Source organism: Polynucleobacter sp. 30F-ANTBAC (assembly GCF_018882385.1).
In the GTDB taxonomy this organism is placed as follows: Bacteria; Pseudomonadota; Gammaproteobacteria; order Burkholderiales; family Burkholderiaceae; genus Polynucleobacter.
This window is the reverse complement of sequence record NZ_JACVON010000002.1, coordinates 1-230686: the sequence shown is the minus strand read 5'-3', so window position 1 is coordinate 230686 and position 230686 is coordinate 1. Positions and strand designations below refer to the sequence as shown.

Annotated in this window: 239 protein-coding genes, 8 tRNA genes, 3 rRNA genes, 1 other RNA gene, 1 pseudogene and 2 riboswitches (1 of these 254 cut by a window edge); of the genes and pseudogenes, 115 read left to right on the top strand and 137 right to left on the bottom strand. The window is 42.6% G+C overall.

From position 1 onward, the window contains the following. From rnpB to ICN28_RS06715, 15 genes are all read right to left on the bottom strand, one after another. An RNA gene (gene rnpB / locus ICN28_RS06785) (RNase P RNA component class A) lies at positions 1-208 on the bottom strand (it extends 99 nt beyond the left edge of the window). Between the two features lie 11 nt (positions 209-219). Next, a complete protein-coding gene (gene pyrC / locus ICN28_RS06780) occupies positions 220-1290 on the bottom strand; it encodes a dihydroorotase (protein ID WP_370626467.1) in 1071 nt (356 codons plus the stop codon). Further along, on the bottom strand, positions 1287-2621 hold the full coding sequence (locus ICN28_RS06775) for a glycerate kinase (protein ID WP_216287288.1): 1335 nt from the start codon (positions 2619-2621) through the stop codon (positions 1287-1289). The genes pyrC and ICN28_RS06775 overlap by 4 nt, the downstream gene beginning before the upstream one ends. 1 nt (position 2622) lies before the next feature. Then, entirely contained in the window at positions 2623-4443 is a 1821-nt protein-coding gene (locus ICN28_RS06770) for an ABC transporter ATP-binding protein/permease (protein WP_216287286.1), read from the bottom strand. 36 nt (positions 4444-4479) lie between these two features. Then, positions 4480-5694, bottom strand: a complete 1215-nt coding sequence (locus ICN28_RS06765) for a phosphatidylserine/phosphatidylglycerophosphate/cardiolipin synthase family protein (RefSeq protein WP_216287284.1) — start codon at positions 5692-5694, stop codon at positions 4480-4482. 8 nt (positions 5695-5702) lie between these two features. Continuing rightward, positions 5703-6143, bottom strand: a complete 441-nt coding sequence (gene nudB / locus ICN28_RS06760; protein WP_216287281.1) for a dihydroneopterin triphosphate diphosphatase — start codon at positions 6141-6143, stop codon at positions 5703-5705. Continuing rightward, positions 6140-7939 (bottom strand): aspartate--tRNA ligase, encoded by a 1800-nt coding sequence (aspS, locus tag ICN28_RS06755; protein ID WP_216287279.1) that lies wholly within the window; start codon positions 7937-7939, stop codon positions 6140-6142. Before aspS ends, nudB begins: the two co-directional genes overlap by 4 nt. An 8-nt stretch (positions 7940-7947) precedes the next feature. After that, positions 7948-8583 (bottom strand): DUF502 domain-containing protein, encoded by a 636-nt coding sequence (locus tag ICN28_RS06750; protein WP_216287277.1) that lies wholly within the window; start codon positions 8581-8583, stop codon positions 7948-7950. 20 nt (positions 8584-8603) lie between these two features. Continuing rightward, positions 8604-10181, bottom strand: coding sequence for a ubiquinone biosynthesis regulatory protein kinase UbiB (gene ubiB, locus ICN28_RS06745; RefSeq protein WP_216287275.1), 1578 nt, complete (start codon positions 10179-10181; stop codon positions 8604-8606). Further along, complete coding sequence (locus ICN28_RS06740; RefSeq protein WP_255536174.1) at positions 10178-10804, bottom strand: SCP2 domain-containing protein; 627 nt, start codon at positions 10802-10804, stop codon at positions 10178-10180. The genes ubiB and ICN28_RS06740 overlap by 4 nt, the downstream gene beginning before the upstream one ends. Continuing rightward, positions 10758-11648 (bottom strand): Tim44 domain-containing protein, encoded by an 891-nt coding sequence (locus tag ICN28_RS06735; protein WP_216287273.1) that lies wholly within the window; start codon positions 11646-11648, stop codon positions 10758-10760. The genes ICN28_RS06740 and ICN28_RS06735 overlap by 47 nt, the downstream gene beginning before the upstream one ends. A 23-nt stretch (positions 11649-11671) precedes the next feature. Continuing rightward, positions 11672-12415, bottom strand: coding sequence for a bifunctional demethylmenaquinone methyltransferase/2-methoxy-6-polyprenyl-1,4-benzoquinol methylase UbiE (gene ubiE, locus ICN28_RS06730; protein ID WP_216287272.1), 744 nt, complete (start codon positions 12413-12415; stop codon positions 11672-11674). Positions 12416-12440: 25 nt separating this feature from the next. Continuing rightward, positions 12441-12851, bottom strand: a complete 411-nt coding sequence (locus ICN28_RS06725; protein ID WP_216287271.1) for a gamma-butyrobetaine hydroxylase-like domain-containing protein — start codon at positions 12849-12851, stop codon at positions 12441-12443. A gap of 2 nt (positions 12852-12853) precedes the next feature. Then, positions 12854-16693 (bottom strand): FAD/FMN-binding oxidoreductase, encoded by a 3840-nt coding sequence (locus ICN28_RS06720; RefSeq protein WP_216287270.1) that lies wholly within the window; start codon positions 16691-16693, stop codon positions 12854-12856. 58 nt (positions 16694-16751) lie between these two features. After that, on the bottom strand, positions 16752-17282 hold the full coding sequence (locus ICN28_RS06715; RefSeq protein WP_216287269.1) for a YqaA family protein: 531 nt from the start codon (positions 17280-17282) through the stop codon (positions 16752-16754). 40 nt (positions 17283-17322) lie between these two features. Between ICN28_RS06715 and ilvA the strand changes: the two genes are divergently transcribed. From ilvA to queF, 3 genes are read left to right on the top strand one after another with little or no spacing between them, the layout of a single operon-like run. Continuing rightward, entirely contained in the window at positions 17323-18843 is a 1521-nt protein-coding gene (gene ilvA / locus ICN28_RS06710; protein WP_216287268.1) for a threonine ammonia-lyase, biosynthetic, read from the top strand. A gap of 2 nt (positions 18844-18845) precedes the next feature. After that, positions 18846-19760, top strand: a complete 915-nt coding sequence (locus ICN28_RS06705) for a 5'-nucleotidase (protein WP_216287266.1) — start codon at positions 18846-18848, stop codon at positions 19758-19760. A gap of 1 nt (position 19761) precedes the next feature. Beyond that, positions 19762-20592: an NADPH-dependent 7-cyano-7-deazaguanine reductase QueF gene (gene queF / locus ICN28_RS06700; protein WP_216287264.1), complete on the top strand. Its 831-nt coding sequence runs from the start codon at positions 19762-19764 to the stop codon at positions 20590-20592. Here queF and ssb read toward each other — a convergent pair whose 3' ends face one another. Further along, a complete protein-coding gene (gene ssb, locus ICN28_RS06695; protein ID WP_216287262.1) occupies positions 20593-21057 on the bottom strand; it encodes a single-stranded DNA-binding protein in 465 nt (154 codons plus the stop codon). A gap of 77 nt (positions 21058-21134) precedes the next feature. Further along, the gene (locus tag ICN28_RS06690; RefSeq protein WP_216287260.1) at positions 21135-22304 is read right to left on the bottom strand and encodes an MFS transporter; all 1170 of its coding nucleotides are present in this window, start codon (positions 22302-22304) and stop codon (positions 21135-21137) included. A 39-nt stretch (positions 22305-22343) separates the two neighbouring features. On the opposite strand from ICN28_RS06690, the gene uvrA reads away from it, so the two are divergent. The 11 genes from uvrA (at position 22344) to rapZ (ending at position 32867) form a co-directional block, all read left to right on the top strand. After that, on the top strand, positions 22344-25199 hold the full coding sequence (gene uvrA, locus ICN28_RS06685; RefSeq protein WP_216287259.1) for an excinuclease ABC subunit UvrA: 2856 nt from the start codon (positions 22344-22346) through the stop codon (positions 25197-25199). A 23-nt stretch (positions 25200-25222) separates the two neighbouring features. Next, positions 25223-26224, top strand: coding sequence for an SIS domain-containing protein (locus ICN28_RS06680; protein WP_216287258.1), 1002 nt, complete (start codon positions 25223-25225; stop codon positions 26222-26224). 1 nt (position 26225) lies between these two features. Beyond that, positions 26226-26795 carry an HAD family hydrolase gene (locus ICN28_RS06675; RefSeq protein ID WP_216287257.1) on the top strand — a complete coding sequence of 190 codons (570 nt, stop codon included), beginning with the start codon at positions 26226-26228 and terminating at the stop codon, positions 26793-26795. Between the two features lie 2 nt (positions 26796-26797). Continuing rightward, on the top strand, positions 26798-27409 hold the full coding sequence (lptC, locus tag ICN28_RS06670) for an LPS export ABC transporter periplasmic protein LptC (RefSeq protein WP_216287256.1): 612 nt from the start codon (positions 26798-26800) through the stop codon (positions 27407-27409). Between the two features lies 1 nt (position 27410). Further along, complete coding sequence (gene lptA, locus ICN28_RS06665) at positions 27411-27947, top strand: lipopolysaccharide transport periplasmic protein LptA (RefSeq protein ID WP_216287255.1); 537 nt, start codon at positions 27411-27413, stop codon at positions 27945-27947. After that, the gene (gene lptB / locus ICN28_RS06660) at positions 27944-28693 is read left to right on the top strand and encodes an LPS export ABC transporter ATP-binding protein (RefSeq protein ID WP_216287254.1); all 750 of its coding nucleotides are present in this window, start codon (positions 27944-27946) and stop codon (positions 28691-28693) included. Before lptA ends, lptB begins: the two co-directional genes overlap by 4 nt. 82 nt (positions 28694-28775) lie before the next feature. Next, positions 28776-30152, top strand: coding sequence for an RNA polymerase factor sigma-54 (gene rpoN, locus ICN28_RS06655; protein WP_216287253.1), 1377 nt, complete (start codon positions 28776-28778; stop codon positions 30150-30152). Positions 30153-30162: 10 nt separating this feature from the next. Then, positions 30163-30489 carry a ribosome hibernation-promoting factor, HPF/YfiA family gene (hpf, locus tag ICN28_RS06650; RefSeq protein ID WP_216287251.1) on the top strand — a complete coding sequence of 109 codons (327 nt, stop codon included), beginning with the start codon at positions 30163-30165 and terminating at the stop codon, positions 30487-30489. A gap of 38 nt (positions 30490-30527) precedes the next feature. Beyond that, positions 30528-30983 carry a PTS sugar transporter subunit IIA gene (locus ICN28_RS06645; RefSeq protein ID WP_216287249.1) on the top strand — a complete coding sequence of 152 codons (456 nt, stop codon included), beginning with the start codon at positions 30528-30530 and terminating at the stop codon, positions 30981-30983. Between the two features lie 13 nt (positions 30984-30996). Beyond that, the gene (gene hprK, locus ICN28_RS06640; RefSeq protein ID WP_216288176.1) at positions 30997-31968 is read left to right on the top strand and encodes an HPr(Ser) kinase/phosphatase; all 972 of its coding nucleotides are present in this window, start codon (positions 30997-30999) and stop codon (positions 31966-31968) included. Between the two features lie 2 nt (positions 31969-31970). Next, positions 31971-32867 (top strand): RNase adapter RapZ, encoded by an 897-nt coding sequence (rapZ, locus tag ICN28_RS06635; RefSeq protein ID WP_216287247.1) that lies wholly within the window; start codon positions 31971-31973, stop codon positions 32865-32867. Here the strand turns inward: rapZ and mutY are convergent. Further along, positions 32821-33870: an A/G-specific adenine glycosylase gene (mutY, locus tag ICN28_RS06630; protein ID WP_216287245.1), complete on the bottom strand. Its 1050-nt coding sequence runs from the start codon at positions 33868-33870 to the stop codon at positions 32821-32823. The two genes, rapZ and mutY, sit on opposite strands and share 47 nt — an antisense overlap. After that, on the bottom strand, positions 33870-34706 hold the full coding sequence (gene mutM, locus ICN28_RS06625; protein ID WP_216287243.1) for a bifunctional DNA-formamidopyrimidine glycosylase/DNA-(apurinic or apyrimidinic site) lyase: 837 nt from the start codon (positions 34704-34706) through the stop codon (positions 33870-33872). Before mutM ends, mutY begins: the two co-directional genes overlap by 1 nt. 35 nt (positions 34707-34741) lie before the next feature. On the opposite strand from mutM, the gene ICN28_RS06620 reads away from it, so the two are divergent. The 6 genes from ICN28_RS06620 (at position 34742) to pth (ending at position 39580) form a co-directional block, all read left to right on the top strand. Beyond that, positions 34742-36208 (top strand): outer membrane lipoprotein LolB, encoded by a 1467-nt coding sequence (locus ICN28_RS06620; RefSeq protein ID WP_216287241.1) that lies wholly within the window; start codon positions 34742-34744, stop codon positions 36206-36208. A 3-nt stretch (positions 36209-36211) separates the two neighbouring features. Beyond that, positions 36212-37072 (top strand): 4-(cytidine 5'-diphospho)-2-C-methyl-D-erythritol kinase, encoded by an 861-nt coding sequence (gene ispE, locus ICN28_RS06615; protein ID WP_216287239.1) that lies wholly within the window; start codon positions 36212-36214, stop codon positions 37070-37072. Between the two features lie 13 nt (positions 37073-37085). Beyond that, a tRNA-Gln gene (locus ICN28_RS06610) sits at positions 37086-37162 on the top strand. A gap of 63 nt (positions 37163-37225) precedes the next feature. After that, on the top strand, positions 37226-38182 hold the full coding sequence (locus ICN28_RS06605) for a ribose-phosphate pyrophosphokinase (protein ID WP_216288175.1): 957 nt from the start codon (positions 37226-37228) through the stop codon (positions 38180-38182). Positions 38183-38278: 96 nt separating this feature from the next. Then, positions 38279-38917, top strand: coding sequence for a 50S ribosomal protein L25/general stress protein Ctc (locus ICN28_RS06600; protein WP_216287237.1), 639 nt, complete (start codon positions 38279-38281; stop codon positions 38915-38917). A 72-nt stretch (positions 38918-38989) separates the two neighbouring features. Next, complete coding sequence (gene pth / locus ICN28_RS06595; protein WP_216287235.1) at positions 38990-39580, top strand: aminoacyl-tRNA hydrolase; 591 nt, start codon at positions 38990-38992, stop codon at positions 39578-39580. Here pth and ICN28_RS06590 read toward each other — a convergent pair. From ICN28_RS06590 to ICN28_RS06570, 5 genes are read right to left on the bottom strand one after another with little or no spacing between them, the layout of a single operon-like run. Continuing rightward, on the bottom strand, positions 39577-39837 hold the full coding sequence (locus tag ICN28_RS06590) for a YfhL family 4Fe-4S dicluster ferredoxin (protein WP_216287233.1): 261 nt from the start codon (positions 39835-39837) through the stop codon (positions 39577-39579). The genes pth and ICN28_RS06590 overlap by 4 nt on opposite strands. A 19-nt stretch (positions 39838-39856) precedes the next feature. After that, positions 39857-40330, bottom strand: coding sequence for a pantetheine-phosphate adenylyltransferase (coaD, locus tag ICN28_RS06585; protein WP_216287231.1), 474 nt, complete (start codon positions 40328-40330; stop codon positions 39857-39859). A 60-nt stretch (positions 40331-40390) separates the two neighbouring features. Then, a complete protein-coding gene (gene rsmD, locus ICN28_RS06580; protein WP_216287229.1) occupies positions 40391-40990 on the bottom strand; it encodes a 16S rRNA (guanine(966)-N(2))-methyltransferase RsmD in 600 nt (199 codons plus the stop codon). Continuing rightward, positions 40987-42306, bottom strand: coding sequence for a pitrilysin family protein (locus ICN28_RS06575; RefSeq protein WP_216287227.1), 1320 nt, complete (start codon positions 42304-42306; stop codon positions 40987-40989). Before ICN28_RS06575 ends, rsmD begins: the two co-directional genes overlap by 4 nt. 1 nt (position 42307) lies before the next feature. Then, positions 42308-43714 carry a pitrilysin family protein gene (locus ICN28_RS06570; RefSeq protein WP_216287226.1) on the bottom strand — a complete coding sequence of 469 codons (1407 nt, stop codon included), beginning with the start codon at positions 43712-43714 and terminating at the stop codon, positions 42308-42310. Between the two features lie 21 nt (positions 43715-43735). Between ICN28_RS06570 and ftsY the strand changes: the two genes are divergently transcribed. Beyond that, positions 43736-44626 (top strand): signal recognition particle-docking protein FtsY, encoded by an 891-nt coding sequence (gene ftsY, locus ICN28_RS06565; RefSeq protein WP_216287225.1) that lies wholly within the window; start codon positions 43736-43738, stop codon positions 44624-44626. A 74-nt stretch (positions 44627-44700) separates the two neighbouring features. Further along, positions 44701-45564 carry an RNA polymerase sigma factor RpoH gene (gene rpoH / locus ICN28_RS06560; RefSeq protein ID WP_216287224.1) on the top strand — a complete coding sequence of 288 codons (864 nt, stop codon included), beginning with the start codon at positions 44701-44703 and terminating at the stop codon, positions 45562-45564. A 39-nt stretch (positions 45565-45603) separates the two neighbouring features. On the opposite strand, the gene ICN28_RS06555 is transcribed toward rpoH, so the two are convergent. The 5 genes from ICN28_RS06555 to ICN28_RS06535 are packed head-to-tail and all read right to left on the bottom strand — an operon-like array spanning position 45604 to position 49606. Then, positions 45604-46209 carry an SCO family protein gene (locus tag ICN28_RS06555; protein WP_216287223.1) on the bottom strand — a complete coding sequence of 202 codons (606 nt, stop codon included), beginning with the start codon at positions 46207-46209 and terminating at the stop codon, positions 45604-45606. Positions 46210-46211: 2 nt separating this feature from the next. After that, positions 46212-47069 carry a heme o synthase gene (cyoE, locus tag ICN28_RS06550; protein ID WP_216288173.1) on the bottom strand — a complete coding sequence of 286 codons (858 nt, stop codon included), beginning with the start codon at positions 47067-47069 and terminating at the stop codon, positions 46212-46214. Positions 47070-47085: 16 nt separating this feature from the next. Next, positions 47086-48204: a heme A synthase gene (locus tag ICN28_RS06545; RefSeq protein WP_216287222.1), complete on the bottom strand. Its 1119-nt coding sequence runs from the start codon at positions 48202-48204 to the stop codon at positions 47086-47088. Positions 48205-48206: 2 nt separating this feature from the next. Then, positions 48207-48848, bottom strand: coding sequence for a hypothetical protein (locus ICN28_RS06540; RefSeq protein WP_216287221.1), 642 nt, complete (start codon positions 48846-48848; stop codon positions 48207-48209). Between the two features lie 14 nt (positions 48849-48862). Beyond that, the gene (locus ICN28_RS06535) at positions 48863-49606 is read right to left on the bottom strand and encodes an SURF1 family protein (protein ID WP_216287219.1); all 744 of its coding nucleotides are present in this window, start codon (positions 49604-49606) and stop codon (positions 48863-48865) included. Between the two features lie 24 nt (positions 49607-49630). Between ICN28_RS06535 and ICN28_RS06530 the strand changes: the two genes are divergently transcribed. After that, positions 49631-49840: a twin transmembrane helix small protein gene (locus ICN28_RS06530; RefSeq protein WP_216287217.1), complete on the top strand. Its 210-nt coding sequence runs from the start codon at positions 49631-49633 to the stop codon at positions 49838-49840. Between the two features lie 92 nt (positions 49841-49932). Here the strand turns inward: ICN28_RS06530 and ICN28_RS06525 are convergent, their stop codons facing one another. The 7 genes from ICN28_RS06525 to ICN28_RS06495 form a co-directional block, all read right to left on the bottom strand. After that, positions 49933-50793: a cytochrome c oxidase subunit 3 gene (locus tag ICN28_RS06525; RefSeq protein WP_216287216.1), complete on the bottom strand. Its 861-nt coding sequence runs from the start codon at positions 50791-50793 to the stop codon at positions 49933-49935. 18 nt (positions 50794-50811) lie between these two features. After that, positions 50812-51021, bottom strand: coding sequence for a DUF2970 domain-containing protein (locus ICN28_RS06520; RefSeq protein ID WP_216287215.1), 210 nt, complete (start codon positions 51019-51021; stop codon positions 50812-50814). Between the two features lies 1 nt (position 51022). Then, complete coding sequence (locus ICN28_RS06515) at positions 51023-51616, bottom strand: cytochrome c oxidase assembly protein (RefSeq protein WP_216287214.1); 594 nt, start codon at positions 51614-51616, stop codon at positions 51023-51025. A gap of 2 nt (positions 51617-51618) precedes the next feature. Beyond that, entirely contained in the window at positions 51619-51744 is a 126-nt protein-coding gene (locus ICN28_RS06510) for a cytochrome oxidase small assembly protein (protein WP_216287213.1), read from the bottom strand. A gap of 28 nt (positions 51745-51772) precedes the next feature. Then, on the bottom strand, positions 51773-53362 hold the full coding sequence (gene ctaD / locus ICN28_RS06505) for a cytochrome c oxidase subunit I (protein ID WP_216287212.1): 1590 nt from the start codon (positions 53360-53362) through the stop codon (positions 51773-51775). 40 nt (positions 53363-53402) lie between these two features. Then, positions 53403-54557, bottom strand: coding sequence for a cytochrome c oxidase subunit II (coxB, locus tag ICN28_RS06500; protein ID WP_370626466.1), 1155 nt, complete (start codon positions 54555-54557; stop codon positions 53403-53405). 164 nt (positions 54558-54721) lie between these two features. Next, complete coding sequence (locus ICN28_RS06495; protein ID WP_216287210.1) at positions 54722-55486, bottom strand: class I SAM-dependent methyltransferase; 765 nt, start codon at positions 55484-55486, stop codon at positions 54722-54724. A gap of 25 nt (positions 55487-55511) precedes the next feature. Between ICN28_RS06495 and ICN28_RS06490 the strand changes: the two genes are divergently transcribed. Both ICN28_RS06490 and trmL read left to right on the top strand, forming a co-directional pair. Next, the gene (locus tag ICN28_RS06490; protein WP_216287208.1) at positions 55512-56201 is read left to right on the top strand and encodes a ComF family protein; all 690 of its coding nucleotides are present in this window, start codon (positions 55512-55514) and stop codon (positions 56199-56201) included. A gap of 4 nt (positions 56202-56205) precedes the next feature. After that, positions 56206-56676, top strand: a complete 471-nt coding sequence (gene trmL, locus ICN28_RS06485; protein WP_216287206.1) for a tRNA (uridine(34)/cytosine(34)/5-carboxymethylaminomethyluridine(34)-2'-O)-methyltransferase TrmL — start codon at positions 56206-56208, stop codon at positions 56674-56676. On the opposite strand, the gene ICN28_RS06480 is transcribed toward trmL, so the two are convergent. From ICN28_RS06480 to ICN28_RS06465, 4 genes are read right to left on the bottom strand one after another with little or no spacing between them, the layout of a single operon-like run. Beyond that, positions 56673-57710 carry an NAD(P)H-dependent glycerol-3-phosphate dehydrogenase gene (locus tag ICN28_RS06480; protein ID WP_216287204.1) on the bottom strand — a complete coding sequence of 346 codons (1038 nt, stop codon included), beginning with the start codon at positions 57708-57710 and terminating at the stop codon, positions 56673-56675. The two genes, trmL and ICN28_RS06480, sit on opposite strands and share 4 nt — an antisense overlap. 1 nt (position 57711) lies before the next feature. After that, entirely contained in the window at positions 57712-58206 is a 495-nt protein-coding gene (gene secB, locus ICN28_RS06475; RefSeq protein WP_216287202.1) for a protein-export chaperone SecB, read from the bottom strand. A gap of 11 nt (positions 58207-58217) precedes the next feature. Next, a complete protein-coding gene (gene grxC, locus ICN28_RS06470) occupies positions 58218-58475 on the bottom strand; it encodes a glutaredoxin 3 (RefSeq protein ID WP_216287200.1) in 258 nt (85 codons plus the stop codon). A 28-nt stretch (positions 58476-58503) separates the two neighbouring features. Next, a complete protein-coding gene (locus tag ICN28_RS06465) occupies positions 58504-58917 on the bottom strand; it encodes a rhodanese-like domain-containing protein (protein WP_216287198.1) in 414 nt (137 codons plus the stop codon). Positions 58918-58939: 22 nt separating this feature from the next. Here ICN28_RS06465 and gpmA point away from each other — a divergent pair, with 22 nt between their 5' ends. Genes gpmA through ICN28_RS06450 form a run of 3 tightly spaced genes read left to right on the top strand, consistent with a single transcriptional unit; the run spans position 58940 to position 61839 of the window. Next, positions 58940-59632 (top strand): 2,3-diphosphoglycerate-dependent phosphoglycerate mutase, encoded by a 693-nt coding sequence (gpmA, locus tag ICN28_RS06460; protein WP_216287196.1) that lies wholly within the window; start codon positions 58940-58942, stop codon positions 59630-59632. Positions 59633-59635: 3 nt separating this feature from the next. Further along, on the top strand, positions 59636-61072 hold the full coding sequence (locus ICN28_RS06455; RefSeq protein WP_216287194.1) for a S41 family peptidase: 1437 nt from the start codon (positions 59636-59638) through the stop codon (positions 61070-61072). 14 nt (positions 61073-61086) lie between these two features. Beyond that, the gene (locus ICN28_RS06450; protein WP_216287192.1) at positions 61087-61839 is read left to right on the top strand and encodes a molybdopterin-synthase adenylyltransferase MoeB; all 753 of its coding nucleotides are present in this window, start codon (positions 61087-61089) and stop codon (positions 61837-61839) included. Here the strand turns inward: ICN28_RS06450 and ptsP are convergent. From ptsP to ICN28_RS06410, 8 genes are all read right to left on the bottom strand, one after another. After that, positions 61826-63586 (bottom strand): phosphoenolpyruvate--protein phosphotransferase, encoded by a 1761-nt coding sequence (ptsP, locus tag ICN28_RS06445; RefSeq protein WP_216287190.1) that lies wholly within the window; start codon positions 63584-63586, stop codon positions 61826-61828. The genes ICN28_RS06450 and ptsP overlap by 14 nt on opposite strands. Continuing rightward, positions 63587-63856 carry an HPr family phosphocarrier protein gene (locus tag ICN28_RS06440; RefSeq protein ID WP_216287188.1) on the bottom strand — a complete coding sequence of 90 codons (270 nt, stop codon included), beginning with the start codon at positions 63854-63856 and terminating at the stop codon, positions 63587-63589. Between the two features lie 2 nt (positions 63857-63858). Further along, positions 63859-64308, bottom strand: a complete 450-nt coding sequence (locus ICN28_RS06435) for a PTS sugar transporter subunit IIA (protein WP_216287186.1) — start codon at positions 64306-64308, stop codon at positions 63859-63861. A 1-nt stretch (position 64309) separates the two neighbouring features. Then, positions 64310-65251 carry a glutathione synthase gene (gene gshB / locus ICN28_RS06430; RefSeq protein WP_216287184.1) on the bottom strand — a complete coding sequence of 314 codons (942 nt, stop codon included), beginning with the start codon at positions 65249-65251 and terminating at the stop codon, positions 64310-64312. A 2-nt stretch (positions 65252-65253) separates the two neighbouring features. After that, positions 65254-66549 carry a glutamate--cysteine ligase gene (gene gshA, locus ICN28_RS06425; RefSeq protein WP_216287181.1) on the bottom strand — a complete coding sequence of 432 codons (1296 nt, stop codon included), beginning with the start codon at positions 66547-66549 and terminating at the stop codon, positions 65254-65256. A 128-nt stretch (positions 66550-66677) separates the two neighbouring features. Continuing rightward, positions 66678-68165 carry an ammonium transporter gene (locus ICN28_RS06420; protein WP_216287179.1) on the bottom strand — a complete coding sequence of 496 codons (1488 nt, stop codon included), beginning with the start codon at positions 68163-68165 and terminating at the stop codon, positions 66678-66680. A gap of 12 nt (positions 68166-68177) precedes the next feature. After that, positions 68178-68516: a P-II family nitrogen regulator gene (locus ICN28_RS06415; protein ID WP_216287178.1), complete on the bottom strand. Its 339-nt coding sequence runs from the start codon at positions 68514-68516 to the stop codon at positions 68178-68180. A gap of 23 nt (positions 68517-68539) precedes the next feature. Beyond that, the gene (locus ICN28_RS06410) at positions 68540-69352 is read right to left on the bottom strand and encodes a TorF family putative porin (RefSeq protein ID WP_216287177.1); all 813 of its coding nucleotides are present in this window, start codon (positions 69350-69352) and stop codon (positions 68540-68542) included. Positions 69353-69599: 247 nt separating this feature from the next. Between ICN28_RS06410 and ICN28_RS06405 the strand changes: the two genes are divergently transcribed. Continuing rightward, positions 69600-69851, top strand: coding sequence for an accessory factor UbiK family protein (locus ICN28_RS06405; RefSeq protein WP_255536172.1), 252 nt, complete (start codon positions 69600-69602; stop codon positions 69849-69851). Between the two features lie 53 nt (positions 69852-69904). Here ICN28_RS06405 and ICN28_RS06400 read toward each other — a convergent pair whose 3' ends face one another. Together ICN28_RS06400 and ICN28_RS06395 are read right to left on the bottom strand one after the other, a co-directional pair. Beyond that, complete coding sequence (locus ICN28_RS06400) at positions 69905-71167, bottom strand: MFS transporter (RefSeq protein ID WP_216287176.1); 1263 nt, start codon at positions 71165-71167, stop codon at positions 69905-69907. 1 nt (position 71168) lies between these two features. After that, entirely contained in the window at positions 71169-71750 is a 582-nt protein-coding gene (locus ICN28_RS06395) for a hypothetical protein (protein WP_216287175.1), read from the bottom strand. A 29-nt stretch (positions 71751-71779) separates the two neighbouring features. Here ICN28_RS06395 and ICN28_RS06390 point away from each other — a divergent pair, with 29 nt between their 5' ends. Continuing rightward, entirely contained in the window at positions 71780-72304 is a 525-nt protein-coding gene (locus tag ICN28_RS06390) for a TlpA disulfide reductase family protein (RefSeq protein ID WP_216287174.1), read from the top strand. Between the two features lie 34 nt (positions 72305-72338). Here the strand turns inward: ICN28_RS06390 and lipA are convergent, their stop codons facing one another. The 6 genes from lipA to ICN28_RS06360 are packed head-to-tail and all read right to left on the bottom strand — an operon-like array spanning position 72339 to position 76342. Further along, positions 72339-73292, bottom strand: a complete 954-nt coding sequence (lipA, locus tag ICN28_RS06385) for a lipoyl synthase (RefSeq protein WP_216287173.1) — start codon at positions 73290-73292, stop codon at positions 72339-72341. Beyond that, positions 73292-73939, bottom strand: a complete 648-nt coding sequence (lipB, locus tag ICN28_RS06380; protein WP_216287172.1) for a lipoyl(octanoyl) transferase LipB — start codon at positions 73937-73939, stop codon at positions 73292-73294. Before lipB ends, lipA begins: the two co-directional genes overlap by 1 nt. Further along, the gene (locus tag ICN28_RS06375) at positions 73940-74245 is read right to left on the bottom strand and encodes a DUF493 family protein (RefSeq protein WP_216287170.1); all 306 of its coding nucleotides are present in this window, start codon (positions 74243-74245) and stop codon (positions 73940-73942) included. It abuts the gene before it with no gap. Further along, a complete protein-coding gene (locus tag ICN28_RS06370; RefSeq protein ID WP_216287168.1) occupies positions 74214-74933 on the bottom strand; it encodes a CocE/NonD family hydrolase in 720 nt (239 codons plus the stop codon). The genes ICN28_RS06375 and ICN28_RS06370 overlap by 32 nt, the downstream gene beginning before the upstream one ends. Further along, entirely contained in the window at positions 74934-75245 is a 312-nt protein-coding gene (locus ICN28_RS06365) for a ferredoxin (RefSeq protein ID WP_216287166.1), read from the bottom strand. An 8-nt stretch (positions 75246-75253) separates the two neighbouring features. Further along, positions 75254-76342, bottom strand: a complete 1089-nt coding sequence (locus ICN28_RS06360; protein ID WP_216287164.1) for a VanZ family protein — start codon at positions 76340-76342, stop codon at positions 75254-75256. Between the two features lie 26 nt (positions 76343-76368). On the opposite strand from ICN28_RS06360, the gene ICN28_RS06355 reads away from it, so the two are divergent. Genes ICN28_RS06355 through ICN28_RS06345 form a run of 3 tightly spaced genes read left to right on the top strand, consistent with a single transcriptional unit; the run spans position 76369 to position 78143 of the window. Then, positions 76369-77151 (top strand): biotin--[acetyl-CoA-carboxylase] ligase, encoded by a 783-nt coding sequence (locus tag ICN28_RS06355; RefSeq protein ID WP_216287162.1) that lies wholly within the window; start codon positions 76369-76371, stop codon positions 77149-77151. After that, entirely contained in the window at positions 77148-77927 is a 780-nt protein-coding gene (locus tag ICN28_RS06350) for a type III pantothenate kinase (protein ID WP_216287160.1), read from the top strand. The genes ICN28_RS06355 and ICN28_RS06350 overlap by 4 nt, the downstream gene beginning before the upstream one ends. After that, complete coding sequence (locus ICN28_RS06345; RefSeq protein ID WP_216287158.1) at positions 77928-78143, top strand: hypothetical protein; 216 nt, start codon at positions 77928-77930, stop codon at positions 78141-78143. It abuts the gene before it with no gap. On the opposite strand, the gene rfaE2 is transcribed toward ICN28_RS06345, so the two are convergent. The 3 genes from rfaE2 to ICN28_RS06330 are packed head-to-tail and all read right to left on the bottom strand — an operon-like array spanning position 78120 to position 81139. Further along, positions 78120-78623, bottom strand: coding sequence for a D-glycero-beta-D-manno-heptose 1-phosphate adenylyltransferase (gene rfaE2 / locus ICN28_RS06340; protein WP_216287157.1), 504 nt, complete (start codon positions 78621-78623; stop codon positions 78120-78122). The two genes, ICN28_RS06345 and rfaE2, sit on opposite strands and share 24 nt — an antisense overlap. An 18-nt stretch (positions 78624-78641) precedes the next feature. Beyond that, entirely contained in the window at positions 78642-80168 is a 1527-nt protein-coding gene (locus ICN28_RS06335; RefSeq protein ID WP_216287156.1) for a cryptochrome/photolyase family protein, read from the bottom strand. Then, positions 80165-81139 (bottom strand): cobalamin B12-binding domain-containing protein, encoded by a 975-nt coding sequence (locus ICN28_RS06330; protein WP_216287155.1) that lies wholly within the window; start codon positions 81137-81139, stop codon positions 80165-80167. The genes ICN28_RS06335 and ICN28_RS06330 overlap by 4 nt, the downstream gene beginning before the upstream one ends. Before the next feature lie 265 nt (positions 81140-81404). Between ICN28_RS06330 and ICN28_RS06325 the strand changes: the two genes are divergently transcribed. From ICN28_RS06325 to ICN28_RS06295, 7 genes are all read left to right on the top strand, one after another. Beyond that, positions 81405-81965: a glutathione peroxidase gene (locus tag ICN28_RS06325; RefSeq protein WP_216287154.1), complete on the top strand. Its 561-nt coding sequence runs from the start codon at positions 81405-81407 to the stop codon at positions 81963-81965. Continuing rightward, the gene (gene folE2, locus ICN28_RS06320) at positions 81962-82765 is read left to right on the top strand and encodes a GTP cyclohydrolase FolE2 (protein ID WP_216287153.1); all 804 of its coding nucleotides are present in this window, start codon (positions 81962-81964) and stop codon (positions 82763-82765) included. The genes ICN28_RS06325 and folE2 overlap by 4 nt, the downstream gene beginning before the upstream one ends. A 97-nt stretch (positions 82766-82862) precedes the next feature. After that, the gene (locus tag ICN28_RS06315) at positions 82863-84206 is read left to right on the top strand and encodes an NAD(P)/FAD-dependent oxidoreductase (protein WP_216287152.1); all 1344 of its coding nucleotides are present in this window, start codon (positions 82863-82865) and stop codon (positions 84204-84206) included. Next, on the top strand, positions 84193-84969 hold the full coding sequence (locus tag ICN28_RS06310; RefSeq protein ID WP_216287150.1) for a DUF1365 domain-containing protein: 777 nt from the start codon (positions 84193-84195) through the stop codon (positions 84967-84969). The genes ICN28_RS06315 and ICN28_RS06310 overlap by 14 nt, the downstream gene beginning before the upstream one ends. Next, positions 84966-86186, top strand: a complete 1221-nt coding sequence (locus ICN28_RS06305) for a cyclopropane-fatty-acyl-phospholipid synthase family protein (RefSeq protein WP_216287148.1) — start codon at positions 84966-84968, stop codon at positions 86184-86186. Before ICN28_RS06310 ends, ICN28_RS06305 begins: the two co-directional genes overlap by 4 nt. Then, positions 86186-86965 carry an SDR family oxidoreductase gene (locus ICN28_RS06300; protein ID WP_216287147.1) on the top strand — a complete coding sequence of 260 codons (780 nt, stop codon included), beginning with the start codon at positions 86186-86188 and terminating at the stop codon, positions 86963-86965. The genes ICN28_RS06305 and ICN28_RS06300 overlap by 1 nt, the downstream gene beginning before the upstream one ends. Continuing rightward, positions 86966-87397 carry a nuclear transport factor 2 family protein gene (locus tag ICN28_RS06295; protein WP_216287146.1) on the top strand — a complete coding sequence of 144 codons (432 nt, stop codon included), beginning with the start codon at positions 86966-86968 and terminating at the stop codon, positions 87395-87397. It abuts the gene before it with no gap. 46 nt (positions 87398-87443) lie between these two features. Here ICN28_RS06295 and ICN28_RS06290 read toward each other — a convergent pair whose 3' ends face one another. From ICN28_RS06290 to argS, 3 genes are read right to left on the bottom strand one after another with little or no spacing between them, the layout of a single operon-like run. Next, positions 87444-88097 (bottom strand): thiol:disulfide interchange protein DsbA/DsbL, encoded by a 654-nt coding sequence (locus ICN28_RS06290; protein ID WP_216287145.1) that lies wholly within the window; start codon positions 88095-88097, stop codon positions 87444-87446. 1 nt (position 88098) lies between these two features. Beyond that, positions 88099-88665, bottom strand: coding sequence for an SPOR domain-containing protein (locus ICN28_RS06285; RefSeq protein ID WP_255536171.1), 567 nt, complete (start codon positions 88663-88665; stop codon positions 88099-88101). Between the two features lie 17 nt (positions 88666-88682). After that, on the bottom strand, positions 88683-90443 hold the full coding sequence (gene argS / locus ICN28_RS06280; protein WP_216287144.1) for an arginine--tRNA ligase: 1761 nt from the start codon (positions 90441-90443) through the stop codon (positions 88683-88685). 86 nt (positions 90444-90529) lie between these two features. Between argS and ICN28_RS06275 the strand changes: the two genes are divergently transcribed. Next, positions 90530-90811 (top strand): DUF1840 family protein, encoded by a 282-nt coding sequence (locus tag ICN28_RS06275; protein ID WP_255536170.1) that lies wholly within the window; start codon positions 90530-90532, stop codon positions 90809-90811. On the opposite strand, the gene metH is transcribed toward ICN28_RS06275, so the two are convergent. Together metH and ICN28_RS06265 are read right to left on the bottom strand one after the other, a co-directional pair. Next, positions 90795-93491, bottom strand: a complete 2697-nt coding sequence (metH, locus tag ICN28_RS06270) for a methionine synthase (RefSeq protein ID WP_216287142.1) — start codon at positions 93489-93491, stop codon at positions 90795-90797. The two genes, ICN28_RS06275 and metH, sit on opposite strands and share 17 nt — an antisense overlap. Next, positions 93491-94528, bottom strand: coding sequence for a homocysteine S-methyltransferase family protein (locus ICN28_RS06265; RefSeq protein ID WP_216287141.1), 1038 nt, complete (start codon positions 94526-94528; stop codon positions 93491-93493). Before ICN28_RS06265 ends, metH begins: the two co-directional genes overlap by 1 nt. A gap of 116 nt (positions 94529-94644) precedes the next feature. Between ICN28_RS06265 and ICN28_RS06260 the strand changes: the two genes are divergently transcribed. Next, positions 94645-95106, top strand: a complete 462-nt coding sequence (locus ICN28_RS06260; RefSeq protein ID WP_216288239.1) for a PhaM family polyhydroxyalkanoate granule multifunctional regulatory protein — start codon at positions 94645-94647, stop codon at positions 95104-95106. On the opposite strand, the gene ICN28_RS06255 is transcribed toward ICN28_RS06260, so the two are convergent. Continuing rightward, complete coding sequence (locus ICN28_RS06255) at positions 95018-96103, bottom strand: MBL fold metallo-hydrolase (RefSeq protein ID WP_216287139.1); 1086 nt, start codon at positions 96101-96103, stop codon at positions 95018-95020. The two genes, ICN28_RS06260 and ICN28_RS06255, sit on opposite strands and share 89 nt — an antisense overlap. Positions 96104-96204: 101 nt before the next feature. Between ICN28_RS06255 and can the strand changes: the two genes are divergently transcribed. Beyond that, entirely contained in the window at positions 96205-96870 is a 666-nt protein-coding gene (can, locus tag ICN28_RS06250) for a carbonate dehydratase (protein WP_216287137.1), read from the top strand. 1 nt (position 96871) lies between these two features. Continuing rightward, on the top strand, positions 96872-97072 hold the full coding sequence (locus ICN28_RS06245; RefSeq protein WP_370626465.1) for a DUF1289 domain-containing protein: 201 nt from the start codon (positions 96872-96874) through the stop codon (positions 97070-97072). Between the two features lie 66 nt (positions 97073-97138). Here the strand turns inward: ICN28_RS06245 and ICN28_RS06240 are convergent, their stop codons facing one another. Together ICN28_RS06240 and ICN28_RS06235 are read right to left on the bottom strand one after the other, a co-directional pair. Then, a complete protein-coding gene (locus ICN28_RS06240) occupies positions 97139-98122 on the bottom strand; it encodes a tripartite tricarboxylate transporter substrate-binding protein (protein ID WP_216287133.1) in 984 nt (327 codons plus the stop codon). Positions 98123-98288: 166 nt separating this feature from the next. Beyond that, positions 98289-98732 carry a putative toxin-antitoxin system toxin component, PIN family gene (locus ICN28_RS06235; protein ID WP_216287131.1) on the bottom strand — a complete coding sequence of 148 codons (444 nt, stop codon included), beginning with the start codon at positions 98730-98732 and terminating at the stop codon, positions 98289-98291. Between the two features lie 207 nt (positions 98733-98939). Between ICN28_RS06235 and ICN28_RS06230 the strand changes: the two genes are divergently transcribed. Continuing rightward, on the top strand, positions 98940-99488 hold the full coding sequence (locus ICN28_RS06230; protein WP_216287129.1) for a hypothetical protein: 549 nt from the start codon (positions 98940-98942) through the stop codon (positions 99486-99488). 6 nt (positions 99489-99494) lie between these two features. Here ICN28_RS06230 and ICN28_RS06225 read toward each other — a convergent pair whose 3' ends face one another. Continuing rightward, positions 99495-101216 (bottom strand): recombinase family protein, encoded by a 1722-nt coding sequence (locus tag ICN28_RS06225; protein ID WP_255536169.1) that lies wholly within the window; start codon positions 101214-101216, stop codon positions 99495-99497. 62 nt (positions 101217-101278) lie between these two features. Between ICN28_RS06225 and ICN28_RS06220 the strand changes: the two genes are divergently transcribed. Continuing rightward, a complete protein-coding gene (locus ICN28_RS06220; RefSeq protein WP_216287126.1) occupies positions 101279-101962 on the top strand; it encodes a hypothetical protein in 684 nt (227 codons plus the stop codon). Here ICN28_RS06220 and ICN28_RS06215 read toward each other — a convergent pair. The 4 genes from ICN28_RS06215 to ICN28_RS06200 form a co-directional block, all read right to left on the bottom strand. After that, positions 101959-102612: a recombinase family protein gene (locus ICN28_RS06215; protein ID WP_216287125.1), complete on the bottom strand. Its 654-nt coding sequence runs from the start codon at positions 102610-102612 to the stop codon at positions 101959-101961. The two genes, ICN28_RS06220 and ICN28_RS06215, sit on opposite strands and share 4 nt — an antisense overlap. 163 nt (positions 102613-102775) lie before the next feature. Then, positions 102776-103108 carry a hypothetical protein gene (locus tag ICN28_RS06210; RefSeq protein ID WP_216287124.1) on the bottom strand — a complete coding sequence of 111 codons (333 nt, stop codon included), beginning with the start codon at positions 103106-103108 and terminating at the stop codon, positions 102776-102778. 2 nt (positions 103109-103110) lie between these two features. Next, entirely contained in the window at positions 103111-103524 is a 414-nt protein-coding gene (locus ICN28_RS06205) for a hypothetical protein (RefSeq protein WP_216287123.1), read from the bottom strand. Positions 103525-103536: 12 nt separating this feature from the next. Beyond that, the gene (locus tag ICN28_RS06200; RefSeq protein ID WP_216287122.1) at positions 103537-103926 is read right to left on the bottom strand and encodes a hypothetical protein; all 390 of its coding nucleotides are present in this window, start codon (positions 103924-103926) and stop codon (positions 103537-103539) included. A gap of 64 nt (positions 103927-103990) precedes the next feature. Here ICN28_RS06200 and ICN28_RS09675 point away from each other — a divergent pair, with 64 nt between their 5' ends. From ICN28_RS09675 to ICN28_RS06180, 5 genes are read left to right on the top strand one after another with little or no spacing between them, the layout of a single operon-like run. Further along, a complete protein-coding gene (locus ICN28_RS09675) occupies positions 103991-104287 on the top strand; it encodes a DUF6804 family protein (protein ID WP_370626464.1) in 297 nt (98 codons plus the stop codon). After that, the gene (locus tag ICN28_RS06195) at positions 104284-105102 is read left to right on the top strand and encodes a DUF2167 domain-containing protein (RefSeq protein WP_216287121.1); all 819 of its coding nucleotides are present in this window, start codon (positions 104284-104286) and stop codon (positions 105100-105102) included. The genes ICN28_RS09675 and ICN28_RS06195 overlap by 4 nt, the downstream gene beginning before the upstream one ends. Beyond that, positions 105102-105839: a hypothetical protein gene (locus tag ICN28_RS06190; RefSeq protein WP_216287120.1), complete on the top strand. Its 738-nt coding sequence runs from the start codon at positions 105102-105104 to the stop codon at positions 105837-105839. Before ICN28_RS06195 ends, ICN28_RS06190 begins: the two co-directional genes overlap by 1 nt. Further along, entirely contained in the window at positions 105829-106200 is a 372-nt protein-coding gene (locus ICN28_RS06185) for a DnaJ domain-containing protein (RefSeq protein WP_216287118.1), read from the top strand. Before ICN28_RS06190 ends, ICN28_RS06185 begins: the two co-directional genes overlap by 11 nt. Position 106201: 1 nt before the next feature. Further along, complete coding sequence (locus ICN28_RS06180) at positions 106202-106756, top strand: hypothetical protein (RefSeq protein WP_216287116.1); 555 nt, start codon at positions 106202-106204, stop codon at positions 106754-106756. Positions 106757-106759: 3 nt separating this feature from the next. On the opposite strand, the gene ICN28_RS06175 is transcribed toward ICN28_RS06180, so the two are convergent. Beyond that, complete coding sequence (locus tag ICN28_RS06175; RefSeq protein WP_216287114.1) at positions 106760-107485, bottom strand: hypothetical protein; 726 nt, start codon at positions 107483-107485, stop codon at positions 106760-106762. 159 nt (positions 107486-107644) lie between these two features. Between ICN28_RS06175 and ICN28_RS06170 the strand changes: the two genes are divergently transcribed. The 5 genes from ICN28_RS06170 (at position 107645) to ICN28_RS06150 (ending at position 111651) form a co-directional block, all read left to right on the top strand. After that, on the top strand, positions 107645-108256 hold the full coding sequence (locus ICN28_RS06170) for a hypothetical protein (protein ID WP_216287113.1): 612 nt from the start codon (positions 107645-107647) through the stop codon (positions 108254-108256). 9 nt (positions 108257-108265) lie between these two features. Next, positions 108266-108907: an AAA family ATPase gene (locus ICN28_RS06165; RefSeq protein ID WP_216287112.1), complete on the top strand. Its 642-nt coding sequence runs from the start codon at positions 108266-108268 to the stop codon at positions 108905-108907. Then, the gene (locus ICN28_RS06160) at positions 108900-109310 is read left to right on the top strand and encodes a hypothetical protein (RefSeq protein WP_216287111.1); all 411 of its coding nucleotides are present in this window, start codon (positions 108900-108902) and stop codon (positions 109308-109310) included. The genes ICN28_RS06165 and ICN28_RS06160 overlap by 8 nt, the downstream gene beginning before the upstream one ends. Positions 109311-109476: 166 nt before the next feature. After that, a complete protein-coding gene (locus tag ICN28_RS06155; protein ID WP_216287110.1) occupies positions 109477-110055 on the top strand; it encodes a hypothetical protein in 579 nt (192 codons plus the stop codon). Between the two features lie 48 nt (positions 110056-110103). Beyond that, entirely contained in the window at positions 110104-111651 is a 1548-nt protein-coding gene (locus tag ICN28_RS06150) for a hypothetical protein (RefSeq protein ID WP_216287109.1), read from the top strand. Here the strand turns inward: ICN28_RS06150 and ICN28_RS06145 are convergent, their stop codons facing one another. The 4 genes from ICN28_RS06145 to glmU all read right to left on the bottom strand — a co-directional run bounded on the left by ICN28_RS06145 (position 111652) and on the right by glmU (position 116735). Next, complete coding sequence (locus ICN28_RS06145) at positions 111652-112194, bottom strand: hypothetical protein (RefSeq protein WP_216287108.1); 543 nt, start codon at positions 112192-112194, stop codon at positions 111652-111654. It abuts the gene before it with no gap. Between the two features lie 522 nt (positions 112195-112716). Further along, the gene (locus ICN28_RS06140) at positions 112717-113208 is read right to left on the bottom strand and encodes a hypothetical protein (RefSeq protein ID WP_216287107.1); all 492 of its coding nucleotides are present in this window, start codon (positions 113206-113208) and stop codon (positions 112717-112719) included. Between the two features lie 303 nt (positions 113209-113511). Then, positions 113512-115332 carry a glutamine--fructose-6-phosphate transaminase (isomerizing) gene (gene glmS / locus ICN28_RS06135; protein ID WP_216287106.1) on the bottom strand — a complete coding sequence of 607 codons (1821 nt, stop codon included), beginning with the start codon at positions 115330-115332 and terminating at the stop codon, positions 113512-113514. Positions 115333-115367: 35 nt separating this feature from the next. Further along, complete coding sequence (gene glmU, locus ICN28_RS06130) at positions 115368-116735, bottom strand: bifunctional UDP-N-acetylglucosamine diphosphorylase/glucosamine-1-phosphate N-acetyltransferase GlmU (RefSeq protein WP_216287104.1); 1368 nt, start codon at positions 116733-116735, stop codon at positions 115368-115370. 13 nt (positions 116736-116748) lie between these two features. Between glmU and ICN28_RS06125 the strand changes: the two genes are divergently transcribed. Continuing rightward, positions 116749-117666: a DUF6279 family lipoprotein gene (locus ICN28_RS06125; protein ID WP_216287103.1), complete on the top strand. Its 918-nt coding sequence runs from the start codon at positions 116749-116751 to the stop codon at positions 117664-117666. Here ICN28_RS06125 and ttcA read toward each other — a convergent pair. From ttcA to ICN28_RS06110, 3 genes are read right to left on the bottom strand one after another with little or no spacing between them, the layout of a single operon-like run. Further along, entirely contained in the window at positions 117614-118465 is an 852-nt protein-coding gene (ttcA, locus tag ICN28_RS06120) for a tRNA 2-thiocytidine(32) synthetase TtcA (RefSeq protein WP_216287101.1), read from the bottom strand. The two genes, ICN28_RS06125 and ttcA, sit on opposite strands and share 53 nt — an antisense overlap. Then, complete coding sequence (locus ICN28_RS06115) at positions 118462-118854, bottom strand: dihydroneopterin aldolase (protein WP_216287099.1); 393 nt, start codon at positions 118852-118854, stop codon at positions 118462-118464. The genes ttcA and ICN28_RS06115 overlap by 4 nt, the downstream gene beginning before the upstream one ends. Before the next feature lie 2 nt (positions 118855-118856). Beyond that, positions 118857-119645: an SDR family oxidoreductase gene (locus tag ICN28_RS06110; protein WP_216287096.1), complete on the bottom strand. Its 789-nt coding sequence runs from the start codon at positions 119643-119645 to the stop codon at positions 118857-118859. 43 nt (positions 119646-119688) lie between these two features. Between ICN28_RS06110 and ICN28_RS06105 the strand changes: the two genes are divergently transcribed. After that, the gene (locus ICN28_RS06105) at positions 119689-120864 is read left to right on the top strand and encodes a class I SAM-dependent methyltransferase (RefSeq protein ID WP_216287095.1); all 1176 of its coding nucleotides are present in this window, start codon (positions 119689-119691) and stop codon (positions 120862-120864) included. On the opposite strand, the gene ICN28_RS09670 is transcribed toward ICN28_RS06105, so the two are convergent. The 3 genes from ICN28_RS09670 to ICN28_RS06090 are packed head-to-tail and all read right to left on the bottom strand — an operon-like array spanning position 120851 to position 124802. Beyond that, entirely contained in the window at positions 120851-121948 is a 1098-nt protein-coding gene (locus ICN28_RS09670) for a polynucleotide adenylyltransferase (RefSeq protein ID WP_216287094.1), read from the bottom strand. The genes ICN28_RS06105 and ICN28_RS09670 overlap by 14 nt on opposite strands. Next, the gene (locus ICN28_RS06095) at positions 121945-122859 is read right to left on the bottom strand and encodes a complex I NDUFA9 subunit family protein (protein WP_216287093.1); all 915 of its coding nucleotides are present in this window, start codon (positions 122857-122859) and stop codon (positions 121945-121947) included. The genes ICN28_RS09670 and ICN28_RS06095 overlap by 4 nt, the downstream gene beginning before the upstream one ends. After that, entirely contained in the window at positions 122859-124802 is a 1944-nt protein-coding gene (locus ICN28_RS06090; protein WP_216287092.1) for a lytic transglycosylase domain-containing protein, read from the bottom strand. Before ICN28_RS06090 ends, ICN28_RS06095 begins: the two co-directional genes overlap by 1 nt. A 59-nt stretch (positions 124803-124861) precedes the next feature. On the opposite strand from ICN28_RS06090, the gene ICN28_RS06085 reads away from it, so the two are divergent. Then, a complete protein-coding gene (locus ICN28_RS06085; protein WP_216287091.1) occupies positions 124862-125428 on the top strand; it encodes a 5-formyltetrahydrofolate cyclo-ligase in 567 nt (188 codons plus the stop codon). Positions 125429-125431: 3 nt separating this feature from the next. Here the strand turns inward: ICN28_RS06085 and metF are convergent, their stop codons facing one another. The 3 genes from metF to metK all read right to left on the bottom strand — a co-directional run bounded on the left by metF (position 125432) and on the right by metK (position 129082). Continuing rightward, positions 125432-126265 (bottom strand): methylenetetrahydrofolate reductase [NAD(P)H], encoded by an 834-nt coding sequence (gene metF / locus ICN28_RS06080; RefSeq protein ID WP_216287090.1) that lies wholly within the window; start codon positions 126263-126265, stop codon positions 125432-125434. Positions 126266-126300: 35 nt separating this feature from the next. Continuing rightward, positions 126301-127740, bottom strand: a complete 1440-nt coding sequence (gene ahcY, locus ICN28_RS06075; RefSeq protein WP_216287089.1) for an adenosylhomocysteinase — start codon at positions 127738-127740, stop codon at positions 126301-126303. A gap of 69 nt (positions 127741-127809) precedes the next feature. Next, a riboswitch (S-adenosyl-L-homocysteine riboswitch) is annotated at positions 127810-127905 on the bottom strand. Between the two features lie 10 nt (positions 127906-127915). Next, positions 127916-129082, bottom strand: coding sequence for a methionine adenosyltransferase (metK, locus tag ICN28_RS06070; RefSeq protein ID WP_216287087.1), 1167 nt, complete (start codon positions 129080-129082; stop codon positions 127916-127918). Positions 129083-129248: 166 nt separating this feature from the next. Here metK and dapF point away from each other — a divergent pair, with 166 nt between their 5' ends. Continuing rightward, positions 129249-130124, top strand: coding sequence for a diaminopimelate epimerase (gene dapF, locus ICN28_RS06065; protein ID WP_216287084.1), 876 nt, complete (start codon positions 129249-129251; stop codon positions 130122-130124). A gap of 9 nt (positions 130125-130133) precedes the next feature. Here the strand turns inward: dapF and pyrE are convergent, their stop codons facing one another. After that, a complete protein-coding gene (gene pyrE / locus ICN28_RS06060) occupies positions 130134-130805 on the bottom strand; it encodes an orotate phosphoribosyltransferase (RefSeq protein ID WP_216288165.1) in 672 nt (223 codons plus the stop codon). 7 nt (positions 130806-130812) lie between these two features. Between pyrE and ICN28_RS06055 the strand changes: the two genes are divergently transcribed. After that, positions 130813-131592 carry an exodeoxyribonuclease III gene (locus ICN28_RS06055; RefSeq protein WP_216287082.1) on the top strand — a complete coding sequence of 260 codons (780 nt, stop codon included), beginning with the start codon at positions 130813-130815 and terminating at the stop codon, positions 131590-131592. A gap of 12 nt (positions 131593-131604) precedes the next feature. Here the strand turns inward: ICN28_RS06055 and ICN28_RS06050 are convergent, their stop codons facing one another. The 17 genes from ICN28_RS06050 to gatC form a co-directional block, all read right to left on the bottom strand. Further along, complete coding sequence (locus tag ICN28_RS06050; RefSeq protein ID WP_216287080.1) at positions 131605-132477, bottom strand: M48 family metallopeptidase; 873 nt, start codon at positions 132475-132477, stop codon at positions 131605-131607. Between the two features lie 23 nt (positions 132478-132500). Then, positions 132501-133757, bottom strand: a complete 1257-nt coding sequence (locus tag ICN28_RS06045) for an AmpG family muropeptide MFS transporter (RefSeq protein ID WP_216287078.1) — start codon at positions 133755-133757, stop codon at positions 132501-132503. After that, on the bottom strand, positions 133726-134310 hold the full coding sequence (gene metW / locus ICN28_RS06040) for a methionine biosynthesis protein MetW (RefSeq protein ID WP_216287074.1): 585 nt from the start codon (positions 134308-134310) through the stop codon (positions 133726-133728). The genes ICN28_RS06045 and metW overlap by 32 nt, the downstream gene beginning before the upstream one ends. After that, positions 134307-135446, bottom strand: a complete 1140-nt coding sequence (locus ICN28_RS06035; protein WP_216287073.1) for a homoserine O-acetyltransferase — start codon at positions 135444-135446, stop codon at positions 134307-134309. The genes metW and ICN28_RS06035 overlap by 4 nt, the downstream gene beginning before the upstream one ends. Beyond that, a complete protein-coding gene (slmA, locus tag ICN28_RS06030) occupies positions 135443-136099 on the bottom strand; it encodes a nucleoid occlusion factor SlmA (RefSeq protein ID WP_216287072.1) in 657 nt (218 codons plus the stop codon). The genes ICN28_RS06035 and slmA overlap by 4 nt, the downstream gene beginning before the upstream one ends. Then, positions 136096-136785, bottom strand: coding sequence for a pyrimidine 5'-nucleotidase (locus ICN28_RS06025; RefSeq protein ID WP_216287071.1), 690 nt, complete (start codon positions 136783-136785; stop codon positions 136096-136098). The genes slmA and ICN28_RS06025 overlap by 4 nt, the downstream gene beginning before the upstream one ends. A gap of 7 nt (positions 136786-136792) precedes the next feature. Beyond that, entirely contained in the window at positions 136793-137695 is a 903-nt protein-coding gene (argB, locus tag ICN28_RS06020) for an acetylglutamate kinase (RefSeq protein ID WP_216287070.1), read from the bottom strand. A 98-nt stretch (positions 137696-137793) separates the two neighbouring features. Further along, the gene (locus tag ICN28_RS06015; protein WP_216287069.1) at positions 137794-139857 is read right to left on the bottom strand and encodes a TonB-dependent receptor; all 2064 of its coding nucleotides are present in this window, start codon (positions 139855-139857) and stop codon (positions 137794-137796) included. 62 nt (positions 139858-139919) lie between these two features. Beyond that, positions 139920-140147, bottom strand: a complete 228-nt coding sequence (locus ICN28_RS06010; RefSeq protein WP_216287068.1) for a hypothetical protein — start codon at positions 140145-140147, stop codon at positions 139920-139922. A gap of 168 nt (positions 140148-140315) precedes the next feature. After that, positions 140316-140732, bottom strand: coding sequence for an RNA polymerase-binding protein DksA (gene dksA, locus ICN28_RS06005; RefSeq protein WP_216287067.1), 417 nt, complete (start codon positions 140730-140732; stop codon positions 140316-140318). Between the two features lie 130 nt (positions 140733-140862). Then, entirely contained in the window at positions 140863-141948 is a 1086-nt protein-coding gene (locus ICN28_RS06000) for a GTP-binding protein (RefSeq protein ID WP_216287065.1), read from the bottom strand. A 51-nt stretch (positions 141949-141999) separates the two neighbouring features. Next, positions 142000-143205, bottom strand: a complete 1206-nt coding sequence (locus tag ICN28_RS05995) for a class I SAM-dependent rRNA methyltransferase (protein ID WP_216287064.1) — start codon at positions 143203-143205, stop codon at positions 142000-142002. A 5-nt stretch (positions 143206-143210) separates the two neighbouring features. Next, on the bottom strand, positions 143211-144185 hold the full coding sequence (gene xerC / locus ICN28_RS05990) for a tyrosine recombinase XerC (protein WP_216287063.1): 975 nt from the start codon (positions 144183-144185) through the stop codon (positions 143211-143213). A gap of 31 nt (positions 144186-144216) precedes the next feature. Beyond that, complete coding sequence (locus ICN28_RS05985) at positions 144217-144819, bottom strand: DUF484 family protein (protein ID WP_216287062.1); 603 nt, start codon at positions 144817-144819, stop codon at positions 144217-144219. 2 nt (positions 144820-144821) lie between these two features. After that, entirely contained in the window at positions 144822-146282 is a 1461-nt protein-coding gene (gene gatB, locus ICN28_RS05980; RefSeq protein WP_216287061.1) for an Asp-tRNA(Asn)/Glu-tRNA(Gln) amidotransferase subunit GatB, read from the bottom strand. Next, positions 146279-147784, bottom strand: a complete 1506-nt coding sequence (gene gatA / locus ICN28_RS05975; protein WP_216287060.1) for an Asp-tRNA(Asn)/Glu-tRNA(Gln) amidotransferase subunit GatA — start codon at positions 147782-147784, stop codon at positions 146279-146281. The genes gatB and gatA overlap by 4 nt, the downstream gene beginning before the upstream one ends. Then, the gene (gatC, locus tag ICN28_RS05970) at positions 147781-148074 is read right to left on the bottom strand and encodes an Asp-tRNA(Asn)/Glu-tRNA(Gln) amidotransferase subunit GatC (RefSeq protein ID WP_216287059.1); all 294 of its coding nucleotides are present in this window, start codon (positions 148072-148074) and stop codon (positions 147781-147783) included. Before gatC ends, gatA begins: the two co-directional genes overlap by 4 nt. Positions 148075-148141: 67 nt before the next feature. On the opposite strand from gatC, the gene ICN28_RS05965 reads away from it, so the two are divergent. The 5 genes from ICN28_RS05965 to rodA are packed head-to-tail and all read left to right on the top strand — an operon-like array spanning position 148142 to position 153694. Then, complete coding sequence (locus tag ICN28_RS05965) at positions 148142-149185, top strand: rod shape-determining protein (RefSeq protein ID WP_216287058.1); 1044 nt, start codon at positions 148142-148144, stop codon at positions 149183-149185. A 27-nt stretch (positions 149186-149212) separates the two neighbouring features. After that, the gene (gene mreC, locus ICN28_RS05960; RefSeq protein WP_216287056.1) at positions 149213-150127 is read left to right on the top strand and encodes a rod shape-determining protein MreC; all 915 of its coding nucleotides are present in this window, start codon (positions 149213-149215) and stop codon (positions 150125-150127) included. Continuing rightward, the gene (mreD, locus tag ICN28_RS05955; RefSeq protein ID WP_216287054.1) at positions 150124-150642 is read left to right on the top strand and encodes a rod shape-determining protein MreD; all 519 of its coding nucleotides are present in this window, start codon (positions 150124-150126) and stop codon (positions 150640-150642) included. Before mreC ends, mreD begins: the two co-directional genes overlap by 4 nt. 8 nt (positions 150643-150650) lie before the next feature. Next, a complete protein-coding gene (gene mrdA / locus ICN28_RS05950; RefSeq protein WP_216287052.1) occupies positions 150651-152570 on the top strand; it encodes a penicillin-binding protein 2 in 1920 nt (639 codons plus the stop codon). Next, the gene (rodA, locus tag ICN28_RS05945) at positions 152552-153694 is read left to right on the top strand and encodes a rod shape-determining protein RodA (protein WP_216287050.1); all 1143 of its coding nucleotides are present in this window, start codon (positions 152552-152554) and stop codon (positions 153692-153694) included. The genes mrdA and rodA overlap by 19 nt, the downstream gene beginning before the upstream one ends. Positions 153695-153740: 46 nt before the next feature. Here rodA and ICN28_RS05940 read toward each other — a convergent pair whose 3' ends face one another. Further along, a complete protein-coding gene (locus ICN28_RS05940) occupies positions 153741-154022 on the bottom strand; it encodes an HU family DNA-binding protein (protein ID WP_216287048.1) in 282 nt (93 codons plus the stop codon). 157 nt (positions 154023-154179) lie between these two features. Here ICN28_RS05940 and ICN28_RS05935 point away from each other — a divergent pair, with 157 nt between their 5' ends. Continuing rightward, positions 154180-154731: a hypothetical protein gene (locus ICN28_RS05935; RefSeq protein ID WP_216287046.1), complete on the top strand. Its 552-nt coding sequence runs from the start codon at positions 154180-154182 to the stop codon at positions 154729-154731. A gap of 78 nt (positions 154732-154809) precedes the next feature. Continuing rightward, entirely contained in the window at positions 154810-154983 is a 174-nt protein-coding gene (gene hemP, locus ICN28_RS09665; protein ID WP_216287044.1) for a hemin uptake protein HemP, read from the top strand. 2 nt (positions 154984-154985) lie between these two features. Here hemP and ICN28_RS05925 read toward each other — a convergent pair whose 3' ends face one another. From ICN28_RS05925 to ICN28_RS05905, 5 genes are all read right to left on the bottom strand, one after another. Then, complete coding sequence (locus ICN28_RS05925; RefSeq protein ID WP_216287042.1) at positions 154986-155336, bottom strand: hypothetical protein; 351 nt, start codon at positions 155334-155336, stop codon at positions 154986-154988. Further along, a complete protein-coding gene (locus ICN28_RS05920; RefSeq protein ID WP_216287040.1) occupies positions 155333-155971 on the bottom strand; it encodes a glutathione S-transferase in 639 nt (212 codons plus the stop codon). The genes ICN28_RS05925 and ICN28_RS05920 overlap by 4 nt, the downstream gene beginning before the upstream one ends. 20 nt (positions 155972-155991) lie before the next feature. Then, positions 155992-156936 (bottom strand): ketopantoate reductase family protein, encoded by a 945-nt coding sequence (locus tag ICN28_RS05915; RefSeq protein ID WP_216862388.1) that lies wholly within the window; start codon positions 156934-156936, stop codon positions 155992-155994. 128 nt (positions 156937-157064) lie between these two features. Beyond that, entirely contained in the window at positions 157065-159170 is a 2106-nt protein-coding gene (locus ICN28_RS05910) for an alkyl/aryl-sulfatase (protein WP_216287038.1), read from the bottom strand. A gap of 104 nt (positions 159171-159274) precedes the next feature. Further along, positions 159275-160063, bottom strand: a complete 789-nt coding sequence (locus ICN28_RS05905; RefSeq protein WP_216287037.1) for a hypothetical protein — start codon at positions 160061-160063, stop codon at positions 159275-159277. A gap of 142 nt (positions 160064-160205) precedes the next feature. On the opposite strand from ICN28_RS05905, the gene ICN28_RS05900 reads away from it, so the two are divergent. Genes ICN28_RS05900 through ICN28_RS05890 form a run of 3 tightly spaced genes read left to right on the top strand, consistent with a single transcriptional unit; the run spans position 160206 to position 161455 of the window. Further along, positions 160206-160517 (top strand): hypothetical protein, encoded by a 312-nt coding sequence (locus tag ICN28_RS05900; protein WP_216287036.1) that lies wholly within the window; start codon positions 160206-160208, stop codon positions 160515-160517. A 4-nt stretch (positions 160518-160521) separates the two neighbouring features. Beyond that, positions 160522-160785: a GNAT family N-acetyltransferase gene (locus ICN28_RS05895; RefSeq protein ID WP_216287035.1), complete on the top strand. Its 264-nt coding sequence runs from the start codon at positions 160522-160524 to the stop codon at positions 160783-160785. Position 160786: 1 nt separating this feature from the next. Further along, positions 160787-161455 (top strand): cupin domain-containing protein, encoded by a 669-nt coding sequence (locus ICN28_RS05890; RefSeq protein ID WP_216287034.1) that lies wholly within the window; start codon positions 160787-160789, stop codon positions 161453-161455. Positions 161456-161540: 85 nt separating this feature from the next. Here ICN28_RS05890 and ICN28_RS05885 read toward each other — a convergent pair whose 3' ends face one another. From ICN28_RS05885 to ICN28_RS05875, 3 genes are all read right to left on the bottom strand, one after another. Then, positions 161541-162707, bottom strand: coding sequence for an MFS transporter (locus ICN28_RS05885; RefSeq protein WP_216287033.1), 1167 nt, complete (start codon positions 162705-162707; stop codon positions 161541-161543). Between the two features lie 131 nt (positions 162708-162838). Beyond that, positions 162839-163600: a YoaK family protein gene (locus ICN28_RS05880; protein WP_216287032.1), complete on the bottom strand. Its 762-nt coding sequence runs from the start codon at positions 163598-163600 to the stop codon at positions 162839-162841. A 77-nt stretch (positions 163601-163677) separates the two neighbouring features. Beyond that, positions 163678-163753 (bottom strand) — tRNA-Phe (locus ICN28_RS05875). A 161-nt stretch (positions 163754-163914) separates the two neighbouring features. On the opposite strand from ICN28_RS05875, the gene ICN28_RS05870 reads away from it, so the two are divergent. The 4 genes from ICN28_RS05870 (at position 163915) to ICN28_RS05855 (ending at position 166525) form a co-directional block, all read left to right on the top strand. Then, on the top strand, positions 163915-164163 hold the full coding sequence (locus ICN28_RS05870) for a hypothetical protein (protein WP_216287031.1): 249 nt from the start codon (positions 163915-163917) through the stop codon (positions 164161-164163). Between the two features lie 400 nt (positions 164164-164563). Continuing rightward, positions 164564-164860 (top strand): hypothetical protein, encoded by a 297-nt coding sequence (locus ICN28_RS05865; RefSeq protein WP_216287029.1) that lies wholly within the window; start codon positions 164564-164566, stop codon positions 164858-164860. A gap of 247 nt (positions 164861-165107) precedes the next feature. Then, positions 165108-166103 carry a hypothetical protein gene (locus tag ICN28_RS05860; protein ID WP_216287026.1) on the top strand — a complete coding sequence of 332 codons (996 nt, stop codon included), beginning with the start codon at positions 165108-165110 and terminating at the stop codon, positions 166101-166103. A gap of 5 nt (positions 166104-166108) precedes the next feature. Beyond that, complete coding sequence (locus ICN28_RS05855) at positions 166109-166525, top strand: surface-adhesin E family protein (protein WP_216287025.1); 417 nt, start codon at positions 166109-166111, stop codon at positions 166523-166525. Between the two features lie 43 nt (positions 166526-166568). On the opposite strand, the gene ICN28_RS05850 is transcribed toward ICN28_RS05855, so the two are convergent. Beyond that, positions 166569-167525, bottom strand: a complete 957-nt coding sequence (locus tag ICN28_RS05850) for a restriction endonuclease (protein ID WP_216287024.1) — start codon at positions 167523-167525, stop codon at positions 166569-166571. Positions 167526-167629: 104 nt separating this feature from the next. Continuing rightward, entirely contained in the window at positions 167630-168472 is an 843-nt protein-coding gene (locus tag ICN28_RS05845) for a hypothetical protein (RefSeq protein ID WP_216287023.1), read from the bottom strand. Between the two features lie 370 nt (positions 168473-168842). On the opposite strand from ICN28_RS05845, the gene ICN28_RS05840 reads away from it, so the two are divergent. Further along, on the top strand, positions 168843-169136 hold the full coding sequence (locus ICN28_RS05840; protein WP_216287022.1) for a DUF1330 domain-containing protein: 294 nt from the start codon (positions 168843-168845) through the stop codon (positions 169134-169136). A gap of 29 nt (positions 169137-169165) precedes the next feature. On the opposite strand, the gene ICN28_RS05835 is transcribed toward ICN28_RS05840, so the two are convergent. From ICN28_RS05835 to def, 7 genes are all read right to left on the bottom strand, one after another. Beyond that, on the bottom strand, positions 169166-169837 hold the full coding sequence (locus ICN28_RS05835) for a response regulator (RefSeq protein ID WP_216287021.1): 672 nt from the start codon (positions 169835-169837) through the stop codon (positions 169166-169168). A 2-nt stretch (positions 169838-169839) separates the two neighbouring features. Continuing rightward, on the bottom strand, positions 169840-172074 hold the full coding sequence (locus tag ICN28_RS05830) for an ATP-binding protein (RefSeq protein WP_216287020.1): 2235 nt from the start codon (positions 172072-172074) through the stop codon (positions 169840-169842). After that, positions 172071-172652 carry a DUF4390 domain-containing protein gene (locus ICN28_RS05825; protein WP_216287018.1) on the bottom strand — a complete coding sequence of 194 codons (582 nt, stop codon included), beginning with the start codon at positions 172650-172652 and terminating at the stop codon, positions 172071-172073. The genes ICN28_RS05830 and ICN28_RS05825 overlap by 4 nt, the downstream gene beginning before the upstream one ends. Positions 172653-172666: 14 nt before the next feature. Then, positions 172667-173965: a 16S rRNA (cytosine(967)-C(5))-methyltransferase RsmB gene (rsmB, locus tag ICN28_RS05820; protein ID WP_370626479.1), complete on the bottom strand. Its 1299-nt coding sequence runs from the start codon at positions 173963-173965 to the stop codon at positions 172667-172669. 1 nt (position 173966) lies between these two features. Next, positions 173967-174827, bottom strand: coding sequence for a zinc metalloprotease HtpX (gene htpX, locus ICN28_RS05815; protein ID WP_216287016.1), 861 nt, complete (start codon positions 174825-174827; stop codon positions 173967-173969). 109 nt (positions 174828-174936) lie between these two features. Further along, positions 174937-175914 (bottom strand): methionyl-tRNA formyltransferase, encoded by a 978-nt coding sequence (gene fmt, locus ICN28_RS05810; protein ID WP_216287014.1) that lies wholly within the window; start codon positions 175912-175914, stop codon positions 174937-174939. Beyond that, complete coding sequence (def, locus tag ICN28_RS05805) at positions 175914-176423, bottom strand: peptide deformylase (protein ID WP_216287012.1); 510 nt, start codon at positions 176421-176423, stop codon at positions 175914-175916. Before def ends, fmt begins: the two co-directional genes overlap by 1 nt. 72 nt (positions 176424-176495) lie before the next feature. On the opposite strand from def, the gene dprA reads away from it, so the two are divergent. Together dprA and ICN28_RS05795 are read left to right on the top strand one after the other, a co-directional pair. Continuing rightward, on the top strand, positions 176496-177158 hold the full coding sequence (gene dprA / locus ICN28_RS05800; RefSeq protein WP_216287009.1) for a DNA-processing protein DprA: 663 nt from the start codon (positions 176496-176498) through the stop codon (positions 177156-177158). A gap of 134 nt (positions 177159-177292) precedes the next feature. Then, positions 177293-179905: a DNA topoisomerase III gene (locus ICN28_RS05795; protein WP_216287007.1), complete on the top strand. Its 2613-nt coding sequence runs from the start codon at positions 177293-177295 to the stop codon at positions 179903-179905. A gap of 32 nt (positions 179906-179937) precedes the next feature. Here the strand turns inward: ICN28_RS05795 and ICN28_RS09575 are convergent. Continuing rightward, positions 179938-180990 (bottom strand): annotated as a pseudogene (locus ICN28_RS09575) (FAD-dependent oxidoreductase); the annotation flags it as partial. Between the two features lie 49 nt (positions 180991-181039). Between ICN28_RS09575 and ICN28_RS05790 the strand changes: the two are divergent. Beyond that, positions 181040-181960, top strand: coding sequence for a M23 family metallopeptidase (locus ICN28_RS05790; protein ID WP_216287005.1), 921 nt, complete (start codon positions 181040-181042; stop codon positions 181958-181960). A gap of 102 nt (positions 181961-182062) precedes the next feature. Here ICN28_RS05790 and ICN28_RS05785 read toward each other — a convergent pair whose 3' ends face one another. From ICN28_RS05785 to rpmH, 7 genes are all read right to left on the bottom strand, one after another. Continuing rightward, positions 182063-183928, bottom strand: coding sequence for a phosphoenolpyruvate carboxykinase (GTP) (locus ICN28_RS05785; RefSeq protein ID WP_216287003.1), 1866 nt, complete (start codon positions 183926-183928; stop codon positions 182063-182065). A 96-nt stretch (positions 183929-184024) separates the two neighbouring features. Continuing rightward, positions 184025-184903 (bottom strand): patatin-like phospholipase family protein, encoded by an 879-nt coding sequence (locus ICN28_RS05780; RefSeq protein WP_216287001.1) that lies wholly within the window; start codon positions 184901-184903, stop codon positions 184025-184027. A 6-nt stretch (positions 184904-184909) separates the two neighbouring features. Next, complete coding sequence (gene mnmE / locus ICN28_RS05775; protein WP_216286999.1) at positions 184910-186283, bottom strand: tRNA uridine-5-carboxymethylaminomethyl(34) synthesis GTPase MnmE; 1374 nt, start codon at positions 186281-186283, stop codon at positions 184910-184912. Between the two features lie 2 nt (positions 186284-186285). Further along, on the bottom strand, positions 186286-187959 hold the full coding sequence (gene yidC, locus ICN28_RS05770) for a membrane protein insertase YidC (RefSeq protein ID WP_216286997.1): 1674 nt from the start codon (positions 187957-187959) through the stop codon (positions 186286-186288). Between the two features lie 49 nt (positions 187960-188008). Beyond that, positions 188009-188227 carry a membrane protein insertion efficiency factor YidD gene (gene yidD, locus ICN28_RS05765; protein WP_370626463.1) on the bottom strand — a complete coding sequence of 73 codons (219 nt, stop codon included), beginning with the start codon at positions 188225-188227 and terminating at the stop codon, positions 188009-188011. Between the two features lie 8 nt (positions 188228-188235). Next, the gene (locus tag ICN28_RS05760) at positions 188236-188580 is read right to left on the bottom strand and encodes a ribonuclease P protein component (protein WP_216286995.1); all 345 of its coding nucleotides are present in this window, start codon (positions 188578-188580) and stop codon (positions 188236-188238) included. A 34-nt stretch (positions 188581-188614) separates the two neighbouring features. Then, positions 188615-188749, bottom strand: a complete 135-nt coding sequence (gene rpmH, locus ICN28_RS05755; RefSeq protein ID WP_088812781.1) for a 50S ribosomal protein L34 — start codon at positions 188747-188749, stop codon at positions 188615-188617. A 200-nt stretch (positions 188750-188949) separates the two neighbouring features. On the opposite strand from rpmH, the gene dnaA reads away from it, so the two are divergent. The 22 genes from dnaA to priA all read left to right on the top strand — a co-directional run bounded on the left by dnaA (position 188950) and on the right by priA (position 212514). Then, on the top strand, positions 188950-190386 hold the full coding sequence (dnaA, locus tag ICN28_RS05750) for a chromosomal replication initiator protein DnaA (protein WP_216286994.1): 1437 nt from the start codon (positions 188950-188952) through the stop codon (positions 190384-190386). Positions 190387-190668: 282 nt separating this feature from the next. After that, entirely contained in the window at positions 190669-191784 is a 1116-nt protein-coding gene (gene dnaN / locus ICN28_RS05745; protein WP_216286993.1) for a DNA polymerase III subunit beta, read from the top strand. 25 nt (positions 191785-191809) lie between these two features. After that, positions 191810-194305 (top strand): DNA topoisomerase (ATP-hydrolyzing) subunit B, encoded by a 2496-nt coding sequence (gene gyrB / locus ICN28_RS05740; RefSeq protein WP_216286992.1) that lies wholly within the window; start codon positions 191810-191812, stop codon positions 194303-194305. Then, complete coding sequence (locus ICN28_RS05735; RefSeq protein WP_216286991.1) at positions 194298-194768, top strand: SET domain-containing protein; 471 nt, start codon at positions 194298-194300, stop codon at positions 194766-194768. The genes gyrB and ICN28_RS05735 overlap by 8 nt, the downstream gene beginning before the upstream one ends. Before the next feature lie 18 nt (positions 194769-194786). After that, on the top strand, positions 194787-195005 hold the full coding sequence (locus tag ICN28_RS05730; RefSeq protein WP_216286990.1) for a DUF3717 domain-containing protein: 219 nt from the start codon (positions 194787-194789) through the stop codon (positions 195003-195005). A gap of 1 nt (position 195006) precedes the next feature. Further along, the gene (locus ICN28_RS05725) at positions 195007-196638 is read left to right on the top strand and encodes a GMC family oxidoreductase N-terminal domain-containing protein (RefSeq protein WP_216286989.1); all 1632 of its coding nucleotides are present in this window, start codon (positions 195007-195009) and stop codon (positions 196636-196638) included. A 41-nt stretch (positions 196639-196679) separates the two neighbouring features. Further along, positions 196680-197432 carry a TSUP family transporter gene (locus ICN28_RS05720; protein WP_216288157.1) on the top strand — a complete coding sequence of 251 codons (753 nt, stop codon included), beginning with the start codon at positions 196680-196682 and terminating at the stop codon, positions 197430-197432. A 101-nt stretch (positions 197433-197533) separates the two neighbouring features. Continuing rightward, positions 197534-199453, top strand: coding sequence for a tRNA uridine-5-carboxymethylaminomethyl(34) synthesis enzyme MnmG (gene mnmG, locus ICN28_RS05715; RefSeq protein WP_216286988.1), 1920 nt, complete (start codon positions 197534-197536; stop codon positions 199451-199453). Then, positions 199453-200151 carry a 16S rRNA (guanine(527)-N(7))-methyltransferase RsmG gene (gene rsmG / locus ICN28_RS05710; protein ID WP_216286986.1) on the top strand — a complete coding sequence of 233 codons (699 nt, stop codon included), beginning with the start codon at positions 199453-199455 and terminating at the stop codon, positions 200149-200151. Before mnmG ends, rsmG begins: the two co-directional genes overlap by 1 nt. Before the next feature lie 24 nt (positions 200152-200175). Beyond that, on the top strand, positions 200176-200946 hold the full coding sequence (locus ICN28_RS05705; RefSeq protein ID WP_216286984.1) for a ParA family protein: 771 nt from the start codon (positions 200176-200178) through the stop codon (positions 200944-200946). A gap of 10 nt (positions 200947-200956) precedes the next feature. Continuing rightward, positions 200957-201829, top strand: a complete 873-nt coding sequence (locus ICN28_RS05700; RefSeq protein ID WP_216286982.1) for a ParB/RepB/Spo0J family partition protein — start codon at positions 200957-200959, stop codon at positions 201827-201829. A gap of 8 nt (positions 201830-201837) precedes the next feature. Further along, positions 201838-202398 (top strand): ATP synthase subunit I, encoded by a 561-nt coding sequence (locus ICN28_RS05695; RefSeq protein ID WP_216286980.1) that lies wholly within the window; start codon positions 201838-201840, stop codon positions 202396-202398. 32 nt (positions 202399-202430) lie between these two features. After that, on the top strand, positions 202431-203294 hold the full coding sequence (atpB, locus tag ICN28_RS05690; RefSeq protein ID WP_216286978.1) for a F0F1 ATP synthase subunit A: 864 nt from the start codon (positions 202431-202433) through the stop codon (positions 203292-203294). A 37-nt stretch (positions 203295-203331) separates the two neighbouring features. Next, positions 203332-203598 carry a F0F1 ATP synthase subunit C gene (gene atpE, locus ICN28_RS05685; RefSeq protein ID WP_215287656.1) on the top strand — a complete coding sequence of 89 codons (267 nt, stop codon included), beginning with the start codon at positions 203332-203334 and terminating at the stop codon, positions 203596-203598. Between the two features lie 69 nt (positions 203599-203667). Beyond that, complete coding sequence (locus ICN28_RS05680; protein ID WP_216286976.1) at positions 203668-204138, top strand: F0F1 ATP synthase subunit B; 471 nt, start codon at positions 203668-203670, stop codon at positions 204136-204138. A gap of 1 nt (position 204139) precedes the next feature. Further along, on the top strand, positions 204140-204676 hold the full coding sequence (locus ICN28_RS05675; protein WP_216286973.1) for a F0F1 ATP synthase subunit delta: 537 nt from the start codon (positions 204140-204142) through the stop codon (positions 204674-204676). A 26-nt stretch (positions 204677-204702) separates the two neighbouring features. Next, positions 204703-206244: a F0F1 ATP synthase subunit alpha gene (atpA, locus tag ICN28_RS05670; protein ID WP_216286971.1), complete on the top strand. Its 1542-nt coding sequence runs from the start codon at positions 204703-204705 to the stop codon at positions 206242-206244. A gap of 23 nt (positions 206245-206267) precedes the next feature. Beyond that, positions 206268-207143: a F0F1 ATP synthase subunit gamma gene (gene atpG / locus ICN28_RS05665; RefSeq protein ID WP_216286969.1), complete on the top strand. Its 876-nt coding sequence runs from the start codon at positions 206268-206270 to the stop codon at positions 207141-207143. 41 nt (positions 207144-207184) lie between these two features. Further along, complete coding sequence (gene atpD / locus ICN28_RS05660) at positions 207185-208588, top strand: F0F1 ATP synthase subunit beta (protein ID WP_216286967.1); 1404 nt, start codon at positions 207185-207187, stop codon at positions 208586-208588. A gap of 14 nt (positions 208589-208602) precedes the next feature. Further along, positions 208603-209019, top strand: a complete 417-nt coding sequence (locus ICN28_RS05655) for a F0F1 ATP synthase subunit epsilon (protein ID WP_216286965.1) — start codon at positions 208603-208605, stop codon at positions 209017-209019. After that, positions 209020-210129 (top strand): uroporphyrinogen decarboxylase, encoded by a 1110-nt coding sequence (gene hemE, locus ICN28_RS05650; protein WP_216286963.1) that lies wholly within the window; start codon positions 209020-209022, stop codon positions 210127-210129. It abuts the gene before it with no gap. A gap of 288 nt (positions 210130-210417) precedes the next feature. After that, entirely contained in the window at positions 210418-212514 is a 2097-nt protein-coding gene (gene priA, locus ICN28_RS05645) for a primosomal protein N' (RefSeq protein WP_216286961.1), read from the top strand. Between the two features lie 11 nt (positions 212515-212525). Here the strand turns inward: priA and gcvP are convergent, their stop codons facing one another. From gcvP to gcvT, 3 genes are read right to left on the bottom strand one after another with little or no spacing between them, the layout of a single operon-like run. Further along, positions 212526-215414, bottom strand: a complete 2889-nt coding sequence (gene gcvP / locus ICN28_RS05640) for an aminomethyl-transferring glycine dehydrogenase (RefSeq protein WP_216286959.1) — start codon at positions 215412-215414, stop codon at positions 212526-212528. A gap of 3 nt (positions 215415-215417) precedes the next feature. After that, positions 215418-215798 (bottom strand): glycine cleavage system protein GcvH, encoded by a 381-nt coding sequence (gcvH, locus tag ICN28_RS05635; protein WP_216286957.1) that lies wholly within the window; start codon positions 215796-215798, stop codon positions 215418-215420. A 15-nt stretch (positions 215799-215813) separates the two neighbouring features. Next, on the bottom strand, positions 215814-216941 hold the full coding sequence (gene gcvT, locus ICN28_RS05630; protein WP_216286956.1) for a glycine cleavage system aminomethyltransferase GcvT: 1128 nt from the start codon (positions 216939-216941) through the stop codon (positions 215814-215816). 119 nt (positions 216942-217060) lie between these two features. Next, positions 217061-217145: riboswitch (glycine riboswitch) on the bottom strand. A 129-nt stretch (positions 217146-217274) separates the two neighbouring features. On the opposite strand from gcvT, the gene ICN28_RS05625 reads away from it, so the two are divergent. Continuing rightward, positions 217275-218477, top strand: a complete 1203-nt coding sequence (locus tag ICN28_RS05625; RefSeq protein WP_216286955.1) for an ammonium transporter — start codon at positions 217275-217277, stop codon at positions 218475-218477. Between the two features lie 29 nt (positions 218478-218506). Continuing rightward, a complete protein-coding gene (locus ICN28_RS05620) occupies positions 218507-219154 on the top strand; it encodes an MBL fold metallo-hydrolase (RefSeq protein ID WP_216286954.1) in 648 nt (215 codons plus the stop codon). Between the two features lie 258 nt (positions 219155-219412). Here ICN28_RS05620 and ICN28_RS05615 read toward each other — a convergent pair whose 3' ends face one another. Both ICN28_RS05615 and ICN28_RS05610 read right to left on the bottom strand, forming a co-directional pair. Next, positions 219413-220513, bottom strand: coding sequence for a fatty acid desaturase (locus ICN28_RS05615; RefSeq protein ID WP_216286953.1), 1101 nt, complete (start codon positions 220511-220513; stop codon positions 219413-219415). A 96-nt stretch (positions 220514-220609) separates the two neighbouring features. Next, positions 220610-220684 (bottom strand) — tRNA-Arg (locus ICN28_RS05610). A 76-nt stretch (positions 220685-220760) separates the two neighbouring features. Here ICN28_RS05610 and ICN28_RS05605 point away from each other — a divergent pair. Then, positions 220761-221279: a cytochrome c5 family protein gene (locus ICN28_RS05605; protein ID WP_216286952.1), complete on the top strand. Its 519-nt coding sequence runs from the start codon at positions 220761-220763 to the stop codon at positions 221277-221279. A gap of 39 nt (positions 221280-221318) precedes the next feature. Here the strand turns inward: ICN28_RS05605 and rsmI are convergent, their stop codons facing one another. Next, positions 221319-222203, bottom strand: coding sequence for a 16S rRNA (cytidine(1402)-2'-O)-methyltransferase (rsmI, locus tag ICN28_RS05600; protein WP_216286950.1), 885 nt, complete (start codon positions 222201-222203; stop codon positions 221319-221321). A gap of 109 nt (positions 222204-222312) precedes the next feature. Here rsmI and ICN28_RS05595 point away from each other — a divergent pair, with 109 nt between their 5' ends. Both ICN28_RS05595 and ICN28_RS05590 read left to right on the top strand, forming a co-directional pair. Beyond that, positions 222313-222903 (top strand): phosphoheptose isomerase, encoded by a 591-nt coding sequence (locus ICN28_RS05595; protein WP_370626462.1) that lies wholly within the window; start codon positions 222313-222315, stop codon positions 222901-222903. A 16-nt stretch (positions 222904-222919) separates the two neighbouring features. Further along, the gene (locus ICN28_RS05590; RefSeq protein ID WP_216286947.1) at positions 222920-223537 is read left to right on the top strand and encodes a BON domain-containing protein; all 618 of its coding nucleotides are present in this window, start codon (positions 222920-222922) and stop codon (positions 223535-223537) included. A gap of 25 nt (positions 223538-223562) precedes the next feature. Here ICN28_RS05590 and ICN28_RS05585 read toward each other — a convergent pair whose 3' ends face one another. Beyond that, the gene (locus ICN28_RS05585; RefSeq protein ID WP_216286945.1) at positions 223563-224192 is read right to left on the bottom strand and encodes a GNAT family N-acetyltransferase; all 630 of its coding nucleotides are present in this window, start codon (positions 224190-224192) and stop codon (positions 223563-223565) included. Positions 224193-224620: 428 nt separating this feature from the next. Between ICN28_RS05585 and ICN28_RS05580 the strand changes: the two genes are divergently transcribed. The 9 genes from ICN28_RS05580 to ICN28_RS05540 form a co-directional block, all read left to right on the top strand. Beyond that, positions 224621-226153 (top strand): 16S ribosomal RNA (locus ICN28_RS05580). Positions 226154-226213: 60 nt separating this feature from the next. Then, positions 226214-226290: transfer RNA gene (locus ICN28_RS05575), tRNA-Ile, on the top strand. A 36-nt stretch (positions 226291-226326) separates the two neighbouring features. Continuing rightward, positions 226327-226402: transfer RNA gene (locus ICN28_RS05570), tRNA-Ala, on the top strand. A gap of 253 nt (positions 226403-226655) precedes the next feature. After that, positions 226656-229527 (top strand): 23S ribosomal RNA (locus ICN28_RS05565). A 108-nt stretch (positions 229528-229635) separates the two neighbouring features. Then, positions 229636-229749: ribosomal RNA gene (rrf, locus tag ICN28_RS05560) — 5S ribosomal RNA — on the top strand. The 16S, 23S and 5S rRNA genes sit together here with 5 tRNA genes alongside, the layout of an rRNA operon. 119 nt (positions 229750-229868) lie before the next feature. After that, positions 229869-229954: transfer RNA gene (locus ICN28_RS05555), tRNA-Tyr, on the top strand. 53 nt (positions 229955-230007) lie between these two features. Continuing rightward, positions 230008-230082: transfer RNA gene (locus ICN28_RS05550), tRNA-Gly, on the top strand. Between the two features lie 19 nt (positions 230083-230101). Further along, positions 230102-230176 (top strand) — tRNA-Thr (locus tag ICN28_RS05545). Between the two features lie 37 nt (positions 230177-230213). Beyond that, positions 230214-230686: GTP-binding protein (locus tag ICN28_RS05540; RefSeq protein WP_216286944.1), on the top strand; the 473-nt coding region annotated here is incomplete at its 3' end.

Genomic DNA, 230686 nt, shown 5'->3' with positions numbered 1-230686 from the left:
ACCCGCAAGCTCAGCGGACCGCCTCAACGCTTGCCTATTTGGGATTGCTCCGAGTGGAGGTTACCGCGTTTCACCGTAACTAAATACGCTCGTCTCTGTGGCCCTATTCCTCGCGTCACCGCGGATGGCCGTTAGCCATCACCCTGTCCTATGGAGTCCGGACTTTCCTCCCCCTTGTTACCAAGGCAGCGATTGCCTTACCGACTCTGCAACGATAGTCTAACCGACTATTGTCCAAGCTAGCATTTCACCAGCACGAAGAGGAACTACGGTGGAGCCTCCCATTGGGAAACTTTCAGGAATAGACTGTTGCTGACGTTTCAGTTTCAGCTTACCGGTATTACGCGGCAGACCATAAAAATCCGCCCCAAAGTAACTTGCAAAACCCTCTAGTCGATCCAATGCTCCAGCAGCGTCAAAGACTTCCGCATACAAAGGCATCGCATGCCATGCCGTATAGCAACCAGCACAACCACACGCATTTTCTTTCGTGCCCTTGGCATGAGGTGCGCTATCCGTTCCCAAGAAAAATCGAGGATTACCAGATATAGCAACTTCTACCAAAGCAACACGATGCTCTTCTCTTTTTAGAATCGGTAAACAGTAGTAATGAGGTCTCACGCCACCGCTAAAAATAGCATTGCGGTTATAAAGAAGGTGCTGAGGTGTAATCGTTGCTCCTATGGCGCCCAACCTAGATGTATCGGCATCACGCACATAGTGCGCTGCTTGTTTGGTTGTGATGTGCTCAAAAATAACTTTTAAACCTGGGTGTGTTTTTCTGAGAGGTTCGAGAACTTGATCAATAAAAACTGCCTCACGATCGAAGATATCAATGTCCGCATGCGTCACCTCACCATGAACCAATAAAGGCATGCCACACCTCTCCATCTCCGCTAATGCAGCAGAGCACTTTGCTAAATCAGTCACACCTGCATCGCTGTTAGTAGTTGCTCCAGCAGGGTATAACTTAAAACCAACAACACCAGCTTGTTTAGCATTTTTGACATGTTCTGCTGTTGTCATATCAGTCAGATACAACACCATCAAAGGTTCAAAAGAACTTCCCACAGAATTTTCGGAAGGTCTTGCATTCAGTATGCGCTGCTTATAAGCCAGAGCCAATTCAGCGGTAGTCACTGGCGGCTTCAAATTAGGCATGATGATCGCACGAGCAAATTGCTGCGCAGTATGAGCAATCAAATCTGGTAATACATCACCATCTCTGACATGCAAATGCCAATCATCCGGTTGGCAGATTTCAATCGTATTTACAACATCCATGATCAAGACTCTTTATCTAGTAGCAATATTCGAAAATCATTCACATTAGTTAATGTGGGACCCGTATGAACCAATGTATTTAATTCTTTAAAAAACCCAAAACTGTCATGTGAACTGAGGTACTGTTTGGCTTGCATCTTTTTGGATTGCGCCAACCCTCTTCTATCTGAAGAGAACCATGCTCCGGCATTGTCCTCACTGCCATCAATACCATCCGTGTCTGCAGCCAAAGCAGAAAAATTCTTTAAGTCATCCGTTGCGGCATATAAAGCCAACAAAAACTCACTGCAACGCCCTCCACGACCTTTAACGCCTGCAGGCATCGTGACGGTGCACTCACCTCCCGACAATAAGGCCACCGGCTTTTTGAAAGGCGCATCGTACAAATAAACTTCTCTTGCAATCGCTGCCTGCATCAGTGCTACGTCTTTTGCTTCTCCCATCACTGTATCGCCTAAGATGACAGGCGTTACACCATGAGCCTTGCAATAATCAGCTGCTGCCTCAAGGCTTGCATGAGCCGATGCCAATAAATAGTTCTGGGTTTTTTTAAAAATAGCATCCCCAGACTTCGGCGTTTCAGGGCGCTCCCCCTTAACACCTGCTTGAAGATAATCTGTAACGGCTTTTGGAATAGCGCCATTCAATAAATCATAATCTTTCAGAATCTCAAGAGCGTCAGCAAAGGTTGATTCGTCAGGTGCACACGGACCGCTAGCAATACTTGAAGGATCATCCCCTGTCACATCAGAAATCAAAAACGCTGACACCTCAGCACCACGCGCCACTGCTTCACGAGCCATATGTCCACCTAAGATAGCTGATAGGTGCTTGCGAACGATGTTCATTTGACCTATGGGAGCACCTGATCGCAATAACGCTTGCGTGGTTGCTCTAACGTCCTCAATATCCAAGCCTTCTGCTGGTAATGTTAATAAGCTAGAGCCTCCACCAGATACCAATGCTATTAAATGGTCCCCAGGCTGTAATGTTTTAATGAATGCCAGCGTCTCTTGGGCTGCTCGCATCCCCGCTTCGTCAGGAACTGGATGTGCAGCTTCGACAACCTGAATATATTTGGTTGGTAAAGAATGGCCATAACGTGTAATGACCATTCCCTCTAATTTAATCCCCGGCCAATGAGTCTCAGCATAACTCTCCATAGCAACGGCCATAGAGGCAGCAGCCTTACCAGCACCCAAAACCAAACAACGGCCGTTGGGTACCTCTTTAAATGCGTTCTTAATACCAGCAGGCAATATTGCCATTGGATCGGATGCTTTTAAAGCCTCACCAAAGGCTCCCATTAAAAACTGCTCTGTATTATTGACTGTCATATCAGGATATTAGCTCTATTTGTGATTGCTGTACTCGCCACATTTCGGCATACCGCCCCTGTTGCGCTAAAAGTTCGTCGTGCGTGCCTCTTTCAATGATTTTTCCGCCATCCATCACTAAAATCTGATGAGCATGTATCACTGTTGAAAGCCTATGTGCAATGATCAAAGTAGTTCTATTTTGAGCCAAGGCCATTAACTCTTTTTGTATTGCTCTCTCTGTCTCAGAATCAAGGGCGGATGTTGCCTCATCAAAGATTAATAATGCAGGATTTTTTAACAAAGTTCTAGCAATCGCTACTCGTTGTTTCTCACCACCTGACAACTTAAGACCACGCTCACCAACAGTTGTTTTATAACCATCAGGCAAAGACATGATGAAGTCATGGATCTGAGCTGATCTTGCAGCTGCTTCAACCTCTTCTTGGCTAGCGCCAGGTTTTCCGTAAGCAATGTTGTAGGCAATCGTGTCATTAAACAAAACCGTATCCTGAGGAACTATACCAATCGCCTGACGTAAACTGATTTGTTTGACATCTTTGATATTTTGTTGATCGAGCTTAATGGCACCAGAACTAACATCATAAAAACGGAACAATAAACGTGCCAAGGTACTTTTACCCGCACCGCTATGCCCAACAACTGCGGTGGTTTGACCCGGCAATATCTCAAAACTCAAATCATCCAAAATAACTCTATTTGGCTCATAAGAGAAGTTTACGTTTTCAAAACTAACTTGTGGCCCCAGGTCCAAGCGATGAATCAGCAGATCCTTAGCTGTTGCCGAGTCTGAAATCTCCTGATCGGTTTGCAACAAACTAAACATACGATCCATATCCGTTAAGGCTTGTTTAATCTCTCGATAAATAACACCTAAAAAATTGAGCGGTATGTAGAGCTGAATCATTAATACATTCACTAGCACTAAGTCACCAATCGTCATGCTTCCACTGGCAACACCGATCGTTGCCTGCCAAAGAATTAATATCAAACCAATGGCGATAATGGTTTGCTGACCTGCGTTCAATAATGCCAGCGAACGTTGCGACTTAATTGCTGCCTCTCGAAAGCGCTTTAAGTTCTCATCGTATCGTTGAGCCTCATAGCCTTCGTTCCCGAAATACTTAACCGTCTCAAAATTGATCAAGGAGTCTACGGCTCTTTGATGAGCTTTTGAATCCAAATCATTCATTTTGCGACGGTACTGAGTTCGCCACTCAGTCACTTTGACTGTAAAAATTACATAAATAACTAATGCGCAAAAAGTAATTAAAGCAAAGACATAGTTATATGCCCAAATGAAATATCCTAAAACCAAACCCAGCTCAACCAAGGTAGGCAAGATACTGTAAAGAGAATAAGAGATTAAAGACTGTATACCTCGGGTACCTCGCTCAACATCGCGTGTCACACCACCTGTTTGTCGCGATAGATGAAAACGCAATGAGAGTGCGTGCAGGTGCTCAAAAACTTGGAGCGCTACCGTTCTAACAGCACTCTCTGTGACCCTTGAAAACAAAAGCTCACGTAGCTCGGTGAACAAGGAGGCAGACAGCCTCAAAATGCCATAGGCAATAATTAATGCGACAGGCACCACAACAAGCATCTCAATACCCTTAGGCACACTCATCGCATCAATCAGCTCTTTAAGAAGAATGGGCACACCTAGGTTAGCCACCTTAGCTGCAATCAAACAACTTAAAGCCAATATCACCCGACCTTTAAACGTCCATAAATACGGCAATAAATTTCGAATAACTTTCCAATCATTGCCTGACTTATGTTTACTGGCTTGCTCTTCTTGCTGCGCTAAATGTCTCATTATTTTCTTTTCTTCATTAACCTACTCAGAGATAAATTAATCCCTAATGCTCGGCAAAGCCTTATCTTTTGTTCCAGCAGTAATGATGGATAAAGCAAATCTAACAAAACCATAACTTATCCAATTCGCTAGTTTTTGATAGATAGGTCTTTGATCATAAATTGCTGGGTCTACTTGATTAGCAAGTGCCACCGCTTGATCGGCAATCTTGCAACGAATCTCTTTGATCACCTCATGATTACGCACAATCAAGTTTGCCTCATGATTCAGTAAAAATGAGAAGTGATCATAATTAGATGATCCTAATGTTGCCCACCGACGATCGACCACCATCGCTTTGGCATGCAATAGCCCATTAGGGTACTCGTATAGGGTGATATTGGCTTTTAGTAACTGACTATACAAACTCGGCACTGACCAATTCAACATTTGAAACTCATCTCTACCCAATAATAAATTGACCGCCACTCCTCTTTGAGCAGCATGAATCAAGGCTCGCCTGAGACGCCTTCCGGGTAAAAAGTAAGGTGTTACCAACCAAATTTCTTCTTTAGATTGACCAATGGCCTTAAGGCTTGCCCGTTCAATATCGCGACGATGGTGCAAGTTATCTCTAGCCACCAAGGCCAGACCAGACTTAGTTCCGTGGCGCAAACCTAAAAAGTGGTTATTCCCCCATGGCAACTCTTGCTCCAGAATTCTTCTTAAGATGTTTTTTGGGTGCATCGAATCAGGTTGTAAACGTTGCCACTGTCGTAAAAAAGTAGCATGTACTTTCTCTACAATTCCACCTGTTGCACGCAAGGCAAGATCCCAGCGCAAACCATTCAAAGGATTGCCAGATGAATCCTTGGCATCATCACAAATATTGACGCCCCCAAGGTACGCCTCAAGCTCATCAATCACCAGTATTTTTCGATGGGTTCTGGAGAAGCCAAATGGTCCAAACCAACCAGGGTTGTAGTACTGCAATTGGACACCTGATTGACGTAATTCAGCCTCAAACTGAAATGGCGAGGATCCAAACCAATCAACGATCACCTTAACATCCAAACCTTTTAAGGCGGCATCAGCTAATAATTTGGCTATTTTTTGGGCTTGGTCATCGGCCGAAAAAATATAGACCTCTAGATAAATACTTTTTTGGGCGCGCATCAAAGCTGCTTCAATTGCCGGAAAATAATCTTTCCCACCCTCAAGTAACTCTAAAGACTCAATACTCTGCCAACGATTTTGACGTAACAGTGACATACCTTATTCTAAATAGAATTGAGCTTTCTAATAGCCTCTTGATTGCTAGGGGAGAAACACATGCTTGCTGCATGCTCGATTGACTGCCACTGACAGGAAATATGCTCTCTTGGCGCTAACTGAACTGGCACCCTATCTTCTAAAAACATGCTGAACCAATGCTCGGTGTTCTTAAGGGTTCCCGGAGGGTAACGGTGACGCCACTCTGAATAAATCTCATACTCGACTGAGTGATCCATTGAAGTTAATGCGTTTTTACCAAAGGATTGAGCATCAATCCCGGTTTCCTCTAACAGTTCTCTAGCTGCAGCTTCAATGAGCGGCTCATCATGAGAATCAAGGCTACCAGTTACTGATTGCCAAAACCCAGGGTGATCCGCTCTTTCAAGCAACAATACCTCGCCCTTAGCTGTATGAATGACAACTAAGACCGAGATAGGGATTTTCACGCAGGCACTTCTGTCTTACGCAAGCGAATATGCAATTCACGTAATTGCTTTTCATCAACTGGGCTAGGCGCCTGAGTTAACAAGCATTGCGCTCTTTGTGTTTTAGGGAATGCAATCACATCACGAATCGATTCTGCACCGGTCATCATGGTTACGATTCGATCTAAACCGAACGCGATACCACCATGCGGAGGCGCTCCATACTGCAATGCATCCAATAAGAAACCAAACTTAGCTTGAGCTTCTTCAGGGCCAATATTTAGCGCTCTGAATACTTGACTCTGAACAGACTCTTTATGGATACGAACAGAACCACCACCAATTTCCCATCCATTGAGAACCATATCGTATGCTTTTGCTAAGCATTTACCAGGATCTGTTTCAAGATAATTTAAATGCTCATCTTTAGGGCTAGTGAATGGATGGTGGCATGCCACCCAGCGTGCCGCATCATCGTCGTAATCAAACATCGGGAAATCAACAACCCACATAGGTTGCCATGTCTGCTCCATCAAACCGTTTTCACGAGCCCAAGCAGAATGACCCACTTTTAATCTCAAAGCACCTATGGAATCATTAACAACTTTTTCTTTATCTGCGCCAAAGAAAATAATGTCGCCGTCTTTTGCACCAGTTCTAGCCAAAATCTCGGCAACAGCAGCATCATGCAAGTTTTTAACGATTGGGGATTGCAATCCATCGCGACCCTTAGCAATCTCATTCACTTTGATCCAAGCCAAACCTTTTGCACCGTAAATCGCAACGAACTGGGTATAGTCATCAATATCACTTCGGCTAATAGCCGCACCACCAGGGATACGCAACCCAACAACTCGGCCATTAGGCATATTGGCAGCACCTGAGAACACTTTGAAATCAACGTCTTTCATGACATCTGTTAACTCAGTGAACTCCAACTTAACACGTAAGTCAGGTTTATCTGATCCAAAACGAGCCATCGCTTCTGAATAAGCCATGACCGGGAAAGGATTAGCTAACTCAACATTCATGACAGTTTTAAATATATGACGAATCATATTTTCAAATAAATCACGAATTTCATATTCATCTAAGAAGGCAGTTTCGCAATCGATCTGTGTAAATTCTGGCTGACGATCTGCACGCAAATCTTCATCACGGAAACATTTAGTCACTTGATAGTAACGATCAAAACCGGCCACCATCAATAATTGTTTAAATAACTGTGGTGACTGTGGCAAAGCAAAAAATTGACCATCATGAACACGTGATGGCACAAGATAATCTCTTGCGCCTTCCGGCGTGCTCTTAGTTAACATCGGTGTTTCAATATCAATAAAGCCCGCTTGATCCAAGTAGCGACGAGACTCCATGGCCACGTTGTAGCGTAAACGCAAATTCTTTTGCATTTGTGGGCGACGTAAATCAAGTACGCGGTGCGTTAAGCGTGTTGTCTCAGAAAGATTGTCATCTTCTAATTGGAATGGCGGTGTAATAGAGGCATTCAAGATATTTAGTTCATGACAAAGAATCTCTACCTTGCCACTGACTAAATCGTTATTCTCAGTTCCAGCAGGACGAGCTCTAACGAGTCCAATGATCTGAATACAGTATTCATTGCGAACTTGCTCCGCCATTTTGAACATATCAGCACGGTCGGGATCACAAACAACCTGAACGAAACCATCACGATCTCGCAAATCAATAAAGATGACCCCACCATGATCGCGGCGGCGGTTAACCCACCCAGCTAAAGTGACTTGTTGTCCGACTAGGGCTTCTGTTACTTGCCCACACTGATGGCTACGCATTGACATAAAACTTCCTACTTTGCAGTTAATTCTGGATGTTGTAAGGGGGGTACTGAACCCATTGAAACAATATGCTTGAGGGCTTCTTCAACCCCCATATCGAGTTCTATGATGTCCGCTTTAGGAACAATCATAAAAAATCCTGACGTTGGATTTGGTGTTGTTGGTAAAAACACGTTAACGTGCTCACCACTTAACTTTTCAGAAACTTCAGTTGCTGGATTTCCGGTGATAAAAGCAATAGTCCAAGATCCATTGCGTGGATATGGAATTAATACTGCTTTTCTAAAAGCATTGCCTTTGCTTGAAAACAAAGTTCCGGAAACTTGTTTAACGCTGGAGTAAATAGACTTAACAATTGGGATGCGCGCAATAAAACGATCCCATAAACGCACCCACCATTGACCAGCAAAGTTTGCAGCCATAACACCTGTGAGCAAAATGATTGCAATCACAATAAGAATGCCAACACCCGGTAAATCTTTAAAGGATTGGAGATCGGACCTTAGCTCCAATGGAAGTACAGCCATAAGACCCTTCATTACCGAGCCAAAAATACCATCCAATAACGACAGACCCCAAGTCATCACCCAAACGGTGATAGCTAAAGGGGCCCAAACGAGCATACCGGCAATAAAATATTTTTTCATGAAGCCTTAAATTATAGGGCTTAGCCAAGCCAGGTGAGAGTAAATAAGGTTCCTGTGAACAATCCACCAAAGAAAAGAATGGTTCCCCAAATTAACTTACGCGTTTGTTTTTGCTCAATTAAAAGTTTGAACATCAACTCTTGAGTCACATCATTTTGTGTTTCTTGGTGGCTCTCTAACCATTTTACAACAAGCCTAGGAATAGTTGGCACTAACTTAGACCATTGCGGCGCCTCATCTTTAATTCGATCAATGAAGCCGCGAATACCAATTTGCTGGTCCATCCAACGCTCTAAAACGGGTTTGGCTGTCTTCCATAAATCCATATCTGGATCTAATTGGCGCCCTAAGCCTTCAACGTTCAGAAGTGTTTTTTGTAATAACGTCAGTTGAGGCTGTATCTCAACATTAAATCGCCTAGAAACCTGGAAGAGTCTCATGAGCACAAGACCTAATGAAATATCTTTTAGCGGACGATCAAAGTAAGGTTCACACACCGATCTAACGGAGCCCTCTAACTCTTCAACCCTTGTTTCTTTTGGAACCCAACCAGACTCAATATGCAACTCAGCAACTCTTCGGTAATCTCTATTGAAGAAGGCTAGAAAGTTTTGCGCTAAATAATTTTTATCGACATCAGAGAGTGCACCCACAATACCAAAATCCAAAGCAATGTAGCGCCCGAATGTTTCTGGGGCAACACTAACAAAAATATTACCTGGGTGCATGTCAGCATGGAAGAAACCATCATGGAAAACTTGCGTGAAGAAAATTTCAACGCCATCAGATGCTAATTTTTTAAGATCAATGCCCGCGGCCTGAAGTTGATCTAATTTAGAGATAGGTATGCCATGCATACGCTCCATGACCATCACATTCAAACCACATAAATCCCAATACATTTCTGGGATCATTAATTTGGTAGAGCCTTCAAAGTTTCTTCGTAGTTGACTTGAATTGGCAGCCTCTCTCATTAGATCCAATTCATCGTGCAAATATGTATCAAATTCTTCTACGTTTTCTTTTGGCTTTAAGCGTTTACCATCACGCCACAATTTCTCAACCAACCCAGCCAGTATTTTCAATAAGGCTAAATCACTTTCAATGATGGACAGGATGCCTGGACGTAAAACTTTGACGGCAACTTCCTTACCTTCCCACTCGGGGTATTTTTCAGTTCCTTTAAGAACCGCAAAATGCACCTGCGCTACTGAAGCACTGGCCGTAGGTGTGCGCTCAAAAGAAATGAAAACTTCAGATAATTTTTTACCAAGAGATGCCTCAACCAATGCAATCGACTTGTCTTCAGCAAAGGGAGGCACTTGATCTTGCAATTTTGCTAACTCATCAGCAATATCAGTAGGCAATAGGTCACGACGCGTTGAGAGAACCTGACCAAACTTAACAAAAATAGGGCCCAAAGCCTCTAAGGCTAACCTTAAACTTTCACCACGGGTATAAGACCCCGGCGTTACCCAAGATAAAGCTGTCAAAATTAGTTTAACAATGCCAGGCTTAAGACTATCCCGAACTATTCTTAAAAGCCCAAAACGCCAGATCGTAAAGATGATCTTCAATAATCTTAAAAACTGTCTCACTGAGATCTCTCCAATAGGCGCTCAATACGCTTTTCTATACGCTCAACATCATCACGCAATTGACGTAAATTATTTTTATACAGCGTTAACTCATCCCTCTGAACCAAAGTTGGCTTTTCATGAACGAAATATTCAAAGACACTACCGCCAACATCTTTGATAGCAGATTGACTGTAGGCATTTGCCTTTTTGGCTGCCTGAACAATGCGATGCGCCATTGCATCACCCACTAATTTAGAGAGGTCTTCTTCAAACTCCCAGCGCAACTGTCCTGCCAGCTTTGACATAGCGTGAGCCAAATCCACGTCACCGGACACCTTGACGTGTTGCGCCGCGGACTCTTTACCACCAGCCACAAATGCACTAAAGACATCTGATCCAATGGTTAGGGTCACGTTTGGCTCACTGACTAGGCTTGGCGCTATAGTAAATTGACCAGCCTTATCAATCAGAAGACTTACTTCTGTGATTGGCAAAACTAGATGAATTGTTTTACCAATGTGCTTGTGCAAAAGGTCACTGGCCCAAGATTCTTGGGCCAGCAAATAATTTAAGGCTTGTACGATCTTTTTCAGATTAGACCAATTGTTGTATACCGGCCAATACCCAACCGCCTTGACCATTAACAGGCTTGGTTAAATTCCAAACCTCAACAAATGACTCTGCAGCTCCATCAGCCTGTTCGCGAATCATGCCTGAGAATCTCACGCTAGCAAGATGAACCTCAGAAATTGTTTCAACGCCTAGCAATTCAGCATCAAGAGTTAATACTTCAGTGCGATTATTAGCATGGGCACGAGCACCAAGATCCTGACTTAATTCAGTAAACATTTCTGCCGTTGCAAACTCTCTTAGCTTGTCTAAATCACCGTCATCCCAAGCTTGCTGCAAATGAACAAAATGTTTCTTTGCATTTAACAAGAATGATTCTTGGTCAAAATTTTGAATACCTATTTCCTGACTTGCAACTTCTGAAGCTGGAGAAGCGCTTGGCATTACTGGCTGCTCTCGGTTGTATTGGCTTGTAGAATCCCATTGAGATCCACCCGCTGGACTCATTTTGTATTTGGCTTGAGAACCGGCAAATTTTCTAAATAACCACAAACCAATCATTGCCACTGCCATGACCATTAATAAACCCATAAAAAATGATGCAGCAGCCTCACCCAAACCAAAATGAGATAACAACCAACCAATACCCAATCCAGCTGCTAAACCTCCCAAGATACCTCCCATGCCAAAGCCTTTTTTAGGCTGTGCGGCAGCAGGTGCTGCTGCAGGTTTGGCTGCCTGAGCAGGTTGCGCTGCTGGAGCAGCAGGTGCTGGAGCTGCTTGTTTTTTCGTCAAGCTTGATTGTTTGCCAAAGCTCTTAGAACCCCCTAAACGCTTTGCCTCAACTTCCATTGAAGAGCCCAATAAAACAAAAGAAGAAAGAACTAAATAAACAAAACTTTTCTTCAACATCATTTGATACCTCTTTCAGTGAAAAACTAATATTTATAACCAATATGAAGCGCAACAATACCACCAGTTAAGGAGTGATACTCAACCTTATCAAAACCCACTTCCTCCATCATGGCTTTTAGTGTTTCCTGGTCCGGATGCATTCTGATAGATTCTGCCAAGTAACGATAGCTATCTGCATCACCTGCAACTTTTTGACCTAACCAAGGCAAAATTTTGAATGAGTAGGCATCGTAAATAGGTTTTAATGCATCAACCGGTTTAGAGAACTCTAGAACCATAACTTTCCCACCAGGCTTGATCACCCGCAACATCTCTTTAAGAGCTATCTCTTTATGAGTCATGTTACGAAGACCAAAAGCAACCGTTGTTAAATCAAAATAGTTAGATGGGAATGGAATTTGTTCCGCATCAACCTGAACGCAAGGAAGATGGTAGCCCTTATCAAGCAGGCGATCACGCCCATACCCCAACATCGATGCGTTGATATCTGTTAGCCAAACCTGGCCGCCAGTTTCTCTTTCAAGGCCAACTGATTTAGCAAAGCTCAAAGATAAATCGCCGGTACCGCCTGCAATGTCCAAAACTTTTTGACCTGGGCGAACAGCTGCCTTACTGATCGTGAAATGCTTCCAAACACGATGCAAACCACCCGACATCAAATCATTCATGATGTCGTATTTGTTAGCTACAGAATGAAAAACCTCAGCAACTTTGCTAGCCTTTTCATTCTCATCAACTGTTTTATAACCAAAGTGGGTTTGTGCCATATTTATTAATTATTCTTATAAGGTATCAATGGCTACTGCAAGAGTGGCCCGAGTCTTTAACCATCGAAGCATCACGGTCGACCCCAGCAGCCAACAAGCGGTCGAGGTAGTCCTGCCACATCTCATCATAGTTAAGACACATCTCATACAAGTACTCCCATGAGAATATGCCTGAGTCATGGCCATCATCAAAGATGGGCTTGATCGCATAGTGGCCGACTTGCTCAATATTGCTAATCACGACATGGCGCTTACCAGTCTGGAGTGTTTCTTGACCAATCCCATGACCACGAACCTCTGCTGAAGGCGACCAAACTCTTAGAAACTCAAATGGCAATTGATAACTTTTTCCATCTGGATAAGCTAACTCCAAGAACTTGGATTGCTGATGGACAGCAATATTAATCGGTAGTGGTGCTTTATTTGTTTGTGCCATTTTTAAACCAAGACTCTTTCAATACCACCTGTGTTGGCATTCTTCACGTAGTCAGCCATCCAGTTCTCACCAAGAATATGATTGGCCATTTCTACAACAATGTAATCCGCTTTAGTGCCTGAATCTTCATCAAAACGTGATAAACCCTGCAAGCATGATGGGCAGCTTGTTAAAACCTTCACCTCACCATCAAAGCCATCTCTTAAGGCATCAGCCCCTTTACGCATTTCAATTTCCTTACGGAAGCGAACTTGTGTCGAGATATCCGGTCTAGTCACCGCAAGAGTTCCAGACTCACCACAGCAACGTTCATTTTTAAGTATGGCAGCACCATCTTCAGTGGTCACCAAGCTATTCACCGTCTTAAGTGGATCTTGAAGTTTCATTGGGCTATGGCAAGGATCGTGGTACATGTAACGCACGCCCTTGGCACCTTCCAACTTAATACCTTTTTCTAACAAGAATTCGTGAATATCGATGATCCGGCATCCTGGGAAAATCTTGTCAAATTCATAACCAGCCAATTGGTCGTAACACGTGCCACATGACACAACCACTGTTTTAATGTCGAGATAGTTCAAAGTATTGGCCATGCGATGGAATAACACTCGGTTATCCGTAATGATCTTATCGGCCTTATCAAAATCACCTGAACCACGCTGAGGGTAGCCGCAACACAAATACCCAGGCGGCAAAATGGTTTGAACACCGGTATGCCAAAGCATGGCTTGTGTTGCCAACCCAACCTGTGAGAACAATCGCTCGGATCCGCAACCCGGGAAATAAAAGACAGCTTCCGTGTCCACCGATGTTGTTTTAGGATTCCTAATAATCGGCACGACATCATTGTCTTCAATATCCAATAAAGCGCGAGCTGTTTTCTTGGGCAAGTTTCCCGGCATCTTTTTATTGATGAAATGAATCACTTGCTCTTGAATCGGCGGCTTAACCAATGTTGTTGAGCGTGGCGCAGCAGTTTGCTTTTTAGCAAATCTCTTAAGTACATCATGCGCTAAGCGCTGCGCTTTATAACCCCACGACATCATTAACTTTCTCGTTAATTGAATTGTCTCTGGATTAGTTGCATTTAAAAAGAACATCGCTGCAGCAGCACCTGGGTTAAATTTCTTCTGCCCCATTTTGCGCAACAAGTTACGCATATTCATAGTGACATCACCGAAGTCAATCTTGACCGGGCAAGGTGTTAAGCACTTATGACATACAGTGCAGTGAGCTGCAACGTCATCGAAAGCTTCCCAATGCTTAACTGAAACACCCCTTCTGGTTTGCTCTTCATATAAGAAAGCTTCAACCAATAAAGATGTTGCCAAAATTTTATTTCTTGGGCTGTATAGCAAATTGGCGCGCGGCACATGGGTTGCACAAACTGGCTTGCACTTGCCGCAACGCAAACAATCTTTGATGCTAGTTGCAATTGCACCAATATCACTTTGCTGCATGATCAAGGACTCATGCCCCATCAAACCAAAGCTTGGTGTGTAGGCATTTCTTAAATCTGCCCCAGGCATTAATTTGCCTTTATTGAAGCGCCCCTCTGGATCTACTTTTTCTTTGTACGATCTAAAGTCTTTGATTTCATCTTCAGTCAAATACTCTAATTTTGTAATGCCAATACCGTGCTCACCTGAAATAACGCCATCCAAAGATCTAGCCAATGCCATGATTCGATCGACTGATTTATGAGCATCTTGCAACATGTCATAGTTATCAGAGTTAACAGGAATATTGGTGTGAACGTTGCCGTCACCTGCATGCATGTGTAAAGCAACGAATACACGACTGCGTAGCACTCGTTTGTGAATGACTTCACACTCTTGCAAAATCGGCTCAAAGGCTACACCACTGAAAATCTTTCTAAGTTCAGCACGTACCTCTAGCTTCCATGACGCTCTTAAGCTTCGATCCTGAAGACCTGAGAAGAATTGATCGATGTTGCCAGCCCAATTAGACCAACGCTGACGAACATCAACCATCAATTGAAGAGCTTGAGCAACTCGATCCTCAAGCAACTCGGCACCAGGAATATCGCTGGCATCATCGGCCTTACCTAAAGGCAATTGACCTTGCTTAAAAAACTGCTCCAACTCATCGATAAGCTGAAGTTTATTTTTGAGTGATAACTCAATGTTAATGAGTTCAATACCATCGGTGTACTCACCCATGCGATTCAAAGGAATCACCACATCTTCGTTCACCTTAAACGCATTGGTATGTCTAGCAATAGCTGCTGTTCTTGAACGATCTAACCAAAACTTTTTACGTGCTTCAGGGCTAATCGCAACAAAACCTTCACCCACTCTAGCATTGGCCATACGAATAACTTCGCTAGCAGCTACTGCAACAGCATTCTCATCATCACCAACGATGTCACCAATCAAAACCATCTTTGGCAAAACATTGCGCTTCGATTTGGTCGCGTATCCAACAGCTTTTAAGTAGCGCTCATCCAAATGCTCCAGGCCAGCCAAAATAGCGCCGCCTTGTTTAGTTTGTTCATCAAGGTAAGCTTTAATTTCAACAATGCTTGGAATGGCATCTCGGGCTTGGCCAAAAAACTCCAAACAAACTGTGCGAATTTGCTTTGGCATTCGATGCAAAACCCAGCGCGCACTTGTAATCAAGCCATCACAGCCTTCTTTTTGAACACCTGGCAAGCCTGACAAGAACTTATCCGTCACGTCTTTACCCAGACCCTCTTTACGGAAGCGCTTACCCTCGATTTTTAATTCTTCAGTTTTTAATACTTTTTGGCCAGGCAACTTCGTGCCATCTGACCAAACTAATTTGAAAGTCGCAAAATCAGCATCATGAATTTTGCTCATGTTGTGACCAATGCGCTCGATGTCTAACCAGTTACCCTCAGGGTCTACCATGCGCCATGAAGCCAAGTTATCCAGAGCTGTTCCCCAAAGAACTGCTTTCTTACCGCCTGCATTCATGGCGATATTGCCACCAATACAGCTAGCCTCAGCTGAGGTAGGGTCAACAGCAAAGACGTTGCCGGATTTATCAGCAGCATCAGAAACACGTTTTGTGACAACGCCAGCTCCAGAGTAAATCGTTGCAACAGGTTGATCTAAACCTGGTAACTGCAACATCTCAACAGGACCCAATGTTTCTAATTTTTCCGTGTTAATCACAGCTGACATAGGTGTCAATGGAACGGCACCACCGGTGTAACCCGTACCACCTCCACGTGGAATGATGGTCAACCCTAATTCAACACAACCCTTCACAAGAGCTGGTATCTCTTCTTCAGAATCGGGAGTCAAAACAACAAACGGGTACTCAACACGCCAGTCAGTTGCGTCAGTTACATGAGAAACCCTAGCCAGACCATCGTAGGCAATATTGTCAGCTGCCGTATATTTACCCAATACTTTTCTTACTTTTTTACGCAAAGCTCCAACACGATCAAATTCAGCATTGAAGTGCTGTATCGCCTCTGAAGCGCTGGAGACTAATTTGCCAACCTTGTCAGCTAAATCTGTCGTCATCCTTTTTTGAACTTCGCCCAAACGATGGTTCAAAGCTTCAATCAATTGTTTGCGACGACCGGGATTGTCAAGAAGGTCATCTTGCAAGTATGGATTACGTTGCACAACCCAAATGTCACCCAATATTTCGTAAAGCATTCTGGCTGAACGACCTGTTTTACGACCAGACCTTAATTCATCCAAAATCTGCCAAGCATCCTGCCCCAACAAACGAATCACAATCTCTCTGTCTGAGAAAGATGTGTAGTTGTACGGAATCTCACGCAAGCGTGGTGCTTTTTGCAAATGATCTTCGAGGCTATTTAAGGGCAATGGGGCGTTCATATCGCTAGCTTTCACTAAAAGATCATTTTAAAGGACTATCTGAAATAACGTTTCATTCTTAATTAGCGAGCTGAAACCACTTCCCCAAGATGGTCATCAAGGTATTTCCGATATAGGACCAAAAACCATCAGGAATCATTAAAAGAACATAGGTCATAGAGACGTATCTTATGAATTTACCAATAGCCATGTAGAGTAAACAAGGCAGCCAAGGCAGCCTCAACCAGCCTGCAACCGCACACAGTGGATCCCCCACAATCGGTAGCCAGGAAAATAACAGTGCCGGCGGTCCCATTTTCTCGAACCATTTCAATAATTTATGCTCGTGGCGCCCCGATAACTTCTCATGGGCCTTGCTAGCGCCAAACCCTAAGAGCCAATTAAGCATTCCCCCTAAGGTATTACCTACTGTTGCTACCAGCACAGCCAGCCAAAACAAATCCGGATTAACCTTCACATAGGCAAATAAAACCGGCTCTGAACCCATAGGTAAAAGGGTTGCAGAAATAAATGACACAATAAATACCGCTGGTAAACCAACGGCGGGAAGTGATAGCCAAACTAAAAAATTATGTAATTCGGATTCCATGTTTAGTCATTTTAGGGTGTTGCCGTGATACGCTCACAGGATGCCTAAAGATTACTTAAGAAAAATTCTAACCGCTAAGGTTTATGACGTTGCTAGAGAAACAGAGTTACATCTTGCTCCACAACTAACTGCCCGCCTTAAAAACAAGGTTTTATTAAAGCGCGAAGACAACCAACCTGTCTTCTCCTTCAAGCTTCGTGGCGCCTATAACAAAATGGCCCATTTGAGCGCTGTAGAACTGAAAAGAGGCGTCATAGCAGCCTCTGCCGGCAACCATGCCCAAGGCGTTGCTCTGTCAGCCTCAAAACTTGGCTGCAAAGCGATTATCGTGATGCCTACAACCACCCCCCAGCTAAAAATTGATGCTGTAAGAGACAGGGGCGGTAAATCTGTTGAAGTCGTCTTATTTGGGGATTCCTATAGCGATGCGTATCAGCACGCGCTTGCCCTGGAAAAGAAACACAAGCTAACATTTGTTCACCCTTTTGATGATCCAGACGTCATTGCTGGTCAAGGCACGATTGCTATGGAAATCTTGCAACAACATCAAGAGCCAATCGATGCCATCTTTTTGGCTATCGGTGGTGGAGGACTTATAGCAGGAGTGGGTGCTTACATTAAATCAGTTAGACCCGATATAAAAGTCATCGGCGTACAAACTATTGATTCCGATGCCATGAAAAAATCCCTTGAAGCAGGTCGTCGGGTGGAACTCAAAGACGTTGGCCTTTTTTCAGATGGCACAGCAGTCAAAATCGTGGGTAAAGAAACCTTCAGACTCTGCCAAGAAGTGGTTGATGAAATTATCACCGTTGATACAGATGCTATCTGCGCTGCCATCAATGATGTCTTTACAGATACTAGAAGCATCCTAGAGCCTGCTGGTGCATTAGCATTAGCTGGTCTTAAGGCCTATGTCGATCGCGAAAAATGCAAAGATCAAACCCTCATTGCCGTAGCTTGTGGCGCAAACATCAACTTTAATCGCCTTAGATTTGTCGCTGAACGTGCTGAGGTTGGTGAGGCTAAAGAGGCTGTTTTTGCAGTCACCATCCCAGAGGAACGCGGCTCATTTAGACGTTTTTGTGAATTGCTCGGCGAACGAAATGTGACAGAGTTCAACTACCGTATTGCTGATGCTGCGAAAGCGCACATCTTTGTTGGTATTGCCACTCAAAAAGCGAGTGACAGCTCTCAGATTGCTAAATCATTTACAAAGTCTGGTTTCAACACTATTGATTTAACCCATGATGAGTTAGCCAAGTCACATTTAAGACACATGGTTGGTGGCCGCTCCCATTTAGCCAAAGATGAATTGCTATATCGTTTTGAGTTTCCTGAAAAACCAGGTGCCCTGATGAAGTTTTTAACCAGCATGGCGCCTAACTGGAATATCAGCCTATTCCATTATCGAAACCATGGCGCTGACTACGGCCGAATCCTCGTTGGCATGCAGGTCCCCTCCAATGAGAAAAAGGAACTCAAGAAGTTTTTGGCAAGCCTTGGCTATCCTCACTGGGATGAAAGCGCTAACCCTGCTTACAAATTATTTTTGGCATAAACATGGGCTTTTCACTTGAAGGGAAATTAGTTGTTGCCATCTCCTCCAGGGCACTCTTTAACTTTGAAGAAGAAAATCAAGTTTTTGAAGCCAGTGATGACAGCGCCTATATGCAACTTCAGTTGGAGCGTATTAATACATCGGCTCAACCAGGTGTAGCGTACCCATTAGTCAAAAAATTACTGAGCTTTAATACTGGATCACAGCAAAACGTTGAAGTTGTGATCCTCTCAAGAAATGACCCGGTGAGTGGATTGCGCGTTTTTCGCTCAGCTAAAAGTAACAACCTCATGATTGAACGAGGCGTGTTTACCAGAGGCAGACCGCCCTATCACTATCTCAAATCATTACAGGCCAACCTTTTTCTCTCAGCCAATGAGAATGATGTCAGAGCCACTCTTGAAGCAGGCTTTCCGGCAGCCATGGTGTTCCCAAAAAGCAAACAAATTGCCGAGTCTCACCCTGATGAAATTCGGATTGCATTCGACGGAGATGCCGTTCTTTTTTCCGATGAAGCAGAGCAGGTTTTTCAAAGTGAAGGGCTTGATGCTTTTGTTGCTCACGAGAGCCATAAAGTTGCCATCCCTTTACCGCCAGGGCCATTTAAACCATTACTCGAAGCGCTTCATCGTCTTCAAAGTGCTGCCAATCAGACTGGGCACTCAATGAAAATTAGAACGGCATTAGTTACTGCTCGCTCAGCACCTGCTCACGAAAGAGCCATTCGAACATTGATGGCTTGGGGTGTCACTGTTGATGAAGCGATGTTTTTAGGCGGCCTTCCGAAAAAAGAATTTTTAAAAGAGTTTGAACCTGATTTCTTTTTTGATGATCAAACGGGCCATTGTGAATTAGCTTCTGACGTGGCGCCCACAGGACAAGTATTATCCGGTATCGCCAATCAAATCAAAAAGTAATATGAGTCATTTAGATCACGCGCCACTTGGCAAAATATCAGACAATCCTTCGCAATATAGTCCCGCCTTACTTTTCCCCATCAGTAGAAATGAAAATAGGATGGCATTGGGTATCAATGGTTCACTTCCATTTTTTGGTGTTGATATTTGGAACGCCTACGAACTGAGTTGGCTCAATCTAAAAGGTAAACCTCAAATTGCTATTGCTAGCTTTGTGGTGCCAGCCAATTCACCCAATATCATCGAGTCAAAGTCTTGGAAGCTTTACCTCAACAGCCTTAACAATCATCGACTTGATTCTCAAGAAAGTCTGACTCAATTATTAAGTACCGATCTTTCAAATGCAGCTGGAGCCCCTGTAAGCGTGCAACTCCACCAACCTGACAAGGTTAGCCAAGCTGGCATGAAAGAATTGGGCGGTAAGCTACTAGACCGTCTTGATTTAGAAATTGACCCACATCAGCCACCTGATGCATCGCTTCTACAGATAGATTCCAGCCTAGGAGTTGTCGAAGAATCTTTTGTGACTCACCTGCTCCGATCTAATTGTCCGGTCACAGGACAACCTGATTGGGCTAGCGTACAAATTAATTATGTGGGGCCCACGATTCAAGAAGAATCCCTATTAAGGTATCTAATAGCCTTTAGAGAACATCAAGAATTCCATGAGCATTGTGTAGAGAAAATCTACATGGATATCAAAGAAAAATGCCGCCCTAGTAAGCTATCGGTTTATGCCCGATATACGCGTAGAGGCGGCATAGATATCAACCCATTCAGAGCTGATTACAACGCTGAGTGGCCAGAGAATATCCGCCACTCGCGTCAATAATTAAAACGGAATATCGTCGTCAATATCACCTAAGCTTGGACTATTCATTGGCGCAGATGATCTGGACTCTGACATTGAAGAACCACCAGAGGATGATCCACCTGACATACCACCATCTGAAGATCCTGGCGCCCTGCCACCTAACATCTGCATAGTTTCAGCAACGATTTCGGTTGAATACTTTTCTTGACCACTTTGGTCTGTCCACTTACGCGTGCGTAAACGACCTTCAACATAAACCTGAGAACCTTTTTTCAAATATTTTTCTGCTACTTCAGCAACTTTGCCAAAGAAAGCAACACGATGCCACTCTGTGTTTTCACGCATTTCGCCTGATTGCTTATCGCGATAGCGATCTGTTGTTGCGATTGAAATATTAGTTACTGCGTCACCACTTGGTAAGCGACGAGTTTCTGGGTCACGGCCAACATTACCCACAATAATTACTTTATTTACCGATGCCATTTTTGTCTCCCGAAGAAAAGTTGTTGTACCGAAACGCTAAATTTATCTTGCCACTGATGAGTCCTAAAAGAGAGCTATTAGCTCTGTTGAGGAGCTCTCTCAGATAGTTCTCGCATAGACCACGCAATTATAAGCCAGGCAAATATCAGGGATGCTCCAAGATAAAAAACGGCTGACTCACTCCTATTTTGAAGCACCCAACCGCCTAAGACCCCACCTAAAAATAATCCAGCTGATTGGGTAGTGTTATAGATACCTAATGCGGTTCCCTTGGCATGACTTGCCCAACGAGAAACCAATGATGGCTGCATCGCCTCAAGGATATTGAAGCCGATAAAGTAAACCAGCACAGCAAGAGCCAGCATCGATAACGACTCTGAACTTGCCATGATGAGCTGTGCAACCATCATGCTGGCAATACCAAATAGAAAAGCTGGCTTCATACGTTTACGACGCTCACTCATCATGATGATCGGGGCCATACATACAAAAGAAATCAAAACTGCCGGCAAGTACAGCTGCCAATGCGATGCCAAAGGTAAGTCGGCCTTAACCAATAAACGTGGCAAGGTTAAGAAGAGTGCAATTTGTACCGCATGCAAGACCAAAACACCCAGATTGAGTCGTAATAAGTCTTTATTAAAGAAAACGTCAGAAAATTTTGCTGTGAAAGGAGTTTGACCAGTCTTATCTTGGCTAGGCACAGCAAAAATAGCCAGCATGATGGCGCCCAGACCTAAACAAGCCATTAGATAGAACATGCCGTCCAAACCAATAGATTCATGCAATGGCGAAGCCAAAACCAAAGATAAAGCGAATGTCAGAGCAATACTGCCCCCCACCATCGCCATAGCTCTTGTTCTTGTCTCTTCTCGGGTCAAATCCGCCAACCAAGCTGTCACAGCAGCCGAGACTGCTCCAGCCCCTTGAATAGCCCTTCCTACCGTAATCCAGACCAAATCATCATGACTGGCAGCGATCAGAGCCCCAATCACAAAAAGAACCAGCCCCAGCACCACAATTGGGCGGCGGCCAAAACGGTCTGAAAGCATTCCTAGAGGGATATGGAGGCAAGCCTGAACAAAACCGTAAATACCTAAGGCTAAACCAACCAAAACTGCCTGATCACCGCCTGACAGGCCTTTGGCATGCATGGAGAAAATCGGCAAGATCAAAAATAGCCCCAACATTCGGAGGGCAAAGATACCGGCTAATGAGAGGGCTGAGCGAAGTTCTGTTTTTTCCATAAAGAAGAGCTATATTAACTGGTTACGCAGAGAAAATTCATGGATACGATAAAAATACGCGGTGCCCGCACCCACAATCTCAAAAACATCAATCTAGATATTCCTAGAGATCAATTAGTGGTTATCACTGGTTTATCTGGATCAGGCAAAAGCTCATTGGCATTTGACACGCTCTATGCGGAGGGTCAACGTCGCTACGTTGAGTCATTATCCGCATATGCCCGTCAATTTTTACAGCTAATGGAAAAGCCAGATGTCGATTCAATTGAAGGTCTGTCACCCGCTATTTCAATCGAACAAAAAGCCACCAGCCACAACCCTAGGTCAACGGTTGGCACTGTCACAGAAATTCATGATTACCTACGTCTACTGTTTGCAAGAGCTGGAACCCCTCACTGCCCGGAACACCACCTACCCCTAGAAGCTCAAAGCGTCTCACAAATGGTAGACACTGTTATGTCAAAGCCAGAAGACACCAAACTCATGATTTTGGCACCGGTAGTCAGTGAACGCAAAGGGGAACACATTGATCTTTTTGAAGATCTTCAGGCTCAGGGCTTTGTGCGTTTTAGAATCAAATCAGGCGGAGGCACAGCGCAACACGCTGAAGCCAAAATTTATGAAGTGGATCAGCTTCCTAAATTAAAGAAAAATGAAAAACATTCTATTGATGTGGTTGTTGATCGTATCAAGGTGAAAGAAGATATTCAGCAGCGTTTAGCAGAGTCGTTTGAAACAGCTCTTAGACTAGCTGATGGCCGAGCGATTGCTCTTGAAATGGACACCAACAAGGAGCAACTATTTTCTAGCAAATTCTCTTGCCCAGTTTGCTCCTACTCTTTGCAAGAATTAGAACCTCGCTTGTTCTCATTTAACAACCCAATGGGCGCCTGTCCAAGCTGTGATGGCTTAGGGCACATCACCTTCTTTGACCCTAAAAGAGTGGTTGCTCATCCTGAACTATCACTGGCCTCCGGAGCCATTAAAGGTTGGGACAGACGAAATCAATTCTATTTCCGCCTTTTACAGAATCTCGCTAAGCACGCCAATTTTGACCTTGAGCAATCTTTTGAAAGTCTACCCAAAAAAGCACAGGAATTAGTTTTGTATGGTTCAGGCTCCCAAGATATTCCCTTTGAATACCTCAATGAAAAAGGGAAAATTATTTTCAGAGAGCATAGCTTTGAAGGCATCGTTGCTAACTTTGAGCGTCGCTATAAAGAGACAGACTCTGGCGCAGTAAGAGAAGAGCTCGCCAAGTATCAAAACAATAAGCCCTGCCCAAGTTGTGAAGGCACGCGCTTAAGAACTGAAGCAAGAAATGTCAAAGTTGGGGACGGTAACCAAGCCAGAGCCATTTATGAGGTTAGCAATCTACCCCTTGGTAAAGCGTTGGAATACTTCAAAACATTGGAATTGAAGGGCGCTAAGAAAGAAATAGCCAGCAAAATTATTTCTGAAATTGGCTCACGGTTAAGTTTCTTAAATGATGTTGGTTTGAATTATCTTTCTCTTGATCGAAGTGCCGATACGCTATCTGGCGGTGAAGCACAACGAATTAGATTGGCCTCACAAATTGGTTCCGGTTTAACTGGTGTCATGTATGTACTTGATGAACCTTCAATTGGCTTGCATCAGCGCGATAACGATCGACTCATTGGCACTCTTAAACACTTAAGAGACCTAGGTAACTCTGTTCTAGTTGTGGAACATGATGAAGATATGATCAGAGCTTCAGACTATGTCATTGATATTGGTCCTGGAGCTGGCGAGCATGGCGGCAAAATTATTGCTGAAGGAACACCTGCAGAAATTCAGGCGCACGCCACGTCTCTAACAGGTGCTTACCTGTCAGGCAAGGAAGGCATTGCCATACCTAAAAATCGTGTTCCTAAAGGTGAAAAGAGCTTAAAGATTCTAGGCGCTACAGGTAACAATCTCAAAGATGTTGATATTGAAATTCCATTAGGTCTTTTAACTTGCGTGACTGGCGTATCAGGTTCAGGTAAATCAACACTTATTAACGATACGCTGCACCATGCTGTCGCTCAACATCTTTATGGGTCCAATGCCGAACCAGCAGCTCATAAAGAAATACAAGGCCTGGAGCATTTTGACAAAGTCATTAACGTCGATCAGTCGCCTATTGGCAGAACACCTCGTTCCAACCCCGCCACCTATACCGGCTTATTCACCCCCATTCGCGAGCTATTTGCAGGGGTTCCAGCTTCAAGAGAGCGCGGGTATGAAGCCGGTCGATTCTCATTTAACGTGCGCGGTGGTCGCTGCGAAACTTGTGAGGGCGATGGTGTCCTGAAAGTGGAAATGCACTTTTTACCGGACGTTTATGTTCCCTGCGATGTTTGTCACGGCAAACGATACAACCGTGAAACATTAGACATTCGCTATAAAGGCAAAAACATTCATGAAGTTCTATCGATGACGATCGAGCAAGCTCATGAGTTTTTTGAGGCGGTGCCAACAGTTAAGAGAAAACTTAAAACACTCCTTGATGTAGGTTTGGGTTACGTGAAACTTGGACAAAGTGCGACCACACTCTCCGGCGGAGAAGCACAACGGGTCAAGTTATCACTAGAACTCTCAAAACGAGATACCGGCAGAACACTGTACATTCTCGATGAGCCAACGACGGGCTTACATTTCCATGACATCCAATTACTTTTAAAAGTGATTCATACTCTTAAGAAGCATGGGAATACAATTGTCATTATTGAGCATAACTTGGATGTGATTAAGACTGCTGACTGGGTTATTGACCTAGGCCCCGAAGGCGGTGGCGGTGGCGGTGAGATCATTGCTGTTGGAACACCTGAAGATGTCGCAAAAGTGAAGAAAAGTTATACCGGCAAATACCTTGCTCCTTTATTGAAATAAGATCTAAGACATATACTGTTGCTATGACAAAACTAACATCTGCACAAAGCCAAAGGGCAATCGATTTAGCTAGAGAAACTCTGGCAATCGAGGGTGATGCCATTCTGAATTTACAAAAGAATCTAAATGGTAGCAATGCTGAAATGTTTAGCCATGCCATAGAAATTTTATTGGGCTGCAGTGGTCGAATTGTTGTTTCAGGCATTGGCAAGTCAGGTCACATTGGACACAAAGTAGCCGCAACTTTTGCATCCACCGGATCACCTGCTTTTTTTGTGCACCCAGCCGAAGCAAGCCATGGTGACTTAGGCATGGTGACGCAACAGGACGTCTTTGTTGCCTTCTCTAACTCCGGGGAAACAAGCGAACTCACAGCCATCGTGCCCATTATTAAAAGAACGGGTGCCAAGCTGATCGCTTTAACTGGCAACCCACAGTCTTCATTAGCTCAGTTAGCCGATTCACACATCAATGTCAGTGTTGAAAAGGAAGCTTGCCCTCTTAATTTAGCACCTACAGCAAGCACCACTGCCGCCTTAGCAATGGGCGATGCATTAGCCGTTGCGCTTTTGGATGCGAGAGGCTTCAAGCCTGAAGACTTTGCAAGATCTCATCCTGGTGGCAGCCTCGGCAGAAAACTACTGACTCATGTCAGAGATGTGATGAGAAGCGGTGACGAGGCTCCTCGCACCAATATCAAATCCAGCATCACGGATGCCCTTCTTGAAATCACAGCGAAGAGAATGGGCATGACTGTGATTGTTGATGATGCCAACAAAGTTTTAGGTATTTTTACGGATGGTGACTTACGTCGCTTGATTGAGAAAAATAACCAGTTTCAGAATACAGCACTTGTTGATGCAATGACTCCAAGCCCACGCACCATTTCGGAAGAGTTACTAGCAGCTGAAGCGGTTGAAATGATGGAGCGATACAAAATTAATCAATTGGTTGTTGTTGATGCGCAGGGCCGCTTACTAGGCGCCTTGAACTTGCACGATCTATTTGCTGCTCAGGTTATTTAACATGCGAAATACCTTTAATACCTTAACTACAAACTCTATTAGCGACTTCCCTCAAGCAATGGAGCGTGCCGCCAATGTCAAATTATTGGTACTGGATGTTGATGGCGTTCTAACTGATGGCAGCCTATTGGTTGGCCCAGACGGGAAAGAAGCGTTAAAAATTTTTGATAGCTTAGATGGTCATGGCATCAAACTATTGCAATCAACAGGCATCACTGTCGCCATCATTACAGGCAGAACATCAGGGATGGTGGAAGGACGAGCCAAAGAATTAGGTATTGAGCACGTTCAAATGGGTATCAGTAAAAAAATGGATGCACTCCAATCTCTTTTAAAGAAGACTGGATACCAACTTTCTGAATGTGCCGCTATGGGTGATGATTGGCCTGATTTAGCCATCCTGCCCAAAGTTCATTTGGCTATTTGTCCAGCCCAAGCTCATGAAGAAGTAAAAAAACGCGTTCACTACGTTACTCAAAAAACAGGTGGGAGCGGCGCAGTACGTGAGGCATGTGACTTAATCATGAAGGCTCAAGGTCATTACGAGCGCCTCCTTAAAGAGTCTTTATAAGCATGCAGCTCTTGGCACCTCTCCTTAAGTTTTTGCCAATCTTGTTAATGGGGTTGTTAACCTTAGGAACATACTGGATGGTTCAAATGAGTCATCCTGATGAAATCAGCGCACAACCCAAAAAACACGTTCCCGACTACATCATGGATCAAATTGTGGTGACCACTTTAGGTCCGCAAGGTGGCACACTCTATAGAATTGTTGGGGACAAGCTAACGCACTACGAAGATGACGCAAGCTCAGAAATTGATTTCCCTATCGCGCGAAGATTTAATCCAGGCAAACCAGCTACGACGGTCCGATCGGATAAAGGCCTACTTAATAGTGATATGACTGTCCTTCATTTAGTGGGCAACGCCACCCTACTACGCCCATCTCAAGCATCGACACCCAATCAACCTGGTAGTGCTCGCATGTTCATGAGCTCTACTAAATTTACAGTTCTGATGAATGAGGATATTGTTAAGACCAATCAACCTGTAACCCTCGAACAGGGCTTATCTGTCATGAACTCACAAGACGGCGCCATTTTTGATAACGTTAATCAAAAGCTCATCATGATTGGGCAAGTCAAAGGTCGCATTGAATCTGAGCAGAAAAGTCAGGCTCAATAGCATGAAGCTACTCTTAACACTACTTGCACTCTTAGTAAACTTTTCAGCATCTACTCCTGTTTTTGCTGAAAAAGCAGACAAAGATAAGCCCATTTCCCTGTCATCCGATAAAGCTTCTTTTGATGACATTCAGCAAATTTATCACCTTGAAAAAAATGTCTTACTCACCAAAGGTACATTGATCATTCGCGGTGAAAGCGCCACGATTAAAATTGATCCTGAGGGCTACCAATTTGCCACCATCATTGCTAAGCCAGGTTCTATCGCAAGTCTCAAGCAAAAAAGAGATACAGCCTTCGATGAATATACAGAAGGCTTCGCAGAGAAAATTGATTATGATGCCAAGCTTGAAACTGCGACCCTCGTTGGTAATGCTCGCATGAATAAATTATCCGGCACCAAGGTCTCTGACCAAATTCACGGGGATCAAATTCAGTACGATAGCAGTGATGAGAAGTATCATGCCATTTCAAAAGACTCGGTTCGATCAACACTTTCATCACGCAGAAAAGAACCTCTAGGAAATTTCAAAAAATGAGCTCAACCAACTCTACACTCTCAGCATTTGGTCTGCAAAAAAAATATGGCTCTCGCACTGTTGTCAGAGATGTCGGTGTTGAAGTTCAAAGTGGTCAAGTAGTTGGATTATTGGGCCCTAATGGCGCGGGCAAAACAACCTCTTTTTATATGATCGTTGGCCTTGTGCCTTTGGATGGCGGTGAGATCAAATTAAATGGCCAAGTCATTAGTCATCTTCCGATTCACGAAAGAGCAAAACTGGGCTTATCTTATTTGCCTCAAGAAGCTTCCGTCTTTCGAAAACTTAATGTTGAAGAAAATATCAAAGCTGTTTTAGAGCTGCAAACTGAAAATGGAAAACCTCTGTCGCAAGATGAAATCTCCAAAAGACTTGAGTCTCTTTTGCAGGAACTTCAAATTTCACATTTACGTAGCAATCCAGCCATGTCTTTATCGGGGGGCGAGCGCAGGAGAGTTGAAATTGCTCGAGCCTTAGCCTCTCAACCTAAATTCATTCTCTTGGATGAACCTTTTGCAGGCGTTGACCCCATTGCAGTTGGCGAAATTCAGAGAATTGTGCGATTCTTAAAAGACCGTCAGATTGGCGTACTCATTACGGACCATAACGTTCGTGAAACATTGGGCATTTGTGACTATGCTTATATTATTAGTGAGGGTAAAGTATTAGCATCCGGTGAACCATCAAAAATTATTGATGATGAGGCTGTTCGAAAAGTCTATCTTGGTGAAAATTTCAGGATGTAAGCCAGCTTACTAACCAATATTAATTATTTTTACAAGCAAATAACATACCAATCTTGATTTAACGGTCTAAAATGGTCGTTACATGAAGGCCTCGCTTAATCTTAGGTTTTCCCAAAACCTAGCACTTACCCCTCAACTACAGCAATCTATTAAGCTGTTACAGCTTTCGGCTATGGAGCTTGAGCAAGAGCTGATTGAGGCTGCAGAACAAAATCCTCTCATTGAATATCAGCCTGCTACGGAATTAGCCCCAACAGAGCCAATTCAACAACTTTCTCATAGACAAACATCCTCCAGTAAAAGTTCGAATGACTGGGATGAAACAGATGATCGATTTTCGAATATCAGTACGCCTGAGAGCTTGTTAGACCATCTATTGAGCCAAATAAGAGTGATGCGAATCTCCCCTCAAGAAAAAGCCTTGGTGGGACTTCTTGCTGGAAACCTTGATGCCAAAGGCTACTTAACCAGTAGCTTAGATGAGCTTGCTGAATCCTATGAGCCTCACATGGATATTGAGGATGGATTGCCTGCAGAGCAGATCAAACGAGCCCTATCACGATTGCAACATCTTGATCCTAGCGGTATAGGCGCGCGAGATTTAAGCGAATGCCTAAAACTCCAAATTGAAAATTCAGCTGAATTCACTCAACAGGATGATCTCTGGATTAATGCCCATAAAATCTGTTCAGAGCACTTGGAAAGTGTGGGGGCAAAAGATTGGCCAAGACTAAAAAAAATATTAAAGCTCACTGATGGCCAGATACAAGCTGCCGTTTCACTTATTAAAAGCCTTAAACATAATCCGGCCTCTGAATTTGGAAAAATTTTAGACATCACCCTCATCCCCGATGTCATCGTTAAACATAAAAAGGGGCAATGGCAAGTCTCACTTAACCCGGAAGCAATGCCAAAAATTAGCATTCATGAGGAATACGCTAAGGTGATTAGGGACAGCAAAGGCCAAGAGGATATGGGTGGCATCCAACAAAAATTGCAAGAGGCTAGATGGCTGGTAAAAAATGTGCTACAAAGAAGTGAAACCATCTTAAAAGTGGCAAAAGCTATCGTGGATAGGCAACAAAATTTCTTCAATCATGGTGAAATTGCCATGCGTCCTTTAGTTTTGCGAGAAATTGCAGATACTTTGGGATTACATGAGTCCACTATTTCAAGAGTAACCACCCAAAAATTTATGGCTACTCCAGCTGGTTGCTTTGAATTCAAATACTTCTTTGGCAGTCAGGTTTCAACTGATTCAGGGGGCTCAGTCTCTTCAATGGCCATCAGAGCTCTCATTAAGCAGTTAGTGGATGAAGAAAACCCAGAAAACCCACTATCCGACTCAGGCATTGTGGATCTTTTATCGACTAAGGGGTTTGTGGTTGCCAGACGTACGATTGCTAAATACAGGGAGTCTCTGCGCATCCCTGCCGTTCATTTGCGCAGAAAACAATAGGGAGCACAGCATGAATTTGAAAATTACGAGTCATCACGTAGAAATTACCCCAGCCATGCGATCACACCTTGAAGATAAATTACAGCGAATTAAGAATCATTTTGATCAAGTCATGACTATTTCAACGATTCTTTCAATTAATAATGAAAAAGAGAAGAATTTACGAAACCATGCAGAAATCACCATCCACTTGAAGGGTAAAGACCTCTTTGCTGAGGCCCATCATGAAGACATGTACCATGCGATGGACCTTGTTGTAGACAAACTAGATAGACAGGTGATCAAACATAAAGAAAAAGTACAGGATCATCACCATCAAACTCTTAAAAACTCTTGATTAAATAGGCCAAGGCAATCATATAATGCATTTCAGACATGAATGCCTTAGCCGAACTTATCACCCCACACAATATCGTTCTAGATATTGAGGCCTCAACACAAAAAGAATTATTTGCCTTTACAGGCCAGCTGTTTGAAAAAAATAATGGCATTTCAGCAAAGGTCGTTCAAACTTGCTTAGAGGCAAGAGAAGCTCTTGGGTCGACGGGGTTGGGAGAAGGGATTGCCATACCTCATGGACGCGTCAAAGATTTACCTGAGGCTCACCTTAGTTTTATTCGATTAAGCAATGGTATTGAATTCAACGCACCCGATGGCAAGCTAGTTCAAACTCTTGTGATCATGCTTGTACCAGAGCAAGCCACCCAATCACACTTAGAAATACTATCCCAAGTTGCTCAGATACTTTCTGATAAACAAACCAAAAAATTATTACTGACAGAAACAGACCCTGATACCATTTATCAGTTGCTAACTGCTTGGAATAAATAATATGACTCAGCCCATCAATTTAGCGGGCGTTACTGCTCAATCCCTATTTGATGCCAATCTAACAGAATTAAAACTAAGTTGGGTTGCTGGCCTAGAAGGGGCTGATAAAAGCTTTGATCTTGAAGCAGTCAAGTTAGCTTCATCCTCTTCAGACTTGGTTGGTCACTTGAATTTAATTCACCCAGATCGCATGCAAGTATTTGGCGTTCCTGAAGTGACTTATTATGAAAAATTAGATGTTGATAATCGAAAAAAACAACTAGCGACTCTGATTTCTCTTAAGCCACCATGCCTTATCATTGCAGACGGATGCGAGGCACACGAAGATATTATTCTTTACTGTCAAAGATCCTCAACACCGCTCTTTAAGAGCTCAGTCTCTGCTGCCACAGTCATTGACCACTTACGCTCCTATCTCACAAAAATAGGAGCTCCACGCGTTACCATGCACGGCGTCTTCATGGATATTCTTGGAATGGGTGTTCTGATCACTGGTGACTCCGGACTCGGGAAAAGTGAACTTGGTCTCGAATTGATTTCTCGAGGCCATGGTTTGGTAGCTGATGATGCCGTTGATTTCGCAAGACTCGGTGCTGACTATATTGAAGGAAGGTGTCCACCCATACTCAGAGACTTATTGGAAGTTCGGGGCTTAGGTCTATTGGATATTAGAACTATTTTTGGCGAAACAGCTGTTCGTCGTCGCATGAAGCTGAAATTAATCGTACAACTTGTTCGTCGAAACGATGGCGAGTTTGAGCGTCTGCCAATTGATGGGCAGTCAATCGATGTACTCGGCCTACAAATCCGTAGCGTAAAAATTCAGGTTGCAGCCGGTCGAAACTTAGCGGTTTTAGTTGAAGCAGCTGTTCGCAATACGATTCTTCAGTTGCGCGGCATTGACACACTCAAAGAATTTATGGAACGTCAGCGCAAACTCATGAATGCTGATGACAACAACAAATCACAGAGTCGCTTGTTATAACGATGCGTATTTTTATCATTACTGGTATTTCCGGCTCCGGCAAATCTGTTGCTCTCAACGCGCTTGAAGATGCCGGCTATGACTGTGTTGATAACTTACCCGTTGATTTCATCCAAGACCTGGTTCAATCGCTAGATTCTCAAGGTCGCGAAAAATTAGCCATTGCAGTAGATGCAAGACGCGGCCACTCCATTAAAGAGCTACCCGAGATCATTGAGCAACTCAAAAAAGATAATGATGTTCGTGTTTTATTTCTAAATGCCAGCACAGAAACACTTGTCCAGCGCTACTCGGAAACACGTCGCCGCCATCCTCTATCCAAAAGTGATGACAACAGGGCGCCTCAAGTTGCATTAATTGATGCCATTGAAAAAGATCGAGCACTTTTATCTGAGTTAGCAGAAACTGCTCACAACATTGATACAAGTCATATTAAAGCTCACACACTAAGATCGTGGATTCAGGATCTTTTAAAAGATGAGCGCCCTGGCCTCACAATGCTTTTTGAATCTTTTGGCTTTAAGCACGGCGTACCAAGAGATGCTGATTTGGTTTTTGATGTTCGCTGCCTTCCCAACCCTCATTACGATCCAACGCTAAGAGCATTAACCGGCAATGATCCTGAGGTTGCTAACTTTTTAAGGGAGCACCCAGAGGTTCAAGCAATGGGGGATGATATACGTCGATTTATAGAAACTTGGCTGCCTAAATACCAAGCAGACCGACGCAGCTATTTAACAATCGCTATTGGTTGTACGGGCGGACAACACCGTTCCGTCTATTTATCTAACTGTCTTTTTGATTATTTTTTAAAGCGCACCCAAGCAACGGGGGATGCGGCACTTCACCTTCTCAAGCGCCATCGCGAGCTAGATTCAAATCCTTCAAAAATAATTTGACAGGCGTCGGTAGACCCAACTTGTCAAGCTCAGCAAAACCAACCCAGGATAAGTGATCCCCCATTTTGGGAAGCTTCTTTTTAAGCGCCACTAGCTTTGGCTGAATTGTTAACTTTCGATGGCTTAAAAGATGTTGAATAGGTTTGCCATCTAAGATATCTGAGCCGACTGGCAAGCTGAGCTCCTCAGGAAAACTCCAAAGACCGGCCCATATGCCTTGATGCGCTCTTTTTTCCAAAAGTACTTTGCCATCGCGAACAACAACCCACCAATTCATATCCACTTTTGAAACTTTCACTTTTCTAATTTTTAGCGGTATGTTTTGAATGATGTTTAATTTCTTGGCCTGACATGCATTTAAAAATGGGCACGTCATACTACCTTTAACTGAACAGGCTGGATTAGATTGCGTACAACAAGTTGCACCAAAATCCATCAAACCTTGGGTGTACGTTATTAAATCCTCAGATGAATCGGGCAAAAGAGTTTCAGCATGCGCCCACAACTCCTTGACAGCAGCACTCTTACTTAAGTCGTCTTGTACACCCCAGACTCTTGCCAGTACGCGTTTAACGTTACCATCCAAAATGGCAGCCGATTTTCCATAGGCAAAAACAGCAATGGCTGCAGCAGTTGATCGACCAATTCCTGGCAAGGACTCCAATTGCTCTGGATCACTTGGAAATATGCCATCAAACTGATTCATAACAACCTGAGCGCACTTGTGCAGATTCCTTGCGCGAGTGTAATAGCCCATCCCACTCCATTCAGCCAATACATCATCAACGCTGGCAGAAGCCAAATCATCAACGGTTGGAAAACGCTCAAGGAAAGCTTGATAGCGCTCAATAACTGTCGTCACTTGCGTTTGCTGCAACATCACCTCGGATAACCAAACGCGATAAGCGGTTCGATTAAGCTGCCAAGGCAAATGATGTCGACCCTGCTTTTTTTGCCAAGCGATTAATTTCGGAGTGAAGCGCTCTACGTTAATGAAATTCATTATTTCTTTTGACACGTCGAACAGAAATAAGTTGATCGTTGTCCTTGCACAATTTGTTTAATCGGATTTTTACAAACTCGACACGGCAAAGTGGCACGATCATAAACTTTGGTTTGCAACATAAAGTGTCCTGGATCACCGTGACTGTCAACAAAATCTTTTAGGCTACTGCCACCAGCTTTAATCGCTTTACTGAGTGTTTCCTTAATTGCTATCGCAAGCTTTTTAGCTCTTGGCAAAGTTAACTTTCCAGCTGGCATTTCAGGATGAATTCCAGCTGAAAATAAACTCTCAGAACAATAGATATTCCCAACGCCAACAACTGCTTGACCAGCCAACAGCCATTGCTTAATAGCTATCTGACGCCCTTTAGCATGCCTAAATAAGTGCTGACCAGCGCACTCCTCATTAAACTCTTCTGAGAATGGTTCAACACCCAATTTAGCAATCAGAGGATGTTTTTCAATTTCACCACTTTCATCACTGGCCCAGAGCACTGCCCCAAACTTCCTGGGATCATGTAATCGCAAAACTTGTTTTCCAAACAAAATCTCCACGCGATCATGCTTTTTCAACTCATCATTTGGCTTTAATAAACGCAAAACACCGGTCATACCAAGGTGAATGATCAAATGCCCCTCGTCCATCCTAAAAAGCAAGTACTTCCCCCGCCGCTTAATTTGAGCCACTTTTTGACCCAATAAGATTTCTTCAAGATTTTTAGGTACAGGCCACCTTAAACGCCCATCATGAATCCGGACGCCAGTAATAGCTTTCCCTTGAATAAAGGGCTCTATTCCTTGTTTGGTAACTTCGACTTCGGGCAATTCTGGCATATCGTAATTGTAGGCTGTGAGATTAGAATGTGCTTATGACAAATAAATTGAAATTTTGGGTGGGTGCCGCTCTTTTAGCCATAAGCACTCATGGCTTAGCAGCCAATGGCAATAGCTCCGAGAGCTTAACTGCCGAGCAAATGTTCCAGGTACTAGCGTCAGAAATCGGCCTGCAACGGGGAGAAGCTGGCATTGCCTACCAAACCTATATTGGAATGGCCAGGAATAACCGTGATGCTCGGCTTGCTCAAAGAGCCATGGAGATAGCTATCGCAGCAAACTCTCCAAGCTTAGCTTTGGATGCGGCACGTCTATGGGACGAACTTGATCCTAAAGAAGCAAAAAGCATTTTTAGTACCTTACTCATGATCAACCAACGCTGGTCTGAAAGCGTTGCCCCTGCCCAAGCTCAACTAAAGAACCTTAAAACTTTAAGTGAAAAAGAAAAGTTGATGAACTCCTGGCGCCCTTTGGTTGCCAGATCTCAAGATGAGGATGCAGGCTTGATTGCTTTTTATCAAATCACGCGTAGCAGCATCACTCAAATTAACGATGACGAAATTCTTTACTTCTTCTCACTTGCCGCAGAAAAAGCAAAACAATTTAATGAGATGGAGGAAACTCTCAAGCGTCTGATCAAAAAAAACCCAAATAATAAAAGCGCACTCAATGCACTCGGTTACTCCTATGCAGACAGAGGCATTAAATTAAACGAAGCCGCCGTATTGCTAGAAAAAGCTCAGAAGCTTGCTCCTGACGATATGATGATTTTAGATAGTGTTGCTTGGGTCAACTATAAATTAGGAAAAAAAGAGCTTGCTGTACAACAACTTCAAAAGGCATTCGACATACAAACAGAGTCTGAAATTGGGGCGCATCTTGGAGAAGTTTTATGGGTATCCTCTAACAAAGAAGCCGCAGACATTGTTTGGCGTAAAGCAGAATCAATTGATGCCAACAATAAAACCCTTAAAGAAACTCTTGAGCGCCTGTGGCCTGATCGCGTTCCCAAAGCCCCTTTGAACGGTACCCAACAGCTATGGGATGGCCGGTTTGGAGTCAAGATCACGGGTCAAAAATCGAATGATGGTGGTAGTGGTGGCTTCAGCTTATCGCATGATGGTCAAACAGATATTCTTGATATTAGAAATCCGTTGGGTGGCTCACTAGCAAAAATTACCATTACTGCTTCTGGCGCCAAACTAGAAGATGGTGCCAAAGTATTTGAAGCTCATGATGCAGATGCATTACTTCAAAATTATTTGGGCCTACCTCTTCCAGCAAGAGGTCTATCCTACTGGCTAAATGGTCAAGCTCGAGTCGGGTCTTCAGCGAGAATTGAGCGAGATAAGCTTCATCGAACCATAAAAATGATTCAAGATGGTTGGTTCATGGACTTTTCTTGGAACGAGAAAAATCAACTTGAAAAATTGGACTTGGAGCGTCAAACAGCAAATGGACCAATTGTCATCAAACTTATTTTTGAGCCTGTTGATAACTAAACCATGATGGCAACAATGCAGCTTCTTGCTCCAGCAAAAATTAACCTATTTCTGCACGTCACCGGTCAGAGGTCGGATGGCTACCACTTGCTCCAGACTGTATTTCAGTTAATTGACTTATCAGATGAAGTGACCCTTCATAAAACCGAGGATGGTCAGATCACCAGGCTCAGTGGCGCTCAAAATATTCCTGCAGAGCAAGATTTAGTCATTCGAGCTGCAAAACTCCTTCAAAGTAAGACTCAAACTAACTTTGGGTGCACGATTGAATTAAAGAAAAAAATCCCAATGGGTGCCGGTCTTGGAGGTGGGTCTTCGGATGCTGCCAGCGTCTTGTGGGGCTTAAATGAGCTTTGGGAAACCGGCTTTAGCCGGCAGGAATTGATGACTTTGGGTTTGCAGCTTGGTGCCGATATACCCTTCTTTCTATTAGGTAAAAACGCCTTTGCTGAAGGGGTTGGGGAGGTTTTACAACCCTTAGAACTCTCTGAAAAAACGGTATTTGTTATTTACCCTCAAACCCATATCCCGACTGTAGATGTCTTTAAATCACCGGATTTGACGAGAAATCACCCAACCGTTACAATCTCAGACTTTATTGAATCACCTATTCAAGAACAGTTTGGCTGTAATGATTGTGAAAAGGTAGTGGTTCAAAAGTATCAGGCAGTTGCAGATGCAATTGAGTGGTTACGCCAAAAGGCTCCTTTATCGAGCCCAAGGATGTCAGGATCAGGTAGCAGCGTATTTGCTATAGTTGACCCTGATCTAGCCATTCAACTGTCAAAACAGCTGCCTCATCAGTGGCTAGGATTTGTTACACAGGGGCTTCATCAGCACCCGTCATACGAACCCAGTTCATAGGAGTAGATGCGAGAGGGGAGTCGCCAAGTTGGTTAAGGCACCGGATTTTGATTCCGGCATGCGAAGGTTCGAATCCTTCTTCCCCTGCCAACACTTAGATGTCGCATAATCCAAATACTCATCCAAAAAATATCAAATATGACACGAGGCTCCATGCATCCTGAAACCATGATGGTTTTTACTGGTAACGCCAATCCTGCACTAGCCAAGGCTGTAGCAGATCATCTTAAATTGCCACTAGGCAAAGCTGAGGTGGGTCGCTTCTCCGATGGAGAAATCCAAGTAGAAATCCAAGAAAACGTCCGTGGAAAACACGTTGTTGTTCTGCAGTCCACATGTGCTCCAGCTAACGATAACTTAATGGAGCTCATGATTATGGTAGACGCTCTTAAACGAGCCTCTGCCGGAAGAATTACCGCAGTGATCCCTTACTTTGGATATGCACGCCAAGACAGAAGACCTCGCTCAGCTCGAGTAGCTATATCAGCCAGGCTAGTGGCTAACATGCTGCAGCAAGTTGCAGGTGTAGACCGTGTTTTAACCATGGATCTTCACGCAGACCAGATCCAGGGGTTCTTTGATATCCCCGTGGATAATATTTACGCTTCCCCTATCCTTTTGACAGACCTTCAGTCTAAAAAAGGTCCTGATTTACTCGTTGTTTCACCAGACGTTGGTGGCGTTGTTCGAGCAAGAGCCCTAGCCAAACAACTAGGCTGTGACTTGGCTATTATTGATAAGCGCCGTCCTAAAGCTAACGTTTCTGAAGTGATGCACGTTATTGGTGAAGTCGATGGTCGTCACTGTGTGATTATGGATGACATGATTGATACAGGCGGCACTCTTTGCAAGGCTGCTCAAGTACTCAAGGAGCGCGGCGCCAAAAGTGTTGTTGCTTACTGTACCCACCCTGTTTTATCAGGTGGTGCTGTGGGTCGTATCGCTGAATCAGCTCTTGATGAGGTCGTGGTCACCGATACCATCCCCCTTAATGAAGAAGCTAAAAAACTTAGCAAAATCAGAGTCTTATCAACAGCCCCCCTACTTGCTGAGACACTTTCTCGCATTAGCACGGGCGATTCAGTGATGTCCTTATTCGCTGATTCTTGATTTTTTATTGTTTTTCAAGCTTTTAAGCTAAAATAGAAGGCTTTCCTAGTTGGTCGCGATTAGGAAAGCTTTTAATTTATTTATATTGGAGTTCATATGAAAGTTGTCGCTTACGAACGTAGCGTACAGGGAACTGGTGCGAGCCGCCGCCTGCGCATCACTGGCAAAACGCCTGGTGTTATTTATGGTGGTACAGAAGCCCCTCAAGCTATTGAGTTAGATCACAATGCTCTTTTTCACGCTTTGCGTAAAGAAGCATTCCACTCATCAATTTTGGATATTGAAATTGCTGGCAAGAGTCAAAAGGCTCTGCTTCGTGATTATCAAATGCATCCATTCAAGCCGTTGGTTCTTCACATCGACTTCCAACGCGTTGATGCTAAACAAAAAATTCACGTTAAAGTGCCTTTGCACTTTGTAAATGCTGAAATTGCACCTGCTGTTAAGTTAGGTGGCGCATTGATCAGCCATATTGCAACTGAAATTGAAGTTAGCTGTCTCCCTGCAGACTTGCCAGAATTCATTCAAGTTGATTTGGGTAAGATTGAAGTGGGTCACTCTGTTCACGTTAAAGATATTCCTTTACCAAAAGGTGTTGCACTTGTATCTCACCTTGAACAAGAAAACCCAGTTGTTGCTAATGCTCGTGTTCCTTCTGCTAAAGCTGAAGTGGAAACAGCAGCACCAGCTGCAGCTCCTGCAGCAGCACCAGCTGCTAAAGAGGAAAAGAAGTAATTCCTTAGCGCTTACAAAAACCCGCGCATGCGCGGGTTTTTTTTCGAATCAAATTTAGTCTAAAGTAGCACTATGTTTAAATTAATTGTTGGGTTGGGTAACCCCGGATCAAAGCACGAGAAAGATCGTCACAATGCCGGCTTCTGGCTTGTTGATGAGTTAGCTCGACTATTCCAAGGCCAATGGCAAGAAGATTCAAAATTTCATGGTGCATTAGCCAAAATTAAATTGGGCTCCGATGATATCTACCTACTGAAACCCAATACATTCATGAATCGTAGTGGGCAAGCTGTTGGGGCACTTTGTAAATTTCATAAAATTGACTCTAAGTCGATCTTGGTTGTTCATGATGAATTAGATTTGAAGGCCGGTGTAGCTCGGCTGAAATACGCAGGGGGGCTAGGCGGCCATAACGGCTTAAAAGACATCAGTGCGCATTTGGGTACCAATGATTACTGGAGACTTCGCTTAGGCATTGGTCACCCACGAGACAGCGAAGAGGGGAGGAAAAACCTGGATGTCGCTGATTATGTTTTGAAAAAACCAAGACTCGAAGAACAAATTGATATTGATAGAGCCCTATCTGTTTTTATTAAACAGATTCCTAAAATAGCTGCTGGCGATATCGCTACGGCAACCATGGAACTGCACAGCAATACTTAATCGACAGCTACCTTACCGGTTAGCTTTTTATATTTTTCTTTTAGTTGATCTTTGGTCTCAATATGGTCGGGGTGCAATGGAATGCAATCTACCGGGCAGACCTGGCGGCACTGAGGAACATCATAGTGCCCTACGCATTCGGTACATAAGTCATGATTAATGATGTAGATCTCAGCCCCCATATGGATCGCATCATTGGGGCATTCTGGTTCACAAACATCACAATTGATGCACTCATCTGTAATCATCAACGCCATGACTAAATTCCTAAACTCTTTAAATCTTCTTGGACAACCATTTTTCAACAGATGGGAAAACAAATTTACTCACATCACCACCTAACAAAGCAATCTCTCGAACAAAAGTTCCAGAGATAAATTGATATTGATCCGATGGTGTTAAAAATAGAGTTTCTACATCGGGCAGCAAATACCTGTTCATACCTGCCATTTGAAACTCATATTCAAAATCAGAAACTGCTCGCAACCCTCGAACAATCACTCTCGCATTATTTTTTCTAACGAAGTCCTTCAATAGTCCGCTAAAACCTTCTACGCGAACATTGCCATAATGACCTAGCACTTCTTTTGCAATTTCAATCCGCTCTTCTAAATTGAAAATCGGATTTTTGTTCTTGCTATCAGCAACGCCAATAACCACCTCGTCAAAAATTGAAGAGGCTCTTCGCACGAGGTCTTCATGACCACGCGTAAATGGATCAAATGTTCCTGGATAAACAGCTACAACCATAATTCTCTCCGACTTTTTAGCTTTACTAATTTTTATAGATTTAAGCGCCACACAGCTAGTTTATAACGGTTTAGGAGCTAATAGGCTTCCAATTGCCATTCCTGAGCGAATGGTGCGCTGAACACTCCATAAATGACCAAATTCAGGGCTTTCTTTTAGAATTTCTTCAGGATTAATTGATTTAGGGTGCTCTATATAAATAAATGCCCCTTGATTTCTTTTGGTGATTCTGACCGCTAACTTTAGAGCTTTAAAAAATAAACTTTCATCAGCAAAAGGAGGGTCAATAAACGTAATATCGAATACATCTTCTAATAAGCCTGCGGCATAACTAGTTGCATCGACTTTCAGGATCTCAATTGAACCCAGTCCATCAGCCCGCCCAAGATGATCTTTGTTTTTTTTAAGTGTTTCTATAGCTTTGGGAGATAGCTCCAACATTTGCACTGATTTAGCCCCGCGAGAAATAGCTTCAAACCCTAAAGCTCCCGTTCCAGCAAACATATCAAGACAAGCAAGGCCATCTAAACGTTGTCCCAAACAATTAAATAAAGTCTCTCGGGTTCTATCTGCTGTTGGCCTTAAACCGGGAAGGTCGGCCACTTGAATGTATCGACCCCGCCACTCACCACCAATAATTCTTACCTTACCTAGACTCATGGTGCCCCGACAACAACCGTGACCAACTTATCAATATCCAAGTTCTTTTTATACGCAGCAATCACCTGCTCTCGAGTAACGGCGCGCATTTGGGTAGTCCAAGTTTCCAAGGTATCCAGAGGAAGATCGTTCCATGCAATGCTAGCAACGTTGTCCAAAATCTTTCTATTACTATCAATGCGCAATGGAAAGCCATTAATTAAGTTGTTTTTAGCTGCCTCTATTTCAGACTCAGTTGGTCCAGCATCAATAAAATCAGCAATTGTTTTTTTCATAACATCAACGGCCAGCTCCGCTTGATCTTTCTTCGTTTGCATGCCGGCAACAAAGGGGCCCACTTGTCGACCTGGAGCAATGTAACTATAGACACTGTATGCCAAGCCTCTTTTCTCGCGAACCTCTTTCATCAACCTAGAAACAAACCCACCACCACCTAAAACATAATTACCTAACAACATAGGGAAGTAATCAGGATCCTTTCTAGTAATAGTAGGCATCCCAATTGATATGTGGGCCTGTTGCGCAGCATGAGGAATTTTTATAACGTTTTGATCTGGAGATTTTTTTTCAAACAATTTCACCTCCGGTGCCTGAGTTAGCACCTTGGCTTTTTTAGGCAAGCTTGACATCAGGCGATCAATTAATTGGTCAGCATCTTCACGACCAATGTCGCCAACAATGGTTATTTTTGCATCTTGCACCGCATATCTAGATTTGTAGAACTCCTGGATGTCAGCTGCCGCAATAGACTGTACCGTCTCTACTGTTGCCTCTTTTCCAAATGGATGACCTCCATATATTTGACGGTCAAATTCTTTGCTTAAGATAAATTCTGGCTTTAAGTTTGACTCTTTAATAGCAGCAATGGCTCGAGACTTTTCTCTCATTAAAATATTTTGATCAAACAAAGGGGCTTTTAATATTTCAGATGCCAACTTGACCAATGCGTCACGACGCTGCACATCACTCAAAGTCCTCAAACGCATACTAGCTTTTTCGGCACCCGCACTAAAACTTAAACTTGCGCCTAAACTTGCTAATTGATCAGAAATATCCGCCTCTGAAACAAGGCGCCCATTCACTTTAGAACCCTTATCAATTAGAGTGGCAGTCATAGAAGCTAATCCTAATTTCTTATCAGGATCTCCAACCGCTCCCGCAAACCAATCAACTTGAACATCCAGCATCGGAATTGTTTTAGCTTCAACCAAATAAACTTGAGCGCCATTTGAGTGGGTCCAGTGCTGAATAGGAATGCCCGCGAAAGCTGAAATAGGCAATAAGGCACAAAGGACCAGATATATATATTTTTTCATATCAATGCCTCATCCCAGAAACAGTTGCTTGGCTCTTTTTTTGAGCACTCAAGGGCTGAGGATCTAACACTACGATCGTTAACTGATCATCAACCAAATACTTTTCAATAACAGCTTGAATATCTTTTGATTGAACTTTTTGAATATTCTCAATGACCTTATCCAAATGCCTCCAAGAAATGCCCTCCATCTCAGACATACCAATTTCCATGGCCTGAGCAAATATAGAGTCTCTCTTATAAATCTGTGATGACAATAGTTGGGACTTAACCCTATTTAGCTCTAACTCAGTCACCCCTTTGTTTTTAATTTCAAGAATAATTTTTCTGATATTTTTTTCAAGAACATCAAGATTTGTATTTTTAGTGGGAGAAGCGCTGATTGAGAATAACTGAGGACCCCGACCCTTTAAGTCATAGGAGGAGCTAACGCTATTAGCCATTCTCTGATCTCTTACCAAACTTCTATTTAATCTGGAATTAGAGTGGCCATCCAATATGGCTGACAAGACGCTGAGGGCATATGGCTCGACATAATCAAGGTCTTGAGAGCCTAGTTTAGGAGCCTTCCAAGCCATATGGATATCTGAATTTTCTGCTGGAACCTTGACGTTAATCTTTTTGAATCCAATTTGTGGAATTTCAATTTGAGGCTTACGCTCTGGAATTTTTTTTGCTGCAATATTGCCATAATATTTTTGAGCTAATGCCAAAACCTCGCTAGGCACCACATCTCCAACCACAATCAAAACAGCATTGTTTGGTGCATACCAGGCTTGGTACCAATCAAGCGCATCTTGGTAGCTTAGATTTTTTAAATCATCCATCCAGCCAATAATGGGATTTCTATAGGGTGAATTAGCGTAAGCGGCTGCCATTAATTGCTCATATACAACAGCATGAGAGTTATCATCCGTTCTTAATCGACGCTCCTCCATTACCACTTGGATTTCTTTTGCAAACTCTTCTGGTGAAATTCGAAGATTAGCCATTCGATCTGCTTCAAGAGCCATCATCTTAGATAAATGACTTTTTTCTATTTGTTGAAAATATGCAGTGAAATCTTTGCTTGTGAACGCGTTATCTCTTCCACCCACTTCAGCTACCTTTTTAGAAAATTCACCAGGCTTGAGATTTTTAGTGCCTTTAAACATCATGTGCTCCAACACATGTGCAACGCCGGTCTTGCCGTTAACCTCATCGATTGAACCAGCTCTATACCAAACCATGTGGGCAATTGTTGGTGCTCGATGATCCTCTTTAACGATGATTTTCAGACCATTTTTGAGTTGATACTCATGAGTGTCCTGCTGTTTTTGTTTTTGCGCAAAGACTGGAAAGCTAATAGCAACCATCGCTGCCACTAAAAAAAATGGGAGTCGGGTCGTCAGGGTTGTTAATATGTTCATAATTATTTAATTGTATCGGTCATGTTCGGATTACGTAAAACCCTATCAAGCTTATTCTCTTGGCAAAAAGTTGATGAAGAATGGTATGAATCCCTAGAAGAAGCTCTTCTTTTGGGGGATGTTGGTATGAATGCCACGCAAAAGCTAATCAAAGAATTAAGGATTGAGGCTAAAAAGCAAAAAACTGAATCGGTTGAAGACCTGAAAGTCATTCTTGCAAAACTGGTTGAAGATCTTCTTTCTAAGCTTGAACGACCATCCAACCCACTCTCTACAGTTTTACATAAAACAACTGTTCCTGCTGTGTGGTTGATTGTGGGGGTTAACGGCGCAGGCAAAACAACGAGTATTGGCAAAATATGCCACCTTTTTCAAGGTCAAGGCAAACAAGTTCTTCTTGGGGCCGGAGATACCTTTCGTGCGGCAGCTCGTGAACAGTTAATGGCCTGGGGCGAGAAGAACCAAGTGGCTGTTATCACCCAAGAAAGTGGTGATGCGGGCGCTGTGGCTCATGATGCAGTTCAAGCTGGGCTTTCACGCCAAATGGATGTCGTGATCATCGATACAGCTGGCAGACTTTCCACCCAAGCCCACCTCATGGATGAGCTTAAAAAGGTGAAACGAGTCATCACCAAAGCCCAACCAGATGCTCCACATGAAACTGTGCTTGTAATTGATGGTAACACGGGTCAAAACGGACTCTCTCAAGTCAAAGCCTTTCATGAAGCCTTGGGCTTATCTGCCATTATTGTGACCAAGCTTGATGGCACAGCAAAAGGTGGCATCCTATGCGCTATTGCTGAGGAAATTCCTGAAAACACACCTAGCGTTCTAGCTATAGGCCTTGGCGAACAGCTATCTGATTTAAAGCCTTTTAACGCAGCTGATTTCGCCAAATCATTGATTCCATAAAAATTTAAAACCATATAAATCATGGGTTTATAATGGGATTAGCACTCTAAACGGATGAGTGCTAATATATATCTATGACAAACATAAATGCCATGATTCCAACACAGTTAAATGTGGGCAGCCTAGATGCCTATATTTCTAGTGTTAATCGACTTCCAATGCTGAGCGCAGCGGAAGAGGTACGTCTTGCCCGCGAATTTCGAGATCTTGAAAATTTAGATGCCGCCAAAACTTTGGTGATGTCTCACTTGAGATTGGTTGTTTCAATAGCACGCCAATATCTAGGCTATGGCTTGCCTCATGCTGATTTGATTCAAGAAGGCAATATTGGCCTGATGAAGGCTGTGAAACGTTACGATCCTGAGCAAGGCACACGTTTAGTAACTTATTCCATTCACTGGATTAAAGCTGAGATTCATGAATACATTCTCAAAAATTGGAGAATGGTAAAGATTGCTACAACTAAAGCCCACAGAAAGCTTTTCTTTAATTTGAGAAGTAACAAGCCAAGCTTAAATGCTCTATCTCCAAATGAAATTAAACATCTTGCTACGGCCTTAGATGTTCGCCAAGAAGATGTTCGGGAAATGGAAAAGCGTCTTGCTGGTGGCGACATGGCCATTGAGGCTCACGACACCTCTGATGAGGATAGTTTCGCACCCATTAACTGGCTATCCGATGATCGATACGAGCCATCGCAAGTATTAGCCAAAGAAGCACAAGATGAACTTCAAGGCCCCGGCATTGAAAGAGCACTTGCGACCCTTGATGAGCGAAGCAGAAAAATTATTTCGGCACGCTGGTTAAATGTTTCAGATGATGGATCTGGCGCAAGCACCTTGCACGAGTTAGCCGCTGAGCTGAATGTGTCTGCAGAACGCATTCGACAAATTGAAGCTGCTGCACTTAAAAAGATGAAATTAGCTCTTACTAATTAATCCATCCAACAACTTGGGCTAAAGCCCAAGCGCCCCACATTACTTCAATAATTTAGCCAAGTCTTCAGCAATAGGCTTAGGGCCCTGTTGGTGCTTCAAGAATAAGCGCAACGTTCCTTTGGTATCAAAAACATAGCTACCTGCCGTGTGATCAATCGTGTAGCTAGTTGCAGACTTTCCTGGAACTTTGCTATAAAAAACTTTAAAGTCTTTCGTTACTTTCTCTAAGTCTGCGGCACTAGCTGGTCTCATACCAAGGAATCTTGAGTCAAATGATGGGACATATTGAGATAACAATTCTTGAGTATCTCGTTCCGGATCAACAGTCACAAAAACTACTTGTACACGACTAGCATCTTCGCCAAGCAAGCTCATAACACCCTGCATTTCAGTCATGGTTGTTGGGCAGACATCTGGGCATTGCGTATAGCCAAAGAACATCACCAACAACTTACCCTTAAAGTCAGACAGCTGCCTTTGTTGGCCATGATGATCAACTAATTTGAAATCTGTGCCAAATGCTTTACTACCAGTAATGTCCACATTATTGAATTTAATCGCACCATCAGAACATGCAGCAAGAATAGTTGCCAAACATAAAGTAGCCAGTGTTTTAGCAACTCTTGAAAAAGATAGTGATTTCATATTTATAAATAATGGTCAATTAATAAGGCCGCAAATAATAGCGACAAATAAATGATAGAGAATCTAAAAGTTTTCTTAGCTAACTCATCACTGTAATTTTTATATAAAGCTATGGCATAGGCTAAGAACATAAATCCTAAAATCAAGGCGCTAACTAAATAAAAGTAACCACTCATTTGATAAATAAATGGCAGAATCGTTGCAGCTATTAGAATCAGCGTGTACAAAAGGATATGCAACAACGTAAAGCGTTCACCATGGGTCACCGGCAACATAGGCAAACCTGACTGCTTATAGTCTTCTCGACGATATAGCGCTAAAGCCCAAAAGTGCGGTGGCGTCCAAGTAAAAATAATTAGAACCAGCAACCAAGCTTCCGCTGGAAAACTATTGGATACCGCTGCCCATCCTAAAGCAGGGGGCATTGCTCCGGACAACCCACCAATAACAATATTTTGAGGCGTCGCAGGCTTTAACAAAAGCGTGTAAATAATCGCATAACCAATGAATGTCGCAGCAGTTGCCCACATGGTTAAAGGGTTTGCAAAAAACCAGAGCAATGCCATTCCCAGGGAACCAATAACAAGCGCAAAAATGATAATTTGCAAATCAGTCAGTTCGCCAGTTGCGGAAGGACGCCAAGCTGTTCTGCGCATCTTGGCATCCACTTTTTGCTCAACCAAACAATTGACCGCAAATGCTGCTCCTGCCAACAACCAAATACCAATCGAGCCTCCGATCAGAACCCTCCATGGCACCATGCCAGGTGTCGCTAAGAACATGCCAATAATTGCACAGAAAACGGCTAACTGCGTAACTCGTGGCTTGGTTAATGCCCAATACTGGCGCCATCTTGGCATGGTTTGAAGCTCTTGTTTAGACACGCTGGAACTCCTCGTAACGCAGAGTCAATAATCGAACTAGAACAACCACTAGACCTGCTGCACCGCCTGTATGCAAAAGTGCTGCCATCAATGGCCAATCCAAAATGATATTACTCATGCCAGTTATTAATTGTAGAAGAGCCAAACCCAGTAAAGCAAAAGACCATCGTCTTAATGCAGGGCTACCTACAATCATGGCTGTTTTTAAATTCTTAAAGCCCACCCACAATAAAATGGCGAGTGCAACGATGGCACCTGCTCGATGAGTCCAGTGAATGGCTCTTAAGGCTTCAATAGTGAGGTGATCACCATCTGCTGCCTTACCTAACTCTCTCCAAAAAACAAAGCCCTCTTGAAAGTTCATTGCAGGCATTAACTGGCCATGGCAAAGCGGAAAGTCATCACAGGCTAGAACAGCATAATTTGTACTCACCCATGCCCCTAAAAATATCTGCACAACTAATACCGTTAAAGCCAACCAAACCCACCTTCTGCCCTGCTGAGTTTGTTTAGTTAAATACTGAGACTCGTTAAAGGAGCAATCAAGTCTTGCAGTCAGATTTGATAAATAAGATAGCGAAGCTAATAAACCTAATCCCAACATCAAATGTATTGACACGATCAGCGGCTGCAACTTAAGTGTGACAGTCCATGCGCCGAAAGCCCCTTGAACACAAACTAAAAATAAAATAGCTGTTGAAACGATAGCAATTTTATTACCCATGAGCTGGCGCTTAGTCCAAGACCAAACAACCATAATAATAATTAGAAAACCCACACCCATTGCAAAGTAACGATGAAGCATTTCAATCCAAGCTTTACTGACAGTCACAGGCCCTGTTGGCATTAAAGCTTCTGCTTCACGAATATGCGCCATGGCGGCAAGTGGATTAGATGAACCATAACATCCCGGCCAATCAGGACACCCTAAACCAGAGTCGGTTAACCGAGTGAAAGCACCAAATAAAATTAAATCAAATGTGAAAAATACAGTTAATAAAACCAATCGATGAAAAGTAAAAGATCGATGACGCCACCATAAGACTAGCAGCAATAAACCGCCAATTGCCATACCAATCAAAAAGAGTTGAACCCATGCAATAAGAGACATGATTAGTTCACCTTACCGACAACATTCCACTTCAAAAGCTTTTCTAAATCTTTCGAAAATTTCTTAAAGTCAGGGGCACCTTTACTTGTATCAAAGCGCATCATTTTGTCAGCATAAGGGTCTAGCAATTGAATCGCAGAGCCAGCACTGTCCAGATTGATCCATTGATTTAGCTGCTCACTCTTTAACGGGTCTTTTGGCATTCTGATAACTCTAAACCCGGCTGATTCCATACTGTAAGCTTTTTCAATCTCAGGATGAAGAGGTGCCTGATCTGTCACTAACCAGACCAACTGAACCCTTTGGCTCTCTTTACCCATTGAAATTCGAACCTGCCTCATTAAATAAAGTAATGAAACGCACTCGTCATCTGCTTTTTGGCAACTAGCTGCGGGCCTTGCAAGCAATAAAGTCCATTTTCCTTGAAGGCTTGGCTCAATAATATTGGCGGGCAAAGTTTGTACTGGCGTAATGAGTTGACCAATATTGGTCTTACCACCTTGGGGCTTAATCACATAAAAAGTAAAATAAGATGCAATAACGGGTGATGCACAAATGAGCAGCAAAAGAATCATCTGTATGCGACCTCTCTTGGTCGCAGCATCAATTTTCTTACCTCCAGCAGCTGGAATTAATGGATCCATATTTTTATTTTCTATCAAAGCTTTTTCCTAAACAAACCACTTATTAACCAAAATATTACGGCAAGCGCCGCTAATGAAAACCACTGAAACGCATAACCTTGATGTTTTTCAACTCCAGTTGTTAGAGGAGCCCACTGACGCGACATGCCATCATTTGCATCAGATATCTCTCTTAATATAAAAGGTAGGTGAGAGATCCCTAAATAAGCTTCTTGATTTTTAATATCTAGATTTTGCTGAATTTTTACTTTTTCTGCTCCAGCAACAGGATTACCCATACTCATAACGCGGGCTGGATGCTCAAAAACCAAACCTTCAACTTGAATGACTGTCTCTGGAGTGATTAACTGAGGTAATTTTGTGAGATCTAAACCATCTCTTGGAACCCATCCTCGATTGACCCATACAACCTGCTTAGAACCTGCCAACATCAAAGGCGTCATGACATAAAAGCCAACTGTTACACCAGTCTTAGGATCTCTACCCATGGGATGCGGTCTATTTTCTAGCCAAATAGTTTTATCCGCCAAATATGTTCCCTTAGCAATCATCCGATGATGCAAGGCTTCTTCCACAGTCCATTTCTTATCATTGGCATACAGTGGCTGGCTATTCTCTTTTTTGACAACCTCAGCTGCAAGCTCAAGCTTCTGCTCCATTCGCTCAAGCTGCCAGAAACCTAAGCGCAAACCGGCCAAACATACGATCAAGGTGGCAACTGTTGCTGCTGGTCTCAATAAAATTAGTTGTCTAAACATAAAGCAATGATACGATGCATACCTATGAATTGGATTATCCCTATAGCTTTTTTATTAATTTTAGGCAGCCTTGGCTCAGCACTCTTTTTTATGATGCGAGATAAGGGTAAAAGCTCTAAAACTGTTTATTCACTGATGATCAGGATCGGTCTCTCTGTTGCCCTATTTATTGGCATTTGGATTGCTCACTCGCTTGGCTATATCCAGAGCACTGGCATCAGGGTTGCCGGTTAAATCGACACAAGTACCTCATAACCAACCTGCTTCCAACTTATTCCTCAATTAAAAAACGCCGCAACAGCGGCGTTTTTTAATGTCCTTGGAATTTACATCCAATAAACCACGATATATAAACCTAGCCACACAACGTCTACAAAGTGCCAATACCAAGCAGCACCTTCAAAAGCAAAGTGATTCTCAGGTGTGAAGTGACCCTTAATAACACGAACTAAAACGACCGCTAGCATGATAGCGCCCATCGTAACGTGGAAGCCATGGAAACCAGTCAACATGTAGAAAGTTGAGCCATACACGCCTGAGCTTAACTTTAAGTTTAAGTCGCTATAAGCATGGATGTACTCATATACCTGGAAGCACATAAAAATGGCACCCAAAGCAACTGTAGCAGCCAAACCTTGAATTACTTGCTTACGATGACCTTCACGCATAGCGTGATGAGCCCAAGTCACTGTTAAGCCAGAAGCCAATAACAATGCCGTATTGATTGTTGGGATTGGCCATGGGCCCATTGTTCTAAAGCTTTCAACCAAGCCGCTTGGGCCTGCATGAGGCCAAGTAGCAGCAAAGTCAGGCCATAATAATTTATTATCAATATCACCTAACCATGGCATAGCAATACTTCTTGCATAGAAAAGTGCTGAGAAGAAAGCTCCAAAGAACATGATTTCTGAGAAGATAAACCAAGCCATAGACCATCTGTAAGAAACGTCTACGTTCACGCTATTCATACCGCTCTCTGATTCACCAATAGCATCACCGAACCAGATATATAAAGAGGCAATCGTCCATGCAATACCAGCAAGACACAAAATCATGCCTGGCGTACTGCCGTTAACCCACAACGAAGCACCCCAACCAAATGCTAGCAAACCTAAGCTAGTAACGATTGGATGACGTGTTGGAGCCGGCACATAGTAATAAGGGGCTTTTGAAACACTGGAAGACATTCTCACTCTCCTAAAAAATCAATTCGATACAACTGCTTTGACAATCAACAACAAGATCGTCATAAAAATAATTGCGCCAAATACACCTGCTAGCACAATGTGAACAAAACTAATTGATGCCATATCTGCATCTTGACCAGAACGCTTACGAACCCCCAAAAACCCCCATAAAACAGCTCTCATCGAAATAAGAAACATAACGAAAGAACCGGGCTTTTGCTTTTGCATATTAAATCTTTGAAGGCTTACTGTTATGCTCACCAGTAATAACCTTCTGACCAGCGCCCACTTCAAAGAAGGTGTACGACAAAGTTATATTTTTAATATCCTTAGGTAAAGCAGGATCAATCACAAAAACAACTGGCATCTCACGAGACTCATTTGGCTTAAGTGTCTGCTCTTCAAAACAGAAACACTCTAATTTGGTGAAGTGCTGAGTAGACTGTTTAGGCGCATAGCTTGGGATAGCTTGCGCTGAAATAGCTCGACCTTGAGTATTTACAACTTCATAGACAACCTGAACCATTTCACCTGGATGCACTTGCATCGAGTTTTTAACAGAACGAAAGCGAAATGGTCCTTGTGTATTTGAGTCAAACTCAATAGTTATTAAGCGGCTTTCATCAACCTGTGTGTTTTTGTCAACCGCATGAACAGCTCGTGTTCCGTAGTTATTTTTGCTAGTTACAACGTTGATTCCAGTAACCTCACACAAGACTCGGTACATTGGAATTAAGGCATAGCCAAACGCAAACATCGCTGAGCTAATAACTACTAGCTTCAGCAACATTTGTCGATTGTATCTAGCGATATTAAATGCCATGCTTAACCAAACATCAATTTCTTAGTAAAGATGCCGATAAAGAAAACAATAGCCACTGTTAATAAAACCAAACCCAAGCGGCGATTGCTCGCGCTAGGATTGGCTCTATGTTGATTGTGTTGCGTCATGAAATTCCGATAGGGTTCTTAAAACCGATTACTTAACTGTCGGTGGAGTTTCAAAAGTATGGAATGGTGCAGGAGATGGGAGTGTCCACTCCAAGCCTTCCGCGCCTTCCCAAGCTTGGGCTTCTGCTTTCTTACCACCACGGTAAGTTGGCAATACAACCCATAACAAGAAATAAACCTGCATCAAACCAAAACCTAAACCACCAATAGAGGCTACTGCGTTGAAGTCAGCAAACTGAACTGGATAGTCAGCATAACGACGTGGCATACCTGCTAAACCCAAGAAGTGCATTGGGAAGAATGTTAGGTTAAAGAAAATCATTGAACCCCAGAAGTGGACCTTGCCACGGAATTCATTCACCATGAAACCAGTCCATTTTGGTGCCCAGTAGTAGAAGCCTGCATACAAAGCAAATAATGAACCAGCAACTAAAACGTAGTGGAAGTGAGCTACAACGTAGTAGGTGTCTTGAACCATGATGTCAATTGGAGCAACAGCAAGGATCAAACCAGTAAAGCCACCCATCGTGAAAACGAAGATAAAACCAATAGACCACAACATTGGTGTTTCAAAGGTCATTGAACCTTTCCACATTGTTGCAACCCAGTTAAAGATTTTTACGCCTGTTGGAACAGCAATCAACATTGTTGCGTACATGAAGAACAGCTGGCCAGTTACTGGCATACCTGTTGCAAACATGTGGTGAGCCCAAACGATGAATGACAAGATCGCAATCGATCCAGTTGCATAAACCATTGAGCTGTAACCGAATAAACGTTTACGAGCAAATGTAGGAATCACTTCGCTGATGATGCCGAACGCTGGCAAGATCATGATGTAAACCTCTGGGTGTCCAAAGAACCAGAAAATATGTTGATACATAACTGGATCACCACCACCAGCCGCTGAGAAGAAGCTTGTACCGAAATGACGATCTGTTAGAACCATCGTGATCGCGCCAGCCAAAACAGGCATAACAGCAATCAATAAGTAAGCAGTAATTAACCAAGTCCAGCAGAACATTGGCATCTTCATCAAAGTCATGCCAGGAGCGCGCATGTTAAGAATAGTTACGATAATGTTGATTGAACCCATGATGGATGAAGCACCCATTAAATGGATGGCGAAAATAGCCATGTCCATACCAGGGCCCATCTGAACAGATAACGGAGCATACAAAGTCCAACCAGCTGCTGTTGCGCCGCCTGGCACAAAGAAAGAAGATAACAGCAAGCTTGCTGCTACTGGCATGATCCAGAAACTAAAGTTATTCATACGAGCAAACGCCATATCTGAGGCGCCCACCTGCATTGGAATCATGTAGTTAGCAAAGCCTACGAAGGCCGGCATGATCGCGCCGAAAACCATCACCAAACCGTGCAAGGTTGTTAATTGGTTAAATAGTTCCGGACGAATGAACTGCAAACCCGGTTGGAACAATTCCAAACGGATTAAAAGAGCCATCACGCCACCAGCCATTAAGCTGACGAAAGAGAAGATTAAGTACAGAGTACCAATATCTTTATGGTTTGTAGCGTATAACCAACGACGCCATCCATGTGGATGGTCGTGTGCGTGATCATCATGATGATCGTGTGCGTGGCTTACTGTGCTCATATTTACTCCAATTACCTAGTATGTATAGTTTCTTAATTAATTATTTAGCTGCACGTGCAGTTGTGAAATCTTTTGGCTGAATCAACTCACCAGTTTTATTACCCCACGCATTGCGTGTGTAAGTCATCACCGCTGCTAGTTCAACATCATTCAAATGAGACCACTTAGGCATTGCATTTTTGCCATTTAAAAGTATTTTGTATTGACCGTCTTTAGGCCCAGTTACAACCTTTGAACCGACCAATGCAGGGAAAGCTCCGGCGCCTTGACCATTTGGTTGGTGACAAGCAGCGCAGTTGGCCGCATAAACTTTTTCACCACGTTGCTTAAGCTCATCCATTGTGTATGTCTTAGCAGGATCATCCGCTAAGGCAGCCATCTGTTGTTTTTTCTCTGCAGCCCAAGTAGTGTACTCAGCATCAGTTACCACTTTTACAACGATTGGCATGAATGCGTGCTCTTTACCGCACAACTCAGAACATTGACCACGATATGTTCCAACCTTCTCAGCACGGAACCATGTATCACGAACGAAACCAGGAATAGCATCTTGCTTAACGCCAAATGCCGGAATAGTCCAAGAGTGAATTACATCATTAGCTGTTGTCACCATACGGATCTTTTTACCAACGGGTACAACCATCTCGTTATCAACTTCCATCAAGTAGGTATCGCTCTTTTCTGCTTGATTGTTAATTTGCTCACGTGTTGTTGTTAAAGTCTGCATGAATGAAATACCTTCACCCTCGCCTTTAATATAGTCGTAGCCCCACTTCCATTGATAACCAGTTACTTTAATGGTCAAGTCTGCATTAGTTGTATCTTTCATAGCAACAACAGTCTTTGTTGCTGGCAATGCCATACCAATAACAATTAACAATGGCACTACTGTCCAAATAATCTCAACAGTTGTGCTTTCATGGAAACTCGCTGATTTGTGACCTAGTGACTTACGGTGTTTGTAGATGGAGTAAAACATCACGCCAAAAACTGCAACAAATATCACTAAACAAATAGCTAACATCATCCAATGCAAAACAGCAACTTCTTCTGCCACCTTAGTTGCAGGTGTTTGAAGATTCAACTGAAAGCGTGAAGGACCGCCAGGCATGTCATTAATAGCTAATACTAAGTTGCTGTGCAGTAAGCCAATAAAGCCTAGTGCCAAACCGGCTAATGATGTGGGTTGTTTCATCTTATTTTCCGTTAATTAAATTCTTGTATCTGAAGTGCACAAAAGGCATGCTCGAACTTGCATGATTATATTTGGTGAATTTGATCTAACGCAATAAATTACTGATTTTTACAGGACTTATGACACAACAAATTATATAACGCTGTATGTGAGCGCTTGCTTACCTATGTTTTTTGCCTAACAATTTGGTCTATATCGATAGTAGCCACTCCCATTGTCGACCTAGACAAGCGCTGCTTCGGAGTCCAGGCATGGCCATAGACCACCTCTAATGTCAGTTGCAATGGGTTTGTAAATCCATCAACGCCCAAACCATTGATTTGCTCACTCACCCCAAATCCCAATTCAACGGCATCTTTAAACAACAATTCAGCGTTATCGTATTCCAAGGTGATGTATTCCATATCCATCACAGGCTCAGCAAATCCAGATTGAGATAGCGCATCACCGACATCGTGCATATCCCAAGTGCTTGGCAATGCATGATCCAAGCATCCCATTGTGCGCAATTCTTTTGCCGTATCAGGACCTAAATAACTGAACATCAAAAGTGATTCTGGTTTCAGCAATCTTTCCCATGCCTTGATCAACTCTTCAGGGCTTGAATGATGCTGAAGCTCTAAGTTAGACCAAACCAAATCTATGGCATGCTGGCATACAACATCATCGAGCGACACAAACTTCAATGTTGGTCGCTTTAAGATCTGAGAAATTAAGTTTGTTAAGGGTGATCTTTGAACACTTAGATTGGAGGAGTAATTTCTTGCATTAGGGAAACGCCTATAAATGATCTTTGGCTGCAAACATCCCGAGTGAAAAATGTGTTGAGGGCTTAACCTAACAATCGACAATTTCTCCTCCATTCTTTGAGCTATCTCAAGAGATAACCAATTCGGGATTGAAGAAGTCATTGTTGGCAAAGTGGACATAGGGGCTCAGTATACTCAGCATCCCATGAAATTTCTTCTTCCTACATCCTGTATTGGCTGCAAGGAATTTCAACTAAATAGCATTTGCGATAAGTGCTTAAACCTACTCAAATATAAGCGCACTCATCGTTGCCAACAATGTGCTATTCCCTGCCTGAGCAAGCAAGACATTTGCGACTCGTGCCAAAGTCATCCTCCGGCATTCAATAGCACCTTATGCCTTGATAGTTATGGAGGGCTGCTCACAGAGTCACTTCATGATTACAAGTACCATGGAAAAATTGCTTTAGCTGCATGCTTTGCTGATACATGGCAATCCATGTTTAAAGATACGTCACCGATTCAATCACCTATTGAGTGGATGATTCCTGTTCCATTAAGCACTCACAAGCTTCACCAAAGAGGCTTTAATCAAGCATGGGAATTATGCAAACTATTTTCAAAACGTTATCGAATGAATGCTGACCCATTCATACTGGGACGCAACCACATCGAGGGGGATCAATCTCATGCCAATAGGGAAGAAAGGTTGATCAGGCTAATCAATACATTTAGAGTAAACCCCAAAAAACTAGACCATATCAACAATAAAAATATATTAATCATTGATGATGTCATGACCACAGGTGCCACCTTAAATACCATGGCACAAGTTTTAAAAGATTTTGGCGCGCAAAGTGTTCATAATTGGGTCATTCTTCGAACTCCCCTATAAATTTATGATTAACGTTGTTCTTGTTGAACCTGAAATACCACCCAATACTGGAAATATCATTCGCTTGTGCGCCAATACGGGCGCTCAACTTCACTTGATCGAACCTTTAGGGTTTCCTTTAGAAGATTCGCGAATGAAGCGTGCTGGCTTGGATTATCACGAATACGCGCAGATGAAAGTTCATAAAAGCTGGGACGCTTTTTTAGAATCCGAAAAACCCTCTAAAGATCGGATGTTTGCAATCACCACCAAAGGGCGAGCGCAATTAGCTAATTGTCAGTTCTTAGAGAATGATTATTTGATTTTTGGCTCAGAAACAAAAGGGCTTGCTCAAAATATCAGAGATTATTTTTTACCGGAACGCGCATTGCGCTTACCAATGAGAGCTAATAGTCGTAGCCTTAATCTATCAAACGCAGTAGCTGTGATGGTGTACGAAGCCTGGCGTCAAATGGATTTTAAAGGCGGAGATTAATTCAACAATCTATTTTCAGGCTTGGCATCTCGACCCATCAATAATTTGACGGCATCTGGCAGATTGAGGTGCTCAAATAAAACCTGACAAACCATTTGAGTAATTGGCATTTCAACTTTTTTAGCAATCGCCAAATCATTCACGGCTTGCGCACAACGCACTCCCTCAGCAACATGACCCAACGAAGCCAATACTTCCGATAATGTTTTACCTGAGGCTAACTGCAAACCAACTTGTCGGTTACGTGACAAATCGCCGGTTGCAGTCAAAATTAAATCGCCAACGCCTGTTAAACCCATGGCTGTTTCAGGCTTGCCACCCATCGCAGTGATCAAGCGCATCATTTCGTTGAGTCCTCGGGTTAGTAGAGCAGCACGAGCATTTAAACCAAGCCCCAAACCATCACCAATGCCTGTAGCAATGGCTAAAACATTTTTGATGGCTCCGCCCAACTCCACACCGACGACGTCATCGCTGCCATAAATTCTCATATTGCCGTAATGAAACACTCGCTGAACGCATGCCACCAAATACTCAGAGCGGCTCGCTACAGTTAAAGCGCAAGGCATGCCTTTCGCTACTTCACTAGCAAAACTAGGCCCCGATAAAACCGCCAACTGAATTTCTCTACCTTCGGACTTGGCTGCTTTTAATTCGCGCTCAACAACCTGATGAGGCATCAGTGAGGTTTCTGGCTCTAAACCCTTGCAAAGCCAAACCCAATTTTTGGGACATACAGGCAAAGCCAAAAGGGCATGAACAACTTCTTTTAGGCCAGAAACTGGGGTTGAAATCACCACCAAATCTTCTTCAGCAGCATCAGCAAATAGGTCGCTCCAACTTCCTGACACTTTGAGAGAGTCAGGCAAACGGATATCTTTTAAGTATTTTTGATTCAGCTTGCTTGTCTGCATCTCTTTGGCTTGCTCAGCAGAACGGCTCCATAAACCAACATCCAATTGAAGAGGATTCTTGGAGGCGTGCATCGCCATTGCTGTACCCCATGCACCTGCCCCAAGAAAAATGACTTTCATCTTAGTTTGGCAAAATAATACCGCTGTCGTTTGAGGCTGGGGTACCAGCTGCTTGAGCTAAACGTTGCTCATATAGCGAGTGGAAATTAATCTCAGCCAAATGAATAGGCTGGAAACCAGCACGACTGATCATGTCAGCAATATTAGATCTTAAGTATGGAAACAAAATAGTTGGGCATGCAATACCTAGCATTGGATCAAGTTGTTCTGCTGGCATATGACGCATTTCAAAAATACCTGACTGATGCGCCTCAACCAAGAAGAGAACTTTCTCTTCAATACGAGTTGTTACTGTTCCAACTAAAGTCACGTGAAAATTATTCTCATCCAATTGATTGGCTTGGATATCAACTTGAACTTCCAACTTTGGCTCAGCTTGAACCAAAAGAATTTCTGGGGCATTGGGTTGCTCTAAGGACATGTCCTTAAGATAAACACGTTGAATTTGAAAACTTGGTGCGCTATCTTGTGCGCTATTGGCTGCAGCTTCTGTCATGATTTTCCTATTTATTTACCTAATAATGGGTCTAGCTTACCAGCACGATCGAGTGCCGCAAGATCATCAAAACCCCCTACATGAGTTTCCTCAATAAAAATTTGAGGAACAGTACGTCTGCCAGTTTTGGCAATCATCTCATCTCTTTTAGCCGGATCCTTGTCAACTAAGATCTTTTCATTAATCACAACACCCTTTGACGTTAAAAGTCGCTCTGCCATCACACAATAAGGACAGACTTGAGTGCTATACATCGTAATTTTTGCCATTTTTTACTCCTAAAAGCGTCGATTTGAGTTATTTAACTAACGGTAAACCCGCCTGATTCCAGGCAGAAACCCCGCCTTCCATGCAGGCAACCTCATCAAATCCAGCTTTTTTAAACTTTCTAGCAGCCGTATTTGCTCTAGATCCACTTAAACAAACTAAAATAACAGGCTTGCGGGCATCTAAACGTAGTTTTGGAATACCCCCATCCAGCTCAGCCAAAGGCAAATGTTTTGAGTTGGCGATATGCCCAGTTTTGTACTCTTGATCTGTGCGGATATCGACAATTTGCGCATTTCTTTGGTTGACCCACTGAATGGCTGTGTGTACGCTAAGAAGCTGCTTGTTAAGACGACCCAAGATCTGGGGTAAGGCTAAAGCAACACCTGAAGTCAACAAGGTGGCTAAAAGCAAAAGGTTATTTGTATTTGTAATGAAGTCCATTAGTAAATTATAGAATGTGAATATGAAACAACTCGTACTTATTCGCCATGGCGAATCCCAATGGAACCTAGAAAACCGCTTTACAGGCTGGGTAGACGTTGATTTGACGCCTACTGGCATCCAACAAGCCACCCAAGCCGGCGAGAGTTTAAAGGCTGCAGGCTATGATTTTGACATTGCTTACACTTCTGTGCTGAAAAGGGCGATCAGAACACTCTGGCACACTCAAGAAGCGATGGATAGACTCTGGCTACCCGTTGTTCACAGTTGGCGCCTCAATGAGCGCCACTATGGTGCTCTAGCAGGTCTTAACAAGACTGAAACCGCTGCTAAATACGGTGACGAACAAGTTCATATTTGGAGAAGGTCTTACGATGTGAGGCCGCCATTACTTGAGCCAACTGACCCAAGAACATCATTTAATGACCCACGTTATGCCAAGCTAAAACGTGAAGAAATTCCTCTCGGTGAGTGCCTTAAGGACAATGTGGCACGTGTTATTCCACTTTGGGAAGAGTCAATTGCACCGGCGCTTCGAGCTGGTAAACGTGTGCTTATTGCAGCTCACGGTAACAGTATTCGCTCATTAGTGAAGTATTTGGACGATGTGTCAGACGCTGACATTATGGAAATTAATATCCCCAACGGCGTTCCGCTTGTTTATGAGCTGGATGACAACCTTAAACCAATTAAACATTTTTACCTAGAAAAATAAACCATGTATCGCTCACTAAAGAGTATTGCCCTTGTTTGCACCGGTCTGATTGCTGGAGTTGCCTTAACTCTTCAGCTATCTGCAACAGCTCAGCAAGGCTCATCCAACCTTCCGCTGGATGAACTAAGAAATTTATCGAATGTCTTCGGACAAATTAAGCGAGATTATGTTGAACCCGTTGAAGATAAAAGGTTGCTAACAGATGCAATTAAAGGAATGGTGAGCGGTTTAGATCCGCACTCGTCTTTCTTGGATAAAAAAGACTTTGCAGAAATGCAAGAACATACACAAGGTAAATTTGCCGGTCTTGGCATTGAAATCACATCTGAAGATGGATTAGTGAAGGTTTTAAATCCAATTGAAGATACTCCTGCAGCAAGAGCTGGCCTTCAGCCAGGCGATCTCATTACCCGACTGGATGACAAACCTGTTCGCGGCATGACGCTTGATCAATCCGTGCGACGCATGCGTGGTGAACCTGGAACAAAAATCACCATCACCATTTTTAGAAAGAGTGAAGATAGAACATTCCCAGTCACCATCACTCGCGCTGAAATTAAAGTTCAATCCGTTAAAACTAAATTCTTAGATGATGGCATTGCTTATGTTCGAATTACCAGCTTTCAAGAAAGAACAATTCCTGATTTAGCGAAGAAGCTAAATGAACTCTACGCAAAAACCCCTCAAATTAAAGGTGTAGTCCTTGATCTGAGAAACAATGGCGGCGGTTTACTGCAAGGAGCAGTTGGCGTATCTGCAGCATTCTTACAAAATGATGCTCTTGTTGTTTCAACCAAGGGACAGTCTGAAGATGCCAAACAATTATTCAATGCCAACTTTAACAACTACAGACTATCTGAAAATACAGATGCATTAGCAGAGCTTCCAGCCATTTTCAAAAAAGTGCCTATGGTTGTCATGGTGAATGCTTTCTCTGCATCGGCATCAGAAATTGTTGCGGGTGCTTTACAAGATCACAAACGCGCCACGATCATCGGTAAGACAACTTTCGGCAAGGGGTCAGTTCAAACCGTTCGACCATTAACGGCTGACTCTGCATTAAAGCTAACAACTGCTTACTACTACACGCCTTCTGGAAAATCAATTCAAGCATTTGGTGTTAAGCCTGATATCCCTGTGGATCAAAATGCCGAAGGCGATCCTGATGATGTTCTTATCACTCGTGAAATTGATAGCGAAAAACATTTAAAAAATAAACAGGCGTCTGAAGAAAAACTTATCAGCGATCGCGAAAAACGTCGATTAGAAGAGTTGCAGCGCATTGAAGATCTAAATGCTAAAAAGACTCCAGAGGAAAAAGAGAAGGATCGAAAAAAACGTCCTCCTGAATTTGGCTCTACAGAAGACTTTATGTTGACTCAAGCGGCAGCATATTTAAAAGGCCAATCTATCAAACGCTCTAAATCCCGCCTTGAGTAATCTGGTGATGGCGCATGGATGATCAAGATCTTCTTCGCTACTCTCGTCATATTCTTTTAGATGACATCGGCATTGAAGGCCAAGAAAAAATCTTGGCTGCCCATGTTGTCATCATAGGTGCCGGCGGCCTTGGCTCTGCTGCAGCGCCATACCTTGCTGTGGCTGGCGTACAAAAAATAACGCTCATTGACCATGACACAGTTGATCTAACCAATCTGCAACGTCAAATCATGCATCAACAAGAATCCATCGGACAGGCTAAAGTTTTATCTGGCAAAAACATGCTAGAAAAACTAAATCCGAATTTAGCTGTCAAAGCGATACAAGAAAAAGCAGATGAAAAGTTGCTTGATAATCTTCTTCAAGACACAACCGTCGTCTTAGATTGCAGTGATAACTTCACCACCCGACAGTTAGTCAACAAAATGTGCGTCAAACACGGAGTACCGCTAGTCAGTGGTTCTGCTATTAAATTTGATGGTCAAGTAACCGTATTAGACTCAAGCAAAACCAACGCCCCTTGCTATGCCTGTTTATTTCCACCGGAACAAATTTTTGATGAAGTTCAATGCTCTACGATGGGTGTTTTTTCACCATTAGTCGGCATCATTGGTGCTATGCAAGCAGCTCAAGCATTACAGTTGATTATGCATATTGGGGAGCCACTAACAGGAAGATTACTTTTGTGGGACGCACGCTCAACTGAGATGCAAGAAATTAAAGTCTCTAAAAGAGATAACTGCCCCGTTTGCTCTATAAAGAGTTAATTTTATTAAGTGCGCTCTGTAATTCATCCGGCTCGATTGCCGATAGCAATTGATCAACAGCGACTTTTAAACTACCCACATCAGCACGCAGAACCTCTTTCTTAACAGTAAGCAGCTGATTGAAGTGCAAAGAAAAATCCGTTAAACCCATACCCAATAACACTCTAGTCATCGATGACTCTCCCGCCATCTCACCACAAACAGAGACGGGCATATTGACTGCTTTAGCATCACGAATAACACCAGCAATTAGCCTCAATACAGCGGGATGCATGGGGTCATACAAATGTGCAACGGCATTATCTGCGCGATCGATTGCCAATGTATATTGAATTAAGTCATTGGTACCAATTGATAGAAAATCCAAACGCTTAATAAAAAGGGGCAAGGCTAAAGCTGCAGCGGGTATTTCAATCATGGCGCCCACTTTAATATTTGGATCAAATAAAACACCTTGATCTTCTAATTGTTTTTTGGCCGTTTCAATTAAAGCTAATGTTTGATCAATCTCTTGAGCATGAGCCAGCATTGGGATCAAGATTTTCATCTGCCCAAAAATAGATGCCCTCAGGATAGCTCTAATCTGAATTAAGAACATATCCGGCTCCGACAAAGACCAACGAATAGCCCTTAATCCCAATGGCGACAAATATGCGGAACGACCATCCTCGTCGACATCCAACGGCTTATCTGCTCCGATATCAATGGTTCTGATAGTAACGGGCAAACCCTTCATGGCCTCTACTGTTTGTCTATAAGCCCCAAATTGCTCGTCTTCATCGGGCATCTTGCCTTTTCGATTCATAAAAAGGAATTCGGATCGGAATAAACCAATTCCAACAGCTCCAGAGTCAAGCGCCAAACCTGCATCATCCGGCATTTCAACGTTAGCCATTAAATCAACTGCAACACCATCCATCGTCACCGTAGGCGTGTGCTTTAACCTTAAGAGCTTTTTCTTTTCTAATTTTCTTTGCGATTGAAGGTGGCGATACTCTTCAAGAATTAATGGGCTAGGATCAACAATCACAATGCCGCGATCACCATCAATAATTAACCAATCATCTTGGTGAATCAACTCACTAGCTCGGCGAACGCCAACCGCAGCAGGTATATCTAAACTTCTTGCAACAATGGCTGTATGAGATGTTCTGCCGCCTAAATCTGTAATGAAGCCCCCAAGAGCGATATCTTTGAAGCGCATCATGTCTGGCGGGGCAATATCATGAGCTACAACAATTACTTCATTTAAGCGATCAGTATCTGAAATGCTTTTATAAAAAGAGTTAAGTGTTTGATGATCGTCGCCATGATGAAGAACTTTCATAACACGCTCAACAACCTGCCTAATATCCGTGGCACGCTCTCGTAGATACTCGTCTTCAATTTCTGCGAACTGCTCTAACAAATCTTCAAGCTGTGTCGCTAGCGCCCACTCCGCGTTGTATCGTCTATGTTGAATTAACTCCAATGGTTTTTCGGTCAGGGTTGGATCAGCCAAAATCATGGCATGAACATCCAAAAAAGCAGCCATCTCTTCAGGCGCAGCATCAGGAAGACCTGCTCTGATCGCTTTTAGCTCAACTCGAACAACCTCGAAAGCATTTAAAAGTCTTTTTTCTTCATCTTTTTCAGATCCTGCAGGCACTAAGTAATGCTTAACATCCATCGCTGATGGAGCAATACGTAGAGCTCTACCAATCGCTATACCATTGGTTACAGGAACGCCATGAAGTGTGAACGACAATTACTGCCCCTCACCAAATTTGTCATTAATAAGATTTTTAAGGGCATCAAATGCTTCTTGATCTTTCTCACCCGAAGTTTCGAGCGTAATAGAGCTACCCATACCCGCAGCTAGCATCATGACACCCATGATGCTTTTTGCATTGACGCGACGACCACCTTTGGATATAAAAATCTCACATGGGAACTCGCCCGCTAATTGGGTCAACTTGGCTGATGCTCGGGCATGTAAACCCAATTTATTAATGATCGTAATCTCTTCACTCGGCATGATTAATCCTTGCTAACCATTTTTTCTGTTAACTGCTCATCTGATGCAGCGGCTATATGACCAATCGGAATAATGCCTTGCTGCCCACCATGCATTGCTTTTTGCATCACAGAATCAATTGATTCTGCCCGATAAGAAATGGCGCGCATCAGCATAGGTAAATTTACTCCAGCCAATACTCTGACCATCCCTTTGAACTCAGGGAGATGCGCTAATCGACTTGCAACGTTGGCAGGTGTGGCGCCCATGATGTCTGTCAATATCAAAAGCCCGTTCTCAGAACGAATTGTTTTGGCAGCTTGCCTTGCTTTATCCAATGTTAGCTTGGAGTCTTCGTGCGCCATCACATCGAGCGCCACCAATCGGTCAGGCACCTCACTATAAACATGACGCACAAACTCCTTCAGCGCAGAAGCTAAAGGGGCATGAGCAATAATTAAAATTCCAGCCATTTTATTTAAATGTATTTTCTAAATTTTGCAGCCATTGTTTAGCTACATCATGACCTGTTTGCTCTGTAATTTCAACAAAACAAGTGGGGCTGGTTACGTTTATTTCAGTGAGATAGTCCCCAATGAAATCTAAACCTACAAGATGCAGGCCTCGTTTTGCCAATATAGGCCCCAAATAATTAGCGATTTTTAGCTCTTTGGGTGTTAATGCCTGGGCAATACCCTTCCCACCAGCAGCAAGATTACCTCTCACCTCACCACCTTGAGGAATTCGTGCCAAGGAGTAAGGCACCGGCTCTCCACCAATAACTAAAACTCGCTTATCCCCTTTAGCAATCTCAGGAATAAATTTCTGAACCATCAATGCTCGTTCACCCAGATTTCCTAGAGTTTCAACAATGCTACCTAAGTTAAGACCATCCGCCTTAACCCTAAATATCCCCATGCCACCCATACCATCTAAAGGTTTAATAATGATGTCTTGGTGCTGCTCATGAAACGCCTTAATATCAACTAACTGATGGCTGATGATGGTCGGTGGCGCAAACTCCATAAACTCCAGAAGAGCTAATTTTTCAGAATGATTCCTTAGCGCTTCAGGTGCGTTTAGAACTCTAACTCCCTGGCGAACAGCCTCTGATAAAAACCATGTTGCGGTTACATAGTTCATATCAAAAGGCGGGTCTTTTCTCATGATCACAAAATCAAAATGAGATAACTCACAAAGCTCCGCTTTCAACACCTCAAACCAATTAGGTTCATTTCGCTTGATGCTGAGTTTTTGGCAGTGACTTTTAATCTGTCCAGAAATACTTTTCAAGTCATCAATACGGCAATGCCAAACTTCATGCCCGGCTGCATGTGCAGCATCCATCATGACCAAGGTGGTTTCTTTTTTTACTGAAAATCCTTGAAGTGGATCCGCTATAAAAAGAAATTTCATAATCAACCTTCTGCTTCTGGATCAGTTCTTTCAAGCTCGAGCGATGCTGCCAATAAAGCTAGTCTTGCAACAACGCCATATAAGTAGAAGCGATTAGGTACTGCAACGCCAGGTTTTGCACCAACATCCGGAATCGCATTATGGTCAAAAGCAAGAGGTACAAAATGCATACCTGGAGAATTTAGGTTCTCATCCACGCCACGCCCGGTGTGAACTCGATAGAAGCCACCAACAACATAGCGATCCATCATATAAACAACGGGCTCTGATACAGCCTCATTGATTTTTTCGAATGTATAAACACCTTCTTGAACTAGAACGTCGGAGACTTCTAAGCCCTCCTTAATAACGCTCATCTTATTTCGCTCTTTGCGATTAAGATCTTTTACTTCACTGGCGTCTTTCACTGTCATGATGCCCATGCCGTAAGTGCCGGCATCAGCTTTAACAATTACATAAGGCTTTTCTTTAATACCGTACTCACGATATTTGCGAGCCGTTTTCTTCAAAATGCTATCAACTGCATCCTGCAAATCTTGCTCTCCAATTCTTTCATGAAAATTGATTCCAGAGCATTTTGTAAAATAGGGATTAATCATCCATGGATCAATATCGATCACTTTTGCAAATTTTTTCGCAACATCATCGTAAGCGTCAAAGTGATTGGACTTCCGACGAACACCCCAACCTGAGTGCAGCGGTGGCAGCACATATTGTTCGTATAAATTTTCTAAAATTTCAGGCACGCCACCTGAGAGATCATTATTTAGAAGAATCGTACACGGATCAAAATCCTTCAACCCCAAGCGTCGACCTTTAATTCCCAACCTGACCAAAGGCTCCAAAATAAGTCGTTGACCATCAGGAAGATCAATTGGAGTTGGCTTAGTTATCTCTTCAGATAGAGAGCCTAAACGAACATTCAATCCTGTTTGCCTCAGAATGGATGAGAGGCGAGCAATATTTTGTAAATAAAACACATTTCGCGTATGTCGCTCAGGTATTAAAAGTAAGTTTTTTGCATCAGGGCAAATCTTTTCAATAGCAGCCATTGCAGCTTGAACTGCTAATGGAAGCATTTCCGCAGATAAATTATTAAATCCACCTGGGAATAAATTGGTGTCGACTGGCGCCAGCTTAAAGCCTGCATTACGCAGATCCACCGAGCAGTAAAAAGGCGGCGTATGCTCTTGCCATTCCATCCTGAACCATCTTTCAATGGCAGGTGTGGCTTCTAAAACCTTACGCTCAAGTTCAAGCAAAGGGCCATTAAGGGCTGTTATCAAATGAGGTACCATGCCCCATTTTAAGACAGATAAAAAAAGAGCGGGTTCTTATTCAGAATCCGCTCTCTAAATCCCCTAAACCTCTCAGATTAGGGGTTATTCCACATTACATTTCACACAGATTTACGAACAACACTTTTTTAGCCTTCGTATGCAGTTTCACCGTGAGACGTGATATCCAAACCTTCACGCTCTTCGTCTTCTGGCACACGTAAGCCAATAACCAAATCTACTAGTTTGTAGGCAATGACTGAAACAACGCCAGACCAAACGATTGTGGTTAATACAGCCTTAGCTTGGATCCATACTTGTCCTACGATAGAGTAGTCAGCTGATACCGCATTAGCGACATAATCATAGATACCTGTACCACCCAAAGCTGGGGCAGCAAATACGCCTGTTAATAAAGCACCAACGATACCGCCAACACCGTGAACACCAAATACGTCCAAGCTGTCGTCTGCACCAAGAATGCGCTTCAAACCAGTCACACCCCACAAGCATAAGAAGCCAGAGATCAAACCGATGATGATGGCGCCCATTGGGCCCACAAAACCAGCGGCTGGAGTAACTGCCACCAAGCCAGCAACTGCGCCTGATGCTGCACCCAACATAGATGGCTTACCTTTACCAATCCATTCACCTAAAGTCCAAGTAAGAACTGCAGCAGACGTTGCTAAGAATGTATTAGCAAAAGCCATTGCTGAACCACCTGATGCTTCTAGGGCTGAACCAGCGTTAAAACCAAACCAACCAAACCACAATAATGAAGCACCAACCATGGTTAAAGTTAAGCTGTGTGGCTTCATGGCTTCTTTGCCGAAACCAAGACGCTTGCCGATTACAAAAGCACCCACCAAGCCTGCAACCGCAGCATTGATGTGAACGACTGTACCGCCAGCAAAGTCTAAAGCACCCATTTGGAACAACCAACCCGAAGCTGCTGTTGCTGCTTCTGCCGCTGCTGCATCTGTATATGCATCAGGACCAGGCCAGAACCAAACCATATGAGCGATTGGAAGATAGCTAAATGTGAACCAAAGAACAATAAATGCTAATACAGCAGAAAACTTAGCGCGCTCAGCAAATGCACCAATAATCAAGCAGCAAGTAATGGTTGCAAAAGCACCTTGGAATGAGAAGAATGCAAATTCAGGAATCACAACGCCTTTGCTGAAAGTAGCACCCATTGATTCAGGTGTTAAACCAGCTAAGAAGAGACGATCAAATCCGCCGAAGAACGCTCCGCCTGGTGTGAAGGCAATACTGTAGCCATAAACAGCCCACAATACGGAAACCAATGAAAAGATCACCATACATTGCATCAATACAGAGAGCATGTTTTTACTACGCACCAAACCACCGTAGAAAAGACCCAAACCTGGAAGTGTCATGAGAATAACTAATGCTGTACAAATCATGATCCAAGCTGTGTCACCTTTATTGGCAACAGGGGCTGGAGCAGCAGGAGCTGCTGGTGCAGCACTGGCTGCAGCTGCTGCAGGAGCAGTTACGGCTGGCTTAGCTTCTTCAGCAGCAAAAGCTGGTGAAGAAACGGCCATCGTAAATGAACCTAGAGCGACAGCTGCTGCACCTGCTGCGAGTAGACGTTTAATCCAATGTGTCATTTTTAACCTCGCTTAAAGGGCAGACTGACCGGTTTCACCGGTACGAATGCGAATTACTTGTTCAATTGACGAAACAAAAATCTTTCCGTCACCGATCTTGCCAGTCTTAGCTGATTTCTCAATCGCTTCAACAGCGCGTTCAACGATACCGTCATCCACTGCTGCTTCAACTTTTACCTTAGGCAAAAAATCAACTACATACTCAGCACCGCGATACAACTCGGTGTGGCCCTTTTGTCGACCAAAGCCTTTAACTTCAGTAACGGTAATGCCTGAGACGCCTACTTCTGATAGCGCTTCACGCACTTCGTCAAGCTTGAAGGGCTTGATAATTGCTGTGATTAATTTCATACGTTTCTCCGTGAGATCGCTAATTAGAATGCTTTGGTTAGAGATACAGCTACGCCGTCTTTAAAGAGTGACTTACCTGAAACGCCAGTTGCATAGGATTTAGTGCCTTCTTTTTCATCATTCCAGAAGTACTTTCCAGAAACTGCAAAACCATTACCTAGGTCATAAGCGAGACCAACGTTAAAGTCAGCATAAGAAAACTTACCTACTTCAGAATAAGTATTAACACCACCGTTATAGTCTGTATAACCTGCGTGGATAGAGGCCACTAATTTTGGAGCAATTTCTTGTGACAAAGTTAAGTCATAGTACATTGTTCCAGATGCGTCACCACCTTCATTACCAGTAGAGGCAAAGTAGCTTTTGCTCAATACATAAGATGTTTTAAATGTTGCTGGGCCATATGACAAGCCAACATAAGCTTCTTGCGTATTGGCATTCCAATCTGCACCTGAGCTATCGCCACCTGTAGATGAGCCTGGATACATATAAGAAATCACGCCGACATCAACACCCACACCAGCAACAGCGGTTTTGTATCCACCATAAAGATCGATTTCTAACTTTGTTGATGTTTCTGGACCTGCCGCCCAAGAAGAAACATTTGAGCCCCATGTGCCGATATAGAAACCGGAGCTATGAGCCACATCAAATCCACCTTGAAATGCTGGATCTCCATCAGTTTGCTGTAAACCACGGAAACGGTAATCACTTGTAATACCAAAATTACCTGTTACTGTGAAATCCGGTGTTGGCTCAGCTGCAGCTACGACACCAGAAGATAATGTTGCTGCCGCTGCTAAAGCGATTGCAGAGAGAGTTAAGTAAGTTTTCATATAGTGCACTCCTAATAAACAATCCAAGGGAAATTCCTTGTTGTTCTATATGCAATAGCTGTGCCAGTTATTATTTTTATATATAAATCAGTGACTTAACTCTTATTTAGCAATTTATTTTGATGATAAATGTGGGCCGCACCAAAATAAATCCTAGGTCATGCACCAAAATAAAGCACTTAATTGGTGCATGCTCGATCCATAACTTTGGTAAAAACGATGTATTGAAGATTTATCTGGAGAAGATATGAACCCGCAAGACATCATGCAAAAAGTCCAAAGCATTGCCAACGATATGCAAAGTAAAGTTGAAGATGCCATTCGTCAGTCGCCAGCTAAAGATTTAGAAAAAAATGTACGCGGCTTGATGACCCAAGGTTTTCAAAAAATGGACTTAGTCACTCGAGAAGAGTTTGATTTACAAACTCAAGTTCTTGCAAAAACAAGAGCGAAATTAGAAGAACTAGAAGCAAAAGTTGCAGCTCTAGAAAAGAAGTAGTCTTTTAACTATATTTCATAAGCGGGGGGTTTTTACCAACCCCGCTTTTTCTTTTATACACCAGCTAAGTGATGTTTCAGTGGTCTTGGATAAAACAAAAACCACAGAAATGAAATAAATTGAATACCTAAGAAAATTATTAATACTTGCTTGAATGCTTCAATCTTTTCAATGCCTGCCGCAACTGATAAATCAATTGCCCAGCCAATACCCCACTGAAAAATAAAAGCTCCTACAAATATCAGCAAGTTGTAACTGGTTGCTGCAACTCCCGCATTACGCGAAGGAAACGCTGTAATGACTGTGCTCTGTCCCAATATATGTCCGGTTGCAGTCAGCGCCACGACGATCCATAAAATCCAACTCCAAGTTGAGTCGATTGAAATTGCTAAAAACTGACTCACTAGACCAATCGCCAATAACCATTTCACATAATTCAGCGTTTTAAAACCCTTCGCATTCGCACGAGGGAGAAACCAAGCATTAAGCGCATAACCTAAGAGCATCACACCGTTAAATAAAAACAACACTTGCGCTGTAAAAGTAGAATCAAAACCCAATACTTCGATCATCCATGGACCAAGCCAAAGTGTCTGTAACGCTAAAAATCCACCATGATTAATAATCCCAATTGGCAGCATTCTTAAAAAAAATGGGTGGCAAAGAATTTCTTTTAAGCCAAAGGATGCTTCACCTATTTCGGTTTTTTTAGATGCAGGATGGTCATCGAAATTAGGGATGCCTAGCCTAATGCCTACGAATGCAATTGCCACCAAAACAGCCAATATCCAAAATGATCCACGCCACCCAATGAACGGCAAAGCCCATTGAATTGGAATCGTGGTTACCAAGGCTCCAGCAGTTCCAAAAACCAACATGCCGGAAGCTAATTGGCTTTGTTGCTCAACACTGAACCAACGACGATAGGCTGTAAAGGAAGCCATCAAGCAAGCTGACACTCCAATGCCAATTAATAAACGGCCTAACGTAAGCCCCCACAGGCTATCTGCATAAGCAAATACAGATGTGCCTAACAAAGCAAATAATAAAAGAACGCTTTCTGTTCTGCGCGCACCAAAACGATCTAGAGCCATGCCCAAAGGAATTTGCATGACTGCAAAACCAACAAAGTATGCAGAGGATAAAAGCCCTAATTCCGAATGACTAATTTGAAGATCGGCTATTAGTTCAGGTGCAATAACAGCATTAACTGCTCTAAATGCATAAGATAAAAAATAAGCAAATGCGAAACAGAGGAATACTCGGATAGCCCAAGCACCTTGCATAGGAATTTTTGGTGAATCAGAATTCCTCATCTTAATAAGGCTTAAATCCAGTTAAAAACATACTGTGCTCATCAGAACTTAAGATCTTCTCTAGAGCAGGCTCATGATTTAAACTCTGCAAAATACTTTGTTGGTAAATCTGCACCAAACCATCAGGGAAAGTTCTTTGCACCAAACGAAGACGCATCAAACGACGCTGTTGATCTGGCCCTACACCATCAACGACCCACTCACTCGCAGATAAAGACTCTCCTTGATAAGTTTTAATCATGATGGGTTTGGCCACAATAGCTTGATTAGTTTTTAAATTACTCAACATGCCCGTTTGAATAAATGACATCAGGTCATTTGATAAATTAAGCGACTTGAGATCTGGCGGCAATTGAATAACCCCAACAGCATATAAAGCATCTTTAACTTTTACAGCTTCCATGGTCATCGTTAATTTTTGACCTTGAAACAACATCGACTTTTCAGCCCTGCTTGGCTTGCCTGGATACAGGGCCTCATATAACAAATCATCTGAACGTACTGTTCGCCAATCATAGGTAGGTGTGCACGCAGTCATGCTGGCAAATAATACGATTGCAACTAAAAGGCGCTTTATCAACATAAAAATAGTATTTTGCATAAAATACGATTATGCCTACTCAAACCCTTTTCAGCTTATTTAGTCAATCCAAGCGCTTGTTTTTACTTAGCAGCTTAACTCTTTTCCTTAGCCTTGCCGGTTGCTCATCAGATACTCAGCAATCGATGCCCAACTTCAAGCTCTCTGAGATTTCTGGAAAAGTATTAACGCAAGATGACTTTAAAAATAAAGTCACGATTATTAATTTCTGGGCAACCAGCTGCACTTCTTGCGTCAAAGAAATGCCTCAGCTAATAGAGACTTATGAAAAGTTCAAAGCTGATGGTGTGGAATTGATGGCTGTGGCCATGTCTTATGACCCCCCAATGTATGTCGTTAACTTTGCACAAACACGAAAACTACCATTCAAAGTAGCCCTAGATTCGGATGGCAGTGTTGCTAAGGCCTTTGGAAAGATTCAGTTAACACCAACAACTTTGGTAATTAACAAAAAGGGGAAAATTATTAAGCGGTATGTTGGTGAACCAGAGTGGGATGCTTTCCACCAATTAATTCAAAAATCTTTGGCTGAATAAACCAAAGATTTTTGAATGCCCTTAAAGTGCGCGTCTAAACAGCGCCGGCTTTCTGGGCTTGCTCATCGGCGTGGTAACTAGATCGCACCATCGCACCAACAGCAGCATGGGTAAAGCCCATCGCATAAGCTTCTTTTTCAAACATAGCAAATGTATCTGGGTGTACATAGCGACGCACCGGCAAATGATGCCCTGAAGGCGCCAAGTACTGTCCGATAGTTAGCATGTCAATGTTGTGCTCACGCATATCACGCATGACTTCCAAAATCTCTTCATCTGTTTCGCCAAGACCCACCATTAGGCCACTCTTAGTTGAAACATGGGGATACATCGCTTTAAAGTCTTTTAATAACTTAAGAGAGTGCATGTAATCAGAACCCGGTCGAGCCTCTTTATATAAACGAGGTACGGTTTCCAAATTGTGATTCATCACATGCGGCAACCCTGCTGCAAAGATATCCAATGCTTTTTCTAGGCGGCCCCGGAAATCTGGCACTAAAACCTCAATACTTGTATTGGGTGAGAGCTCATTAGTTTTGGTGATGCAATCAACAAAATGCTGGGCGCCACCATCTCGTAGGTCATCACGATCAACACTGGTGATCACCACATAGGACAACTTAAGGGCTGCAATTGTTTTCGCTAAATTGAGTGGCTCATCAAGATCAAGTGGGTCTGGGCGCCCATGACCGACATCACAGAATGGGCAACGACGGGTGCATTTATCACCCATAATCATAAAGGTTGCCGTACCCTTGCCAAAACACTCACCAATATTAGGGCAGCTGGCTTCTTCGCAAACTGTAACCAATTGGTTTTCTCTTAATATTTTTTTAATCTCATGGAAGCGGGAATTACCAGAAGCCGCTTTAACTCTGATCCAATCTGGTTTTTTTAGAACCTCTTCAATTGGCACAATCTTGATAGGAATGCGTGAAGTCTTATCAGCAGACTTTTGTTTTTGACTTGGATCGTAGGTCTTGGTCATCACTGCACCTCTAATTGTTGAGATAAATGGCCTAATAAATATTTAGCCACAATATCGCTATTGTCGCTCACTCCCAAGGAGCGCAGATCAATCGTCTTTAAACCCTCGTAGCCACAAGGGTTGATGGCTGAAAATGGGCTTAAATCCATATCTACATTGAGAGCTAAACCATGATAACTACACTGTTTTGTAATTTTTAGACCCAGGGCCGCTATTTTTGCACCCACAAATTCCGAGGAGATAGAAGACTGTTTGGCCAAGTAAATTCCAGGAGCTCCGGGTTGGCGTTCGCCAACAATGCCGACATCCAACAAGGTATCAATGATCGCTTGCTCAATCTTAGCGACCAAATCGCGAACAAAAAGATGGCGACGACGCAAATCCAACAAAAGATAAACAACAATTTGGCCTGGACCATGAAATGTAATTTGCCCACCACGATCAATTGAAATTAAAGGGATTTCAACGCTAGGGTCTAATAAGTGTATGGGATCCCCAGCTTGGCCTAATGTATAAACCGGTGGGTGCTCTAGAACCCATATTTCATCCGGCGTTTCATTAGTACGCTCAGCCGTAAAATTTTTCATCGCTTCATAGGTAGGCAGATAATCTTGCCGCCCCAAATGACGAAAAATAATATCGCTCATTTATAAAACAACACTCACCATCGGGTGAGTTGAAAGAGTTCGGTATAACTCGTCTAACTGCTCTCGACTCGTGACCCTCACTGTGACAGTTAAACCTAAGTAATTACCATTTTTAGATGGTCTACGTTCAATGGTTCCCACATTAAATGCAGGATCGAAATTTAAAACCAATCGCTCAATGGCTGCCTCATAACCATCCACAGCCTTACCCATCACTTTAATTGGAAAGTCGCACGGGTACTTAATCAGAGATTCTTCTTTTGGGATATCCAAATTACGCTCCTTGACTAGGATCTGGCTGGCCATGCCATGCACTCAAGATCAAGTCTCTGATGCAATGCAGTTTGCGATGAAAAAAATGATCTGCGCCAGGGATGACTTGAACAGTTAGTTCTTGAGGTCTTGCCCAATCAATCACACTGCTTAACGGAATGACATCATCCACCTCACCATGAATCACGATGGTATTTTTGGGAACCGGTGCAACATCCCACTTCGATGTCGCAGACCCCACCATGATCAAACGCTCTGGCGCCCCGCCCATCTCATTGAGATGACTAACCACATGACTGCTGACATAACTACCAAAAGAAAATCCAGCCATTGCTAAAGGCAGCTCTCCAACTAATTCTGGCCAAGCTTGGCCCTCAAGCTCAGGTATACCAGCCCAGCTAAATGAATCTCGCATCCAAGCAATGATGGCGATGAGATCTTGTGCCTCACCTCGACCATCATCGTGCACACCTTCACTAGATCCAACACCTCTAAAGTTTGGTCTTAGCGTAACGTACCCTAATTGCGCAAAAGTTCTAGCTAATGTTTGCGCCACCTTATTGTCCATCGTGCCACCAAGCAAAGGATGCGGATGTGCCACCAAGGCAATACCCCTCGGACGATAGCTTGCCGGTTGATGTTTGATTGCTTCTGGAAGATCCAGGGATGCTTCAATTAAACCCGCTGGCCCTTGAAAGTGAATCTTAATGGTTCGGTTCACTTACTCGATCCTTAAACGATCAACCGCACAACCTTTTATAAAGTGCTCATTAATGATTTCATCAATGTCACTTTTATCGACTGCTGTATACCAAATAGCCTCTGGGTAGACCACCATCGCAGGACCATGTGCGCAACGATCCAAACATCCTGCCTTATTGATGCGAACTTTACCTTCCCCGGATAAACCTAATTCTTTACAACGAATTTTGGCGTATTCAAATAGCTCGTTGGCACCGTGCTGTGCGCAACAGTCTTTGCCGTTTTCACGTTGATTTAAACAAAAGAATAAATGGTATTTAAAGTAGCTCATAAACAAAATTATATAGATTTAGATCGCTTTAAACCTTTGATCATCGATAAAGCTGCCCCAATCGGCCAAATCCATGCAAGCCAGGCCATTAAATGATTGAAATGTATCAATCGCCCATGGCGCCACTCTTGAATAGTAGCAGTGTAGTAAGGGTTCTTAGGGAAGAGATTCAGTAACAAAATCATCCCAATCAAACTGAGAATGGCAAAAAGATATAACCACTTATTTTTGAGCTGCAAGATAGCTATCAAAATTAAGCTTGAAAAAATCATGCCCCAAAGTGCGGATGGCGTTAACCATAAGAAGCTTCTTTCTACCCCAAATTGGATTCCAGAAAATAACGCTTTTAAGATAATCGTAAAAACCAAGAGCATTAATAAAATTCTCACTTTAGGGGCTCTTGACCGCATCGCGAGCGCCAGAGAGCATCCAGCACCAAGCCAAGCAAGCATGGTCGTCGCAATCTCTAAGCCCGCAAAATTGAAACTGTCCTTCCAAAGGGACTTGCTCACCCACACACCACCCCAATCCCCCATGGCTAACCAAGCTGATTGAGGGTAAATCTGAGCAAATGGAAAAGCTAACAATAAAATAATGCCACTGGTTCTCAAGCCAAACCACTCAATGCGCCGATGCTGAAAGCCACTTCCAGAAAGCCACTTTGGATCTAGTGGCATAGCTAATAACGCTCCCAAAGTGGCGCCACCGATATTTGCCCACCAGTCCACATTACTAGGTATACGTGTTGTTAACCAAGTTTGCAAAGATTCTAAAGACCCCGAAAGAATGCCCCCCAGCAAAAGCGCAAAAACCAATGCCTTATATGCTTTCAAACGTGGATAAACGGCAAAAACAGTTAAAAACCCCAAAGGCAAATAACCCAAAATATTGGTAAAGACATCAAATGAAGTGATATATCTCGGAATGGGGGCGTCAATCCAATCTAGCGCCGCTGAGCCGACCCCAAAGTTAAAGTTAAAGGGGAAGATGCTCGCATAAATAATTAACAAGATATAGACCAGTGAGGCTATCCTAGCAGTTGGCATAGGTAAATCTGGCCAAGGGAGTCGTTGAGGTCGTTGAAAATAATCAGACATATGCACATAGTACCTACAATATTGAAATGACTATAAATTGGATTCTTGAGCGTGTGGAAGAGAGCACTTCCACCAATGAAGACTTGATGTCTCGTTGGAGAGCCAACTCTCTATGGGAGCCTATTGCACGCTTAGCACTAAAGCAGACTGCCGGCAGAGGCAGAATGGGTAGATCTTGGGTGAGTTCGCCCAATCAAACCTTAACCTTCTCAATAGCTTATCCATTTACAAAGACCATTCAAGAGCTATCGGGCTTAAGCTTGGCTATTGGCTTAGCTGTTATAAATGGCATTAGTCGTGCAACCCAGATTCCACTTGAAGACCTTCACCAAAGAAAATTAGGGTTGAAGTGGCCCAATGATGTATTGCTAGAGAATAAAAAGCTGGCAGGCATGTTGATTGAAGGCGGCCAACTAAAGCCTGGCGAACCAACTTGGCTGATTATTGGCATAGGCCTCAACTTAAGCAAGACAAAAGCTCTTGAAGAGCATCTTGGCAGGGAAGTTGCCTGTCTCGAAGATCTAGTGGATCCTCAACTATTGAATGCAGACATCATTTGGCTAGAGATACTAAAAGAACTTGGTCTTGTCATTGATAAATTTGAAAACTCTTCTTTCAAGACATTCCAAGAAACATGGAATCACTGGGACGCCTATCAAAATAAGGTCTGCCAAATACACCAACAAAATCAACTGCAATTCGAGGGGATTGAAAAGGGCGTAGATAGCGATGGGGTCTTGCTAATTGAAACTTCAGAGGGCCTTAAAAAAGTTATTAGCGGTGACGTATCTTTGAGAGCACTAACATGAGTATTTTATTAATTGATATTGGTAACACACGACTTAAATGGGCTTTGGTTGAAAATCAAGACCTTAATAGCGAGTTACAGTTTAGTGACCATGGATTTATTTCACATCAATCCCCGTCCAATCTAATTGAATTGTGTTCACAAAAATCATGGCAGATTGATCAAATTATTTGCTCTAGTGTTATTTCAATAGAACAGACTCAACTAATTAAAACCACCTTTCAAGAAGCCTATCCTGCTGCCACCTGGCATTTAATCAATGGATTGGCTCTCATAGAAAAAATAAGCACCGATTATCTTGATCCAATAAAACTCGGCAGCGATCGAAGAGCCATGGTCATTGCAGCCCAACATCTTTTCCCAGAAAAAAATATTTTGATTGTTGGGGCTGGAACAGCAACCACCATCGACATCTTGACCTCATCACCCCGCCACCTTGGCGGCTGGATCCTGCCTGGTTTTTCTTTAATGCAAGATTCCTTAACCCAGGGCACACAAGGTTTGAGAATTGAGGGTTTGGCGATAGCCAATCAATTGACCTTAGGAATAGGGGTAGACACTCGGTCAGCTATTGAATTTGGCATTCTCTCTAGCCAATTAGGCGCAATTGAAGTTGCAAAACAACTTGCCAAAACGAATGGTGTTGCATTAGATCTGATTGTATTGAGCGGTGGCAATGCCCACCATCTTCTCAATCATCAAAGTAGAGATATCAAAGCGCATCATGAAGATAATTTAGTGCTGAAAGGTTTGCTGGCTTGGCACCAACAGAGTTAGATGATGAATCAAAAATTGAACTTACTTTTATTTTTTTTAAGTGGTGCGGCAATGGCAATGGGGGGGTTGATTCTTATCTCGCCACTTGACTCACAAAAAACCATTAACACATGGTTTGAAAATTCTGGAAGTGATAAAACAAACTTATCCAATCAAGCGCCACCAAACTTAAAGGTGACCGGACCAGCCAGTTCAGGATCTAATTTTTCTCAATAAAGCTGTGGTTGAGCGATCATGTATAAATGGAATGGCATAAGCCTTGCCTCCCCATGTTTTTACTAGAGCAGTTTCAGCAAGCGTATCAATTTGATAGTCACCGCCCTTGACATAAATATCCGGCTTAATTTGAGCAATGAGCTCAACCGGGGTTTGCTCAGAAAAAAGAACAACCAAATCGACTGACTCAAGAGCGGCTAATAATGCCAAGCGATCAGCCTCGGCATTGAGAGGTCGATCATCCCCTTTCCCCAACATCCGAACAGAAGCATCCGTATTAATTCCAACAATTAAACTTTTACCGAGGCTTCTTGCTTGGGCAAGATAGCTAACATGCCCCCGGTGCAATAAGTCAAAGACTCCATTTGTAAAAACAATAGGTTTGGGTAATTTGCTTAGCTTTTCTTGCAAATCTTCTTGTGAACAGATTTTTACTTCAAAGCTGGGGGCTGATAGGTTTGGAAATTCTACATTTGTCATAAGCTAGATATTACCCGACTAAACAACCTCTAGATCATTCAGAATCTTTTCAGCATGTTCAGCAATTAAAACTTGGTCTTCGGCAGCAATCTTCTTCAAATTAACCACCATTAACTTCGTTCTTGGATTCTTTTCAAAAGACGATTGATGCTTGAGTAAAAAATTCCAGTACAAAGTGGTCATAGGGCATGCATCTTCACCATAACGAACCTCACTCTTGTAGCTGCAAGATTGGCAGTAATTACTCATTCTTTTTACATAAGCGCCACTTGCGACATACGGCTTACTTGTAAATCTTCCGCCATTGGCAAATAACGCCATGCCTGCGGTGTTTGGTAGTTCTACCCACTCTATTGCATCAACATATACCGCCAAATACCAAGCGCAAACCTCCTGAGGCACCAGCTCTGCCAACAAGGCAAAGTTGCCAGTGATCATTAATCGCTGAATATGATGAGCATAGCCATGCTCTAAAGTTTGATCAATGGCATCTTTCATGCAAGCCATTTTGGTATCACCCGTCCAGTACCATTTCGGCAACTTGCGCTGATGGTTGTAGTGATTATCTATTGCCATTTTTGGCATATCTAAATAATAGATGCCGCGCACAAACTCTCGCCAGCCAACTATCTGCCTGATAAATCCCTCAATTGAACTTAAGAGGTCTGGATTTCTTTCCCATTTATTGAGAGCTGCTTGAACAACCTCCTTAGGACTTATCAGCTTTAAATTAAGTGAGCTGGAAATAATAGAATGCCAACCAAATGGGGTTTTAGTCCACATAGCATCTTGGTGTGTCCCAAAATGATCAAGTCGATGTTCAATGAAATGGTCGAGTGCTAGCAATGCATCTTGTCTAGTCACCGGCCATTTAAACTGATTAAGGCTTCCTGGATGATCTTCATATTCTTTTTCAACGTATGTAATAACGTCTTTTGTTATGGAGTCAGGCTCAAACCAAAGTGGCTCAACAATTAAACCAGGACCTTTTTTAGAATATGGCTTTCTATTTTCCTGATCGTAATTCCAACAATTGCCCTCTGGCTCTCCATTTTCTTGCATCAATACCTGATGCTTTTTCCTCATATAACGATAAAAATATTCAAGTCGCAATTCTTTTTTATCACCAGCCCAGTCTGAAAACTCTTTCGTGCCGCAATAAAAGTGGGTGTCAGGCCTGAGCTCCAAATGAATGCTTAACTCATGAGCTAAGTCCATTAACGCATCTCTTAGACGAACCTCGCCAGGCTCGACACATATCAAATGAGTGATTGAATGCTTCTTGATATGTTGAGCCAATACATCAACTATTGTTTGTTTATTTTCTTTGTAATAAGAAAGAGGGAAGCCTTTCTTATTCAAGTGCTCTGCAAAGTGCCTCATCGCGGATAAAAATAGTACGATGCGAGCTTTGTGTGACCAAACGTATTCAGCCTCTGCAGAAGACTCGATCATGATAATTTCATCATGATCAGCATTAAAGTCAATTAGAGCAGAGCTATCTTCCTGAAGCTGATCACCTAGGATCAGGATAAGTTTTTTCAACTGAGTTCTTGATTTTTCTGTTGAGTGCGCCAGTGTTTGATGCTTTCAGAGATATCTTGTAAGGCCGTTAGGATCTTCACATGCTCTGGAGGTCTCTTTTTAAGAGCTTGGTTATCACCCCCCGCCCAAACCTCAACGCCAGGAGCCAGCTTAGACTGCAGCTCCTTCAAACCGTCGACCACTTGATTTTGATTAATTTGTGATGAGAATGACAAGGCAACAATATCTGCTTTTTGCGCTCTTGCTGCCTGAGCAATTTCTAATATTGGAGTTTGCGTGCCCAGTGATACGCAAACACAGCCTTCTAAAGCCATTAAAGCTTCAGCCATTAAGAGGCCTAAGCTATGCTGCTCTTGTGGAAATGTGGTTAGTAATATTCTGGGTCTAGCCAAATCTTCATTTTGACCAGTGTGTCCTCTCGGAACAGAATTGATGGCTGTTCTGAGTAAATGTTTAATTTGCTCTGTAAACAAATGCTCTTCATGAATCTCAATTTTTCCATCAGCCCAATACTCGCCAATATTCTTAATTAGCGGTGCCACCAACTCAATCACAAAGCGATCTAACCCGATTTTCATCATGGTTGTTGAAAGCGCTAGACGCAATGCTTCAGTTTGATGAGATCTTAATAAGTCTAGATAACGGGACATTTCCTCTTGAGAAATGACTGGGCTGTGAGCGTGAATGGCTTCAGTGTCTACAGCAGGTTTTATATTTAACTGGCGTAATCCTTCAATTGGCAGAGGGACAACTCTTCCTGGACGATGCCCTTGATCTAGTAAGCGCTTTAAAAGTCTTAATTTTTCTACCTGATCAATGGGGTAGGCGCGATCATCATTTGCGTCTCGTAGAGGCTTAGGGAAATCGTAACGACGCTCCCAGACTCTGAGTGTGTCTTTGGCAATGCCCGTATCACGCTCTACAGCAGCAATACTCAGCATATCTGGCAAATTAGTAAATCTTACGTTCATAGTTAAGCTCGCCAATGGTCGCCAAGTTAATACTTGGTATCGACTAAAGAATTCTACACTGTCCTAGACAGGATTTGCATTTATTTCTATTTGTGCTTAATATTCGTACATAGATATTTTTTGCCCTAGACAAAGACCATTTCTGTCCAAGGGTTATTAAATATATAGAAACTGGGTGAGGAGACACCACAACATGCAGGTAGTTAATAACAAAAGCAAGCTACCCTCATTAAGAAAAAAGAGCCCTAGGGTTTCTTTTTTCTTAATGAACCTGCTCATAACAACCACCCTATTTCTCTTGTCGCTCTCTTGGCCAAAGGAATCGCAAGCCATGACCTGCCCACCATTACTATCCCAGCAATTTTTAAGGCTTCAGGATGAAGCGCCTCAAAATCTTTGCCAATACAACGGTAAAGTAATTTTGGTCGTCAATACAGCAAGCTATTGTGGATTTACAAGCCAATACGATGACCTTGAAAAGGTTTTTGCAAAATACAAAGATCAAGGTTTTGTTGTTTTGGGTTTTCCTACAAACGACTTTGGCAAACAAGAACCCGGTAACAACAAAGAAATTGCTGAGTTTTGTCACAATACCTACGGCGTTAAATTTCCAATGTTTGCAAAAACAACGTTATCAGGTCCAGATGCCAATCCGCTATTTAAGGGCCTGATTGAGAAAACAGGCACTAAACCTCGATGGAATTTTTATAAGTACATCATTGATAGGCAAGGCAATGTAGTTGATTCATTCAATAGCATGACCTCGCCGAGCAATAAAAAAATAACATCTTTGATTGAGAAGTTACTAAAGGAGAAGCAACCATGAACGCCCCAGAAAATATTTTCTTACCAGACGTTCAAGCAAGTCCTGATGAACGAAAAATTGTTATTCAAAAAGTCGGCGTGAAAGCCATTCGTCATCCTGTTACTTTGCAAACAAAAACTGGTATGCAAGGTAGCGTTGCGATGATTGATATGACCGTGATGTTGCCAGCTCATATCAAAGGCACTCATATGTCTAGATTTTTGGAAATCCTCCAGTCAAATCACGAGCCTATTAGCTTCGATAGCATGCATGATCTTTTAAAAAATATGCTCATTCGCCTAGAAGCAGAAGAAGGCCATATTGATATGAAGATGCCCCTTTTCATCAATAAAACCGCGCCTGTCTCCGGTGTGCAAAGTCTTTTAGACTATGACGTTACGATTAGAGCCAGCTCTGAAAAGGGCGTGATACGTTATGTATTGGGAGTTCAAGTTCCAGTGACAAGCCTTTGCCCTTGCTCTAAAAAGATTTCTGAATACGGCGCTCATAATCAACGCTCTCACATCATCATTTCTGCAGAATTAACGAATGATATGCATGTGGAAGATCTGATCAAAATTGCCGAGCAAGCTGCATCATGTGAGCTATGGGGACTACTCAAGCGCCCCGATGAAAAATATGTCACCGAGCGCGCGTACGATAACCCTAAATTTGTTGAAGATTTAGTGAGAGATATTGCTGTTGCACTTCACCAAGAAGAAAACATCATTGCTTATGAAGTGTCATCAGAAAATTTTGAATCTATTCATAATCATTCTGCCTACGCTTGGCTTTCTAACGACAAAAGATTGACTCAATAACCTTTTAACCACAAGACAGTAAACTTTGAGCAGTGTTTCTCTCCCTCCCTTATTAATGCTCAAGGTTGTCTTGTGGTTTTCTTTACATGGCTCTTAAATGAAAATAGCAATTGTTGGTGCAGGTATATCAGGCCTTGGCTGCGCCCATGCGCTAAGTAAACTTCCAGGGCTAGAATTAACCATCTATGAAGGTGGATCTCATATAGGCGGCCATAGCAATACAGTTGATCTAACGATTGAGACGATCAATGGCCCCGTCACTCACGGCATTGATACGGGATTTTTAGTTTTCAATGAGCGTACATATCCACGTTTGATTCGATTATTTAATGAATTAAATGTGCCGATTTCAAAATCAGACATGTCGTTTTCTGCTTCCATTCCTCAAACTTATGGGGAAAATATCGAGTGGGCCGGAACCAGCTTAGATTCGCTATTTGCCCAAAGAAAAAATTTAATCAAGCCTGCTTTTTTGAGAATGGTTTCTGACATTCTGCGCTTTAATAAACTGTGCACAAGTGCAGCAGTAGAAAACAAAGTTGGCGAGCTAGAGCTGTCAGTTGGTGAGTTTATTAAGAAACATCGGTTTAGCGAGGCTTTTAGAGACTGGTATTTCTTGCCAATGGTTGGTGCCATTTGGTCGTGCTCCGTTTCTCAAATGCTCTCATTTCCGATTTCTACCATGATTAGGTTTTGTCATAATCACGGACTGATTCAAATAACAGATAGGCCTCAGTGGCTCACCGTTAATGGTGGATCAAGAGAGTATGTCAATCGAATTGTGAGTGCTATTAGTGCTCGTGGTGGCGAATTTATTCGAGAGCCGGTTACAAGTGTTTCGAGAGCAAATGGTCACGCTGACGTCATTTCTGGAAACTCTACTAAAACCTATGATCATGTGATTTTTGCAACACATAGCGATCAAGCGTTGGAGCTAATCAGCGACATTCATGAACAAGAAAAAAATATTCTCAATTCAATTAAGTATCAAAGCAATAAAGTCATCTTGCATACAGATGAAAAGCTTTTACCTAAAAATAAAAAGTGCTGGGCGGCCTGGAACTACACCAGCTCTCTAGCCAACAGCATGAGTGATCAACAAGTTTGCGTCAACTATCTAATTAATAAGCTTCAGCCACTTCCAGCAGCATGGCAAGATCAACCAGTGATTGTGAGCTTAAATCCAGTGATGGATCCAGATAAGCACAGCATTCATGCTGAAATTGACTACGCTCATCCTATTTTTGATCAAGCTGCAGTAGAGGCTCAAGCTAATCTACCTTTGATTCAAGGTAATCGAAATACTTGGTTCTGTGGCGCATGGACAGGCTATGGTTTTCATGAAGATGGATTGCGCTCTGGAGAATTAGTTGCAGAGGCTATTTCAGAAATTATTCATCGACCACTTCATCAGGACTCAAGGCCCTATGAGCTTAGCTAAATTATGCTTTGGTCAAGTTCGTCATGCTCGCATCAAGCCCGCTAAAAACTCTTTCAGCTACTCCGTTTTCTCTTTGCGCATCCCGATGCGAGAACGTAAAAACCATGCCAATGGCATTAAGCAATGGGGCTTAGGGGACAACAAGTCGTCTTTATTATCTTTTTACGATAAAGATCATGGTAATGGCAGCAATGACTCACTTGCTTGGGCTCTTGATGTTGTTGAAACTCATGGCATAAAAGATGTTGAGGGTGAAATTTGGCTACATACTTTTCCAAGAGTTTTAGGCTACGTTTTTAATCCCGTGAGCTTTTGGTTTTTTGAAAATAAGCAGGGTGATTTAAGAGCTGTAATTGCCGAGGTCAACAATACCTTTGGTGAGCGACATTGCTACCTTTTATCCGATGAAGAAGGCGGCCACCTTAAGTGGGGGCAAACACTAAGCTCAACCAAAATTTTCCATGTATCCCCTTTTTGCGAGACGACTGGAACTTACTTATTTCGGTTTTTTAGCCACTTATCAGCGCCACCGCAACACGTTGCTCGAATTGAGTACCACCTTGAAGGTCCAGTTTTAATTACCAGCATCAATGGCATTGAAAAAGACATTACACTAGGAACCATTATCTGGTCTGCAATTCGCTATCCGGCAATGAGTTTTGGGGTTATTTTTAGAATTCATTGGCAAGCACTTAAATTATGGTTAAAAGGTGTTCCCTTTCATCCAAAGCCAGTACCACCAGACTCTGAAGTGAGCAAATGAATACGCAAGTCAATATGTTAAGTGGCCAAGTTGAAAACCTTCCCTGGTATGCCAAAGGTGTTCTTAAACTTTTAAGCAAACTCCAGGCTGGACAACTCACACTTGTCACACCTTCGGGTCAGACGCTTGTCTTTACAGGCAAAAATGATGGCATTGCTGCTGAAATACAAATCCATGATTGGATTGTTTGCAAGGCGTGCTTGAAATCAGGTGATATTGGCTTTGCAGAAACTTTTATGAGCGGCCACTGGGACTCACCAGACATCGAATCCCTTCTTCGACTTTTCCTAATTAATCGCCAAGTTATTGAAAAAGCAATTTATGGAAGTTGGTGGGGTAGGCTTGGTTACAGGATCAAGCATTGGCTCCATAAAAACTCGAAAGAAGGCAGCAAGAAGAATATCCATGCCCACTATGACATTGGTAATTCTTTTTACTCTTTATGGCTTGATCCAAGCATGACCTATTCAAGCGCCATCTTTGAGCATGAGAATATGTCTTTGTTAGATGCTCAAAAGACCAAATACAACAAAATTATTTCATCTACTGGCGTATTACCAGGGGAACGTTTACTTGAAATTGGCTGTGGCTGGGGCGGCTTGATGGAATCAGCTAAAACAAAAAATATTGATATTGATTGTTTAACGATATCCCAAGAGCAAGCGCATTACGCTAAAGAAAGGGCGGAGAGTCTAGATGCCTCCTTTGAGAGCCAGTCCAGTATTATTTTAAAAGACTACAGGGATCATGATGAGCAATATGATGGTATTGCTTCCATTGAAATGTTTGAGGCTGTTGGTCAAGCATATTGGCCTAGTTATTTTGAAATGGTCTATAGATGCCTTAAGCCTGGTAAAAAAGCCTGCATTCAAAGCATTGTGATTGCCGAGGAGCTTTTTAATAAGTACCAAAGAAGCTCAGACTTCATTCAACAATACGTTTTCCCCGGGGGCATGCTGCCAACCATCTCACTATTCAAAGAATCAGCTGAAAAAGCTGGCCTGGTTGTTGAAACAGTCTATTCGTTTGGCTCCGACTATCAAAAGACCCTTCGCATGTGGCATGAAAAATTTAATGCAGCTCTTGTTGAAATTAAATCGCAGGGATTTGATGATCGTTTTATACGACTTTGGAATCTCTATTTAATGTATTGCGCTGCCGGCTTTGCTGAAAAGAGTACAGATGTTATCCAGTTCACACTAAAGAAACCTCAGTAATGTCACTCAATCAAAAAATTGATCATTTTTCCGGCAAGCGAATATGGATCATTGGTGCATCTAGTGGCATTGGCCATGCAACTGCACATGCCTTTTTAAAGCTTGGCGCAAAAGTTGCATTAAGCTCCAGAAGGCTTGATTCCCTTAAAGAGATACAGAGTCATTTCTCACCAGAAAGCTCCTTAGTTATCAGCTGCGATGTTTTAAATGAATCCTCATTAAAAGATGCCTACGGCACTATTAAAAATGCATGGGGCGAATTAGATCTGCTACTTTACGTTGCTGGTGTTTATGAGCCTCTGAGAGCTGATGAATTTGATTTAGATAAAGCCAAAAATATTATTGCCACCAACGTTATTGGCCCCATGTCAGCATGCTCTGTTGTTTTGCCGGACTTGATTCGTCAAAAACATGGGGGCATTGGTATCGTGAGCAGCGTTGCCGGGTATAGCGGACTTCCAAAGGCGCTAGCTTACGGCCCAAGCAAGGCGGCGATGATTAATTTCTGTGAAAATCTGTACTATGACTTAGCTCCTTTAGGCGTGAATGTGTACATGATTAATCCAGGATTTGTTGCTACTGAAGCAACAGCTAAAAATGATTTTCATATGCCAGCACTCATCACTAGCGATGCTGCTGCCAAGCACATTATTGACGGCATGATGGCTGGGGATTTTGACATTCATTTCCCAAGGCAGTTTTCTTTATTCCTAAAATTTCTTCGAATACTGCCCTATCCAATTTATTTCTTTTTGCTTAAGAAGTTTGTAAAAATTTAAATGTCAGAAAATTTATTCATTAAAGACGTTGTTGGTCGTTTTGAGGGTCTTAATTTAAATACAGTTGACCACTTGATCGATATTTATTCAAATGACGCTGTTTTTAAAGACCCTTTTAACGAGGTTACAGGTCGTACGGCAATTAAAAAAATATTTACTCATATGTTTGAGCAGGTTGACCAACCTCAATTTATTGTATTGAAAGACATAAGCACCCCTCATGAAGCCTGTCTCACATGGGAGTTTCGCTTTTACTTTAAAAATGAAAGAAAACAACAAGTCATCAAAGGATGCTCCTGGCTAACCATCAGCCAAGACTCGCTGATTACAGAACACAGAGATTATTGGGATGCCGCAGAAGAACTCTATGAAAAATTGCCTTTAATCGGCGCCATCATGAGGCTTCTAAAAAAGAAACTCCGCGCTCGCTAGAGAGAGACGCGGAGTCTTTTAATTAGTTGAATATAGAAACAAGTATTTAACGTTTTTCTTTGCGAACCTTAGTCACTAAATGATCCATCACCTCGATAGCTCTTGCTTTTGATCCTGACGTGATGGATGGTGAAGTTATATATTTACCCTGAATGGCTACGGTTGGCACGCCATCAATCCTATATGCCTGTGCAATTTGATTGGCAGATCTTGCTTTAGATGTCACGGTAAATGATTTAAATGCTTTTAAGAATGCTTCTCTTTCAATCCCCTGAGACACTGCCCATTCCGTAATTTCAGACTCAGTAAGCAGTTTTTTCTTGCCTACATGCATAGTCTCCATCACCTTAGCATGCAGATTGGATTTTCCTAAAGTCTCTAGTGCATAAAACAACTGACTATGTGGCAATAAATCATCTCTAAAAGCAACCGGTACCTTTTTGACGACAACATCTTTTCCTTGACGCTTCACCCATGCATCCAACTGAGGCTCAAAGTCATGACAATGAGGGCATCCGTACCAAAAAAACTCAAGGACCTCGATTTTTCCTTTTGCTTCGATGGCCTGCGGAGCTGGCATCACACGATAGTCAAAACCCTCTTCAATCGGTCTTGTTTGCGCAGAAACTGCGTTGATTAAACTTAAGCAAATCAAACCCAAACTAATTTTTTTAATTATTTTGTAAAAATTAAGTTTCATTTTAGTTAGCCTTATTAATACGAATAACAGTTGATGTAATTCCAGCGCCCTGTAATCTTGATCTAATTTCTGTCACTTCTGTCTGTCCAATATATGGCCCTACTCGAACTCGCCAGAGAGTTGAGCCATCAACCTCACGTTCAGAAATCAACGCCTCAAGACCTTGCATGGCCAAATTAGCTTTTTGTCGCTGCGCATCATCTTGACTTCTATACGCGCCCGTTTGCAACCAGTACTCTGGTCCTTGAGTAGCCGCAGCTATATTAGCAATGGGATCTCTCCTAGCTGATTCACTTGGTAGAGGCACTTTACTTTGCAATGACTTGTTAAGATTAGGTTGGTCTTCAACTTGAACCTCCCCTTCTTCAACAGCTTCGGCCGCAACTGTTTTGCTGCTGACCGCTTCAGGGGCCCTCAAGCTGAGCTTTGGTTCAGGGGCTCCTTTTTTCAGAACTACAGCAACACCAACTGCAATAGCCAAACCCAATAAAAGTCCTAGGACAAAACCCATGAGCGTCCCGCCTGAGCTCTTATTCTGAAGTTGCATATTTTGTTTGTTTTTTTCCATAAGACTGATCTTACCTCTTACATTTTGTTGGGTGCTGAAACACCTAAAATACCCAAGCCATTAGCAATGACTTGTTTTGTGGCTGACAATAAGGCAAGTCTAGCTAAACGTATCTCTTCATCATCAACCAACACACGGTCTGCGTTATAAAAACTATGAAACTCGCTTGCCAAATCACGCAAATAGAAGGCTACAGCATGTGGCGCCATATCTCTAGCGGCATCGGTTAATAAGTCCGGATACTCAGCTAAACGACGCAATAATGAGTCCGAAGCTGCACTGGTCAAACAAGTTAATGACGCATTAGCTAGTAGACTTTCATCGCCCGCCCACTGTCGCAATATGGAGCAAATTCTGGCATGCGCATATTGGACATAAAAAACAGGATTTTCATCATTTTGCTTTAAGGCTAAATCTACATCAAATACAAACTCCGTGTCGGCCTTTCGTGAAATCAAGAAAAATCTCACCGCATCACGACCTCGACGAATAGCATCAGGTAATTCATTTTCTGGAGTGGATTCTGAGACACCACCTGACCACTCAATTAAGTCTCTAACGGTCACATATGATCCTGCGCGCTTTGAGATTTTTACCTCTTCGCCACCCTTCATCACAGTGACCATTTTGTGCAACACATACTGTGGGTAATCTTTAGGAATATCCCATCTTCTTTTTTGAGCGACACCTTGAATGCCTGATCTGACACGGGCAATAGTGCCATGATGGTCGCTACCCTGGATATTGATAACATGCGTAAAGCCACGTGACCACTTGCTTGCGTGATACGCCACATCAGGGACAAAATAGGTGTAGCTGCCATCTGATTTGCGCATGACTCGATCTTTGTCATCACCGTCATCTGTCGTTCTTAACCAAAGAGCGCCTTCAGAGTCATAACTCTTACCAATTTCCTTAAGGTCTGAAACCACTGATTCGACACTTCCATCACTATATAGCGATGACTCTAAGTAGTAACAATCAAACTTGATACCGAAGGACTGCAAATCAATATCTTGCTCACGCCTTAAATACGCCACAGCAAAGCGTCGAATTGCTTCGACATTCTCAATATCGCCATCAGCCACAACCGGTCCGCCATCAGCCGCACTCACAGTTGCTTTAGCTTTGTAATCTCTGGCAATTTCTGCAATGTATTCGCCGTTATATGCAAGCTCTGGCCATTCTGCATCACCCGGCTTAAAACCTTTAGCTCTGGCTTGAACTGAAATAGCTAAATTCTGGATTTGTACGCCCGCATCGTTGTAATAAAACTCACGATGAACCTGCAATCCCTGGGTTTGCAATAAGCTTGATAAAACATCACCCAGTGCAGCCTGTCTTCCATGCCCAACATGAAGCGGTCCTGTTGGGTTAGCTGATACAAACTCTACCAATACTTTTTTATCATTAGCCGACTGCTTTCCAAAGCCATCCATCTCTGAAAAGATAGAGCCAATAACTTTTGTTTTGGCACTTTGAGTTAAGCGAAGATTGATAAATCCCGGACCAGCAACTTCAGAAGTGGCTAACAAATCAGAATAGTTCTGTTGGGTAGCTAACTTAGCTACAAATGCTTGAGCAAGCTCTCGAGGATTAAGCTTCCAAGCTTTTGCTAGTTGCATAGCAATATTAGTTGCGATATCACCATGCTCAGCCACTTTGGGTCGCTCAAGGTGTGGCACAGGCAACGCGTCTGAAATGCCGCGCTCTTTTGCAAGCTCACTTAGGGCTGCTTGCATCAAGTTAATAATTTGTTTTTTGATCAAAGGAAGCATAAATAATATCTATTTCGTTATTGTTTTAATGTTAATCTAGAAGCATGCTATACAAATTTCAATGCAAAAACTCTGCCGACGTTTTCATGTTGAGCGATCTAACCCAATTGATATTCAATACGATTGATAAGCCGCTTGAGAGTAAAGGCATTTTCCTTGTGGAGCAACTGCAACCTGCCATTGAAAAGCTTGAGGCAGCTATTGCCAGAGATAATGAACTAAGACAAGCAGTTAAATCTGACAAGCTCAGCGATGACTTAGAAGACAAAACCCCCAAAGCAGATCGCTTTGGACAAAGAGTGTTTCCTTTTATCCAATTACTCAAAGCAGCTCTCACAAACGAAGAAATGATTACTTGGGGCGTTTAGCAAAATCTTCCTTTTGATCATCGCCAATGCGACCAACATCAAAGTATTGGGCATTTCTATTTGCGATATAAAAGCCGCTCACACTTGAAGCTGGCAACATGGCCATTGATTCAGTCAGAGACATGTTGATCTCATCCGCCTTCAGGACCTCAAACATATTCTCTTTAACCAAATGATCCGGGCAAGCAGGGTAACCAGGGGCTGGGCGAATACCCACATAAGCCTCGTCAATCATTTCAGAGTTTGTTAGGTGCTCATCAGACGCATAACCCCAAAATTCTTTTCTAACTCTTTCATGCATTTTTTCTGCAAAAGCTTCAGCCAATCTATCTGCCAAAGCCTTGAGCATGATCGCACTATAGTCGTCGTGCTTGGACTCAAATTCTTTTAACTTCTTCTCAATCGAATGCCCAGCGGTAACTGCAAACATACCGACATAGTCAGCCACTCCAGAATCTTTTGAGGCTACAAAATCGGATAAGCAACGATTTGGCTTTTTAATACCATCCACTACTGGTCGTTCGGATTGCTGCCTGTAGTTCTTCCAAGTCAGAATAACGTCCTGGCGAGACTCATCACGGTAAAGCAGAATGTCGTCTTCAATGCTATTAGCAGGATAAAAAGCAACTACAGCATCGGCTTGAATCCATCGCCCTTGAATAACTTTCAACAACATGTCTTGAGCGTCTTGATAGACTTTTTTGGCAGAATCTCCAACAATCTCATCGTCCAAGATTTGAGGAAACTTACCAGCAAGATCCCATGTCTGGAAAAATGGCGTCCAGTCAATGCAGCTTGCAATTTCTGCAAGATCATAATTTTTAAAAACCCTACGGCCAATGAACATAGGTTTGGTTATGGACTCTTTTCCCCAATCTATTAACTGCTTATTAGCTCTTGCTTGCTCAAGAGTAATTAATGGCGTTTGTTTTTTATTGGCGTGTTGCTGACGAATTCTTTCGTAATCAACTTCCAAATCATCAATGAACTTTTTAGCGTTGTCATCTGAAAGCAAGCTTGAAGCAACAGACACCGCCCTTGATGCATCTGGAACATAAACAACAGGTCCGTCGTAGTGCGGCGAAATTTTTACTGCAGTATGAACTCGTGACGTTGTAGCGCCACCAATCATAAGTGGCATTTTCTTATCGCGGAAATAGTCATCACGCTGCATTTCTTCAGCCACATAAGCCATTTCTTCTAACGAAGGAGTGATTAAACCGGATAAGCCAATAATGTCTGCTTTTTCTTCTTTGGCCTTGCTCAAAATCTGATTGCAAGGAACCATAACGCCCATATTGACCACATCAAAGTTATTACATTGCAAAACCACAGTCACAATATTCTTACCAATATCATGGACATCGCCTTTGACGGTAGCCATGATAATTTTTCCTCGAGACTTGACATCACCGCCACGCTCCAAGATCTGTCTCTTTTCTTCCTCAATAAATGGGATTAAATGTGCGACTGCTTGCTTCATCACTCGCGCACTTTTAACAACTTGAGGTAAAAACATTTTTCCAGCACCAAACAAATCCCCAACCACGTTCATGCCATCCATTAGCGGACCCTCAATCACCTCAATGGGTCGACCCTTGGCTCCGGCAATCTCAAGACGCATCTCTTCAGTGTCTTCAACGATATGGGACGTGATGCCGTGAACTAAAGCATGGGTTAATCGATCGCGCACAGGATTATCTCGCCAAGCTAGAGTCTCTTCAGCCTTAGCGCCACCACCTTTGTATTCATCAGCAATTTCTAATAATCGCTCTGTTGGCGTTTTTCCTTCTTTTTCTGAAAAGCGGTTCAACACAACATCTTCAACACGCTCTTTTAATTTTTCATCCAAATCGGCATAAACACCTAGCTGACCGGCATTCACAATGCCCATATCCAAACCAGCACGAATAGCATGGTACAAAAATACTGTGTGAATTGCTTCACGAACCACATCGTTGCCGCGGAAAGAGAAGCTTACGTTGGATACGCCGCCACTCACCTTGGCACCTGGCAAGTTTTTCTTTATCCATGCCGTTGCATTGATGAAATCATTAGCATAGTTGTCATGCTCTTCAATGCCGGTCGCAATAGCAAAAATATTAGGATCGAAAATAATATCTTCTGCAGGAAAACCTAACTCATCAACCAGTATCTGATAACTGCGCTCGCAAATCTCAACTTTTCTTTGATAGGTGTCTGCTTGTCCTTTTTCATCAAAGGCCATCACAACAGCAGCAGCGCCATAACGACGAATTAACTTGGCTTGCTGTCTAAATGCATCCTCACCTTCTTTCATCGAAATAGAGTTAACAATAGCCTTACCTTGAACGCACTGAAGACCGGCCTCAATAACACTCCACTTCGATGAGTCAATCATCAAAGGAACTCTTGAAATATCTGGCTCTGATGCAATTAAATTCAAGAAGCGAACCATGGCAGCTTTTGAATCCAACATGGCTTCATCCATGTTGATATCAATAACTTGTGCGCCATTCTCAACTTGCTGACGCGCTACAGAAAGAGCTTCATCGTATTGACCATTCAGAATCATGCGAGCAAAGGCCTTTGAGCCAGTAACGTTTGTTCGCTCACCAACGTTAATAAAACCCACATGCGGACTAATATTGCACGGCTCTAAACCAGCCAAGCGCATTGGAGGCATCTTTGACTCAGCCATCACACAGACTCCTTGTAAGCATTCCAGCGACGTGATGGTCGCTTTGCAACAGCATCGGCAATCGCTTTGATATGGGCCGGCGTTGTACCGCAACAGCCACCCACCAAATTAACCAAACCATCACGAGAAAACTCATCCAATAACTTGGACGTCATTTCTGGCGTTTCATCAAATCCTGTGTCACTCATTGGATTCGGTAGACCAGCATTGGGGTAGCATGAAACAGCCACGTCACAGACCTTAGCAAGTTCAGCAATATAGGGACGCATTAAGGTTGCCCCTAGCGCGCAATTCAATCCAAATGTTAAGGGCTTCGCATGGCGCAAACTATTCCAAAATGCTTCAACAGTTTGACCAGATAAAATTCGTCCAGACGCATCGGTCACCGTTCCAGAAATCATGACTGGAATACGCACACCTTTTTCCTCAAAAAATTCATCAATGGCAAATAAAGCAGCCTTTGCATTTAAGGTGTCAAAAATTGTCTCAACAAGAAACACATCTGAGCCACCTTCATAAAGAGCCTCAACTTGCTCCCTATAAGCAGCCCTTAATTGTTCAAATGTCACATTTCTTGCGCCAGGGTCATTTACATCAGGAGAAATGCTAGCAGTCTTTGGAGTTGGACCAACAGCACCAGCAACAAATCGCGGCTTTTCTGGTGTTGAGAATTCGTCGCATGCTTGCTTTGCAAGTTTTGCAGCGGCAAGATTCATTTCTCTAGCGAGCTCAGGCATTTTGTAATCATCTTGAGCAACCGTTGTAGCGCCAAACGTATTTGTCTCAATTAAATCTGCTCCTGCTGCCAAATACTGTCGATGTATATCTAAAATAATTTCAGGGTGAGTGATATTAAGTAACTCATTGTTACCTTTGAGATCGCTAGGGTGGGCCTCAAAACGCTTCACTTGTGGCAAACCTCGATAGTCAGCCTCAGACAACTTGCGTTGCTGAATCATGGTGCCCATTGCACCATCCAAGACCAGTATTCGATTTTTGAGTAACTCTGGCAAATTTGCGCCACGGGTATAAAGCATAGGTAAAAACTCTTGGTTTAACCGCAAATGGATTGCGGCAAATGAATTAAAGCTATATTTTATCGGTATTAGACATATTTATCTGATTCTATTAACTTTTCTTTCTGGGGGCTGTTATGTTTGGTGCCATGCCTGATTTCAATCAAAGTCTTGAAATGTTCAAAACAATGTGGGGTAATTCCCCAACTCCTGGTGATTTAAGTGGCTTTGGAGCGGGTATTGGCGGAGGCGCCGGTATGCCAACCTTAGATATTGAGGAATTGGATAAGCGTATTCAGGACCTAAAAAGTGTTGAAAACTGGTTACAACTGAATATGAGCGTTTTAAGAAGCACCATTCAAGGACTTGAAGTTCAACGGGCCACCCTGGCTGCGCTTCAAAGCTTTAGTGCTGCGATGACCCCAGAAGCCATGGCTGAAGCCGGTAAAGCCGCTCAAAGGGCAGCTAGCCAGGCAACTAAAGCGGCAACAGATATGGCCGCAGGGATGTCTACGGGTAGCTTTTCAAGCAAGAAAACCGCAAAACCCCGTCAGAGCAAACCTCGCGCAACAAGTGCCCGGCGCGCCAAAGGTAGTTAAGATGAGCAATCGCCTCCCCCATAGCAAAGGTGAGCTGGTGTAAATCCAGCTCCCTCTTAAATAGGATTGGCACCAAATCTCTAGCGTGGGCCGGGGCGTTAGCGCAAAACTGCATCGTCTCAGAAAGTCTGTCATCGTGATGTTGCTTTAACTCACCAATTCGATGGTGAAGTCCCTGAAATGGTTTCCCATGTGAAGGCAACACCATCAGCGCTTTAGGTAGCTCTAGATAACGCTCCAAAGAACTTAAATACAGCCCCAGTGGGTCTGCATCCGGCTCACTATCAAACACACTGACATTGGTCGATATTTTTGGCAGGACCATATCTCCTGATATCAGCAAGTTCAACTCCTTGCACCATAGAGACGCATGCTCAGGGGCATGCCCATAACCAACAACCACTTGCCACTCATGATTACCAATTAAGATAGCCTCGTGATCAATAATTCTGCGAAATCTGGTTGGTAACTCTGGGACCATCTGACTAAAGTAGTCAGACCTTGCTCGAATTTTCTCTAAGTCATCTTGTTGAGTAAGCCCATGTCTTGAAAAAAGTTCGGCTGCACCACCACCCCCAACCAACGATCCTACATTTTTTCCATCCGAACTAATTAACCATTTAGCAAAAATGAAATCCGTCATGGTCATCCATAGTGGAGCATTCCACCTCTTGCATAGCCATGATGACAATCCAATATGATCGGGATGCATATGTGTAACGATGACGCGAACAACTGGCATGCCTTCAAGCTGGTCTTTAAAAATAAGCTCCCAAGCTTCTTTTGTTGCCTCATTAGCAATTCCACAATCAACCAAAGTCCAACCATCGATGCCATTAAAACGATCTCTAATTAACCATAAGTTAATGTGATTTAAAGCAAAAGGGAGCGGCATACGAACCCACTTTACAAATGGATTTAATGATTTCGCCTCCCCAACCAAGGGGAGATCCTCGCCCAGAGGATAGAAGATTAAAGTGTCAAAAGCCGAATTCATTATGAATAACCTTATTTTTTAAACCGAAATTTGCAGGGTCTTTTAATAACTATAATGATCAAATAAGAATTTTTTGTTCAACACACTACGTAAAGCAAAATATGTCGACATCCAATAACCCCTATATCTTATCTAAATTACTTGCAAATAATAAAGACTGGGTTGCAGCAGTTACCAAACTAGATCCAGATTACTTTAGCCGACTTGTTGACCAACAAGCTCCCGAGTACTTATGGATTGGATGCTCCGACTCAAGAGTTCCCGCCAACCAAATTACTGGCCTAGCTCCCGGCGAGGTTTTTGTTCATAGAAACATTGCAAACGTTGTAGTGCATACAGATTTAAACGCTTTGTCTGTGATTCAGTTTGCCGTTGACCTCATTAAAGTTAAACACATCATCGTTGTGGGACATTATGGTTGTTCTGGTGTTCGCGCTGCTCAAAAGAAAGCTCGCATCGGACTTGCTGATAACTGGATTCGTCACGTACAAGATGTACAGGATAAACATGGCAAATATTTAGGTTCAATCATTCAAGACTCTGAACGCTTTGATCACCTATGTGAGTTAAACGTAATTGAGCAGGTGATGAATGTCTGCCAAACCTCAAGCGTTCAAGATGCTTGGCTTAATAATCAAGATCTAACAGTCCACGCCTGGATTTATGATCTCAAAGATGGTGGTGTTAGAGATCTTGGGGTCAGCATTAAAAATGCAGCCGAGTTAGAGTCAAGATATCAAACTATCGTGTCAAAAAATTATTCTTAAAGTGAATAACTCCCAAGAACGCTCTTCGTCTGAACTTGGCTCCCCATGCATTAAATTGTGCCGTATGGACGACAACGATCTCTACTGCTTAGGTTGCTATAGAACGTTAGATGAAATTGCTGCCTGGGGCAACTTAAGCAACTTGGATAAGCAAATAGTGTTATTAGAAATCCAAGAACGCCGCAAAGATAAATTGAGCTAAAAAATAGACATAAAAAAAGAGGTCACCATAGTGACCTCTTTTGTAACGCTATGAGATTAACTCATATTAATCTGCGTAGATACCAGCCTTCTTAATGATTGGTGTCCACAACTCGATTTGAGCCTTCAAGTGAGCTTTATGACCCGCTGGGCTAGCATTTTTCTCATTAGGTACGTTGGCACCTAAATCAGCCATCTTGGCTTTATAACCAGCATCTGCAATACCTGCTTTGATAGCTGCTGATAATTTATCAGTTGCATCCTTAGCCGTACCTTTAGGTGCATAAACACCGTGCCATACGTTAACTTGGAAGTCTTTCAAACCTTGCTCATGCAATGTTGGAATATCTTTGAAAGCTGCAATACGCTGCATTGTTGTAGCGCCGTAAGCTTTCACTGAACCAGCTTTCAATTGACCAGCTAAGTTAGTTGTTTGGTCACACATTAATTGCACTTGACCGCCCATCAAATCAGTTAACGCAGGTGCTGTACCCTTGTAAGGAACTGTTGTCATCTCTTGTTGGATGGTGCTCATGAATAGAAGACCGCAAAGGTGGCTAGCTGAACCAATACCAGCATTGGCATAAGCGACATCTTTACCTTTTGATTTGATGTAAGCCAACAACTCTTTCATGTTTTTAGCTTTCAAATCTTTGTTACCAACCATAACCATTGGCACATCAGCCACTTGGCCTAAGTGCTCAAAGTCTGTCAATGGATCGTAGCCCAAGTTACGATACAAACCTGGAGCTGTTGACATACCAATATGATGAATCAATAACGTATAACCGTCATTTTTAGCATTCATTACTTTTTTAGCAGCAATTGTGCCGCCAGCACCAGGAGTGTTATCCACAATTACCTGTTGTTTTAATGCTTTGCCCATTGAAAGCGCTAATTCACGAGCTACTTTATCTGTAGGGCCACCAGCAGCAAACGGCACCACTAGAGTTACCGGCTTATCATCTGGGAATGCGGCATGTGAAGTACCTGATACAACAGCGGCTAAAACGCCAACTGCAATCATTGCCTTACGAAAATTCTTATTCATTGTTATCTCCTTATCAGTTGTTGCCATGAAAAATGAGCAAATCAACAATTTCCATTGTAAGGAAAAACGAAGGAAATGTCGTAAAGAACGCCCTTGTTTTGACTAGAATTAACCCTAAGCTTTATGTTTAGCGACTAATCAAGCACAAATTGCTGCGCCGCAAAAATTATTGCTCAACAATCGGAAGTTGGTGCATTAGAAATTGGTTATGGTCAGCAGTAATGCTAACTTTTTCTTTAATAGCACGTTTAGCAATCTTGAGCACCATCTTATCTTTGCTAATCAGAGTTGATGGTCTGAAACTAAACGCCAAATTAATGAAAACTTGATCATCACGATCTTTGCATTTCCACGGAGCAGTTTGAAGATCTGATTCTTGAACCAAACGTGACCAAGCCTGCCATTGCAAATTTACTTCAGCTTGTTTCTTAGCATCCAAACTAAACTGAGGTCGACTAATGACATCCGCTAACTCTTCTAAAGTATGCTGAGTTGCAAGTGCATCAAGCTCTTGATTGGCGAGTGCAGCTCTTAAAGGATGCGCCCTCTGATCATCAAATACCAGTATGTCTAATAAAATGTTTGTATCTAATATAACGACTGGGCGCATGGAGTTTTATTATTTTTATCTTGATAAGCTTTAGTGTTGTTATCATAAACCACCAAACATAATCAATGAAAGAGTCCAATGTCAGCGTATGGGTCAGCAGAACATGAAGAAATGGTTCAGGAGATACTAGCGATTCTTCAGCCTGAATACCTGGCAATTGCAAATAAGATCCCCAACCTTACGCCTCATGAGACCATCATTTGGCACATGACAGCTTTATGGATGAACGCAGCCCAAAGGCTCGATCGCGACAAGCTCGCTGTTCATAAGGAGCAATTTAAATTTATCTTATATGCAGTTGGTCACATTGTTGAGTTGCTTGATGACAAAGAATGGGATCAAGTTGAATCAGAATGGATGCAACATTTGGCATGCTTAAGAACTTTTAATGACTCTTTCCTTGGTTTTTATTTCAAACAAAAAGAAATTACAGCTACAACTGCCGATTTTTATAACATTTACGCTTGGCTAATTACACTTCATTATTGGTTTGGTTTGGCTGTTTACGAAAAGCTAAAACCTAGACTAGAAAATACAGAGAGTGAAGAAAGTTTAATTGCCAATGAGAGCTTAAATAATTTATTAATTAACATATCTGAATTTACAGATCGCTATGAATTAAGTACTGACGTTTCAGACTTTATTCAACAAGGCTTAAATCTGGTTGTTAACAAACCACCAAACTCTCCATGGGAGATGTATTTTGAATCTCAGAAAGATCAAATAAAACTCCCGAACTTTTCAATACCCGAATAAAACTTATTACTCCACCGTAACGGAATGGCTGTGCTGGGGGGGCATCTTTTTCCACCGTGGATCTTTTTTTTTGACCATCACCCGAGCCTCCGTTTTTCCTTTTACAACAGTGTAACCCTTTGACTTCTTCTTTTCATCTTTCCATTTAATTGAATCTTTAACGATTGGTAGGTTAAAGATAATTGTTAATTCGTGTTCATTTGTATCTTTTATGTATCGAGCCTCAATTTTTTCAACAAGTCCAGATAAGTAGGCTTTTTTGTCTTCGTCAGTTAACTTGGTTTTTTGATCGACTTCTTCACCAAAAGCTTTAACCCAATCAACCCACTTTTTGGACTCAGTATTACTTTGTTGTTCTAACTTAAGATTAGTAAGTATTGTGTCGATTTCAATAATTCTAGATTTAGCTTGTTTTATTCCAAATTCATAAACTTTCTTATCAAGCTCACCAGATAAAAAATTAAACTCCAAAGCCCCTTGAGCCTCTTTGGCTTGATTTAGCTGACTTTCTAATCTTTTAATTTTGCTTTGTAAGGACTTAATTTCTGACTCAGACTTAATATGAGTTACGCCTTGCTCTTTAAGAATTCTCTTCTTTACCTCTTCCTTCAAGGTACTTGAATTCTTATGAATGCTTGTAACTAAGTCCATTACGACTAGATCTGTTTCAGGAATATTCATAGACCTAGCCATTCCACAACCCACACCTCTTTTCCAAGGCTCTTTACTTCCACCATTTACCACCCAATCTCTTTCTTTATTTGGACAGTAATAAAGGTTTTCCTTTTTAGATGGTTTAGAACGAGCGGAAATTGGACGCCCACAGTGTCCACAGAACATAAGATCTCTAAGCAAATAAAAATTCTTAGTTGGATTCTTTTGTTGTGTTCTATTAATTACTCTTGTCTTGGAGTAATTAACCGCTTTCCAAACATTTTCTTCAATAATTGCTGGACAACTAATCTTTATTTTTGTGTTTACTTTTTTATCGTGATAGCTGTAATACCCAATGTAATGAGTGTTTTTTATTAAGGATTGAATAGACCCAAGTGACCACAACCCATTCCTTCTTCGTGGAGAGACACCTTTCGAATCAAGAAGTTTCTTTACATCAAGAGTTGTAGACCCTTTTAGGCTTTCTTCATAAATCCTTTTGATCCACTTTGATTCATCTTTGTCTATTACCAACTTTTTATCTTCTAACTTATAGCCAAATGGTGGTGGTCCACCGTGCCAAAATCCTGAAGTGGCTTTTGATAGTTTTCCCAATCGTGTTCTCTCGGCTCTAACTGAATTTTCAAACTCAGCGACAGCGTCTAACATCTGTTTCAACAATTTATCAGAAGGGCTGGACAGATCAAACTGACCATCTTTTGTGTAAAGAGTTACCCCCTGTTTATTACACTCATAACGAAAGATGGAAGCGACCTGATCATTTCTAGAAAGTCGTGACTGGTCATAAACCCATAAATGCTTCACTTCACCACGCTTAATGGCTTCATAAAGTTTTAATAACACTGGTCGACCTGTTATTTCCTCGTGATGAGAGCTTTTCCCACCTTCGTCCCAATGTCTAGCTTCAAATTTAAGTTGCTTTGCTTTTTTCTGTCCTAACTGTAACTGTGTAGTTAGTGATGTCCCATCATTAGCTTGAGCCATTGAAGATACCCTTGTGTAGATATGTAATACCTTATTAGGGTCTTTTGAAAGGAGTTTTTTAGTTACCATTAAGACTAGATTGAATTTTTTAATTAGTTTATTGTTACATTTACTATAAGAAAAGGCTTTCTATGAGCACACCAGAAAAAAAGTTTACTCACAACTACACCCCCGAAAAGCTTGCTGAATTCACATTTTCAGCTCTATTGGATATGAAGGGTAGGGCTCTAAAGAATGGCTCTCCTGATTTAGTAGCTATGTGTGATTTCGAAATAGCCAAGAGACCACCAGCTCCAGGGAATTTTGATACTGTATCTATGTCATATAAATCTAGGACAGGAAGAACTCCCTCTGTTGTCGAAGCAGATAAGCAAACATCGGCTCTTTTAGTCGAGTCAATCCAAGCCTTAAGTCGTACATACGATCTATCTAAAGAAACGGCTAAGAAACTTTCTGAGGGAGTATCAAATTTTAGAGCCCACAATCTTTTATCAGCCGAAGGAAAAGCAAAAGTAGGTGGAGCGAAGATGAAGGGTCGTGTAGCCATTAATAATTTTGTTTCTTATAGGCTCAAAGAAAACATATTTGCTCTTTGTGTTGTTTTAGAACATCAAAAGCCCGTGAGTGAAATGAAATATATCGTTTTAGCTCCAAAGTCTTATCTCTCCAATTACAAAGATCTTGATCAATTAATTCCAATTACGGAAGAAGATGATCTTGGATTAATTGATGGTGGTGAAGAATTCAACACATACGGTGAAGCTCTAACCGTCTTCTCCTCACTGATCGAAAAAGTAGCTCCAAAGAAATCTTAAACAAGAGTTGAAACCGTTGAATGAGCCATTTGAATTCCGTGAACCTTGTCTAACCAATAAGAAATTCTTCTAAGACTCATTCCTCTTCTCTTCATATCTTTCATCTCACGAATTATTTTTTGTTCATTAATATTTTTTTCTAGCTTTTCACCTACAACCTGATAACCGAAGCGTGTAGGTCCCCCCAAGAACTTACCTTCTGATTTTTGAAGTTGCTTCACCTCACGAATCCTAGTGGCTATTCGTTCTCTTTCAAAAGTAGCAAAAGCGGAGAGAATGGTAAAGATTACTGATCCGATACCATCATTCGTAACGTCTCCACCTAAGTCAATGAAGTGAACAGAGACCCCCCTTAGCTTCAATTCGTGAAGAGTATTCAAAGCATTTCGTGTATTTCTAAAGGCTCTATCAAGTTTAGAAAAGATTAATACATCTCCAGACTGGAGTCGGCTAAACAAAGCTCCACCATATGGACGCTTCTCAAATTCAATACTTCCACTAACCCCACGCTCGGTTACATAGTTTTCATCTGGAATTTTGTATCCCTTAAGAACACCGTAGGATTGAATTTGCTTGAGCTGGGTTTCTAGACTTTCACCCTCATTAGCCTGTTGAAGGGTCGAAACACGAACATATCCGTATACAGCCATTGTCGTCACCTCTTTTCTCAATTCTTATAACAATTATACCTATTTTTGTCATAAAAATCAATCACTTAAGTGGTTATTCGTAAAGAATTCTACGGTATTCAGAACGATCGTTCGAAGCGTCTCAAAGCGTTCCGAACGATCTAATCTACAAATCAATTAGTGGTTAGTTAAAAAAGCCCATTGAAAAAGCTAGTAACACACTAGCCACTTTCACGATAAAGATAGCTATCAAGCCAGTCACCCAAACACTCCTCACTCCGACTGTTGCTTGATTCTTCTCCTTTTCCCTTTCATTAAGATATATGAACACAGGAAAACAAAACAAAGAAAAAATCACACCTTCAAGAAGAGAAACAGGGAAATAAGACCAATCAATGTCAGGCTTACCTGTATATGGAGTTGTGACTCCGAGAAGCCCCATAAAAAAACCATAGATCAACCAGTTACGAAGATATTTTTTTGATTCAGGTGTTTTTAACTTATCAACAAAACTCATTCTCATAATCCTTTTTGTGTAGAACTATCTTCAAAGACTGTATATATCGCTCCACCGACACCAATGATGTTAGATATAACATTAATTAACCCCCACCAGTCCCCCTTTTGTATAAGGCTTCCAAGGATTAATCCTGTAGCTAAGACAACAATACCACCTAATACCAAAGCAACAATCTTCTTAAATGAAGGAGCAAACAATGCTCCTACAAAAATAGTCGAGTAACCAGTCAGAACAGCAGCTATTACATTGACCCAAATCTTATCAAGCCAAGCCCCTTCACCAATTCCGAGGAGCTTAGTTTCAATCCATATAGCCAAGACAGCCATTAATGAAACTAAAACAAAAGTTAATAGGCTAGAAATAGGGACAAGAATCCATCTAAACCAATTTGGTAATTTTTCAATAAATTCCATCAAGTCCTTCTATTACTTTTTTATAGTTAAGCATCTAAATTTACCCACTCTAATTTCATCTTCATATGTGTGGGTTGTGATCAGGCTAGTAAAGTCTTGACTGAATAAAAGTGTTTTATGTCCAGAGTAATATCGTAGCTTTTCAATTTCAACCAACTTGTTGTACTTGTATTCTTTTCTACTTGGAGATGAAACATATAGCTCTCCACCTGATATCCTATAAAGATCCATCTCTTTGATGTTATCCGTTTCACTTTTGTTAACGCTAAAAGTTTGGGGATTAATGTGAACAATCTTTAATTGATGACAAACCATATCTGGAACACGCTGACTAAGCGCTTGTCCAGTGATTAATGTCGTTATCAAAAAAAATAGACTTTTTATAGTATTGACTTGATTCATTATTAATTTAATAAGTTATAGTTATAAGAACAAATAATAATTTAATTTAACTCTAAAAACCATTTTGACAGTAACTAAAGTCCTTGCTTGGGCTATGTTCATAGCCATCCTACCGTTACCATACGGCTATTACCTTTTGCTCCGACCACTTATCTGTCTTGGGATGATTTACCTACTGATCAGAGACTGGAAATATCTTGATCAAAACACTAAAGCAATCTCGATAGTGATAGCCGTTCTATTTAACCCAGTTTCAGCAATTTTCCTTAGTAAATTAATTTGGATTCCAATTGATTTTGCTTGTGGATACTTCTTACTAAAAAAATATAAACCTTCTAACCAAAAACAGGATTCATTATGAAACCGATTATTCATTTCTTTTTATCAAGCTTGTTAATTTTTGGAGCCATTTCATCTCAAGCTCAATCACAAGCCGTTAATGAAATGGCTTCTCTTAATTGGGTTAAAGCTCCCAATACTGTAAAAATTACAGAGCGAGCAAATATGAAATTAACAGGTAGCTTGCTTTACCTAGATGAAATTGAGACAAATAAATTCTTAAAGCTAACAGGAAACCTCCCATCAAATGGTAGCTACACATTACTAAATGGAAAAGATAACTGGTTTTCTATATTTCACTTCACGGCTGAGGGATATGTAAAAGACGATGAAAAAATTGACGCTAATGCTTTACTAAAAGCATTGAAAGAAGGAAACGAAGCAGGCTTAGCTGAAAGAAAGAAACAAGGGCTTCAACCAATTTATCTAGATGGATGGTATATCCCACCTCGCTACGACTCACAAACTAAGCAATTGGAATGGGCTACTAAATTGAGAGACCACGAAAACAATCCTATTGTTAACTTTACAACTCGTATTCTTGGTAGATCTGGTTATATGAGTGCTACGCTTGTTTCCGATCCAGTTAACTTAGACAGAGATATAAAATCATTCAAAGTAGCTTTACAAGATTTTGATTATGTAAATGGTGAGCGTTACGCTGAGTTTAGAGACGGAGATAAGATCGCTGCTTATGGTTTAGGAGCTTTGGTTGTTGGTGGCGCAGCAGCAGCTGTAGCCTCTAAAGGTGGCTTCAAATTCTTGGGAGCCCTAGCTCTAGCTGCTTTAGCTGGTATTGGAGCAATCTTTAAGAAAATTTTTGGAAGAAAAAAATAATGATTCATCAGCTACTAACCACCGAATATCTTTTCTGGTTAGTAGCTCTAGCTTTTTATTTGCTGGACTGTATTAAATTAGTAGGTAAGTCAGAAATACTAATTACAGAAACCTTTACTGGTAAGTTCAAACCTTCTTTTAGTTTCAATACATTTGAGATCAAAGGAAAACAAGTACAGCTATTAAACTTATTAATTCCATATACGGGGTTCCTGAAATTAAACATCGCTCCCAACGATAAGCCATCAAATAATTTTGAAAATACAAAGGAAAAGTTAATTACTCTTCAAAAAGTAGCTTTCCCATTTAAGGCGATTTCTTTAGTTTCATTTTTATATCTTTTATTTGGACCAGTTTTGACTTTTTATCAAGGTCTTGGAGCCACTTTAATACTTTTACTACCGCTACACCTTACGGCTTTGTTAATGACATTAACCCTATTACTAATTAGTCGTAAGGGTTTAGGGCTTACCTATGGCTCATTAATTTCTATATTTTTTGATTGTTTAGTTGTTCCAGCATATCTTCCAAGTATTGTCCGAAAAATATACAACAAACAGGTGTTCACCTGTGATGGCTATTATTTCTCATTACAAGTCAATTCACCTAAGAATCTTGAAGAATTGGAATACAACATTTCAAGAAAACTTAGTCAAGCTATTGATCAAGTAGATGAGAACGAGGCTTTCAAATACCTATCTTATAAAGAATTGTTAGGAATTAAAAATGACCAGTAATGAAGTATGGGTAGTAATTGTTCTTGGATTAGTAGGTTATTGGGGTACTTCAGCTCTGATTAAATTCTTCAAAAAAGAATCTGAGTGGACAACTAATCAGCAAAGTAAGCAGAATTCATATCAAAAACAAGATGAACCAAAACAAAAGCAAGAAAGTAGTACAAATAAATCTTGGTTTGAAATCCTAGAAGTTCATCCATCTGCTTCTTTAGCAGATATTAAAACAGCCTACAAAAAGAAAATTTCTATGTATCACCCTGATAAAGTAAGTTCTATGGGACCTGAATTTAATGAGATTGCTCAAAAAAAATCAAAGGAAATTAACGCTGCTTACGATGAAGCCATCAGACTAAAAAGTTGATATGAAACTGAAATTAATTCTTTTAGTAACTTTATTAACTATCTTTGGATGTAAAGGAACACCGAGTAACCCACCAATACTACTCTCGTGCTCGGGTAAGACAAACATTCAATTTAGCGGAGACACTCATCAAACTTTCACAAAAGTTTGGGACAAAAATACTACATATAGTTTTATTTTTGAAAAGGTTCTTTTAGAGCCTCGTGATAGCGATTCAAATCAGAAACGAGAAGAGGCTTATATGTGGACAGTTATAGAAGATGGGAAGACTGTTAAAAAGCCACAAAATACAACCTATTCAAGTCAAGAGAGCAAGCCAACCATCTACACCTTAATTCAAGTAGCCGATCAATTAATTACTATTACCGAAGAAAACACATCCTTACCAACAAAAAAATATGACGGATGGTCAAATAAATCAGAAACCACTATTAATAGATTAAGTGGTGATTGGAAAATCACTTCACGAAACATAAGTACAAAAATTGATGGGAAAAAGTTATATGAAGTAGCTTTCACATCAGGTAGCTGTGAAATTACTCAAAAAAAGTTTTAACACTTAGGGAAAAGCACCCAAACTTGTATTAGATATATTCTCCCTAACTCGCTTGATATATCTACTTACAGTAATAGCTAAAGCTCGTTTTTTACCTATTACTGTATGAACATCATCGCTAGCTTTTATTTTCTGAGTTCTGATTACATTCGGAGTGTCGTTACCTATTTTCCATAATGGCTTAGTAGGCTCAGCTAAATGGGCGTCGTAAACCTTCAAAGATATTTCAAGGGACGGAACATTGGGTTGACCGCTAACCTTATATTTGGCTGAACTTCGCTTGGCTATCTGATGACCCCTTTTCCCCTTGTGATGTTCTGACAGGATTTCCTTAAACCTTGTCTCCAAAAATCTCTTTGGAAGGTTCATTGGAAAGGAGATATTCAAAACATCCTCACTAAAAGTATATTGATCATCCTTCTTGAGGATTCTTATAGATTCTTCAGCTGGTGGGTCAGCGAATAACTCAGCCCCACGATCCCCTTCACTCCACCAAGCTTTGAAACTATCACACCTCACATCTCCAAAATCTTTATAGAGGCTTGAAAGCTTTCCTTTACCACCTCGGTTACAACACTCAAGGTATTCCTCATTTCTTTTTAGATAAGCCCACCACCAGTAATAAACACTCGATTTCCAATGTTTTTCACTTTTTGGATTCTTTTCTGTACCAAAGGTGGGATGTTTATATGGAAAGTGTCTTAAAGGCTTTTTTCTCGTATTTTTCATTGTTCTAAATGGAAAATGGTTAACAACTTAAATAAGCAAATATCTTGGCAATCGATGTTAACACGGTATTCAAGTAAAGTTATTGTATTGATTCAGTTCCCCTTTGAAACACTGTATTCAATGGTTTCAATCATTTTTTATTAATTTGAAAGGTATAATATGAATACAATTACTATTAACAACACAAATAACGAAATTTCAGATAAAAATGTAATCCAATTGGCTCAAGACTTCAAGAGCTACTTTGTGAAAACAGCCGACAATATTCTTGAAATGGCTCGGATTACAACAAAAGCGAACCTTGAATTGAAGGGTCAAAGATATAAAAACTTTTGTCACTTAATTGGTTTTGAAACTCAATCAAGTACTTTAAGAAAACTCATCAAAATTGGTGAAAAGTATGAATTATTAAAGAAAAATATCAACTCGTTACCAGCCAGCTGGACCACTCTTTATCAGATCTCATTAATCTCACCCGATGACATAGTTAAGTATGTGGATGTTGGATTGATCAACCCAGACTTGAAATCAAAAGAGCTTAAATCTATAACTGATCCAAGCTCTCAAGCTACCAAGTCAAAAACCGTTCCGAATAGAACAGTAAAGAAAGGTGGTTTTGAATTCAAGGTTGTATTAAGTAAGGAACCTTCAGACAAGATCACTCAGAAAATTCAAAAAATTCTTAATGAATGTGAAAATATTGATTCAGCTGAAGTTCAAATTGGATCGTCACTTGAGGAATTTCTTAAACCAACCGTAGCCACAGTTTAAGGAGAATTTATGACTTCCAATAAAAGCCCTGATTGGGCTTCGAAATATCGTCCACTCAAGTTCGAGGAAGTCATACTACCTAAACACCTTGAAGACAGCCTTAGAGCTGTCTCAAGTAAAGGTGGTGGTATGTCACTCTTGTTTTATGGAAGCCCTGGATGTGGAAAAACTACGGTAGCCAAGCTAATCAATCCTGATAACACTTACTACATTAACTGTACCCTCAATCGATCCATAGATTTAATTAGAGACCTCGAACGAGTTTGTTCAACAGTCAATGTGTACGGAGAAAGACGCTTAATTCTTTTTGATGAAGCCGACTTCTTGTCAAAGGACGCTCAAGCTGGGCTTCGTGGATTCGTTGAACAGTTTGACGCTTCTAATGATTTCATTATGACGGCTAACTACCCAGACAGGTTAATGGGCGCTATTAAGTCAAGGTTCTTACCTGTCAACTTCGACCTTATCAATTCTGAACAGACTAGAGCTCGAGTTATGAAAAGGCTTAAAAATATTTCCAGCCTTGAGGGTTATTCAGCCGTTCCCGAGCCACAGCTTCGAGCAATCGTTGGTGATTGTTTTCCAGATATTAGACAAATGCTCAAAAGACTTCAATTCGAGCTACAAAGTAAAGGATCAAATAATGATTAGTAAACAAAATCCAGTGTTCAAAGCACACACTTCCCCATACCTCAAGCCAATGGTTACTGATTTCAAGAATCAAGTAATGTACATTGAATCAAACCTTATTGAATTTGGTCTAACTCCTACAAGCTTTAACTTAGGTCGTGATGACACATACCAATACTTTGAATTCGGAGTAAAGGAAACAGATGAAGATCTTTTAATTGATTTGGAATCTAAAATTAAATCTCTAGCTAACACTCCTTATACATCTCTAATCAACAATGTAGTTTGTTATAAGTGTGAAGCGTGTTCTAGGATTCATCTCTGTTTTTATATTAAAGCTCTATCACCCAAAAATCCGTTTCGAATCGCTGATTTACAAAACTATTTGAAATACTTTAGAGATGAAGCCACAAGCCTTCATTAATTCAAACCCAGTCCTTAGACTGGGTTTTTCGTTTTACAGAATAGATAAATATGTAAAACGAGCCTTATTTCTACTTTATTAAAACTAATTAGCCTTGATTGCTTTTTGTGTCTGACATCTCTACTTAAGGTTCATTACCCTCAACACACCTAATGGAAAGCTACTAATGATTAATGAATCAACTGAATATCAAAGAAGATATGGGTCTGAAATTGAGAGTAAGGCTCGTGTCACCCCGATAAAACACTATGACAGAATCATTGATTTCATTGTGTCAAATAATGAATGGGCTAAATTTACTATCACTACGACATTTACAAATCTAGAGGTAGTGAATGTGACCGATGGAATTAGAGGAGCCACAATTGACGAGTATTTACATAAAGTTTTATGGAAAATCAAAAAAAATCTATCTAGCTCTCGAAATCAGTGGGACAAATTAATACCATACGAGTGCTTATATGAGTACGAATATGATGTTGGTAGTTTTTTTAAGCCGATTCCACAATCAAATTCACCCCACCATATTCACGGAATAGTTCCGATACCTAATTTCTTGGTACCCAAGATATTTAATTTAAGCGATGGCTCTATAACGAAGAGGTTAGCCAAAGATCTATCATCAATTCGTACCGTTTCTTCTTTTTTTATTGAGCCTTTAAGAGTAGATGAGGCTTGGAAATGGGTTAATTATCTTAAAAAAGGGAAAACTCCAAAAGTATTCAGAAATGAATGGGATTACTAAACGATTTATAGTAATCTAATCTTATAAAAATTATTGGAAATTTCTAATATGGGTAAGCAAAGCATTGAAATTATTGAGAAAGAGTTTCTTTTGTCAGCCTCTCCGTCTGAGGTACTGACATATCTTCAAGAAAAATCTAAATCAGTCCCCGACGGGAAAAGGTGGTTATATGATGAATGTCAGTTTCCAGAATCAACGGCTAAGGCTTTATTGAATCGGAATAATAGGGTTATTGATATTGGTTTAGCTCTTGTAATTGGAGATTCAGAGCTAATAGAAACTTTATTAACCAGACACACTAAAGATTCAGTGATTGACTCATCTGTTCTTACAGCAATTTTATCTAACAAACTAGCAGTCTCAGGTCTTTACTCAGCCAAACCTTGGCTATCAAAAAGAATTGAGTGGATAGCTAAAAATAGTTCAGATGAACATATAGAAACTTTATTTTCAAATACGTACATTCCTTTTGAGGTAATTGATCAAGCCCTTGAGAAAAAAGATTGGTGTAAAGATGTAAACGAAGATCGATACTTCAATATCCTTTTTGAGTTACTTAGAAATCCAACCGTCTTAGCAGAACCAGAGGACGATCGAGATTACGATATTTCTCAACACGGTGTCATATCAGGTTATTGGAATCTATTATTAACACTTCCTGTAAGTGACTTAACAGCATCTTTACTTACAAATACACTCCCAAAGTTTCAAGAGCTATCGATTCCATACAGTTTTTCTCAGACACTCGGTCTTAGCGAGGACAGAAAACTTTGGAAAGAAAATTCGATTCAATCACACAAAGCTTTTCTTAATATTGTTTTCTCTAGATGGGTTAGAAATGCTCAAGATGAAGATAAAGGTCAATCACAAACCTTTGACATCTACCATCAAATTAAAAAATATACAGTTCAGAAAATATCTTCTCTATATTTTGTAGACCTTGAAGAATTCCTGTTAAGTAAAAATGATTTCCACATTACTCAAGGTTATTTCTCGGGAGCCTTTAGCTCATACAATTTATCAAAGTTAACAATTAATAAATTTGACTCATATTTACAAAAATATGGTCGCCCATTTTTACTTGGCTTAACTGATAACGAAGGGCTCTTCTTAAAGAGAAATAGGTCGATTGGTAAGCATTTCTCAGATGCTATTCATAATTTCAAAGAGCCAGATGGTATCGATGACTGGGATAGAGTTACTTCTTTCTATGACTACAAACTTAACGAACTTTCTAACAGAAAAGATGCTGAACTTTACATTAGTAGCATTTTTGACTTCGATGAAGATAGTCCATTAGATTCAAAGGAGACCAGTATTTTTGAATTGAATACAAGACTTGATGAAATTAAAGAAAAAATTGCTAATTCAAATTCAAGCGATTCATCAAGCGTTAATCAGCAGATTAAAAATCTCTCGGAACAAATTGCTGTACTATCTAAAAAAATTGATGTCGTATCAACCAACTCCGAGGGTGTCACATCCCAAATCTCACAACAATTCTCAGCTATGAAAAACGGGTTAGTTAAGTCTGGGGATTTTCCGTGGATTTATGTATTAATCGCTTTAGCCATTGGTTACATTATCGGTAAGTAATTAGTTAATCAAAGGGTATCGCTTTCCCTTCGAAGTGATTAAATACTGATTTTTGTATCCAGACCAATTCCAAATTAAGCTTAAATACTGACCCCTGTATGTAGGGTTTAATATCGATGAGCAGGTCTTGTCGAATAGACCCCTTCGTTCAACTTCAAACCTTAGCTCATCCCCCCTATATTCCCCCTTGAACTTAAGCTCTGATTCTCCACTTACAAAACCCGTCTCAGATACAAAATAATATTCTTGTACACCGCTAATTGGATGAATTGACCCATCAACTGGTAAATGAGTTATCTCGTATTTCATCCATAGAGTCTTTTTAAGCTCTAGAGAAACCCCGTTCAAATACATTTCAAGGTTACCCCTTCCCTTGTCCATCTGAAACCCGTATAGGTCGTTTTCGAAGGTTGTAGCCTCATATAACTGTTTATAAAGCTCAGTTTTACGACCTTTTTTGTATAACTCCTTAAATTCCATCTTTGAAATGGGTTTTATAGAGATTTCAAACATTCGACCACGAGCAGTTAAGGTATTGATCATTTTGTCTCCTTTATTTCTTTTATTTATCAAAAATTACGAAAGTAAAAAATTGACTAAATAGAAAAAAGACCAAAAACAAGGAGTTTCGTTGTGTTAAAGGACCAAATCCAAAAAAACCATATTTTCGCTTTCAGAGCCACCAATGACTTCACACATAAATTTCAGCAATTATGTGATCGACTTGGTTACAACCGTTCCGAGGTTGTTAGGTACTGTCTTAAGCGTTTTCTAAATGAACACTGGAATAACAGTGAAAATTTTCAACGAGCCAGAAAGGAAATGTTTTGATGATGGGATTTATAGAGTGGGTAAACCACCAAAGAAAAAAGAAAGAAAAGGAAAAAAAGAATGTCAGATCAAATAGCGAAACAAGTGGAGAAGTCGGGAGTCAAGTACACCAAGGAGAGACTCTTAGATCTAATCAAGAGATCGAACTTGAAAGAGTTTCATATTTCCCAGAGCCAAAATAGTAAAACCATAGTTGTGACTCTAACTATTTAACCAAAGAACTTATACCTTTGGTTACTTTCTTCTCTTACATAAGAGAACTGCTTGTTCTTTTATCTTACAAGGTGTCATTTCTTGTACATCACCTGAGTACCAATCTTCACCGACAACATTACAAGTGAAATTAGCTCCAGTTGTATCAACTCTCACTAATAACTGTTTATCCAAAGAAAGTTTTTTAACTTGTCCAATCATTCTATTGTTAACAGTTAAGTAACCATCAACTAAGGTAAGCCAAGCGGAGCCAAATTTACAGTCGAAAACTTTTGACTCAGCATTTTTATATAAATCATCTGCTCTACTTTCAGGTGTAGATGAAAATGGATTTAGCTTATCAAGCTCTTTACCTAATCGACCAGCTGCTCCACCAAAATTAATTGCTGAAACTGTCTGTGAAACTAAAACAAAAGAAATGAGAAGTAATAATTTTTTGTTCATCTTATCTTGACCTAACACTTTAACAACGATGGTTATTATTTTTACAATAATCTCATAACTGACTGACATCTAAATCTTTCAGACTAATACTCGGTGAAGCCTCGAGTCGAAAATCTCTGATTTTTCTTTTTTTATAGATTGAAAATACGCTTTCAGCTCCAAGATCAAATCCTCTTGGAGATTTATAACCTTCTGATTTCAAAAGTTCAGCTATATCCTTAAATGTGAGTCTTTTAAGGTCTCTCAGGGAGATAACTCGATTTGACAGCTCTATTTGATAGGCTGAATACGAACCAATCATCAAGCCCTTGGTTCTTAATACAATTGAAAATCGAACTCGAGGGCTTATATTACAACTACCCCCTAGCCTAGCTACTCCACCGTAACTGATTTTGCGAGGTTCCTTGGTTTATCAACATCCGTGCCGATGGCACATGCTGTGTGGTAAGCCAATAGTTGCAAAGGTATAACGTGCAAGATAGGTGAGAGATCACCATAGTGCTCAGGCATGCGAATCACATGAATGCCTTCGCTAGCCGTAATTTGAGTATCTGAATCTGCAAAAACATAAAGCTTTCCGCCTCGCGCTTTAACTTCTTGCATATTCGACTTTAATTTTTCCAACAATGAATCATTGGGCGCCACAGTTACAACAGGCATCTTATCTGTTACCAAAGCCAATGGCCCATGCTTAAGCTCTCCTGCTGGATAGGCTTCAGCATGAATATAAGAAATTTCCTTCAGCTTAAGAGCTCCCTCTAAAGCAATGGGGTAATGCAAACCACGACCTAAAAACAATGCGTTCTCACACTTAGCAAATGCTTCACTCCAAGCAATGATTTGTGGTTCAAGCGCTAAGGCCGCATTGATTGCGGATGGCAAATGACGCAGACGATTAAATGCATTTTTTTCTTGAGCATCAGTTAAAAGATGGCGATGCTTAGCCAGTGTAAGCGCTAGCAAATATAAACCTACCAACTGAGTTGTAAATGCTTTTGTCGATGCTACGCCAATTTCAGTTCCAGCATGAGTCAGAAAACAATACTTGGTTTCTCTCACCATCGCACTCGTTGCCACATTGCATACAGCCAGAGTTTCTGTGTGACCTAATGATTGGGCGTGCCTTAATGCCGCCAATGTATCAGCGGTTTCACCAGACTGAGAAACAACAATTACCAAAGCATTTGGATTCGGGACTGTCTTACGGTATCGATACTCGCTAGCGATTTCAACTTGAGTTGAAATGCCAGCCAAGTCTTCAAGCCAATATTTAGCAGTACTGGCAGCATAATAGCTAGTGCCACATGCCAAAATTAAAACACTGTCAATTTTTTTCCAATCAGCAGATGTTGCTCCAAATAAAGCAGGGTCTGCATTTTGCGCGTGCCCCAAGGTGTCACTGATAGCACGAGGCTGCTCAAAAATCTCTTTTTGCATATAGTGCTGATAAGGCCCTAGATCTACTGCCGCCACTTGTGCGGGAACCTCTTTCTTGGCACGTGTTTGAATGACACCATCAATGTTTGTAATGATGACCGCATCTGTTGTTAAAACAGCTATGTCTCCCTCTTCAAGGTAAGACATAGCATTAGCATGCTCCGCAACAGCTAAGGCATCTGAAGCAAGAAAGTTTTCATGCTCACCATAAGCAACAACCAATGGCGAGCCAACGCGCGCACCAACCAAAACCCCTGGCTCATCCTGAGCAATAACACCAATAGCATAAGCGCCATGCAACTTAGGCACCGTTGCCCTAACAGCTTGAGCCAAATCTCTTTTATCCATCTTCACATATGTTTGATGAATCAGGTGCGCAATGACCTCTGTATCCGTTTGCGAAACAAATACATATCCTGCTGCTTGCAGCTCGGCTCTTAACTCTTCGTAGTTTTCAATGATGCCGTTGTGAACTAACCCAATCAGATCATTTGAAAAATGTGGATGGGCATTTACTGTGTCTGGCTTGCCGTGAGTGGCCCAGCGAGTATGCGCTATGCCGATGTTGCCAGACATTGTCTGACCTTGATCCCCTAAATCAGAAACCCTCGCTGTGGTTCGTGCACGAACCAAATGACCATCGGATAACAATGCAAAGCCGCAAGAATCATAGCCCCTGTATTCAAGACGACGAAGTCCTTCAACCAAAATACCGACAACATTTCGTTTAGCAACAGCGCCAACAATTCCACACATAACTATTTCCTATTAATTAATGCCGTATGTCATTTTTACTTCGGCTTTTTAACTGGTCTCTGCCAATTCAACGAGGCTTGCTTCACTCGTGTGATGGTTAGCTGACCGGCTGGAGCATCTTTTGTTAAAGTAGTTCCAGCACCTAAAGTGGCGCCCTTGCCAACAGTTACTGGGGCAACCAATTGAGAATCAGAGCCAATAAATGCCTCATCCTCAATAATTGTTCTGTGTTTATTAACGCCATCGTAATTACACGTAATGGTTCCTGCACCCACATTGACCTTTGATCCGATGGTGGCATCACCAATGTAAGCCAAGTGATTGGCTTTACTATTAAACCCAATCTGACTATTTTTGATTTCAACAAAATTACCAATATGGACTTCAGCGGCCAAATCTGTTCCAGGGCGAAGCCTTGCATAAGGGCCGATGACACTTCTGCTTCCGACTTTTGCCTGGTCAATATGGGTATATGCTTGAATAACCGCGCCCGCCTCAATCACTGCATCACGAATTACGCAGTAAGGACCAATAGTGACACCATCAGCTAAAGTCACTTGCCCCTCGAAAATGCAACCCACATCAATTTTGACATCTTGGCCACATACCAACTGACCCCTGATATCGATCCTAGCTGGATCAATCAAAGTAACGCCCGACTCCAAAAGTCTGCTAGCTAATTCCAACTGCCAAGTTCTCTCTAATTCTGCCAATTGTGCTCGACTATTAACACCCACGGTTTCCCATGGGGCATCAGGAGACGTCGTAAGTACGGGTAAACCTTCAGCTGCGGCTAAAGAAATAATATCTGTTAAATAGTATTCGCCTTGGGCATTGTTAGGCTTTAAATTTTTAAGCCAGCTCTTTAACTTTGGAGTAGGGACCGCCATTAATCCGGTATTGATTTCGGTAATGGCTTTAATGTCGCTTGTGGCATCCTTCTCTTCCACAATCGCCTGCACTCCACCATCTAAATTTCTAACAATTCTTCCATACCCATGAGGATTAATCATGTCCTGGGTTAATAATCCCAAACCGCCATGACTGGCTAACTCACATAAGCGCTCTAATGTTTGAGTCTGGATTAACGGCACATCACCATAAAGGATCAATGTTGGCGCATCATCCAATAGAAGATCGGTAGCTTGTAAAACAGCATGGCCTGTGCCTTTTTGCTCTTTCTGAACAACTGTTTTTGCAGAACTCCCTGATTTTTCTAGATATTCTTGAACGGCCTCTCCACCATGCCCGATGACGACAATCACCTGGTGTTGACCTGAGATTGCTTCTGCGCTGGCCATAGCATGGCCGAGCATGGGCTTCCCAGCAATGGGGTGTAAAACCTTGGGCAGCGCAGATCGCATGCGCTTTCCTTGCCCAGCAGCTAATATGACTATATTCATTGATAATAATTATATGAGTTTATTCGGGCACATCCTAACAACGAAGCTAATCTTTGTTTTTCTTCTAACAACGACGCTTTTTGGTTGCAGCACAGTGCGATTTGCATATAACCAGGGTGATACTCTGACATATTGGTGGTTAGACGACCACATTGGCTTCAATCAAACCCAAGAGTCATTTATTAGAGGCTCACTTGAGCGTCATTTTTGGTGGCATCGCACCGAACAACTACCCGGCATATCCGGATCACTTCAACGAGCTCAACAAAAACTCCAGGCTCCCGTCTCTAAAACAGAATTTCTAATTTTACGAGCAGAACTACTCAAACATGTCTATCGCATTGCAGATGAAGTCATACCTGATACAGCAAAATTGCTCACAAGCTTGGACGCATCACAAATAGAAACAATTCAGAAAAGGTTTGATAAAAATAATCAAAAATTTAAAAATGAATTTCTTCCCAAGGACAAAATCAAGCAAGGTGTTGTGAGAGCCAATAAAATTATTGAGCGCACAGAATGGTTATATGGAAACCTAAGCAGTACTCAAGAAAATAAGATTCGCGAGTTTCTTGCTAAAAATCCAATTGACAATGAAATCATTTTTCAAGAACGGCTTCGCAGACAATCTGAATTTATGGCCATCTGTAAAGAAGTTCAGCAGCAAAAGTTAAATCAGAAGGCCACAGAAAGTCTTCTGCGTGATTACATGAAGTATTTTGAGGCTGGCAAAACAAAAGAACAACAATCATTCCATAAAAAATGGATTGAAGCCGGCGCCGAAACAGCATCTTTCATCAGCCACGTAGTCAACGAAGAGCAAAATAAATATGCTACCGAAAGAGTTGGCGGCTGGCTAGCTGATGTTCAAGAATTAATTAAAGATTCATCTGTATTGGCTGCCAAGCGATCTGCTCATCTAAGTCGATAGAGCCAGAGCTATCCGTCAAGTTTTTAAAATCAAACTCTTTAAGGTCCATCAAATGTGATGGCACCACGTTCTGCAAAGAACTGAATAAACTCTCTACACGCCCCGGAAACTTTTTCTCCCAATCACGCAAAAGAGCCTTCATTGCATTTCGCTGGAGATTTTCTTGGCTACCGCACAAGTTACAAGGAATGATTGGAAACTCCATTTGCTCAGCATACTTTTCCAAATAGCGCTCTGGAACATAAGAAAGCGGTCGAATGACAATGTGCTTGCCATCATCAGATTTTAATTTGGGAGGCATTCCTTTTAACTTGCCACCATGAAACATGTTCATCAGCAAAGTTTCTAGAATGTCATCACGATGATGGCCCAGTGCAATCTTAGTCGCCCCCAACTCACCCGCAACACGGTAAAGAATCCCCCGCCTTAATCTTGAACACAAACCACAAGTTGTTTTGCCTTCTGGAATAACGCGCTTAACAATGCCATAGGTGTCTTGCTCTTCAATGTGAAAAGCCACGCCTAATTTTTTTAAATAGTTAGGCAAAATATCTTCTGGAAAACCAGGTTGCTTTTGATCCAGGTTAACGGCAACCAAATCAAAATGAATGGGTGCTCGCTCCTTTAACTTCATCAGGATATCCAGCATGGCATAACTATCTTTGCCACCGGATAGACAAACCATAACCTTGTCACCATCTTCAATCATGTTGTAATCAACAATGGCCTGCCCCGCTAGACGACAAATCTTTTTGTCTAACTTATTTTCTTCGTAAGCTACTTTTCTTGGATCTTTCATTCTTTTATCAAAAATATCTCTACACCAACGGCATCACAATCAGGATAAACATCAGGCTTGGCGGTTGATACTTTCACCGCTCGCACATGAGGGTGCGCCAGCATGATTCTAGCCACGTCATCGCACAAGGTTTCTTGCAGATGAATGTGCCCTTTTGATACTCTATCAACAATACTACGGCGCATAAAATCATAATCCAAGACTTCATCAAGCTGATCTTGAGTCGGTGTACTCTCATTCAAGGGAACAAATAAGTCCACATTGATTAAAACGCGTTGTTCGCCACGCTTTTCAAAATCATGAACACCAATATTGATATAAATCTCGTAATTACTTAAAAATAATCTACGGCAATCGATTAAGCGTGGGTGAGATAGCAAAGCCTGCATGGTTACTCCGTTAAAAACATGACGTCACGGTCAGTTGACAACAAGTGCTGCCCACCATCAACGTAAAGTGTTGTGCCTGTAATAGCATTTGATTTAGCAAGATAAACCACCGCTCCAGAAATATCCTCAGGGGCCGATGATTTGCCTAAAGGTGTCATCGCATGTGCTTTCGCAAATCCATCATCCGTTTGATCACCAGACACCATTGTAATTCCAGGTGCCACGCCAACCACCCTTAAAATTGGTGCAAATGATTGAGCCAATAAAGTGGTCGCTGAATGAAGCGCTGCTTTAGATAAGGTGTAAGACAAAAAGTCTGGATTTAAATTGGCCAGCTTTTGATCCAATAAATTAATGACTACACCAGACGGCACAACGGTTGATGTTGATTGGGCCTTTAGCTTGGCATGCTGGCGATAAAGATCTCTAGATAAAATCAACGGGGCCGCCACATTGGTTGTCATGTGACGATCTAGAGCGGCATAACTAAAACTTGATGCCACATCGTACTGAAACAATGATGCATTGTTGACCAAACAGCTTGGCAAGCCCAAGGCGTCTTGGCATCGCTCAATTAGCTGACTCGCTTGTTTTTCATCCGATAAGTCAGCTTGCAAAGCAACTCCGCGCTGCCCAGTAGCTAAAATTTCTTTAACTGTTTCCTCTGCAGCCTCTTTAGAATTGCCGTAATGAATAGCGACATCCCAACCATCTTTTGCTAAGCCAATAGCAATTGCTTTTCCAAGGCGTTTGGCCGCTCCCGTTACGAGGGCAATTTTTTGAATTTTCATATTTTTTACAGCTTCACTTATAAGAGTTGTAGACTCGCGAGGTATGGATATTAACCCTAGCACCGAAGAAAAGTCTCACAGCCTGATTTTGGCCCAAAAAATCGAAAAAGAAATTCAATCCCATCAAGGGCAAATTTCTTTTGCTAAGTATATGGAAATGGCGCTATATACGCCAGGTTTTGGTTATTACGCATCAGGCACGGTTAAATTTGGAAGTCGTGGCGACTTCGTGACGGCACCTGAAATTAGCCCTTTATTCGGCGCCACCATTGTCCAAACGATCGTCCCAGTTTTAACTCAATTAAAAGATAAGGCTCAACCCTTACACATCCTAGAGTTTGGAGCGGGATCTGGCATCTTGGCAGAATCTATTCTTAATGCTCTTCAAGAATCCAATATTAAGATTAACTCTTACAACATCTTAGATCTCTCGGCAGATCTAATCGAACGACAAAAAGAGCGCCTTAAAAATCGCCCCGAAAAAATTAATTGGATCCAAAAGCTACCTGAGAATTTTGTGGGCATTATTTTGGCCAATGAAGTTTTAGATGCTATGCCAGTAGAGTTAATCGTTAAACGTCAAGACTCGTGGCACTACAAATATGTCCGCTCCAATTCAGACGCTAACACACCTACTCCAGAATTAATATTCTGCGATGGGCCTGCTGTTGAAGAGTCCTTATTACCTCAAGCCCTTTTAGACAATTCGTTTGCAAATGGTTATACAACTGAAATTCATCCAAGTGGCATTGCTTGGATTGGCAGCTTAGCTCGTTGCCTGCAACAAGGCCTCCTCTTAACCCTCGATTACGGCTTCCCAGCTCATGAGTACTACCACCCCCAAAGAGATCAGGGTACCGTGATGGCTCACTATCGCCATCATGCTGTTCAAGACCCATTCTTTTACCCAGGGCTATGCGATCTAACAGCGCATGTGGAATGGACCTCAATCACACAAGCCGCACTTCACAGTGGCTTTGCGCTGCTGGGTTATACCAGCCAAGCATCTTATCTATTGGATGCGGGGATTGGAGATCTTGCGCTTTCCTTGGCTGACCCTAGGGATGCAGAGAAGTTCATTCCTATTTCAAACGGCCTACAAAAACTGCTATCAGAGGCCGAAATGGGAGAGTTATTTAAAGCTCTCTGCCTTGGTAAAAATATAGATTTTTCAGAAGGTGAGTTGCCTGGTTTTAGATCAAGACCTAGAGCCCTTTGAGGACTGCGATTCTTGCAGAACGAATCTGATCTTTAATTAATTGACCAGAGTTAGATTCTTTTGATACAGCAGCAGCAATGCTTGCAACGTCTACTTTTCTAGCGGCTAGATAGGCCATGACCAGTGGCTCTGTTTCAAAACCCTGCAGTTTTGAAATCATTATGAGCTCATTGAAGCGCTCCGGTTTACGCCAAACATCCATTCGATCTAAAGCCTCCAGAAGATCCTCTGGTCCGATTGATGCTCGACTAAGAGTTCCAAACAACATGCTGGCAAGCAAGGCGTAGTCTTTGCACTCAACTGGAATGCCCCACTGATCTGCCCAAGATTTAATCTGTTCTGAGTTTAATTGCGATAACAGAACGGCGCAGCGTTGCGGAAGATTAAAGTGCCTTTCGGCCGATCGATCAAGCTGCTCAGAAACTACAGAATTATTGTTTAACTCGGATGGGAAGAACTTTTCAAAAACACCACAATCCTGCAAAGTTAATAACAACTTGGATGGATTCTTAGAAAGCAAACCTTTTGAAAACTCTTGCCACACACGCTCTTTCACTAAAGCATCTAACTCACCGCTTTGGCCAATCAACTTTAAAACATCAATTGTTTCAGGCGCTACTGAAAAATCTGGAAATCTTGCCGTAAATCTAGCAACCCGCAAAAGGCGCACAGGATCTTCTAAAAATGCTGGGCCAATATGCCTGAGAACTTTTTTCTCAATATCTTTAATGCCGCCATAAGGATCAATCATCGGTCCAATAGGCTCACCGTCAAATGATATTTCTTGCGCAATGGCATTAACTGTCAAATCTCGCCTGGCCAAGTCTTCTTCTAGAGTGACGTCTGGGCTTGCATGAAAAATAAACCCCTTATAGCCTGGAGCAACTTTTCTCTCCGTTCTAGCCAGAGCATATTCTTCATGAGTTTGTGGGTGCAGAAATACTGGAAAATCCTGCCCTACAGGCTTAAAACCTTTTTGAATTAAATCCTCTGGGGTTGCTCCAACCACTACATAGTCAACATCCTTAACCGGCAAACCCAAAAGTCGATCTCGAATAGCCCCACCAACAATGAATGTTTTCACTTAAGCAATATTTCCAATGGTTGAGGACTCATCCCAAATACTTTTTCTAATGCATTCTCTTCTTGAGCAGACAAAATATTATCCACTTTCATAGATGCTAAATTATCTCTCGACATGAGAGTTTTACCTGGCAATATTTCAAGCATCCAGGACTGTAAATAACCCAAGAAATTTGGGATTGAAATTACCAATCGAGGGCTTCCGACCTTTCGACCGGCAAATCTTACTAAATCAGCTAAGGTGTATATTTTAGGACCAGCCAAGTTAAATATTTTCTTAATGGTCTGAGGCATCACCAATGATTTGATGAACGCATTCGCCACATCAGAAACATACACAGGTTGAAACTTAACACTTGCCCCAGCCAAAGGCATGACAGGCGCCAACTTTTGCAGCGAAGCAAATAAATTAATAAAGCTATCGTTTTCACCAAAAACAACTGAAGGCCTAAAAATTGTCCAGTCCAAGTTGCTATTGATCACCAGCTTCTCGCCATCACCTTTGCTGCGCTGATACATGGATGGTCCATTGGAATCCGCCCCCAGAGCACTCATATGAATATAGCGCTTAACGCCATTCTTATTCATTGCCTGAATGATTTTTTGCGGAAGCTCGACATGATTTCTTAAGAAATTTTTTCCGTAAGGTTGGCCCGGCTTGTCATGCAAAATTCCAACAAGATTAATCACCACATCATTTTTTGATAGCTTGGCACATAAGCGATTAAGTGTCTCTTGATCATGGATATCGGACTCCATCACAGTAACTTGAGGCAACACCCATAAGTCTCTTAAAGATCCCCGCTTTCTTGTTGGCAATACAATTGAGTAACCCAAGCTTGCAAGCCTCGTTGTTATTGCTTGACCAATAAAACCGCCACCACCTATTAGTAATACTTTTGGCAAACTCATTATGGCAACTCCGAAAGAATCGATGCTTTAGGAGATACAGTCCCTAATCGTCCTTTAAGAGAAGGAGATTTATTGGTTGCTAATGCGCTATAGTAATTGGCGTTAGCTAAAACATTTTTAACATATCCACGCGTTTCATTGAAGGGAATTGTTTCCGCAAAAATTGCACCTTCAACGCTTCTAGGCAACTTCTCTCTCCACATCTTCGGTCGACCTGGGCCGGCATTGTAGGCAGCTGATGCCAGAGCCCATGAGCCATCCAAGTCTTGCAAAACCATATTTAAATAATTGCTTCCAAGCGTTAAATTAGTGTTCATATCATCAAGCTTGCTAGGCTTAAAGTTATTCATGCCAATCTTTTTTGCAACATATTTGGCTGTTGCCGGCATTACCTGCATTAAGCCAGATGCTCCCACATGTGATTTAGCACCCATGATGAAACGGGACTCCTGACGTATGAGGCCATAAGCCCAATTAGCATCTAAGCCAATCGATTGAGCTATGGGACTAAGCGCTTCTTTGTAAGGTGTTGGGTATCTCAAACTGAAATTGTGTTCTTGCTTTGTTCGATCGGCAGTATTGACAGCGCGATCATATAAACCAATACGCTTGGCATATTCAGCTGTTGCAATCAACTGCTGATCAGTTAACCCTCTTAATGCCCAATTCCACTCTCTATTACCCTCAAAACGGAGGCCCATTTCATAAAAACGAACGGCTCGATAAAAGTCTTTTTGAGACGCCACCTTTTTAATTAATGATTCGTCCGGGACCACTTTATGAGGCACATAGATTTTCATGCCTAAATCTTCTCTTGCCAATTGACCATAAAAGTTAAATTGCTCAATAAGTGCCTGCATGGTTTCTTTGCTAAGAGACTCGTCTCCAAGCTCTTTTTGAGCTCGCCCATACCAGTAGGTCCAAGCGGGATCTCGAGCCCTAATTACAGGCGACATATACTCAATTGACTCTTTAACCAACTTCCAATCACCTACTCGCAATGCGGTTCTCACCTTCCACTCTTGAGACTCTGGGGATAACAGCTCATGATGGCCTGCATCATGCTGAAGTCGATAAACGGTAATGGCGCTAGGATCAAGTTTCTTTGCTAAAAATTGACCGATGACACCCCACGCGGCAGCACTGTTTTCTTGCCCTGTGCGCCACTTTTTTTTATCAAAGTCACGAAGTGCCTCTAATGGATTAACTCTGGCACTTTTTACAATGTCGGCAATCGGATCATCCCCGCCCATTTTTCTAGCTAAAGTTTCAAGATTGTTTTCTAATGCATTCCTTCGAATGGCTAAAAACTCATGCTTACTTAAACCCCCGTCTTTATGTAGATTGCTAACTAGCTCAGCACACGCATCACCAAAATATCGAGGATCCAATAAAGTCTTTTTAGCATCTGCGCCGATCGCTTTGACATCCTCACCCTTAGCCATACGAGAATGCAATGCGTAACATTTCACCTGAGTATCATCATCCAGCTGAAAGAGCGGGTACTCACGATCAAAACTTTTCCAATCTTGGCGCCTTCCCAAAACAAGTAGCCAATCATTTCGCAAGCGGTCTGCAATAGCAGTGCCCTCATATTGCTTAAGAAACTCCTGCACCGATGAATCTGCAGATGTCCCGGCCATAGCTTGATTTGATTTATCAAATAATTGAGGCTTAATTTGAAAATAAGTAACGTAATCTTTTAATTCGTAAGATCCTAGTTGCTTCGCTAGGCTGGCAGCTTTTGCTGCCTCATTCGCCTTTGCTGCTTCGCGCAGCTCTACAAATTTTTTATCTTCTACCGTTAAGACTTTATTTGGATTAAACTTTTTTGGAACACTGGTTATCGATGAATCTTCTGATTTTGTCTTCGCAGTCACAGAAAATGAGGCTACGATAGCGCCAAGGACAAATCCAGCTATTAATTTATTTTTAAGTTTCATATTTTTTCGATGTAGCATAGCCCTAATCATGCCTTATTTTTCCCCTTTTTGATCAGCTTGTGAAAACTTTAAATACACTCCGACAACACTTGTTAGAAAAAAGGCTACGCCTCAATGGAGACCTTCGTTTAAGGGAAAGGCTTGAAGAAGGCTTTATTCAATATCTTGAAAAAATTGATAACGCCACTCTTGCTATTTATTGGCCAATTAATAGTGAGTTTGACCCCAGGCCTATCGCACTGAATTGGGCTAGAAAGAGTAACCTTAGAAAGCTTGCATTACCTGTTGTCAAAATTGGTGAGCCATTATCTTTCGCAGAGTGGCATGATGGCGATACGCTGACCAAAGGACCGCAAGGTATTCCAGAACCCATTGTCAACAATGAAAATAAGCAGATTCTTCCAGACATTATTCTTTTGCCCTGCCTAGGCTGGTCCCAACAATATGGTCAGGTTTGGCGGATAGGCTATGGCGGCGGCTACTATGACCGAACGTTGGCCGCTCTGAAATCAAACAATCACCTACTTAAAACCGTAGGAATTTCTTTTCAATCTCTAGAAGTAGCTGAGGACGCATGGCGCCCTCAATCTCATGATCAAGCTCTAGATGAGCTTATTTGTGCTTAATTATTAAGCCTTTACCAAACCCAAGTCTTTAACTATTGCTATAACTGGGTCAGCCTGATTAAGACTATAAAAATGCAAGCCTGGTGCGCCGGCTACCATCAACTGATCACATAGATCAGTGACAACGTCCAAACCAAATGCCTTAATCGATGCAGTGTCATCTCCAAACGACTGAAGTCTTAAGCGAATCCAACGAGGTATCTCAGCACCACAAGCATCTGAGAAACGTAATAGCTGCGTGCAATTAGTAATAGGCATGATCCCAGGAACAATTGGTTGGTCAACCCCTAGTTTCGCAGCCTCATCGACAAACTTAAAATAGGCATCGCTATTAAAAAAATATTGCGTGATAGCAGAATCTGCGCCTGCTTTCATCTTATTAGCAAAACGCTGCACATCATCAATCATTGATCTAGCTTGAGGATGCATCTCTGGATAGGCTGCCACCTCAATATGAAAATGACTGTCTGTTTCAGCGCGAATAAACTGCACCAATTCATCAGCATGATGAAACTCACCGTATTGACCCATGCCTGATGGCAAGTCGCCTCTTAATGCAACAATTCGACTCACACCCAAATTTTTATATTGCGCTAAAAGTTCGCGCACCTTTTCTTTTGAGCTACCCACACAAGATAGATGAGGTGCGGCCTGTTGACCGGCCTCATGTATCTCTTTAACAGCTGAAAAAGTACCATCTTGTGTTGAACCACCAGCACCAAATGTCACAGAGAAAAAGGTAGGTTTTAGCGCAGTCGCTAACTGCTCACGAACAGCTCGAAGCTTTTCAGCACCTTCCGCTGTTTTTGACGGGAAAAACTCAACGCTCAATTCCATCTTATTTCTTTCTCTGTTAACTTAAGTTCAAGCCATTAATAACGATATGTTTCAGGCTTGTAAGGGCCTTCTTTTTTCACATTGATATATTTAGCCTGCTGCTCAGACAACTCTGTTAATTCTGCGTTCAAAGTCTTTAATTGCAAGCGCGCAACCTTCTCATCCAAATGCTTAGGCAAAGTGTAAACGCCGATTGGATACTTGTTGGTTCCAATAGATGACCACAATTCAATTTGAGCAATTGTTTGATTGGCAAAAGAGGAGCCCATGACATAAGAAGGGTGTCCAGTACCGCAACCCAAGTTAACCAAACGTCCTTTTGCCAAAACAATGATGCGTTTTTCTGGCTGACCATTGGTTGCCGGGAAAATCACATGATCCACTTGCGGCTTAATCTCTTCCCACTTGTACTTCTCAACGCCAGCAATATCAATCTCATTATCAAAGTGACCGATATTACAAACAATCGCTTGATTTTTCATCTTGATCATGTGGTCATGTGTAATCACATGGTAGTTACCTGTTGCAGTTACGAAGATGTCAGCTTTGTCAGCTGCGTAATCCATGGTTACAACTCGGAAACCTTCCATGGCTGCTTGCAATGCGCAAATTGGATCTACTTCAGTTACCCATACTTGAGCCGATAAAGCCCGTAATGCTTGAGCTGAACCCTTACCCACATCGCCATAACCCGCAACAACTGCAATCTTTCCGGCAATCATGACATCCGTTGCGCGCTTGATACTGTCAACCAATGACTCACGGCAACCGTACAAGTTATCAAACTTCGTTTTAGTTACAGAATCATTAACGTTAATAGCAGGGAACTTCAACTCACCCTTAGCGTGCATGTGATACAAGCGATGCACACCTGTTGTAGTTTCTTCAGTAACGCCCTTCACTTTTTCTAGGCGAACGGAATACCAAGTTGGGTCAACCTTTAATTTTGCTTTGATAGCAGCAAAAAGAATTGTTTCTTCTTCGCTAGTTGGATTGTTTAAAACAGATAAATCTTTTTCTGCTCTTGTTCCTAGGTGCAATAGCATTGTGGCATCACCACCGTCATCCAAAATCATATTGGAGTGGCCACCGTCTTGCCATTCAAAAATACGATGCGTAAAGTCCCAATACTGCTCCAATGACTCGCCCTTGATCGCAAATACTGGTGTACCGTTCGCAGCAATAGCTGCAGCAGCGTGGTCTTGTGTTGAGAAGATATTGCACGATGCCCAGCGAACTTGCGCGCCAAGCGCCTCTAAAGTTTCAATCAATACCGCTGTTTGAATCGTCATGTGCAAAGAACCAGTAATACGTGCGCCACGTAATGGCTGGCTAGCTGCAAACTCTTCACGAATAGCCATCAATCCAGGCATTTCGGTTTCTGCAATAGCGATTTCTTTACGACCCCATGATGCCAATGAAATATCAGCAATTGCGCAATCTGTAAAATTTTTCAAATCTAATGGTTTGTTCATTGCAACTCCAAGCTAGTAAGGAAGATCATGGAGAGCAAATAAAAAAGCTCGCCAACCAATCACTTCACAGGTTAGCGAGCGTCGTTGCTAAAGGCTAATTACTAGCCCTCCTCTAAGCCTAGGGTGTTAGAACTGGCCCAACACCTCGCAACGCTCCTTAGAGATTTGTGAAAAATTATAAACCAGCTGCTGCTTTTAATGCCGCGGCCTTGTCTGTGGCTTCCCAAGTGAACTCAGGCTCTTCGCGACCAAAGTGGCCATAAGCTGCTGTCTTACGATAAATGGGACGCAACAAATTCAACATTTTAACGATGCCTTTTGGTCTTAAATCAAAGTGAGTGCGCACTAACTCTGAAATCTTCTCATCAGATATTTTCCCTGTACCAAAGGTGCTCACCATCACAGAGGTTGGCTGAGCCACACCAATCGCATAAGAAATCTGCACCAAACACTTAGTTGCCAATCCTGCTGCAACAATATTTTTAGCCACATAACGACCAGCATAAGCTGCTGAACGATCAACCTTTGAAGGGTCTTTTCCTGAGAATGCGCCGCCACCGTGAGGAGCTGCTCCACCATAAGTGTCCACAATGATCTTGCGACCAGTTAAACCACAATCACCCTGTGGCCCACCAATCACAAATCGGCCGGTTGGGTTTACCAAGTACTTAATCTCGCCTTTAATTAATTCTTTTGGAAGAACCGGCTTAATGATTTCTTCAATCACAGCCTCACGAAGCTTTTCAAGGGAAATGTCTGGTGAGTGCTGTGTTGACAACACAATGGTGTCAATTGAGTCTGGCTTACCGTCCACATAACGCAAAGTCACTTGAGACTTGGCATCAGGGCGCAACCAGTTCAAGCGGCCATCGCGACGCAAATCTGCCTGACGCTCCACCAAACGGTGAGACAAATGGATCGGTAAAGGCATTAATTCTGGAGTTTCATCAACCGCATAACCAAACATCAAGCCTTGGTCTCCCGCGCCTTGATCAAGACCATCATCGTGCGCTTTATCAACACCTTGCGCAATATCAGGACTCTGCTTGTCATAAGCCACCAAAACTGCACAGCCTTTGTAATCGATACCGTACTCGGTATTGTCGTAGCCAATTTGACGAATCGTATCGCGCGCGACATGAATATAGTCAACGTTTGCCGTTGTTGTAATTTCACCTGCTAAAACCACCAAACCAGTATTGCAAAGGGTTTCTGCAGCAACACGTGCGGTTGGGTCTTGAGCCAAGATGGCATCTAAGATGGCATCAGAAATCTGGTCAGATACTTTGTCTGGGTGGCCTTCAGATACGGACTCTGAAGTAAAGAAATAATTGTTAGCCATTTGAAGCTCCTTAGTTAAATAAGCGACAACACGTGCCGAGTATCACTAAGTGCGGCGACGCTTTAGCGGATATTTTTAATTCGCCCCGCAAGTTGTCTTAACTCGGCGAATATCCAACATTTTATAACATTCTCACTTTTTGCTGTAAACCTGTATATTTATCCCTATGACAAGTACAAGATTACGCTTTACGAAAATGCACGGCGCAGGCAATGATTTCATTGTTTTGGATGGCATTTCTCAAGATTTATCCAAGATAACAAAATCTCAATGGCAGGCATTGGCTAATCGCCAGTTGGGTATTGGGGCAGACCAAATTCTTTTAGTTGAAAAGCCAACTGCTGCTGAGGCTGAATTCCGTTACAGAATTTTTAACTCGGATGGCGGTGAAGTTGAGCAATGCGGCAATGGGTCCCGTTGTTTTGTAAGATTTGTAAGAGAAAAAGGTTTAACTAAAAATAAGACGGTCAAAGTTCAAGTTGCCCACACCATCTTAAGCCTCACGGAAAATGACGATGGCCAGGTAACCGTCAATATGGGTGCACCGATTTTATTGGCAGAGCAAGTGCCTTTTAATGCCGCTCATTTGAAAAGCAAGACTGAGGGCGCCGCCACTCTGTACGAATTAAATCTTACAGGCGGATCAATTTGGCTCAACCCTATTTCAATGGGCAACCCTCACGCGGTTCAAATTGTTGACAACATCAATACAGCACCAGTGGAATTAAACGGCCCTGAAATAGAGTCTCATGTCACATTCCCCAAAAAAGTGAATGCAGGATTTATGCAAATCCAAAATCGTCATGAAATTAAGTTACGGGTATTTGAGCGCGGTTCTGGTGAAACCTTAGCTTGCGGCACCGGAGCTTGTGCAGCAGTTGTATCTGGAATATTGCGTGGTCAACTGGACTCTCCCGTTAAAGTTCACACCCGTGGCGGAGATCTAACGATTGCTTGGGATCACCAAGCCTCACTCGAGAGCCCCGTCATGATGACAGGGCCAGCACAAACCGTATTCGAGGGCGAGATCACTCTCGAGTAATTAATCTGTTTAGATGCCGTATTGATCTCGATAGGCCTTCACTGCAGGTAAATGCTTTTGTAAATCGGCGCTTTGACTTGACTCTAAGAAGCTCATCAAGCTCGCCAGGTTAGCAATCGAAACAACAGGCATCCCAAACTCTTTTTCAACATTTTGCACAGCAGAACTATCACCAATTTCGGCGGCTGTTCCGGATCGCTCCATGCGATCCAATGCAATCAATACTGCTGAAGGTGTTGCGCCAGCCTGACGAATGATGTCGACTGACTCACGCACGGATGTACCTGCAGAAATCACATCATCAATAATCACCACGCGACCTTTTAATGGCGCACCGACCAAAGAACCGCCCTCGCCATGATCTTTAGCCTCTTTTCGGTTAAAGCAAAATGGTACTGATTTGCCCATAGAGGCTAAAGCCACCGCTGTGGTTGCGGCCAAGGTAATGCCTTTGTAGGCAGGGCCAAATAACATATCAAATTCAAGCCCCGAATTAATCAGGGCCTTGGCATAAAACTCACCCAATGCTTTTAATAAAGCGCCATCATTAAAGCCACCCGCATTAAAAAAGTAAGGCGATAATCTACCTGCTTTTGTTTTAAATTCGCCAAAAGCTAAAACTTTGGCATCTAAAGCAAAATGGATAAATTCGTTTTTAAAGTTTTCTTGATTGGAAGTCATAACCGAGATGTTACGCATCATTACCGCCAACCTCAATGGAATTCGCTCAGCCTCGAAAAAAGGTTTCTTTGATTGGGTCAAAATTCAAAACCCGGACATCCTTTGTATTCAAGAACTTAAAGCCCAGGAAGCTGACTTAGACGACTCACTTTTGGCGCCGCATGGTTATCACGGATTTTTTCAATATGCTCAGAAAAAAGGCTATAGCGGTGTTGGTCTGTACTCCAAGAAAAAACCCGATCAAGTCAAAATTGGCTTTGATGATGGTGAGTTTGATGGTGAGGGCCGCTACGTTGAAGCTCGCTTTGGCAAGTTAATAGTTATATCCGCTTATTTCCCTTCAGGATCAAGTGCGCCTGAACGCCAAGAAGCCAAGTTTAGATTTTTGGATATCTTTATGCCTCACCTGATGAAATTAAAGGCTGAAGGGCTTGAAATTGTTTTATGTGGGGACGTGAATATTGCCCATCAAGAAATTGATTTAAAGAACTGGAAAGGCAACATCAAAAATTCTGGCTTTTTACCAGAAGAGCGCGACTGGATGACCAAGCTCCTTACAGAAATTGGCTTTGTTGATGTTTATCGATTCTTGCACCCCAACACCACGGATGATTGCTACACCTGGTGGAGCCAACGAGGGCAAGCCTATGCTAAAAATGTGGGCTGGAGAATTGATTACCACATTGCAACGGCAGGCATCGCTCACACCGCCGAAAGATCAGAAATTTATAAAACTGAAAAGTTTTCAGACCATGCTCCGCTAATCATCGATTACAAACCAAACTAAAAGCTAACGCATTTAGAGCTTGTATTCTGGGAGTTGATCGACCGTTGTATTTTTTGCTTTTGCGTAAAGCTTAAGTGCATCCAGCATATTTCTTTGCATTTCATAAATACGCGTTTCACCTGATGGGTGGGTTGATAACCACTCAGCAGGCTTATCTTTACTGGAAGCGCCCATTTTTTGCCATAAAGAAATGCCCGCTCTCGGATCGTAACCAGCCCTAGCTGCAATATCCATCCCTACCAAATCGGCATCTTTTTCATCAGCTCTTGAGAAGCTCAGACCCAGCACTTGCATACCCTGACCCAAGGCTTGGCTTCCTAAACCGCCTAAACCCAAAGCTTGCGACAGAATATTGGCGCCCAAGCCAGTCATCTGCTCCTTGGCGATTCTGTCACGCGCATGCTCTCTTAAAGCATGAGCGATTTCATGCCCCATGACGATAGCTACTTCATCATCATTTAATTTAAGCTTTTCAAGAATGCCTGTATAGAAAGCAATTTTCCCGCCAGGCATACAAAAAGCATTCACTTGATCAGATACAAATAAATTAACTTCCCATTTCCAACTCTTAGAATCTGGATTCCAAACTTGTGCATACGGCAAAATTCTCTTCGAGATAGTTCTTAAGCGGATCAATTGAGGATGATTGTCTGGCGCCAAGGCATTCCCTTTTGCAGCCTTTTGCTTCATCACGTCATATTGGCGAACCGCTGATGCTTCGAGCTGGCTAGCCGGCACCATATTTTTAAAGCTTGAAGATTCGCCTGCCTTAACCCCATCGGCTGGTGGCAAATGTCTTGGGCCAGATGCGCAAGCTGTTAAAAAAACAAACAAGCCCATGCTCGTATATTTTTTAATGGTCTGCCTTCTCTTAAGCATGCGCATGATTATTTCATCACTATTAAAAATTAATTGGTCTGAAATTCAGATTTCTTTTCTTTGTTCCAAGGAGCAATTTTCGGCAGCAACAATAAGCCCGGAATGGCTAAAGCAAAACAAAGTATAAAGAAATTCGTCCAACCCGTTACTTCAACAATATAGCCTGTTAAGGCATTAATAAAAGTTCTCGGTACCGCCGACAAACTGGTAAAGAGTGCAAACTGAGTGGCGGTAAAGCGTGGGTTTGTTTCAAGCGCAATATAGGCTGTAAAAGCTGCAGTGCCAAGACCAACTGTTATAGCTTCAAAACCAATCACCCATGTCAGAACCCACAGGTCAGCCCCTGTTTGCGCCAAAATAACAAAACCCAAAGTGGCTAATGCTTGAAAAATACCAAAAATCCAGAGACCTCGATTGACGCCTGTTTTTAACATCCAATAGGCACCTAACATGCCGCCTAAAATGCTGGCCCAAAGTCCTGCGTTTTTGGCAACGAGCCCTATTTCAGTTCTTGTAAATCCAAGCTCCAAATAAAATGGCGTTGCCAAAGCGGTTGCCATAGAGTCGCCGAGTTTATATAAAAATATAAATGCCAAAATTAGCAGCGCATGACGCCACCCTCGGCGATTCACAAACTCATTAAAAGGCTCTACAACAGCCTCTCTCAAAGTCTTTGGTGCTGGACCATACATCCTTGGCTCGGATACCAATAGCGTTGTCAAAATCCCCGGCAACATGAATAAACCGGTGATAAAAAACACCCAATCCCAAGAAATGATGTCTGACAAAATCAAAGATAAAGAACCTGGCACCAAAGTAGATAGCTTATAAGCGTTTACAAATAGGGCTGTACCTGAGCCCATCTGCTCTTCTGTCAACCACTCCCTTCGATGGGCGTCGATCACGATATCTTGACTAGCGGAGAAGAAAGCAACGATGGCGGCTAAAAATACAACCGTCCAAATTTCGGCACTTGGATTAAATTGCCCCATCAACATAACCGCTAACATCACGGCAATTTGCGTAGCAATTATCCAACCGCGGCGGCGCCCCAAAAAAGGCAGCTGAAAACGATCCATTGCTGGAGACCATAAGAACTTCCAGGTATACGGAATACCAACTAATGCAAAGAGGCCGATAGCTTTTAGATCTACACCTTCACTTTTTAACCAAGCAGATAGCAGGTTATAAAGAATAAATAATGGTAAGCCGCTAGAAAAGCCTAGAAAAACACAAACCAGTAAAGCTTTGGTTTTACTTGGCCCGACGCGCTCGGTAGATAGCAAGGCTGCCTCTTAGGTTGGGTAAGAATTGAATGATTTCACCTTCGTGCAACACAACGCGATCTAAAAGCTCCAAGCCCACCGCTGGAGCTAAAGCTTCAAAGTCAGCAATCGTTAACACTCGGACGTTAGGTGTGTCGTACCACTGATAAGGCAAAGATTTAGACACTGGCATACGACCAGATATCACTGCGGCACGATGAGACCAATGGCCAAAGTTAGGGAAAGAAACAATGCACTCTTTTCCTACGCGAGCAATCTCGCTCAATATCCTAGCCGTTTGATGAATGGTTTGAAGTGTCTGAGAAAGAATAACTGTATCAAAACTGTCATCCTCAAATAAAGCCAAGCCACCCTCTAAATCTTGTTGAATCACATTGAGATTTTTTTGGGCACACGCTAAAACTTTGTCGTCGGCTAATTCAACACCATAAACATGCGCACCTTTAGCATCCTTCAGATATTTCAATAAACTGCCATCACCACAACCAACATCCAGCACTTGGCTGTTAGGCTCTATCCATTTAGCAATTGCTGAAAAATCAGAGCGCATCATAATGAGAGCCCCTTGGTAATTTGTTCAAAATAAGCTCTTACTAATTGGTGATAGCGGGGGTCTTCTAAAAGGAAAGCATCATGACCATGCGGCGCATCAATTTCCGCATAGGTCACGTCACGCTTGTTATCCAGTAACGCCTTCACGATTTCTCTACTGCGCTCCGGCGCAAATCGCCAATCTGTTGAGAAACTGACCACTAAAAATTTTGCTTTTATTTCAGCCATGGCTTGACTTAAATTATCACCGTGCTTTTTAGCCGGATCAAAATAGTCTAAAGCTCGTGTAATTAAAAGATAGGTGTTTGCATCAAAATAATCAGCAAACTTTTCACCCTGATAGCGAAGGTAACTTTCGACCTCAAACTCAACATCAAAACTAAAGTTATAGTCATCAGAAGCACCTTCAGCGCGCTTTAACTCACGGCCAAATTTCTCTGCCATATCATCATCCGACAAATAAGTAATATGTCCGATCATGCGGGCCACACGCAAACCTCTGCGTGGTTTAACCTGATGCGCATAGTAGTCCCCACCATGAAAATCTGGGTCACTTAATATAGCGCTACGCGCCACTTCATTAAAAGCAATATTCTGCGCAGATAATTTAGGCGTTGAGGCAATTACGACGCAATTGGCGACTCTATCTGGATACATCACACCCCAAGCCAGCGCCTGCATACCGCCAAGGCTACCGCCCATCACTGCCGCAAATTTCTGAATCCCAAAGTGATCTGCCACTCTTGCTTGCGCATTGACCCAATCCTCAACAGTGACTACTGGAAAACTAGCGCCATAAGGCTTTTGGGTGGCAGGATTGATGCTCATGGGTCCAGTTGAGCCGAAACATGAACCAAGATTATTAACGCCAATTACAAAGAAGCGATTGGTATCCACGGGTTTACCTGGCCCAACCATGTTATCCCACCAACCGACCGAGCCACCATCCTCACTCATACCAGCAACATGATGAGAGGCATTTAAAGCATGGCAAATCAAAACGGCATTGTCTTTTGCAGCATTTAACTGACCATAGGTTTCAACAACCAACTTGTAATCCGCAATACTTGCCCCACTTTGCAAACCTAATGGTTCGGCAAAGCTAAGAACTTGAGGCTTGACGACCCCTAGACTCATACTGAGAATAACGCTCTCATAGGAAACTCATTAAGCTCGGTTGGCGCTTTTTTAAAGCCACTTCTGGCATAGCGGTGCCAACGGCCTACAACATAACTGATCATCATGGCAGCGCGAGAGCTCACCTCATTGCCATCAGCTGATTGCGGCAAGCGCCCCTGGGTTTGAGCAACACGAATAGATTGCTTTAAAGAAGATTCAATGCGCTCAAAAACTTGAGCAATGCGATCTTGCAAGCGCTCATCTTCTAACCAAAGGGCATCACCCAAAAGAACTCTTGTCATACCTGGATTCTTTTCGCCAAACCCCAATAAAACCATCAAGATTTCTTGAGCTTGGCGATCGCCCGCTTCTTCACGCTCTGTAATTTGATTAATTAAGCCAAAAATAGTTTGTTCAATAAAGGCGATTAAACCCTCAAACATTTGAGCTTTGCTAGCAAAGTGGCGATACAAAGCCGCCTCAGAGACCTCTAATCTAGCTGCCAATGCAGCCGTTGTTACGCGATCACCCTTTGGGCTTTCGAGCATCTGAGCCAACACCTGCAAAATCTGGATGCGTCGCTCGCCAGGACGAGGGCGCTTACGGACAGGTGCCGCCCCATCTTGCTCAGTAGGTTCTATGGATGTCAGTTGATTAAATGGTGAGTTCATCTCAGTTTTTGCCAGCTTTTAAATAATTGATGTATTGATTGTACTTCTAGAGAAAGACTAGCTCGATTATGGGTGTAAGTCCTAACATGCCTCTTAAACCAGACGGTCTTTATGCCCAACTTTGAATACTCTAACAAATGTCCCAAGGTGTCATCCACTAACACCGCATTTTGAGGGGCGCAACGATACTTCCTTAATAACTTTTTAATCATCAAATGATCTGGCTTAGGGCGCCATTGCTGGTGCACCTCCATACCCTCAATTGCCTCAATTGCATCAAAACAACCCTGTATTCCTAACTCTTTAGTCACACGTAAGGCATAGGCTTTTGGCGCATTTGTTAATAAAACTTTTCGCCCGGGAAGTCGATTAAGGATATGCCTCAACCCCCTCTCGCCCTGTACCAAATCAGATAGATCCTCTAAGTGTCTACCTGACTGCTCATCAAATCGGTGGGTTTCGTACAAAAAATCATGAGGATCCACGCCATGATGCTTCACCAGACCTAAAAGCGTGGCACCATACTGCTTCCAGTATTTCTGTCGCACCATGCTTGCCGAGTCGGCATCTAAATTCAATCGACGAGCCACATAGCTCGTCATGGATTGATTGATATAAGGGAAAATCGCGTCAGACGCGTTATGAAGCGTGTTATCTAAGTCAAACAACCAAAAAGGATGGCGCATGCCAAACTTAGTGTGAACGAATCATTGTGCCAAAGGCTTGCTCTGTCAAAATCTCTAAAAGTAATGAGTGCTCAATTCGACCATCAATAATGTGAACTGAATTCACGCCACTCTTAGCAGCATCCAGTGCTGATGAAATCTTAGGCAACATACCACCTGAAATGGTGCCATCAGCAAATAATGCATCGATTTCTTTAGCAGTTAAATCTGTTAACAAATTACCGCTCTTATCCATCACGCCAGGAATATTTGTCATCATGACCAACTTCTCAGCTTTTAAGATTTCCGCCATCTTGCCAGCAACCAAATCAGCATTAATGTTGTAGGCTTGGCCGTCTTGTCCAAAACCAATTGGAGAAATCACAGGAATAAATGCATCGTCTTGCAAAGCTTTGACAACGGCTGGGTTAATTGACTCGATCTCACCCACAAAGCCAATATCAACCATCTCACCGGCTTTTTCTTTGTTGGGGATCAACATCTTGCGAGCATGGATTAAGCCGCCGTCCTTGCCGGTTAAACCAACCGCTTGACCACCAAAGTGGTTAATTAACATCACGATATCTTGCTGAACTTCACCGCCAAGAACCCACTCCACAACTTCCATGGTTTCTTCATCGGTGACACGCATACCCTGAATAAAGGTGCCAGCTTTACCGACTTTTTTCAAAGCATCATCAATTTGTGGGCCGCCACCGTGAACAACCACGGGATTCATACCCACTAATTTCAAAAGAATCACGTCTCTTGCAAAGCCCTCTTTAAGACGATTCTCTGTCATAGCGTTGCCGCCGTACTTAATCACGATTGTTTTACCGTGATACTTTTTAATGTATGGCAAAGCTTGCGCCAAAACCTCAGCTTTAACAGCTGGGGAGACGTCTTTTAGTTCGGCTATTGGAGTGCTCATGCGCGGATTGTAAGATCACTTTCTGACCTTGGCTAGAAGTTTTAAGAGAATATGTCAAAAAGGCGGCCATTAGCCGCCTTTTTGATCAAGCAACCGATTTAGAAATTGCCCTTAAGACCCACTTTGATAGCACGCGCTCCTGCTGGCGCCATATCTCTTAAAACAGATGAAGCATTTCTGGCTTCCACATTGGTTAGGTTATCAACTCGCATAAAAATAAGAGCCGATCTAAAGCCTGGCATGGGTGTTTTATAAGAAGCACCCAACCCCAGCATGGTGTAACTAGGTGTGGCACCCAAATCATCGGCGTAACGGTTTTGGCGGGCGGCGTATTGAACGTCCAACTGACTTGAGTACATGCCTTGGCTATAAACTAAAGCTGAACTTAGTCGCATTGGAGAAATCCTTGGTAGAGCGCCACCTGTTGAGCGATTTTCACCGCGAACATAGTCTGCCTTCCAATCCATGTTGAGCTCCGATGCCCTGCCAAACAATCCACGTGCAACGGGGAAGCGCCCATCTGCCTCCAAACCATACATGCGAGCCTTGATGCCAGTAAAGTTGTATTTGGGGACCATGTCACCATTACCAGTTTCATCAAACTCTCCATCCTGCATCAAGCCAATGAAGTTATTGAACTCAGTCACAAATGCTCCCAAGTTAGTCTTGGTGGTAGCTGTTTTGAATTTCAAACCTAGCTCAAGAGTTGTGCCTTTTTCCATTTGGTTATTGGCGTTACCCTGCTCATAAGTTTCAGTGGCGTGGTGCATGCCATTGGCATAAAGTTCGTAAAAAGTTGGCGCACGTTCGGTGTAAGACAAACCACTTGTGGCAGTCCAACCGCCGTCCATTTCTTGGCGATAACCAAGTGAAGCGCTTAGGGGTTTAAATTTTTTACTGTCGGCTGCAAATGGATTCCCCTGTCCGTTGTCACCACCACCCAAGCTGTCTACCTTGACCGATTCAAATCTCAAACCAGCATTAAACGCTTTGTCTTTTGCAAAAACCAACTCCTCAAACAAGAAGAGTGCGGCTGTATCTGTTTGAGTATTGGGAACAAACATCTGCCCCCCAACACTTGCCGCAGAAAACTTAAACCCGGAACCTTGAACACCCCAAGCCCCCTTGAGCAAACCATAAGAGGTTTGTACGGGCATATGCGTGCCCTCTAAACGAGAGTCCCAACCTTTATTTTTAAAGGTGGATTCAACTGCCCCAGCAACTGACTCTTCATGCTTATAGTCAGTGGTACTAAATGAACCTCTAATCGATTCAAGGGGGCCCATCTTGCCCGCTAAGTTTCTTTGCTCACCCGAAAAGGTCAACTTATCTTGCTGCAACTTGATTCTAGTTGGGCTATTAATATCACCTTCTTCAAATAAGCCTGTGCCGTAATCATTTCGATAGGTGTCAACAGAAAACCCTAAATAACCGTGATCGTTGGTCAAGGATGCGCCGATAGCTCCACCTTGTTGATCTGCGTCGCTATTGAGCAATGAGCCTTGATTTAAGAACTCGCCACGACCCGCCAGCTTGGGCACTTTAAGGTTATCTGTTTTTCTAGTCGAGCCATCAACGTGAAGTGCAAATTGACCATTACCAACAGAAACTAAACCAGCTGCCGATTTTTCTGTTTCCGCCCCGCCAACTCTTACTTCTGCGCGACCTTCAACTCCTTTAATCGGTGCTTTAGGTATACGGTTATCAATAATATTAACCGCACCACCAATAGCACTGCCGCCATACTGAAGTGCTGCTGGGCCACGGACTACTTCTATTTGCTCAACCGTCAAAGGCTCAACAGCAACAGCATGATCATAAGAAAGTGTTGATGCATCTAAGCTTGCGCCACCATTGCTCATCACGCGAACGCGATCGCCATCTAAACCTCGAATCGTTGGTCGACTTGAATTGGGACCAAAGTCAGTAGAGCTAACGCCTGGCAAATTATTCAACGTTTGACCGAGGGTGCTACTTTGTTTTTTAGCTAAATCTTCACCGCGTAAAACGCTCACCGGCGAAATCAAATCATTAATATCGCCACCCAATGGGTTGGCCGTCACAACGATGGGAGCTAAAGTTTGTTGCGCATTAGCGACCGAACAAATAGAAATAGTTGCCAAAATGGCTGCACTGATCTGAGTGCGAGTAAAAACTTGCATGGATATCTCCTAAAAAACACGAATGAAATGCCACTCCGCTGATGCGAAGAGCCTAATAAAAATCAAACGTGTTTGGCTGGAGGGGCCCTTGCTTCAAATGGGGCATCCGCCTCAATTGAAATTTGATAAATCTGATAACGCTTGATAGCGGCATGCTTTGCATCCACCATCCTAAGAGCGGGGGGATGAAGACTTAAAGCAAAGCTTAACGTCAATGAATCGTAGGCAGCACAATGGTGGCCACTTTGCTCATCATGAACCAAGGAATGATGCGAGTCACTTGTTTCCACTTTTGAAATGAGTCGCTTAAGACTCTCAGGGGCATGATGAATACCATGAGAGAAACCTTGCCATTGGGCTAAAAAAAGCCCAATGCAAAGACACAGTAAAAAGTGAGGGGTAAATCGCGACCTACTCAATGCTAATTTCTTTTAATTGTTTAAGTAAGTCGAATGAGATTAATTGCCAAATAATTTCTGGCGTAACTCGCGGCGCTCTTGCGCCTCTAATGACAAGTTAGCAGTTGGTCGTGCCAACAAACGAGGAATGCCAATTGGCTCTCCAGTTTCTTCACACCAACCGTAGTCGCCAGACTCAATGCTAACAAGAGACTGCTCTACTTTTTTAAGCAACTTGCGCTCACGATCACGGGTGCGCAACTCTAGGGCGTGCTCTTCTTCAATAGTGGCGCGATCAGCAGGGTCAGGAACTAAAACGTTCTCACGTAAATGCTCTGTTGTTTCACTAGCGTGCATCAATAGATCTGCTTTCAAAGCCAAAAGCTTTGCTTTGAAAAATTCAAGCTGAGCTGCATTCATATAGTCTTTTTCAGACATTTTTAGAAGATCAGCTTCAGTTAATGGTTTCTTGCTCATTTCATGTCCTTTCGGGACTTATTATTGGTAACTTCGAGCTTTTCAGCTTGCCTACCGACTACCAACCACTCTAAACAACTTAAAATTTATAAATAACCTTGCGCGCGCATTCTACCGCACTCCGTATAGATTACACCAAACACGTTTCAAGACCGCCCAATAAAACATCCTTTGGCAAATCAATTCCGATGAAGACCATTCTTGTTTCGCGCTTCTCACTACCCCAAGGCTTACCTAAGTCCGAACCCATCATTTCATGAACGCCCTGAATAATCACCTTGCGAGCGCCGCCCTTGACATACAAAACACCCTTATATCTCAACATCTTAGCTCCAAATACGGAAAGAATTCCGCCTAAAAAGCTCTCCAACTTATCCGAATCAAAAGGGCGATCGCTCTTAAACACAAAGGATTGGATCTTGTCTGTATGGCTCTTCTTCATGAACTGAACTGTCTGAGTTTGACCATGACCATGACCATGATCGTGGTCATGGGAATGATCACAGTCAGGTCCGTGAACATGGTGATCATGACCACAGTTTTCATGGTCGTGATCATCCTGCTCTAAGAAATGAGGGTCAATATCCAACTTGTCGTTTAAGTTAAAGCCCTTTAGATCTAAAACTTGCTCTAAAGAAACCGACCCTTGCGTAATACCAGTAATTGGAGCACGAGGATTCATGTGCATTAAGCGATGCTTAAGAGCATCTACTGCAGCCGGAGCCACAAGGTCTGTTTTGGTAATAAAAATTCGATCTGCAAAACCAACTTGTTGCTGAGCCTCCTCATGAGCATCCAGCTGTTGATTGCCATGCTTCGCATCAACCAGAGTAACGATCGCATCCAACATGTAATGACTAGCTATCTCTTCATCCATGAAAAATGTTTGCGCCACAGGGCCAGGATTGGCAACACCCGTTGTTTCAATCACAACACGATCAAAGCTAATTTTTTTATCGCGGCGCTGCTCCCAAAGATCATTTAAGGCCACGACCAAATCGCCGCGGATCGTGCAGCAAACACAACCGTTGCTCATTTGCACAATTTGCTCAGATGAATCTTGGATCAAAATATCGTTATCAATATTTTCTTCGCCAAATTCATTTTCGATCACAGCTATCTTCTTGCCATGATTCTCATGAAGAATATGCTTTAAAAGTGTTGTTTTGCCACTTCCCAAAAAGCCTGAAAGTATTGTTACTGGAATTAATGCCATGCTGAAAATCCTTTATTAATCTTTAATTATGCGACTGTCTTTTGTAATTGGCTACACACGTTGCAACAACAGCCCTTTAAGGTAGTCGCCCTCAGGGAAGCTTGTTAAAAGTGGATGGTCTGCTCCAGATGATAAGCGCTTCATAACTCTAAAATCTAAAGCCTTATCTGTACTATGCGTCATTGCTTCAGCGCCTGCCATAGCTACCGCTCTCTCAAACAAAGCAGAGTCCACTGCGCCAGAACAAGAGAATGTCAATAACAAACCGCCCGGCTTGAGTAACTGCATGCCAGCTCGATTAATTTGTCTGTAAGCACCCAAAGCTTTTTCCAAGTGGTGGGATGATGGCGCAAATTTTGGCGGGTCGAGAACCACAATATCAAATTGACGTTCTTCTTTTCTGAGCTGCGTCAAAACCTCAAAAGCATCTGCATCAATCCAGGTCGCGCGGCTTTCATCGAAACCATTGACCTTCATTTGCCTTTGCGCCATCGCCAAGGCTTCGCCCGATGAATCAACAGATGTCACATGCTTTGCTCCGCCCTTTAAAGCAGCTAAAGAAAAACCACCCGTGTAACAAAACACATTTAATACATCTTTGTCTTGGCTGAGCTGGCTGACCAAATCGCGACTATCGCGTTGGTCAATATAGAAACCCGTCTTATGTCCTTTAATAACGTCGACCGTATAAAGAACGCCACATTCATTAATTAAAACAGGCTCAGTTGGCATCTCTCCCAAAAGCGCACCCACATGAGGCTCCAAACCTTCTCGAGATCGAACGGCAGCATCAGACCTCTCAACAATTCGGGAGCATCCGGTTTGCTTGGCAAGTGCATCAACAATGGCTTCCTTCCAATGCTCCATTCCTACAAATAGAAATTGGCAAACCAGCGTGTCTGCATATTGGTCTACAACTAGACCTGGCAAACCATCACTTTCGCCAAAAATTAAACGAATGGCATTTGTATTTTTAACCCATTGATTTCTGTGGCTGATAGCTTTTGTAATGCGTCGTTTAAAAAAAGCATGGTCAATCGTTTCAGCCTCATCCCAACTGATAACCCTCACCCGAATTTGAGATACAGGGCTATATAAACCCTTGGCTACAAACTGCCCTTCATGGCTCAGCACATGAACAGTGCAGCCAGGATATAACTTCCCCTCTAATCGATCCACCGCATTGGAGTAAACCCAAGGGTGGTGACGACTCAACGGGCGCTCTTTGCCGGCTTTAAGAATAACGGTTGCTTGCATGAAAATTAGGACTCTCTCTTTTTGCTTTTTGCTCTTGGATGAGCATGATCATAGGCCTGCGCTAAATGCTGAAAATCTAATGCAGTATAAATTTGAGTGCTTGTAATGCTAGCGTGGCCCAACATCTCCTGTACTGCACGCAGGTCACCTGAAGACTGCAATACATGGCTAGCAAAACTATGTCGCAACATATGAGGGTGCACATGGGTTGGCAACCCCGCCTTCACTGCTAACTCTGCCAAATGCTTTTGAACTGTTCTTGAAGAAACTCGCTTCCCCTGTTTATTAATAAATAAAGGCTGAATCTCTTGGGGTCCACGCTGCAAATTTTTAGAGGTCTGCGCACCACGAACATTTACCCATTCTTGAATAGCCCGCAATGCAGCTGTTCCTACTGGAACAGTGCGCCGCTTACCGCCCTTACCTAAAACCATGACTTCACCCGCATCAAAATCGATCCAGCCAGATGATTGATAGTCTTTTGATTGAATCGGCGCAAGATCAATGCCCAACAATTCTGATAAACGCAAACCTGAAGAATACAAAAGTTCAAATATGGCTTTATTCCTAGATCTTAAAAAAACATCTTCTTGGAGGTCATGTTTTGCCGCGCTTTCAACCAAATTAATGGCGCCCTCAACCGATAATGCTTTAGGCAAAGGTTTCACTCTTTTTGGTGCTTTGATGTCATCTAACGGATTATGTGCAATTAATTTTTTTTGATTAGCCAACCAAAGATAAAACCCTCGCCATGCAGATAACGTTCTAGCAATACTCCTTGGGGCACGACCCTGTGCATGCAATCGACCAACCCAAGATCGAACCTGATCAGAGCGAAGTTTAGTTAACCCCGTCTGAGATTCTTGAAGCTTTTCAATCAGGATTTTTAAATCTTTTTCGTAGGCATCAATCGTGTGTCGCGACACCTGTCGCACCACATGAAGTTCGCGGAGGTATTCCTGCGCGAGTATCTCTTCCATAGTGATGCCTTAGGCAAAAAGCCTAAAGGACTTATCCTTGCTCGCGAAGAATAGCAGCATCAGCCAATTCAGCAATCTGCTCCAAATAAAATCGACCCATATCAGGCATGAATTTTTCTTTAGCGTTGCTAGCAAGCAAAAGCTGCGCATCTACATTTGGCAAATTAACAACCACTAGGCTCTGCTCAGAACCCATCAAATGGTCCTTAAGTGACGCATCACAGGCCTCAACCGAACCACAATAATGAGGTAAATTTTTTCCATCCATTAATTTAACGGACTCAATGCCAAAAATTTCGCCAAGACCGCTTGTAATAACCTCACGCACATCGGATGGCGACTTAGCTAATAACAAACTCTTCAACCAAGCAATCATCAACCCTTGAGTTTTATCATTTTGGCTACCAAAATTTAGCATGGCTGATAAGCGTTGATTAAGCGCTTGATTTTGCTCACGCAAAACACTGAGCTGACGCTCTTGCAAAGAAATCGCTCGATCACCATGTGGGTTTTTTAATTGGATTTCAGCTAACAAGTTAGCGTGTCTTTCAAAAAAACCAGGCGTGGCTTTTAACCACTCGGCAACAAGAGATTCTTGCTCTACTTGATCTTGTGCATTTTTTTCTTGGGACATGATTAGCTCAACTTTTCCGTTAATAACTTATTGACCTGTTGTGGATTCGCTTTTCCTTGAGTGGCTTTCATGATCTGTCCGATCAAGGCGTTGAAAGCCTTCTCTTTACCTGCTCTGAACTCTTCAACAGACTTTTGATTAGCGGCTAGAACTTGATCAATGATCGCCTCTAAAGCACCGCTGTCACTAATTTGTTTAAGCCCCTTTTCTTCAATGATGCGGTCAACGGCATTGAGATCTTGGGCTTTTTCTTCCCACATCACCAAGAAAATTTCTTTAGCAATTTTGTTAGAAATAGTGCCGTCACCAATTCGCTGAATCAATTGCACCATTTGCTCCGCAGATATTGGTGAGTCAGATGCAGAGATGCCATCTCTATTCAAAGCGGATGCAAAGTCACCACTCATTAAGTTGGCAGCGGCCTTTGCTTGATCTTTATTAAGCTGACTTACTAAAGCCTCATAGAAATCAGCTGTTGCTTTTTCTTGAGTTAATACTTGGCAATCATAAGCAGACAAGCCAAACTCAGACTGCCAACGGCTGGCCTTCTCTGCCGGCAGCTCAGTCATTGCCGCTTTTTCTTTTTCAACCCATTCCTTTGAAATCACTAAAGGCAATAAGTCTGGGTCTGGGAAATAGCGGTAATCGTTAGCATCTTCTTTGCTACGCATGCTACGTGTTTCTTTTTTATCAGAATCATAAAGACGAGTTTCTTGAACAACTTTGCCGCCGTCTTCTATCAACTCTATTTGACGGCGAACCTCATACTGAATGGCTTCCTCTAAAAATCTAAATGAATTGAGGTTTTTAATCTCACAACGCGTACCAAATTCTGTCTGTCCCTCAGGGCGTACTGAAACGTTAGCATCACAGCGGAAAGAACCTTCTTGCATATTGCCATCACAGACACCCAACCAAACCACCAAAGTGTGCAAAGCTTTTGCATAAGCCACTGCCTCTGCAGCACTTCTCATATCGGGCTCAGTCACAATCTCAAGTAGTGGCGTACCCGCACGATTTAAATCAATACCGCTGGATGGCTCACCGTGTGGCCCACGAAAATCTTCATGCAAAGACTTGCCTGCATCTTCCTCAAGATGTGCGCGCGTTAAGTTAACTGTCTTAGCGACCCCGTCAACCAAAATATCAACACGCCCACCCTGCACAACCGGAATCTCAAACTGGCTAATTTGATAACCCTTAGGCGAGTCTGGATAGAAGTAGTTTTTGCGAGCAAAGACACTGAAAGGGGCTACGTGAGCACCTACCGCCAAACCAAAACGAATCGCATGGGCAACGGCTTCTCTATTCAAAACTGGCAACACCCCTGGCAATGCCAAGTCCACTGCGCAAGCCTGTCGATTTGGCTCAGCACCATATTCTGTTGATGCGCCACTAAAAATTTTTGAGGCCGTTCTTAACTGCGCATGAGTTTCAAGACCAATCACCACTTCCCACTTCATGCTGCACCACCTTTCGTCGCAAAAGGTGAGAGGGTGGCATGCCAATCCGTCTCTTGCTGATAAGCATGCGCCACCTGAAGCAAGCTTGCCTCTGAGAAGTAATTACCAATTAACTGAAGCCCCACCGGCATTCCGTTCGCACCAAATCCACATGGCGCACTCATCGCTGGTAAACCAGCAAGGTTAGGCGAAAGCGTATAGATGTCTTCTAAATACATTTGAGTTGGGTCTGAAATTTTCTCGCCAATTTTTCCTGCAACACTCGGGGCAACAGGACCCATAATAATGTCGCACTGTTCAAATGCATTTTGGAAATCTTGTGCAATGATTCTACGAATTCGTTGTGCTTTTAAATAATAAGCATCGTAGTAACCATGTGACAAAACATATGTGCCAATCAGAATTCGACGCTTCACCTCTGCGCCAAAACCCTCAGATCTTGAGCGCTTGTACATGTCTAATAAATCATCGTATTGATTAGCGCGATGACCATAGCGCACACCGTCAAAACGGCTTAAATTACTAGATGCTTCCGCTGGAGCAATCACGTAATAAACCGGAATAGATAATTCTGTTTTAGGTAACGACACATCAACGCATTCAGCACCCATTTTTTTAAACTGATCGATGGCCGATTGAATGGCTGATCTCACATCAGCTTGCAAACCATCACCAAAATATTCTTTTGGCAAACCTATGCGCAAACCTTTCAAAGGCAATCCAGCATCTGCCGCCCAAGGCTTACCAAGCTTCGCCGTGAAGTCTTCAGTGGGTCTTTCTAAACTTGTTGAATCTTTGACATCATGCCCTGCCATGGCATTCAGTAACAGAGCACAATCCTCGGCTGTTTTGGCCATAGGACCCGCCTGATCAAGAGATGATGCATACGCAATCATGCCGTAGCGAGAAACTCGACCGTAGGTTGGTTTAATGCCAGTAATGCCGCACAAAGAAGCCGGTTGGCGAATCGATCCACCCGTATCAGTACCCGTTGCAGCCGGACTTAATCCTGCAGCAATTGCAACAGCTGATCCACCGGATGAGCCACCTGGCACACGCATTAAATCCCATGGGTTTTTTACGGCCCCTGCGCTGGAGTTTTCATTGGATGAACCCATTGCAAACTCATCCATATTCACCTTTCCCAAGCAAACCATGCCAGCACCTTCAACACCCAATTTAGCCACAACATGAGCATCAAAAGGGCTCATGTAGTTAGTCAATATTTTTGAGCCTGCAGTTGTCTTCCAATTCTTGGTAACAAACACATCTTTGTGCGCAATTGGAATGCCAGCTAACGTTGATGCTTCCGACCTTGCTAACAAGGCATCAGCGTTTTTTGCTTGAATCATTGTCTGCTCTTCGTTTAAATCAACGAAAGCATTTAAGTCAGCTGTCTCACGAATTCTCTTAAGAAAGTAGGTTGCTAACTCTTCGGCACTAACTTCTTTAGCCCTTAAAGATGTTGATAACTCTTTAATAGTTTTGGTATGCCAGGTCATTCGATCACCTTTGGCACTAAAAATAAACCTTCGTGTTGCGCCGGTGCATTTTTCAAATAGGCATCTCGCTGATCTTGTTCGGTCACACAGTCTTCACGCAACGGCTGCGCAATCGCCATAATTTGTTCGATGGGATGAGCTAACGGCTCAATGCCATTTGTATCAACGGCCTGCATTTGCTCAACCAATTCAAATACTTTTTGCAATTGAGTTAATGTGCTAGTAGCCTCCTCATCTGAGATGGCTAATCGGGATAAATGCGCTATGCGCTTAACGTCTTCGAGATTCATTTGTCCTGCTACGGTATCATTAAAGGGTTCATTAACGTATTAATTAATCTATTTTCCTACTTAAATTATGTTTGGTCTCTTTCGCAACTACTTTTCAAATGACTTAGCCATTGACTTGGGCACAGCTAACACGCTGATTTATATGCGTGATAAGGGCATTGTCCTCGATCAACCGTCTGTTGTAGCTATTCGCCAAGAAGGCGGTCCTAATGGTAAAAAAACCATTTTAGCCGTAGGTCAGGATGCAAAACAGATGTTAGGTCGCGTTCCAGGCAATATTGAGGCGATTCGCCCCATGAAAGATGGCGTTATTGCTGACTTTACGATCACGGAACAGATGTTGAAGCAGTTTATCAAGATGGTTCATGAGACTAAATTGCTTAAACCAAGCCCTCGCATCATTATTTGCGTTCCCTGTGGCTCAACACAGGTTGAAAGACGTGCTATTCGTGAATCAGCCCTTGGCGCTGGCGCTTCTCAAGTTTATTTGATTGAAGAGCCTATGGCTGCCGCTATTGGCGCAGGATTACCAGTTTCTGAGGCTTCTGGCTCAATGGTTGTGGATATTGGCGGCGGCACGACTGAAGTGGGTGTGATGTCCTTAGGTGGCATGGTCTATAAGGGCTCTATCCGCGTGGGCGGCGACAAATTCGACGAAGCTATCATTAACTACATCCGCCGAAACTACGGCATGTTGATCGGCGAGCAAACTGCTGAATCTATCAAAAAGACGATTGGCTCTGCATTCCCAGGCTCAGAAGTTCGTGAAATGGAAATTCGTGGTCGCAACCTTTCTGAAGGCATTCCTAGAAGCTTCACGGTCACAAGTAATGAGATCCTTGAAGCCTTAACGGACCCTCTGAATCAGATTGTGACTGCCGTTAAGGTTGCTCTTGAGCAGACGCCCCCTGAATTAGCCTCGGATATTGCTGACAGAGGCATGATGTTAACTGGCGGCGGCGCGTTACTTCGCGATCTTGATCGTTTATTGCTTGAAGAAACAGGTTTGCCTGTTCACGTTGCTGAAGACCCATTAACCTGCGTTGCTAGAGGCTCAGGTATGGCTCTAGAGCGCATGGATAAATTGGGCGGCGTGTTCTCACAAGAATAAGTTAACTAAGCAGCTACTGACCTATAAGTGCAGCTTAGTTCCCCACCTCTCTTTAAGCAAGGTACGCCAGCTTTCATAAAGCTGGCGGCCTGTCTTCTTGTTAGCTTGGCCTTAATGGTCATTGATTATCAATACAAAGCCCTGGGTGACGTTCGTTCAATTGCCAGCTACCTGCTAACCCCCTTACAAAGTGTCATGCTCCTGCCGCGGAGCGCCATTCAGGGGACTTACGATTACTTGACGAGCAAAGGCTCGCTCGAGGTACAAAATGAAGCTCTGGTTAAGAGAGTGGCGGAATTAACGCTTCTAGCCAATCAGTCTGAGTCCCTCATGTCTGAGAATGCCCAGCTTAGACAGCTAATTGGCATCAAAGATCAATCACGATTTAAGATTTTGATCTCTCAAATTTTATACAGTCCCAGCAACCCATTATCTCAGCGAGTAGTTATTGATCGAGGCGCCAGTGATGGCATTAAAGAAAGTCAAGGCGTATCGGATCATCAAGGAATTATTGGGCAAGTTGTTCGTGTTTTAGAGAACCGTTCTGAAGTTGCTTTATTGGATGATCGGGATATGGTAATACCCGTACAGGTTAGCCGCAATGGCACGAGAGGCGCTCTCTACGGTAACGGCAGGGGTCGTCCGTTAGAGTTACGGCACATGGCAGCGCTGAATGATTTACAAGTTGGCGATGTTTTAATGACCTCTGGTATCGACGGTGTCTACCCACCAGGTTTCCCTGTGGCAACCATTGAAAAAATAGACCGTGATATCGATAAAAACTTTGCTCGCATCCATTGCACACCAGTGGGTGGGGTGAATCGATTTAGACATGTCATGATTCTTTTTTACGACTCAGGATTTGGCGCCAAACCAGCTCCCCCAGAAAATAATAAACCCGCCAACAATAAATCTAATAGCCTCTACAGAGGTAAATCATGATAGAAAGTGGCTACATACTTCGCCCAGCAAGCCCTCTATTTATAGGTCTTAGTTTGTTTGCTGCACTACTACTCAATTTTCTTCCGCTGGGAAGCGCCCCCTGGGTCCCGGACTGGCTTCTACTTTGCATCGTTTTTTGGACCATCTATCAACCAAGACGAGTCGGTGTTATTTGGGCCTTTTTATTAGGCTTAATTATGGATGTTCATAACGCCAGCCTTTTAGGTCAACATGCCTTTATGTACCCTCTCGTTGCCTTTTTTGGGATTCATTGGCAACGGCGTGTTCTCGGGTTTTCAAGACCACAGCAAATTTTGCATCTGCTGCCCCTGTTTTTAACAGCCTCCATTTGGCCATTAATCGTCCGCTGGGTATCAGCTGGCGAATTGCCCATATGGGCTTGGGCTAGCCTATTCTCAGCTTTTGTAGAAGCAGCTCTTTGGCCTGTCGCGGTTTGGATTTTATTGGCGCCCCAAAGAAGGCCAACCGATGTTGACCTTAATCGACCCCTTTAATTTCGGTCATGCATCGCTTTAACAAACCCCAACCATCCGTTCGATCATTTCAAGAGCGCCTTTCTGTCGCGATGGTTTTTGTTTTAATTTGCTTTGCTATTTTGTTGGCTAGATTTGTTTGGCTACAAGTAGTAACCCATCATCGTCATTCTGTCGCTGCAGAAAATAATCGTATTGCCTTAATTCCTATTGCAGCTAATCGAGGCTTGATCACCGATAGAAATGGCATTGTGATTGCCAGAAACTATTCTGCCTACACCCTAGAAATAACACCCTCACTGATAGAAATGGACGTCAATACCCTGCTTGATCAACTTTCCGAAGTGGTTGATATTCAGGCAAAAGATCGTCGTAATTTTTTAAAATTATTTAAAGAGTCAAAAACCTTTGATTCCTTTGCGATTAGGACTCTCTTAACTGATGCAGAAGTTGCTAAATTCACGGCACAACGTTATAGATTTCAAGGTGTTGATATTCAAGCTAGATTGTTTAGGCAGTACCCCTATGGTGAGCTTGGATCGCACCTCATTGGTTACATCGGTCGAGTTTCTCAAAGAGATCGTGAAAAGCTAATTGCTGAACTTGACTCTAGTAAAAGCAATGAAGAGGATTGGGAACAACGTAAAAATATCAACTTATTAGGAATGCCCTATATTGGTAAAGTGGGCATTGAACAAAGTTATGAACAGGCTCTCAGAGGGTCACCTGGATTTGAACAAGTGGAGATTACTGCTGGGGGTAGGGCAGTTAGAACCCTTTCAACCTCCTCTTCAACCCCTGGCAAGAACTTAGTTCTTTCGGTTGATATCAAACTCCAATCGCTTGTCGAAGATCTTTATGGCAAAAGACGTGGTGCATTCGTTGCGATCGAGCCCCAAACGGGAGATATTCTTGCGTTTGTATCCAAGCCTAACTTCAATCCTAATGACTTTATTGAGGGCATTGACGCAACCACCTGGAAAAACTTGAATGAGTCTTTAGAAAAGCCACTTTACAACCGCCCGCTCAAAGGCATTTACTCTCCAGGCTCAACCTATAAACCTTTTATGGCTTTAGCTGCATTAGAGACAGGTAAGCGCGCCCCTAACCAATCGATTGTCGATCCAGGCTACTTTAATCTTGGTAACCATACATTTAGAGATGATAAGGTCGGTGGGCACGGCACTGTTGACATGGCCAAATCAATCGTTGAATCTTGCAACACCTATTACTATCAACTTTCAAAAGATATGGGTGTTAACTTAATGCATGATTTCATGAAACCATTAGGCTTCGGACAAATCACAGGCATTGATCTAATCGGTGAATCAAGGGGCGTCTTGCCATCAACCGACTGGAAAGAACGGACCTTTAAAAAACCTGAGCAGCAAAAATGGTTTGAAGGCGAAACCATTTCACTGGGTATTGGTCAGGGTTATAACAACTTCACCATTTTGCAACTTGCTCATGCAACAGCTAATCTTGCTAACCAAGGCGTGGTGATGAAGCCACATTTAGTTAAATCAATTGAAGATCCAGTTTCTAGAGAAAAGATCATCACAGTCTCTAAAGAAAGTTACAAAATTGATTTAAAGAAAGAAAATATTGATGTGGTTACTAACGCCATGGTTGACGTCAATCGATTTGGCACCTCTGCTGCAGCATTTAAAGGTGCAGGCTATAACGCTGCCGGTAAAACAGGAACAGCACAAGTTTATAGCTTGAATTCAAAAACCTACAACCATGGCGCAACACCTGAAATGCTTCGCGATCACGCTTTGTATGTGGTTTTTGCTCCGGCTGAAAATCCGAAAATTGCTATTGCCATGGTGGTTGAAAATGCAGGTTTTGGTGCAGCACATGCGGCACCCATTGCTAGAAAAGCACTCGATTACTATTTAGAGGGGCGCTGGCCCAAGGAGGTTCCAGAATGGAAAAACGCTCCTTAATTCATAAGTTTGATTTTCTATGGCAAGGACTTGATAAGACTTTAGGTCTAATCGTACTGGCTCTAATCATCATCAGCATCATCACTTTTATTTCTGCCAGCAGCGGCGCTCAAGTTCGATTAATCGATCAAGCAAGAAATCTTATCCTTGCTTATGGTGTGATGTTAATTGTTTCCAGAATCCCCCCTAAATGGTTAGAGAAATCGGCCGTGTGGATTTATACCATTGGCATCGCATTGCTCTTAGCCGTTGCAGCGTTTGGCTTAATTAAAAAAGGCGCGAGACGCTGGGTTAACGTTGGCATTGTGATCCAACCGTCTGAAATTATGAAAATTGCAATGCCTTTGATGTTGGCTTGGTATTTTCAAAAGCGTGAAGGGGTTATCAAAAATATAGACTACGGTGTTGCGGCACTTCTACTCATACTACCCGTCGCTTTAATCGCAAGACAGCCAGATTTGGGAACATCGCTACTCGTTATGGCTGCAGGACTTTATGTCATTATCTTGGCCGGCTTTCCCTGGAAATTCATTATTCCTGTAGTTGGCTTTGGTGTATTTTGCATTCTTCTAATTATTATTTTTGGTGGATACATATGCGAGCCACAAGTGGTGTGGTACGTCTTACATGACTATCAAAAGCATCGCATTTGCACCTTATTAGATCCGAGTACCGACCCCTTGGGTAAAGGTTTTCATACGATTCAATCCATCATTGCAATTGGCTCAGGTGGCTTATTTGGTAAAGGTTGGCTCAATGGCACTCAGGCACATTTAGAATTCATCCCCGAGAAACACACTGACTTCATCTTTGCCGTTTTCTCTGAAGAGTTTGGGCTTTTGGGCAACTTAGTTTTATTAGGTTTATTTACAGCCCTCATACAAAGAGGATTTGCTATTTCTTCAAGTGCACCAACCTTATTTACTCGCTTACTAGGTGGCTCGATCACAATGATTTTCTTCACTTATGCATTTGTTAATATGGGCATGGTGAGTGGCTTACTACCTGTTGTTGGAGTGCCATTACCTTTTATTAGTTATGGCGGAACTGCTCTAGTCACTTTGGGTATTGGTGTAGGTATTCTGATGAGTATTTATCGATACCGAAGATTGGTACAAAGTTAAATAAAAAAAGCCCAGCATTAACTGGGCTTTTTTGTAAGAAAAAATCTTATTTGCGCTTATTAACTGCGTCTTTAAATGCCTTACCAGCTGTGAACTTAACTGTTTTAGCAGCAGCAATTTTAATCGCTTCACCAGTTTTTGGATTGCGGCCCACACGAGCAGCGCGCTTACCTGAGCTAAATGTACCGAAACCAATCAATTGAACGTTATCACCCTTAGTAACAGCTTTCTTGATGGTGTCCATAACGGAGTTAAATGCAAACTCTGCCTTGGCTTTTGATAATTCTGATTCTTCTGCAATCACTGCAATAAGTTCTGCTTTATTCAAGTTGAGCTCCTTTTAAATCTTTTTAAAGTGGGTAAGAGCATACCTAGATATGCTCTAGAAATTGTAACCATTTTTTACAACAAATTAGGTATTTCTATAACAAACATTAAATTTCCTCTAGCCACTAGATATAACTTCAAGTACATTTACAGGCTATATGTTGAGAACTATTTTTAACCCAAGCTTCATACTGATATCGGCACTTTTATATGCTTTGAGTTTTGGTATCAATAGTTATTTTTTGGAGTACTTTAGTCACTCTTTAGGTGTTTCTTGGGTTTTCTTGCCTGCGGGTTTACGCCTGCTACTGACCTTATTATTTGCTACCAGTGGCGCTATTGGTATAGCAACTGCCTCACTGCTCATCAGCACTATTTTTTACTTTGACGACTTGATACTTGGTATTAGTGCGGGCATTACTAGCGGCTTAGCGCCTTTAATTGCGAGGCACTTGGCATTTAAGGATATGGGCTTAACTGCCAATTTAGCTACTCTGGACGGGTCGAAACTACTCAACTGCGTTTTAATTTACTCGTTAATAAGCCCTCTGCTTCATCAAGCAGTATTCACTATTTTAAATCCAGATAATTTATTTTTAGATAATCTCGGCGCAATGATTGTGGGCGACTTACTCGGAACAATCATTGTGATCTATGCCGCAAAGTTCATTATTTTTAAAATTAAAAATAAACACTCTACCATTCGCTAAGCCTACGTAAAACCATCTGCTCTGTAGTGCTATGCAATGATTTAAGATGGCAGCTTCTTTCAAAAGAAGAGAGCCTTTATGCAAACCAAAGATAAAAGTTTCCCCACAAAGGAAACCGTATTAAATGAAATACCTCATGTGATTGATGTCAAGCCACTGATGGGTCAACTCAATTATGTTGATTTACTTCACGAAGGCGAAACCTATAGACTTCGCATCACAAAGTATCGAAAACTTATTCTGACTAAATAAATCTACTCAACAACAATCACATCAGTGATGTAGTGGCCTGTATCTCCAAAGCAGGTAAATGGAACGCCCACATGCTCTTCATAAACTAGGCTGACTCGTTTACCTAAGCTTTGATTGATTTTGGGGAGAATTTTTTCATCTCGAACTGTAAAGTTAAACTTTTCCGTCAGAGTTCCTGGGATATTGATCATAGCCAGCTCTCCCTCCCAAGTTTTACAAATCCATCCCTTTTTGGAGAGCTTTTGCACATAACCAGCTCGTTCACCCATGGAATAACTCCATGTGAGAGTTGCCCAAGTGTACAGAGCAAGTAACAGCAGGGCTAAGATAATCAAGGTGATAAAGCGCTTCATTTTTTCTCCAAAGGAATGTCATTCCAAGTAGGGTATTTTTGCATAACCCCCATAAATAAGGGAGATTCAATATGGTACTTAAGCCATTTTTTTAACTCTTCATATTCTGAGTTTAAAAACCAAACAGGATCCACCATCGAAAACTGTCGAATAAATGGGAATATGGCAATGTCAGCGAGCGTTATGCGATCGGCTAACAAATATTTATTTTTGGTTAAGAGTTGGTTGAGGGGTTCAATAAATAATTCAGTTGCCATAGCCAACACCTTGGAGCGCTCTCCATGACCTGCTTGTATGGCACGCTCAGGATACTTATAAGCATCCAATATTTTTTTAAATGGCCCGTCATTCATCTCAATAAGATCACTTATCTCAGAGACTAAGTCTGTTGGGTACCACACATCCGGATCATTTTGCGCAAGAGCCCACTTCATAATCTCCAGACTCTGATCTATCACCAAATTATCTTGATGAAAAACTGGAACCGTACCCTTTGGAGAAATAAGCAACATGGCCGCCGGCTTTTCTCTTAAAGAGATCTCTCTGATCTCTACAGGTATTTGAGCGTAACTCAATGCCATTCTTGCCCTCATGGCATAGGGGCAGCGTCGATAAGAATATAAAACTGGCGTCATTTAATTATTAAATTTGATTTTTATTTTTGTGTATTTAGCTGCTGATGCTCAAGCATTTTGACTAAGGCATAAACCACTCGGTGAGCGGGCGCTGATACACCATGACTTTCTGCTAAACGAACAATCAAACCATTTAAGTAATCTATTTCAGTTGGCTTGCGCCTCATTAAATCTTGTGCTGTGGAAGATCGTTGACCAGCCATTGTTTGCGCAATTTGCTCATTAATCATGCGAGCCTCATGAGCAGAGATATCTACTTTTTCTTGCTTAGCCACCAATAAAAATTCTGTCGTGAGATCACCAATTAATTGACGGATATTTTCTTGCTGAACCATTTCACCGTAGGTAATTTGTCCGATCGCAGATATGGCGTTATAAGAGCAGTTCACCAAAAATTTCAGCCAAAGATCTCGACGAATGTTGCTTGAAACAACACAAGGAATATTGGCGCTTAAAAAAATATCGGTGACTTGTTGTAATTCTGACGGCTCATGCCCCTGTGGATTAAGCTCTCCAATAATGAGTTCACCTCTGCCAAAATGTTTGACATGGCCATCGCCACCCATACTAGTAGCAACATAGACCACTGCAGGGATAGCGGCATTGGAAATAACCCGCTTCATTCTTTCCGTGTTATCCACTCCATTTTGCAAGCTCAAAATGAGAGCGTCCGGCTTGATCAAGCTTTTTATTTCATGCATCACATTTTCAGTGTCGGGCGACTTCACACAACATAGAACGAGGTCAGCAGAAGCTATATCTTTAATATTGCTACTCGCGTCAATATGAACATGCTCTTGAAAACTTTGGCACTCCATAAACAAACCATTTTTCTTAATAGCTTGTACATGATTCTCTCGAGCAATTAAAAGAACATCTTTTCCGGAGCGCGCCAACATGCCGCCAAAAAAACATCCGACAGCACCGGCGCCCAGTACAGCAATTCTTTTAATTTCTTTTTTCAAGTGGTCATCAAGTATTTGTTTAGTTGATTTTGATTATAGGTTCACTGCGTCGTTTTAAGAACTATAAAAATAAAAGGCCGCCAACTTTCGATGGCGGCCTTTTAAGCATAACCTCTTAATCTAGGTCATTAAACCCCTGCTGAACTTGCAGGCTCTTGAGCCTCCATAGGGTCTTTTGCAGGAGCTTTTACTGGCGCCTTATTTTTAGACTTTGTGCCAGGTATTAATTCAAAATCGGGCACAAAGGTTGTTAATGATGAACGTAACTCATCAAAAGCCTTACGGTCGCCAACAAACTTAACCTTACCTTCAGACAATAATTTGTCAAAAGTAGATTTACCGCCCATAACCAACTCTAAATCTTTACGATTAATCGTGATAGAAAGATTTGGATTTTTGGCTTGCTGACCTTTAATGTTAGTTAATGCTGAGTTACTCATTTCAACAACAAACTTCTCACCATTATCTGGCGTTGATAGATTAATCACGAACTTCTTGCCAGCTGCTTTTTTGCTATCCAAAGAAATACCTAACGCGTTAAGCCACAACTCTGTCGTCATTGCTTTGATCGTGTCCGGCCCGCTTGACTTTGGTGGAACACCAGCAGGCATACCATGTCTTAATTCATATGCAGCAGCCAAGAAACTATTGCGAACGCTTGGACTTTCTTTTTGATAACCAATTTGCTCGTAAACATCAGCCAATAAATCTTTTGCTTCTGTATTTTCTGGCTCAGCATATACAAGCTTATTCAAGATTTCAGTTGCTTCACGATATTTACCTTGATCATGCAACTCTTTACCTTTTTTGATGATTTTCTTTGCCCCACCCATCATTTCGACATAAAGAGGTGCAGAGTCGCTAGGCGACAAAGGCATCAAGGTTGCTGGATTTGCATCCCAATAACCTAAGTAACGATTAATTACAGCGCGGCTATTGTGCTCTTCTGAACCATGATAGCTATGAGCATGCCATTTTGACTTCAAGCTCTCAGGTAAATGGTAAACGTTATGAACTTCATTGATCGTCACACCTTTGTTAGCAAGATGCAGAACTTCATTGTTCAAGTGAGCATACGTGTCACGTTGTGTGCGCATGATTTCTTGAATACGTCCATTACCCCAACGTGGCCAGCTATGCGAAGCAAACATCACCTCAACATCTGTGCCATAACGATACAGGGCCGTGTTGATGTGCTTAGACCATGCTAAAGCGTCACGAACCAATGCACCGCGAAGTGTATAAATATTGTGGATCGTACCGGTGATGTTTTCTGCTGCCCAGAAAGCTTTCATCTGAGGGAAATATGTATTCATCTCAGATGGGGCTTCAGTACCCGGTGTGTTTTGGAACTCCATGACAACACCGTCAATCGTTAAGGTTTCAAAATCTTTTTTGATATAACGACTAGGCTCAATCAGACCTAAATTACCGGATGCTGTGTTTTTACCAATTGATTGGTCAACGTGGCCAAATGGGCTACGCGGCAATAAAACGCCGTATTGGAAAAACATACGGCGGTTCATAGCAGCACCCGCATAAACGTTTTCAGCAATTGCGTGATCCATAAATCCAATAGGAGCAATCACAGGCACCTTGCCGCTTCTAACGTCTTTTTCATCAACAACACCGCGCACACCGCCGTAATGGTCTGCGTGTGAATGAGAGTAAACAACAGCAACCACAGGGCGCTTACCAAGTTTTTCGTTGATTAAGTCCAAGGCTGCTTTAGCTGTTTCTTTGGCAGTCAATGGATCAAATACGATCCAACCTGTTTTGCCTTTTACAAAACTGATGTTAGCAAGGTCAAAACCACGAACTTGATAAATTTTTCCAGGCACTACTTCGTACAAACCATAAGCCATATTTAAAATAGCTTGGCGTTGTAGTGAAGGATGAATGCTGTCGAAATCTTTACCATCTAATAGGTAGTCGTAACTACCAATATCCCAAGCAACGTTACCAGCCTCGGCCATAATTTGCTTGTAAGAGGGTGCTGCAATAAAGCCTTTTTTAGCTTCTTCAAAGTCTTTTTTATCTTCAAATGGCAATGATTTACGCAAACCATTTTGTAACTCAATCGTGAACTTGGAGGGCATTTTGCCCTTCACGTCAAAGTGCTTGCCTTCACGCGCACCTGGATCTGAGATCACACCACCACCGCCAGCAGCGATAGCTGAACCAGCATTAGCCAATACCAGCGCTAACGCCATGCCCTTAATAACTTTTTTCATAAAAACCCTATTTAGTTTATGGAAGTTGTAACTAAGCAAATTTAGTGATTACAACCACCAAGGGCAATTAGCCATGTGGCTAATCAACCCTTACTCATAGGGCATCAGAAATTAAAACCAACCCCAAGGCTAAAGCCACCTAGGCGGGTTTTCTGCACAGGCTCACCGTCTTTCATGTCGTAATAAAGTACTCGGTAACCCAAAATCACATCACCCCAAGTATAGGCTTTGCCTAGTCCAAGCATGGCTTGCCAAGTGCTATCGGTTCGATTGCTCGGAATGGCGACATCTATGTAAAACGGTATATACCAATCTGTTGACGCAATTTGCTTTCTGCCCTTAAGCCCCATAACAGGATCTAAAGCATTCGCTTCTCGAGAACCACTACGATCTGAAAGTGCTAAATTTGGCAAATCCAAATCCCAGCCCACAGTGGCATTAATGTGACGCGCACCCGTAATGGACTCCAAATAAAAATCAGGACGATGAACCAAGTTGTAAGTTAATCCAACTGTGTAGGTTGTTAATTTCAATGAATAGGTTGGATGGATGCCGGCATTGCTTAAATGAGTACCTTGCTTTCCTAGCTCAGCATGCGCTATATCTGCCAAAACACCCCAGCGACCATAATGTGCCTGACTAGAAATCATCACAGCACCATCCAAGTGGCGCAGGACATCTCCAGCCGAAACATCTGCACTTGATGAGCGGCTGGTTGTCGGTGAATCAGCACTGATTCCTGGCAACCATGCATAGGGGGTCACTGAAAACTTCCATTCCTCAGAAATGCTTGGAATAGGTCTTACTTTTTCAGATGGACTATCTGCATAGCTAGATAGTGACACAGTGAAAAGTGCAGCAACCAGTAAATAGTAAAAGTGTAATTTTTTCATGATTAGTTTATTTAGTTAATTCTGCGCATTAAAACATATTCGCTCCATACTGCTCTTATAGCTATTAGCCATTGCCCGGCAAACTTTCTTTAATTACTTTACGATCTAACTTATAAGAATTAAACAAAATAAAGGCTCTAATATGAAAGCATTGCTCATCAATCCAAACCTAAAAGAAGTCACAGAAATAGAAATTGAGCCAACTCGAGAAGCAATTCAAGAGTTAATTGGTTTCAAAACAATAGACTGTGATGAAATTGACTCCAACTTTGATCAACTATTTTTTGATGAAGAATGTTTTATTCGCCAACAAAATCAAGTGGGTCGCTTTAAGGTTGATAACTTGGCACCGGTTGTTGGCATGGGAGTCGTTGTTAATACGGCTGACTCTAAGAGCTTTACCTCACCAAAAGTCAATTTAGCCGACTTGATCAAGAGAGTCACTTTCCTTTAAAGCCATGGCGATCAATCCAGGCAGCTATGTGACTGATATTTCAGATGGCATTGTTTTGATTAAAAATCAAAACACAACCATTGGTTATTGTCGCTTTACATCCTCTGGAGATATTGAATACATTTACGTTAACCTTGCCTACCGCAGGCAAGGTTACGGATCGATACTCTTGAATGAAGTAAAAAAAATAACGGGCAAGATTGGTGCGATACATGACCCTATCTCACCACTGGGTGCAGAATTTTTCAAAGGCCTTGGTATCAAATAATATGGCAATCAACTCAGACTTCACTCAGAAAGTTGTAGTTCAAACCAATGATATCGATTGGATGCCTTCACCAGCCTCTGGAGTTTCAAGAAAATATTTAGACAGAGTAGGCGAGGAGGTTGCTCGCGCAACGTCTATTGTTCGCTATGAACCCAACTCATCTTTTGATGCTCATAGTCATGATGGTGGCGAAGAAATTCTTGTTTTGGATGGTGTATTTTCTGATGAGGATGGCGACTACCCTGCCGGCACCTACATTCGCAACCCACCAAACAGTTCGCACAGTCCCAAGTCTATGGCAGGCTGCACTTTATTTGTAAAGTTGCGACAGTTTCATCCAAGTGATGACGCCATCATCAGAATCGATACCAAAAGCGCGCCATGGTACCCAGGTCTTGTTCCAGGTTTATCTGTGATGCCCTTACATAACTTTGATGGAGTTGGTACAGCCTTGGTGCATTGGGCACCAAACACCGTCTTTAATCCACATGTTCACCCAGGTGGAGAGGAAATATTTGTATTAAAGGGTGTCTTTCACGATGAGCATGGCTCTTATTCTGAGGGGTCTTGGATCCGTAGCCCAAGATACAGCAAGCATGCCCCATTCACAAAATCAGAAGGCGCGTTAATTTATGTGAAGACGGGGCACCTTGATTATCAACTTACCTAAATGAAAAAACCACCCGAAGGTGGTTTATAGAATCTTGATGGCCCGGGGCGGAATCAACCAAGGCGGAGGATCGACAATCTAAAATCTAGCTCGCTCTATTTTCTTTGGGGAAAATAACTGCGCCAACAACCGTAAGTAAACTCAATCCGGCAATCGCTTTTAGCATCAAATCAAAGCCGCCTTGGTTATAAAGAATTGAGACCAATCCCACTGATAGTCCTGCGGCAGTAAAGCCTAAAAAGTATCTTGCCGCATAGGCACGGCCTCTCCACTCATCAGCCGTATATTTACCCAGCATCGTATCGTTCACGGTTACCTGTCCAAAGATAGCGACAATAATAAAACTCGCTAAAACAATTAACCAATAATCACCTGTTGTTGAAGCCAGATAAAGTGTTGGAACAATCACAATCGATAGAGGTAAGAATATATTTTTAAGAGGGTACTTATCTAGCAAGTTTCCAATAATGTATTGAGCAAGAGCTCCAGACAAGTACACAAAAAATGTAATGATTCCCAGAGTTGCGGTATTAGTGGTTAGATTTGAAAGTCTCTCTTGAAATAGTTTTGGCAAAGCGACTGTAATCGCATTAAACGTCGTGGAGCTGGCGATGACCGTTATAACAAGAGATGCCACAACCCAAATCATTACCGACTTCGATACCCGAGCTGAACCTGCTGAAGATTTTTTAACAATTTGATCAACTGATCTTGGAATATTTCGTAGATATAAAAAACCGACAGCCAAGCAAATGACTGCGGGCACTAGAAATGCGATACGCCATCCAAAGTATTGAGTAATAACCCCTGTGATGAGGGCTGAAGAAGCGACTCCAACATTTCCCCAGACGCCATTAATACCCATTTCTTTTCCTAACTTTTCAGCATGAGAAACAAGCATCGCAGTTCCAACTGGATGGTAAATGGAAGCTATCATGCCAATCCATAAGAGCATGACACCTAGTTGAAGTGGTGTTTGAATAAAAGAAACACCAAGAAGGGCGGATCCCATTCCGAAAAAGAAAATAGCCATCATATTGCGACGACTCCACTTATCGCCCAACCATCCTGTAAGCAATGAGCCCGCGCCAAAAGCAATAAATCCCGGGGTAGCATACGGAAGCAATTCCCCATAGCTCATATTAAAAGTAGGGGCAATAACAATCACTGCCGCGGCAAAGATCAGCATGGCGTAATGATCTATGAAGTGGGCTATATTGATATAGGCAATGATCTTTTTAGATAGGCTCATATTTCACACATTAACTATGAATAGTCTAATAGTAGCGTATATGTCGTTTTAAACGCCATCGACCAACACAGGAATGTTTTTAAGATGCTTAATGATGAGGGAATATTGAGGCAGCTAGTATCTGCCAGGGCCTAAGGTGCCCGATCTTTCAGGATTGCCCTAATGTCTCGATATATCTGAAGGCCAGCAATGAAGATAAGAGAAAGAGATAGCGGCACTACTGAAATATAGCCCACCTTTTTAAAACTTATTGCCCCAATAATTCCACCAATTAAAAACATCCCAAAAATGAATAAGTGGGTTTTTAGCCTCGCTCTATTAGCTTTGACATAACCAATCTCGTTAGCTTCTTGTGACTTATTCCAATAAATCAACTTGCCCAGCTCAATTCCAATATCGGTGATAACACCCGTCATGTGAGTGGTTCTAATTTCTGCCATTGAAGCTTTAGTAACAATCGCGTTTTGTAAGCCCATGACAAAACAGAGAAGCAGGGCAATGGCTGGAACTGTTAAAGGCATATGCAGATTCAAGTTCGCCCCAACCAATCCAAATATCAACAGCAAAATAGCTTCCACTAATAAAGGCAAAGCAAACTCACTATGAATTTTTTTTCTATGCCCCCAGTTAACAATAATGGCAGTTGCAGCAGCTCCAAATAGAAATGAAAGCAAAAGTGATATGCCGCCCAAAACAGCCATCATATTATTCAGGGCTAAATCATCACCAATGGCAGAAATAATTCCACTCATATGAGATGTATAACGAGCAATCGCCAAAAATCCTCCCGCATTAACGGCGCCTGCAACGAACGCCATATAAGCGCCCAACTGAATATTGGTTTTGTGTGACCGTTGAGTGCTTGTTAGAAGCTGAATGAACTTAATTGGCATTTAAATAACATTCTACGACTACAGACCCTGATCAATCCCCAAATGAAAAAACCACCCGAGGGTGGTTTATAGAATCTTGGTGGCCCGGGGCGGAATCGAACCACCGACACAAGGATTTTCAATCCTCTGCTCTACCGACTGAGCTACCAGGCCAAGAATCAAGAATTGTACTATATGCTGGCCAGGCTGGGCAAATGTGCCTTACTGTGGCCAACTCTCGTTATGCTACAAGCATCCCATGATGGGTGGAGATGTCTAATCCTGCTGACGGTACAAGTGATTGCGAGTGGTAGGGCAGAGGATTGGGGTTATTATTGGATTTTGGAACCAATATCCTAAATGCTATGACTAAATTTTTTGTTTATCTTGAAAAAAGCCAAATTTATAGGCTTGAGGTTATTGCCAACAATAAAGAACAAGCGAGAAATTTAGCTCTCGAAAATCCTGATAATTTTATTTCAAAAAAAATGGATAGCTCTTGGCATATACATCCCTACGTTGAAACCTCAGCCGAGTCTGATGCTAGAAATAATTGTGGCAATCCATTCCTAAAAGATATTTGAGGCTTATAAGGACATAAAGTGTATTGTTTAGTCAAACTTTAAAAAACATTAACTTATTTGAGGATTGCAAAATTTATAAAACTTAATACATCGCGTCTGTCACCCAAGAATATCTTTCTTTCATAGCATTAAATGCTTCTCTTCTATTTTCAGCGGCTATATCCCAAACGCCCCCCCAATCTAAAACCTGCTCATACTCATTTGTTTTCTTATTACGAGCAAACTCTTCTTGGTAATCACTTTCATATGCAACTAGACAATTACTTTATACGAATACACTTTTAAAGAGCTCAATGATTTATTAAGGTCAGCTTGCGAAGAAGATGAAAATGCAGGGATTCCCACTTATAGCTCTGACACTGGGGCGCCAATAAGTACTTTTGCAAACATTTTAGAAATTATGAAAACGGCAAAAGAAAGCTCTCGAATGGACTCTGACTTTCTTGCGCCTACTGTAACGTTCACTCTTACTGATTACCTTTTTATTCCTTTAGAAACTTTTCTTAAAGATAAATGTAAACAGTACAAAGAACGAACAGAAAATGATCCTTTTAATTCATTAACTGGTGAGCCACAACATAGTTATGCTTCAATGTTAGAAGCTATGAGACTGGCAATTAAAAATATGTCACTTAATAGTTACTCTTCATTTACCAATAGTGATCCAAAGTTTAAGTTATGGTCCCCAAAGAAATGAGGTCAATATGTTATGTTGGCAAATAATCGTACGAAAAGAATCAGCTGAGAATTCTCTAGCCTCATGGACTATCGGACTAGGCGGTACTGACTGGTTAGATAAGTTAGTCAAACAAGGTGGAGCCAAAGACTTAGGTAATATAAGTGGTTTATTTAACTAATAAATCATATTACTTAAACAAAGTGTTGGAACTACTCTAATTAAGAGATAAATTTTAGTTACAAATAAAATATTAAAAAACTAACTTATGAAAATATCAGCCTCATCAATAAAACAAAAAGTTCAAGAAAGAGAGCTTTTGAAAAAAGCTGCTCAAGAAGAGATTAAGGCAGATAAATTAAAAAGAGCTAGGATCCTAGATGATATTTTTACAAGATGTTTAGAAGCTGCAACTGAAGGAGAAACTGAATTAGATCTTGGATATGAATTTGATGATCTAAATGATTCATATAACAATTTATTCGAAGAAAAGGGATTTGATGTTTTCTCTATTCATAGTTCAGATTATGAACTTAGGATTTTGGATTCAAAATTAAATCATCTTGACTATATAAAAAGAGATGAAATAGCAATTGCTAAATCACAAAAAACAATAGCTTCTTTACTTAAATATCTTCAACCACACGCTGTATGTGAGATTGATTTTCATGAAATTGAAGAATTCCTAAATTCAACATTTGATGAAAACTCAAAACTTAAAGGCGATATTTTGGCAATATTCCAAGCATCACTTTTATTCAGTTCAGAATTATTCGATTTTTCAAAGATTTCTTCCGATGAAGAAAAAAAGACTTGTGAAAGATATCTTGATACGATCAACTTAGTTTTTGAAAATTTAAATAATATTTTTTCGTATTTAGATATTCATAAATTTGATATCGATAAGTTTGCCCAAATTATTTCATGGCTAACTCTTAATGAAGATGATGTTTTTAATTATGAGCCAACCAGTGATTATTTCGATACCCTGAGTTTTGGTTGGCTTGCATCATTTCATGGTCAACTATTTCTCAGTGCTTTTGCAAACTCTGTTGAAGAAAAAGTATCCCGCAATGCCACTTCATTGAATCTCCATTTATACAAATTCAGCAGTGGATACAGGATAGAATTTGAAAACAAAGCTGAAACTTACACCCTACTTGACGAACTAGCGTTTGAAGGCTTATTTAAAAAGTTAGGCTATAACGTAAGTATTCAAAGCACTCAGAATGATGAAGTAGATATTCTTGTTTCTTGGAATTAGTTATCATGCCTTTTAAATACGTAAGTTTTCTATTAATAATCATTTCTTCAAGCCTTCATGCCGAGACTTGGGTGCAATACGAGGAATCTAAAAAATTAGGCTTCATAGCTTTTTATTCACCATCCTCAATTACACGTAATGAGCAATATCGAACTGTTCAGATACTGAAAAATTACTATGCGCCTCAAAAATTTACGGCAGAAGACCCTAACTTCACCTATCGCTCCACTCTAGCTACTCAATTAATCAATTGCAGTAGAAATAGTTATAAAAATAAGAGAATTCAAATATGGAGTGATGTAGGTGCTGCAGGTGAACTAAAGAAAGACTACGATTACAGTAGCAAAGATAACTGGAGTAAAACTAGCGAGAACTCAATACAGGAATCACTACATGAAAAAGTTTGTTTAACTTTTAATTAAGCGTCCCTTGACTAGACGCCGAATAATCTCTATCACTCAATATTTAGAGTTTGGACTTTTTAAGTCTCCATAGAGTACCAATTATTTCCTTTTTTATCTCCTCGTACTTTTCAATATCAAAAGGCGGAATAGTACTATTCTGAGGAAATGCTTTATTCCACATATTCATTAGATTTGGTCTATCGATTAGCTCAACATTAAGCGTGCTTGCTAATTCTTTTGCATTTGAGGTGAAGAATGAATTTGTTATTACTATTGCTTTACTTGCTTTGTAATAGTATGCGCCAGAAACAACCTCTTGAACTGCCTTGACACCAACAGGCTGAGAGTACCGCTTCGCTTGAATAGCTAACTTTTGATCCTTTTGAGTGGCAACAATGTCTACGCCGTAGTCTCCAGTTTTTGGTGTTAATTTAGCTTTATATCCTTTACTGATATAAATCTCTTTGACTATATGCTCAAACTCAGTCCCTTCTAGGCTATCTATTGAATCAAGACTTCTTAGTTTGTAATACTTATTCCAGCTATTTCTTGCAAGTTCCTCATAGTCCAATAACTTTTTTGTCTCATATGCTTCAATCTGCTTGTCGGCTTCACTCCAATCTTGCGTTTTTCTTTTAGCATTTTCAAATTTTGAAACTATATTTTTAAGCTCAAAATCAGACTGGGACGAGATGTAGCCTGCGATACCAAACCCCAAGGCTGCTCCAATTGGCCCGCCAACTAGTGCGCCCAGCCCACCTGCCAAAGTGCTTGGGCCAATTATTCGCTTAGTCTTTTCCATGACTCCGACTGCGGCTCTTAATGTAATTTGATTTTGCTTGCAATACTCAACTAATTGATCTTGCGAAAGAGACATCCTAGAGAATCTATTTTTTCCAGGCCCACAACCTGGTGAACAAGGCTTTGTGTAATAACGAACATCTTCCTCTGCGGTAAAAATCTCATTGCCGTCTGTTATCAATACCCATGCGGAATTTTTTAGTCCAATTTGATACATTTTGTAATGATAACTTTACCCTGGCATTATGTGAACTTAATGTTATGCTGGTTTAGAACAGACACAAACAAGCGTCCCTTAACTAGACGCTAAACAAAATTACTTTAATTAGAGCTAATAGGATCCATTGCTATCCCCTGAATAATTTCAAACGGTCTATAGTCTCTACCTAAATCTTGATAAGTTTTTTCTAAGAGATTTTCAAGATGTCCAGCAGTCATGCACCCATTTATTACCAAGAAAAATGACTCTCCAAATTTAGCCTGAATAAGAATTAAATTTTTATCATCAGATAAAGAGAATTTATATTCAAACTGATTGTTAAGTACCACTCTATTTCTGCTTAATTTTGGTGTCACTCCACCAATATGACTAAGTATTTCAAATACCTTATGTCCGCCATCTTTAATAACATTCGCATTAGTAAACCAATTAAGTGCTAAACAATGATCATTACTAAAAATAAGGCCTTCTTCAAGATATGCAATTCCCTTGGCTAATTTCTTTGCAAATACCTTTATAGCCTCCCTTGTTTCATCATTTATATTTAAAACACCCATTTCTTGATGTGTCATTCCTGCAGTAGGCGTAATTCCTAGCTGACGATTATTAATCCTAGCCTCTGTGGCAGAAGGTAAAAATGATTTATAAAACTTCGGCTTTTGACGATTTAAAGCCTTCATCATTCCAACCAATCTTCCATCAGAATCTCCAAATGCAGGTGAGCCCATTCTTGCCATAACAGCAACAATCAAGTCTTCATCTGATGAATAGTTATTACATGCGACGCACGATGGAAACTCGAATTTTTCAGGAGCCATCTTATTTTGAAATAAGGATCTTGGCGGACAATGCTCAATCGTAGTGGCATCCACATAACCACCACAGAAAATACATTTTGGATGTAACTTGAGAAATTTTTGCAGTTTATTTTTTCGCTCACCCATAGCAAAACTCTACTATGAGAAATTAATTTAGCAAGAAAATTCTTTAAGGCACCAATTTAAAACTGCCAATGCCAATCTGAAAATATTTGAAACCAGAAAGTTCCAATAAAAAAGGTGTCGCTAGGACACCTATGATTTGCTTGGTTTATCGCAATGTAGCAGAACTGTTTTGATCCTCTGCGCCAGCGTTTTCAATCCTCTGCTCTACCAACTGAGCTACCGGGCCAAAAAATAAGTTTTATAGCTTAACTTGTTGAGGGGGCAAAGGAATGTTAAAACTAGCTACTAATTGCCACAACAGGTTAGTTTCGCTATAAAAGCAGTTAAGCGGCGTAGCTTATGCCAAAAGGCGCTGAATTCGAGGATAAATATGACCGTCAAAGTGATTGGCTTAATTAAGCTGCAAGATAACCTGGCATTTGAAGAATACAGAAGCCAAGTATTACAAACCATTGAGCCACATGGGGGGAAAATACTTGCTAGAGGCGCTAAAGCCGAAACCTTTTGGAACCAACTCAACTGTGAAGAATTTAATGAGTTTGTTGAAATTGAGTTCCCCAGTGAGACGGCGACTCAGCAGTGGGCCCATAGTCCAGAGTACCACGCCCTTTTAGGGGTGCGTAATAAAGCCATGAAACTGACTCTATTTGCCGTTACTGTCTAAATAGTCATTATTCGGCACAGTAAAAATTGTTAGTCGCCCTTATAAGAGCCCACATCAATACCTAAAGCCTTTAGCTTGCGGTAAAGATGCGTTCTCTCTAAACCTGTTTTTTCAGAGACTCTTGTCATGCTGCCATTCGCTTGCTCAAGGTGGTATTCAAAATAGGCTTTTTCAAAGAGGTCTCTTGCTTCACGAAGAGGCAATTCAATATACGAGAAATTAAATTTACTTTGATCAGAAGGGGCACCCATTAGTAATTCGTTATCTAAGCTGACAAGGCTCTCTGATGGAGTGCTTATCTCAACTTTGCTCTCAGCTTGAAACAGCTCTTTCGGTGGAGCATTTGCTAAAGCTTGCTCTACTGTTTTCAATAGTTTTTGTAGTGCAATTGGTTTTTCTAAAAAGTTAACCGCACCTATTCTGGTTGCTTCAACTGCTGTATCAATCGTTGCATGCCCCGACATCATCACAACCGGCATGGTTAGCTGGCCATTACTTGACCACTCTTTTAAAAGCGTCACACCATCAATCTCTGGCATCCAAATATCCAAAAGTACTAAATCTGGCTCGAGAACGTTTCTAGCGTTTCTAGCTTCATGAGCATTCTGAGCAGCAATCACGGAGTGACCCTCATCGGTCAATATCTCATTGAGCAATTCTCGAATGCCCATCTCATCATCTACTACAAGAATACTTGCCATAACTAACTTTGCCTTGCTAACTGATTGAAATAGATAGACACCTCAGCGCCTATCACTTGATTTTGATTCATACGATTACGTAATTCAATTCTGGCACCATGCTCATCAATGATTTTCTTAACTGTTGCCAAGCCAAGACCAGTACCTTTGACTTTTGTTGTCACGTAGGGCTCAAAAGCTCTATTTAATATTCTGCTAGCAAAGCCAGTACCCGCATCAAGAATACTTAACTTCACAATACCCAAATCAGAAGATGCATGTTGAGGTGATGGCAGGAATTCTGTTTTAATTAGAACAGAAAAGTCGCCACCCTGATGAGCCTCTAAGCTCGCATCTAATGCATTCTGAACAAGGTTATGAATCACTTGTCTCATCTGCGTTGGGTCTGCAGAGATACCTGGACAGGCTTTATCGAGTTCAGCTCTAACAGGGCTTCCCTCATAAAGCCCGAGAACATCAATAACCAAATCATTGATCGATAAGTTTTGTAAGTTCGCTTCAGGGGTTTTAGCAAAATCTCTAAAATCATTCACCATCTGCTTCATGGCTTCAACCTGTGCAATGATCGTTGCAGTACTTTTAGTTAAAAATTCCTGCTGACTAGGCTCTAACTGGTGGCTTAATTTTTGAGCGATCCTCTCAGCAGATAATTGAATGGGCGTCAGTGGGTTCTTGATCTCATGAGCCAGTCTTCGCGCGACCTCACCCCAAGCAATTGAGCGCTGCGCCGTGATCACCTCGGAAATATCATCAAAAACCACGATCAATAAGTTATTGGGTAAACGCGTACCACGCACCAACAACGTAATACCATGCTCATGCTGATGATCTTTAGACTCTTCGCCCAAGATAATTTGTTTTTGCCAGTGAGCAGAGGGGTCGTTATTGGATATGTCATGCTCATGGAAAGCTTCTTTGACAGCATTATCAAATGCTGCGAGCTTAGAAATGCTCCCTAAACTTTGACCGATACACTGGCTAAGAGACATTTCAAAAATACGTTCAGCTCCAGCATTTGAAAGAACCAATCTTTGATTAACATCTAACACGCATACACCCGCTGTTAGATTAGAAAGAATACTTTCTGAAAATGCTTTCGAGTCTTGCAAGGAGTTTCTAGCATCCAGCAATTGCTTCGTCATCACATTGAACTGGCGGGTTAACAATCCCAACTCGTCCCCTGTATTAATTTCAGGTCTTGGAGATAAATCCCCCTCCGCAACAGCCTTTGTGCCTTTTAGCAACATGATCAGCGGATAGGCCAACTGCTTACCTAGCAACAAAGCCAAGGTCATAGCAATAAACAAGGCTAAAAATAATGTAATCGTTAATGTGCCGATATACATTTTTCTCAAACCGGATCTGCCCAGCGCTTTTTCTTGATACTCAATATAAGCTTCTTGAACAGAGAGCGCATTGCTACTTAAACTTTCTGGCATATCTTTTACTAACAACATATATCGATCTTCTGCTTGGTTTTTAAAATTAAAACCCGCTTCTAGATTTGTTGAGGAGCGCTGCAGAGGCAGCAATAACTTTATGCGATAGGTAGATTGCTCTACATCTCGGCTAGGCTCATCAATTTCAACCAATTGACCTAACGATCGAACTTGAGTCAACTTGTCCTCAGTAGCCATTTGGCTTACAAAAGAACTTAAACCTAAGCTTGCACTAGCAATTGTTTTGGGGCCTGATGCAAAAATGGCCAATTCTTTTAAATCCATCTGCTGACGCTGTCGCGAAAGCAACAAGGTTAAGCCACCCTCTCCCGATCTTCCCGAGTCTGCTTGAATGGTGCTAACCAGCTCACGGCCCTTGCTTAATAAATCCCCTTTAGAAATTTCGATGGTCGTTCGCCCAAGATTGAGGCCCGCCTCTAAGGCCCTCTCAACCTTAACATCAAACCACGACTCAATGCTTCGTGACACAAACTGCAAAGAGACACCATACAAAATAGCACCCGGCAAAACACCGACTAATGCAAAAAACATGGCCAGCTTAGCGATCAAACGTGCGCCGAAATATTTTTGACGCCAACGAATGGCGATGGTGATGACCAAAACAATAATGACAACAACAAATAGAAGGCCCACGACCACATTTGCCGCAAAAAGCCATGCAAAATATTGATCAAAAAAAGATGTGTTGGCTGAGGCTACAGCCAATAAAACCAGCAAGATTAGGGCCAATAAAACAATGGTGCCCACTAACAAAGGTTTTGCTAATACCTTGGTCATGGATTAACTCCGTTGATCAATTGCTTAGGAGAAAATTCGAAGCGTTGCCATTCGCTTTGTAAATTCCAAGATCTAGAGTTGATAGCATTAACCTGAAAAGGCTTTGCTAATTGATTGGTATCTAAGCGCATGCGAACAGCAGCTTGATAATTTTGATTGACGTTTATCGCAGAAGCTTCAATCACAGCCCAATCTTCAATGGTTCGAACGGCAGCCAATGCCTGCTTTAAATTGGATGCGGACAGACTAAAGCTGCCCAGAGTAACGCGATACTGATTGGTTAAGGCCTGATAAGATATTTTTGAAACTCTTTGTACTTCAACTGTTTTTGCATCAAACCAATACCAACGACTCTTGGTTAATTGAAACTCCGTCACAAAGTGCAGAACAACGCCTTTATTAACTAATTGCTCAAGAGCTGGACTTAATTGAAGTGAGAGATCGGCATCCAAAACCCATGCTTGATCTATCGGGCGCAGACTTACTTTTTTGAACTCAATATCGTTAGCATGCGCCACCCCAACCCCAAAGGTTGCCGTGGTCAAGACTACTGCAATCCATCTCAGTATTCGACGCATACTATTTTTAATACTTAAGCTTTCTTTTTCTCAAATAGGGCATAAAAGAAACCATCGTGATGCTTGGTTGGTAACAATTGCCCTGGTGCATCTAATCGTAACGCATTTGGCATCGCTGATAACCACCATTTTGCCTGCAACTCACCCTCATCTGGAAATATAGAGCAGGTAACGTAGAGTAACTTTCCACCTGGCTTGAGAACATCCCATAACGCGGTTAATATTTTTCGCTGCGTTACTTGCAGGTTTTTAATATCTCCCTCTTGTCTTAAGTAAGGAATATCAGGGTGACGTCTGACAATGCCTGAGGCAGAACAAGGAACGTCTGCCAAGATGGCGTCATATAACTCACCTTTAAACCATGACTTTGGCTGTGAGGCATCGCCGATTAAGACGCGCCCACCCTCTAACTTTAAACGAGCAAAGTTTTCTTCAATTCTTTTGGCACGCACGGGATCAATTTCAAGTGCATCCAACTCAATATCAAATTGCTCCAATAGCTGCGCCGACTTACCGCCTGGGGCAGCGCACGCATCGAGCACTCTGGCATTTTTTGGTGGATTGAGCAACCGAGCAGCCAGTTGCGCACCAGCATCCTGAACGGAGCAAGCCCCATTAAAAAATCCAGGGATCTGAGCCACTGGGACTGCCGATGCTAACTCCACCCCCGCAGGTATGGCCACTTTAGCAATGGGTTGAACTCTTTTAAACTCCAAGCCAGCAGCTTTAACCTCTGCCAAATAGCCCTCTTGAGCCTCTGCTGTTGATAACTGTCTATGGTTTAAACGAAGAGTTAAGGGGGGCTTTTCTCTTGAGCAAGAAATGATGGCATTCAACTCATTGGGGTAAGCAAACTTTAATTTTCTTAACCACCACTCAGGATATGAAGGGTTTTTATCTTCAGAAATTTCTTGATAGATATTTTCGTTTCTTAAAACACGACGAAGCACAGCATTGATCAACCCTTTGGCATACCCCAGATTAGCATCTAGGTTTGTTGCATTAACTGCCTCATTAACCAATGTATGCATCGGGTACATTGCTTCACCATTTTTTTCAGGCACCAATGAAATCGCAGCCCATAAAAGATATAGCGTTAATCCCGGTGGTGATTTTTGAACATATTGATTTAAAACTTCATGCACCCAATACCCTCGTCTGAGAGCCTGGAAAGTAATGCTTTGAACCGCGGGTCTTAGGGCGGGAGTAACGGTTTGCATGGCAACCGTTAATGAAACTCCCGACTGAACTTGCTCCAGAACCTTTGCTGTTGCGAGGAGCGACTTTGAGAGGCTTGCGCCTTGTTGTTTAATATCAGACAGGGTAAGTTCCAGTTCTTGCCATTTCCATCAAGCGTGACACACGCTCAACCGTTGGCGGGTGAGTTGAAAATAATCCAGAAATACCGCCGCCTGAGAGAGGATTCATAATCATCATCTGAGCTGTTTCTGGGTGATGCTCGACCGCATCAAAGTGTTGTCCTGCGGCATAGCGTTGGATTTTATCAAGCGCACTGGCTAAAGCTTCTGGATCACCACAAATTTCAGCGCCCCCTCGATCGGCCTCATACTCTCTAGCTCTTGAAATGGCCATTTGAATCAAGCTTGCTGCCAATGGTGCCAGAATCGCCACCAAAATCGTTGCGATCGGATTGCTCGGGCGACCCTCTGAATCTCGGCTACCAAAGAACATTGCAAAATTGGCAAGCGCCGATAAAGCACCCGCCATTGTTGCTGAAATGGTAGAAATAAGAATATCTCTATTTTTAACGTGCGCTAACTCATGCGCCATCACACCACGAATTTCTCTTTCAGAAAGAATTCTTAATATGCCCGTTGTTGCTGCAACGGCGGCATGTTGGGGATTGCGCCCCGTTGCAAAAGCATTCGGCGCAGCCTCATCTATTAGGTAAACCTTTGGCATTGGCAAATTGGCGCGCTGGGATAACTCTTGCACCATACGATAAAAATGAGGGGCGGCAACTTCATCGACCTCCCTTGCATTCATCATTTTCAAAACCATCTTGTCAGAAAACCAGTAGCTAAAAAAGTTCATGCCAAATGCAAATAACAACGCCATTAACATGCCTTGCTCACCACCCAACATACCACCAACCACCACAAACAAGGCGGTAATACCGGCCATCAATATTCCGGTTTTAAACCAATTAAACATGTGCTCTATTCCTTAGAAAAGTATCTTTTCTCAATTCTAGTTTTTTATATAGCAACTTGCATCTCATACAAGCAATTGTTGATACTTTCAAATGGTTGCAAAGGGTCAATTACTTGAATAACTGTTGACCTGGCGCCCAAGCCAAACTTTGAGCTAGCTGGATAGCTGGGGTGCGCTTGCCACCCGGCTTTTGTAATTCTGTTAACAATAAAACTCCTGAGCCTGTAGCCACATGAACGCCATGATTATCAATCGAGACTATTTGTCCTTGAGTAAAGCTACCCGCGAGAAGCGCCGTGATTTTTGCGCCCCATACTTTGATAACCTGACCATCCTTCTCAAAGTTAGCGCCCGGGAAAGGGTTAAAGGCTCTTATCTGGCGATTTAACTTTTCAGCGCTCTCAGACCAGTCAAGGCGAGCCTCTTCTTTTTGTATTTTATGAGCATAGGTCACGCCAACAGCATCCTGAATCAAACTAGGGAGCGCATGATTTTTCTCATACTGAGACAGGGCTTCAACTATCATCTCCCCACCAAGCAAAGCCAAACGATCATGCAAGCAAGCGGTTGTCTCTTGATCCTGTATAGCTAACTCCTTTTTGGCAATCACCGGACCGGTATCAAGACCTAAATCCATTTGCATAATTGAAATGCCAGTTGTTAAGTCACCAGCTTCAATGGCTCTATGTATGGGTGCAGCCCCCCTCCAACGAGGAAGGAGTGACGCGTGAATATTCAAACAACCAGCGCGACCTTGACGTTCTGCAACCTCAAATACTTCTTTAGGCAAAATCAAACCGTAAGCGGCTACCACCATCACATCGAAATCAATGGCTTCAAGCTGATGAAGCGCATCCTTAGCTTCGTCGGCATATTTGCCATCGACTTTTAGAGAGCTGGGCTGTAGGACAGGAATATTTTTAGTAAGGGCAAACTGTTTAACTGGGCTTGCCTGCAAGCTCATACCTCTGCCCGCCGGCCGATCCGGTTGAGTCATGACCATCACAATTCGATGACCTGCACACTCAATCAACTCCAAGGCTACTTTTGCAAACTCCGGTGTGCCCGCAAATACAACCTTCAACATTAAATAACACCTGCTTTAATTCTTTTCTTTAGCTTGCCAGCAATGCGCATCCGCTTTAATGATGACAAATACTCAACAAAGACCTTGCCCTTCAAATGATCCATTTCATGTTGAATACAAACTGCCATCAAGCCATCCGCATGAATTTCAAAAGGCTTACCATCGAGACCCAATGCCTTCACCTTTACTTCAGAAGGTCGAGATACTTCATCGTAAAAATCTGGTACAGATAAGCAGCCCTCTTGCCAGACTTTTGTTTCTTCGCTCGTCCAAATCAACTCTGGGTTGATAAAGACTTGTAACTGATTTCTCTCATCCGACAAATCAATCACAATAATTTGTTGATGAACGTTCACCTGCGTTGCGGCCAACCCAATGCCCGGAGCTTCATACATGGTTTGAGCCATATCTTTGACCAATGCACGAACTTTGTCATTTACCTCAATGACAGGCTTTGCCACCGTGTGCAAACGCGGATCAGGATAGTTAAGGATAGGTAATACGGCCATTTCAAAAGTTTCTTACAAAAGGTTCAATAAAGGCTGATTGTTGGGATCTTTTAAAGCACAGACAATTGATATATGACTTCTATTATCGCAATCAATCAATCAAGCCCCTATTATCCGAGGAGATTGCTTGATTTGCAGGACCCTCCCCTAGAAATATTTTGCAGAGGCCATCTCGAAGCACTTAGATTACCCAGTTTAGCCATTGTGGGCTCCAGAAAAGCTAGTCAACAGGGCTTAAGACATGCTCATGATTTTGGAAAATCCTTAGTCCATATGGGAATTTGCGTTGTTTCTGGCATGGCCGAGGGCATCGATACCGCCTCTCATCTAGGCGCCCTTAGCTCGGAACTTGATTACTGCACGATTGCGGTATGCGGCACGAGCTTGGATCGGTGTTACCCGATCAAAAACAAGGGTTTATCGCAAAAAATTGCTGAAAATGGCCTGTTAATCTCCGAGTATCCAATTGGCACAGTCACCAAGCCGTATCACTTCCCGCAAAGAAACCGTTTGATTGCAGCCCTTTCACTTGGCACCCTTGTTGTTGAAGCCACTCAAAAATCAGGCTCCTTAATAACTGCCAGAATTGCCAACGAGCTTGGTCGAGAGGTTTTTGCCATTCCGAATGGAATTGGCAAAGTCTGCTCCTCGGGATGCCATCAACTCATTCGAGAGGGGGCCAAGTTAACAGAGAGACCCTCGGACATCGCGGAGGAGCTCATTTTTAAGTTATGAAATGGTTCATTCACGATCAACACTATTAATAAGAAAAAAGTGGCTGTTTTTTAATTTTTTCCAACTTTTCCATTTATCGGTTAATAATGAAAAAAGGAAATTCATTTAATTAGACCCTTTGGGAAAGCTGCATCGTGGCAAAAACTACTGCTGAACCGAGCCATTACAAGGCTCTTATTATTGCTGAAAAACCGTCTGTAGCGGCTGATATTGCTCGCGCAATTGGCGGATTTACAAAGCATGAAGACTATTTTGAAAGCGATGACTTTGTTGTGTCATCTGCTGTAGGACACTTATTAGAAATAGCCGCTCCCGATGCCTATGAGGTAAAGAGGGGTAAGTGGTCATTTACTAACCTCCCGGTAATTCCCCCGCACTTTGACTTACGGCCCATTGCAAAGACAGAGGCTCGCCTTAAAGTCCTACAGAAACTCATTAAACGTAAAGACATCAACCGCCTGATTAACGCCTGTGACGCGGGACGCGAGGGTGAATTAATTTTTAGGCTTATTGCACAGTACACCAAAGCCACCCAATCAGTTGAGCGCCTGTGGCTTCAGTCGATGACGCCTCAGGCGATTCGCGATGGCTTTACCAAGCTTCGTAGTGATGATGATCTTCTTAACTTGGCTAATGCAGCACGCTGCCGCTCCGAGTCTGACTGGTTAGTGGGCATCAATGGCACTCGTGCCATGACCGCTTTTAATAGCAAAAGTGGTGGCTTCTTTCTAACAACCGTTGGTCGAGTGCAAACGCCAACTCTTTCTATTGTGGTTGAGAGAGAAGAGTTAATTCGTAAATTTATTTCACGTGATTACTGGGAAGTTAGTGCTGAGTTTATTTGTGCTGCCGGCATTTACCAAGGTAAGTGGTTTGACCCTAAATTCAAAAAAGAATCCAAGGACGCCACAGTTGATCCTGAGAAGAAAGAAAGTCGCCTTTGGAGTGAAGCCGCTGCTGCAAGCATCGTCGCAGCTTGTCATGACAAATCAGGCAAGGTTACCGAAGAGTCAAAACCGAGCTCACAAGCAGCGCCTCAGCTTTTTGATCTAACCAGCCTGCAGCGTGAGGCCAATGCGCGCTTTGGATTCTCTGCCAAAAACACACTGGGTCTGGCGCAAGCTCTTTATGAGAGACACAAAGTTTTAACTTATCCAAGAACTGACTCACGAGCTCTGCCAGAGGACTATTTGCCAACCGTTACCAGCACTCTAGAAATGCTAGCAGAGAGCTCGGATAACTATTACCCCTTTGCTTCTCAGATTTTGAATAGCTCATGGGTTAAGCCCAATAAGAAAATCTTTGATAACAGTAAGATTTCTGATCACTTTGCGATTATTCCAACGCTTCAAGCACCCAAGAATTTATCCGAGCCCGAACAAAAACTGTATGACTTGGTTGTCAGACGCTTTATGGCGATCTTCTTCCCAGCAGCAGAATTCAAGATCACCACACGCATCACTGAGGTGAGCGGCCACATGTTTAAGACGGATGGAAAAATACTAACCAATCCTGGGTGGCTAACGGTTTACGGTAAATCAACTCAAGATGACAAAGAGTTGGTGGTGGTTGCAGAAAATGAAAAGGTACAAACAGAATCTGTTAATCCTGTACCGCTGAAAACAAAGCCGCCCGCTAGATATACAGAGGCGACGCTACTATCAGCCATGGAAGGCGCAGGAAAGTTAGTTGATGATGATGACATGCGCGAAGCCATGTCCGATAAAGGCTTAGGAACCCCAGCAACAAGAGCCGCCATCATCGAAGGCTTGCTTGCTGAGAAATACATGGTACGTGAAGCGCGCGAAATTATTCCAACGGCTAAAGCATTCCAGCTAATGACTTTACTTCGAGGTCTCGGCGTCGAAGAATTAACGCAGCCTGCGCTTACTGGTAATTGGGAGCATAAATTAGCGCTCATGGAAAAAGGTCAAATTGACCGAAATACCTTCATGCAAGAAATTGCTCAAATTACACAGCGGATTGTTAAGCGTGCAAAAGAGTATGACAGCGACACCATTCCTGGCGATTATGCTGACCTCAAAACACCATGCCCACACTGCGGCGGATTGGTTAAGGAAAACTACCGTCGCTTTGCTTGTGAAAAGTGCGGCTTCTCTATCAGCAAAATTCCAGGTGGCAGAGCATTTGAATACGACGAGGCTGAGGCCTTCATTGCCAACAAAGAGATTGGGCCGCTTCAAGGCTTTAGAAGCAAAATGGGGCGCCCATTTGCAGCAATTATTAAATTGGTTGCCATCCCAGAAGATGACAAAGACTATCCAAACGCTGGATTCAAACTAGAGTTTGACTTTGGTAATAGTGAAGAAGACAGCTTGGAAGAAGTTGATTTCACTGGGCAGACCTCTTTGGGTGCTTGTCCGAAATGTTCGAGCGCTGTTTATGAGCACGGCATGAAATATTTATGTGAGCGCAGTGTTGGTCCAAGCAAGTCATGTGATTTTTCAACTGGAAAAGTTGTTCTCCAGCAAGAAATTTCGAGAGAACAAGTTTCTAAGTTACTCGCTGAAGGTAAAACAGACTTATTAACGAATTTCAAATCCAATAGAACGGGTCGCGGCTTTAAAGCTTACTTAGCTCGTCAACCGGATGGCAAAATTAGTTTTGAGTTTGAGGCGCCTGCTAAAAAACGCGCTGCACCCAAGGTGGCTGCTAAATCAGCAGTTAAGCCAGCAGCAGCTAAACGAGCGCCAGCAAAAAAACGAGCATCAAAAAAGGCTGAGTGAGCCATCTCGTGCGCCAGGTGTTCTGTGAACATCTGGCTTCCTAATGCAGACCACATGACTCCTCTAGACCCAAGAGAGATCAATGTATACAAGCCCGGGCACCCATCAACGGGTCCAATAATAGGAAGTCGATCGCTAGCAACACAGCGAACCCCTATAAATGCACTGTGTGCTTGCAGCTCTTCTTCAATTGAAGAAAGCGACAACATCTCTTTCATCAGTGAGCTGTTTTCCAAATCACTTTCTGGCCACCTACTTAAATCATCGATACCCTCGTTATAAGTGGACCCAATGACCCACTCATAACAATCCTTTTCTACGAGACTTGGTGGCAAACAATAAGCCTTCCCAGAAAGGGCGACCTTTGGGATATGGGTGCTCCAAGTGGTATCTGATTTAAATCGGAACCGAGAGAGCTGCCCCCTAACGGGTTTCAAGGGTAAATCCACGTTCAAACCATTGGCTAATTTCTTTGCACCCAACCCATTTGCTAAAAATAAGCGCTTTGTTATTGCGATCTGCTCAAGCTGTGAATCTAGAACGACCCAATGCCCATTTTCATAATGGATCTTTGCCACTTCTGTTGACCAACGTTTCTGGGCCGATGGCACACATTCAAACGTCTCTTGGCATGCTTGCTGAATATTAACCCAGCCACCCTCTGGGAAAAATGTACCCCCCGCATTAACGTTCAGCATTCTCAATGCCTCAGCTTGACTGAGCGGAATAGCCTTTTCGGGACTGAATCCTTGGGACAGTAGCCTCTCACTCATCAGATCTTTACTAAAACCGTCTTGAGTTCTTGGTAAATGAAAGACCCCGTCACCGCGCCAACTTGTGGCCCAAACATGCCTAGCCTCATTAAAAGCCATAAAAGTTAGTCGTTGAAGCCTAGACGCGCCTCTTCCAATATACGGGTGGCATAAAGCTTCAGCATGCGCGCTTGTTTTAGTTGCCTCAGACGCCCCCTGATCTATCACTAAAAAATTACTTATTTTGTTATTTTTCAATGATTTAACGATGGCAGCACCGGCTATACCCGCCCCAATAACAATAGCATCATAGGTGGTTTGTGGTTTGGGCATCTTTGGGTCTGGCTTTATAATGAAGGATTGTTATATTTGAACTGATTTCATGCAATTAATGTGGGTTTCTGGTCCAACCGGCCGGGTTAGAAAAATATCAATCACTTTGAGAACTGTCTCAATGGGCATCGCTATTTTTGCAGCCTTTTTAATTGCGGTTGGTGGTATTTTGCATTTTGTTGGTCTTCGCATTGCTATTGAAGCTCGCCCCGATATTGCCCGAGCAATGGGGGGTGTTTTAACTCAGGCCGAACAAGACAAAATTGAAGAGGCCTATCAAGAAAGACTAAGGCTCATTCAAGAAAACCTTCAAGCCACCACCGAAGAACTCCTACAAATTCAAAAAATTAAAGACCGCTTCATGGAAATGGCAACTCCCAGTGCGGTTAAGTCTCAGATACCCGGTGGCAATGCAAAGGGTGGACCACTAAAGCCTGCAAGTTTTAAATCAACTAACAGCTCTGACCTAGTTGAATCACTTGATGAGTCTTTGCATAATGTCACCGCATTTAAGAAAAGCGTCCAAGAAGTTCATCAACTATGGACAAAGCAGTTAACTTGGTTAAACGCCCTCCCTACAGGGCTCCCAGTTAAAGGTCATTACAATTTAAGCAGCGGTTACGGCTTTAGGATAGACCCCTTTACTCAAACCATGGCCAAACACGAAGGTCTTGATTTTGCTGCGTCGGTCGGCACACCAATTATTGCATCAGCAGGTGGCGTGGTTAGCAGAGCCGGTTACGAAGCACAATACGGCAATATGGTTGAAATTAAGCACGCAGAAGGATTTATGACTCGCTATGCTCACGCTAGTCAGATTTTGGTTAGAACAGGGCAAACCGTCAAGAGAGGCGATATTATTGCTAAGGTTGGTAATACTGGAAGATCTTCAGGGCCTCACCTTCACTACGAAGTAATGAGAGCGGGCGCTCACATCAATCCAGCCAATATGTTACCCAAAGAACATTAACCTGATTAACAATACTTAACCTAATTAATAAAAAAGCCCCTTTAATCATCAAAGGGGCTTTTTCTTTTAAGGTCAGCTATTTTACTGACCTCCATGATTCACTTAACTTGATAGGCGAGCCTCTAGAGCTTTTTTAGTCTCTACTAACTCTTTGGGTAAATGATATGAAAGTTGTTCAAACAACTGATCATGTAACTTCATTTCATCGTGCCAAGCAGCTTTATCAATTGAAGTTACCTTATCGAACTGTTCAGCTGTGAAATTCAAACCAGCCCAATTAAGGTCAGCATGTGTTGGCGTTGTACCAAAGATATTCTCTTGACCTTTTGATTTACCCTCAATTCGCTCCAACATCCAAGCCAATACGCGCATATTCTCGCCGTAACCTGGCCAAACAAACTTACCACTATCATCTTTACGGAACCAGTTAACACAGTAAATACTTGGCAACTTAGCGCCTTCTGCTGAAAGCTTTGTGCCCATATCCAACCAATGTTGGAAGTAGTCGCTCATGTTGTAACCAGCAAATGGCAACATCGCAAATGGATCACGTCTCACAACACCCTGCTGTCCAGCTGCTGCAGCGGTTGTTTCTGAGCCCATGGTTGCTGCCATATAAACGCCTTCAACCCAATTACGGGCTTCCGTAACCAAAGGCACGGTTGTTGAGCGTCGACCACCAAAAATAAACGCATCAATCGCAACACCATCCGGATTGTTCCACTCAGGGTCAATCACTGGATTATTGGTAGCGGCAACAGTAAAGCGAGCATTTGGATGGGAGGCCTTGCGACCGTTTGCGCCATCAGCGGGCGTCCAGTCTTTACCCTGCCAATCAATGAGATGATCAGGGGCCTTATCTGTCATACCTTCCCACCAAACATCGCCGTCATCGGTTAAGGCAACGTTTGTGAAAATAACGTTTTCGTTAAGAGATGCCATGCAATTCGCATTGGTTAGGGTATTTGTACCCGGTGCAACGCCAAAATAGCCAGCTTCTGGATTAATTGCAAACAATCTTGTTTGACCAGACTTGTCCTTACGTGGCTTGATCCAAGCAATGTCATCACCAATGGTTGTTACCTTCCAACCCTCATATCCCTGAGGTGGAATCAACATTGCAAAGTTTGTTTTTCCGCAAGCTGAAGGGAAAGCCGCTGCCACGTGGTATTTTTTGCCTTCCGGTGAAGTAACACCCAAAATTAACATGTGCTCTGCCAACCAACCTTGATCGCGACCCATGGTAGAGGCGATTCTTAAAGCGAAACACTTTTTGCCTAGTAAAGCATTACCACCGTAACCAGAACCATACGACCAAATCTCACGTGTTTCTGGGTAGTGAACAATATACTTCGTTGCATTACAAGGCCAAGCAACATCTTTTTCACCGACGGCTAATGGCTTACCTACTGTGTGCACACAAGGAACAAATGGACCATCCGTTCCTAAAACATCAAAAACACCCTTACCCATACGAGTCATCACGCGCATATTGATTGCAACATAAGGGCTATCTGATAATTCAACGCCAATATGAGCAATAGGTGAACCTAATGGGCCCATAGAAAACGGCACCACATACAAGGTTCGGCCTTTCATGCAGCCAGCAAATAATGGCTGTAGAGTGGTTCTCATTTCAGCGGGATCCATCCAGTTATTAGTTGGACCTGCATCCTCTTTTTTAGCAGAGCAAATATATGTTCTGTCCTCAACGCGAGCGACATCGCTTGGGTCAGAACACGCTAAATAGGAGTTTTTTCTTTTTGCTGGATTAAGTTTTTTTAGTGTTCCAGCCTCAACCATTTTGGCGCATAAACGGTCGTACTCCTCTTGTGAACCGTCACACCAGTAAACGCTGTCTGGCTGGGTTAGAGCGGTTATTTCACCGACCCAGTCAATTAATTTCTGATGTTTAACATAAGATGGCGCATTAATAGGGGCCACACCCTTCATCATAGGTTCGTTCATGGTTAGATTTGAGTAATTGGAATAACGTAAGGATACCACTTGGAGAGCTTTTTGACCTTACAAACGGGTTGACCAACCCTCTTAATCAAGAGGCACCTAACCGCCAAAAGATTTAGAAAAAATGATGTTTTTTGCATCTTCGCGCCCCTGTTCATAAGCTAAAGGCATCAACTTAAATTTTGAATAATCCCAACTTGAAATAAGTATGGGCGTTCTTGGCTGCACATACGTTAAACGAAGGCCTGGGAGCTCCCTAACAAAGCAATCTGGATAAGGGTATCGTCTGGTTAAAAGTACAAGAACCTCTTGAAGTTTTTGACCGGGTTCTGCAGGCAATAAACCATCAATGGGCACATTATCAACAAGCCCTCCATCCAAAACAGTCGCGCCATTTCTTTGCATAACGGGTGTAAATGGTGGCGTACAAGAAGATTGAAGTATTAGCTCCACCAGTTCACCCATGGTTTGACATGATTGTGCGGCAACAAAAACCCGCTTAAAGCCCAATTTTTTTCCTAAAACAGGATGAAGGCTTTTTTTAAAGTATTTTTCTAAGTTATAAATCAACAACCCAATGACAACGGCGGATCGTGGCCCCAGCCAATGAGGTACCTGGGCCAAGCCAATCATAATTTCCGGAGCAGTCTTCAGACGATCAAAGCCATCACCAAGAATATGCGTGAGGGCGCCCATATATAAATGATGGTGAGGAAAAACCGGTTCTGAACTGAATACGTTTTCCCAGTTGGCATTTTTGCTCACTTGAGCCAAAACCTTAGCGTAATAGTTAAGGCCCCATTCAGCTCCCTCTTGCCCAGGTCTTGCATATAAAAGACAGGCTGTAGCGGCTCCCGCGCTGATAGCTACTATTCTGCTCGGCTTCTGAGGTAAGTGCTCATTTAAATAGTGCCAGAACCCTGCCTGCCACCAACATCGATTACCGCCGCCGGCTAACACAACTTGATCAAATTGCATGGTTAATTATTTACCAATGCAAAACGTACTAAAAATTTCGCCCAATAAATCGTCTGGCAAAAACTGTCCTGTTATTTTGGCAAGGGCCTCTTGTGCCAGGCGCATTTCCTCGGCCGCTAGCTCAACTGACTCAGCCTCTTGAACAAGCAAATCAAGTGCCGTTGCTATATGAGTCTCAGCCTCTAACAAAGCCTCAATGTGTCGCTTTCTGGCAAGGATGCCACCCTCAGCCTCGGGCTGCCAACCAGCTACTTGTAAAAGTTCCGTTTTTAATGCATCAAGTCCCTGGCCCGTTTTAGCTGAAACATAAACATGTCCATCATTAGAACTTACCACCACAGATGATTGATCAATTTTGTTCCAAACAGTTTTGATGGGTACTTGTTTTGAGCAAATCTCTTGGATTTTTTTAATGAGCTCTTTATCAGTTTCTGTAACTTGAGCGCCATGCGTGGCATCCATTAAATGCAACACCAAATCCGCCTGCTCAATTGCTTTCCAAGTTCTTTCAATGCCAATTTTTTCAACACTATCACTGGTTTCCCTAAGCCCCGCTGTATCGACGACATGTAAGGGAATTCCATCAATCTGAATCGTTTCTTTTAATCTATCTCGCGTTGTGCCAGCAACATCTGTAACGATCGCCACTTCTTCACCGGCTAAGGCATTCATTAAGGAACTCTTTCCTACGTTGGGCTGACCCACCAAAACAATTGTCAAACCATCTCTAATGATCGCGCCCTGTTGTGCTGCTTTTTTCACATCCTTAATGCTACTTAATATCTTTTTAAGTCGATTAATGACATCGTGCTGCTTAATAAAATCAATTTCTTCTTCAGGAAAATCTAAGGTGGCTTCCGTTAATGCGCGAAGCTCAATTAATGCCTTTAAAAAGACATCAATTTTTTGTGAGAATTCGCCCTTTAATGATTTTGCTGCGCCCTTAGCAGCCAAAGTGCTGCTGGCATCAATTAAATCTGCAATTGCCTCTGCTTGAGCCAAGTCAATTTTTCCATTCAAGAAAGCTCGCTCGGTAAATTCACCCGGCATAGCCAAACGCAATCCATACAACCGTCCAACCCGCAAACAATAATCTAGCAAAACCTCGAGGGCAGCAGAGCTTCCATGACATTGCAACTCTAAGACATCTTCGCCTGTATAAGAATGAGGGCCCTGAAAGTAAATGGCTAATCCCTCATCAATTGGCTCCTGATTTTCATCATGAAATTTAATCAGAGTGGCATAGCGAGGGACTAATTCAGAATGACAAAGGGCCTTACTTATTTGTAAGACCCCTTGACCAGACAATCTAATAATGCCAACACTGGCACGACCCTTAGCTGTTGCTAAAGCAATGATTGGGTCGCGCTGTAACGTCATATTTAAGTTGTCTTTTTATTGCCGCCATAGACTCTGTTAATTTGCCATTGCTGAGCAATTGATAGGATGTTGTTAACCACCCAATAAAGAACCAGACCAGATGGGAAAAAGAAAAACATAACGGAGAAGATCAATGGCATAAACATCATCAACTTCGCCTGAACTGGATCTGGTGGCGTTGGATTTAATTTTGTTTGCACAAACATTGAAACAGCCATAAGGATTGGCAATAAACCAATCGGCGCACCAAACCAAACACCAAACAATGTGTCCGGCTTTGATAGATCTTGAATCCATCCAAGCCAAGGTGCTCCACGCATCTCTACGGACGCCAACAAAACCCAATACAGCGCAATAAAGACAGGGATCTGAACCACCACAGGTAAGCAGCCGCCAAGTGGATTGATCTTCTCTTTGCGATACATTTCCATCATCGCCTGATTGAGTTTTTGTGGTTCTCCCTTAAAGCGCTCTTTCATCTCCAAAAGTCTTGGCTGAACCTCTTTCATTCTGGCCATAGACTTGTAGCTTGCGGCTGATAAAGGGAAGAAAACTAACTTGATTAAAACCGTCAACAAAATAATTGACCAGCCCCAGTTATTAACAACGGCATGAATTTTTTCTAACAACCAGAAAATGGGTTTTGCCAAAATGGTTAACCAGCCATAGTCTTTAACCAACTCAAGACCTGGAGCGATATTTTCCAAAACGCTTTCTTGTTGTGGACCTACAAATAGTTTTAATGTCTCTGTTTTTTCTTGACCAATACCAATAGTCTCTAATTTAGACTTAACACCAACGCGGTATTGATTCTTTTCCAACATTTCTACGTACAAATCTTTTTGATAGTTCGTTGAAGGAATCCAAGCAGATGTGAAGTAGTGCTGAATCATGGCAACCCAAGTTGCTCGACCAACCACTTGAGATCCTGGGGCCTTCGCTTTACCTTTTTCGATATCAGAAAACTCAATTTTCGAAAATTTCTCTGCCTCTGTGTAAATCGCTGGCCCTGTAAAGGTACTGTAAAAAGAACTATCCTCTACAACACCCTTGTAAGAAGGCTTGCCACCATCTCTTACTATTTCGGCATAGAGAGTTGCATCTAGATTTTGCGCGCTAATGTTTTTAATTACATGCTTCGCATCAATCAAATAAGACCCCGCTGTTAATGAGTACGTTTTTTCTAAACGGACCCCATTTTTTTCTGCGGTTAAGCTTATTGAGTTATTGGTTGCATTTTTTACAACCGAAAAAACTTGTGTGTGATTTGGAAGTTCAGCTCCTGATGCTGAAACAAGGCCGCTTCTTGCAAAGTATTGACGCTCATTGCTTTTATCAAAAAGCAAAACTGGCGTTTTATCATCTTCAAAATGCTTCAATAGACGCGCCTTAATAATTGCGCCTCCGATCGTATCTACCTCTAACTCAAGCACATCATTCTTAAGAGAAATGATCTCACCGATTTTGGGGGCAGACACAGTCGCTGCTGGCAAAGCTGCTGGAGCCTTAATTGCCTTTGGTAAGTCTTGGTTACCGCTATTGTTAACTACTGCAACCTCAGCCTTTTTACTCGGACCAAACATCGAAGACTGCCCATTGTGGGTTTGCCAGTTGTCAAACAACAAAATAGCTGAAATTGTGAAGATTGCCCAAAGAAGCGTTTTTCTAATGTCCATTATTTTTTTCTGTATTAATTAGCTGATTGTCGATTGTAGTGTGAGACGGTTATTTTTTGATGACCTTTTCAGGTACGAGATCAATCCCGCCTTTAGCCCAAGGATTGCAGCGACAAATTCGATTAACTGCCAAATAAGTCCCCTTTATTGCGCCGTATTGCTTCAAGGCATCGATGGCATAACAAGAACAGGTGGGGTAAAAGCGGCACTGCGCCCCCCAGTATGGGCTCGAGGTTATTTGATAAAGGCGAACCAAGCCCTGCAACATCTTTGAAATCATTTTTGTAAAGCGAAGCCAATCAACTCCGAGCGTATTTCTTTTCTCTCGCTCTCTCGAAGTTTGTTTTTCGTTTTATCGCCAATTTTTTTTCTAAGTCTCAATACAAGTAATTGAGGCGCAGGTGAATTCGGTGAAGTTCTATAGACTTCGCGCATCAAGCGCTTGATCCTATTTCTATCAACTGCTCTCTTCGCCAGTTTTTTGGGCACCGTTAATGCAAAGCCAGAGTCACCATTAAATAAATGATGAGCAGCTAAGTACTTACTTGTTTTGGGTTTTTGGGCCAATATTTGTCGAATGACCCCGGGGTCAGAAAGACTTGTAGAGCGAGGCAAAGACATGCTCGCTCTACAGTTTTCTTGATCTTGCTGTTGTTTAAACAGCGAGGCGCTTACGACCTTTGGCACGACGCGCATTTAATACATGGCGACCACCTTTAGTTTTCATGCGAACACGAAAGCCATGGGTACGTTTACGACGGGTTACTGACGGTTGATATGTACGTTTCATAATTGTTTCCTAACTAACCCTATATTTTCGCTTTATAAAAATCGATCGTCAATAGATATTTACAGAATATATTTTTATTCACATGACTATCTTGTTGTTTTTTATAAATTTTCTTACTTGTCAACAAGTTATCCACAGCTTATCCACCGACTTATCCTTTGTGGATAACTTTTGTCAGCAACTACAATCAGTTTGTGAATATGAATACTTTGACAAATTCCGTTTTAACGGCAAATAACAACCTTGAGACATTTTGGGAGTTTGTGACAACTTCCTTCTCTAAAGAGCTTTCTCCACAACAGTTTAAAACGTGGATTAAGCCGCTGTTTGCTATAGGCTTCAATGATACAGACAATGTTTTATCGTTGGCGGCTCCCAATAGATTCAAGCTTGACTGGGCTAAAAATCAATTTAATCAACGATTTATAGAGCTTTCACAAAACTATTATGGTCGACCCGTGACGGTTGAATGGGTTTTAGACCCCAAGGTAAAGTTGGTGAATACGGGTGACGCCCCTTCTGAGTTTTTGGTGGAAACCTTTGAAAACCCGAACCATTCGCAAAATATTGATTTAAATGAGGCTCCTGTTGAGCTTCCTAGCATTGGCATTGATGGTCGCTCAAGGCTCAATCCAAGTTTAACTTTTGATAGTTTTGTAACTGGTAAAGCCAACCAGTTGGCTCGAGCTGCTGCCATTCAAGTGGCCAATAATCCAGGGTCTTCGTATAACCCTATGTATTTATATGGTGGCGTAGGCCTGGGTAAGACGCATTTAATTCACGCCATTGGGAACCACTTGTTGCAAGAAAAGCCCAATGCAAAAATTCGCTATATCCATGCAGAACAATATGTATCCGATGTTGTTAAAGCTTATCAGCAAAAATCATTCGATAAATTTAAGCAGTATTACCACTCGTTGGATTTGCTTTTAATTGACGATATCCAGTTCTTTGCTGGGAAACCTCGCTCTCAGGAGGAGTTTTTCTATGCTTTTGAAGCCTTAACAGCCAACAAATCACAAGTCATTATGACCAGTGATACCTATCCAAAAGAGATTTCAGGAATTGATGACCGTCTCATTTCTAGATTTGACTCTGGTTTAACTGTTGCAATTGAGCCGCCAGAGCTTGAAATGAGGGTTGCCATCTTAATGAAGAAAGCCGTTTCTGAAGGATTGCCCCTAACAGAAGATGTCGCATTTTTCGTAGCTAAACACCTTCGATCAAACGTCAGAGAGCTTGAGGGGGCGTTGAGAAAGATATTGGCGTACGTTCGTTTCCATGGGAAAGAAATTACCATTGATGTTGCAAGAGAGGCTTTAAAAGACCTTTTGTCCGTTCAAAATAGACAGATATCTGTGGAGAATATTCAAAAAACGGTTGCGGATTTTTACAATATAAAAGTTGCTGATATGTACTCTAAGAAGCGCCCGGCTAATATTGCAAGACCTCGACAAATAGCCATGTATATTGCTAAAGAGTTGACCCAAAAAAGCCTTCCTGAAATTGGTGAGCTTTTTGGTGGCCGTGACCATACAACAGTTTTACATGCGGTTAGAAAGATTACTGAAGAAAGATCCAGAGATAACCAACTTAACCACGAGCTTCATGTTTTAGAACAGTCTTTAAAGAACTAAAATACCTGTGGAAAAGCTTGTGGATAGACTCTGTATAACCTTGGTGATAAGTACTTGAATAGGATGTGGATGATTTGTGGACAATTGAGGTAAAAGTTGAAAACTGTAAAAGTTATTAAACTTTATCCAAAGGCTTTCCAAAACATATCCACATGGTTTTAATGAATGTAAAATGATGATTAATAAATGATTTTTTAGTTATCCACAGAAATTAGCTGCTTTATTAACTACTACTACTACTATAAATATATATATAAATAAATTAATACAGGAATAAGAACCATGGAACTGGTCAACACAACTAGAGATAAATTATTAAAACCACTTCAGTTAGTAAGTGGCATCGTTGAACGTCGACATACACTTCCTATTTTGGCGAACTTGTTATTTAAGAAAAACGGAAATGCCGTTTCTTTGGTTTCAACAGATATTGAAATTCAAATTACAACTCATGCAGATTTTGGTGTTGGGGCAGAAAATTTAAGCACAACTGTTGGAGCAAGAAAATTAGTTGATATTTTGAGAGCCTTACCAGAGGGTCCTTTAAGTCTCTCTTTAAAAGATAACAAAATGGTTGTTCAGAGCGGTAAGAGTCGTTTTACCCTACAAACATTGGCAGCCAATGAATTTCCAATCATGTCTGAGTCAACCGATGTTTCTGCTAGTTGGGAAATGTCTCAAAAATCGTTCAAGCAGTTAATCAGCCAGGTGCACTTTGCAATGGCTCAACAAGATATTCGTTACTACTTGAATGGCATGTTGTTTGTTTTAGAAAATCAACGAATCATTGCGGTAGCGACTGATGGTCATCGTTTGGCATATAGCCATGTTGATCTAGAAAAGAGCCCTACTGGTAATGGTCAAAAGCAAGAAATTATTATTCCAAGAAAAACAATTCTTGAGCTACAACATTTGTTAGAAGATACAGATGAGCCAGTGGTTGTTTCATTAGCAAACAATCAAGTTAAATTTAACTTTGGCAATGTGGAGCTTTTATCCAAATTAGTTGAAGGTAAATTTCCAGACTTTCAAAGAGTGATTCCTAAGGGACAAAATAACAGTTTGATTGTTAGCCGTGAAGCATTGCAATCCTCTTTACAAAGAGCGGCCATTCTTACAACGGATAAGTTCAAGGGTGTTCGTTGTGTGCTGTCTGAAAACTGCCTAACAATTCAGTCAACAAACGCTGAACAAGAAGAAGCTCAGGAAGATATCGAAACACAATACGATGGCGATAAAATTGATATTGGATTTAACGTTTCTTATTTGTTAGATGTTTTAGCAAATTTAAAAAATGATTCTATTCAAATCAGTTTGGGAGACTCAAACAGCAGCGCTGTTATTACGCTTCCCGAACAAGAAGGTTTCAAGTACGTAGTAATGCCAATGCGCATTTAATAGTTTTATTAGAAAAGAATACTCAATGACTGTTGAAGTAAAAGCACAAGAACAATACGGCGCATCATCCATTCAAATTCTAGAAGGTCTTGAAGCAGTTCGTAAAAGACCGGGTATGTACATTGGAGATACCTCTGACGGTACAGGCTTGCATCATTTGGTATTTGAAGTTTTAGATAACTCAATTGATGAAGCCTTAGCGGGTCATTGTTCTGAAATAACAGTAACAATCCATACTGATAATTCAATATCGATTATTGATAATGGTCGCGGTGTTCCGACTGGTATTAAATACGACGATAAACACGACCCCAAGAGAAGTGCGGCCGAAATTGTGATGACCGAACTTCACGCAGGTGGTAAGTTTGACCAAAACAGTTATAAAGTTTCTGGTGGTCTACACGGCGTAGGTGTTAGTTGTGTTAATGCTCTTTCTAAATGGTTACGCTTAACGGTTAAGCGTGATGGCAAAGTTCATTTTATGGAGTTTGCACGTGGTGTCGTTCAGCAGCGTGAGTTAGTTGAAGAGTCCGGCAATATGACGTCTCCAATTAAAGTAATTGGTGATACAGATAAGCGTGGTACCGAAGTTCACTTTTTAGCGGACGTTGAGATATTTGGAAATGTAGAATACCACTATGAAATCCTCTCTAAGCGAATTAGAGAGCTTTCCTTCCTTAATAATGGCGTACACATCCGTTTATTGGACCAACGCTCAGGTAAAGAAGAAAACTTTGCTTTCTCCGGCGGAGTTAAGGGTTTTGTTGAATATATTAATAAAAGCAAAACCGTTCTTCATACGAATATTTTCTACGCAGAAGGTGAAAGACCTTCAGATCTTGGTGGAACTATTACAGCTGAAGTTGCGATGCAATGGAATGATGGGTTTAATGAACAAGTACTATGTTTTACCAATAACATTCCTCAAAGAGATGGCGGTACACACTTAACAGGTTTACGTGCTGCAATGACTCGCGTTATCAATAAGTATATTGATGAGCAAGAATTAGCGAAAAAAGCTAAGGTTGAAATTACTGGTGATGACATGCGCGAAGGCTTAACCTGTGTTTTATCGGTTAAGGTGCCAGAACCTAAGTTTTCAAGTCAAACAAAAGATAAATTGGTGTCCAGTGAAGTTCGGGGGCCTGTTGAAGAAATTGTTAGCACTTTGTTAACCGATTATCTTCAAGAAAATCCACAAGACGCCAAGATTATCTGTGCCAAGATTATCGAAGCAGCAAGAGCTAGAGAAGCCGCGAGAAAAGCTCGTGACATGACTCGCCGTAAAGGCTTATTGGATGGCTTAGGTTTGCCTGGCAAGCTAGCTGACTGTCAAGAAAAAGACCCAGCAAAATCTGAACTATTTATCGTCGAGGGCGATTCTGCGGGCGGCTCTGCCAAACAGGGCCGAGATAGAAAGTTCCAGGCAATTTTGCCTTTAAAGGGCAAGATTCTTAACGTTGAAAAAGCCCGCTTTGACAAAATGTTAAGCAGCCAAGAGGTTGTCACTTTAATTACGGCTCTTGGCACTGGTATTGGCAAAGAAGAATACAACGCTGATAAGTTGCGTTACCACCGCATTATTATCATGACCGACGCGGACGTTGACGGAAGCCATATCAGAACATTACTTCTAACATTCTTCTATCGCCAAATGCCTGAGCTTGTTGAGCGTGGACATATTTATATTGCACAACCGCCTTTATATAAAGTTAAGCAAGGTAAAAATGAGCAATATATTAAAGACGATAGTGCTTTAAATGCGTATTTGCTTAACTTGGCTCTTGAAAATGCAACAGTTGTACTTTCAGATGGCAAAGTTATCGATAACGAACGTCTAACAAGCCTTTCGAATGATTATCAAACAATACAAAATATTGTTGACCGATTATCACGGAGCATGGATGAAGGCTCATTACGCGCCATTGCCAATGGCGTACGTCTTAACCTTGATACTGAAGAGTCTGCCAATAAATCAGCCACTGAGTTAAGTAATTATTTTGTTCAACAGGTGGATAAGCTATTAAAGCCACAAATTATTGTGCAAAAGGATGAGCGTACCGAGCGTTATCGCTTATTAATTTCACGTAGAGTTCACGGCAATACAAAACTATCTGTAATTGACTCTGATTTTGTTCACGGCGCTGATTATGAAACTCTTGAAAAGGCATCTGCTGCCTTAACCAATGTTTTGGGCACTGGTGCAACAGTTAAGCGCGGTGATCCAGAAAAAACAGTTAAAGAGGCTAATGTTAAGGATTTCCGCGAGGCCATGGAATGGCTTCTTGCTGAAGCAGAGCGCGGCGTTAGCCGTCAACGCTATAAGGGTCTTGGTGAGATGAATCCAGAACAGCTTTGGGAGACCACCATGGATACCAATACTAGAACCTTACTAAGAGTTCAAATTGAGGATGCTATTGCGGCTGACCAAGTATTTACGACCTTGATGGGTGATGAGGTTGAGCCACGTCGCGCATTTATTGAAAGTAACGCGCTAATTGCTCGAAACATTGATGTCTAAAAAGAACAAAAATAATGATTTAATTAAAGTTAAGGAGTCCAATATTCACGGCAAAGGGGTTTTTGCCGTGAAGGACATTCCTAAGGGTAAGAAGATCATTGAATATACAGGCGAGCATATATCTTGGGATGTTGCTCTTGAGCGTCACCCACATGATCCAAGTCAGCCCAATCACACCTTTTATTTTGGCTTAGAAGATGGCTCAGCAATTGATGCTAAGTTTGGCGGTAACGAGGCCATGTGGATTAATCATTCCTGTAAACCCAATTGCCGCTCACTTGAAGAGGACGCAGGAAAAACCACCAAGGTTTTTCTTTACGCTCTTAAAAACATTAAAGCTGGCGAAGAGCTTTTTTATGATTATGGCCTTCAGTTAGAAGGCAAGATTACCAAACAAATCAAAAAAGATTACGAGTGCCGCTGTGGCAATAAAAAGTGCCGCGGTACCATGTTGGCTGGTTAAGCAAGGTTAAGCTAAGCGATGTTGTTTATTTCAATACAAGAACTTGAGGCTGCCATTAATTACTGGCGGGATAAGTCCCCATCCTCTGGAGAGTCATTGGTTCTTTGTAGTGAAGCCTCCTGCTTGGCAAAATCATATGCCTTAATGATTATTCAATCAGCACAAAGAATTCCTCTTGAGGGGTTAAGCGAAGCTGAGCGGGTGGCTTTTCAAGTTTATTTAGCCAATAAGGGTTAGTGTGTCAAATCCTAGCAGCGTTATCGATCACGGTGAGTTTGATTACATCATTGTTGGTGCAGGTAGTGCGGGCTGTGTTTTGGCTAATCGCTTAACTGAAAATTCTAAAAATAATGTTTTGCTGGTGGATGCAGGTGGTAAAGATGACTATCTATGGATACATATACCCGTTGGATATCTTTACTGCATTAATAATCCCAAAACTGACTGGATGTTCAGGACATCCTCTCAGCTAGGTCTTAATGGAAGAAGCTTAATCTATCCCAGGGGTAAAGTATTGGGAGGGTCTTCTTCTATTAATGGGATGATCTATATGCGTGGTCAGTCTCAAGATTATGATCATTGGGCCGAGCTTACCGGCGACTCATCATGGTCTTGGAATGCTGTCTTAAAACACTTTAAAAGCATTGAGGATTATCACGGTGGCGCCAATGATTTTCATGGTGCCGGTGGTGAATGGCGAGTTGAGAAGCAAAGGTTAAGCTGGAAAATCCTTGACACCTTTAGATTGGCTGCAAACCAGTTGGGCATTCCATCCGTTGATGACTTTAATCGCGGCTCAAACCGCGGAGTTTCTTATTTTGATGTTACTCAAAAAAATGGCTGGCGTTTAAATGCGTCGAAAGCTTTTCTTAAAACAGCTGCACGCAGAAGTAACTTAACTATTATTACTGGCGCTCAAGTTGATAAGTTAATTTTTGATGGGTTTGACTGTAGTGGAGTTCTATTTAAGGGTGAAAACCAACTCCATCAAGCCTCCGCCCGCCAAGAGGTTCTTTTATCGGCAGGCTCAATAGGAAGCGTTCAAATTCTAGAAAGATCTGGCCTTGGCGATAAGGACCGGCTTGCCAGCCTGGGGATTGAGTCTAAAAAACATTTACCCGGGGTTGGCGAAAACTTGCAGGACCATCTCCAAATTAGGATGGTTTATAAGGTTAAGGGATTTAAAACCCTTAATAGAGTGGCGGCACATTGGTGGGGCAAGTTAACTATTGGTTTGCAATACATCTTGACTCGGCGAGGCCCCATGTCGATGGCGCCATCTCAATTGGGGGCCTTTACTATTTCTTCCGAGGCTCACATTCGGCCTAATATTCAATACCATGTGCAACCGCTCTCATTAGAGAAGTTTGGTGAGCCACTCCACACCTTTAATGCTTTTACAGCGAGTGTTTGTAATTTAAGACCAAGCTCTAGAGGGTCTGTTCACATCACATCATCAGAGATAGATGCGCCCCCATTAATTAACCCGAATTATTTATCAACCGATGAGGATCGTCGAGTTGCGTTAGATTCTGTTGCTGTAACCAGATCTATTGTTAAGCAGCCTGCTTTTAAGAATGCTGAGATTGACGAGCATAAGCCGGGCAATCATTACACGTCTCATGATGAGCTATTGGCTCAGATTGCTGATATAGGGACAACCATTTTCCACCCAGTTGGGACGTGCAAAATGGGTAAGCCAGAGGACCCTGATGCTGTTGTTGATTATGAGCTTAAGGTTCTTGGGATTAATAAGCTTCGCATTGTCGACGCAAGCGTCATGCCAACTATCACCTCAGGCAACACAGCAGCTCCAACCATGATGATCGCTGAAAAAATTGCGCGTCAAATATTAAGCGCTACATCTTGATCGAGGTCGACTTTCTTCATTGGACGGTTTGGCTTCTTTTAATGGCGGCCGCCGGTGCGGGTTTTGTTGATGCAGTTGCTGGCGGCGGCGGCCTTATACAAGTACCGTCGCTATTTTCTGTATATCCCACAGCAAGTCCTGCCACCCTATTGGGCACTAATAAGGTGGCATCAATTGGCGGAACATTAATTGCGGCTAAAAAGTACTTAAAAGTAGTTAAGTTACCTTATTTTATTGTAATGCCAGCCATCTTGTTTGCATTTTTTGGGTCTTTTGCCGGGGCGGCCGCTGTGAGGTCTGTGTCCTTAGATGTATTTCGTATTTTGTTGCCCGCTATATTGGTTGTATTGCTAATCTACACAATTAAGCAACCCTCATTAGGTGCCACTCATGCGCCTCCAGGCTCAAGCAAACATAGAGTTGCTCAGGCAGTTTTATTGGGGGGTGGCATTGGTTTTTACGATGGCTTTTTTGGTCCCGGAACGGGCAGTTTTTTATTAATTGGTTTTGTTAGGATTTTTGGCTTTGATTTTTTGCATGCGTCTGCCGCGACAAAGCTAGTTAATGCAGCAACTAATTTAGCCGCAATCATCTTATTTGCATCGTTTGGCCACGTTCAGTGGGCTTTGGGGTTTGCCATGATGTTAATGAACATATTGGGTAGCATCGTGGGGTCGGGTTATGCTGTTCGCTATGGCAATGGATTTGTTCGTAAAATATTTATTGCTGTAGTTTCTGTGTTGATACTTAAAACCGGCGTTGATGGGCTGAGATATTTTGGTGTGAATGTTTGATGTTAATTGATTGGTTAGTTTCACGTGAAACACGCCATAGTGCTTTTATGTTGAGCCCTTTTGGCTCAGGTGATATCATCGCCGCCCTAGCTAGGTGATTTATGAATTTTTCAATAAACTTTGATGTGATTGTTATTGGTGGTGGACATGCTGGTTCTGAGGCTGCTTTAGCTTCTGCCCGTATGGGGTCGCGCACCCTACTTTTAACCCACAGCATAGAGACGCTGGGGTCGATGAGTTGTAATCCATCAATTGGCGGCATTGGTAAGGGTCATCTGGTTAAAGAGGTCGACGCGCTGGGTGGTGCTATGGCTGAGATTACGGATTTGGCAGGTATCCAATTCCGAATCTTGAACTCCAGTAAAGGTCCAGCTGTTCGAGCTACTAGAGCCCAAGCTGACCGAGCCTTATATAAGTCAGCCATGCGCAGCAAGCTAGAGAATCAAGAGAATCTGACTATTTTTCAGGCTGCTGTCGATGACTTAATTGTTAGCGGTGACGAGGTGCGCGGTGCAACCACGCAGTTGGGCTTAAGTTTTTATGCTTCAAAAGTTGTTCTTACTGCCGGCACTTTTCTTAATGGCAAGATCCATGTTGGGCTAGATAGTCACTCGGGCGGCCGTGCCGGTGACCCAGCAGCTATCAGACTCTCTGATAGATTAAAAGAGTTACAGTTACCTCAGGGTAGATTAAAAACAGGAACGCCACCGCGGATTGACGGTCGGACCATTAACTTTTCAGTGATGCAGGAGCAGCCAGGCGATTTGGACCCCCTCCCTGTTTTCTCTTATTTGGGTCGACCAGAGTTTCACCCTAAGCAGTTACCTTGTTGGATTACCCACACTAATAACCAGACGCACGACTTTATTCGAGCTGGTTTGGACAGGTCCCCGATGTATACCGGGGTTATTGAGGGTGTCGGCCCCAGATACTGCCCTTCGATTGAAGACAAGATTCATCGATTTGCCTCAAAAGAAAGTCATCAGATTTTTTTGGAGCCAGAGGGCTTAACAACGAATGAGTTTTATCCTAATGGAATTTCAACAAGTTTGCCGTTTGATGTTCAGTGGAATTTGGTTCGCAGCATTCGCGGTCTAGAAAACGCCATGATCGTTAGGCCTGGGTATGCTATTGAGTATGACTACTTTGATCCAAGAGGTTTGCAGCCAAGCCTAGAGTGTAAAAGTATTAAGGGGCTCTTCTTTGCTGGGCAGATAAACGGCACAACTGGTTATGAAGAGGCTGCTGCACAAGGATTATTGGCTGGAGCTAATGCTTCGCTGAGTGCCCAAGGAAGGCCGGCATGGTATCCAAAGCGAGATCAAGCCTATCTTGGCGTCTTGGTTGATGATTTGATTACCAAGGGTGTTTTGGAGCCTTACCGAATGTTCACTAGCCGAGCTGAATATCGCTTAAGCCTAAGAGAAGACAACGCGGATGATCGCCTGACTGAAATTGGTCGTGACCTGGGGTTGGTCGATGATCGTCGTTGGGATTTCTTCTGCAAAAAACAAGAAGCTGTTTCACGTGAAACAGAGCGATTACGCTCCACTTGGGTCAGTCCTAAAATATTAAGCGCTGCTGAATCTGAGGCGCTTTTGGGTCAGGTGATTACCCATGAGTACAACTTAGCTGATTTATTGCGACGACCAGGCGTGACCTATCACCAGCTAACGACAGCGATGAACGGGCGCTGGAGCCCTGGGGTATTAGCTGATGATGTTGTTTTAAATGATCAAATTACTGAACAAGTAGAAATTGGCATTAAATATCAAGGCTATATTGATCGCCAGGCTATTGAAATTGCAAGGCATTCCTATCATGAAGAGATGGTCTTGCCTGGGGAAATAGATTATGCCGATGTTCACGGCTTATCGACCGAGGCTCAGCAAAAGCTCAACTTGCATAAACCAGCAACATTGGGACAGGCTGCTCGTATTGCCGGAGTGACTCCTGCGACCATTTCAATCTTGCTCATTCATTTGAAAAAGGGTTTGGGTCGACGCCCAACTGTTAACTAATGCAGCAGGAGCTACTACGCGACAATCTTTTATCTGAGCTAAATCAAGGTGTGACAGGTTTGGCGCTCAACCTATCAAGCGAGCAATTGGATTCTTTAGTGGATTATTTGTTGGAGTTTCAGCGCTGGAATAAGACCCATAATCTTTCTGCCATTCGTGAGTTAAAGGACTCGGTTACTTTGCACTTACTGGATTCTTTGAGTGTCTTGCCGTATCTAGATGACTTTGTAGCAAAGCGCCCTGACCCTAATAAAGCATTTGCCTTGGCAGACCTTGGAACTGGGGGTGGTTTGCCTGGCATACCTCTTGCCATTTGTCGCCCAGAGTGGCGGATTCATCTTATGGAGGCTGTTCAAAAAAAGACAGTCTTTTTACAACACATTGTTTCAAAGTTTCATTTGGAGAATGTTAAGGTGCATCCAGCCCGAATTGAAGAAAGCTCCAAAAAACTTCAAAACTCTATAAGTATATGTATTTCAAGGGCTTTTTCTGATTTTGGAAAATTTATCACCCTCTCTGAGCCCATGCTGGAAGAAGGCGGTGAGGTTTGGGCAATGAAAGCAAAGCTTTTGCAGGAGGATTTAAATACCATTCCATCCAGCTGGCAAATTACAAATAATTATCTTTTGCAGGTTCCGGGCTTAGAGGCTGAAAGAAGGCTTTTTGAGCTGGCTCCCGTGAGAGAATTGAAGGCTTAACCCGTTTAATGAAAAAAGTATTTCATGGCTAAAATTTTTTGTGTTGCAAATCAAAAAGGTGGTGTCGGTAAGACCACGACGACTGTTAATTTGGCGGCTAGTTTGGCTGCCCAGAAGCAGCGTGTATTGGTTGTGGATTTAGACCCTCAGGGTAATGCCAGTATGGGTTCTGGCATTGAAAAGATGGGGTTGAGCCAAACGGTTTATCACGTCTTAATTGGTTTGGCAGATATTCATTCAGTCAAGATTGCCTCCGAAACAGGCGGGTACGATGTTTTGCCGGCGAATCGAGATCTTGCTGGCGCAGAAGTTGATCTTGTGGAGATGGATCGTCGCGAGGAGCGATTAAAGGATGCCTTGGCACCAGTATTGACTGACTACGATTTTGTTCTAATTGATTGTCCGCCAGCACTATCGCTGTTAACGCTTAATGGCTTATGTGCTGCAAATGGTGTCATTGTGCCAATGCAATGTGAATACTTTGCGCTGGAAGGGCTTTCTGACCTTGTGAATACGATTAAACAGGTGCACGCTAACCTAAACCCTGACCTCACGATCATAGGCTTGCTGCGCGTCATGTTTGATCCTCGAACAACGCTTCAACAGCAGGTTTCAGATCAATTGATGGCTCATTTTGGGGATAAGGTTTTTAAAACAATTATTCCGCGTAATGTGCGTTTAGCAGAAGCCCCTTCTTACGGTATGCCAGGTGTTAATTTTGACAAGAGTTCAAGAGGTGCTCAGGCGTATATGCAGTTTGGCTCAGAAATGATTGAGCGTATTAAAACAATGTAATGGATAAAAAATGAATGCAACAGTAAAGAAAAAAGGCTTAGGTCGTGGCTTGGAGGCCTTGTTGGGTGCAAAGGATGCGGGCTCGTCAAGCTCAGGAGGGGTTGCAACGCTAAAGCTTAATCAGCTGCAAGCAGGAAAATATCAGCCACGAAAAAACATGGTGGATGCTTCATTGCAAGAATTAGCATCAAGCATTAAAGAGCAAGGGATCATGCAGCCGCTTTTGGTTAGGCCAGTTGCGGGAGGCAAATTTGAGATCATTGCTGGTGAGCGCCGGTACCGTGCAGCAACTATCGCCGGTCTTCAAGAGGTCCCTGTACTGATTAAGCAGGCGGACGACCAAGCCACGGCAGCAATGGCCTTAATAGAAAATATGCAACGCGAAGACCTTAATGCTCTTGAGGAAGCCAACGGCTTATCTCGGCTGATTGAGGAGTTTGGCTATACCCACGACAAGGCCGCTCAAGCGGTGGGCAAATCTCGAAGTACGGTCAGTAATTTATTGCGTTTAATTCAGTTGGCTAAGCCCGTTCAAGCGATGCTAATAAAGGGAGATATTGACATGGGGCATGCACGCGCCCTTCTGCCCTTAGATAGCGCACTACAGGTTAGTTTGGCTCAAAAAATTGCTATTCAGAGGTTGTCAGTACGTGAAGCTGAAAAAATGGCAACGAAGCTTGTTTTAAGTAAAAAACCTCTCACCGATAAGCAAAAGAGCGAGGCAAAGGTAGATCCCGATCTAAAGAGAATTCAAGAGCGTTTGGCTGATGAGTTCAATTTGAATGTTGAGATCAAGCAAAAGCGTCAGGGCGGTGAAATAAAGATTAAATTTAGTCAGTTTGACGAGTTGGACGCTTTGTTTAAGCGACTAGCTTTAGATTAAGTTTTATTTTGGTAAATTACATTGACCCAGTGCCTAAGGATTCTGTAAAATCTCGGGGCTTTGGTAGTGAGGATGTTCAAGCGTCCAAATGTCGTGAAAACGACGATTGGAAAGATGAGTTAGAGGATTCTGAGGAGTCCGCAAAACCTTTGACTAGGCAGGAAATGGAGGCTCTATTAGGAAGCGCTCTATTGAGACCCAGTCGAGTAACCGTCAAGCGTTTGTTGATCCTCCAAGGATTGGTAACAATTGTTTCAGCTGTCGCTTGGTCAGCAACGGGTAAGTCGTTTGGCTTAGACTCTTCGGCGATATCAGCCCTACTGGGCGGTTTAGCAGCATTGGTACCAGCAGCATTATTTGCTGCTAGAGCAAAAGTTTTAAGCGGTCGCGTTAATCAGTTGGGAACAACAGTATTTGCGCTTGTAACCGGAGAGTTGTTGAAGATCATTGCAACGGTTGCAATGTTTGTTTTGGTGATTGTGTTTTATCCGGATTTGGATTGGTTACCACTGTTGTTGACATACATAATTGCGCTCAAGTGTTACTGGTTGGGTTGGTTATTTAGATAAGCAGCGGTTTAAATGGATAGAGGGACGTAACAATGGCAGCAGAAGTAGCGGGAAAGGCGTTGACGCCAACTGAATACATCGCAGAGCATTTGCAAAACTTAAACACTTTGCATGCCAAGCAAGAAGCTATTGTCGATTTCTCTGTTATTAATCTAGACACGGTTTTTTGGTCACTCATGATGGGTTTAGTCGTCGTGGGCTTTTTGTTGCTTGCTGCTCGTCGAGCAACAGCAGGTGTTCCAGGAAGATTTCAAGCTCTAGTGGAAATGTTGGTAGAGATGGTTGAAAACCAATCGAAGAGCATTGTTCATGGTGATCGCTCTTACATCGCACCTCTAGCCCTATTTGTATTTTGTTGGATCATTTTATTAAATACCCTTGATTTGGTTCCTGTAGATTGGGTTCATGGAATCAATGGTTTATTGGGTGTTTTTGGGAATGTTCACGTACCACACCACAAACTAGTTCCAACGACTGACTTAAACGGCACATTAGGCCTTTCCATGTCAGTTTTGGTTTTAATGATTTTCTACAGTTTTAAAGCAAAAGGTGTTGGTGGCTTTGTTCACGAACTTTTGTCAGCACCGTTTGGCGCTAAGTGGTATTTGGCACCATTTAACTTGGTGTTAAATATTATTGAGTTTATTGCTAAAGCCGTTTCTTTGGGTATGCGGTTATTTGGCAACATGTATGCAGGCGAATTGGTATTTTTGCTAATCGCTCTGTTGGGCGGCATCTGGCATTTTGGTGTCGACTTATCGTTCCTAGGTTTTGTTGGCCATGTCATTGCCGGCTCAGCTTGGGCGATTTTCCATATCTTGGTGATTTTGTTGCAAGCCTTCATCTTTATGATGTTGACTTTGGTTTATATTGGCCAGGCACATAGTCACCACTAATTTTTTTTACTAACTGTTTTTTTATTTAGGAGTCAACATGCAAGCATTTCTAGCACAAGTTCAAGGTCTGACAGCAATTGGTATTGGCATCATCATCGGTTTAGGTGCTATCGGCGCCTGTTTGGGTATTGCATTGATGGGTGGTAAGTACATCGAAGCATGTGCTCGTCAACCAGAATTGATGGAGCCATTGCAAACTAAGATGTTCTTGTTGGCTGGTTTGATCGATGCTGCTTTCTTGATCGGTGTTGGTGTAGCGATGTTATTTGCATTCGCAAACCCACTACTTGCAGTTATCAAGTAATTAGTAGTTATTGACGGGCGCAATTGAGCGCCCGTGAGTATTTGTCATCGTGACCGAAAGGAACAAACCGTGAACCTAAACGCGACGCTATTCGCGCAGATGGTCGTCTTTTTTATCTTGTGGTGGGTTGTTGCCAAATTTGTTTGGCCACCATTGGTTAAAGCTTTAGACGAGCGCGCCACAAAAGTGGCAGATGGTTTAGCTGCTGCAGAGCGCGGCAAAGCCGATCTTGAGTCTGCAAAAAAACGAGCTGAACAAGCATTGTCTGAGGCTCGCAACGAAGGTACTCAGCGTATTGCTGATGCTGAGAAGCGTGCTCAATTGTCAGCTGAAGAAATCAAAGCGAATGCTCAAGCAGAAGCTGCCCGCATCCTTGCTCAGGCAAAAGCAGAAGCTGAACAACAAGTATCACGTGCAAGAGATGCATTGCGTGGAGAAGTAGCTGCTTTGGCAGTTAAAGGCGCAGAGCAAATTTTACGTCGTGAAGTTGACGCTAAAGTACACGCTGGACTATTAGATCAGTTAAAGGCAGAGCTTTAATATGGCAGATTTAGCTACTATTGCCCGCCCATACGCTGAGGCTCTTTTTAGAAGCGCAAAGCCTGCAGAGTTATCTGCTATCGCTGAGCAATTAGAAGAGTTAGCTCAAGTTGCCAGCAACCCAGATTTACTGGCAGTAGCTAATAATCCAAAATTAGCCGATGCTGATTTATTACAAATTTTATTGAGCGGCATGAAAACAAAGCCAGCGGATATTGTGAAAAACTTTGTAGAAGTTTTGACACACAACAATCGCTTGTTGGCCATGCCAGAAATTGCTGCTCAATTTACAGCGTTAAAAAATGCTCAAGAAGGTGCTGCTGAAGTTTTGATTACAAGCGCATTCTCACTGCAAGGTGAAGAATTGAATAGTTTGTTATCAACACTCAAGAAGCGCTTTGGCGGAAGAGAGCTTCGTCCTACAGTTAATGTAGACCCAGAATTGATTGGCGGTGTGCGTGTGCAGGTTGGCGATGAGGTGCTAGACACTTCAGTTAAAGCCCGCTTAGCTTCAATGCAAGCCGCTCTTAGCGCATAACCGAATAAGATCCCAGGAGTAAGCAAATGCAACTCAACCCATCAGAGATCAGTGAACTGATCAAGAGCCGAATTAGTGGTGTAGGCGTTGGCGCCGAAGTCCGCAACCAAGGCACAGTTATTTCCGTAACAGACGGTATTTGCCGAGTGCATGGCCTTTCAGGCGTTATGCAAGGTGAAATGCTTGAGTTCCCAAACAACACATTAGGTCTCGCGCTTAACTTAGAGCGTGATTCTGTTGGTGCTGTTATTTTGGGTGAGTATGAACACATTAGTGAAGGCGACCCAGTTAAATGTACCGGTCGTATTCTTGAAGTGCCAGTAGGTCCAGAATTATTGGGTCGTGTTGTGAATGCGTTGGGTCAGCCAATTGATGGTAAGGGTCCAATCAATGCAAAGATGACAGACTTTATTGAAAAGGTTGCTCCTGGCGTTATTGACCGTCAGTCAGTTAGTCAGCCACTTCAAACTGGTTTGAAGTCTATTGATGCAATGGTACCTATTGGTCGTGGTCAGCGCGAATTGATCATTGGCGATCGTCAGACTGGTAAAACAGCGGTTGCAGTAGATGCGATCATCAACCAAAAAGGCAAAGGCATTCGTTGCGTGTACGTGGCGATTGGTCAAAAAGCATCAACGATTGCAAACGTATTGCGCAAGCTCGAAGAGCATGGCGCAATGGAGTACACAGTTATTGTTGCGGCAACAGCTTCTGACTCAGCTGCGATGCAGTATTTGTCAGCTTATGCTGGTTGCACAATGGGTGAATATTTCCGCGATCGCGGTGAAGATGCATTGATTGTTTATGATGACTTAACAAAGCAAGCGGTTGCATACCGTCAAGTGTCATTGTTATTGCGTCGCCCACCAGGACGTGAAGCTTATCCAGGCGACGTTTTCTACTTGCACTCACGCTTACTTGAGCGTGCCGCTCGTGTTAATGAAGACTACGTTGAGAAGTTTACTAATGGTGCAGTTAAGGGCAAAACAGGTTCATTAACATCATTGCCAATTATTGAAACTCAAGCGGGTGACGTTTCTGCATTCGTTCCAACAAACGTTATTTCTATTACTGACGGCCAGATCTTCTTAGAAACAGATTTATTTAACGCGGGCGTACGTCCAGCGATTAACGCAGGTATTTCTGTTTCACGTGTGGGTGGTGCAGCTCAAACGAAAGTAATTAAAAAATTATCAGGCGGTATTCGTACAGACTTAGCGCAGTATCGTGAGTTGGCAGCTTTTGCGCAGTTCGCATCTGATCTTGATGAGGCAACACGTAAGCAGTTGGAGCGTGGTCGTCGTGTAACAGAATTATTAAAGCAAGCTCAATACCAGCCACAGCAAGTTTGGCAATTGGCAGCATCTTTGTATGCAGCTAACAATGGCTTCTTGGATGATCTTGATGTGAAATTTGTTTTGCCTTTCGAAAAAGGCATGCATGATCACTTGAAGAGCAAGTTCGCTGATTTAATTGGCCGCATTGAAGATACTAAAGATCTCTCGAAAGAAGATGAAGCCGCTTTGCGTGCTGCAATCGAGGACTTTAAACGTTCAGCTTCTTTTTAATATAAGAAGCGAGGAGAGCCGAAATGGCCGGAACTAAAGAGATACGGACAAAGATCAAGAGCGTACAAAATACGCGCAAGATCACTAAGGCGATGGAAATGGTCGCCGCATCGAAGATGCGGCGTGCTCAAGAGCGCATGCGTAATGCACGTCCTTACTCTGAAAAAGTAAGGAACATTGCTGCTAACTTGGGTAAGGCCAACCCAGAATACCGACCTGCTTATTTGGTTGAGCGTGAAGTTAAAAAAGCAGGCGTTATTGTTGTGACAACTGACAAAGGTCTTTGCGGTGGTATGAACACCAACGTTTTAAGAGCTTTAACAAACACTATGAAGGACTTAGATTCTAAGGGTGTTGAGTTGTCATGCACGCCAATAGGTATGAAGGGTTTCCAATTCTTAAACAGAATTAAAGCGAAGATTGTTTCTCATGTCACACAAATGGGCGACACACCTCACTTAGAAAAGTTAATTGGTGCAATTAAGGTCCAATTGGATGCTTATGAAAATGGTGAAGTGGATGCGGTTTATTTGGCATACACAAAATTCATCAACACTATGAAACAAGAGCCAGTGATTGAAAAATTATTGCCTTTATCTAGTGAGCGCTTAGAGCAAACAGCTGCTGAATCAAAAGAGTATGGTTGGGATTATTTGTATGAGCCTGATCCTCAGTCAGTTGTAGATGAATTGTTGAAACGTTATGTTGAAGCATTGATTTACCAAGCGGTTGCAGAAAATATGGCATCTGAGCAGTCAGCTCGTATGGTTGCTATGAAGGCTGCTTCCGATAATGCGAAAAACGTAATTGGTGAGTTGCAGTTGGTATACAACAAAACACGTCAAGCAGCTATTACCAAAGAGTTGTCCGAGATCGTCGGCGGCGCTGCGGCAGTTTGATAACGAATGTATTGTAAAAAATTAGTGATCGGAGAACTACGATGAGCAACGGAAATATCGTTCAGTGTATTGGCGCGGTGGTAGACATTCAGTTTCCTCGCGACAACATGCCAAAAATTTATGACGCATTGATCTTGGAAGAGAACAATGAGGCATCATTTGCAGAAAAAGGTTTAACCTTTGAAGTGCAACAACAGTTAGGTGATGGTGTTGTACGTACCATTGCCATGGGCTCAAGCGATGGCTTGCGTCGAGGCATGAGTGTTGCTAACACGGGCAAGGGTATCTCCGTGCCGGTTGGTCCTGCAACATTGGGTCGTATTATGGACGTATTAGGTCGCCCAATTGACCAAGCTGGTCCTATCGGAACAGATGAGCGTCGCGCGATTCACCAATCAGCGCCAAAGTTTGATGAACTTTCACCATCCGTTGATCTATTAGAAACAGGCATTAAGGTTATTGACTTGGTTTGCCCATTTGCTAAAGGCGGTAAGGTTGGCTTGTTCGGTGGTGCTGGTGTAGGTAAGACAGTTAACATGATGGAGCTGATCAACAACATTGCTAAGCAACACTCAGGTTTATCTGTGTTTGCCGGTGTTGGTGAGCGTACTCGTGAAGGTAACGACTTCTACCACGAGATGAAAGACTCCAACGTTCTTGATAAAGTGGCTATGGTTTTCGGTCAGATGAACGAGCCACCAGGTAACCGTCTTCGTGTTGCGCTAACAGGCTTAACAATGGCTGAGCGTTTCCGTGATGAAGGCCGTGATATTTTGTTCTTCGTTGACAACATTTATCGTTATACATTGGCCGGTACAGAAGTATCTGCTTTGTTAGGTCGTATGCCGTCAGCTGTGGGTTATCAACCAACATTGGCTGAAGAAATGGGTCGCCTACAAGAGCGTATTACTTCAACTAAGACAGGTTCTATTACATCTATTCAGGCTGTTTATGTTCCTGCGGATGACTTAACAGATCCATCGCCTGCTACAACATTCTTGCACTTAGACTCAACAGTTGTTTTGTCACGTGATATTGCTGCTTTAGGTATTTACCCAGCGGTTGACCCGCTTGATTCAACAAGCCGTCAGTTAGACCCACAAGTGGTTGGCGAAGAGCATTATGCAGTTGCACGTGGTGTTCAAACAACATTACAACGTTACAAAGAGTTGCGTGACATTATTGCTATTTTGGGTATGGATGAGTTGTCACCTGAAGATAAGCAAGCTGTCGCACGTGCGCGTAAGATTCAGCGCTTCTTGTCACAGCCATTCCACGTAGCGGAAGTATTTACTGGATCTCCAGGTAAGTACGTTCCTTTGAAAGAAACAATCCGTGGCTTTAAGATGATTGTTGATGGTGAGCTTGACCATTTGCCTGAGCAGGCATTCTATATGGTTGGCGGCATCGATGAGGCTATCGAAAAAGCTAAGAAGTTGCAGTAAACCAAGGAACATACATGTCAAGCATCTACGTTGATGTAGTAAGCGCTGAGCAATCTATTTTCGCCGGTGAAGCAAAGTTTATTGCTTTGCCTGGTGAAAGTGGTGAGTTGGGTATCCTGCCGGGACACACACCTCTTATCACTAGAATTCGCCCAGGCGCGGTTCGTATTGAAAAAGCGGATGGCGACGAAGAGTTTATTTTCGTTGCTGGCGGCATTCTTGAGGTTCAGCCAAATAAAGTAACAGTTCTTGCTGACACTGCTATTCGTGGTCATGATTTGGATGAAGCAAAAGCATTGGAAGCTAAAAAAGCTGCTGAAGAGGCTATGCAAAATCGTAGTACTGAAATTGATTTTGCACATGCGCAGTCTGAGTTTGCAATGGCAGCAGCACAATTGGCAGCCATTGCTAAGTTACGTCAAAAGAGATAATTGGCTTTACTTAACGATCGCTTCCTGCGCGCATGCTTAAAGCAATCAACCGATAGAACCCCTATCTGGTTGATGCGCCAGGCAGGTCGTTACTTACCAGAATATAATGCAACGCGAGCAAAGGCAGGAAGTTTCTTAGCGCTTGCAAAAAATCCCCAACTAGCAACAGAGGTGACACTGCAGCCATTGGATCGTTATCCATTGGACGCTGCAATTTTATTTTCTGATATTTTGACTATTCCTGATGCGATGGGATTGGGCTTAAGCTTTGAGGCTGGTGAAGGTCCTCGCTTTAGTCGTCCACTAAGAGATGAGCAAGCGGTTAATAATTTAAGGCCAGCCGATCTTAATCAGTTGAAATATGTTTTTGATGCTGTATCTGAAATTAGAAAAGCCTTAATACAAGATGGTCAGCAACGCGTTCCATTAATTGGTTTTTCAGGTAGCCCCTGGACTTTAGCGTGCTACATGATCGAGGGATCAGGCTCATCAGACTTTAAACATACCAAAGAAATGTTGTATCAAAGACCGGATTTAATGAAGAAGGTTTTAGATGCCAACATTCAATCAGTTGCAGAATATTTAAAAGCCCAAGTGGATGCAGGAGCACAGGCTCTTATGATTTTTGATACATGGGGCGGATTATTGCCAGATGGTTGGTATCAAAAAACATCCCTTGCAAGTATGAAAGCTGTCATTGATCTTTTACCAAGACAAAAAGATGGCCAGCAGATCCCTATTTTAGTGTTTACCAAGGGTGGCGGCATTTGGTTGGAGGACATTGCGCAGTCCGGTGCTGATGTTATTGGCTTGGACTGGACCGCATCTGTAGCCAAGTCACGTAAGCGCTTACTTGCAAACAAGACGCCTTTGGCTTTGCAGGGTAACTTTGATCCTTTAGCATTATTCTCATCACCAGAACAAATTAGCACTGAAGCAAAGAGAATACTCGATGAATTAGCGGAAGCGCCAGCCGTAGAAAAAGAGCTTCATGCATTGGATGGTCACGTCTTTAATTTGGGTCATGGAATTTCACAATTCACGAATCCTGAGCATGTGACTGCGTTGGTTGATACTGTTTTAGCGCACTCCAAAAAACTTAGAAATTAGGTTCTTGGGTTATGTAAGTAATAACTTATACACAGACCCAATAAACTCATCGCGCAAGCCAGCCTAGCGGCAAAAATAAATTCTAAAAGCAATTAATAATCACTAAATGTATGATTTTATTGAAAATAATATATTTAGTAGGATGGCTCTTATAAAAAGAGGCATTATTAGATAATGTAAGTATTTGGGTAAAGCTAGGACTTATCCACAAGGTTTTCCACAGAGCTAAAAACCAATTTAAAAAAACATTTAGTAGCAAGACTCTTCGAGACAGACTTAAAGTAAAACATGAGCTTTACCTCACCCCTCTTAAAAGAAATAATTGTTCAGGTTGCAGTTGATACGCCAGTGAACAAGCTCTTTGACTACATTTGGAGTCATGATCATTTAGGTTGTGAACCAAGTCGAGGGCAAATTGTATCGGTTGAGTTTGGTAAAAAAGAAATAGTTGGAGTCATCATCCAACAAGTTGAAAAATCAGATTTTGATATCAACAAGATAAAACAAGTCACTGGTATTGCACCACTACCAGTTTTATCAGAGGATCTTATGAGCATGGCAGAGTTTGCCTCAGCCTACTATCAAAAATCAATTGGTGAGGTATTGGTGCCAGCAATCCCGAAATATTGGAGGCAAAAAGAAAAGTGGGAGTTGCTGAGCAAAGAAAAAAGGGCCAATAAAAAAATAAAAATTAATAAGGCAGAGATCGGTGAGTATCAAAAAGAAATAAAGCTGAATGATGAACAGAATTTAGCGGTTACTGAGTTAACAAATGCAACCGACAGCAAAAGATTCGAATGTTATTTGCTTCAGGGCGTAACCGGCAGCGGTAAAACATTAACTTACTTGCGTTGGCTTGCAAATGTATTAAATGAAGATGAGGCGCAGGTGCTCATCATGGTTCCAGAAATAAATTTAACGCCACAGCTTGAGCAAAGCATTCGGTTAGCCTTTCCAGAAAAACTGCTCGTTGTCATGCATAGCGGTTTAACAGACAGAACCAGGGCAGATCATTGGGCAAAGGCAAGCCAAGGTGAGGCCAAAATTATTCTTGGGACAAGAATGTCAGTTATGGCGTCTATCCCAAATTTAAAAGCTATCGTTGTCGATGAAGAGCACGACCTTTCTTATAAACAACAGGAAGGCGTCAGGTATTCAGCAAGAGATTTAGCAGTATGGCGTGCAAAAAAATTAGATATTCCGATTCTATTGGTATCTGCTACCCCCAGCCTTGAAACCTGGTTCAATGCAGAAGAAAAAAGATATAAAAAATTAAACCTTAACCAACGCGCATCAAAAAATGCAGCAAAGCCCTTGGTGGATATTGTTGACCTCAATGTAGATGTAAAAATAAATCAGAAAAATGCACATGGATTTAGCCAGCATCTATTGAGTGGGATAGCAAAGAATCTAGAAAATAATCAGCAAACACTTATATTTATAAATAGACGAGGATATTCTCCAGTTCTTCAGTGTGAGGCATGTGCGTGGGTTTCTGATTGCGTTAAGTGCTCTGCACATATGGTTTTGCATCGATCAAGTCATGAGCGTGCCATGTTGTGTTGCCACCATTGTGGGTTGATGAGGCACATCCCTAAAAGTTGCCCAAGTTGTGGCAATATAGATTTAATGCCCATCGGCAAGGGAACACAAAAAGTTGAAGAGTATTTAACTCAACAATTTCCAAAGGCAAAGATATTGCGAATTGATGCGGATACCACCAGGAAAAAAGGTAGTGCAGAAGAGCTATTTGGGGCGGTTCATGACGGTCAAGCTGACATTGTTGTTGGCACACAAATGATTACAAAAGGCCACGATTATCAATCCGTTTCATTAGTTGGGGTTATTGATGCAGATGCAAGCTTGTTTTCTCAAGACTATCGCGCTGCAGAACGACTATTTGCTCAGCTAATGCAAGTTACTGGACGAGCTGGGAGAAGTGCTCAGTCAGGAGGAGCAAGAGTTGTTATCCAAACAAAATACCCAACGGCAGCACCTTATAAATATCTAAAGCTGGATGATGTTAATGCTTTTTTAACTGAGCTCTGTGCAGAAAGAAAAATGGTTGGGTTGCCACCATTTTCTTATCAAGCATTAGTGCATGCGGAGCATAGAACATTAAGCGCTGCAATTGAAATGCTTAAAGAAGCGGCAAAGTTAGCACAAGAGTATATAAACTGGCCAAGTGGCATCGTAATGAGTGATGTCGTCCCAAAAGCAATGGTGAGATTGGCTGGGCAAGAACGTGCGCAGATCTTAATTGAGTCGACAAATAGGCAAGCATTGCAAAAAGCATTAGAGGCTTTTCAAGATGTACTAACAGTTCAAAATAAAAAAAGAAAAGGGGTCGGCTGGTATATTGAGCGCGACCCCATTATGCTTTAAGGAAGATTTACTTAAGCATATTCAGCAATAGGCACACACGTGCAAAATAAGTTTCTATCACCGTAGACATTATCTGCACGACCAACTGGTGGCCAGTATTTATTCCTACGAAGTCTAGCAACTGGATAGGCTGCTTCCTCGCGAGTATAAGAGTGCTTCCACTCATTGGATAAAACAAGCTCTGCAGTATGTGGTGCATTTTTAAGTGGGTTATCAATCTTGTCATAAGTACCATTGCCAACTTTTTTAATTTCATCAGCAATGGCTACCATGGCTTCAATAAAACGATCCAACTCAAACTTAGATTCACTTTCTGTTGGTTCAATCATGAGTGTTCCAGGGACGGGGAAGCTCATCGTTGGGGCATGAAAACCAAAATCCATTAATCGCTTAGCAACATCTTCATTGCTGATGCCAGTTTCTTTTTGCAAAGGCCTTAAATCAAGAATGCATTCATGTGCAACGAGATCATTGGCGCCTTTATATAAAACAGGATAGTAAGGCTCTAGTTTTCGAGCAACATAGTTGGCTGAGAGAATAGCCACCTCTGTTGCTTTAGCTAGACCATCAGAACCCATCATGGCAACATACATCCATGAAATTGGCAAAATAGACGCTGAGCCAAATGGAGCAGCGCTAATTCGCATCCATTCGAGATCATTCCACTTATTTGCAGTTCCAGCTGTGAATGAGCAAGGTAGGAATGGGGCTAAATGTGAACGGACTGCAACAGGGCCAACACCTGGGCCACCGCCGCCGTGAGGGATGCAGAAGGTTTTATGAAGGTTCAAGTGGCTAACATCTCCGCCAAAATGGCCTGGAGCTGCAGTGCCAACAAGCGCATTCATATTGGCGCCGTCGATATAGACCTGACCTCCATGATGATGGATGATGTCACATAATTCCTGAACACCTTCCTCAAATACACCATGAGTACTTGGATACGTAATCATGATGGCTGCAAGATGGCTAGAGTGCAGCTCTGCTTTTGCTTTGAGATCTACTAGGTCTACGTTACCGTTAGTGTCACAGTTAACAACAACAACTTGAAGGCCGGCCATTTGAGCTGATGCTGGATTGGTGCCGTGTGCAGAAGAAGGAATTAAGCAAATATTTCTATGCCCTTCTCCTCTGGAGTCATGATATGCACGGATAACTAATAATCCTGCATATTCACCTTGTGAACCAGCATTGGGTTGTAATGAAACTGCAGCATACCCAGTTGCAGCACACATCATGCGCTCAGTGTCTTCAATGAGTTTGGCATAACCACCCCACTGTTCTTCTGGTGCTAGAGGATGAATTTGAGAAAAGTTGGGCCAAGTAACAGGCATCATTTCGCTTGTTGCATTTAACTTCATTGTGCAAGAGCCCAATGGGATCATCGTTCTATCAAGAGCCAAGTCTTTATCTGCTAGGCTGCGAAGATAGCGAAGCATTTCATGTTCTGAGTGATAACGATTGAAAGTCGGATGCGTGAGATAAGCGCTTTGTCTAATTAATGTGCTTGGAATGGCATGGGTTGCCTCTTTATCTAAGTCATCAATATTAAGACCGCCCTGCCCGCCAAAAATTGACCAGATAAGATTGAGCTCTTGACGACCAGTTGTTTCATCCAAGGAGATGCCAACGTGTTGCGCATCAATTTTTCTAAAGTTACAACCTTGTTTTTTAGCTTGAGCATGAATTTTTTCAGCATCAGGCACTTTAACCGTAATGGTGTCAAACCAGTGTTGGTTAGTAATTGTTAGACCTAGTTTCTGTAAAGCCAAAGCTAAAATACTGGTTTGTCGATGAGCTTTAAGCGCAATCTTTTTTAGCCCTTCTGGACCATGATAGATTGCATACATGCTTGCCATGACGGCCAATAAAACTTGTGCTGTACAAATATTAGACGTCGCTTTTTCGCGGCGAATATGTTGCTCGCGTGTTTGCAAGGCTAGACGATATGCTGGCTGACCCTGTGCATCAATGGTCACGCCAACTAAACGACCAGGCATACTTCTTTTATAGGCGTCCTTTGTTGCAAGGTAGCCCGCTGAAGGGCCGCCAAATCCAACTGGCACTCCAAATCGTTGAGCTGTACCAACCGCTACGTCTGCGCCCCACTCCCCGGGCGGAGTTAAAAGGGTCAGAGCTAACAGATCGGCGGCAACAATTAGTAAGCCACCTTTTGTATGAATAGCCTCAGCAATTTTTGTATAAGTTGATTGGTCTTCGATCTCACCGTCAACGCCTGGGTACTGAAGCAATACCCCAAAGGCGTCGGCATGGCTAGCCTCAGTTATTGGGCCAACTTTGATGTCAATGTTAAGAGGCTTCGCTCGAGTTTTAATAACGGCGAGAGTTTGCGGCAAAACATTTTCAGCTACAAAGAACGTATTCGATTTTGATTGGCAAGTGCGCAGTGCTAGCGTCATTGCTTCTGCAGCAGCAGTCCCTTCGTCAAGCATGGATGCGTTACCAATATCCATCCCGGTAAGATCAATCAACATTTGTTGAAAGTTAACAATTGCCTCAAGACGACCCTGAGAAATTTCGGGTTGATAAGGTGTATAGGCCGTATACCAAGCAGGATTTTCTAGAATATTTCTTTGGATTACTCCAGGGGTAATGTTATTGAAGTATCCCTGACCAATAAAGGTTTTGAAAACTTGATTTTGATTGGCGATGCTTGCCAATAGATCTAAGGCTTCATTTTCTCCCTTCGCGAAAGAGTAATCGCCCAAAGGTAACGCATCTTTATTTCTGATGTTCTTAGGTACAACCGCGTCAATTAAATTAACGCGTTCTTTAAACCCAAGGAATTGAAGCATGGATGCTTCATCAGTTGGAGAAGGTCCAATATGACGCGCTAAAAATCCGTCATGATTTTCAAGAGAGGTCAGAGAGCTTTTCATTGTTTATGCACCAATTGTTTTGGTATAGGCGTCGGCTGAAAGTAATGCGTCAACCGTAGAAATATCGGTTGGTTTAATTTTAAATAGCCAAGCACTATAGGCATCCGTGTTCACAGATTCTGGCGCACTAACAGCCGCTTCATTATTTGCAATAACTTCACCGCTGAGGGGCGCATAAATATCACTGGCTGCTTTAACAGACTCAACTACTGCACAAGCTTCGCCAGCATTAAAGGTTTTGCCAATTTCCGGAAGCTCCAAAAAAACGATATCACCTAAAGCTTCTTGGGCGTGATCGGTGATGCCAACGGTGATTGTGCCGTCAGCTTCTTTGCGAATCCACTCGTGTGATTCTGTGTAGTGTAGGTCTTGAGGTATGTTCATAAAGTTCTCCAAAAATTAAACCAAGGCTTTGCCATGGCGTACGAAAGGGGGTTTTACAACTACTGCATTTAATTCTTTGTCACGAATTACTACTTTGACTAAATCACCAATTTTTGTATTTATCGGAAGCTTTGCAAGAGCAATTGATTTTTGTAGAGATGGGCTAAATGTGCCGCTGGTGATTTCACCTTCTCCATCAGCAGTTTTAACAATTTGATGCGCTCTTAAAACACCCTTGTCATTCAAAATTAAACCCAAGAATACAAACTGTTGCTTTTGTTTATCAAGAGCTGATCTGCCATTGAATGCTCGTTCACTTGACCGATCAATTGTCCAACCAAGACCAGCATCTAATGGATTGGTTTTATCGTTCATGTCTTGACCATAAAGATTCATACCTGCTTCTAGTCTAAGGGTGTCTCTGGCACCCAGGCCTGCTGGCTTGGCACCTGCCTCAACTAATTTATTCCAAATGTTAGCAGTTTGATCTATTGGTACTAATAATTCAGCGCCATCCTCACCCGTATAGCCTGTGCGTGCAATCATGATTTCGCCAAAAGATGTATCAATGCAACGCGCATGAAAAACTTTTAGTTCATGGGATGCTGGTGCAAGTGCAGGAATTGATTTTGCGATTAACTCAAGTGCACGAGGTCCTTGAACAGCAATCATGCCTTGAGGGTTTTGGCATTCAATAAGATCTGCTCGCCTTGGAATAAGCTTAACTTGTGAAAAACACTTTGCTTCTTGATTGAGCCAGTCTAGATCGGTATGAGCGGTTGCTGCATTAATAACTAATCTGTAATTAGGATCTAGTCGGTAAACAATTAGATCATCAATAACGCCAGCCTCATGGTTTAGCAAACAACTGTAAAGTGCTTGACCATTATTTTTTAGTTTGTTCACATCATTAGCTAAAACTTTTTCTAAAAATGGCTTGGCATCAGAGCCAATCACATCAACTGCTGCCATATGACTGACATCAAAAATACCGCAATAGGTTCTTGTGGAAATGTGCTCTTCAATTTGGGAGCCATAGTTAACAGGCATTTCCCATCCGCCAAAATCAACTAGCTTTGCGCCAGCAGATTGGTGAGTCTCAAATAGTATGGTGCGTTTCAACTGATTCGGGGCGACAGACATCCAAACTCCTCAAAGGAATTGATGCCCCCCTGTCCTGTTACCTGAGAGATTGAAGATCGCAAACCGTTTGCAATCTTTTAGCCCCTTCGGTGTGCAATTGAATGCAGCTCTCCAGAGTGTAAATATCGACGGTCCGTTTGCCTGAGCGTTCATGGGCGTTGCGCCTTCGGCGTTGGTTTTACCAAACTCTCCCATCGATGATTAATTGTACCCAAGGGATAGGCGAACTCCAAAGGCTAATTGTGCACAAAAATGGTGCAATTCATGATTAGCCACCCTTGGTGTGCGTAGATAATCATGCTACTTTACTAAAACCCTTTGAGGAGTTGGTTTATGGATAACTTTAAATCAGGCGTCGATGCCTTATTCATCATGGCTGGCGCCATTATGGTGCTCGCTATGCACGCAGGCTTTGCTTTTTTAGAGCTTGGAACAGTCAGGAAGAAAAACCAAGTTAATGCATTGGTTAAAATTCTGCTAGATTTTGCTGTTTCAACCATTGCCTATTTCTTTATTGGCTACAGTATTGCTTACGGCGTCAATTTCTTTGCCAGCGCTGAGGTTCTAGCCCAGAAAAATGGTTATGAGCTCGTTAAATTTTTCTTTTTGTTAACTTTTGCAGCAGCTATCCCTGCCATTATTTCAGGCGGTATTGCCGAAAGAGCAAAATTTAATCCACAGCTGATCGCAACATTTATTTTGGTTGGTTTTATCTACCCATTTTTTGAGGGAATGGTTTGGAATCAGCAACTTGGTTTCCAAGCCTGGATAAAAGGTTTAACAGGGTTTGAGTTCCATGATTTTGCAGGGTCAGTGGTCGTGCATGCAGTTGGTGGATGGATTGCTTTGCCCGCCGTTTTATTGTTGGGCGCAAGACATGGTCGCTATACAAAAGACGGTCGTATTTCAGCTCACCCGCCATCGAATATTCCTTTTTTAGCCTTGGGTGCTTGGGTTTTAGCTGTTGGTTGGTTTGGCTTTAATGTGATGAGTGCTCAAACAGTTGATAAATTGAGTGGCTTGGTTGCTATGAACTCATTGATGGCAATGGTTGGCGGAACGATTGTAGCTTGGGCATTAGGTAAAAATGATCCTGGTTTTAGTTATAACGGGCCTTTAGCTGGTTTAGTAGCTGTGTGTGCTGGGTCTGATTTGATGCACCCCATGGGTGCCCTTGTTGTCGGCGGTTTGGCGGGGGCTCTTTTTGTAGTGATGTTTACCTTGGTTCAAAATCGCTGGAAAATTGACGATGTATTGGGCGTTTGGCCATTACATGGACTTTGTGGAGCGCTAGGCGGTATTTGTGCTGGTATTTTTGGGCAGCCCGCGTTGGGCGGCTTAGGGGGCGTCAGCTTCTTAGCCCAAGTGATTGGAACCAGTACCGGTGTCGTCATTGCTTTGGTTGCAGGTTTTATTGTGTACGGACTTCTAAAGACGCTAATGGGGCTGCGCTTAAGCCCTGAAGAAGAGTTTGACGGCGCTGATTTGACTATACATAAAATTACAGCAACGCCAGATCGCGAATCAAGCTGGTAATTTATTAAATTCTTAGGATAATCTGGGCTATGACATTAAAAGTGATCCTAGTCCCAGTAACTCCTTTTGAGCAAAACTGCTCTATCTTAATTTGCCAAAAGACCAACCAGGCGGCCATTGTTGATCCTGGCGGTGATTTACCTAAAATTCTTGAGGCATTAGAAACATCTGGTGCTAAAGCAGAAAAAATATTGTTAACTCATGGTCACGTTGATCATTGTGCAGGGGCTGTTGAGCTTGCTCAGAGGTTGGGTGTTGAGATCATTGGGCCGCATGAGGATGAAAAGTTTTGGCTAGACCAACTACCCCTTCAAAGTCAGCGCTTTGGCTTTGGTGCTGCAGAGGCGTTTACCCCACAACAATGGCTAAATGATAATGACACTGTGTCTGTTGGGGCAGTGCAGCTCCTAGTCAAGCACTGTCCGGGGCATACCCCTGGCCATGTCATTTTTTATAGTGCAGATGATCGTTTAGCGGTTGTTGGAGATGTCCTCTTTGCGGGGTCAATTGGACGAACAGACTTTCCACGCGGCAACCATGCAGACTTGATTCGCTCAATTAGAGAGAAACTTTTTCCTCTGGGAGACGACATCACATTTATACCTGGACACGGCCCGAACTCAACGTTTGGGGAAGAGAGACAGCACAATCCGTATGTTGGAGATGGTGCTAATTAAGCCTTAGCAGAGCCTGTGCGGTGAGTTCTGTTATATAAACAGCTCGCACAAATCCAGCGTTGTTTACGATTGCTTGTTGGAATCCAAGTGCCACCTTCTAGGGGCTTCTCTCTGCTACACGAAGAGCAGAACTTCATTACTCTTGTGTTGCTTTCCAATGTGGTTGGCGGCGTTGTCATAAGAACATCTTTATAAGTATTAGCCTGCTATTTTAACTTCTTTTTGAAAAACGCCCTTTCGGGCGCTTTTTTATTCGAATTAACTGAGCACAATCTTGATTGAGTCAGCTGTTTTATTGCCCTTGAAATCAAGCCAGCATTTCTTTTGAGTGTCATAAAGTTTGCAAAGCTTAGCCGTATTGAAGTACCAGGCCCAAGAGAATTTTTGAATAATAATTCTTCCTGGAAGCATTTCTTCAAGCTTACTTTGAGCCTGTTTTAACTTGTAGAGAGGAACACTCATATCAACGTGATGAGCTGTATGCTCCATGATATGGTGCATCGCCGCTCCCCATTTGAACGGGAAAACCAAATGAACCGTAGTTGATACAAATGGTTGAGCCCTTAACCATTCAGACTTATCTGAATACCAAGAAACGCTTGGATGTGTGTGATGAACATAGACTACAAAGCCAATCATGGCATTCCAAAAAATAAAAGGAATGACAAAGCCCATTACAACAGACAACAGGATTGATTGATTTGTATATGTTGCAGCAACTACTAGTGCTGCAATCCATAAAATTGCAAAACCTGAAACCAGTACGTTGTCCCATAAAAAGGCAGGGCGTGTCGCCGGCATAGCTTTTTTGCTTGGGAAAAACATTTTGTTCCACCAAATTTCAACCATGTAATAAACCGCAGGACCAAAGCCACTTCTATAGATGCGCTCAAGGACTTTTTTGCCAAGAGGTAGATTTTGGTATTCCTCAAGTGATAGGGGCGCCCAAACAAAATCAAACCCTTTTAAGTTAGTTTGTCCGTGGTGAACAACATTATGTCCAACTTCCCAAAGGCTGTAAGGTGTGAGTGATGGCAAAAACGCCAGACGACCTAGCAACTTATTTAAGGAGCGATGAGGCGTAAAACTTTGATGGCATGCATCATGACCAAGAATGAAAATTCGACCAATCATGAAGCCAGAAAAAATAGCTAAAAGCAATTTAGCCCAAATAGACTCAAAGTAGACAGTGCCAATAATGCCTGCCGTTAGGATAGCTGTATCCAATATTTGAAGAAGGATGGCTTTAACGACTACTCGCTCTGTCAGAGGTGTTAGCCAAGAACGAATCACCTTACGATGAGGGATCGGTTCGCCGACTGGGATTGGTTGATTCATATCGATTTCTATTTGCGACATAGTGGCCTTTTTAATAGGACAGAATTACAAGATGCACCATTTTAAAGGTTTTTGAGCAAAAGAGTTTGCTCTGTGAGCAATTTTTGAGCTAGATCATGGTGCGACCGACAGGAATCGAACCTGTATCGAGAGCTTCGGAAACTCTAATTCTATCCATTGAACTACGGTCGCAATTTTGAAGATTGTAAAGCTGTGAGGGATTATCATCGCTATAATGCTTTCCAGCTATATTTAAAGGGAATACGTCATGAGCGAAGAACACGGAAATTTGATTAAATCACCAAAACAATTGGTGGTTATGGTTTTTGCTAGCTTTTTTGTACCGCTAATAATTATTGCTTTTTTAATGGTTTATGTTGGAAGCGGTAAAAATAAGGGGGCTGATGCAGAGGCTGCAAATCATCTAATCAAGCCTGTTGCCATGTTGGACTTTAAGGACGCTTCTGGTCCTAAAGTATTCAAAACGGGCGAAGAAATTTATAAGCAAGCGTGCGCTTCATGCCATGCCTCTGGTGCCGCTGGCGCCCCTAAGTTCGGTGATGCAGGCGGCTGGAGTGCTCGATTGGGCCGTGGCTATGATGGCTTGTTGACATCTTTAGTTAAAGGTAAGGGTGCTATGCCAGCTCGCGGAGGCACAAGCGCAAGTGATATTTCTGACTATGAGTTGGGTCGTGCAGTAGTTTATTTAGCGGCATCAGCAGGTGGTAAATTTCCTGAACCAAAAGCACCGGAAGTAAAGGCTGAAGCAAAAGCAGAAGCAAAATAAAATCATCAAACAATAAAAACCCCGCAATTAGCGGGGTTTTTATTTCTTCAAGCCCAGTAACTCTTTGTAAGCATCCTTTTTAGGCATGCCAGTGATTCGAGCGATGATGTCGGATAGATCTTTGTGCCCCACTTCATCGCCAAGTGCCTCCACCCATTGGAGGGTTACCTCATCCAAGGCACTCACTTTATCTTTTTTGGGAGCCGCTTCAAGCCCAATAACAAATTCTCCTTGCCAAGATTTCACTTGGGTAATCCATTTATTTAGATCTTCGCCTTGAATAATGGTAATTTCTTCAAATATCTTGCTTAACTCTTTGGCAATCATCACGCGTTGCTGGCTTCCAATGAGCGTGGCAATTGCTTTTAATGTAGCCTCAACTCTATGGGGTGCCTCATAGAAAAATGAGCATACGGATGCTTTTAGAGCTTCTTTAAGAATCGCTTCACGTTGGGTTGCTTTACTTGGCAAAAATCCCAAAAATTGAAATTGCCCTTCAGAGTTTCTGAGAAAGTCGCCCGCACCTGAAATCGCAGTTGTAATGGCACTTGCTCCAGGCAATGGAATGACTGACAAATTTACCTTCATAACTTCATTTGCCAAGAGCGCTCCAGGATCGGAAATGCCAGGAGTGCCGGCGTCTGAGATGTATGCCCAACGCTCTCCTTGTTTTAGCTTGTCAATGATGTAGGCGCTTGCGGAAATTTCATTGTGGTCATGAATTGCATACAGAGGCTTAGATATGCCGTAAGCGCTTAAAAGAGTGCCACTATGCCTTTTATCTTCGCAGGCAATGCCATCAACTTGTTGAAGAATATAAAGCGCTCTAATTGTTATATCAGCAAGGTTTCCTATGGGTGTTGGCACTAAAAAAAGTGCGCCAGCAGGAAGCGTTTGGTTGTACGCAAATTTAAAAAAATCCATAACTGCCTTTATTTGGGTCAAAATAACCCAATTAATCAATGATTCATTAAAGCGTAATATAGCCTTAATGACATACTCTTCGGAGGATAATCTACATATGAACACAGATATGAAAACAAAATTAGCGCAAAGAGTTGCTGGGCACTTCAATGACAGTATTGCAACAAAACAAAAAGCTCTTGAGGTGATGCCCTCAAAAGTGGTTGATGCAATTACTCTTTTGCACCAAACTTTTAGTTCTGGAAAAAAAGTTTTGGCTTGTGGTAACGGCGGCTCTGCTGCTGATGCACAACATTTCGCAGCCGAATTAGTTGGCCGTTTTGAGAGAGAAAGACAAGAGCTGCCCGCAATTGCATTAACAACAGACAGTTCTATCATGACTGCCATTGGCAATGATTACAGTTATGAAGTTATTTTTAGTAAACAGGTTAAAGCTCTAGGTCAGCCAGGCGATGTTCTTTTGGCCATTTCAACATCCGGAAATTCTGGAAATGTTATTACAGCGATTAATGCCGCCCATGAAAAGGGTATGTCAGTCATTGCGCTCACTGGTAAAGATGGGGGCAAGATTGGTCAGTTATTAAAAGGCAGCGATGTCAATTTATGTGTGCCTGCAGATCGTACGGCTCGCATTCAAGAAACTCACTTATTGTTATTACATTGTTTATGTGATGGTGTTGATCATTTGATCTTAGATTAAGGTGTGAGAAATAAAAATGAATAAACAATTGAAACGTCGCACTATCAGCTTGCTATGCGCTTCTGTTGCCGCAATATCTTTAACAGGGTGCTTCCCTTTAATTGCGGGCGGTGTCGCTGGTGGTGCGATGGTGATTGCTGACAGGAGAAATCCTGGCACTCAAGCAATTGATAGAGGTATTCAGCTTGAGGCTGAAAGCTTCTTAATTAAAAAATATGGCGATAACGTTCATGTCAATGTCACTGTATTTAATCGAAAAGTATTGTTAACCGGTGAGACCAGAACAGAAGAGTTAAAGGTAGAGGTGACTCGTCACATAAAGGCAATGAAGAATGTAACAGAGGTTTTCAATGAGCTTGTGCCGGCTCCGCTGAGTGGTTTATCAGCGCGAGCAAATGATGGCTTTTTAACGACGCGCATCAAAGGCTCATTCATTGCAAATCAGGGAGTCCCATCTAATTCAATGCGAGTTGTTACAGAAGCGAGTAAAGTTTATTTGATGGGTATCGTTACTGATGCTGAGGCCAATCGTGCCGTTAACATTGCTCGAGAAATACCGGGCGTTAAGCAAGTAACAAAACTTTTTGATTTAATTTCTGAGGCAGATAGGCGCCGACTCGATGGACAGAAATAAAAAAAGAGTTCTTCGGAACTCTTTTTTATTTGCTAGTTGCAAGCATCCAAATATTTAAGAAAAAAGATTTTGAATTGCGCAAATTTCTTTTAACCACATAATCAATATCAGCTACCTGTGCTTGAACTGCCTCTGCAACAATGCTTGTATTAGAGGACGGTTGGAGTGTTAGGTAAGCATCTGCCTCCCCATAAGAAAATTCAATAGACATGCCTGCTTTTTTGGCAATGTGCATCATGACTTTATTACGTGAGAGGTAGTGAACGTATAGCACCTTGATGTTTGTGTTCCGAGCATGAATCGCAGCTCTTTTAAATAAGGCAGACCCAATGCCTTTACCTCTACCCTCTTTACTCACTGAAACGCCAAACTCAGCGGTACGATTAATTGCAGCGTTAGAAAGTGGGTAACCTAAGTGTGCATAACCAATTAAATTTAAATCGTTATCAAACACTCCAAAAATAGAGTCATTAACAAAGTCGATTGAATTGACGTATTGATTGATCACCGCATCACTAGTGTGCATGCCAAACCTCAGCGTTCTATCTTCAGCAGATAAACTCAAAAGGTGTAAATAAATCTTATCTTTATGCCCAGAGTGAAGCTCTCTGATAAGAACTCTTCGCGGGTTAAATGATTTTGTAATTTCAAACATCAATTGCCTTAATTTGTTGCGGTGCACAAGCTATTCTAGCGCGCAAAAACCAAAATAAAAAGAAAAATTTAGGGTTTACCCTAATAAATCAATAACCATATGTTTTTAAACGAATTAATCAAAAATAACCGGAAAATAACAAAATATTTTGAGGAATATTTGAAATATTTCTCACAAAGGTGTTGACATGTTGTTTGAACTCAGGCAAAGTCTCGTTTCTCTGCTGAACGCGATTCGAAATACGAAACAACTTCAGCCTTCTTTAAAAAGTAGTCAACCGATAAATGTGGGTACTGAGATAAGACATCCAGTCCTTCGGGACAGATATAAAAGCAGTACTCACAAAACAGTAAATTTGGTTCCGGTCGTAAGACTGGAGTCGATTCTGAATGAGTGAGCGACGAGGCAGCAATGCCTCAACAGTGATTAAACTGAAGAGTTTGATCCTGGCTCAGATTGAACGCTGGCGGCATGCCTTACACATGCAAGTCGAACGGCAGCACGGGTGCTTGCACCTGGTGGCGAGTGGCGAACGGGTGAGTAATATATCGGAACGTACCTTATCGTGGGGGATAACGCAGCGAAAGCTGTGCTAATACCGCATAAGCCCTAAGGGGGAAAGCAGGGGACCGTAAGGCCTTGCGCGATTAGAGCGGCCGATACCTGATTAGCTAGTTGGTGAGGTAAAGGCTCACCAAGGCAACGATCAGTAGCTGGTCTGAGAGGACGATCAGCCACACTGGGACTGAGACACGGCCCAGACTCCTACGGGAGGCAGCAGTGGGGAATTTTGGACAATGGGGGAAACCCTGATCCAGCAATGCCGCGTGAGTGAAGAAGGCCTTCGGGTTGTAAAGCTCTTTTGTCAGGGAAGAAACAGCAGCTCTAATACAGTCTGCGAATGACGGTACCTGAAGAATAAGCACCGGCTAACTACGTGCCAGCAGCCGCGGTAATACGTAGGGTGCAAGCGTTAATCGGAATTACTGGGCGTAAAGCGTGCGCAGGCGGTTATGCAAGACAGTCGTGAAATCCCCGGGCTCAACCTGGGAATTGCGATTGTGACTGCATAGCTAGAGTATGTCAGAGGGGGGTAGAATTCCACGTGTAGCAGTGAAATGCGTAGATATGTGGAGGAATACCAATGGCGAAGGCAGCCCCCTGGGACAATACTGACGCTCATGCACGAAAGCGTGGGGAGCAAACAGGATTAGATACCCTGGTAGTCCACGCCCTAAACGATGCTGACTAGTTGTTCGGGAATTTATTTCTGAGTAACGTAGCTAACGCGTGAAGTCAGCCGCCTGGGGAGTACGGTCGCAAGATTAAAACTCAAAGGAATTGACGGGGACCCGCACAAGCGGTGGATGATGTGGATTAATTCGATGCAACGCGAAAAACCTTACCTACCCTTGACATGCCACTAACGAAGTAGAGATACATTAGGTGCCCGTAAGGGAAAGTGGACACAGGTGCTGCATGGCTGTCGTCAGCTCGTGTCGTGAGATGTTGGGTTAAGTCCCGCAACGAGCGCAACCCTTGTCTTTAGTTGCTACGCAAGAGCACTCTAAAGAGACTGCCGGTGACAAACCGGAGGAAGGTGGGGATGACGTCAAGTCCTCATGGCCCTTATGGGTAGGGCTTCACACGTCATACAATGGTGCATACAGAGGGTTGCCAACCCGCGAGGGGGAGCTAATCTCAGAAAATGCATCGTAGTCCGGATCGTAGTCTGCAACTCGACTACGTGAAGCTGGAATCGCTAGTAATCGCGGATCAGAATGTCGCGGTGAATACGTTCCCGGGTCTTGTACACACCGCCCGTCACACCATGGGAGTGGGTTTTGCCAGAAGCCGTTAGCCTAACCGCAAGGGGGGCGACGACCACGGCAGGGTTCATGACTGGGGTGAAGTCGTAACAAGGTAGCCGTATCGGAAGGTGCGGCTGGATCACCTCCTTTCTAGAGAAAAGATGTTGATTTTTAGTGCCCACACTTATCGGTTGATAAGAGAAATGCCGCGGGTCTGTAGCTCAGGTGGTTAGAGCACCGTCTTGATAAGGCGGGGGTCGAAGGTTCAAGTCCTTCCAGACCCACCACAGATCAGTAGCAAGCCTAGCAACAAGTATTAAGCTGGGGGATTAGCTCAGCTGGGAGAGCACCTGCTTTGCAAGCAGGGGGTCGTCGGTTCGATCCCGTCATCCTCCACCAATTACTTATGATGGCAAAGACAAGCACATGTTGTGTGTTTATCTTTGCCTTTATCGGCTGTTCTTTAAAAATTTGAGTAAGCAATGCGTATATTGAATTTATTGAGAGTTCAATATACATGGGTAGTTGATTGAATCAACAACAAATAGTTCTTCAAGTAATTAGATTTACTTGGATTACGGCACAAACATATCGCAACAAGTGTAGTAAATAGAGAAGAACTTATAACTTGTACCAATGGTGCTCGTTATAGGATCAAGCGAATAAGTGCATGTGGTGGATGCCTTGGCGATTACAGGCGATGAAAGACGTTATAGACTGCGATAAGCTACGGGGAGTTGTCAAATAAGCTTTGATCCGTAGATTTCTGAATGGGGAAACCCACCTCTTTTGAGGTATCCGTGACTGAATACATAGGTCACGCGAAGCGAACCTGGTGAACTGAAACATCTAAGTAGCCAGAGGAATAGACATCAACCGAGATTCCCAAAGTAGTGGCGAGCGAAATGGGAACAGCCTTCTAGTATTAATTAGTCTGTTATCAGAACGGAATGGAAAGTCCGGCAATAAAGGGTGATAGCCCCGTATGGGAAAACCGATTAATCGAACTAAGCTAGAGACAAGTAGGGCGGGACACGTGAAATCCTGTCTGAATATGGGGGGACCATCCTCCAAGGCTAAATACTCGTAATCGACCGATAGTGAACAAGTACCGTGAGGGAAAGGCGAAAAGAACCCCGGGAGGGGAGTGAAATAGATCCTGAAACTGCATGCATACAAACAGTAGGAGCCTCGTAAGGGGTGACTGCGTACCTTTTGTATAATGGGTCAGCGACTTACATTCAGTAGCAAGCTTAACCGAATAGGGGAGGCGTAGCGAAAGCGAGTCCGAATAGGGCGTTAGTTGCTGGGTGTAGACCCGAAACCAGTTGATCTATCCATGGCCAGGTTGAAGGTGCGGTAACACGTACTGGAGGACCGAACCCACTAACGTTGAAAAGTTAGGGGATGAGCTGTGGATAGGGGTGAAAGGCTAAACAAAACTGGAAATAGCTGGTTCTCTCCGAAAACTATTTAGGTAGTGCCTCGTGTATCACCTTCGGGGGTAGAGCACTGTCATGGTAGTGGGGTCCATTGCGGATTACTGCGCCATAGCAAACTCCGAATACCGAAGAGTGCAAGCACGGGAGACAGACGACGGGTGCTAACGTCCGCCGTCAAGAGGGAAACAACCCAGACCACCAGCTAAGGTCCCTAAAATGGGCTAAGTGGGAAACGAAGTGGGAAGGCTAAAACAGTCAGGAGGTTGGCTTAGAAGCAGCCATCCTTTAAAGAAAGCGTAATAGCTCACTGATCGAGTCGTCCTGCGCGGAAGATGTAACGGGGCTAAGCCGGTTACCGAAGCTGTGGATCACGTAAGTGATGGTAGGAGAGCGTTCTGTAAGCCTGTGAAGGTGTGGTGTGAACCATGCTGGAGGTATCAGAAGTGCGAATGCTGACATGAGTAGCGATAAAGGGGGTGAAAAGCCCCCTCGCCGTAAGCCCAAGGTTTCCTGTTCAACGTTCATCGGAACAGGGTGAGTCGGCCCCTAAGGCGAGGCAGAGATGCGTAGCTGATGGGAAACAGGTTAATATTCCTGTACCATTGTTAAATGCGATGGGGGGACGGATCGCGGAAGGTTGTCCGGGTGTTGGATGTCCCGGTCCTTGCATTGGAGAAGGCTAGTAGGCAAATCCGCTAGCGTAATTCAAGGGTGTGAGGCGAGCGAGTTTACTCGCGAAGCAATCGGAAGTGGTTCCAAGAAAAGCCTCTAAGCTTCAGTTTAACAAGACCGTACCGCAAACCGACACAGGTGGGCGAGATGAGTATTCTAAGGCGCTTGAGAGAACTCAGGAGAAGGAACTCGGCAAATTGGTACCGTAACTTCGGGATAAGGTACGCCCAAGTAGCTTGACTGTGAACAACAGGAGGGCAAAAGGGTTGCAATAAAATGGTGGCTGCGACTGTTTAATAAAAACACAGCACTCTGCAAACACGAAAGTGGACGTATAGGGTGTGACGCCTGCCCGGTGCTGGAAGATTAAATGATGGGGTGCAAGCTCTTGATTGAAGTCCCAGTAAACGGCGGCCGTAACTATAACGGTCCTAAGGTAGCGAAATTCCTTGTCGGGTAAGTTCCGACCTGCACGAATGGCGTAACGATGGCCACACTGTCTCCTCCTGAGACTCAGCGAAGTTGAAATGTTTGTGATGATGCAATCTACCCGCGGCTAGACGGAAAGACCCCATGAACCTTTACTGTAGCTTTGCATTGGACTTTGAACCGATCTGTGTAGGATAGGTGGGAGACTTTGATATCAGGATGCTAGTCCTGGTGGAGTCGTCCTTGAAATACCACCCTGGTTTGTTTGAGGTTCTAACCTTGTCCCATTATCTGGGTCGGGGACAGTGCATGGTAGGCAGTTTGACTGGGGCGGTCTCCTCCCAAAGTGTAACGGAGGAGTACGAAGGTACGCTTGGTACGGTCGGACATCGTGCCTAAAGTGCAATGGCAAAAGCGTGCTTAACTGCGAGACCGACAAGTCGAGCAGGTGCGAAAGCAGGTCATAGTGATCCGGTGGTTCTGTATGGAAGGGCCATCGCTCAACGGATAAAAGGTACTCTGGGGATAACAGGCTGATACCGCCCAAGAGTTCATATCGACGGCGGTGTTTGGCACCTCGATGTCGGCTCATCTCATCCTGGGGCTGTAGCCGGTCCCAAGGGTATGGCTGTTCGCCATTTAAAGAGGTACGTGAGCTGGGTTTAAAACGTCGTGAGACAGTTTGGTCCCTATCTGCCGTGGGCGTTGGAAATTTGACGGGGGCTGCTCCTAGTACGAGAGGACCGGAGTGGACGTACCGCTGGTGTACCTGTTGTTTCGCCAGAAGCATCGCAGGGTAGCTATGTACGGAAGAGATAACCGCTGAAAGCATCTAAGCGGGAAACTTGCCTGAAGATGAGATTTCCCGGAGGTTTAACCTCCATAAAGGGTCGTTGAAGACCACGACGTTGATAGGTCAGGTGTGGAAGCGCAGTAATGCGTTAAGCTAACTGATACTAATTGCCCGTTAGGCTTGATCCTATAACAAGCACTTTTGTGCGAATATGTAGTGCCGTTTTTGATCGGTCACTCCCAATTGCTTACTCGAATTTGGTTGTTTGTTGAAAAACAGACAACCTACCCTCTATGCCTGGTGACAATAGCGAGTTGGAACCACCCCTTCCCATCCCGAACAGGACCGTGAAACGACTCTACGCTGATGATAGTGCGGATTACCCGTGTGAAAGTAAGTAATCGCCAGGCACCTTTTAGAAACGCCCAGATCGTATGATCTGGGCGTTTTGCTTTGCAAAGATTTTTTATGTTTTATTGTCACTTAGTTTGACAAAAGCTGTTGATTTAAGTAATAATATGCGGTTCACGGGGAGGTGCCCGAGTGGCTAAAGGGGGCAGACTGTAAATCTGTTGGCTTACGCCTACGTTGGTTCGAATCCATCCCTCCCCACCAGTAGTTTTGTGGTTTGTATTAAGTTGTTTTGTTGTGGGTAAGTGAAGTGCCTGGCGGGTGTCGTATAACGGCTATTACCCTAGCCTTCCAAGCTAGAGACGAGGGTTCGACTCCCTCTACCCGCTCCAGTAATGGTGGCATTAGTTTGCTCATGTGGCTCAGTGGTAGAGCACTCCCTTGGTAAGGGAGAGGTCGGCAGTTCGATCCTGCCCATGAGCACCATAGTTTATTTAGTATTCAAATAATTGAGGCTGAAAAGATGGCAAAAGAGAAATTTGAGCGGACAAAACCGCACGTAAACGTAGGCACGATTGGTCACGTTGACCACGGTAAAACAACTTTAACTGCAGCGATTGCTACAGTGTTGTCAGCGAAGTTTGGTGGCGAAGCAAAAGCTTACGATCAAATTGATGCTGCACCAGAAGAAAAAGCACGTGGTATTACGATTAATACAGCGCACGTTGAGTACGAGACAGCGAACCGTCACTACGCACACGTTGACTGCCCAGGTCACGCTGACTACGTTAAGAACATGATTACTGGTGCTGCTCAGATGGATGGCGCTATTTTGGTAGTGTCTGCTGCTGACGGTCCTATGCCACAAACACGTGAGCACATCTTGTTGGCTCGTCAGGTTGGCGTTCCATACATCATCGTGTTCATGAACAAGTGCGACATGGTTGATGATGCAGAATTGTTAGAGTTAGTAGAAATGGAAGTTCGTGAACTGTT

Bases quoted from the DNA above. Each gene is read 5' to 3' on its own strand.
- dnaN (WP_216286993.1), top strand. From the start codon at position 190,669: ATGGAACTGGTCAACACAACTAGAGATAAATTATTAAAACCACTTCAG.
- grxC (WP_216287200.1), bottom strand. From the start codon at position 58,475: ATGGCAAAAATTACGATGTATAGCACTCAAGTCTGTCCTTATTGTGTG.
- ICN28_RS06530 (WP_216287217.1), top strand. From the start codon at position 49,631: ATGAATTGGATTATCCCTATAGCTTTTTTATTAATTTTAGGCAGCCTT.
- ICN28_RS05905 (WP_216287037.1), bottom strand. From the start codon at position 160,063: ATGAAAAAATTACACTTTTACTATTTACTGGTTGCTGCACTTTTCACT.
- ICN28_RS06295 (WP_216287146.1), top strand. From the start codon at position 86,966: ATGTCAGAAAATTTATTCATTAAAGACGTTGTTGGTCGTTTTGAGGGT.
- ICN28_RS06440 (WP_216287188.1), bottom strand. From the start codon at position 63,856: ATGCCGAGTGAAGAGATTACGATCATTAATAAATTGGGTTTACATGCC.
- ICN28_RS06535 (WP_216287219.1), bottom strand. From the start codon at position 49,606: ATGTTTAGACAACTAATTTTATTGAGACCAGCAGCAACAGTTGCCACC.
- ICN28_RS05655 (WP_216286965.1), top strand. From the start codon at position 208,603: ATGTCAAGCATCTACGTTGATGTAGTAAGCGCTGAGCAATCTATTTTC.
- ICN28_RS06390 (WP_216287174.1), top strand. From the start codon at position 71,780: ATGCCTACTCAAACCCTTTTCAGCTTATTTAGTCAATCCAAGCGCTTG.
- ICN28_RS05840 (WP_216287022.1), top strand. From the start codon at position 168,843: ATGACCGTCAAAGTGATTGGCTTAATTAAGCTGCAAGATAACCTGGCA.
- ICN28_RS05825 (WP_216287018.1), bottom strand. From the start codon at position 172,652: ATGCGTCGAATACTGAGATGGATTGCAGTAGTCTTGACCACGGCAACC.
- ctaD (WP_216287212.1), bottom strand. From the start codon at position 53,362: ATGAGCACAGTAAGCCACGCACACGATCATCATGATGATCACGCACAC.
- argB (WP_216287070.1), bottom strand. From the start codon at position 137,695: ATGAGCACTCCAATAGCCGAACTAAAAGACGTCTCCCCAGCTGTTAAA.
- ICN28_RS06590 (WP_216287233.1), bottom strand. From the start codon at position 39,837: ATGGCGTTGATGATTACAGATGAGTGCATCAATTGTGATGTTTGTGAA.
- ICN28_RS05850 (WP_216287024.1), bottom strand. From the start codon at position 167,525: ATGTATCAAATTGGACTAAAAAATTCCGCATGGGTATTGATAACAGAC.
- ICN28_RS06200 (WP_216287122.1), bottom strand. From the start codon at position 103,926: ATGAATCAAGTCAATACTATAAAAAGTCTATTTTTTTTGATAACGACA.
- ICN28_RS05625 (WP_216286955.1), top strand. From the start codon at position 217,275: ATGGATAACTTTAAATCAGGCGTCGATGCCTTATTCATCATGGCTGGC.
- pyrE (WP_216288165.1), bottom strand. From the start codon at position 130,805: ATGACTTCCAATCAAGAAAACTTTAAAAACGAATTTATCCATTTTGCT.
- lptB (WP_216287254.1), top strand. From the start codon at position 27,944: ATGAGCTCAACCAACTCTACACTCTCAGCATTTGGTCTGCAAAAAAAA.
- ICN28_RS06260 (WP_216288239.1), top strand. From the start codon at position 94,645: ATGTTTGGTGCCATGCCTGATTTCAATCAAAGTCTTGAAATGTTCAAA.
- ICN28_RS06765 (WP_216287284.1), bottom strand. From the start codon at position 5,694: ATGTCACTGTTACGTCAAAATCGTTGGCAGAGTATTGAGTCTTTAGAG.
- ICN28_RS06190 (WP_216287120.1), top strand. From the start codon at position 105,102: ATGATTCATCAGCTACTAACCACCGAATATCTTTTCTGGTTAGTAGCT.
- ICN28_RS06395 (WP_216287175.1), bottom strand. From the start codon at position 71,750: ATGTTGATAAAGCGCCTTTTAGTTGCAATCGTATTATTTGCCAGCATG.
- ICN28_RS05705 (WP_216286984.1), top strand. From the start codon at position 200,176: ATGGCTAAAATTTTTTGTGTTGCAAATCAAAAAGGTGGTGTCGGTAAG.
- gcvP (WP_216286959.1), bottom strand. From the start codon at position 215,414: ATGAAAAGCTCTCTGACCTCTCTTGAAAATCATGACGGATTTTTAGCG.
- dapF (WP_216287084.1), top strand. From the start codon at position 129,249: ATGACAAGTACAAGATTACGCTTTACGAAAATGCACGGCGCAGGCAAT.
- ICN28_RS06285 (WP_255536171.1), bottom strand. From the start codon at position 88,665: ATGGAAAAAAACAAACAAAATATGCAACTTCAGAATAAGAGCTCAGGC.
- ICN28_RS05760 (WP_216286995.1), bottom strand. From the start codon at position 188,580: ATGTCTTTGCCTCGCTCTACAAGTCTTTCTGACCCCGGGGTCATTCGA.
- ICN28_RS06240 (WP_216287133.1), bottom strand. From the start codon at position 98,122: ATGAATAAGAATTTTCGTAAGGCAATGATTGCAGTTGGCGTTTTAGCC.
- ICN28_RS06365 (WP_216287166.1), bottom strand. From the start codon at position 75,245: ATGAGCTACTTTAAATACCATTTATTCTTTTGTTTAAATCAACGTGAA.
- ahcY (WP_216287089.1), bottom strand. From the start codon at position 127,740: ATGAACAAACCATTAGATTTGAAAAATTTTACAGATTGCGCAATTGCT.
- ICN28_RS06150 (WP_216287109.1), top strand. From the start codon at position 110,104: ATGGGTAAGCAAAGCATTGAAATTATTGAGAAAGAGTTTCTTTTGTCA.
- ICN28_RS05675 (WP_216286973.1), top strand. From the start codon at position 204,140: ATGGCAGATTTAGCTACTATTGCCCGCCCATACGCTGAGGCTCTTTTT.
- trmL (WP_216287206.1), top strand. From the start codon at position 56,206: ATGATTAACGTTGTTCTTGTTGAACCTGAAATACCACCCAATACTGGA.
- lipB (WP_216287172.1), bottom strand. From the start codon at position 73,939: ATGAGCGATATTATTTTTCGTCATTTGGGGCGGCAAGATTATCTGCCT.
- rapZ (WP_216287247.1), top strand. From the start codon at position 31,971: ATGCGTATTTTTATCATTACTGGTATTTCCGGCTCCGGCAAATCTGTT.
- ICN28_RS06145 (WP_216287108.1), bottom strand. From the start codon at position 112,194: ATGATCAATACCTTAACTGCTCGTGGTCGAATGTTTGAAATCTCTATA.
- ilvA (WP_216287268.1), top strand. From the start codon at position 17,323: ATGCCTAAAGATTACTTAAGAAAAATTCTAACCGCTAAGGTTTATGAC.
- def (WP_216287012.1), bottom strand. From the start codon at position 176,423: ATGGCCGTATTACCTATCCTTAACTATCCTGATCCGCGTTTGCACACG.
- ICN28_RS05735 (WP_216286991.1), top strand. From the start codon at position 194,298: ATGTCTAAAAAGAACAAAAATAATGATTTAATTAAAGTTAAGGAGTCC.
- ICN28_RS05935 (WP_216287046.1), top strand. From the start codon at position 154,180: ATGTTGAGAACTATTTTTAACCCAAGCTTCATACTGATATCGGCACTT.
- pth (WP_216287235.1), top strand. From the start codon at position 38,990: ATGTTTAAATTAATTGTTGGGTTGGGTAACCCCGGATCAAAGCACGAG.
- gpmA (WP_216287196.1), top strand. From the start codon at position 58,940: ATGAAACAACTCGTACTTATTCGCCATGGCGAATCCCAATGGAACCTA.
- rsmG (WP_216286986.1), top strand. From the start codon at position 199,453: ATGCAGCAGGAGCTACTACGCGACAATCTTTTATCTGAGCTAAATCAA.
- atpB (WP_216286978.1), top strand. From the start codon at position 202,431: ATGGCAGCAGAAGTAGCGGGAAAGGCGTTGACGCCAACTGAATACATC.
- ICN28_RS06095 (WP_216287093.1), bottom strand. From the start codon at position 122,859: ATGAGTTTGCCAAAAGTATTACTAATAGGTGGTGGCGGTTTTATTGGT.
- ICN28_RS06125 (WP_216287103.1), top strand. From the start codon at position 116,749: ATGAGTTTATTCGGGCACATCCTAACAACGAAGCTAATCTTTGTTTTT.
- ICN28_RS06275 (WP_255536170.1), top strand. From the start codon at position 90,530: ATGTTGAGCGATCTAACCCAATTGATATTCAATACGATTGATAAGCCG.
- ICN28_RS06235 (WP_216287131.1), bottom strand. From the start codon at position 98,732: ATGCGCCCAGTCGTTATATTAGATACAAACATTTTATTAGACATACTG.
- gatA (WP_216287060.1), bottom strand. From the start codon at position 147,784: ATGACCTGGCATACCAAAACTATTAAAGAGTTATCAACATCTTTAAGG.
- ICN28_RS06570 (WP_216287226.1), bottom strand. From the start codon at position 43,714: ATGAACATATTAACAACCCTGACGACCCGACTCCCATTTTTTTTAGTG.
- ssb (WP_216287262.1), bottom strand. From the start codon at position 21,057: ATGGCATCGGTAAATAAAGTAATTATTGTGGGTAATGTTGGCCGTGAC.
- ICN28_RS06545 (WP_216287222.1), bottom strand. From the start codon at position 48,204: ATGTCTCTTATTGCATGGGTTCAACTCTTTTTGATTGGTATGGCAATT.
- ICN28_RS05830 (WP_216287020.1), bottom strand. From the start codon at position 172,074: ATGACCAAGGTATTAGCAAAACCTTTGTTAGTGGGCACCATTGTTTTA.
- ICN28_RS06035 (WP_216287073.1), bottom strand. From the start codon at position 135,446: ATGAGTCTAGGGGTCGTCAAGCCTCAAGTTCTTAGCTTTGCCGAACCA.
- ICN28_RS05925 (WP_216287042.1), bottom strand. From the start codon at position 155,336: ATGAAGCGCTTTATCACCTTGATTATCTTAGCCCTGCTGTTACTTGCT.
- priA (WP_216286961.1), top strand. From the start codon at position 210,418: ATGAGCTTTACCTCACCCCTCTTAAAAGAAATAATTGTTCAGGTTGCA.
- ICN28_RS05780 (WP_216287001.1), bottom strand. From the start codon at position 184,903: ATGCAATTTGATCAAGTTGTGTTAGCCGGCGGCGGTAATCGATGTTGG.
- can (WP_216287137.1), top strand. From the start codon at position 96,205: ATGTCGACATCCAATAACCCCTATATCTTATCTAAATTACTTGCAAAT.
- ICN28_RS05985 (WP_216287062.1), bottom strand. From the start codon at position 144,819: ATGTCCCAAGAAAAAAATGCACAAGATCAAGTAGAGCAAGAATCTCTT.
- ICN28_RS06000 (WP_216287065.1), bottom strand. From the start codon at position 141,948: ATGGCATTAATTCCAGTAACAATACTTTCAGGCTTTTTGGGAAGTGGC.
- ICN28_RS06510 (WP_216287213.1), bottom strand. From the start codon at position 51,744: ATGACGCAACACAATCAACATAGAGCCAATCCTAGCGCGAGCAATCGC.
- ICN28_RS06450 (WP_216287192.1), top strand. From the start codon at position 61,087: ATGGATGATCAAGATCTTCTTCGCTACTCTCGTCATATTCTTTTAGAT.
- ICN28_RS06255 (WP_216287139.1), bottom strand. From the start codon at position 96,103: ATGAATTCGGCTTTTGACACTTTAATCTTCTATCCTCTGGGCGAGGAT.
- dprA (WP_216287009.1), top strand. From the start codon at position 176,496: ATGACTTCTATTATCGCAATCAATCAATCAAGCCCCTATTATCCGAGG.
- ICN28_RS06105 (WP_216287095.1), top strand. From the start codon at position 119,689: ATGGATATTAACCCTAGCACCGAAGAAAAGTCTCACAGCCTGATTTTG.
- ICN28_RS06775 (WP_216287288.1), bottom strand. From the start codon at position 2,621: ATGACAGTCAATAATACAGAGCAGTTTTTAATGGGAGCCTTTGGTGAG.
- ftsY (WP_216287225.1), top strand. From the start codon at position 43,736: ATGTTCGGATTACGTAAAACCCTATCAAGCTTATTCTCTTGGCAAAAA.
- ICN28_RS06770 (WP_216287286.1), bottom strand. From the start codon at position 4,443: ATGAGACATTTAGCGCAGCAAGAAGAGCAAGCCAGTAAACATAAGTCA.
- mnmE (WP_216286999.1), bottom strand. From the start codon at position 186,283: ATGACGTTACAGCGCGACCCAATCATTGCTTTAGCAACAGCTAAGGGT.
- folE2 (WP_216287153.1), top strand. From the start codon at position 81,962: ATGAACGCCCCAGAAAATATTTTCTTACCAGACGTTCAAGCAAGTCCT.
- xerC (WP_216287063.1), bottom strand. From the start codon at position 144,185: ATGGAAGAGATACTCGCGCAGGAATACCTCCGCGAACTTCATGTGGTG.
- rpoN (WP_216287253.1), top strand. From the start codon at position 28,776: ATGAAGGCCTCGCTTAATCTTAGGTTTTCCCAAAACCTAGCACTTACC.
- ICN28_RS06325 (WP_216287154.1), top strand. From the start codon at position 81,405: ATGAACCTGCTCATAACAACCACCCTATTTCTCTTGTCGCTCTCTTGG.
- ICN28_RS05965 (WP_216287058.1), top strand. From the start codon at position 148,142: ATGTTTGGTCTCTTTCGCAACTACTTTTCAAATGACTTAGCCATTGAC.
- atpE (WP_215287656.1), top strand. From the start codon at position 203,332: ATGCAAGCATTTCTAGCACAAGTTCAAGGTCTGACAGCAATTGGTATT.
- ICN28_RS06410 (WP_216287177.1), bottom strand. From the start codon at position 69,352: ATGAAAACTTACTTAACTCTCTCTGCAATCGCTTTAGCAGCGGCAGCA.
- coxB (WP_370626466.1), bottom strand. From the start codon at position 54,557: ATGAAACAACCCACATCATTAGCCGGTTTGGCACTAGGCTTTATTGGC.
- coaD (WP_216287231.1), bottom strand. From the start codon at position 40,330: ATGGTTGTAGCTGTTTATCCAGGAACATTTGATCCATTTACGCGTGGT.
- mrdA (WP_216287052.1), top strand. From the start codon at position 150,651: ATGCATCGCTTTAACAAACCCCAACCATCCGTTCGATCATTTCAAGAG.
- ICN28_RS06355 (WP_216287162.1), top strand. From the start codon at position 76,369: ATGACTATAAATTGGATTCTTGAGCGTGTGGAAGAGAGCACTTCCACC.
- gyrB (WP_216286992.1), top strand. From the start codon at position 191,810: ATGACTGTTGAAGTAAAAGCACAAGAACAATACGGCGCATCATCCATT.
- ICN28_RS06675 (WP_216287257.1), top strand. From the start codon at position 26,226: ATGCGAAATACCTTTAATACCTTAACTACAAACTCTATTAGCGACTTC.
- ICN28_RS05995 (WP_216287064.1), bottom strand. From the start codon at position 143,205: ATGCAAGCAACCGTTATTCTTAAAGCCGGCAAAGAGCGCCCGTTGAGT.
- rsmD (WP_216287229.1), bottom strand. From the start codon at position 40,990: ATGAGTCTAGGTAAGGTAAGAATTATTGGTGGTGAGTGGCGGGGTCGA.
- ICN28_RS06720 (WP_216287270.1), bottom strand. From the start codon at position 16,693: ATGAACGCCCCATTGCCCTTAAATAGCCTCGAAGATCATTTGCAAAAA.
- ispE (WP_216287239.1), top strand. From the start codon at position 36,212: ATGATGGCAACAATGCAGCTTCTTGCTCCAGCAAAAATTAACCTATTT.
- mutM (WP_216287243.1), bottom strand. From the start codon at position 34,706: ATGCCAGAATTGCCCGAAGTCGAAGTTACCAAACAAGGAATAGAGCCC.
- metK (WP_216287087.1), bottom strand. From the start codon at position 129,082: ATGGCTAACAATTATTTCTTTACTTCAGAGTCCGTATCTGAAGGCCAC.
- lptC (WP_216287256.1), top strand. From the start codon at position 26,798: ATGCAGCTCTTGGCACCTCTCCTTAAGTTTTTGCCAATCTTGTTAATG.
- ttcA (WP_216287101.1), bottom strand. From the start codon at position 118,465: ATGAAAGATCCAAGAAAAGTAGCTTACGAAGAAAATAAGTTAGACAAA.
- uvrA (WP_216287259.1), top strand. From the start codon at position 22,344: ATGGATACGATAAAAATACGCGGTGCCCGCACCCACAATCTCAAAAAC.
- ICN28_RS06230 (WP_216287129.1), top strand. From the start codon at position 98,940: ATGACAGCTTTATGGATGAACGCAGCCCAAAGGCTCGATCGCGACAAG.
- ICN28_RS05890 (WP_216287034.1), top strand. From the start codon at position 160,787: ATGGCAATCAACTCAGACTTCACTCAGAAAGTTGTAGTTCAAACCAAT.
- ICN28_RS06455 (WP_216287194.1), top strand. From the start codon at position 59,636: ATGTATCGCTCACTAAAGAGTATTGCCCTTGTTTGCACCGGTCTGATT.
- ICN28_RS06115 (WP_216287099.1), bottom strand. From the start codon at position 118,854: ATGCAGGCTTTGCTATCTCACCCACGCTTAATCGATTGCCGTAGATTA.
- ICN28_RS05920 (WP_216287040.1), bottom strand. From the start codon at position 155,971: ATGACGCCAGTTTTATATTCTTATCGACGCTGCCCCTATGCCATGAGG.
- cyoE (WP_216288173.1), bottom strand. From the start codon at position 47,069: ATGCCAAGATGGCGCCAGTATTGGGCATTAACCAAGCCACGAGTTACG.
- ICN28_RS06305 (WP_216287148.1), top strand. From the start codon at position 84,966: ATGAATACGCAAGTCAATATGTTAAGTGGCCAAGTTGAAAACCTTCCC.
- ICN28_RS06415 (WP_216287178.1), bottom strand. From the start codon at position 68,516: ATGAAATTAATCACAGCAATTATCAAGCCCTTCAAGCTTGACGAAGTG.
- ICN28_RS06620 (WP_216287241.1), top strand. From the start codon at position 34,742: ATGACAAATAAATTGAAATTTTGGGTGGGTGCCGCTCTTTTAGCCATA.
- ICN28_RS05845 (WP_216287023.1), bottom strand. From the start codon at position 168,472: ATGGGTGAGCGAAAAAATAAACTGCAAAAATTTCTCAAGTTACATCCA.
- metW (WP_216287074.1), bottom strand. From the start codon at position 134,310: ATGATGCGCTCTGATTTTTCAGCAATTGCTAAATGGATAGAGCCTAAC.
- ICN28_RS05860 (WP_216287026.1), top strand. From the start codon at position 165,108: ATGAAAATATCAGCCTCATCAATAAAACAAAAAGTTCAAGAAAGAGAG.
- dksA (WP_216287067.1), bottom strand. From the start codon at position 140,732: ATGAGCAAGAAACCATTAACTGAAGCTGATCTTCTAAAAATGTCTGAA.
- ICN28_RS06300 (WP_216287147.1), top strand. From the start codon at position 86,186: ATGTCACTCAATCAAAAAATTGATCATTTTTCCGGCAAGCGAATATGG.
- ICN28_RS06360 (WP_216287164.1), bottom strand. From the start codon at position 76,342: ATGTCTGATTATTTTCAACGACCTCAACGACTCCCTTGGCCAGATTTA.
- ICN28_RS06705 (WP_216287266.1), top strand. From the start codon at position 18,846: ATGGGCTTTTCACTTGAAGGGAAATTAGTTGTTGCCATCTCCTCCAGG.
- ICN28_RS06205 (WP_216287123.1), bottom strand. From the start codon at position 103,524: ATGGAATTTATTGAAAAATTACCAAATTGGTTTAGATGGATTCTTGTC.
- gatB (WP_216287061.1), bottom strand. From the start codon at position 146,282: ATGAAGTGGGAAGTGGTGATTGGTCTTGAAACTCATGCGCAGTTAAGA.
- hpf (WP_216287251.1), top strand. From the start codon at position 30,163: ATGAATTTGAAAATTACGAGTCATCACGTAGAAATTACCCCAGCCATG.
- hemP (WP_216287044.1), top strand. From the start codon at position 154,810: ATGCAAACCAAAGATAAAAGTTTCCCCACAAAGGAAACCGTATTAAAT.
- ICN28_RS06645 (WP_216287249.1), top strand. From the start codon at position 30,528: ATGAATGCCTTAGCCGAACTTATCACCCCACACAATATCGTTCTAGAT.
- rfaE2 (WP_216287157.1), bottom strand. From the start codon at position 78,623: ATGACAAATGTAGAATTTCCAAACCTATCAGCCCCCAGCTTTGAAGTA.
- ICN28_RS05720 (WP_216288157.1), top strand. From the start codon at position 196,680: ATGGCGGCCGCCGGTGCGGGTTTTGTTGATGCAGTTGCTGGCGGCGGC.
- aspS (WP_216287279.1), bottom strand. From the start codon at position 7,939: ATGTCAATGCGTAGCCATCAGTGTGGGCAAGTAACAGAAGCCCTAGTC.
- ICN28_RS06195 (WP_216287121.1), top strand. From the start codon at position 104,284: ATGAAACCGATTATTCATTTCTTTTTATCAAGCTTGTTAATTTTTGGA.
- ICN28_RS05615 (WP_216286953.1), bottom strand. From the start codon at position 220,513: ATGTCGCAAATAGAAATCGATATGAATCAACCAATCCCAGTCGGCGAA.
- ICN28_RS05865 (WP_216287029.1), top strand. From the start codon at position 164,564: ATGAAAACGGCAAAAGAAAGCTCTCGAATGGACTCTGACTTTCTTGCG.
- ICN28_RS06555 (WP_216287223.1), bottom strand. From the start codon at position 46,209: ATGAAATCACTATCTTTTTCAAGAGTTGCTAAAACACTGGCTACTTTA.
- ICN28_RS06290 (WP_216287145.1), bottom strand. From the start codon at position 88,097: ATGAAACTTAATTTTTACAAAATAATTAAAAAAATTAGTTTGGGTTTG.
- ICN28_RS06345 (WP_216287158.1), top strand. From the start codon at position 77,928: ATGATGAATCAAAAATTGAACTTACTTTTATTTTTTTTAAGTGGTGCG.
- atpA (WP_216286971.1), top strand. From the start codon at position 204,703: ATGCAACTCAACCCATCAGAGATCAGTGAACTGATCAAGAGCCGAATT.
- ICN28_RS05620 (WP_216286954.1), top strand. From the start codon at position 218,507: ATGACATTAAAAGTGATCCTAGTCCCAGTAACTCCTTTTGAGCAAAAC.
- gcvT (WP_216286956.1), bottom strand. From the start codon at position 216,941: ATGTCTGTCGCCCCGAATCAGTTGAAACGCACCATACTATTTGAGACT.
- ICN28_RS06310 (WP_216287150.1), top strand. From the start codon at position 84,193: ATGAGCTTAGCTAAATTATGCTTTGGTCAAGTTCGTCATGCTCGCATC.
- ICN28_RS06050 (WP_216287080.1), bottom strand. From the start codon at position 132,477: ATGCGCATGCTTAAGAGAAGGCAGACCATTAAAAAATATACGAGCATG.
- queF (WP_216287264.1), top strand. From the start codon at position 19,762: ATGAGTCATTTAGATCACGCGCCACTTGGCAAAATATCAGACAATCCT.
- ICN28_RS06435 (WP_216287186.1), bottom strand. From the start codon at position 64,308: ATGGCTGGAATTTTAATTATTGCTCATGCCCCTTTAGCTTCTGCGCTG.
- ICN28_RS06265 (WP_216287141.1), bottom strand. From the start codon at position 94,528: ATGCTTTATACCCGTGGCGCAAATTTGCCAGAGTTACTCAAAAATCGA.
- ICN28_RS05900 (WP_216287036.1), top strand. From the start codon at position 160,206: ATGAAAGCATTGCTCATCAATCCAAACCTAAAAGAAGTCACAGAAATA.
- ICN28_RS06140 (WP_216287107.1), bottom strand. From the start codon at position 113,208: ATGTCAGTCAGTTATGAGATTATTGTAAAAATAATAACCATCGTTGTT.
- rsmI (WP_216286950.1), bottom strand. From the start codon at position 222,203: ATGGATTTTTTTAAATTTGCGTACAACCAAACGCTTCCTGCTGGCGCA.
- ICN28_RS06220 (WP_216287126.1), top strand. From the start codon at position 101,279: ATGAGCACACCAGAAAAAAAGTTTACTCACAACTACACCCCCGAAAAG.
- ICN28_RS05785 (WP_216287003.1), bottom strand. From the start codon at position 183,928: ATGAACGAACCTATGATGAAGGGTGTGGCCCCTATTAATGCGCCATCT.
- gcvH (WP_216286957.1), bottom strand. From the start codon at position 215,798: ATGAACATACCTCAAGACCTACACTACACAGAATCACACGAGTGGATT.
- ICN28_RS06175 (WP_216287114.1), bottom strand. From the start codon at position 107,485: ATGAAAAATACGAGAAAAAAGCCTTTAAGACACTTTCCATATAAACAT.
- ICN28_RS06575 (WP_216287227.1), bottom strand. From the start codon at position 42,306: ATGAAAAAATATATATATCTGGTCCTTTGTGCCTTATTGCCTATTTCA.
- ICN28_RS06600 (WP_216287237.1), top strand. From the start codon at position 38,279: ATGAAAGTTGTCGCTTACGAACGTAGCGTACAGGGAACTGGTGCGAGC.
- dnaA (WP_216286994.1), top strand. From the start codon at position 188,950: ATGAATACTTTGACAAATTCCGTTTTAACGGCAAATAACAACCTTGAG.
- mnmG (WP_216286988.1), top strand. From the start codon at position 197,534: ATGAATTTTTCAATAAACTTTGATGTGATTGTTATTGGTGGTGGACAT.
- htpX (WP_216287016.1), bottom strand. From the start codon at position 174,827: ATGTTTAATTGGTTTAAAACCGGAATATTGATGGCCGGTATTACCGCC.
- rpoH (WP_216287224.1), top strand. From the start codon at position 44,701: ATGACAAACATAAATGCCATGATTCCAACACAGTTAAATGTGGGCAGC.
- ICN28_RS06090 (WP_216287092.1), bottom strand. From the start codon at position 124,802: ATGAAACTTAAAAATAAATTAATAGCTGGATTTGTCCTTGGCGCTATC.
- ICN28_RS05730 (WP_216286990.1), top strand. From the start codon at position 194,787: ATGTTGTTTATTTCAATACAAGAACTTGAGGCTGCCATTAATTACTGG.
- rodA (WP_216287050.1), top strand. From the start codon at position 152,552: ATGGAAAAACGCTCCTTAATTCATAAGTTTGATTTTCTATGGCAAGGA.
- gshA (WP_216287181.1), bottom strand. From the start codon at position 66,549: ATGGTACCTCATTTGATAACAGCCCTTAATGGCCCTTTGCTTGAACTT.
- ICN28_RS05855 (WP_216287025.1), top strand. From the start codon at position 166,109: ATGCCTTTTAAATACGTAAGTTTTCTATTAATAATCATTTCTTCAAGC.
- mreD (WP_216287054.1), top strand. From the start codon at position 150,124: ATGATAGAAAGTGGCTACATACTTCGCCCAGCAAGCCCTCTATTTATA.
- ICN28_RS06185 (WP_216287118.1), top strand. From the start codon at position 105,829: ATGACCAGTAATGAAGTATGGGTAGTAATTGTTCTTGGATTAGTAGGT.
- ICN28_RS05605 (WP_216286952.1), top strand. From the start codon at position 220,761: ATGAGCGAAGAACACGGAAATTTGATTAAATCACCAAAACAATTGGTG.
- yidD (WP_370626463.1), bottom strand. From the start codon at position 188,227: ATGTTGCAGGGCTTGGTTCGCCTTTATCAAATAACCTCGAGCCCATAC.
- ICN28_RS06715 (WP_216287269.1), bottom strand. From the start codon at position 17,282: ATGGAATCCGAATTACATAATTTTTTAGTTTGGCTATCACTTCCCGCC.
- ICN28_RS05835 (WP_216287021.1), bottom strand. From the start codon at position 169,837: ATGGCAAGTATTCTTGTAGTAGATGATGAGATGGGCATTCGAGAATTG.
- ICN28_RS06690 (WP_216287260.1), bottom strand. From the start codon at position 22,304: ATGGAAAAAACAGAACTTCGCTCAGCCCTCTCATTAGCCGGTATCTTT.
- ICN28_RS06055 (WP_216287082.1), top strand. From the start codon at position 130,813: ATGTTACGCATCATTACCGCCAACCTCAATGGAATTCGCTCAGCCTCG.
- ICN28_RS06180 (WP_216287116.1), top strand. From the start codon at position 106,202: ATGAAACTGAAATTAATTCTTTTAGTAACTTTATTAACTATCTTTGGA.
- ICN28_RS05880 (WP_216287032.1), bottom strand. From the start codon at position 163,600: ATGCCAATTAAGTTCATTCAGCTTCTAACAAGCACTCAACGGTCACAC.
- ICN28_RS06725 (WP_216287271.1), bottom strand. From the start codon at position 12,851: ATGGCACAAACAAATAAAGCACCACTACCGATTAATATTGCTGTCCAT.
- metH (WP_216287142.1), bottom strand. From the start codon at position 93,491: ATGGCTGAGTCAAAGATGCCTCCAATGCGCTTGGCTGGTTTAGAGCCG.
- ICN28_RS06165 (WP_216287112.1), top strand. From the start codon at position 108,266: ATGACTTCCAATAAAAGCCCTGATTGGGCTTCGAAATATCGTCCACTC.
- rpmH (WP_088812781.1), bottom strand. From the start codon at position 188,749: ATGAAACGTACATATCAACCGTCAGTAACCCGTCGTAAACGTACCCAT.
- fmt (WP_216287014.1), bottom strand. From the start codon at position 175,914: ATGTTGAAGGTTGTATTTGCGGGCACACCGGAGTTTGCAAAAGTAGCC.
- gatC (WP_216287059.1), bottom strand. From the start codon at position 148,074: ATGAATCTCGAAGACGTTAAGCGCATAGCGCATTTATCCCGATTAGCC.
- ICN28_RS06420 (WP_216287179.1), bottom strand. From the start codon at position 68,165: ATGACACATTGGATTAAACGTCTACTCGCAGCAGGTGCAGCAGCTGTC.
- ICN28_RS06225 (WP_255536169.1), bottom strand. From the start codon at position 101,216: ATGGTAACTAAAAAACTCCTTTCAAAAGACCCTAATAAGGTATTACAT.
- glmU (WP_216287104.1), bottom strand. From the start codon at position 116,735: ATGAATATAGTCATATTAGCTGCTGGGCAAGGAAAGCGCATGCGATCT.
- glmS (WP_216287106.1), bottom strand. From the start codon at position 115,332: ATGTGTGGAATTGTTGGCGCTGTTGCTAAACGAAATGTTGTCGGTATT.
- ICN28_RS06680 (WP_216287258.1), top strand. From the start codon at position 25,223: ATGACAAAACTAACATCTGCACAAAGCCAAAGGGCAATCGATTTAGCT.
- ICN28_RS06400 (WP_216287176.1), bottom strand. From the start codon at position 71,167: ATGAGGAATTCTGATTCACCAAAAATTCCTATGCAAGGTGCTTGGGCT.
- ICN28_RS06735 (WP_216287273.1), bottom strand. From the start codon at position 11,648: ATGATGTTGAAGAAAAGTTTTGTTTATTTAGTTCTTTCTTCTTTTGTT.
- ICN28_RS06515 (WP_216287214.1), bottom strand. From the start codon at position 51,616: ATGGCATTTAATATCGCTAGATACAATCGACAAATGTTGCTGAAGCTA.
- ICN28_RS05700 (WP_216286982.1), top strand. From the start codon at position 200,957: ATGAATGCAACAGTAAAGAAAAAAGGCTTAGGTCGTGGCTTGGAGGCC.
- ICN28_RS06315 (WP_216287152.1), top strand. From the start codon at position 82,863: ATGAAAATAGCAATTGTTGGTGCAGGTATATCAGGCCTTGGCTGCGCC.
- atpG (WP_216286969.1), top strand. From the start codon at position 206,268: ATGGCCGGAACTAAAGAGATACGGACAAAGATCAAGAGCGTACAAAAT.
- ICN28_RS05790 (WP_216287005.1), top strand. From the start codon at position 181,040: ATGCAATTAATGTGGGTTTCTGGTCCAACCGGCCGGGTTAGAAAAATA.
- ICN28_RS06160 (WP_216287111.1), top strand. From the start codon at position 108,900: ATGATTAGTAAACAAAATCCAGTGTTCAAAGCACACACTTCCCCATAC.
- ICN28_RS06520 (WP_216287215.1), bottom strand. From the start codon at position 51,021: ATGCAAAAGCAAAAGCCCGGTTCTTTCGTTATGTTTCTTATTTCGATG.
- ICN28_RS06740 (WP_255536174.1), bottom strand. From the start codon at position 10,804: ATGGTCAAGGCGGTTGGGTATTGGCCGGTATACAACAATTGGTCTAAT.
- ICN28_RS06405 (WP_255536172.1), top strand. From the start codon at position 69,600: ATGAACCCGCAAGACATCATGCAAAAAGTCCAAAGCATTGCCAACGAT.
- ICN28_RS05895 (WP_216287035.1), top strand. From the start codon at position 160,522: ATGGCGATCAATCCAGGCAGCTATGTGACTGATATTTCAGATGGCATT.
- ICN28_RS06525 (WP_216287216.1), bottom strand. From the start codon at position 50,793: ATGTCTTCCAGTGTTTCAAAAGCCCCTTATTACTATGTGCCGGCTCCA.
- yidC (WP_216286997.1), bottom strand. From the start codon at position 187,959: ATGGACATTAGAAAAACGCTTCTTTGGGCAATCTTCACAATTTCAGCT.
- ICN28_RS06215 (WP_216287125.1), bottom strand. From the start codon at position 102,612: ATGGCTGTATACGGATATGTTCGTGTTTCGACCCTTCAACAGGCTAAT.
- ICN28_RS05910 (WP_216287038.1), bottom strand. From the start codon at position 159,170: ATGAAAAAAGTTATTAAGGGCATGGCGTTAGCGCTGGTATTGGCTAAT.
- ICN28_RS06375 (WP_216287170.1), bottom strand. From the start codon at position 74,245: ATGGCCAGCCAGATCCTAGTCAAGGAGCGTAATTTGGATATCCCAAAA.
- gshB (WP_216287184.1), bottom strand. From the start codon at position 65,251: ATGAAATTTCTTTTTATAGCGGATCCACTTCAAGGATTTTCAGTAAAA.
- ICN28_RS06490 (WP_216287208.1), top strand. From the start codon at position 55,512: ATGAAATTTCTTCTTCCTACATCCTGTATTGGCTGCAAGGAATTTCAA.
- argS (WP_216287144.1), bottom strand. From the start codon at position 90,443: ATGCTTCCTTTGATCAAAAAACAAATTATTAACTTGATGCAAGCAGCC.
- ICN28_RS05885 (WP_216287033.1), bottom strand. From the start codon at position 162,707: ATGAGCCTATCTAAAAAGATCATTGCCTATATCAATATAGCCCACTTC.
- ICN28_RS06210 (WP_216287124.1), bottom strand. From the start codon at position 103,108: ATGAGTTTTGTTGATAAGTTAAAAACACCTGAATCAAAAAAATATCTT.
- ICN28_RS06350 (WP_216287160.1), top strand. From the start codon at position 77,148: ATGAGTATTTTATTAATTGATATTGGTAACACACGACTTAAATGGGCT.
- ICN28_RS06605 (WP_216288175.1), top strand. From the start codon at position 37,226: ATGCATCCTGAAACCATGATGGTTTTTACTGGTAACGCCAATCCTGCA.
- ICN28_RS06750 (WP_216287277.1), bottom strand. From the start codon at position 8,583: ATGAAAAAATATTTTATTGCCGGTATGCTCGTTTGGGCCCCTTTAGCT.
- lptA (WP_216287255.1), top strand. From the start codon at position 27,411: ATGAAGCTACTCTTAACACTACTTGCACTCTTAGTAAACTTTTCAGCA.
- ICN28_RS06465 (WP_216287198.1), bottom strand. From the start codon at position 58,917: ATGGACTTCATTACAAATACAAATAACCTTTTGCTTTTAGCCACCTTG.
- ICN28_RS05585 (WP_216286945.1), bottom strand. From the start codon at position 224,192: ATGTTTGAAATTACAAAATCATTTAACCCGCGAAGAGTTCTTATCAGA.
- ICN28_RS06025 (WP_216287071.1), bottom strand. From the start codon at position 136,785: ATGCGCCATCCTTTTTGGTTGTTTGACTTAGATAACACGCTTCATAAC.
- ICN28_RS06015 (WP_216287069.1), bottom strand. From the start codon at position 139,857: ATGCAAGTTTTTACTCGCACTCAGATCAGTGCAGCCATTTTGGCAACT.
- atpD (WP_216286967.1), top strand. From the start codon at position 207,185: ATGAGCAACGGAAATATCGTTCAGTGTATTGGCGCGGTGGTAGACATT.
- ICN28_RS05595 (WP_370626462.1), top strand. From the start codon at position 222,313: ATGAAAACAAAATTAGCGCAAAGAGTTGCTGGGCACTTCAATGACAGT.
- metF (WP_216287090.1), bottom strand. From the start codon at position 126,265: ATGGAATTGAGCGTTGAGTTTTTCCCGTCAAAAACAGCGGAAGGTGCT.
- ICN28_RS06330 (WP_216287155.1), bottom strand. From the start codon at position 81,139: ATGAACGTAAGATTTACTAATTTGCCAGATATGCTGAGTATTGCTGCT.
- ICN28_RS06110 (WP_216287096.1), bottom strand. From the start codon at position 119,645: ATGAAAATTCAAAAAATTGCCCTCGTAACGGGAGCGGCCAAACGCCTT.
- mutY (WP_216287245.1), bottom strand. From the start codon at position 33,870: ATGAATTTCATTAACGTAGAGCGCTTCACTCCGAAATTAATCGCTTGG.
- lipA (WP_216287173.1), bottom strand. From the start codon at position 73,292: ATGACCAAGACCTACGATCCAAGTCAAAAACAAAAGTCTGCTGATAAG.
- ICN28_RS06495 (WP_216287210.1), bottom strand. From the start codon at position 55,486: ATGTCCACTTTGCCAACAATGACTTCTTCAATCCCGAATTGGTTATCT.
- ubiE (WP_216287272.1), bottom strand. From the start codon at position 12,415: ATGGCACAAACCCACTTTGGTTATAAAACAGTTGATGAGAATGAAAAG.
- ICN28_RS06170 (WP_216287113.1), top strand. From the start codon at position 107,645: ATGAATACAATTACTATTAACAACACAAATAACGAAATTTCAGATAAA.
- ICN28_RS06155 (WP_216287110.1), top strand. From the start codon at position 109,477: ATGATTAATGAATCAACTGAATATCAAAGAAGATATGGGTCTGAAATT.
- secB (WP_216287202.1), bottom strand. From the start codon at position 58,206: ATGACAGAAGCTGCAGCCAATAGCGCACAAGATAGCGCACCAAGTTTT.
- ICN28_RS06540 (WP_216287221.1), bottom strand. From the start codon at position 48,848: ATGGATCCATTAATTCCAGCTGCTGGAGGTAAGAAAATTGATGCTGCG.
- slmA (WP_216287072.1), bottom strand. From the start codon at position 136,099: ATGAACTCACCATTTAATCAACTGACATCCATAGAACCTACTGAGCAA.
- ICN28_RS05590 (WP_216286947.1), top strand. From the start codon at position 222,920: ATGAATAAACAATTGAAACGTCGCACTATCAGCTTGCTATGCGCTTCT.
- ICN28_RS06480 (WP_216287204.1), bottom strand. From the start codon at position 57,710: ATGAAAGTCATTTTTCTTGGGGCAGGTGCATGGGGTACAGCAATGGCG.